This is a genomic window from Corynebacterium liangguodongii (genome assembly GCF_003070865.1).
Taxonomy (GTDB): domain Bacteria; phylum Actinomycetota; class Actinomycetes; order Mycobacteriales; family Mycobacteriaceae; genus Corynebacterium; species Corynebacterium liangguodongii.
The window spans coordinates 1,585,448-1,813,383 of record NZ_CP026948.1 but is presented as its reverse complement, the minus strand read 5'-3'; the positions used below and the strand labels follow the sequence as shown (position 1 = coordinate 1,813,383).

At 66.5% G+C, this 227,936-nt stretch carries 203 protein-coding genes, 5 tRNA genes, 1 other RNA gene, 1 pseudogene and 1 riboswitch (2 of these 211 running past the window's edge); of the genes and pseudogenes, 134 read left to right on the top strand and 76 right to left on the bottom strand.

The window, feature by feature from the left end; translation table 11 throughout:
* The 4 genes from C3E79_RS08600 to C3E79_RS08585 form a co-directional block, all read right to left on the bottom strand.
* A protein-coding gene (locus C3E79_RS08600; RefSeq protein WP_108404545.1) for a cytochrome b/b6 domain-containing protein crosses the window boundary here: on the bottom strand, positions 1-928 show its 5' portion. The gene continues 470 nt to the left of window position 1, outside the view; the window shows 928 of its 1,398 coding nt (coding positions 1-928); the start codon lies at positions 926-928; the stop codon falls past the left edge of the window.
* Positions 929-935: 7 nt separating this feature from the next.
* Entirely contained in the window at positions 936-1,871 is a 936-nt protein-coding gene (locus tag C3E79_RS08595) for an electron transfer flavoprotein subunit alpha/FixB family protein (RefSeq protein ID WP_108404544.1), read from the bottom strand.
* Positions 1,872-2,669, bottom strand: coding sequence for an electron transfer flavoprotein subunit beta/FixA family protein (locus tag C3E79_RS08590; protein ID WP_108404543.1), 798 nt, complete (start codon positions 2,667-2,669; stop codon positions 1,872-1,874).
* A 209-nt stretch (positions 2,670-2,878) separates the two neighbouring features.
* Positions 2,879-3,658, bottom strand: a complete 780-nt coding sequence (locus C3E79_RS08585) for a hypothetical protein (protein ID WP_108404542.1) — start codon at positions 3,656-3,658, stop codon at positions 2,879-2,881.
* 87 nt (positions 3,659-3,745) lie between these two features.
* Between C3E79_RS08585 and C3E79_RS08580 the strand changes: the two genes are divergently transcribed.
* The 6 genes from C3E79_RS08580 to C3E79_RS08555 all read left to right on the top strand — a co-directional run bounded on the left by C3E79_RS08580 (position 3,746) and on the right by C3E79_RS08555 (position 7,537).
* Positions 3,746-3,820 (top strand) — tRNA-Gly (locus C3E79_RS08580).
* 29 nt (positions 3,821-3,849) lie between these two features.
* Positions 3,850-4,128: a hypothetical protein gene (locus tag C3E79_RS08575; RefSeq protein ID WP_108404541.1), complete on the top strand. Its 279-nt coding sequence runs from the start codon at positions 3,850-3,852 to the stop codon at positions 4,126-4,128.
* 111 nt (positions 4,129-4,239) lie between these two features.
* Positions 4,240-4,313 (top strand) — tRNA-Pro (locus C3E79_RS08570).
* Between the two features lie 83 nt (positions 4,314-4,396).
* Entirely contained in the window at positions 4,397-5,764 is a 1,368-nt protein-coding gene (gene tig / locus C3E79_RS08565) for a trigger factor (protein WP_108404540.1), read from the top strand.
* A gap of 537 nt (positions 5,765-6,301) precedes the next feature.
* Positions 6,302-6,895 carry an ATP-dependent Clp protease proteolytic subunit gene (locus tag C3E79_RS08560; protein WP_108404539.1) on the top strand — a complete coding sequence of 198 codons (594 nt, stop codon included), beginning with the start codon at positions 6,302-6,304 and terminating at the stop codon, positions 6,893-6,895.
* A gap of 21 nt (positions 6,896-6,916) precedes the next feature.
* Entirely contained in the window at positions 6,917-7,537 is a 621-nt protein-coding gene (locus C3E79_RS08555; RefSeq protein WP_108404538.1) for an ATP-dependent Clp protease proteolytic subunit, read from the top strand.
* Here the strand turns inward: C3E79_RS08555 and C3E79_RS08550 are convergent.
* Positions 7,534-8,319: an alpha/beta fold hydrolase gene (locus C3E79_RS08550; RefSeq protein WP_108404537.1), complete on the bottom strand. Its 786-nt coding sequence runs from the start codon at positions 8,317-8,319 to the stop codon at positions 7,534-7,536. The two genes, C3E79_RS08555 and C3E79_RS08550, sit on opposite strands and share 4 nt — an antisense overlap.
* Positions 8,320-8,496: 177 nt before the next feature.
* Between C3E79_RS08550 and clpX the strand changes: the two genes are divergently transcribed.
* Positions 8,497-9,771 (top strand): ATP-dependent Clp protease ATP-binding subunit ClpX, encoded by a 1,275-nt coding sequence (clpX, locus tag C3E79_RS08545; protein WP_108404536.1) that lies wholly within the window; start codon positions 8,497-8,499, stop codon positions 9,769-9,771.
* A gap of 7 nt (positions 9,772-9,778) precedes the next feature.
* Here clpX and C3E79_RS08540 read toward each other — a convergent pair whose 3' ends face one another.
* The gene (locus C3E79_RS08540) at positions 9,779-10,576 is read right to left on the bottom strand and encodes a TetR/AcrR family transcriptional regulator (protein ID WP_235840713.1); all 798 of its coding nucleotides are present in this window, start codon (positions 10,574-10,576) and stop codon (positions 9,779-9,781) included.
* 250 nt (positions 10,577-10,826) lie between these two features.
* Here C3E79_RS08540 and C3E79_RS08535 point away from each other — a divergent pair, with 250 nt between their 5' ends.
* The 6 genes from C3E79_RS08535 (at position 10,827) to C3E79_RS08510 (ending at position 19,961) form a co-directional block, all read left to right on the top strand.
* Positions 10,827-11,843 (top strand): malate dehydrogenase, encoded by a 1,017-nt coding sequence (locus C3E79_RS08535; RefSeq protein ID WP_108404534.1) that lies wholly within the window; start codon positions 10,827-10,829, stop codon positions 11,841-11,843.
* A 37-nt stretch (positions 11,844-11,880) separates the two neighbouring features.
* Complete coding sequence (locus tag C3E79_RS08530) at positions 11,881-14,640, top strand: valine--tRNA ligase (RefSeq protein WP_412778877.1); 2,760 nt, start codon at positions 11,881-11,883, stop codon at positions 14,638-14,640.
* 4 nt (positions 14,641-14,644) lie between these two features.
* A complete protein-coding gene (folC, locus tag C3E79_RS08525; RefSeq protein WP_108404532.1) occupies positions 14,645-16,114 on the top strand; it encodes a bifunctional tetrahydrofolate synthase/dihydrofolate synthase in 1,470 nt (489 codons plus the stop codon).
* Positions 16,111-16,542, top strand: coding sequence for a DUF4233 domain-containing protein (locus tag C3E79_RS08520; protein ID WP_108404531.1), 432 nt, complete (start codon positions 16,111-16,113; stop codon positions 16,540-16,542). The genes folC and C3E79_RS08520 overlap by 4 nt, the downstream gene beginning before the upstream one ends.
* 77 nt (positions 16,543-16,619) lie before the next feature.
* Positions 16,620-17,771 (top strand): acetyl-CoA C-acyltransferase, encoded by a 1,152-nt coding sequence (locus tag C3E79_RS08515; protein WP_108404530.1) that lies wholly within the window; start codon positions 16,620-16,622, stop codon positions 17,769-17,771.
* Between the two features lie 9 nt (positions 17,772-17,780).
* Positions 17,781-19,961 carry a 3-hydroxyacyl-CoA dehydrogenase NAD-binding domain-containing protein gene (locus tag C3E79_RS08510; RefSeq protein WP_108404529.1) on the top strand — a complete coding sequence of 727 codons (2,181 nt, stop codon included), beginning with the start codon at positions 17,781-17,783 and terminating at the stop codon, positions 19,959-19,961.
* Between the two features lie 70 nt (positions 19,962-20,031).
* Here C3E79_RS08510 and C3E79_RS08505 read toward each other — a convergent pair whose 3' ends face one another.
* The 5 genes from C3E79_RS08505 to C3E79_RS08485 all read right to left on the bottom strand — a co-directional run bounded on the left by C3E79_RS08505 (position 20,032) and on the right by C3E79_RS08485 (position 26,907).
* A complete protein-coding gene (locus C3E79_RS08505; protein WP_108404528.1) occupies positions 20,032-21,555 on the bottom strand; it encodes an AMP-binding protein in 1,524 nt (507 codons plus the stop codon).
* A gap of 66 nt (positions 21,556-21,621) precedes the next feature.
* On the bottom strand, positions 21,622-22,806 hold the full coding sequence (locus C3E79_RS08500; RefSeq protein WP_108404527.1) for an acyl-CoA dehydrogenase family protein: 1,185 nt from the start codon (positions 22,804-22,806) through the stop codon (positions 21,622-21,624).
* A gap of 29 nt (positions 22,807-22,835) precedes the next feature.
* A complete protein-coding gene (locus tag C3E79_RS08495) occupies positions 22,836-24,365 on the bottom strand; it encodes an AMP-binding protein (RefSeq protein ID WP_108404526.1) in 1,530 nt (509 codons plus the stop codon).
* Positions 24,366-24,490: 125 nt separating this feature from the next.
* Positions 24,491-25,687, bottom strand: a complete 1,197-nt coding sequence (locus tag C3E79_RS08490; protein WP_108926555.1) for an acyl-CoA dehydrogenase family protein — start codon at positions 25,685-25,687, stop codon at positions 24,491-24,493.
* A 2-nt stretch (positions 25,688-25,689) separates the two neighbouring features.
* Positions 25,690-26,907: an acyl-CoA dehydrogenase family protein gene (locus tag C3E79_RS08485; RefSeq protein ID WP_108404525.1), complete on the bottom strand. Its 1,218-nt coding sequence runs from the start codon at positions 26,905-26,907 to the stop codon at positions 25,690-25,692.
* 137 nt (positions 26,908-27,044) lie between these two features.
* Here C3E79_RS08485 and C3E79_RS08480 point away from each other — a divergent pair, with 137 nt between their 5' ends.
* The 19 genes from C3E79_RS08480 to C3E79_RS08390 all read left to right on the top strand — a co-directional run bounded on the left by C3E79_RS08480 (position 27,045) and on the right by C3E79_RS08390 (position 46,698).
* Positions 27,045-27,365: a hypothetical protein gene (locus C3E79_RS08480; RefSeq protein ID WP_108404524.1), complete on the top strand. Its 321-nt coding sequence runs from the start codon at positions 27,045-27,047 to the stop codon at positions 27,363-27,365.
* A gap of 24 nt (positions 27,366-27,389) precedes the next feature.
* Positions 27,390-27,800 carry a nucleoside-diphosphate kinase gene (gene ndk / locus C3E79_RS08475; RefSeq protein ID WP_108404523.1) on the top strand — a complete coding sequence of 137 codons (411 nt, stop codon included), beginning with the start codon at positions 27,390-27,392 and terminating at the stop codon, positions 27,798-27,800.
* A 273-nt stretch (positions 27,801-28,073) separates the two neighbouring features.
* Positions 28,074-29,789: an alkaline phosphatase D family protein gene (locus tag C3E79_RS08470; protein WP_108404522.1), complete on the top strand. Its 1,716-nt coding sequence runs from the start codon at positions 28,074-28,076 to the stop codon at positions 29,787-29,789.
* Between the two features lie 224 nt (positions 29,790-30,013).
* Positions 30,014-33,049 carry a translation initiation factor IF-2 N-terminal domain-containing protein gene (locus tag C3E79_RS08465; protein WP_108404521.1) on the top strand — a complete coding sequence of 1,012 codons (3,036 nt, stop codon included), beginning with the start codon at positions 30,014-30,016 and terminating at the stop codon, positions 33,047-33,049.
* Between the two features lie 212 nt (positions 33,050-33,261).
* Positions 33,262-33,567 (top strand): 50S ribosomal protein L21, encoded by a 306-nt coding sequence (rplU, locus tag C3E79_RS08460; RefSeq protein WP_108404520.1) that lies wholly within the window; start codon positions 33,262-33,264, stop codon positions 33,565-33,567.
* A gap of 19 nt (positions 33,568-33,586) precedes the next feature.
* A complete protein-coding gene (gene rpmA / locus C3E79_RS08455; RefSeq protein ID WP_108404519.1) occupies positions 33,587-33,913 on the top strand; it encodes a 50S ribosomal protein L27 in 327 nt (108 codons plus the stop codon).
* 82 nt (positions 33,914-33,995) lie between these two features.
* Positions 33,996-34,898, top strand: coding sequence for an ABC transporter ATP-binding protein (locus tag C3E79_RS08450; protein ID WP_146183428.1), 903 nt, complete (start codon positions 33,996-33,998; stop codon positions 34,896-34,898).
* A 111-nt stretch (positions 34,899-35,009) separates the two neighbouring features.
* Entirely contained in the window at positions 35,010-36,512 is a 1,503-nt protein-coding gene (obgE, locus tag C3E79_RS08445) for a GTPase ObgE (protein ID WP_108404517.1), read from the top strand.
* A gap of 55 nt (positions 36,513-36,567) precedes the next feature.
* On the top strand, positions 36,568-37,692 hold the full coding sequence (gene proB / locus C3E79_RS08440; protein WP_108404516.1) for a glutamate 5-kinase: 1,125 nt from the start codon (positions 36,568-36,570) through the stop codon (positions 37,690-37,692).
* 10 nt (positions 37,693-37,702) lie between these two features.
* On the top strand, positions 37,703-38,986 hold the full coding sequence (locus C3E79_RS08435; RefSeq protein WP_179948269.1) for a glutamate-5-semialdehyde dehydrogenase: 1,284 nt from the start codon (positions 37,703-37,705) through the stop codon (positions 38,984-38,986).
* Positions 38,987-39,085: 99 nt separating this feature from the next.
* Positions 39,086-40,021, top strand: coding sequence for a hypothetical protein (locus tag C3E79_RS08430; RefSeq protein WP_108404514.1), 936 nt, complete (start codon positions 39,086-39,088; stop codon positions 40,019-40,021).
* Positions 40,022-40,051: 30 nt separating this feature from the next.
* Complete coding sequence (gene nadD / locus C3E79_RS08425; RefSeq protein WP_108404513.1) at positions 40,052-40,696, top strand: nicotinate-nucleotide adenylyltransferase; 645 nt, start codon at positions 40,052-40,054, stop codon at positions 40,694-40,696.
* Between the two features lie 176 nt (positions 40,697-40,872).
* On the top strand, positions 40,873-41,355 hold the full coding sequence (gene rsfS / locus C3E79_RS08420; protein ID WP_108404512.1) for a ribosome silencing factor: 483 nt from the start codon (positions 40,873-40,875) through the stop codon (positions 41,353-41,355).
* A gap of 15 nt (positions 41,356-41,370) precedes the next feature.
* Positions 41,371-42,006 (top strand): histidine phosphatase family protein, encoded by a 636-nt coding sequence (locus C3E79_RS08415; RefSeq protein WP_108404511.1) that lies wholly within the window; start codon positions 41,371-41,373, stop codon positions 42,004-42,006.
* 2 nt (positions 42,007-42,008) lie between these two features.
* Positions 42,009-42,917, top strand: a complete 909-nt coding sequence (locus C3E79_RS08410; protein ID WP_108404510.1) for a DegV family protein — start codon at positions 42,009-42,011, stop codon at positions 42,915-42,917.
* Between the two features lie 125 nt (positions 42,918-43,042).
* A complete protein-coding gene (locus C3E79_RS08405) occupies positions 43,043-43,690 on the top strand; it encodes a ComEA family DNA-binding protein (RefSeq protein ID WP_108404509.1) in 648 nt (215 codons plus the stop codon).
* Complete coding sequence (locus tag C3E79_RS08400) at positions 43,691-45,331, top strand: ComEC/Rec2 family competence protein (protein ID WP_108404508.1); 1,641 nt, start codon at positions 43,691-43,693, stop codon at positions 45,329-45,331. It begins immediately after the preceding gene.
* A 1-nt stretch (position 45,332) separates the two neighbouring features.
* Positions 45,333-46,271, top strand: coding sequence for a DNA polymerase III subunit delta (gene holA / locus C3E79_RS08395; RefSeq protein ID WP_108404507.1), 939 nt, complete (start codon positions 45,333-45,335; stop codon positions 46,269-46,271).
* 10 nt (positions 46,272-46,281) lie between these two features.
* Positions 46,282-46,698, top strand: a complete 417-nt coding sequence (locus C3E79_RS08390; RefSeq protein WP_108404506.1) for an ankyrin repeat domain-containing protein — start codon at positions 46,282-46,284, stop codon at positions 46,696-46,698.
* A 65-nt stretch (positions 46,699-46,763) separates the two neighbouring features.
* Here C3E79_RS08390 and rpsT read toward each other — a convergent pair whose 3' ends face one another.
* Together rpsT and C3E79_RS11640 are read right to left on the bottom strand one after the other, a co-directional pair.
* Positions 46,764-47,027: a 30S ribosomal protein S20 gene (gene rpsT / locus C3E79_RS08385; RefSeq protein WP_108404505.1), complete on the bottom strand. Its 264-nt coding sequence runs from the start codon at positions 47,025-47,027 to the stop codon at positions 46,764-46,766.
* 195 nt (positions 47,028-47,222) lie between these two features.
* The gene (locus C3E79_RS11640; protein ID WP_235840725.1) at positions 47,223-47,738 is read right to left on the bottom strand and encodes a type II toxin-antitoxin system PemK/MazF family toxin; all 516 of its coding nucleotides are present in this window, start codon (positions 47,736-47,738) and stop codon (positions 47,223-47,225) included.
* Between the two features lie 141 nt (positions 47,739-47,879).
* Between C3E79_RS11640 and lepA the strand changes: the two genes are divergently transcribed.
* On the top strand, positions 47,880-49,736 hold the full coding sequence (lepA, locus tag C3E79_RS08375; RefSeq protein ID WP_108404504.1) for a translation elongation factor 4: 1,857 nt from the start codon (positions 47,880-47,882) through the stop codon (positions 49,734-49,736).
* On the opposite strand, the gene C3E79_RS08370 is transcribed toward lepA, so the two are convergent.
* Complete coding sequence (locus tag C3E79_RS08370) at positions 49,684-51,573, bottom strand: CPBP family glutamic-type intramembrane protease (protein WP_108404503.1); 1,890 nt, start codon at positions 51,571-51,573, stop codon at positions 49,684-49,686. The two genes, lepA and C3E79_RS08370, sit on opposite strands and share 53 nt — an antisense overlap.
* 26 nt (positions 51,574-51,599) lie before the next feature.
* Between C3E79_RS08370 and C3E79_RS08365 the strand changes: the two genes are divergently transcribed.
* From C3E79_RS08365 to C3E79_RS08360, 3 genes are read left to right on the top strand one after another with little or no spacing between them, the layout of a single operon-like run.
* Positions 51,600-52,766, top strand: coding sequence for an alpha/beta fold hydrolase (locus tag C3E79_RS08365; RefSeq protein WP_108404502.1), 1,167 nt, complete (start codon positions 51,600-51,602; stop codon positions 52,764-52,766).
* A gap of 8 nt (positions 52,767-52,774) precedes the next feature.
* Positions 52,775-52,912: a hypothetical protein gene (locus C3E79_RS11470; RefSeq protein ID WP_179948255.1), complete on the top strand. Its 138-nt coding sequence runs from the start codon at positions 52,775-52,777 to the stop codon at positions 52,910-52,912.
* Positions 52,913-52,945: 33 nt separating this feature from the next.
* On the top strand, positions 52,946-54,223 hold the full coding sequence (locus C3E79_RS08360; RefSeq protein ID WP_235840724.1) for an acid phosphatase: 1,278 nt from the start codon (positions 52,946-52,948) through the stop codon (positions 54,221-54,223).
* A gap of 6 nt (positions 54,224-54,229) precedes the next feature.
* Here the strand turns inward: C3E79_RS08360 and C3E79_RS08355 are convergent, their stop codons facing one another.
* The 5 genes from C3E79_RS08355 to C3E79_RS08335 are packed head-to-tail and all read right to left on the bottom strand — an operon-like array spanning position 54,230 to position 59,564.
* On the bottom strand, positions 54,230-55,597 hold the full coding sequence (locus C3E79_RS08355) for an ATP-binding cassette domain-containing protein (RefSeq protein WP_108404501.1): 1,368 nt from the start codon (positions 55,595-55,597) through the stop codon (positions 54,230-54,232).
* Complete coding sequence (locus C3E79_RS08350) at positions 55,584-56,384, bottom strand: ABC transporter permease (protein WP_108404500.1); 801 nt, start codon at positions 56,382-56,384, stop codon at positions 55,584-55,586. Before C3E79_RS08350 ends, C3E79_RS08355 begins: the two co-directional genes overlap by 14 nt.
* On the bottom strand, positions 56,381-57,313 hold the full coding sequence (locus C3E79_RS08345; RefSeq protein WP_108404499.1) for an ABC transporter permease: 933 nt from the start codon (positions 57,311-57,313) through the stop codon (positions 56,381-56,383). The genes C3E79_RS08350 and C3E79_RS08345 overlap by 4 nt, the downstream gene beginning before the upstream one ends.
* Positions 57,310-58,791 carry an ABC transporter substrate-binding protein gene (locus tag C3E79_RS08340; RefSeq protein ID WP_108404498.1) on the bottom strand — a complete coding sequence of 494 codons (1,482 nt, stop codon included), beginning with the start codon at positions 58,789-58,791 and terminating at the stop codon, positions 57,310-57,312. The genes C3E79_RS08345 and C3E79_RS08340 overlap by 4 nt, the downstream gene beginning before the upstream one ends.
* 17 nt (positions 58,792-58,808) lie before the next feature.
* Positions 58,809-59,564 (bottom strand): GntR family transcriptional regulator, encoded by a 756-nt coding sequence (locus C3E79_RS08335; RefSeq protein WP_108404497.1) that lies wholly within the window; start codon positions 59,562-59,564, stop codon positions 58,809-58,811.
* A gap of 148 nt (positions 59,565-59,712) precedes the next feature.
* On the opposite strand from C3E79_RS08335, the gene C3E79_RS08330 reads away from it, so the two are divergent.
* The 6 genes from C3E79_RS08330 to C3E79_RS08305 all read left to right on the top strand — a co-directional run bounded on the left by C3E79_RS08330 (position 59,713) and on the right by C3E79_RS08305 (position 66,132).
* Positions 59,713-60,828 (top strand): TIGR03364 family FAD-dependent oxidoreductase, encoded by a 1,116-nt coding sequence (locus C3E79_RS08330; protein ID WP_108404496.1) that lies wholly within the window; start codon positions 59,713-59,715, stop codon positions 60,826-60,828.
* Positions 60,829-60,942: 114 nt separating this feature from the next.
* Positions 60,943-61,887, top strand: coding sequence for a phosphate/phosphite/phosphonate ABC transporter substrate-binding protein (locus C3E79_RS08325; RefSeq protein WP_108404495.1), 945 nt, complete (start codon positions 60,943-60,945; stop codon positions 61,885-61,887).
* Positions 61,888-61,916: 29 nt separating this feature from the next.
* Positions 61,917-62,726: a phosphonate ABC transporter ATP-binding protein gene (phnC, locus tag C3E79_RS08320; RefSeq protein ID WP_108404494.1), complete on the top strand. Its 810-nt coding sequence runs from the start codon at positions 61,917-61,919 to the stop codon at positions 62,724-62,726.
* 5 nt (positions 62,727-62,731) lie between these two features.
* Positions 62,732-64,423, top strand: a complete 1,692-nt coding sequence (gene phnE, locus C3E79_RS08315) for a phosphonate ABC transporter, permease protein PhnE (protein ID WP_108404493.1) — start codon at positions 62,732-62,734, stop codon at positions 64,421-64,423.
* Positions 64,424-64,452: 29 nt separating this feature from the next.
* Positions 64,453-65,124 (top strand): phosphonatase-like hydrolase, encoded by a 672-nt coding sequence (locus C3E79_RS08310; protein WP_108404492.1) that lies wholly within the window; start codon positions 64,453-64,455, stop codon positions 65,122-65,124.
* Entirely contained in the window at positions 65,125-66,132 is a 1,008-nt protein-coding gene (locus C3E79_RS08305) for an alcohol dehydrogenase catalytic domain-containing protein (protein WP_108404491.1), read from the top strand.
* Positions 66,133-66,148: 16 nt separating this feature from the next.
* Here the strand turns inward: C3E79_RS08305 and C3E79_RS08300 are convergent, their stop codons facing one another.
* From C3E79_RS08300 to C3E79_RS08275, 6 genes are all read right to left on the bottom strand, one after another.
* Positions 66,149-67,135 carry an LLM class flavin-dependent oxidoreductase gene (locus C3E79_RS08300; protein ID WP_108404490.1) on the bottom strand — a complete coding sequence of 329 codons (987 nt, stop codon included), beginning with the start codon at positions 67,133-67,135 and terminating at the stop codon, positions 66,149-66,151.
* 371 nt (positions 67,136-67,506) lie between these two features.
* On the bottom strand, positions 67,507-68,913 hold the full coding sequence (gene brnQ, locus C3E79_RS08295; protein WP_108404489.1) for a branched-chain amino acid transport system II carrier protein: 1,407 nt from the start codon (positions 68,911-68,913) through the stop codon (positions 67,507-67,509).
* A 228-nt stretch (positions 68,914-69,141) separates the two neighbouring features.
* Positions 69,142-70,236, bottom strand: coding sequence for a phosphotransferase (locus tag C3E79_RS08290; RefSeq protein WP_108404488.1), 1,095 nt, complete (start codon positions 70,234-70,236; stop codon positions 69,142-69,144).
* A 2-nt stretch (positions 70,237-70,238) separates the two neighbouring features.
* Positions 70,239-71,936 carry a maltose alpha-D-glucosyltransferase gene (gene treS, locus C3E79_RS08285; RefSeq protein ID WP_108404487.1) on the bottom strand — a complete coding sequence of 566 codons (1,698 nt, stop codon included), beginning with the start codon at positions 71,934-71,936 and terminating at the stop codon, positions 70,239-70,241.
* Between the two features lie 11 nt (positions 71,937-71,947).
* Entirely contained in the window at positions 71,948-73,072 is a 1,125-nt protein-coding gene (locus tag C3E79_RS08280) for a MalY/PatB family protein (RefSeq protein ID WP_108404486.1), read from the bottom strand.
* A gap of 1,016 nt (positions 73,073-74,088) precedes the next feature.
* Positions 74,089-74,697 (bottom strand): trypsin-like serine protease, encoded by a 609-nt coding sequence (locus C3E79_RS08275; protein ID WP_158268515.1) that lies wholly within the window; start codon positions 74,695-74,697, stop codon positions 74,089-74,091.
* Positions 74,698-74,920: 223 nt separating this feature from the next.
* On the opposite strand from C3E79_RS08275, the gene C3E79_RS08270 reads away from it, so the two are divergent.
* Together C3E79_RS08270 and C3E79_RS11410 are read left to right on the top strand one after the other, a co-directional pair.
* Positions 74,921-76,588, top strand: a complete 1,668-nt coding sequence (locus C3E79_RS08270; RefSeq protein ID WP_244280431.1) for an LGFP repeat-containing protein — start codon at positions 74,921-74,923, stop codon at positions 76,586-76,588.
* A gap of 20 nt (positions 76,589-76,608) precedes the next feature.
* A complete protein-coding gene (locus tag C3E79_RS11410) occupies positions 76,609-77,199 on the top strand; it encodes a hypothetical protein (protein WP_146183434.1) in 591 nt (196 codons plus the stop codon).
* Between the two features lie 269 nt (positions 77,200-77,468).
* Here the strand turns inward: C3E79_RS11410 and C3E79_RS08265 are convergent, their stop codons facing one another.
* Positions 77,469-79,334, bottom strand: a complete 1,866-nt coding sequence (locus tag C3E79_RS08265) for an ABC transporter ATP-binding protein (RefSeq protein ID WP_108404484.1) — start codon at positions 79,332-79,334, stop codon at positions 77,469-77,471.
* A gap of 76 nt (positions 79,335-79,410) precedes the next feature.
* Here C3E79_RS08265 and C3E79_RS08260 point away from each other — a divergent pair, with 76 nt between their 5' ends.
* Positions 79,411-79,953, top strand: a complete 543-nt coding sequence (locus C3E79_RS08260) for a hypothetical protein (protein WP_108404483.1) — start codon at positions 79,411-79,413, stop codon at positions 79,951-79,953.
* A gap of 11 nt (positions 79,954-79,964) precedes the next feature.
* Here C3E79_RS08260 and C3E79_RS08255 read toward each other — a convergent pair whose 3' ends face one another.
* On the bottom strand, positions 79,965-81,239 hold the full coding sequence (locus C3E79_RS08255) for a carboxylesterase family protein (RefSeq protein WP_108404482.1): 1,275 nt from the start codon (positions 81,237-81,239) through the stop codon (positions 79,965-79,967).
* Positions 81,240-81,271: 32 nt separating this feature from the next.
* Here C3E79_RS08255 and C3E79_RS08250 point away from each other — a divergent pair, with 32 nt between their 5' ends.
* Positions 81,272-83,248 carry a M3 family metallopeptidase gene (locus tag C3E79_RS08250; RefSeq protein ID WP_108405127.1) on the top strand — a complete coding sequence of 659 codons (1,977 nt, stop codon included), beginning with the start codon at positions 81,272-81,274 and terminating at the stop codon, positions 83,246-83,248.
* A 133-nt stretch (positions 83,249-83,381) separates the two neighbouring features.
* The gene (locus tag C3E79_RS11465) at positions 83,382-83,522 is read left to right on the top strand and encodes a hypothetical protein (RefSeq protein WP_179948268.1); all 141 of its coding nucleotides are present in this window, start codon (positions 83,382-83,384) and stop codon (positions 83,520-83,522) included.
* Here the strand turns inward: C3E79_RS11465 and malQ are convergent.
* Positions 83,519-85,624 (bottom strand): 4-alpha-glucanotransferase, encoded by a 2,106-nt coding sequence (malQ, locus tag C3E79_RS08245; protein ID WP_179948267.1) that lies wholly within the window; start codon positions 85,622-85,624, stop codon positions 83,519-83,521. The genes C3E79_RS11465 and malQ overlap by 4 nt on opposite strands.
* Positions 85,625-85,694: 70 nt before the next feature.
* Here malQ and C3E79_RS08240 point away from each other — a divergent pair, with 70 nt between their 5' ends.
* The 10 genes from C3E79_RS08240 to pdxY all read left to right on the top strand — a co-directional run bounded on the left by C3E79_RS08240 (position 85,695) and on the right by pdxY (position 96,117).
* Complete coding sequence (locus C3E79_RS08240; protein ID WP_235840734.1) at positions 85,695-87,518, top strand: AMP-dependent synthetase/ligase; 1,824 nt, start codon at positions 85,695-85,697, stop codon at positions 87,516-87,518.
* Positions 87,519-87,625: 107 nt separating this feature from the next.
* Entirely contained in the window at positions 87,626-88,294 is a 669-nt protein-coding gene (locus tag C3E79_RS08235) for a hypothetical protein (RefSeq protein WP_108404480.1), read from the top strand.
* 11 nt (positions 88,295-88,305) lie between these two features.
* Positions 88,306-89,409 carry a radical SAM family heme chaperone HemW gene (gene hemW, locus C3E79_RS08230; protein WP_108404479.1) on the top strand — a complete coding sequence of 368 codons (1,104 nt, stop codon included), beginning with the start codon at positions 88,306-88,308 and terminating at the stop codon, positions 89,407-89,409.
* Between the two features lie 32 nt (positions 89,410-89,441).
* On the top strand, positions 89,442-90,464 hold the full coding sequence (gene hrcA / locus C3E79_RS08225; RefSeq protein ID WP_108405125.1) for a heat-inducible transcriptional repressor HrcA: 1,023 nt from the start codon (positions 89,442-89,444) through the stop codon (positions 90,462-90,464).
* Between the two features lie 26 nt (positions 90,465-90,490).
* The gene (dnaJ, locus tag C3E79_RS08220) at positions 90,491-91,624 is read left to right on the top strand and encodes a molecular chaperone DnaJ (protein ID WP_108404478.1); all 1,134 of its coding nucleotides are present in this window, start codon (positions 90,491-90,493) and stop codon (positions 91,622-91,624) included.
* Positions 91,624-92,328: a 16S rRNA (uracil(1498)-N(3))-methyltransferase gene (locus C3E79_RS08215; protein WP_108404477.1), complete on the top strand. Its 705-nt coding sequence runs from the start codon at positions 91,624-91,626 to the stop codon at positions 92,326-92,328. The genes dnaJ and C3E79_RS08215 overlap by 1 nt, the downstream gene beginning before the upstream one ends.
* 11 nt (positions 92,329-92,339) lie before the next feature.
* Positions 92,340-93,347, top strand: coding sequence for a PhoH family protein (locus C3E79_RS08210; protein WP_108404476.1), 1,008 nt, complete (start codon positions 92,340-92,342; stop codon positions 93,345-93,347).
* Positions 93,344-93,907, top strand: coding sequence for an rRNA maturation RNase YbeY (gene ybeY / locus C3E79_RS08205; RefSeq protein ID WP_108404475.1), 564 nt, complete (start codon positions 93,344-93,346; stop codon positions 93,905-93,907). The genes C3E79_RS08210 and ybeY overlap by 4 nt, the downstream gene beginning before the upstream one ends.
* A gap of 5 nt (positions 93,908-93,912) precedes the next feature.
* Entirely contained in the window at positions 93,913-95,232 is a 1,320-nt protein-coding gene (locus tag C3E79_RS08200) for a hemolysin family protein (RefSeq protein ID WP_108404474.1), read from the top strand.
* A gap of 33 nt (positions 95,233-95,265) precedes the next feature.
* Positions 95,266-96,117, top strand: a complete 852-nt coding sequence (pdxY, locus tag C3E79_RS08195) for a pyridoxal kinase PdxY (protein WP_108404473.1) — start codon at positions 95,266-95,268, stop codon at positions 96,115-96,117.
* Between the two features lie 774 nt (positions 96,118-96,891).
* On the opposite strand, the pseudogene C3E79_RS08190 reads toward pdxY, so the two are convergent.
* Positions 96,892-98,242: pseudogene (locus C3E79_RS08190) on the bottom strand (IS256 family transposase).
* Between the two features lie 192 nt (positions 98,243-98,434).
* On the opposite strand from C3E79_RS08190, the gene C3E79_RS11405 reads away from it, so the two are divergent.
* The 4 genes from C3E79_RS11405 to C3E79_RS08175 are packed head-to-tail and all read left to right on the top strand — an operon-like array spanning position 98,435 to position 100,997.
* A complete protein-coding gene (locus tag C3E79_RS11405) occupies positions 98,435-98,590 on the top strand; it encodes a hypothetical protein (RefSeq protein ID WP_158268483.1) in 156 nt (51 codons plus the stop codon).
* A 35-nt stretch (positions 98,591-98,625) separates the two neighbouring features.
* Positions 98,626-99,540, top strand: a complete 915-nt coding sequence (gene era, locus C3E79_RS08185) for a GTPase Era (protein WP_108404472.1) — start codon at positions 98,626-98,628, stop codon at positions 99,538-99,540.
* Entirely contained in the window at positions 99,530-100,249 is a 720-nt protein-coding gene (recO, locus tag C3E79_RS08180; RefSeq protein WP_108404471.1) for a DNA repair protein RecO, read from the top strand. The genes era and recO overlap by 11 nt, the downstream gene beginning before the upstream one ends.
* A 22-nt stretch (positions 100,250-100,271) precedes the next feature.
* Positions 100,272-100,997, top strand: a complete 726-nt coding sequence (locus C3E79_RS08175) for an isoprenyl transferase (RefSeq protein ID WP_108404470.1) — start codon at positions 100,272-100,274, stop codon at positions 100,995-100,997.
* A 28-nt stretch (positions 100,998-101,025) separates the two neighbouring features.
* Here the strand turns inward: C3E79_RS08175 and C3E79_RS08170 are convergent, their stop codons facing one another.
* Positions 101,026-101,499 (bottom strand): Fur family transcriptional regulator, encoded by a 474-nt coding sequence (locus C3E79_RS08170; protein ID WP_108404469.1) that lies wholly within the window; start codon positions 101,497-101,499, stop codon positions 101,026-101,028.
* A gap of 9 nt (positions 101,500-101,508) precedes the next feature.
* Positions 101,509-101,964, bottom strand: a complete 456-nt coding sequence (locus tag C3E79_RS08165) for an ArsR/SmtB family transcription factor (protein WP_108404468.1) — start codon at positions 101,962-101,964, stop codon at positions 101,509-101,511.
* A gap of 183 nt (positions 101,965-102,147) precedes the next feature.
* On the opposite strand from C3E79_RS08165, the gene C3E79_RS08160 reads away from it, so the two are divergent.
* The 3 genes from C3E79_RS08160 to C3E79_RS08150 are packed head-to-tail and all read left to right on the top strand — an operon-like array spanning position 102,148 to position 104,452.
* Positions 102,148-103,530 (top strand): glycine--tRNA ligase, encoded by a 1,383-nt coding sequence (locus tag C3E79_RS08160; RefSeq protein WP_108404467.1) that lies wholly within the window; start codon positions 102,148-102,150, stop codon positions 103,528-103,530.
* Between the two features lie 11 nt (positions 103,531-103,541).
* Complete coding sequence (locus C3E79_RS08155) at positions 103,542-104,051, top strand: hypothetical protein (protein ID WP_108404466.1); 510 nt, start codon at positions 103,542-103,544, stop codon at positions 104,049-104,051.
* The gene (locus C3E79_RS08150; protein WP_108404465.1) at positions 104,048-104,452 is read left to right on the top strand and encodes a hypothetical protein; all 405 of its coding nucleotides are present in this window, start codon (positions 104,048-104,050) and stop codon (positions 104,450-104,452) included. The genes C3E79_RS08155 and C3E79_RS08150 overlap by 4 nt, the downstream gene beginning before the upstream one ends.
* A gap of 9 nt (positions 104,453-104,461) precedes the next feature.
* Here C3E79_RS08150 and C3E79_RS08145 read toward each other — a convergent pair whose 3' ends face one another.
* Positions 104,462-106,435: a TPM domain-containing protein gene (locus C3E79_RS08145; protein ID WP_108404464.1), complete on the bottom strand. Its 1,974-nt coding sequence runs from the start codon at positions 106,433-106,435 to the stop codon at positions 104,462-104,464.
* A 44-nt stretch (positions 106,436-106,479) separates the two neighbouring features.
* Between C3E79_RS08145 and C3E79_RS08140 the strand changes: the two genes are divergently transcribed.
* Complete coding sequence (locus tag C3E79_RS08140; protein ID WP_108405124.1) at positions 106,480-107,775, top strand: deoxyguanosinetriphosphate triphosphohydrolase; 1,296 nt, start codon at positions 106,480-106,482, stop codon at positions 107,773-107,775.
* A 703-nt stretch (positions 107,776-108,478) separates the two neighbouring features.
* Here the strand turns inward: C3E79_RS08140 and C3E79_RS08135 are convergent.
* Positions 108,479-108,892, bottom strand: coding sequence for a guanyl-specific ribonuclease (locus C3E79_RS08135; RefSeq protein WP_235840601.1), 414 nt, complete (start codon positions 108,890-108,892; stop codon positions 108,479-108,481).
* A gap of 84 nt (positions 108,893-108,976) precedes the next feature.
* Here C3E79_RS08135 and dnaG point away from each other — a divergent pair, with 84 nt between their 5' ends.
* On the top strand, positions 108,977-110,857 hold the full coding sequence (gene dnaG, locus C3E79_RS08130) for a DNA primase (protein WP_108405123.1): 1,881 nt from the start codon (positions 108,977-108,979) through the stop codon (positions 110,855-110,857).
* On the opposite strand, the gene C3E79_RS08125 is transcribed toward dnaG, so the two are convergent.
* Positions 110,854-111,468, bottom strand: coding sequence for an 8-oxoguanine DNA glycosylase OGG fold protein (locus C3E79_RS08125; RefSeq protein WP_108404462.1), 615 nt, complete (start codon positions 111,466-111,468; stop codon positions 110,854-110,856). The genes dnaG and C3E79_RS08125 overlap by 4 nt on opposite strands.
* 36 nt (positions 111,469-111,504) lie before the next feature.
* On the opposite strand from C3E79_RS08125, the gene C3E79_RS08120 reads away from it, so the two are divergent.
* Positions 111,505-112,092, top strand: coding sequence for a MazG nucleotide pyrophosphohydrolase domain-containing protein (locus C3E79_RS08120; protein WP_108404461.1), 588 nt, complete (start codon positions 111,505-111,507; stop codon positions 112,090-112,092).
* On the opposite strand, the gene C3E79_RS08115 is transcribed toward C3E79_RS08120, so the two are convergent.
* The 4 genes from C3E79_RS08115 to C3E79_RS08100 all read right to left on the bottom strand — a co-directional run bounded on the left by C3E79_RS08115 (position 112,089) and on the right by C3E79_RS08100 (position 116,236).
* A complete protein-coding gene (locus tag C3E79_RS08115) occupies positions 112,089-112,502 on the bottom strand; it encodes a hypothetical protein (RefSeq protein ID WP_108404460.1) in 414 nt (137 codons plus the stop codon). The genes C3E79_RS08120 and C3E79_RS08115 overlap by 4 nt on opposite strands.
* Before the next feature lie 85 nt (positions 112,503-112,587).
* Positions 112,588-113,790, bottom strand: coding sequence for an acetyl-CoA C-acyltransferase (locus tag C3E79_RS08110; RefSeq protein WP_108404459.1), 1,203 nt, complete (start codon positions 113,788-113,790; stop codon positions 112,588-112,590).
* A gap of 21 nt (positions 113,791-113,811) precedes the next feature.
* A complete protein-coding gene (locus C3E79_RS08105) occupies positions 113,812-115,044 on the bottom strand; it encodes an acyl-CoA dehydrogenase family protein (RefSeq protein ID WP_108404458.1) in 1,233 nt (410 codons plus the stop codon).
* A gap of 1 nt (position 115,045) precedes the next feature.
* The gene (locus C3E79_RS08100) at positions 115,046-116,236 is read right to left on the bottom strand and encodes a CaiB/BaiF CoA transferase family protein (RefSeq protein ID WP_108404457.1); all 1,191 of its coding nucleotides are present in this window, start codon (positions 116,234-116,236) and stop codon (positions 115,046-115,048) included.
* A 139-nt stretch (positions 116,237-116,375) separates the two neighbouring features.
* On the opposite strand from C3E79_RS08100, the gene C3E79_RS08095 reads away from it, so the two are divergent.
* The 3 genes from C3E79_RS08095 (at position 116,376) to C3E79_RS08085 (ending at position 119,149) form a co-directional block, all read left to right on the top strand.
* Positions 116,376-117,281, top strand: a complete 906-nt coding sequence (locus tag C3E79_RS08095) for a LysR family transcriptional regulator (protein ID WP_108404456.1) — start codon at positions 116,376-116,378, stop codon at positions 117,279-117,281.
* Between the two features lie 143 nt (positions 117,282-117,424).
* Positions 117,425-118,213, top strand: coding sequence for an enoyl-CoA hydratase/isomerase family protein (locus C3E79_RS08090; protein WP_244280430.1), 789 nt, complete (start codon positions 117,425-117,427; stop codon positions 118,211-118,213).
* Positions 118,214-118,255: 42 nt separating this feature from the next.
* Complete coding sequence (locus C3E79_RS08085) at positions 118,256-119,149, top strand: 3-hydroxyacyl-CoA dehydrogenase family protein (RefSeq protein ID WP_108404454.1); 894 nt, start codon at positions 118,256-118,258, stop codon at positions 119,147-119,149.
* Between the two features lie 111 nt (positions 119,150-119,260).
* On the opposite strand, the gene C3E79_RS08080 is transcribed toward C3E79_RS08085, so the two are convergent.
* A complete protein-coding gene (locus C3E79_RS08080; protein WP_108404453.1) occupies positions 119,261-121,072 on the bottom strand; it encodes a flavin-containing monooxygenase in 1,812 nt (603 codons plus the stop codon).
* A gap of 45 nt (positions 121,073-121,117) precedes the next feature.
* Positions 121,118-122,614 (bottom strand): carboxylesterase/lipase family protein, encoded by a 1,497-nt coding sequence (locus tag C3E79_RS08075; protein ID WP_108404452.1) that lies wholly within the window; start codon positions 122,612-122,614, stop codon positions 121,118-121,120.
* Positions 122,615-122,916: 302 nt separating this feature from the next.
* Here C3E79_RS08075 and C3E79_RS08070 point away from each other — a divergent pair, with 302 nt between their 5' ends.
* The 3 genes from C3E79_RS08070 (at position 122,917) to C3E79_RS08060 (ending at position 125,739) form a co-directional block, all read left to right on the top strand.
* On the top strand, positions 122,917-123,669 hold the full coding sequence (locus tag C3E79_RS08070; RefSeq protein ID WP_108405122.1) for a lytic transglycosylase domain-containing protein: 753 nt from the start codon (positions 122,917-122,919) through the stop codon (positions 123,667-123,669).
* Between the two features lie 69 nt (positions 123,670-123,738).
* Positions 123,739-125,013: a phosphopyruvate hydratase gene (gene eno, locus C3E79_RS08065; protein ID WP_108404451.1), complete on the top strand. Its 1,275-nt coding sequence runs from the start codon at positions 123,739-123,741 to the stop codon at positions 125,011-125,013.
* Between the two features lie 201 nt (positions 125,014-125,214).
* Complete coding sequence (locus tag C3E79_RS08060; protein ID WP_108404450.1) at positions 125,215-125,739, top strand: septum formation initiator family protein; 525 nt, start codon at positions 125,215-125,217, stop codon at positions 125,737-125,739.
* 124 nt (positions 125,740-125,863) lie between these two features.
* Here the strand turns inward: C3E79_RS08060 and fmdA are convergent, their stop codons facing one another.
* On the bottom strand, positions 125,864-127,252 hold the full coding sequence (gene fmdA / locus C3E79_RS08055; protein WP_108404449.1) for a formamidase: 1,389 nt from the start codon (positions 127,250-127,252) through the stop codon (positions 125,864-125,866).
* A gap of 107 nt (positions 127,253-127,359) precedes the next feature.
* Here fmdA and C3E79_RS08050 point away from each other — a divergent pair, with 107 nt between their 5' ends.
* A complete protein-coding gene (locus C3E79_RS08050) occupies positions 127,360-127,905 on the top strand; it encodes a DUF501 domain-containing protein (protein ID WP_108404448.1) in 546 nt (181 codons plus the stop codon).
* The gene (locus tag C3E79_RS08045) at positions 127,902-128,834 is read left to right on the top strand and encodes a Ppx/GppA phosphatase family protein (RefSeq protein ID WP_108404447.1); all 933 of its coding nucleotides are present in this window, start codon (positions 127,902-127,904) and stop codon (positions 128,832-128,834) included. Before C3E79_RS08050 ends, C3E79_RS08045 begins: the two co-directional genes overlap by 4 nt.
* Positions 128,835-128,861: 27 nt before the next feature.
* On the opposite strand, the gene C3E79_RS08040 is transcribed toward C3E79_RS08045, so the two are convergent.
* Complete coding sequence (locus tag C3E79_RS08040; RefSeq protein ID WP_146183381.1) at positions 128,862-129,143, bottom strand: hypothetical protein; 282 nt, start codon at positions 129,141-129,143, stop codon at positions 128,862-128,864.
* 56 nt (positions 129,144-129,199) lie between these two features.
* A tRNA-Asn gene (locus tag C3E79_RS08035) sits at positions 129,200-129,272 on the bottom strand.
* Between the two features lie 147 nt (positions 129,273-129,419).
* Here C3E79_RS08035 and C3E79_RS08030 point away from each other — a divergent pair.
* The 3 genes from C3E79_RS08030 to C3E79_RS08025 all read left to right on the top strand — a co-directional run bounded on the left by C3E79_RS08030 (position 129,420) and on the right by C3E79_RS08025 (position 130,839).
* Positions 129,420-129,493, top strand: a tRNA-Ile gene (locus C3E79_RS08030).
* Positions 129,494-130,095: 602 nt separating this feature from the next.
* Positions 130,096-130,266, top strand: a complete 171-nt coding sequence (locus C3E79_RS11400; protein WP_158268482.1) for a hypothetical protein — start codon at positions 130,096-130,098, stop codon at positions 130,264-130,266.
* Between the two features lie 72 nt (positions 130,267-130,338).
* Complete coding sequence (locus C3E79_RS08025) at positions 130,339-130,839, top strand: hypothetical protein (protein WP_159078262.1); 501 nt, start codon at positions 130,339-130,341, stop codon at positions 130,837-130,839.
* Between the two features lie 292 nt (positions 130,840-131,131).
* Here C3E79_RS08025 and C3E79_RS08020 read toward each other — a convergent pair whose 3' ends face one another.
* Complete coding sequence (locus C3E79_RS08020) at positions 131,132-132,730, bottom strand: AbgT family transporter (protein ID WP_412778858.1); 1,599 nt, start codon at positions 132,728-132,730, stop codon at positions 131,132-131,134.
* Positions 132,731-132,799: 69 nt separating this feature from the next.
* Here C3E79_RS08020 and C3E79_RS08015 point away from each other — a divergent pair, with 69 nt between their 5' ends.
* The 9 genes from C3E79_RS08015 to C3E79_RS07975 all read left to right on the top strand — a co-directional run bounded on the left by C3E79_RS08015 (position 132,800) and on the right by C3E79_RS07975 (position 144,593).
* Positions 132,800-133,618, top strand: a complete 819-nt coding sequence (locus C3E79_RS08015; RefSeq protein ID WP_108404443.1) for a serine hydrolase domain-containing protein — start codon at positions 132,800-132,802, stop codon at positions 133,616-133,618.
* 83 nt (positions 133,619-133,701) lie between these two features.
* A complete protein-coding gene (locus C3E79_RS08010) occupies positions 133,702-134,307 on the top strand; it encodes a DUF3558 family protein (protein WP_146183380.1) in 606 nt (201 codons plus the stop codon).
* 289 nt (positions 134,308-134,596) lie between these two features.
* On the top strand, positions 134,597-136,150 hold the full coding sequence (locus C3E79_RS08005) for a hypothetical protein (protein WP_159078261.1): 1,554 nt from the start codon (positions 134,597-134,599) through the stop codon (positions 136,148-136,150).
* 85 nt (positions 136,151-136,235) lie between these two features.
* On the top strand, positions 136,236-137,141 hold the full coding sequence (locus C3E79_RS08000) for an ABC transporter substrate-binding protein (RefSeq protein WP_108404440.1): 906 nt from the start codon (positions 136,236-136,238) through the stop codon (positions 137,139-137,141).
* Positions 137,142-137,276: 135 nt separating this feature from the next.
* Positions 137,277-138,203 carry a FecCD family ABC transporter permease gene (locus tag C3E79_RS07995; protein ID WP_235840610.1) on the top strand — a complete coding sequence of 309 codons (927 nt, stop codon included), beginning with the start codon at positions 137,277-137,279 and terminating at the stop codon, positions 138,201-138,203.
* Positions 138,204-139,181: a FecCD family ABC transporter permease gene (locus tag C3E79_RS07990; RefSeq protein ID WP_108404438.1), complete on the top strand. Its 978-nt coding sequence runs from the start codon at positions 138,204-138,206 to the stop codon at positions 139,179-139,181.
* Positions 139,178-139,966 carry an ABC transporter ATP-binding protein gene (locus C3E79_RS07985; protein WP_108404437.1) on the top strand — a complete coding sequence of 263 codons (789 nt, stop codon included), beginning with the start codon at positions 139,178-139,180 and terminating at the stop codon, positions 139,964-139,966. The genes C3E79_RS07990 and C3E79_RS07985 overlap by 4 nt, the downstream gene beginning before the upstream one ends.
* Positions 139,967-140,002: 36 nt before the next feature.
* On the top strand, positions 140,003-143,392 hold the full coding sequence (locus C3E79_RS07980) for an IucA/IucC family protein (protein ID WP_146183379.1): 3,390 nt from the start codon (positions 140,003-140,005) through the stop codon (positions 143,390-143,392).
* Positions 143,364-144,593 carry an MFS transporter gene (locus C3E79_RS07975; protein ID WP_108404435.1) on the top strand — a complete coding sequence of 410 codons (1,230 nt, stop codon included), beginning with the start codon at positions 143,364-143,366 and terminating at the stop codon, positions 144,591-144,593. The genes C3E79_RS07980 and C3E79_RS07975 overlap by 29 nt, the downstream gene beginning before the upstream one ends.
* Positions 144,594-144,602: 9 nt before the next feature.
* On the opposite strand, the gene C3E79_RS07970 is transcribed toward C3E79_RS07975, so the two are convergent.
* Positions 144,603-145,436, bottom strand: coding sequence for a DUF4352 domain-containing protein (locus C3E79_RS07970; protein WP_158268481.1), 834 nt, complete (start codon positions 145,434-145,436; stop codon positions 144,603-144,605).
* A 160-nt stretch (positions 145,437-145,596) separates the two neighbouring features.
* Between C3E79_RS07970 and C3E79_RS07965 the strand changes: the two genes are divergently transcribed.
* The 3 genes from C3E79_RS07965 (at position 145,597) to C3E79_RS07955 (ending at position 148,402) form a co-directional block, all read left to right on the top strand.
* Positions 145,597-146,508, top strand: coding sequence for a DMT family transporter (locus tag C3E79_RS07965; protein ID WP_235840598.1), 912 nt, complete (start codon positions 145,597-145,599; stop codon positions 146,506-146,508).
* A 192-nt stretch (positions 146,509-146,700) separates the two neighbouring features.
* Complete coding sequence (locus C3E79_RS07960) at positions 146,701-147,003, top strand: hypothetical protein (protein WP_108404432.1); 303 nt, start codon at positions 146,701-146,703, stop codon at positions 147,001-147,003.
* A 19-nt stretch (positions 147,004-147,022) separates the two neighbouring features.
* A complete protein-coding gene (locus tag C3E79_RS07955; protein WP_108404431.1) occupies positions 147,023-148,402 on the top strand; it encodes an NAD-dependent succinate-semialdehyde dehydrogenase in 1,380 nt (459 codons plus the stop codon).
* A gap of 9 nt (positions 148,403-148,411) precedes the next feature.
* On the opposite strand, the gene C3E79_RS07950 is transcribed toward C3E79_RS07955, so the two are convergent.
* Entirely contained in the window at positions 148,412-148,684 is a 273-nt protein-coding gene (locus C3E79_RS07950) for an acyl carrier protein (RefSeq protein ID WP_108404430.1), read from the bottom strand.
* A 23-nt stretch (positions 148,685-148,707) separates the two neighbouring features.
* Here C3E79_RS07950 and C3E79_RS07945 point away from each other — a divergent pair, with 23 nt between their 5' ends.
* Complete coding sequence (locus C3E79_RS07945) at positions 148,708-149,655, top strand: alpha/beta fold hydrolase (RefSeq protein ID WP_108404429.1); 948 nt, start codon at positions 148,708-148,710, stop codon at positions 149,653-149,655.
* 175 nt (positions 149,656-149,830) lie between these two features.
* Here C3E79_RS07945 and aceE read toward each other — a convergent pair whose 3' ends face one another.
* Positions 149,831-152,545: a pyruvate dehydrogenase (acetyl-transferring), homodimeric type gene (gene aceE, locus C3E79_RS07940; protein WP_108405121.1), complete on the bottom strand. Its 2,715-nt coding sequence runs from the start codon at positions 152,543-152,545 to the stop codon at positions 149,831-149,833.
* 202 nt (positions 152,546-152,747) lie between these two features.
* Between aceE and C3E79_RS07935 the strand changes: the two genes are divergently transcribed.
* Both C3E79_RS07935 and C3E79_RS07930 read left to right on the top strand, forming a co-directional pair.
* The gene (locus C3E79_RS07935) at positions 152,748-153,158 is read left to right on the top strand and encodes a DUF3052 domain-containing protein (protein ID WP_108404428.1); all 411 of its coding nucleotides are present in this window, start codon (positions 152,748-152,750) and stop codon (positions 153,156-153,158) included.
* A 45-nt stretch (positions 153,159-153,203) separates the two neighbouring features.
* Positions 153,204-153,276, top strand: a tRNA-Val gene (locus C3E79_RS07930).
* A 51-nt stretch (positions 153,277-153,327) separates the two neighbouring features.
* Here the strand turns inward: C3E79_RS07930 and C3E79_RS07925 are convergent.
* The 4 genes from C3E79_RS07925 to C3E79_RS07910 are packed head-to-tail and all read right to left on the bottom strand — an operon-like array spanning position 153,328 to position 155,902.
* Positions 153,328-153,912: a hypothetical protein gene (locus C3E79_RS07925; protein WP_108404427.1), complete on the bottom strand. Its 585-nt coding sequence runs from the start codon at positions 153,910-153,912 to the stop codon at positions 153,328-153,330.
* Between the two features lie 3 nt (positions 153,913-153,915).
* Complete coding sequence (locus C3E79_RS07920; protein WP_108404426.1) at positions 153,916-154,785, bottom strand: SURF1 family cytochrome oxidase biogenesis protein; 870 nt, start codon at positions 154,783-154,785, stop codon at positions 153,916-153,918.
* A 6-nt stretch (positions 154,786-154,791) separates the two neighbouring features.
* Entirely contained in the window at positions 154,792-155,280 is a 489-nt protein-coding gene (locus C3E79_RS07915; protein WP_108404425.1) for a low molecular weight protein-tyrosine-phosphatase, read from the bottom strand.
* Entirely contained in the window at positions 155,270-155,902 is a 633-nt protein-coding gene (locus C3E79_RS07910; protein ID WP_108405120.1) for an HAD-IA family hydrolase, read from the bottom strand. The genes C3E79_RS07915 and C3E79_RS07910 overlap by 11 nt, the downstream gene beginning before the upstream one ends.
* A 34-nt stretch (positions 155,903-155,936) precedes the next feature.
* On the opposite strand from C3E79_RS07910, the gene C3E79_RS07905 reads away from it, so the two are divergent.
* The 5 genes from C3E79_RS07905 (at position 155,937) to C3E79_RS07885 (ending at position 160,399) form a co-directional block, all read left to right on the top strand.
* Positions 155,937-157,073, top strand: coding sequence for a Nif3-like dinuclear metal center hexameric protein (locus C3E79_RS07905; RefSeq protein WP_108404424.1), 1,137 nt, complete (start codon positions 155,937-155,939; stop codon positions 157,071-157,073).
* 15 nt (positions 157,074-157,088) lie between these two features.
* Positions 157,089-157,772 (top strand): zinc ribbon domain-containing protein, encoded by a 684-nt coding sequence (locus C3E79_RS07900; RefSeq protein ID WP_108404423.1) that lies wholly within the window; start codon positions 157,089-157,091, stop codon positions 157,770-157,772.
* 4 nt (positions 157,773-157,776) lie between these two features.
* Positions 157,777-158,868, top strand: a complete 1,092-nt coding sequence (locus C3E79_RS07895) for a bifunctional RNase H/acid phosphatase (protein WP_108404422.1) — start codon at positions 157,777-157,779, stop codon at positions 158,866-158,868.
* A 20-nt stretch (positions 158,869-158,888) separates the two neighbouring features.
* Positions 158,889-159,295, top strand: an RNA gene (rnpB, locus tag C3E79_RS07890) — RNase P RNA component class A.
* Between the two features lie 222 nt (positions 159,296-159,517).
* The gene (locus C3E79_RS07885) at positions 159,518-160,399 is read left to right on the top strand and encodes an endonuclease domain-containing protein (RefSeq protein WP_235840609.1); all 882 of its coding nucleotides are present in this window, start codon (positions 159,518-159,520) and stop codon (positions 160,397-160,399) included.
* 104 nt (positions 160,400-160,503) lie between these two features.
* Here C3E79_RS07885 and C3E79_RS07880 read toward each other — a convergent pair whose 3' ends face one another.
* Genes C3E79_RS07880 through C3E79_RS07870 form a run of 3 tightly spaced genes read right to left on the bottom strand, consistent with a single transcriptional unit; the run spans position 160,504 to position 163,561 of the window.
* On the bottom strand, positions 160,504-161,322 hold the full coding sequence (locus tag C3E79_RS07880) for a carbohydrate ABC transporter permease (RefSeq protein WP_108404420.1): 819 nt from the start codon (positions 161,320-161,322) through the stop codon (positions 160,504-160,506).
* Positions 161,319-162,260: a carbohydrate ABC transporter permease gene (locus C3E79_RS07875; protein WP_108404419.1), complete on the bottom strand. Its 942-nt coding sequence runs from the start codon at positions 162,258-162,260 to the stop codon at positions 161,319-161,321. The genes C3E79_RS07880 and C3E79_RS07875 overlap by 4 nt, the downstream gene beginning before the upstream one ends.
* Complete coding sequence (locus tag C3E79_RS07870) at positions 162,260-163,561, bottom strand: ABC transporter substrate-binding protein (protein ID WP_108404418.1); 1,302 nt, start codon at positions 163,559-163,561, stop codon at positions 162,260-162,262. Before C3E79_RS07870 ends, C3E79_RS07875 begins: the two co-directional genes overlap by 1 nt.
* Positions 163,562-163,797: 236 nt before the next feature.
* On the opposite strand from C3E79_RS07870, the gene C3E79_RS07865 reads away from it, so the two are divergent.
* Complete coding sequence (locus C3E79_RS07865) at positions 163,798-165,198, top strand: RNB domain-containing ribonuclease (RefSeq protein WP_108404417.1); 1,401 nt, start codon at positions 163,798-163,800, stop codon at positions 165,196-165,198.
* Here C3E79_RS07865 and C3E79_RS07860 read toward each other — a convergent pair.
* Entirely contained in the window at positions 165,195-166,340 is a 1,146-nt protein-coding gene (locus C3E79_RS07860) for a galactokinase (protein WP_108405119.1), read from the bottom strand. The two genes, C3E79_RS07865 and C3E79_RS07860, sit on opposite strands and share 4 nt — an antisense overlap.
* 76 nt (positions 166,341-166,416) lie before the next feature.
* Between C3E79_RS07860 and C3E79_RS07855 the strand changes: the two genes are divergently transcribed.
* Positions 166,417-166,623 (top strand): hypothetical protein, encoded by a 207-nt coding sequence (locus C3E79_RS07855; protein WP_108404416.1) that lies wholly within the window; start codon positions 166,417-166,419, stop codon positions 166,621-166,623.
* Here C3E79_RS07855 and C3E79_RS07850 read toward each other — a convergent pair.
* Positions 166,620-168,230 (bottom strand): CYTH and CHAD domain-containing protein, encoded by a 1,611-nt coding sequence (locus C3E79_RS07850; protein WP_108404415.1) that lies wholly within the window; start codon positions 168,228-168,230, stop codon positions 166,620-166,622. The two genes, C3E79_RS07855 and C3E79_RS07850, sit on opposite strands and share 4 nt — an antisense overlap.
* Before the next feature lie 106 nt (positions 168,231-168,336).
* Between C3E79_RS07850 and C3E79_RS07845 the strand changes: the two genes are divergently transcribed.
* The 3 genes from C3E79_RS07845 to C3E79_RS07835 are packed head-to-tail and all read left to right on the top strand — an operon-like array spanning position 168,337 to position 173,018.
* The gene (locus C3E79_RS07845) at positions 168,337-169,671 is read left to right on the top strand and encodes a glutamine synthetase family protein (protein WP_108404414.1); all 1,335 of its coding nucleotides are present in this window, start codon (positions 168,337-168,339) and stop codon (positions 169,669-169,671) included.
* 30 nt (positions 169,672-169,701) lie between these two features.
* A complete protein-coding gene (locus C3E79_RS07840) occupies positions 169,702-172,740 on the top strand; it encodes a bifunctional [glutamine synthetase] adenylyltransferase/[glutamine synthetase]-adenylyl-L-tyrosine phosphorylase (RefSeq protein WP_108404413.1) in 3,039 nt (1,012 codons plus the stop codon).
* A 20-nt stretch (positions 172,741-172,760) separates the two neighbouring features.
* On the top strand, positions 172,761-173,018 hold the full coding sequence (locus C3E79_RS07835; protein WP_146183378.1) for a hypothetical protein: 258 nt from the start codon (positions 172,761-172,763) through the stop codon (positions 173,016-173,018).
* Here C3E79_RS07835 and C3E79_RS07830 read toward each other — a convergent pair.
* A complete protein-coding gene (locus tag C3E79_RS07830) occupies positions 172,990-174,273 on the bottom strand; it encodes an MFS transporter (protein WP_108404411.1) in 1,284 nt (427 codons plus the stop codon). The genes C3E79_RS07835 and C3E79_RS07830 overlap by 29 nt on opposite strands.
* Positions 174,274-174,318: 45 nt before the next feature.
* Between C3E79_RS07830 and thrC the strand changes: the two genes are divergently transcribed.
* Both thrC and C3E79_RS07820 read left to right on the top strand, forming a co-directional pair.
* Positions 174,319-175,767 (top strand): threonine synthase, encoded by a 1,449-nt coding sequence (gene thrC / locus C3E79_RS07825; protein WP_108404410.1) that lies wholly within the window; start codon positions 174,319-174,321, stop codon positions 175,765-175,767.
* A gap of 2 nt (positions 175,768-175,769) precedes the next feature.
* Entirely contained in the window at positions 175,770-176,732 is a 963-nt protein-coding gene (locus tag C3E79_RS07820) for a trypsin-like serine protease (RefSeq protein ID WP_235840597.1), read from the top strand.
* A 10-nt stretch (positions 176,733-176,742) separates the two neighbouring features.
* Here C3E79_RS07820 and C3E79_RS07815 read toward each other — a convergent pair whose 3' ends face one another.
* Positions 176,743-177,516 carry a hypothetical protein gene (locus tag C3E79_RS07815; protein ID WP_108404409.1) on the bottom strand — a complete coding sequence of 258 codons (774 nt, stop codon included), beginning with the start codon at positions 177,514-177,516 and terminating at the stop codon, positions 176,743-176,745.
* A 25-nt stretch (positions 177,517-177,541) separates the two neighbouring features.
* On the opposite strand from C3E79_RS07815, the gene C3E79_RS07810 reads away from it, so the two are divergent.
* Genes C3E79_RS07810 through C3E79_RS07800 form a run of 3 tightly spaced genes read left to right on the top strand, consistent with a single transcriptional unit; the run spans position 177,542 to position 179,598 of the window.
* On the top strand, positions 177,542-178,066 hold the full coding sequence (locus C3E79_RS07810; protein ID WP_108405117.1) for an NUDIX hydrolase: 525 nt from the start codon (positions 177,542-177,544) through the stop codon (positions 178,064-178,066).
* Positions 178,066-178,641: a glycoside hydrolase family 25 protein gene (locus C3E79_RS07805; RefSeq protein WP_108404408.1), complete on the top strand. Its 576-nt coding sequence runs from the start codon at positions 178,066-178,068 to the stop codon at positions 178,639-178,641. The genes C3E79_RS07810 and C3E79_RS07805 overlap by 1 nt, the downstream gene beginning before the upstream one ends.
* Before the next feature lie 39 nt (positions 178,642-178,680).
* Positions 178,681-179,598, top strand: a complete 918-nt coding sequence (locus C3E79_RS07800) for a 2-dehydropantoate 2-reductase (protein ID WP_108404407.1) — start codon at positions 178,681-178,683, stop codon at positions 179,596-179,598.
* A gap of 141 nt (positions 179,599-179,739) precedes the next feature.
* Here the strand turns inward: C3E79_RS07800 and glnA are convergent, their stop codons facing one another.
* A complete protein-coding gene (gene glnA / locus C3E79_RS07795) occupies positions 179,740-181,176 on the bottom strand; it encodes a type I glutamate--ammonia ligase (RefSeq protein ID WP_108404406.1) in 1,437 nt (478 codons plus the stop codon).
* A gap of 111 nt (positions 181,177-181,287) precedes the next feature.
* Here glnA and C3E79_RS07790 point away from each other — a divergent pair, with 111 nt between their 5' ends.
* A complete protein-coding gene (locus C3E79_RS07790; RefSeq protein ID WP_108404405.1) occupies positions 181,288-181,719 on the top strand; it encodes an RDD family protein in 432 nt (143 codons plus the stop codon).
* Here C3E79_RS07790 and C3E79_RS07785 read toward each other — a convergent pair whose 3' ends face one another.
* The 3 genes from C3E79_RS07785 to C3E79_RS07775 all read right to left on the bottom strand — a co-directional run bounded on the left by C3E79_RS07785 (position 181,720) and on the right by C3E79_RS07775 (position 184,865).
* A complete protein-coding gene (locus tag C3E79_RS07785) occupies positions 181,720-182,508 on the bottom strand; it encodes a DUF4191 domain-containing protein (protein ID WP_108404404.1) in 789 nt (262 codons plus the stop codon).
* Between the two features lie 96 nt (positions 182,509-182,604).
* Positions 182,605-183,525 carry a MaoC/PaaZ C-terminal domain-containing protein gene (locus C3E79_RS07780; RefSeq protein WP_108404403.1) on the bottom strand — a complete coding sequence of 307 codons (921 nt, stop codon included), beginning with the start codon at positions 183,523-183,525 and terminating at the stop codon, positions 182,605-182,607.
* 5 nt (positions 183,526-183,530) lie between these two features.
* Positions 183,531-184,865: a 3-oxoacyl-ACP reductase gene (locus tag C3E79_RS07775; protein ID WP_108404402.1), complete on the bottom strand. Its 1,335-nt coding sequence runs from the start codon at positions 184,863-184,865 to the stop codon at positions 183,531-183,533.
* Between the two features lie 195 nt (positions 184,866-185,060).
* On the opposite strand from C3E79_RS07775, the gene C3E79_RS07770 reads away from it, so the two are divergent.
* The 3 genes from C3E79_RS07770 (at position 185,061) to C3E79_RS07760 (ending at position 188,937) form a co-directional block, all read left to right on the top strand.
* The gene (locus C3E79_RS07770) at positions 185,061-186,356 is read left to right on the top strand and encodes an acetyl-CoA C-acetyltransferase (protein WP_108404401.1); all 1,296 of its coding nucleotides are present in this window, start codon (positions 185,061-185,063) and stop codon (positions 186,354-186,356) included.
* A 34-nt stretch (positions 186,357-186,390) separates the two neighbouring features.
* Complete coding sequence (locus C3E79_RS07765) at positions 186,391-188,430, top strand: acyl-CoA dehydrogenase family protein (RefSeq protein WP_108404400.1); 2,040 nt, start codon at positions 186,391-186,393, stop codon at positions 188,428-188,430.
* 132 nt (positions 188,431-188,562) lie between these two features.
* On the top strand, positions 188,563-188,937 hold the full coding sequence (locus C3E79_RS07760) for a hypothetical protein (RefSeq protein WP_108404399.1): 375 nt from the start codon (positions 188,563-188,565) through the stop codon (positions 188,935-188,937).
* Between the two features lie 81 nt (positions 188,938-189,018).
* Here C3E79_RS07760 and lipA read toward each other — a convergent pair whose 3' ends face one another.
* From lipA to sucB, 6 genes are all read right to left on the bottom strand, one after another.
* Positions 189,019-190,062, bottom strand: a complete 1,044-nt coding sequence (lipA, locus tag C3E79_RS07755) for a lipoyl synthase (protein ID WP_108404398.1) — start codon at positions 190,060-190,062, stop codon at positions 189,019-189,021.
* Positions 190,063-190,092: 30 nt separating this feature from the next.
* Entirely contained in the window at positions 190,093-190,869 is a 777-nt protein-coding gene (lipB, locus tag C3E79_RS07750) for a lipoyl(octanoyl) transferase LipB (RefSeq protein WP_108404397.1), read from the bottom strand.
* A 36-nt stretch (positions 190,870-190,905) separates the two neighbouring features.
* A complete protein-coding gene (gcvH, locus tag C3E79_RS07745) occupies positions 190,906-191,298 on the bottom strand; it encodes a glycine cleavage system protein GcvH (protein ID WP_108404396.1) in 393 nt (130 codons plus the stop codon).
* 6 nt (positions 191,299-191,304) lie between these two features.
* A complete protein-coding gene (gene gcvT, locus C3E79_RS07740) occupies positions 191,305-192,372 on the bottom strand; it encodes a glycine cleavage system aminomethyltransferase GcvT (protein ID WP_108404395.1) in 1,068 nt (355 codons plus the stop codon).
* 15 nt (positions 192,373-192,387) lie between these two features.
* On the bottom strand, positions 192,388-195,270 hold the full coding sequence (gene gcvP / locus C3E79_RS07735) for an aminomethyl-transferring glycine dehydrogenase (protein ID WP_108404394.1): 2,883 nt from the start codon (positions 195,268-195,270) through the stop codon (positions 192,388-192,390).
* Positions 195,271-195,490: 220 nt separating this feature from the next.
* Positions 195,491-197,572: a 2-oxoglutarate dehydrogenase, E2 component, dihydrolipoamide succinyltransferase gene (sucB, locus tag C3E79_RS07730; protein WP_108404393.1), complete on the bottom strand. Its 2,082-nt coding sequence runs from the start codon at positions 197,570-197,572 to the stop codon at positions 195,491-195,493.
* Positions 197,573-197,698: 126 nt separating this feature from the next.
* Between sucB and C3E79_RS07725 the strand changes: the two genes are divergently transcribed.
* On the top strand, positions 197,699-198,094 hold the full coding sequence (locus C3E79_RS07725; protein WP_108404392.1) for an oxidoreductase: 396 nt from the start codon (positions 197,699-197,701) through the stop codon (positions 198,092-198,094).
* A 10-nt stretch (positions 198,095-198,104) separates the two neighbouring features.
* On the opposite strand, the gene C3E79_RS07720 is transcribed toward C3E79_RS07725, so the two are convergent.
* Positions 198,105-199,607, bottom strand: coding sequence for a leucyl aminopeptidase (locus C3E79_RS07720; protein ID WP_108404391.1), 1,503 nt, complete (start codon positions 199,605-199,607; stop codon positions 198,105-198,107).
* Positions 199,608-199,725: 118 nt separating this feature from the next.
* Here C3E79_RS07720 and C3E79_RS07715 point away from each other — a divergent pair, with 118 nt between their 5' ends.
* A complete protein-coding gene (locus C3E79_RS07715) occupies positions 199,726-200,883 on the top strand; it encodes a branched-chain amino acid aminotransferase (protein ID WP_108404390.1) in 1,158 nt (385 codons plus the stop codon).
* Between the two features lie 43 nt (positions 200,884-200,926).
* On the opposite strand, the gene C3E79_RS07710 is transcribed toward C3E79_RS07715, so the two are convergent.
* Together C3E79_RS07710 and C3E79_RS07705 are read right to left on the bottom strand one after the other, a co-directional pair.
* Positions 200,927-201,931: a nicotinate-nucleotide--dimethylbenzimidazole phosphoribosyltransferase gene (locus tag C3E79_RS07710; protein ID WP_235840596.1), complete on the bottom strand. Its 1,005-nt coding sequence runs from the start codon at positions 201,929-201,931 to the stop codon at positions 200,927-200,929.
* A 1-nt stretch (position 201,932) separates the two neighbouring features.
* The gene (locus C3E79_RS07705; protein WP_108404389.1) at positions 201,933-202,691 is read right to left on the bottom strand and encodes a DUF3043 domain-containing protein; all 759 of its coding nucleotides are present in this window, start codon (positions 202,689-202,691) and stop codon (positions 201,933-201,935) included.
* A 246-nt stretch (positions 202,692-202,937) separates the two neighbouring features.
* On the opposite strand from C3E79_RS07705, the gene C3E79_RS07700 reads away from it, so the two are divergent.
* The gene (locus tag C3E79_RS07700; RefSeq protein WP_108404388.1) at positions 202,938-203,282 is read left to right on the top strand and encodes a HesB/IscA family protein; all 345 of its coding nucleotides are present in this window, start codon (positions 202,938-202,940) and stop codon (positions 203,280-203,282) included.
* A 62-nt stretch (positions 203,283-203,344) separates the two neighbouring features.
* Here the strand turns inward: C3E79_RS07700 and asnB are convergent, their stop codons facing one another.
* Positions 203,345-205,267 carry an asparagine synthase (glutamine-hydrolyzing) gene (gene asnB, locus C3E79_RS07695; protein WP_108404387.1) on the bottom strand — a complete coding sequence of 641 codons (1,923 nt, stop codon included), beginning with the start codon at positions 205,265-205,267 and terminating at the stop codon, positions 203,345-203,347.
* A 529-nt stretch (positions 205,268-205,796) separates the two neighbouring features.
* On the opposite strand from asnB, the gene ctaC reads away from it, so the two are divergent.
* The 14 genes from ctaC (at position 205,797) to C3E79_RS07630 (ending at position 219,873) form a co-directional block, all read left to right on the top strand.
* Positions 205,797-206,891: an aa3-type cytochrome oxidase subunit II gene (ctaC, locus tag C3E79_RS07690; protein ID WP_412778857.1), complete on the top strand. Its 1,095-nt coding sequence runs from the start codon at positions 205,797-205,799 to the stop codon at positions 206,889-206,891.
* A gap of 18 nt (positions 206,892-206,909) precedes the next feature.
* Positions 206,910-207,341, top strand: coding sequence for an aa3-type cytochrome oxidase subunit IV (gene ctaF / locus C3E79_RS07685; RefSeq protein ID WP_108404385.1), 432 nt, complete (start codon positions 206,910-206,912; stop codon positions 207,339-207,341).
* A 419-nt stretch (positions 207,342-207,760) separates the two neighbouring features.
* Positions 207,761-208,381, top strand: a complete 621-nt coding sequence (gene ctaE / locus C3E79_RS07680) for an aa3-type cytochrome oxidase subunit III (protein ID WP_179948266.1) — start codon at positions 207,761-207,763, stop codon at positions 208,379-208,381.
* Positions 208,382-208,474: 93 nt separating this feature from the next.
* Positions 208,475-209,335: a cytochrome bc1 complex diheme cytochrome c subunit gene (qcrC, locus tag C3E79_RS07675; protein ID WP_108404384.1), complete on the top strand. Its 861-nt coding sequence runs from the start codon at positions 208,475-208,477 to the stop codon at positions 209,333-209,335.
* Positions 209,332-210,555, top strand: a complete 1,224-nt coding sequence (gene qcrA, locus C3E79_RS07670; RefSeq protein ID WP_108404383.1) for a cytochrome bc1 complex Rieske iron-sulfur subunit — start codon at positions 209,332-209,334, stop codon at positions 210,553-210,555. Before qcrC ends, qcrA begins: the two co-directional genes overlap by 4 nt.
* Positions 210,555-212,192: a cytochrome bc1 complex cytochrome b subunit gene (qcrB, locus tag C3E79_RS07665; protein ID WP_108404382.1), complete on the top strand. Its 1,638-nt coding sequence runs from the start codon at positions 210,555-210,557 to the stop codon at positions 212,190-212,192. Before qcrA ends, qcrB begins: the two co-directional genes overlap by 1 nt.
* A 377-nt stretch (positions 212,193-212,569) precedes the next feature.
* A riboswitch (cyclic di-AMP (ydaO/yuaA leader) is annotated at positions 212,570-212,776 on the top strand.
* 12 nt (positions 212,777-212,788) lie between these two features.
* Positions 212,789-213,550 (top strand): C40 family peptidase, encoded by a 762-nt coding sequence (locus C3E79_RS07660; protein WP_235840595.1) that lies wholly within the window; start codon positions 212,789-212,791, stop codon positions 213,548-213,550.
* 196 nt (positions 213,551-213,746) lie between these two features.
* Positions 213,747-214,784 carry a C40 family peptidase gene (locus C3E79_RS07655; RefSeq protein WP_235840594.1) on the top strand — a complete coding sequence of 346 codons (1,038 nt, stop codon included), beginning with the start codon at positions 213,747-213,749 and terminating at the stop codon, positions 214,782-214,784.
* A gap of 16 nt (positions 214,785-214,800) precedes the next feature.
* Positions 214,801-215,961, top strand: coding sequence for a glycosyltransferase family 4 protein (locus C3E79_RS07650; RefSeq protein WP_108404380.1), 1,161 nt, complete (start codon positions 214,801-214,803; stop codon positions 215,959-215,961).
* Between the two features lie 17 nt (positions 215,962-215,978).
* On the top strand, positions 215,979-216,944 hold the full coding sequence (locus C3E79_RS07645) for an ROK family protein (protein WP_412778856.1): 966 nt from the start codon (positions 215,979-215,981) through the stop codon (positions 216,942-216,944).
* A gap of 13 nt (positions 216,945-216,957) precedes the next feature.
* Complete coding sequence (locus C3E79_RS07640; RefSeq protein ID WP_108404378.1) at positions 216,958-217,719, top strand: lysophospholipid acyltransferase family protein; 762 nt, start codon at positions 216,958-216,960, stop codon at positions 217,717-217,719.
* Between the two features lie 14 nt (positions 217,720-217,733).
* Positions 217,734-217,886 (top strand): hypothetical protein, encoded by a 153-nt coding sequence (locus C3E79_RS11395; RefSeq protein ID WP_158268479.1) that lies wholly within the window; start codon positions 217,734-217,736, stop codon positions 217,884-217,886.
* A gap of 5 nt (positions 217,887-217,891) precedes the next feature.
* Complete coding sequence (locus tag C3E79_RS07635) at positions 217,892-218,404, top strand: polyadenylate-specific 3'-exoribonuclease AS (protein WP_108405113.1); 513 nt, start codon at positions 217,892-217,894, stop codon at positions 218,402-218,404.
* Positions 218,405-218,484: 80 nt separating this feature from the next.
* A complete protein-coding gene (locus C3E79_RS07630) occupies positions 218,485-219,873 on the top strand; it encodes a class II 3-deoxy-7-phosphoheptulonate synthase (protein ID WP_108404377.1) in 1,389 nt (462 codons plus the stop codon).
* A gap of 54 nt (positions 219,874-219,927) precedes the next feature.
* On the opposite strand, the gene C3E79_RS07625 is transcribed toward C3E79_RS07630, so the two are convergent.
* Positions 219,928-221,145, bottom strand: a complete 1,218-nt coding sequence (locus C3E79_RS07625; RefSeq protein ID WP_108404376.1) for a protein kinase domain-containing protein — start codon at positions 221,143-221,145, stop codon at positions 219,928-219,930.
* A 26-nt stretch (positions 221,146-221,171) separates the two neighbouring features.
* On the opposite strand from C3E79_RS07625, the gene C3E79_RS07620 reads away from it, so the two are divergent.
* Positions 221,172-221,585: an Rv2175c family DNA-binding protein gene (locus tag C3E79_RS07620; protein ID WP_108404375.1), complete on the top strand. Its 414-nt coding sequence runs from the start codon at positions 221,172-221,174 to the stop codon at positions 221,583-221,585.
* On the opposite strand, the gene C3E79_RS07615 is transcribed toward C3E79_RS07620, so the two are convergent.
* From C3E79_RS07615 to C3E79_RS07605, 3 genes are read right to left on the bottom strand one after another with little or no spacing between them, the layout of a single operon-like run.
* Positions 221,557-223,035 carry an alpha-(1->6)-mannopyranosyltransferase A gene (locus tag C3E79_RS07615; RefSeq protein ID WP_235840593.1) on the bottom strand — a complete coding sequence of 493 codons (1,479 nt, stop codon included), beginning with the start codon at positions 223,033-223,035 and terminating at the stop codon, positions 221,557-221,559. The two genes, C3E79_RS07620 and C3E79_RS07615, sit on opposite strands and share 29 nt — an antisense overlap.
* Positions 223,028-224,143 (bottom strand): polyprenyl synthetase family protein, encoded by a 1,116-nt coding sequence (locus tag C3E79_RS07610; protein WP_108404374.1) that lies wholly within the window; start codon positions 224,141-224,143, stop codon positions 223,028-223,030. The genes C3E79_RS07615 and C3E79_RS07610 overlap by 8 nt, the downstream gene beginning before the upstream one ends.
* Positions 224,144-224,185: 42 nt before the next feature.
* Positions 224,186-224,764 (bottom strand): GNAT family N-acetyltransferase, encoded by a 579-nt coding sequence (locus C3E79_RS07605; protein WP_108404373.1) that lies wholly within the window; start codon positions 224,762-224,764, stop codon positions 224,186-224,188.
* Positions 224,765-224,948: 184 nt separating this feature from the next.
* Between C3E79_RS07605 and C3E79_RS07600 the strand changes: the two genes are divergently transcribed.
* The 4 genes from C3E79_RS07600 to rsmH all read left to right on the top strand — a co-directional run.
* Positions 224,949-225,389, top strand: coding sequence for an SAV_6107 family HEPN domain-containing protein (locus C3E79_RS07600; protein ID WP_108404372.1), 441 nt, complete (start codon positions 224,949-224,951; stop codon positions 225,387-225,389).
* A gap of 134 nt (positions 225,390-225,523) precedes the next feature.
* Entirely contained in the window at positions 225,524-225,904 is a 381-nt protein-coding gene (locus tag C3E79_RS07595; RefSeq protein WP_108404371.1) for a DUF3040 domain-containing protein, read from the top strand.
* A 473-nt stretch (positions 225,905-226,377) separates the two neighbouring features.
* Positions 226,378-226,812, top strand: coding sequence for a division/cell wall cluster transcriptional repressor MraZ (gene mraZ, locus C3E79_RS07590; protein ID WP_108404370.1), 435 nt, complete (start codon positions 226,378-226,380; stop codon positions 226,810-226,812).
* Positions 226,813-227,076: 264 nt separating this feature from the next.
* Positions 227,077-227,936, top strand: partial view of a 16S rRNA (cytosine(1402)-N(4))-methyltransferase RsmH gene (gene rsmH, locus C3E79_RS07585; protein WP_235840607.1) — the 5' portion only. It continues 148 nt past the right edge of the window; 860 of the gene's 1,008 nt are visible here — the first part of the coding sequence; it begins with the start codon at positions 227,077-227,079; its stop codon lies off the right edge, out of view.

Sequence of the window (227,936 nt, the reverse complement as noted above, 5' to 3'; positions counted from 1 at the left end):
CCTCCCAGCTCGTCGGCACGACGCGCACCCACTGCCCGGTGGTAAAGAGCAGGACGTAGAACACCGCGCCGAGTGCGACCCACGCGATGTCGAGGGCGAGATGGAGCCACAGCGTCAGCGAGATCTTCGCGCGCGGGTTGCCCCGCGGCGCCCACAGCGCCTCGGGTCGGCGCTCCCGGCGCACGCTCAGGCCTGTCTTGATGACGAGCACCATGAGGAACATGTTGAAGAAGTGCGCCCAGTTCAGCCACGCGGGCAGGCCGACAGGTGCGCCGGCGGGCAGTGGCTGGCGCCCGTCGAAGCGAGTGGTAAATCCCTCGCCCCACTCGGTACTCACGAGGTAGCGGGCGAAGAGGACGGCCATGGCGAAGGCGAAACCCGCCGATAATGCCGCGGCCGCCCAAGCGGCCAGGCGCCCGGGGCGGGCGGTGCCCGGTTGCGTGGGCTGGGCCCCGGGGGCCGGGCTCTGCGCTGCCCTCGGCTCGCGCGTCGAGGGGGTCTCCGCCTCCGGCTGGGCGGTTTCGTCCTCGCGGCCCTTGAGCGCCGCCGCGGGCAGCGCCAGCTTGACGACGTCGACGGGCGGGAACGCCGCCCCGCCCGGGGTGCGCGGCAAACCCTGGCGCACCGCCACCGCGGTGAGCTCGCCCGCGGGGGCGGCACTGGTCTGGTCCGATTCGGCGGCCGTGGCACCCGCGGCCGCCGCGGGCAGCGGCAACATGACGACGTCGACGGGCGGGAACGCCGCCCCGCCCGGGGTACGCGGCAAACCCTGGCGCACCGCCACCGCGGCGAGGTCGCCCGCGGGGGCTTCGTTGAGGGGACTGCGCGGGGCTTCGTTTGGGACGTCTAGCTCGACGAACGATCCGGCCGGCGGCCAGGGCTCGCCAGCGGGAACGCGGGGGAGACCACGGCGAAGCGGGATCTGCATGTGTTCTCTACTTCCTGGCGTTGAGTTCGCTGATGATGGCGGGCACGAGGTCGAAGATGTCGCCGACGATGCCGAAGTCGGCGAGCTCGAAGATCGGGGCGTCGGCGTCGTTGTTGATGGCCACGATGGTCTCGGCGGTCTGCATGCCCACGAGGTGCTGGATCGCCCCGGAGATGCCGAGGCCGATGTAGAGCTTCGGGGCCACGACCACGCCGGTCTGGCCGATCTGCGCCTCGTAGGGGACCTGGCCCTCGTCGACGGCGGAGCGGGTCGCGCCGACGGCGGCACCGAGGGCGTCGGCAAGCCCGCCGACGAGCTCCTCAAACATCTCTTCCGAGCCGAGCGAGACGCCGCCGGCGACGACCTTGTCCGCGGTGGCGAGCTCGGGGCGGGTGCTCGTGCGCTCGATCGGCGTGACCTTATCCACGCTCACTTCGCGCCTGCCGGAGGCCTCCACGTCGATCGCCTCCACTGCCGGGGAAGCGGGCTGGGCGCGGTGCTCCACCGCCCCCGGGCGCAGGGTGATAACGGGCGCGGAGTGCGTCGCGGCGGCCACCGCGGTATACGCCCCGCCGTAGTTGGAGTGGTCGGTGACAATTCCCTCGTCGTCGCGGCGCAGCCCCACGGCGTCGGTAAGCAGCGCCCTGCGTAAGCGCGCGGACACGCGGGCAGCGGCGTCGCGGCCGCGCACCGAGTGCGACCCGACGACGGCGTCGGGGTAGAGGAGGTCTGCCGCGGCGACGGTGGCGTCGATAAGCGATGCCCCTTCGGCAGTAAGCACCCGCTGCGCGCCGAGCGCGCCGAGCCCGTCTGCGTGGGCGGGCTCGAGCGTGAGCGCGACGGGCGTGCCCACCTGGGCGGCGGCGCCGATAAGCTCCGCGGCGGCCGGGTCGAGCGAGCCGTCGTAGGTGGGGTTGATGACGACGAGGATCTCGCCTGCCATTTACTTCTCCTCCTTGTTGGTCAGGCCCTTGGCCTCTAGGAAATCGACCAGCTTTGCCGCGGCCTGTGGCCCGCCGTTGATGATCTCGCCGCGCTCGCGCTCGGGGCGCTGGGCGATGGACACCATGATCGAGCGCGGGCGCGTCCAATCCTCCGGGTCGACGCCGTACTCGCCGAGTTCTGCGAGCGTAACCTTGTTCATCTCCTTCTTCTTCGCCGCCATGAGGCCCTTGAAGTTGGGGAAGCGGGCATCGGCAAATCCGTCGGAGACGGACACGACGGCCGGCAGATCGGCGCTGAGCGTAACCTCGGCGCCGTCGCTCGCCTGGGTGCCGGAGACCTTCCCGGACTCAACGGTGCACTCGGTGAGGTTGGTCAGCGCCGGGTAGTCGAGCAGCTCGCCGATGAGCGATGCGACCACCCCGCCGCCGCCGTCCGAGGAGCTCGCGCCCGCGACCACGAGGTCGTAGCTGCCGCGCTTGACCAGCGCCGCGAGCACCTCGGCCGTGAGCGTGAGATCGGCGCCGATTAACGATTCGTCGGAGACGAGGTAGGCCTCGGACGCGCCCATCGCGATCGCCTTGCGGATGGAGTCGACGGAACCTACCGGGCCGACGCTGAGAACCTCGACCTCGCTCTCTCCGGCTGCCTCGGCAATCCGCAGCGCAGCCTCGACGGCGCGCTCGCCGACCTCGTCGACCACGACGTCCCCCGAGCGGTCCGTCAACCCCGTCTCTAGGTTCATCTCGCGGTCGCTATAGGTGTCGGGGACTTCCTTTAGCAGCACGGCAATGCGCATCGCGGCTCCTTATTCTTGGCCCTTTATGCTTGACGACGCCAAAAGTCTACCGCCCCGGCGCCACCCGACGACGACCCGGGGAGTTCTTCCGCACTGCTAGTGTCTGCAGAGTGGTAAGCCACCCGCTGCCACGGGTCAGTGTGGTCGGGGTTTACCCTGCACGCGGCGAACTCACTGCTTGCAACCGCCGCCCGGCGACAAGGGCGGGATCAGAAATCAAATCCACCGAAGTCGAAGCCGTCGCCGCCGAAATCTCCCCCGAAGTCGCCGCCGAAGTCCCCGGCGGCATCCTCGCCGCCGTCGCCGCCTAGATCCCCGGCAGCATCCGCAGCGCCCTCGCCACCAAAGTCGCCCGCGGCGAATTCCTCGGCCGGAGGGGTGCCGGCCATGCCGGCGAACATGGCGGAGTACATCATCATGGAGCTCGTCGCCCACATGCCGGTCATCATGGCCGGGGCCCACCAGGCGGAGGAGTACCAGCCGGCAGGGACGGGGCGGCCGGCCACGGCGCCGCCGGGGTAGTAATGCGGCGTCTGCGACGATGCGTGCGGGGAGGCGGTGAGGGTGGAGCCGTCTTCCTGGGTAATGGTGCGTTCCTCGGTCACCCGGCCGGCGCGGCGCTGGCCTTCGAGCTCGGGCAGCGGGGGACCAGCGGGCAGGCCCATGATCTCGCGGGCAGCTCCTACATAGTGGAGGCCCTCGAGGGCGGATTCGCGGGCGAGGCGGGCCTGGGCTGGCGTGCGGGCGTCGCTAAGGGCGGCGGAGGCGGCGGTGAAGCGCTCGGAGGCGTCGGCAAGCGCCTGGGACGACGCGGTATCGCTGCCCGTGAGGGTGAGCACCTGGGAGCCGAGGCGATCGGTCCAGCGCTTGGCGTCCGCTAAGGCGTCGTCAAGCTGGGCTTGCTCGAGCTGCTTGCGGGAGCCGCCGCCGGAGCGGCTGAGCGCGAAGACGACTGCGGCGATAAGGACGAGGAGGAGAATGATGAGCACATGGGTCCAACGATCGGGCCGGCCGTAAGGTTCCCTTTTTGTGCGCGGGTGGCCCAATGGGATAGAATTCAATCCGCGCAAGCGCATGGGAATGTCGTATAGTGGCTAATACCTCAGCCTTCCAAGCTGAAGACGCGGGTTCGATTCCCGTCATTCCCTCCACATCCTCGATTTCTACAGCCGGGTGCCACATGCTGAAGACAACGATCATCGCAGTCATCATCGCGTGCCTTGCGGGCGCGGTCGCATACTACGGCTGGCGCGACCACAAGGGTGCCTCTATTTTCGGCGGGGTCGTTGGCATTATCGCCGCCATTGTCGCGCTGTTCACGGCGTTTATTGGGGCGCTCGGCCTGGTGTTCAAGTTCATTCCGCTCATCATCCTCGCGGTGCTCGCCTGGCTGCTGTTCAGGATTCTCAGTGACGACGGCACCTCGGGAGATTCCAACGCCGTCGTGCGGCACCACTAACCAGCGCTTCTCCTACAGCGAGGGAAACCTCGACCCAATGATTCGGCGGGTGTTTTGCTCACGCTACAATCGCTAACCGTAAGCCCGCCACCGGGCTTGCGAGGCCGGATACGGGGCGTGGCGCAGCTTGGTAGCGCACCTGCTTTGGGAGCAGGGGGTCGCAGGTTCAAATCCTGTCGCCCCGACAATGGGCAATCCACCGGTGAGGTTGTCCGGCAGACGTTACATACACCGACCGTACGACATTTAAACCCTACAGGAGATATCCGTGAAGACTTCCGTTGACAAGCTCAGCGATACGCGCGTCAAGCTCACCGTCAACGTCCCGTTCGACGAGCTTGGGGCTGAGATCGACCAGGCGTACAAGGCGATCGCCCAGCAGGTGCAGATCCCGGGCTTCCGCCGCGGCAAGGCTCCGCGCCAGCTTATCGACGCCCGCTTCGGCCGCGGCCCGCTCCTCGAGCAGGTTGTCAACGACATGCTGCCGTCTCGCTACGAGCAGGCGGTAGAGGAGCATGACCTCAAGCCGATCGGCCAGCCGCAGATCGACATCACCAAGATCGAGGATAACGACGTCGTCGAGTTCACCGCGGAGGTCGACGTCCGCCCTGCCATCGAGGTGCCGGATTTCTCCGCCATCTCCGTCACGGTTCCCGCCATCGAGATTGACGATGCCGCAATCGACGCCGAGATCGACAACCTGCGCTCCCGCTTCGGCGAGCTCAAGGAAACCTCCCGCAAGCTCAAGAAGGGCGACTTCGCCGTCATTGACCTCACCGCCGAGATCGACGGGGAGACCATCGACGAGGCCACCACCGAGGGTCTGTCATACGAGGTTGGCTCCGGCGACCTCATCGAGGGCCTTGACGCGGCAATCAAGGGGCTCAAGGCCGACGACGAGGCGGAATTCACCGCCACCATCGAGCACGGCGACCACAAGGGTGAGGAGGCGACCGTCAAGGTCCGCGTCCAGCAGACCAAGGAGCGCACCCTGCCCGAGCTTGACGACGACTTCGCGCAGATGGCCTCCGAGTTCGACACCGTCGAGGAGCTGCGCGAGGGCACGAAGTCCCAGCTTGAGGAGTCGAAGAAGTCCGAGCAGGCCGTCGCCATCCGCGACGAGGTGCTCAAGGCTGCCCTCGAGCAGACCTCCTTCGAGCTGCCCCAATCCGTCGTCGACGAGCAGGCGCACAACCAGGTCCACCAGCTACTCGGCCAGCTCGCGCACGACGAAAACGCGCTTGCCCAGCTCCTCGAGGCTCAGGGCACCACCCGCGAGGAGTTCGATGCCCAGACTCGCAGCCAGGCCGAGGAGTCTGTGCGCACGCAGCTCTTCCTCGACGCTGTGGCCGAGCAGGAGGAGCCGGAGGTGACCCAGCAGGAGCTCACCGACCACATCCTGTTTACCGCGCAGTCCTACGGTATGGACCCCAACCAGTTTGTTATGCAGCTGCAGCAGTCCGGCCAGATTGCTAACCTGTTTGCCGACGTCCGCCGCGGCAAGGCCCTCGCCGCCGCGATCTCGCGCACCACTGTGACCGACTCGGAGGGCAACTCTGTCGACCCGAACGAGTACTTCGGTGAGGTCGAGGATGGCGCCGACGATGCCGAGTCCGCGCAGGACTCCGAAAGCTAGGGGATGAGCCCCTTCTCCCGCCCCGGCGCCCCGGATTCGAAGTGGTGTCGGAGGCGGGCTTTTTATTGCACCGAGCGTCTATCGTTGTGGGGTAGCCGGTACCGCGGGTTCGCGCAATAGGCAGCGGCATTCTCCATATCCGGCACGCTAGGGGATCTTCTTTCGTCTGTGGTGTTGACGATGCCGCCACGAGGCGGTGTCGCCTCGATATCGATGCGGGAGAAAGAGGGCCTAAACCCTGAGCTAGAGCAATGGCGCAACCCCTGTAAGCACTCTGTGGATAGGGGCTAAACCGGGAAATTCCGCAATGCGGAAGTCCGTAAGTGGCCCACTCGACAGCCGCGGAGTCGGGGCACGACCACGCTGGGATACTTTCCCAGCGCTGTTAACGTCACGGATCGCTCGTGGTGCCGAGGACTGCTTGTGCAGGCGGGGGAGAGCGAAGTACGCCCACAGCGAACACGGTGTCCGTGGCCGAAACCGGCTAGTAGTGTGGTGGCATTGACCGTTAACGCTTTTTACGTACAAGGAGCCAACATGACTTCTCCGCAACCCGGGATGAACCTCGGCGACTCCGTCTACGAGCGCCTGCTGCGAGAGCGCATCATCTTTCTCGGGCAGCAGGTGGATGATGAGATCGCGAACAAGCTGTGCGCGCAAATCCTCCTGCTCTCGGCTGAGGACCCGACTCGCGATATCTCTCTCTACATCAACTCCCCCGGTGGCTCGGTCACCGCTGGCATGGCCATCTACGACACGATGAAGTACTCGCCGTGTGACATCGCCACCTACGGCATGGGCCTGGCTGCGTCGATGGGCCAGTTCCTGCTCTCCGGCGGCACGAAGGGCAAGCGCTACGCCCTGCCGCACGCGCGCATCATGATGCACCAGCCGTCGGCAGGCGTGGGCGGTACCGCCGCCGATATCGCTATCCAGGCGGAACAGTTCGCGCAGACGAAGCGGGAGATGGCTCAGCTCATCGCGGAGCACACGGGTCAGACGTTCGAACAAATCACCAAGGACTCGGACCGCGATCGCTGGTTTACCGCGCAGGAAGCAAAGGACTACGGCATTGTCGATCACGTGATCGACAGCGCTAGCCAGGCCAGCGACGGAACCGTCGGAAACTAAGCAGGACAGGAGACTACTAACATGACTTTCCAGATGCCTCACTCTCGCTATGTTCTGCCGCAGTTTTTGGAGGAGACCTCCTTCGGCACCAAGCAGATCGATCCCTACGGCAAGCTCTTCGAGGAGCGCATCGTGTTCCTCGGCACCCAGGTCGATGACACGTCTGCCAACGACATTATGGCGCAGCTGCTCGTGCTCGAGTCGCAGGACCCGGATCGCGACATCACGATGTACATCAACTCGCCGGGCGGTTCGTTCACGGCGTTGATGGCCATCTACGACACGATGCAGTACGTGCGCCCCGACGTGCAGACGGTGTGCCTGGGCCAGGCCGCCTCCGCGGCGGCGGTGATCCTTGCCGCAGGTGCCCCCGGCAAGCGCGCGGCGCTGCCGAACTCCCGCGTGCTCATCCACCAGCCCGCCACCCAGGGCACCCAGGGCCAGGTCTCTGACCTAGAGATCCAGGCCGCGGAGATCGAGCGTATGCGCCGGTTGATGGAGACGACGCTGGCGCACCATACTGGTCGCACCGAGGACCAGGTTCGCGAGGACACGGACCGCGACAAGATCCTCACCGCCGAGGAAGCCGTCGAGTACGGCATCATCGACCAGGTCTTCGACTACCGCAAGCTCAACCGCTAGGCCAAAAACTCCACGAGCGCCGCGGTGCAGGGCTCGGGGTTTTCCAGCGCGAGCTGGTGCGAGCCAGGCGTGACGACGACTGATTCGACCGGCCCGGCCACGCCCGACGCAATCTCCGCAAGCTGCTCCGGGCCGGTCGAGGGGTCGCCGGCACCGGCAATGGTGAGCACGGGGCAGGTGATCTCGCCCAGGCGGGAAGCGAAATCCCAGCCGGCGAGCGCGTCGCCGTTTTGGGCGAATCCCTCGGCGTCAATGCCGCGGATCATCTCGCGGACCCAAGAGACGATGTCCGGGTGTTCGGCGCGGTAGGTTGCGGTGAACCAGTTGGCCACCATGTCGTCGGCAAGCGCGGCCATGCCCTCGCTGCGCGCGATGTTCGTGCGCTCCACCCAGCGCTGCGGGCCGCCGAGGAACGCCGCGGTGGAGCAGAATACCGCCCGCTCGACGCGCGGCGAGGTCGCAGCGAGGTACTGCGCCAGCGCGCCGCCGAGGGAGAGGCCTACGAGGCTGAAGCGCTCCACGCCGAGCCCGTCGAGCGTGGCCAGGACGTTGGCGGCGAGATCATCCACGGTGGTCTCCCCGGGCGCAGCCTGGGAGCGCGGCGAACGCCCGTGGCCCAGGTGATCGAGGGCGATGACGCGATGGGTCTCAGCGAGCGCCGGGGCCTGGTTGCGCCAGGTCTCGAGGGTGGTGGCGATAGAGCTGAGCAAGACGACGGTGCGTGGCGACGCCCCGTGGGGCGCACCACCGAATTCTTCTGCGTACAGGCGGACCGGTTGCATCGTGTTTCCTCCTTGAGATGTGCGTGCCACCCCATTGTTGCCTTATCCGCGCCGGAATGTCGGGCGCCTCGGCTACGTTGGTAAAACCGCTACCGCCGTGAGACGGTGGAGATACTACACTTATCCAGACCTGACGAAGTCGCCGAATTTTCATCTAGATGGGAGCGCTCAACCCTCATGGCAGTCACCCAGGACTCATCCGACCTGCTTAAGTGCTCGTTTTGCGGCAAGCCGCAAAAGCAGGTGCGCAAGCTCATCGCGGGCGGTGGGGTCTACATCTGCAACGAGTGCATCGAGCTGTGCAACGAGATCCTCGAAGAGGAGCTCGTAGGGTCCGAGGACGCCGATGCCCGCGACGGCGAGAAGCTTCCCCGGCCGAGCGAGATTGTCGCCTTTCTCGATCAGTACGTCATTGGCCAAGACACGGCCAAGCGCACCCTGGCCGTTGCCGTCTACAACCACTACAAGCGCACCCGCGGGGTGAGCAGCTGGCGCAAGAGCAGGCGGGAGGAAGACGTCGAGATTGCGAAGTCGAACATCTTGCTGCTCGGCCCGACTGGCTCCGGGAAGACCTACCTCGCGCAGACCCTGGCGCGGATGCTGGGCGTGCCGTTTGCCATCGCGGACGCCACCAGCTTGACGGAGGCGGGCTACGTGGGCGAGGACGTAGAAAACATCCTGCTCAAGCTCTTGCAGGCGGCAGATTTTGACGTCGAGCGCGCCCAACACGGCATCATCTACGTCGACGAGGTGGACAAGATCTCGCGCAAGTCCGAAAACCCCTCGATCACCCGCGACGTCTCGGGCGAGGGAGTGCAGCAGGCGCTTTTGAAGATCCTCGAGGGCACCGTCGCCTCGGTCCCGCCGCAGGGCGGGCGCAAGCACCCGAACCAGGAGTTCATCCAGATCGATACCACGAACATCTTGTTCATCGTCGCGGGTGCCTTTGCGGGATTGGATAAGGTCATCGCGGAGCGGGTGGGCAAGAAGGGCATTGGTTTCGGCGCCGAGATCGATTCGAAATCCGAGCGCGAGGAATCGAACCTCCTGGCCCAGGTGCAGCCGGGCGATCTGGTGAAGTTCGGGCTCATCCCGGAGTTCATCGGGCGCCTGCCGATTTTGGCCAACGTCGAAGACCTCGACCGCGACTCCCTCGTGCGGGTGCTCAAGGAGCCGAAGAATTCGCTGGTCAAACAGTATTCGAAGCTCTTTGCCATGGACGGTGCGGAGCTGCGGATTGATGATGACGCGCTCGGGGAGATCGCCGATCGGGCGTCGATACGCAAAACGGGCGCCCGCGGCCTGCGCGCGATCATGGAGGAAATCCTCGTGCCCGTGATGTACGAGCTGCCGGACCGCGAGGACGTCACCGCCGTGGTGATCACCGCCGAGGTCGTCCGCGGGGAGGCGGAGCCGGAGTACGTCTCAGAGAAGACGAAGAAATCTGCCTAGCGCGGCGCTAGTAGATCTCGGGGGCCTCGATCGCGTACGCGTCGGCCTGCTTCGGCGCCTGCGCGTCCGGCTTCGAGGTGGCCTCGAGGTAGCTGGGGTAGCCCGAATCGGGAATATTCGAGGTGAGAAAGCCCAGCACCATGTCGATGGTCATGCGCCGCAGCCCCTCGGTATTGCGCTGGTTGGTCAGCTTCATCTGGCCCAAGGCGAGCGAGGCCTTGTGGTTGGCGATGCGGTAGACGCACACGGAGGAGACCAGCAACATCACGTCGGCCGCGGAGATGCCGGGGCGAAACGCGCCGGAGTCCTGGCCGAGGAGCAGGAGGCGCTCCATGTGCAAAAGCGCGTCGCTGTGCCCGCTGAGCGCCGCTGTCTCGCTGGGATCGAGCACGTTGTCGAGGTTTTCGCGCAGCATGAGGGCGACCGCGGCGGTGTTGTCCTGGAAGCGGTAGAAGATGGCGTCGATAAACCGGCGCATCCCTTCTACCGGCACCGCGTAGGAGCGCCCCATCACCTCGACGGGCGGGGAGATGGATTCCATGGCCCGGGCCAGCGCGCGGCGATAGAGGCCCAATTTGTCCGTGAAGTGGTAGTGGATCATGCGCTTGGACATGCCGGAGACCTTGGAGATGGCCTCGAGCCTGGTGGCGGCGAAGCCGTCTGCGGCAAACATGGACACGGCCGCGTCGATGACGCGGTCGAGGTCTTCCGAGCCGGTGGGGTAGACCTCGTCGAGGTAGTCCCCGCCTTCGCGCTCCGCCCCGGTGGGGCCGGGGTGCGAAGATCCGCGCGGCGGTGTAGCCACAGGAAGCTCCTTTCGGCGGGGAGTGGTCTGTATTCCACCTATGGTGCACGATAGCGCCGGGTAGCGTGGGATTCGGGGGAGGGCAGCGGGGGTAGATCCGCGGGCACGGAGGAGAAAACTCGCCGCACCTCGGCCCGCGAGGTGCACGGCGGGGGTAGGCAGGGGTGTGCCGCAAGCGGCGCTGGGAGCGGCACCGGCGGGGGTATAATCGGCCCGGTAGGACGCACCAATTCCGAAGGGGCACAACGCCATGGAACACAGGGACAACTCGTTGCACGCAGATCCGACGCTGGATACCTCACCGGTCAACGTCACGGTCACCGGGGCCGGCGGAAACATCGCCTATTCGCTGCTCTGGCGCATCGCCGCGGGCGAGGTGTGGGGGCCCAGTCGCAGGATCAACCTCACGCTGGCGGAGATCCCGCAGGCCGTGCGCGTCGCGGAAGGCGTGGCCATGGAGCTCAGCGACTCGGCGCTGCCGCTGGTGGGAAGCATCAACGTTACGGATAGCACCGAGCGCGCCTTCGAGGGCGCGAACGCGGCCTTCCTCGTTGGCGCGAAGCCGCGCGGGAAGGGGGAATCCCGCGAGGACCTGCTCGCCGCTAACGGGCGCATCTTCCTCGAGCAGGGACGGGCGCTGAACAATTCCGCGGCAGAGGATGTCCGGGTCCTCGTGGTGGGCAACCCTGCCAACACGAACGCCTACATCGCGAACAAGGCGGCGCCCGACATCGCCCCGGAGCACTTCAACGCGATGATGCGCCTCGACCACAACCGGGCGGCCTCCATGCTGGCGGCCAAGCTCGGCGTGGCTTCGGCCGCGATCGAAGGGCTGGCGGTGTGGGGCAACCACGCCGATACCCAGTTCCCGGACATCGCCCACGCCCGCGTCGGCACCGAGCCTGTGCGGGACCGGCTCGACGAGGTATGGTACGTCGACGAGTTCATCGGGCGCGTGGCGCGGCGCGGGGCGGAGATTATCGACGTCCGAGGCTCCTCCTCCGCGGCCTCGGCCGCCTCGGCGGCGATCGACCACATGCGCGATTGGGTGCGGGGGACCGGGGGTCGGTGGGTGACGGTCGCTTCCGTCTCGCACGGCGAATACGGCGTCGATGAAGGGCTTGTCTTTGGCTTCCCGGCCGTCGGCGTGAACGGGCGCTTTAGCGTGGTCGAGGGCCTAGAGCTCAGCGATTTCCAGCGCCAGCGCATCGCCGCGAACATCGAGTCTTTGCGCGCGGAGGCGGCGGTGGCGGATCGCCTTTTCTAGCTCTGCTGCTGGAGCGTCACAGCGCGCGGCTAGACTGTTGCGCGTGACTGATTCCAACGGGGCCAACGGGCAGACGAAACGACTGGTAGGCGCGAACCGCGCCGATGCGCTCCCGAAGTCGTGGGAGCCGGGGGAGCACGAGCGCTCCCTCTACGAGGGCTGGGTGGACAAGGGCTACTTCACGGCCGACCCCACCTCCGGCAAACCCGCCTTCTCCATCGTGCTGCCCCCGCCCAATGTCACCGGTCAGCTCCACATGGGCCACGCGCTCGACCACACGTTGATGGATTCGCTCGTGCGCCGCAAGCGCATGCAGGGCTACGAGGTGTTGTGGCTGCCGGGGATGGACCACGCGGGCATTGCCACCCAGACGAAGGTGGAGGCCAAGCTCAAGGAAGAAGAGGGCAAGGACCGCTACGACTACGGCCGCGAGGAGTTCGTCAACCGGGTGTGGCAGTGGAAAGAGCGCTTCGGCGGCACGATCACCACGCAGATGCGCGCGATTGGCGATAGCGTGGATTGGTCGCGGGAGCGCTTCACGCTCGACGAGGGGCTCTCCCGGGCGGTCCAGACCATATTCAAGCAGCTTTTCGACGCCGGGCTGATCTACCGCGATTACCGCCTGGTCAACTGGTCCCCGGTCCTGGAGACGGCGGTGTCCGACATCGAGGTCGTCTACAAAGACGTCGAGGGCGAGTTCGTCTCCATCCGCTACGGCTCGCTCGATGACGCCGAGCCGCACATCGTTGTTGCCACCACGCGTGTGGAGACCATGCTTGGCGACGTCGCAATTGCCGTCCACCCCGACGACGAGCGCTACGCCCACCTCGTCGGTGAGACCTTCCCCCACCCGCTGCGCGACGACCTCACGCTCACCGTCATCGCGGACGATCACGTGGACATGGAGCTGGGCACCGGCGCGGTGAAGATCACCCCGGCGCACGACCCGAACGACTACGAGATGGGCCTGCGCCACGACCTGGACATGCCGATCATCATGGATGAGAAGGGGCGCATTGCGGATACGGGCACCCGCTTCGACGGGATGAGCCGCGAAGACGCACGCGTCGCGGTGCGCGAGGCGCTGGCGGAGCAGGGCCGCATCGTCAAAGAGATCCGCCCCTACGTGCACTCCGTCGGCCACTCGGAGCGCTCCGGCGAGGCGATCGAGCCGCGGCTGTCTCTGCAGTGGTTTGTCAAGGTGGACAAGCTCGCCGAGATGGCCGGGGACGCGGTGCGCTCCGGGGATACCAAGATCCACCCGCAGTCGATGGAGAAGCGCTACTTCGACTGGGTCGACGACATGCACGATTGGACGATCTCGCGCCAGCTGTGGTGGGGCCACCGCATCCCGATTTGGTACGGCCCCAACGACCCCGACAACGAGGTCGTCTGCGTCGGCCCCGACGAGGAGCCCCCGGCCGGCTACACCCAGGACCCGGATGTGCTGGATACGTGGTTTTCCTCCGCCCTGTGGCCGTTTTCCACGATGGGCTGGCCGGAAAAGACGCCCGAGCTGGAGACGTTCTACCCCACGTCGGTGCTGGTGACGGCCTACGACATCTTGTTCTTCTGGGTGGCGCGCATGATGATGTTCGGCACCTTCGCCGCGGCGCAGACCCCCGAGCTGCTCGGCGCGGGCGCGGGCGGCCGCCCCCAGGTGCCGTTTACGGACCTCTACCTCCACGGCCTCGTGCGCGATGAGAAGGGCCGGAAGATGTCGAAGTCGCTGGGCAACGGCATCGACCCGATGGATTGGGTTGAGCGCTTCGGCGCTGATGCGCTGCGCTTCGCGCTCGCCCGCGGGGCGAACCCCGGGGTCGACCTGCCAATCGGCGAGGACAACGCGCAATCGGCGCGCAACTTTGCCACCAAGCTCTACAACGCGACCAAGTTCGCCCTGCTCAACGGCGCCGCCGTGGCGGAGTTGCCGGCGCGCGCGGAGCTCACGGACGCCGATAAGTGGATCCTCGACCGGGTCGAAGATGTGCGCGGGCGGGTCGATGCCTACCTCGACGACTACCAGTTCGCGAAAGCGAACGAGGAGCTCTACCACTTCGCCTGGGACGAGCTGTGCGATTGGTACCTCGAGATCGCCAAAACCCAGATCCCGCGCGACGAGGCGGCGGCCAGTGAGGATGAGCGCGCCCGCGGGCAGCGCACGCGCATCGTGCTCGGCCGTGTGGTCGACGTCGTGCTGCGTCTGCTCCACCCGACCATGCCGTTTGTCACCGAGGTGCTCTGGACCGCGCTGACCGAGCAGGAGACCATCACCCTCGCCCCGTGGCCCACCTCCGCCGACACGAACGGCGGGGCGGAGACGGATGCGGAGGCGCGCCGCCGCATCGAAGACGCCGTCAAGCTCATCACCGAGCTGCGCCGCTTCCGCTCTGACCAGGGGGTCAAGCCCTCCCAGAAGGTGCCGGCCCGGCTCGATTTCGCCGCGGCGGACTTAGCCGAGCAAGAAGAGCTCGTGCGAGCGATCGCGAAGGTGAGCGTGCCGGAGGGCGGGTTTGAGGCGTCGGCAAGCGTGGAGGTGCGGCTTGCCCGCGCCACCCTCGACGTCGCGCTCGATACCTCGGGAACCGTCGACGTCGCCGCGGAGCGCAAGCGGCTGACCAAGGAGCTCGCCGAGGCCGAAAAGGAGCTCGAGACCACGGGCAAGAAGCTCGCCAATGAGTCGTTTCTGGCCAAGGCCCCCGCCGAGGTCGTGGAGAAGATCCGGGCGCGCCAGACCGTCGCCCGGGAGGAGTTCGAGCGCATCAACGCCCGCCTCAGCGCACTGCCGGAGGCTTAAGGTGATGGAGGACAACGAGCTCTACGACGTCTCCCTGGAGCAATCGGGCCTGCGCCTCGGCCTCGGCAGCCCCGACCCCACGAGCGGGGAGGGCGCGGGCCGGCGGCGACCGGTGAGCGAGCGTGACCTCGCGGAGCTGCGGCGGGTCGAAGACGTGCTGCTCGAGCGGTTTGGCGAGACCCAGATCGATCCCACGCTGGACCGGGTCCGGCTGGTGATGGACCTGCTCGGCGAGCCGCAGCGGTCCTTCCGCGCGATCCACGTCGCCGGCACCAACGGCAAGACCTCGACGACGCGGATGATCGATTCGCTCCTGCGCGCCTTCGGCCACCGCGTGGGGCGCACGACGAGCCCCCACCTGCAGACAATCACGGAGCGCATCGGCATCGACGGCGAGCCGGTCCACCCGGCGGTCTTCGTCGACACCTACACCCAGATCGCACCGTACATTGAGATGGCGGAGGAGCGCCTCGGCCAGCGCCTGTCCTACTTCGAGGTGCTGGTCTGTATCGCGTACGCCGCGTTTGCCGACGCCCCCGTTGAGGTCGCCGTCGTCGAGGTCGGCATGGGTGGGCGCTGGGACGCCACAAACGTGATCGATGCCGACGTCAACGTCATCACCCCTATCGGCCTCGATCACACGGAATACCTCGGGGAGACGATCGGGCAGATCGCCGGGGAGAAGGCAGGGATTATCACCAACCCCGACTCGGTCACCATCGTCGCCGACCAGGAGGACGAGGCGATGGATGTGGTGCTTGAGGCAGCCGTCGCGGCGGATTCCGCGGTGGCCCGCCTCGGGCTCGAATTCGGCGTGGAATCCGCCGGGGTGGCCGTGGGCGGCCAAACCCTCACGCTGCGGGGCCTGAGCGGAACCTACGACGAGATCTTCCTGCCGCTGCCCGGCCCGCACCAGGCCCGCAACGCCGCGGTGGCCCTAGCCGCGGTGGAGGCGTTCCACGGGGCGAGCGCGCAGCGCCCCCTCGACGCCGATACGGTGCGCAAAGGCTTCGCCGATGTGCAATCCCCGGGCAGGCTCGAGCGGGTGCGCGCGACGCCGACGACGTTTATCGACGCCACCCACAACCCCCACGGTGCCCGCGCGCTCGCCCAGGCCCTGTCCGCGGATTTCGACTTCACCCGCCTCATCGGCGTTATCGCCGTGCTCGGAGACAAAGACGCAACCGGGATCCTCACGGAGCTCGAACCGGTGCTCACCGAGGTCGTGATCACGCAGAACTCCTCGCCGCGCGCACTCGACGCCTACGAGCTCGCGGGCGAAGCCCGCGAGATTTTCGGCGACGAGCGCGTGCACGTCGCCGAGACCCTGCCAGCGGCCTACGAGCTCGCTGTGGAGCTCGCCGAGGACGCCCTCGCGGAGGTCGGTGTGCAATCCGGCTCCGGGGTCGTCATCACCGGCTCCGTCGTCACCGCCGGTGAAGCCCGCGCGATGTTCGGAAAGGACCCCGCATGACCCGCCCCGATGTCAGCCCACTCGGCCCCGGCAAACAGCCCGTGAAAGACCCGATGGCGGGCCTGCGCGGCGTGCTCTCCGGCACGCTTGTCATGGAAGCGTTGACGATCTTTTTGGTGCTCCTCGTCGTGCTCAAGGTCGACGACGGGGCGCACTGGACCACGGTGAACTGGGTCTATGTCACCGTGGTAGGCCTGGCGCACCTCGCGATGTCGTTCGCGCAGCGCTTCAGGGGCGCCCTCGGCATCGACCTGGCGCTGCAGGTCCCCGTTGTATGCGGGTTCTTCGTGCATTGGTCGCTCACCGCGGTGGGGGTGATGTTCGCGGTGGTGTGGGTCTTCATCCTGTCCTTGCGGGCGGATCTGATCGCGCGCATGCGCCGCGGTTATTTGGTCACTCAGCACTTGGGTACGGCCGAGGACGACTAGCGTCGCACCGCGCCTGTGTGACTTGGGTTAAACTCGGTCGGTAGTTGTTACGCAAGCCAAGTACCACAAGGAGTGGCATGACCCAATCCATATTCATCACCAGCGCCAAGCGCACGCCGATCGGAACCTTCGGGGGTTCCCTGTCGAAGTTCTCCACCATCGACCTGGGAGCGCACATCGCCAAGGCCGTCATCGCCGATTCAGGGGTGTCAGCCGAAGAGTTCGATTCCTCGGTGTGGGCGAACGTTGTGACGACGGTCCCGCGCGACTTCTACACTTCGCGCGCCGTGGCGCTCGAGGCGGGCATGAAGGAGGGCTCGCACGCTTACGGCGTCAACCGCCTCTGCGGTTCAGGCGTGCAGGCGGTGGTCAGTGCCTCTCAGCAGCTCCTCACCGACGACGCGAAGCTCTCGCTCGTCGGCGGCGTGGAAATCATGAGCCAGGCTCCTTACTCGGTCGAGGGCATGCGTCAGGGCCGCAAGATGGGCGACGGCAAGCTGGTGGACTGGCTCACCGGCGCGCTGACGGACCCGATGGGCAACGGCATCATGGGGATGACTGCAGAGAACGTTGCCGCCCAGTACGGCATATCGCGCGAGCGGCAGGACGAGTTCGCCTTGCAGTCGCAGACCCGCGCCGCCGAGGCGATTGCGGCCGGGCGCTTCGCTGAGCAGATCGTCGCGGTGGGCGACTTCGCCATCGACGAGCACCCGCGCCAGACCAGCGCGGAGAAGCTCGCCGGCTTGCGGCCGTCGTTTAGCAAGGAAGGCACCGTCACCGCGGGAAACTCCTCCGGCATCAACGACGCTGCCGCGGCTCTTGTCATGACCGGGGAGTCCGGCCTGTCGCAGTACGGCCTGGAGCCGCTGGCGAAGGTCGTCTCCTGGGGGCTGGCCGGCTGCGACCCGAAGTACATGGGCCTTGGCCCCACCGTCGCCGTCCCGCGCGCTCTGGAGAAGGCTGGTCTGAAGCTTGAGGACATCAAGCTTATCGAGTCCAACGAGGCGTTCGCCGCCCAGGCGCTCGCCGTGTCCGACCAGCTGGGCTTCGACAACGACAAGACGAACATCAACGGCGGCGCAATCGCGCTCGGCCACCCGATTGGTGCCACGGGCGTTATCTTGATTACCAAGCTCATCCACTCCCTGCGTGACGCCGGCGGCGGCCTGGGTCTTGTCACCGCCTGCATCGGCGGCGGACAGGGAATCGCTCTCGTTCTGGAGGTTTAAGGAATACTCATGGCAACGAACATCACCACCGCAGCAGTTCTCGGCGCGGGCTCGATGGGCTCGGGTATCGCCGCGCTGCTCGCAAACGGCGGCATCAAGGTCCACCTCCTCGACCTGCCCTCCGACGGCGAGGACCGCAACGAGCGCGCCCGCCGAGGCGTTGAGATGCAGCTCAAGCACCACGGCTTCGCTCGCCCCGAGTATGCGGAGCGCATTGTGCCCGGCAACACCGAAGATCACCTCGATCGCCTCGCCGAGGCCGAGTGGATCGTCGAGGCAGTCTTCGAAGACATTAACGTCAAGCGCGACACCTTTGCCAAGGTCGACGCACACCGCGCCCCGGGGACCCCGGTGACCTCGAACACCTCGACCATCCCGCTGTCCACCCTTCTTGAGGAGGCGAGTGAGGAGTTCAAGGCAGACTTCGCCATCACGCACTTCTTCAACCCGCCGCGCGTGATGCGCCTCGTCGAGCTCGTCCAGGGCCCCGCGACCTCTCCGGAGGTAGGCGAGAAGCTGCGCCAGATCCTCGAGCGCGACCTGGGCAAGGTCGTCATCGACTGCCGCGACACCCCGGGCTTTATCGCCAACCGCATCGGCACCTTCTGGATGGGCGCCGGCGCGCAGGTCGCCTTCGACCAGGGAATTGTGCCGGAGCAGGCGGATGTCGCCTTCGGTCGCCCCTTCGGCGTGCCGCGCACCGGCGTGTTCGGCCTCTTTGACTACGTCGGCCTGCAGGTCGCCCCCCACATCTGGAACACCCTGCTCAAGGCGCTGCCCGCCGAGGACGCGCTGCAGGACTTCGGGGTGACCGATTCCCCGCAGTTCACCGAGCTTTTGGAGAAGGGCTACACCGGCCGCACCGCGGAGTCCGGGTTTTACCGCGGCCGCGGCGAGGTCTACGACTTCGAGGCACACGACTACCGCCCGAAGCAGGCCTTCGAGGTTCCGAAGGACCCAAAGGAGCTTATGGAGTCCGGCACGCCGGAGGGCAACTACGCCCGCGAGGTCTTCCGCCTGACACTGAAGTACTGCCTCGACACCGCGGCCGAGGTCGCACCGACCGTCGAGCCGATCGACGTGGCCATGGAGCTCGGTTACGGCTGGAAGAAGGGTCCGTTCGCGCTCGCCGACGCGATCGGCCTGGACTACGTTGCATCGCTTTTCGACGCCACCCCTGAGCTTTTGGAAGCCGCCCGCGCGGCCGGAGGATTCTACGTCGACGGCAGTGTGCTCGGCACCGACGGGCAGCTCACCGAGCGCGCGGAGCGCGAGGGCGTGCTGCGTGTCTCCGCACTGGTCGAAGGTGCAGAGGTCATCGCGGAGAACGCCGGCGCGACCGTTTACAAGCTTGATGACGGCATCGGCGTGTTTTTCTACAAGACCCCGATGAACTCCTCGACCGACGACGTCACCGGGCTCTTCACCAAGGCCGGCGAGTGGGACCTCAAGGCACTCGTCATCGCCAACGACGAGGAGCGCGCGTTCTCCGCCGGGGCGAACTTGCCCCGCCTAGCGGAGATCTCCGGCCCGCATGGCGACGAGGCCGCCCGTAAGGCGACTATCCGCCAGGGCATCGACGGCCTGCACGCGCTGCGCCGCGCTCCCTACCCGGTCATCGGCGCTGTCCGAGGCGTCGCTCTCGGTGGAGGCATGGAGCTGCTCCTGCACACGGATGCCTCCGTCATCCACGGCGAGACCCGGGTCGGCTTCCCGGAGCGCAATGTCGGCCTCTTCCCGGCCTGGTCCGGCCCGGTGCGCTTGCTCGAGCGTTTGCTCGAGCTCGGTGTGTCGGACGCGCACAAGGTCGCCTTCCACGCGCTACTCAACGTGCGGCCGGTCCCGGCGTTCAACGTCGATTTCTGGCGCGAGAACGACCGCGTCATCATGAGCCCGGACCACGTCGTCGAGCAGGCCCTTGAGCTCGCCCGAGAGCTTGCTGAGGGATACGCAGCCCCGACTGATGCCGAGCTTCCGCTGACGGGCGAGGAGCTGAGCTACACCGAGGGCTCCGAGACGGATAAGGCGATCGGGGAGGCCCTCGCATCCGTCTTCGCTGGGGAGGGCACGGCCACCGAGGCGGAGCTCGCGGACCGCCAGGTCAACGCGGCCTCCGACGTGCTCGCGCGCCAGGAGAACGCCGACCGCGCCGCACACATGGCGAAGACCCGCAAGCCGCTGAACAACTAGCACCTCGGCGCCCTAAGCCGCGGCACGCGCAAGCGCCCTCCGGATCATCCGGAGGGCGCTTAGCCGTCTTCTACGCAGACTCGCCCTCGAGCGGGATTTCCTGCAGCTTGAGGCGCTCGATCTTGCCGGTGGGGCTCTTCGGGATCTCGTCGATGAAGTCAACCGCGCGGATCTTCTTGTACGGGGTGACACGCTCGGCGACCCACGCCATGATCTCCTCGGCGGTGAGCAGCGAGCCCTCGGTTTTCACGATGAATGCGCGCGGGATTTCTAAACCATCGCGCATCACGCCGACGACTCCGCAGTCGGTGATCTCGGGGTGAGTGAGTAGAAGCGCCTCAAGTTCCGCAGGGGGCACCTGGTAGCCCTTGTATTTAATCACCTCCTTGGCGCGGCCGACGATGTAGAAGGCGCCGTCTTCCGCGACCCGTGCGATGTCGCCCGTGCGCAGCCAGCCGTCCTCGCTCAACACGGCGGCGGTGGCCTCCGGGTTGTTGAGGTAGCCGACCATGACCTGCGGGCCTTTCACCACGATCTCCCCGGTCTCGCCGGCGGGTACCTCGTTGTCGTTGTCTAGCTCGAGCAGCTTGCACTGCGTGTTGGGGCCGACGTATCCGATGGAGCCGGGTTCGGTTTTACCGGCTACCCCGAGGTGGGTCAGCGGGGCAGCCTCGGTCATGCCGTAGCCCTGGAAGACGGTGACGTCGATACGCTCTTCGAGCATTCGCGCTGTCTGATTATCCAGCGGGGCCGCGGCGCAAATGATATGATTTGTGGTGGCGAATTTTTCTGGCGTGACGGCCGGGTGCTTGGTCAACACGACCGCGACGGGCGGCGCCATGAATGTGAGATTGATCCCGTACTTCGGGTGGGCGTCGATGAATTGCGGGAGGTCGAACTTCGGCAAGGTGACGATGTGGTGACGCCCGTAGAGCTGCGATAGTAGCGAGGTTGTGAGCCCGTAGATGTGCGTATAGGGCAGGGGGCTGAGGATATTGATGCGCTGTGTGATGCCGCTAGCTTCTAGACCGGCTTTGGTTTGAGCCATGTTCGCCGTGATCTGGCGGTGTGCGAGGACGACGCCCTTCGACAGCCCTGTCGTGCCGGAGGAAAATGGGATCGCAGCGATGTCGTCGGGCGCGAGTTCTACCGCGGGGGCGGGGTGGTTGCCGCTGGCTAGGGTGAGGACCTCGCTGCTAAAAACTTGCGGGGTTTCTTCGAGATCTGTGGTGCCGACATAGAGCTTCGCGTCAGCGAGTGAGACAAACTTCTCCACGTCGGACTGGTTGAGCAGTGCCCCGAGGGGGGAGACGACCGCGCCTGCGCGGAGGATTCCGAGCAGCGCGACGACGTAGCTGATGGTGTTGGGGATCTGTAGGGAGACGACGTCGCCCTTGCCGATGCCGCGTTGCGCGAGCACGCCCGCGAAGGACTCCGCCAGCTCGCGGAGCTCACCGTAGGTGACGGAGGCGTCGGTCGTCGCCTCCGTCACTGCGGTCCACGACGCTTCTTCGTCGGTCAGCCCGCCGAAGATGAGATCGAAGATCGAGGTGGAGGGGATGTCGACGGAGGGGAATGGGCTGGTGTAGATCACGGATGCCTTCTTTCACTTTTGCTAACTGGACACCGGCCCGCCTGCCGGTCTTTTTGGGGAGCGGGTCTAGCGGTAGGCGGAGACCCCGGTGATGCTCTTTCCCACGATGAGAGACTGGATCGTATCCGTGCCTTCGTAGGTGTGCAGCGCCTCGATGTCGGCCATGTGCCTGATCACGTCGTTTTCTAGCAGGATGCCCACGCCGCCGAACATGTCTCGGGCGTTGGCAGCGATGCGGCGCGCGGACCGGGTGGTGTGCACCTTCGCCAAGGACGCCTGCTTCTCGTTGAGCGTGCCGGCCTCTTCGAGCTCGAGCAGGCGCTTGCAGTAGAGGGCCATCGAGGTGAGATCCATGAGCATGTCGGCCAGCCGCTGCTGGATGATCTGGTTCTTGACCAGCGGGCGGCCGAACTGCTCGCGTTCCTTCGCGTAGGCCAGTGCCTTCTCGTAGCAGTCCATGGCCGTGCCGAGCGCGCTCCACGCCACCCCGAGGCGGGTGCCGGTGAGGATCGCGGCGGTATCGCGGAAGGAGTTCGCGCCGGGCAGGCGGCGGGAGTCGGGCACCCGGACGTCGTTAAGCGTGATGTGTGCCTGCGGCAGACCCCGGAAAGATGCCTTGCCGGTGATCGTCTCGGCGTGGTAGCCCGTTTGATCTTGGTCGACGATGAACCCGCCGACCTCGCCGTTGTCCATCCGTGCCCAGACGATCGTGATGTGGCCGACGGAGCCGTGGCCGATCCACTTCTTCTCGCCGTTGATGACCCACTCGTCGCCCTCGCGGCGCGCCGAGGTTTCCAGGGCGACGGAGTCGGAGCCGTGGTTCGGCTCGGTCAGGGCGAAGGCGCCGCGGATCTCCATCCGCGACATCGGGGCCAGGTACTTCGCCTTCTGCTCCTCGGAGCCGCACAGGCTAATCGACTGCATGGCGAGGCCGGCCTGCACGATAGGGGCGGTGGCGGTGGAAATATCGAGACGCGCGAGCTCCATCGTGATGAGCCGGTTGGCGCGGATGCTCATCGGCGGCTGGCCTTCGATGTCGATGCCGTCCCTCACAAGTCCTCGGCGAGCTGCTTCTTCGACGGCGGGGATGTTGTACTCGGCGGCCTCCCAGGCGTCGTTGACCTGGGGGCGGGCCCATTCGGCGTACTCGCGAGCGGTATTCCACCAGGCGAGATCCTCGCCGTCGACGTCCGCGAAGACTCGGTAGTAGTCGGTGTGGGCGGAGAGCAGCTCGTCGGCTGTAAGCGACATGTGTGGCCTTTCTGCTGGGGTGACGGGGGCTAGTCGATGCTGCGCAGCTCGCGGCGCAGGATCTTGCCGGAGGGGTTTTTCGGAATGGCGTCGATAAAGTCGACGGCGCGGACCTTCTTGTACGGGGTGACGCGATCGGCGACCCAGCCCATGAGCTCGGCCTCGCCGAGTTCGGCGCCGTCTTGCTTGACGACGAACGCGCGCGGGATCTCCAGCCCGTCACGCTCCACGCCGACCACCCCGACGTCCTTGACCGCCGGGTGGGTGAGGATGAGCGCCTCGAGCTCGGCGGGGGCGACCTGGTAGCCCTTATACTTGATCACTTCTTTGGCTCGGTCGACGATGTGGAGGTCCATGTCTTCGTCGAAGTAGGCGATGTCTCCGGTGCGCAGCCACCCACCTTCGATCAACGTTGCTGCGTTCGCTTCGTCGTTGTTAAGGTAGCCGGACATCACCTGCGGCCCGCGTACGAGGACCTCGCCGCGATCCCCTGGCGCGAGGTCTTCGAGTGTGTCCGGATCCACGATGCGCAGCTCGGTGTTGGGGATGGGCTTGCCCACGCTCGAAGGGGAGGTCTCGTGGCGTACGTTCGCCGTGACGAGGGGCGATGCCTCGGTCATTCCCCAGCCCTGGATGACTCTCGTGTTAAGCCGCTCTTCGACAGCTCGCAGCGTCGCTTCGCTCAGCGGCGCTGCTCCGCACATAAGCAGATCGAGGTTGGCAAACCATTCGGGATTGATTGCGGGGTCCTTTGCCAGCGGGATAGCCATAGGCGGAGCGGCGAAAGTGAGCTCAATGCCGTACTCGTCATGGGCGCGGAGGAAATGGTCCATGTCAAACTTCGGCAGGGTATAGAGGTGCTGGCGGTTGAGAAGAGGGCCGAGCAGGATGATGGTGAAGCCGTAGATGTGGGAAAACGGTAGGACTGCTAGTGTTTTGGCGCCGCGGCGCACGCCGTTGCGGGCCAGCATGTCATTGGACTGCAAGATGTTGGCAACGAGGTTCCGGTGCGTAAGTACGACCCCCTTGGGAAGCCCCGTTGTGCCGGAGGAAAACGGCACGACCGCAATCGAGGCGGGGTCGACCGCCACATCGGGGGCGGCGAGGGCGTGTGTGATGATGCTGGGCAGCTCCATGGAAAAGATCTGGGGCACAGCCTCCATGTCGGTGGGGCCGATATACAGCTTCGAGGAGGACGCCTCGATGATGTGGGAGACGTCTGCCTGGTTCATGAGCATGCCGATGGGGTTGACAATGGCGCCGAGCTTCGCGATGCCGAGCAGGGCCGCGGCGAAGTTGATGGAGTTGGGAACCTGCAGCGTGACGACGTCACCAGGGCCGATGCCGCGGGAGTGGAGCTCTCCGGCGATCGCATCGGCCATCGCCTTGAGCTCCCCGTAGGTGACGGAGGTGCCCGTGGTCAGCTCTGTCACGGCGGGCAGCGCCGCCTCCGCGGGGCCCAGCGAGCCGATCACCAGCGCGTAGATATCGGTCTCGGGGATGTTTAGCGCTGGGTACGGGCTCGCGACTACACCGCCAGCGGTTGTGACTACGGTCATGTGCATCTCCTTAGTGTGACGGGCAACGCAATGACGTTAGTTATAGCAGAGAAACAAGTACCCGCGCAGGAAAATGGGCCCGCCGGGTAAGGCGGGCCCATCTCACAAGGGGGGGGGGGAGGGGTTTAGCGGTAGGCGCTGACCCCGGTGATCGTCTTGCCCACGATGAGCGATTGGATCGTATCCGTGCCCTCGTAGGTGTGGAGGGCCTCGATATCCGCGAAGTGGCGGATGACGTCGTTTTCGAGCAGGATGCCCACGCCGCCGAACATGTCTCGCGCGTTCGCGGCGACGCGGCGGGCCGCGCGGGTGTTGTGCACCTTGGCCAGGGCGGCCTGCTTCTCGTTGAGCTCCCCGGACTCCTCGAGCTCGAGCAGGCGCTTGCAGTAGAGCGCCATGGCGGTGAGATCCATGAGCATGTCGGCGAGCCGCTGCTGGATGATCTGGTTTTTCACCAGGGGGCGGCCGAACTGCTCGCGCTCGGAGGCGTACTTCAGCGCCTTCTCGTAGCAGTCGATGGCGATGCCGAGCGCGCTCCAGGCCACGCCGAGGCGGGTGCCGCCCAAGATCCGCGCGGTGTCGCGGAAGGAGTTCGCGCCGGGCAGGCGGCGGGAGTCGGGCACCCGGACGTCGTTAAGCGTGATGTGCGCCTGCGGGATCCCGCGTAGCGACGCCTTCCCAGTGATCGTCTCCGCGTGGTAGCCCTCGGCGTCCTGGTCGACGATGAACCCGCCGACCTCGCCGTTGTCCATCCGCGCCCAGACGATCGCGATGTGCCCGACGGAGCCGTGGCCGATCCACTTCTTCTCGCCGTTGATGACCCACTCGTCGCCCTCGCGGCGCGCCGTAGTCTCCAGCGCCACCGAATCCGAGCCGTGGTTCGGCTCGGTCAGGGCGAAGGCGCCGCGGATCTCCATCCGCGACATCGGGGCCAAGTACTTCGCCTTCTGCTCCTCGGAGCCGCACAGGCTAATCGACTGCATGGCGAGGCCGGCCTGGACGATGACGGCGGTGGCGGTGGAGGCGTCGACACGCGCGAGCTCGAGCTCGATGAGCCGCGTCGCACGGATGCTCATCGGCGCCTCGCCCGCGATGTCAATGCCCTCGCGCACGAGGCCGCGGCGGGCCGCCTCTTCGACGGCGGAGATGTTGTACTCCGCGGCCTCCCACGCGTCGTTGATGAAGGGCCGAGCCCACTGGGCGTAATCGCGCGCCTTGGTCCACCACGCGAGGTCCTCGCCGTCGACGTCCGCGAAGACGCGGTAAAAATCGGTGCGGGAGGCGAGCAGGTCGCTCGCGGCGTTCATCTCGTCGGTAGCCATGGCTAGCTCGTGAACGCGCCGACGCCGGTGACGGACTTTGCCACGATGAGCGACTGCATGGTGTCGGTTCCTTCGTAGGTGTGGAGGGCCTCGATATCCGCGAAGTGGCGGATGACGTCGTTTTCGAGCAGGATGCCCACGCCGCCGAACATGTCTCGCGCGTTGGCAGCGACGCGGCGGGCCGCGCGGGTGTTGTGCACCTTGGCCAGGGCGGCCTGCTTCTCGTTGAGCTCCCCGGACTCCTCGAGCTCGAGCAGGCGCTTGCAGTAGAGCGCCATGGCGGTGAGATCCATGAGCATGTCGGCGAGCCGCTGCTGGATGATCTGGTTTTTCACCAGGGGGCGGCCGAACTGCTCGCGCTCGGAGGCGTACTTCAGTGCCTTCTCGTAGCAGTCGATGGCGATGCCGAGCGCGCTCCAGGCCACGCCGATGCGGGTGCTCATGAGCACCTTGGCGGTGTCGCGGAAGGAGTTGCAGCCCGGCAGGCGGCGGTCGTCGGAGACGCGGACGTTGTTGAGCTTGATGTGCGCCTGCGGGATGCCGCGCAGGGATCCCTTGCCGGTGATCGTCTCCGCGTCGTAGCCTTCCTGGTCCTGGTCGACGATGAACGCGCCGACCTTGCCGTTATCCATGCGCGCGTAGACCACCGTGATGTGCCCGACGGAGCCGTGGCCGATCCACTTCTTCTCGCCGTTGATGACCCACTCGTCGCCCTCCTGGTGGGCGGTGGTCTCCAAAGCGATGGAATCGGAGCCGTGGTTCGGCTCGGTCAGGGCGAAGGCGCCGCGGATCTCCATCCGCGACATCGGGGCCAGGTACTTCGCCTTCTGCTCCTCGGAGCCAAAGCTGTTGATGGACTGCATCGCCAGGCCGGCCTGGACGCCAATTGCGGTGGCGGTGGAGGCGTCGAGACGCGAGGCCTCCATGCCGATGATGCGCTTGGCGCGGATGCTCATGTGCGGCTGGCCCTCGATGTCGATGCCGTCGCGGATCAGGCCGCGGCGCGCGGCCTCCTCGGCGGCGGGGATGTTGTACTCCGCGGCCTCCCACGCGTCGTTGATGTAGGGGCGTGCCCACTCGCAGAACTCGCGGACCTTCTTCCACCACTCGAGGTCCTCGCCGTCGACGTCCGCAAAGACCTGGTAGTAGTCGCTGCGGCGATCGAAGGGGACTGCCTGGAACTCGGTGAACTCAGGGATGGGCTTGGTGGCGTCAGACATGGGATTTTTCCTCCAATAGGGTTGCCTGGGACATTGCTACTGCTCATTGTGACTCATGTCGCATACCTGCGCAACTAGTTTGTAGCGCCAAGTGGAGGGGCCTCACCCGTTTTCACCCCCGGCTAGGCTTGGGGGTCATGCGCACCTTGTGGTTCATCCTCGCGGCCATCTTCTCCCTCGCCGCGCTTTTCGGGAACTGGTTCCAGCTGCCGGGCTGGGTCCCGCTGGTCTCCCTCGCCATCGCCGGGGCGTTCCTCGTCCTCGGCTTCTTCGAGGCTTCCCGGGACGCCCGGGCGCTGCGTGCTAAGGGGGACCAGGTCGCATTGAGCGAGGAGCAGCGAGAGACGATCCGCCGCATGGTGGGCGAGGGCAACCGCCCGCTGGCGATCCGCCAAGTGCAGATGTGGTTCCGCAACGTCTCGGCCGAAGACGCCGCCCGCATCGTGCGCGAGCTCTAGGCGCTTTTAGTAGGGTTGACAACCATGACTGAACGCACACTTATCCTCATTAAGCCGGACGGCGTGGCAGCCGGTCACGTCGGCGAGATCATCACCCGCATCGAGCGCAAGGGTCTCAAGCTCGTCGAGCTCGACCTGCGCACCGCCGACCGCGAGACCGCGGAGAAGCACTACGCCGAGCACGCCGGCAAGCCCTTCTTCGGCGAGCTCGTTGACTTCATCACCTCCGCGCCGCTTATCGCCGGCATCGTCGAGGGCGAATCCGCCATCGCCGCGTGGCGCCAGCTCGCCGGCGGCACCCACCCCGTGGAGAAGGCCACGCCCGGCACCATCCGCGGCGACTTCGCCCTCACCGTGGGGGAGAACGTCGTGCACGGCTCCGACTCCCCGGAATCCGCCGAGCGCGAAATCGCCATCTGGTTCCCCAATAAGTAACGCCTCCCGTTACCGCTGTACTGCGCTGCCTCTCGCAGCACAGTACAGCGGCAGCACAGTGCCGTGCGCGTGCCCTCACGCACGCGCACGGCGTTTTCCGTATCTGGGCGCCGCGCTGCTCTCGATCCCCGCGTTCGACCCCCGCGTTCGATCCCTGCGTTCGCCTCCCTTGGGGCGCCACGGACATGAACCCGGGGTAAACGCGGGCCGAAGAGTTGGGTAACAGGCTGCGGTGGTGTTGCACCGGGGAACACTGCGGTAGACGATGACGGTATGTCTGACCATTCCGATCCCCGCGCCCAGGATCGCACCTTCAACCGCCGCTCCTTCATCGTCGGGTCCGGCGTCGCCGCCGCCACCACCGCCGCAGCCCCGTTTGCCGCCGCGCAGATGTCCTCGGCCATGTCCGGCTCATCCATCGTCAGCGGCCGCGCACTCCCCGGTGCCCCCGAATCCGAGTACTCGCACTTCATGCACGGCGTCGCCTCGGGCGACCCGACCCCGGCCTCCGTGATTTTGTGGACCCGCGTGACGGTGAGCCCCGAAGCCACGCCAGGCTCCGGGCTCGGCCCGGAGGCAACCGTTGGGTGGGAGGTTTCCACCTCCCCGGATTTCAGCACCGTGGTGCGCTCCGGAACCACGGTGACCGGCCCTGAAGACGACCACACGGTCCACGTCGACCCGATGGGGCTGGAGCCCGCGACGATCTACTTCTACCGGTTTAGCTACAACGGGGTCTACTCGGCGGTCGGCCGCACGAAGACCGCCCCCGCCTACGACGCAGACGTCGAGCAGATCAACTTCGCCCTCGCCTCGTGCGCGAACTGGGAGGCGGGCTACTTTGCGGCCTACCGCGACATGGCCGAGCGGGCCGAGCGCGACGAGCTCGATGCGGTGGTTTTCTTAGGGGACTACATCTACGAGTACCCGACCGGCGAGTACGCCGGTAAAAGCGGGGTCTCGCGCGTGCATTCCCCGGTCAACGAGACGATCACGCTCGCGGACTACCGCACCCGCCACGGCCGCTACAAGCAGGATCTCCAGCTGCAGCGCGCGCACGCCGCAGCGCCGTGGATCGTGATCTGGGACGACCACGAGACGGCCAACAACTCCTGGCGCGAGGGCGCCGAGAACCATTCCCCGGAAACGGAGGGGCCGTGGTTGGACCGCCGCAACGCCGGGCAAAAGGCCTACTTCGAATGGCTGCCGGTGCGCGCCACGAAGCCGTCTGATGGTGGGCACATCTACCGCAGCCTGCAGTTTGGCTCGCTGGTTACCCTCACGATGATGGACCTTCGCACCTACCGCGACGCGGAGCCCTCGAGGCTCGATGCCACGGCCGCGGGGCGCGAGATGCTCGGCCCGGAGCAGTTCGATTGGCTCACCGGTGTCGTGCGCAACTCCACGACCACGTGGAACGTGATGGGAAACTCGGTGATGATCGCCCCGCTGACCCTGGGCTCCCTCGCCCCGACGAGCTCGGAGGCGGTGCTGGTTAACCGTCTGATAGAGGATTTCTCCACCCTCGTCGCGGGCATCCCCTTCAACCCCGACCAGTGGGACGGCTTCGCGTGGGCCCGCAACCGGCTTTTTGACGCCCTCGCCGCCGACGACGCCAACGTGCTCTTCCTCACCGGCGACATCCACACCGAATGGGCCAACTCGATTGTCCACAATGGCCGAGAGATCGGGTGCGAGCTGGTCACGTCGTCGATTAGCGCCGCGAACGTGGGCGATACCGTGACCACCTACACCAAGGTCTACCACCCGACCGACAACCCGGTCTCGCTGCTGGCGGAGAGGTTCCTGCGCGGGCTTAACCCGGCGGTCAACCACGTTGACTTCGACGCGCACGGCTACGCGGTGGCCCGCATCCGCCCCACCGAGGTGGGCATGGAGTTCTACCGCGTCGAGGACTACGAGAACCCGGATTCGGCCGTAGGCCTGGCGCTGACCCGCCTCTGGCGCGCCGGCGCAGGCTACGTCTAGCGCTCCTTCTAGCTCCGCGGAGCGCGCCGCGGCGCTCAAGAGGGCGCAGCGGGGCGGACTGTGACACAATGGGTGCGAAGCATCACCCGGGAAGCGGGGATGCTGTGAAGCTTTCACTCATCGCATCCCGCGTCGGGAGGCGGCACTGTGCGGCGGCGGCGATACGTAACTCTCCAGCGCCCGGTGGCGCCATAACGGCGCGGACAAAGAACTAGGAGAATACTGTGTCGGAGACTACCCGCGGCCGCGGACGGAAGAGCAACGGGGCGGCGTCGGCGGACAAGCGGCACCCGGCTGCGGACTTTGACCGCGCCACGCTGTCGGATAAGACGCGGGTGTTCCAGCTTGCGAAGCAGCTCGGAGTGCCCTCGAAGGAGCTCGTCGTCGCCCTCAACGAGCTCGGCCTGGTCAAGGTCGCTCAGTCCTCGCTCACCCGGGCGGAGAGCGAGCGGCTTCTCGACGCCTTGGCGGACCCCGCCCAGCCCGTCCCCGCACCGGCTACCAGCGAGGCAGCCGCCGAGATCGACGAGAAGATCCGGCGGCGCGTGCGCAAGGACGTCGAAAACGAAATCCACCAAATCGAACAGAAGGTGGACCAAGAGCTCGATCCCGGCGAGAGCGCCCCAGGCGGGCCGCATGAGCCGGTCGAGCCGGACGGGCCGGACGGGGCAGCACCCGAGCAGGAGGACGTAGGCGAGCTTCTCACCAACGTCGAGCCCGAGGTCACCCCGGCGCCCGAGGGGACCGAGCCGCCCGCCTACGTCCCCCTCTTCAAGGCGCCGACGCGCGGCCAGCGGCGCCGCGCCGCGCGCGCCAGGGCACAAGAGGACGAAGACCGCACGCGCGGCGAAGGCGCCGACGACAGTTCTGTGCCTACTGCATCCTCTGCGCCGTCCGCGGCCGCGCAGCCGGGCGAGAACGCAGCCGACTCGTCAGCCCATGAAGGCGGCAGCAGCGGTGCGGACGAGGCGGTCGAGGTCATCGACGAGCCTAAGGCGATCCGCGGCTCCTCGCGCCTCGAGGCTCAGCGCCGCCGTCGCAGCGAGAAGCGCGAAGAGGACCGCAAGCGCTCCAAGATCGTCTCCCAGGCCGAGTTCCTCGCCCGCCGCGAGTCGGTCGAGCGCGTCATGGTGGTGCGCGAGCGACCGCGTCACGACGGCCCGGGCACCATCACCCAGGTCGGCGTCCTCGAAGACGGCGTCTTGGCCGAGCACTTTGTCACCTCCGAGGCGAATTCCTCGATGATTGGCAACATCTACCTCGGCCGCGTGCAAAACGTGCTGCCCAGCATGGAAGCCGCCTTTATCGACATCGGGCAGGGGCGCAACGGAGTTCTCTACGCGGGCGAGGTGGATTGGAAGGCCGCCGGGCTCGGCGGGCGCACCCGGCGCATCGAACAGGCCCTCAAGTCGGGAGACCAGGTCATCGTCCAGGTCACCAAAGACCCGATCGGGCACAAGGGCGCGCGCCTGACCACGCAGATTTCCCTGGCGGGGCGCTACCTGGTCTACGTCCCGGGCGGGCGCAGCGCCGGGATCTCCCGGAAGCTCCCGGCGCCCGAGCGCAAGCGGCTCAAAGATATTTTGGCCAAGGTCGTGCCCGGCAAGGGTGGGGCCATCATCCGCACCGCGGCCGAGGGCGTGCCGGAGGAAGCCATCGGCGCCGACGTCGCGCGCCTGCACACCCAGTGGGAGACCATCCAGGATAGCGCCGAGCGCGAAAAGGCCTCCAAGGGCGCGAAGCCTGTCACCCTCTACGAGGAGCCCAACCTGCTGGTCAAGGTCGTGCGCGACCTGTTTAACGAGGACTTCTCCGCGCTCGTCGTCGACGGCACGCGGCCGTGGAACACCGTCCACGCCTACGTTAGCTCCGTCGCGCCCGACCTCGTCGAGCGCCTCGTGCGCTACGACAAGGCGGAAAACGACGGCCAGGACGCCTTCGAGGCCTACCGCATCGACGAGCAGATCCAGAAGGCGCTCTCGCGCACGGTGTGGCTGCCCTCCGGCGGGACCTTGATCATCGAGCGCACCGAGGCGATGACGGTGATCGACGTCAACACCGGCAAATTCACCGGCTCCGGAGGCTCCCTCGAGGAGACGGTGACGCGCAACAACCTCGAGGCCGCCGAGGAGATCGTGCGTCAAATGCGGCTGCGCGATATCGGCGGGATGATCATCGTCGACTTCATCGACATGATTCTGCCCGAGAACCAGGAACTCGTCCTGCGCAGGCTCAAAGAGGCGCTCGGGCGAGATCGCACCCGCCACCAGGTTTCCGAGGTCACCTCGCTCGGGCTCGTGCAAATCACCCGCAAGCGCCTCGGCACCGGCCTGCTCGAGACCTTCTCCACCACGTGCGAGTGCTGCGGTGGCCGCGGCGTCGTCGTGACCGAAGATCCCGTCGACGCCATCGAGGAGCACTCCAGCGCGCCCGAGCGCGGGGCGCGCAAGAAGCCCGCCGACGACTCCCGGGAGCGAGGCGTAAGCGGGCGCGCCTCCGACATCGCCATCGATGAAGACGCGCTGGATCAGCTTGCAGCCTCGGTCATCCGCGGCGACGCAGGGGCCGAATCGGCAAAGATGACACACGCGGCGCAGCACGGCGAGGGCGGTCGAGCTGAGGCAGAGGCCACCCATGCCTCGGGCGGGCGCCGCCGCGGCCGGCGCGGCTCCGGCCGCGGCAAGGGGGCACGCGACCAGCACGGCGCCCACGGCGATGCGACAGCGCTCGAAGAGCCCAAGGCGCCTCGTGATGAGGTTCGTGATGAGGTGCCGTCTCGGGGCGCCGAGGAGCGCGCGGAGACCCGCGGCGCCGCAACCGAGTCGTTCGAGAAGGCCGTGGAGGAGTTCGAGAACTCGCCGCGTCGCCGGCGCCGCACGCGCGGGAACTCCCGCTCGGACCACAGGCCCCGACCGGAAGATTTCTGGGGCGAGAGCGAGCCCGAGGCAGGGCAAGACTCCGGGAAAGAGACCTCCCACGACACCCCGGCGCAGTCACGCGAGCCGGAGCGCGGGGCGGTGGAGGAGGCCGGGCGCGCGGACGCCCCGGCGGCCCGTGCGGTCAGCGCGACCCGCGGTCGGCGCCGCGCCGTGCGCCGCAGCACCGCGTCCCCGCTGGCGGGGAACGAGAGCGCCGGCAAAGCTGGGGCGGCCGGGGTCCAGGAGTCAAGCGGCGCGGAGCGCGGGGGCGTCGATAAGCGTGAGCCCGGAACCGGCCGCGGTCGGCGTAGGGCCACGAGGCGGCGCGCCACACGGCGCTAACGCCCGTATGCGCAACGGGCGCGGTTTGGAAAAGCAGGTGGGCGCGTAGTAGGCTTTGGCAGTCCGTGTTTTGGGGTGTGCGCGCCTGAAAGCCTTCAGCATGCAGGCACGGCGCGCCTGTCTACAGGCCCCAAGACGCAAAAATTTCACTGTCCTAAACGGTCTCCGATGCATGCCGGAGCCGTACGAGTTGAGATAAGGGGTAACCCTCTATGTACGCGATCGTCAAGACCGGCGGCAAGCAGTACAAGGTTGCCGAGGGTGACCTGGTCCGGGTCGAGAAGCTCGAGGGTGAAGCAGGCGATACGGTTTCGCTCACCCCGGTCCTTCTCGTCGACGGGGCAGAAGTCACCACCGGCCAGGATGCGCTGTCCAAGGTCAACGTTGAGGCTGAAATCGTCGAGCACGGCAAGGGCAAGAAGATCGACATCCTCAAGTACAAGAATAAGACCGGCTACAAGGTCCGCCAGGGCCACCGCCAGCCGCAGACCACCGTCAAGATCACCGGCATCAAGTAACTACAGGGAGAATACTGACATGGCACACAAGAAAGGTGCATCCAGCTCCGCGAACGGTCGTGACTCCGAGTCCAAGCGCCTCGGCGTGAAGCGCTTCGGTGGCCAGCAGGTCAAGGCCGGCGAGATCCTCGTCCGCCAGCGCGGCACCAAGTTCCACCCGGGCGACAACGTCGGCCGTGGCGGCGACGACACGCTCTTCGCCCTCGCGGCAGGCGCGGTCCAGTTCGGCATCAAGCGCAACCGCCGCATCGTCAACATCGTCCCGGCAGACGGCCAGGGCGTAGCCTCCGAGGTCCTCGAGGCCGCAGAGGCGGCGGGCGTGGTTGAGGAGACCGCGACCGCGTAGCACCTCACGCGTCGTTGAGCCCCCGGCCCGCGGTCGGGGGCTTTTCTCTGTAGCAACGGGCTCCCGCGTGTAGCCTGGCCGCGTGAGTACACTTGAAGAGTTCGACGCATCTGGCCGTCACGCACCCAGCCCCCAGGGCCCGCCGCTCGGGTACGGCGCGCAGCAACCGACCTACGGCGCGCCGTACCCGGGTGGCGTCGGCGGCGCTCCCGCCGCACCAGGGACCGTGTTCGCGGGGCCGCAGTGGGGCGTTTTCGACCCCGTTACCTTTAGCTTCAAGCGGGTCTTCTCGCACACCTGGCACTTCTGGGTCCTCTTTCCGCTGGCGTTTTTCGTCGCGCTGCTCCTGGGGACGATGGCCGGGGTTATCCCGCTGGCGATCCGCCACGCCGACGAGGCCAGCCCGGATTTCTCCGGGGGAGAAATCGCCTTCCTGATCATCCTCTACGCCGTGCTGTTTATCGCCAGCACTTACTACTCCGCGGTGGTCTACAACGCCGCGCTGCGAGAGACGCAGGGAGAAGAGCAATCCTGGTCGACGGCGTTTAAGAACGCCCCCTTTGGGCGCATGCTCCTCTCCATGATCATGATCGTGCTGGCCGAATTTGCCTACGTGATCGTCGGCGCCGTGTTGATCGGCGTGGCAGGGTCAGTCGTGGGCTGGCTGGGCGCGGTCGTTGCCATTCCCGTCACCGTAGGCCTTATCCCCGTGTTCCTCGTCCTCGGGTTCTACCCCTTCTACGTGCTCGACGGCCACGGCGTGGGCGAGGCGTTCTCCCGCGCGTGCCGGGACGTGTTCTCGCACTTCTGGAAGCTCCTCGGGGCCTACCTCATCCTCGCCATCATCGCCTACGCCCTCGTGCTTTTCACCATTGGGTTCGGCATCGTCTTTGCCATGCCGGCCGCAATCTTGGGCTCCGCGTTTATCTACCGGAAGGTCTCGGGTGGCGATGTCGTCCTCAACCTGGGCGGCAAGGGGGTCTAGCGCCGCTGCGCCGGCGCCGTCCGCGGCGCTGCCCTTTGGAATGCCCCCGGCAATTCCGTAAGGTGGAAAGCCGACGGTTTTTCCCTACCCCGCAACGGAAGGCGGCCCACCTTGGCTCAGTTTGTTGACCGAGCCCTCCTGCACCTGCAGGCGGGAGACGGCGGGCACGGCTGCGCGTCGGTGCACCGGGAGAAGTACAAGCCGCTCGGCGGGCCCGACGGCGGAAACGGCGGGCACGGCGGCGACATCATTTTTGAGGTCTCCTCCCAGGTGCACACCCTGCTGGATTTCCAGTTCCGCCCGCACCTCAAGGCGAAGCGCGGGGCGAACGGGGCGGGTGATCACCGCAACGGCGCGCGTGGGGAGGACCTCGTCCTCGCTGTCCCCGTGGGGACGGTGGTGCGCTCGGCCGACGGCGAGATCCTCGCGGACCTCACAGTGCCCGGCACCCGGTTCGTCGCCGCCGAGGGCGGCTACGGCGGGCTCGGCAACGCAGCGCTAGCCACCCACAAGCGCAAGGCCCCCGGCTTTGCGCTCAAGGGCGAGCCGGGCGAGGCGCTCGACCTGGTCTTGGAGCTGAAATCCATGGCAGATGTCGGGCTAGTGGGTTTCCCCTCGGCGGGGAAATCCTCGCTCATCTCCGTGCTCTCGGCGGCGAAGCCGAAGATCGCGGACTACCCGTTTACCACCCTGCAGCCCAACCTCGGCGTGGTCACCGTCGGCCACGACACCTTTACCATTGCTGACGTGCCCGGGCTCATCCCCGGCGCGAGCCAGGGCAAGGGGCTGGGCCTGGACTTCCTGCGGCATATCGAACGCACCGCCGTCCTCGCCCACGTCGTCGACGCCGCCACGATGGAGCCGGGGCGCGATCCCGTCAGCGACATCGAGGCGCTTGAGGCCGAGCTGGCCTCCTACGCCGAGGAGCTCGACCTCGACTCGGGGCTGGGGGATCTGCGCCAGCGTCCCCGCCTCATCGTGCTCAACAAGATGGATATCCCCGACGCGCGGGATCTCGCGGAGTTTGTCGAAGACGATCTGGCGCAGCGGTTCGGCTGGCCCATTCACACCGTCTCCACCGCAAGCCGGGAGGGCCTCGACGAGTTGAAGTGGGCGCTCTGGGAGATCGTGAAGGCCTCCCGCGCGTCCCGCCCGGGCCCCGCCGCGGCCGCGCAGCCCGCGCAGATCATCCGCCCGAAGGCCGTCGACGCCGCAGACGGCATCGAGGTCGTGGCCGACCCCGAGTTCGAGGGTGCGTGGGTGGTCACGGGAGAAAAGGCGCTGCGCTGGATCCGCCAGACGGACTTCGACAACGACGAGGCCGTGGGCTACCTCTCGGACCGCCTGAACAAGGCGGGCGTGGAGGATCAGCTGCGCAAGCTTGGCGCCCAGGAGGGCGATACGGTGACGATCGGGGAGATTTCTTTCGACTGGGAGCCGTCGATCGGCGGTGACCCGACCATGACCAGCCGCGGGCGCGATGCCCGCCTCGAGGGCACGAACCGTGCCTCGGCGGCGGAGCGCAAGCGCGCCTCCCAGGCGCGCCGCGGACTTATTGACGAATTCGATTTTGGAGAGGAGCAGGAAGCCGACCGCGAGCGCTGGCAGGGGTAGAGACCCCAGCGGGGCCTTACAACGGGGCCCGCAGGCCGCGGGACGCATCAGACATATGGCCACTGAGCAGGAACTGCGCAACCATATCGCCACAGCAAAGCGCGTGGTGGTCAAAATTGGCACAAGCTCGCTTGTCGACGACGACTTTAGCGTAAGCCAAGACCGCATCGACCGGATCGTCGATGCCTTGCAAGATCGCATGGCCGCCGGCAGCGATGTCATCGTCGTCTCCTCGGGTGCGATCGCGGCCGGGATGGCGCCGCTGGGGCTGACCACCAGGCCGCGGGATCTCGCCACGAAGCAGGCGGCCGCGGCGGTCGGCCAGGTGCACCTCGCGCAAAGCTGGGGCCGCTCGTTTGCCCGCTACGGGCGCACGACGGGCCAGGTGCTGCTCACCCAGGCGGATGCGGGCAGGCGCGAGCGCGCGCGCAACGCCCAGCGCACCATCGATAAGCTGCGTCAGTTTGGCGCGGTGCCGATCGTGAACGAAAACGACACGGTGGCCACCTCCGAGATGCGCTTCGGCGATAACGACCGGCTCTCCGCCATCGTCTCCACCCTCGTATGGGCGGACGCGCTCTACCTGCTTTCCGACGTCGATGGCCTCTACGACCGCAACCCGGTCGACCCGGCGGCGCGCAAGATCACCCAGGTGCGCTCTGGCAAGGATCTCGAAGGCACGTCGATCGGTGGGGGCGGGGCGCTCGGCACCGGCGGGATGGCCGCGAAGGTCTCTGCTGCTCGCCTGGCCACGCGGGGAGGGGTGCCGGTCCTCCTGGCCTCCTCGGATAACATCTCACGCGCGCTCACGAGCGCCGACTGCGGGACGGTCTTTCACACGCGGCCGAGCTCGAGCTTGAGCGCTTGGAAATTCTGGGTGCTCTACGCCGCCGATGCCGAGGGCGTGTTGCACCTCGACGCGGGCGCGGTTGACGCGGTGACGAGCGGCGGGACGAGCTTGCTCGCGGTCGGCATCACGGGGGTCGACGGGGAGTTCCATGCCGGCGACATCGTCGAGATCCTGGGCCCCGGCGGGGAGACTGTTGGGCGCGGCGAGGTCGCCTACGGCGCGGCGGAGCTCGCCGACATGATCGGCAAGCAGACCTCGGAGCTGCCGGAGCACCAGCACCGGCCGGTGATCCGGGCGGACTACCTGTCGAACTACGCGACGCGTCTCTAGGATGGCGGGCATGGATAACACCGATTCCCGCGCCGCTGAGCGCGAAGAGGTCCGTTCCATCGCGCGCGCCGCGAAGGCCGTCGCCCCTGTTGTGGCGACGCTTTCCACCCCGCGCAAAAACGATGTCCTGCGCAGCGCCGCGAGAGCGCTCGTCGAGGCTGAGGCGGTGATCCTCGCGGCCAACGAGGCGGACCTCGCGGCCGGCCGCGAGGCGGGTTTGAGCAGCTCCCTGCTCGACCGCCTCGCGCTCGATTCCTCCCGCATCGCCGCGATGGCTTCCGGTTTGGAGCAGGTCGCGGGCTTGGCGGACCCGGTCGGCGAGGTCGTGAGCGGCCGCACCCTGCCCAACGGCATCCGCATGCGCCAGGTCCGTGTGCCCCTGGGCGTGATGGGCATGGTCTACGAGGCGCGCCCGAACGTTACCGTCGACGCCTTTGGCCTGGCGCTGAAGTCGGGCAACGTGGCGCTGCTGCGCGGCTCGAAGTCGGCGCGCACGACCAACGAGGCCCTCGTCGAGGTGCTGCGCGGCGTCGCCGCCAATAGCGGCCTGCCGCGCGAGGTCGTCTCGCTGCTGCCTTGCGAGACCCACGATTCCGTGCAGGATCTGATTACGGCGCGCGGGCTCGTCGACGTTGTCATCCCCCGCGGTTCCGCGCGGTTGATCAGCACGGTGGTGGAAAACGCCACGGTGCCCGCGATTGAGACGGGCACGGGCAATTGCCACTTCTACATCGACGCGGACGCTGAGCTCGACTCCGCCATCGCGATGCTTATCAACGGCAAGACGCGGCGTACCTCCGTGTGCAACGCGACAGAGACCGCGCTTATCGACGCCTCCTTGCCGCCCAGTGCCCAGCTCCGCATCATCGAGGAGCTCCAGGCCGCCGGGGTGACGGTGCACGGGGACGTCGATACGCTTGGTGCCCTTGGCGCGCGCGACGTCGTCGCCGCGACCGAGTCGGACTGGGCCGATGAGTACCTCTCGATGGATATCGCCGTCGCGCTTGTCGACGGCGTGGGCGGCGCCATCGATCACATCACCCGCTACTCGACCGGCCACACCGAGGCCATCGCCTCGCTCAACGCGCGCACGCTCGCCCGCTTCGCCGCCGAGGTCGATTGCGCGGCGGTCATGCTCAACGCCTCGACCGCCTATACCGACGGCGAGCAGTATGGCATGGGTGCCGAGATCGGGATCTCCACCCAGAAGCTCCACGCGCGCGGCCCGATGGCGCTGCCGGAGCTCACCACCACGAAGTGGATCTTGGAGGGTGATGGGCACGTGAGGCCGTAGAACCTGCGGCCTCGGCGCGACAGTGGAGGGGGCTGGGTATAAGCTGTTAGCGTTGCTCTCTCACTCCGCCCGAACACGCACAGAAACGGCAGGTCTTTCGTGTTTTCCTCCCCATTGCGCTCGTTACGCTCCCGCGCCACCACAGCCCTTCTCGCCGTGGCAGCGGCGGCCACCGCGACTCTGAGCCCGCTGGCCGCCCAGCCCGAGGCCAACGCCCAGGAGCGCTGCCCGGCGGTCGCCGTCGTCGCTGCGCGAGGATCCGGGCAGAACACCCAGGTCATCCCCACACGCTACGCCAACGGAGCGGCGTGGACGTCGAACGGCTGGGAGGGCGAGACCATCCGCGCCTTCCTGCAAAAGGCCGAGTCTCGCTATAGCGCCACCCACGGCGGGGCGTCCGTGATGAACGACGTCGAGGTCATCGGCCTCGAGCCGCGCTACTACCCGGCCGTCTTCCCGCAGTACGACACACCAGAAATCGCCATCCCGGCGACCATTGCGCAGGCCGTCGGCCTGGCCGCGCAGTACACGGTGCCCATGCTTCAGACCGCGCGCCGCGCCGGGGCGGAGTTTTTGGACTCCGTCAACGTCGGCCGCGTCGGCGTGATGCGCGCGATTAACGACTACGAAGCCTCGACCGGATGCCGCCCGGGCTACATCCTCGTGGGCTTTTCTCAGGGCGCGATGGTCGTGCTCGAGCACGAAAAGGAACTCGCCGCGCGCGGCCAGCTCGCCGGTGCGGTCTACCTCGGTAACCCGAACACCGCCGCCGGTGACCCGGCGACGGTGGGCATCCAGGGCGGCGTCGGCGGCATCCTCGGCGCGCTGCCCTTTAACTCCAAGACCGCTGCGGCGACGCCCAACCGCGTCAACTACTGCCTGCCGCTCGACGGGGTGTGCGACATCTCGGTGGCCACCCTACGCGGGCTGGAAGGAGGCAACAACCACGGCCGTTACTTCCTCGCCCCGTCCCCGTGGGACGACCAGGTCGCCGACAGTTTCGGACGCTTCGTCGACCAGGTGCGCTACCGCTAGGCGCGAGACGTGGCCCTAGACTCTACGGGCATGACCACCTTCTCACCGCTTGGCCCCGATCCTGCACACTCGCGCGAGGCTGCGCGCAGGATTGGGGTGATGGGCGGAACTTTCGATCCAATTCACCACGGCCATCTCGTCGCCGGCAGCGAGGTCGCTGACATTTTCGGACTCGACGAGGTTGTCTTCGTCCCCACCGGTGACCCGTGGCAGAAAGCGGATCGTAGGGTCTCGGATTCCGAGGACCGCTACCTCATGACGGTCATCGCCACAGCCTCCAACCCGCGATTTAGCGTCTCGCGCGTCGATATTGACCGCGGCGGTCCGACCTACACCATTGACACGCTGCGCGACCTGCGCGGGCTCTACCCCGGGGCGGAGCTGTTCTTCATCACCGGGGCGGACGCGCTGAGCTCGATCATGTCGTGGCACGATTGGGACAAGATGTTCGATCTGGCCCAATTCGTCGGCGTCACCCGCCCGGGCTACGAGCTGCGCGAAGACATGCTTCCGGCCGAGCACCAGGAGCGGGTCCATCTGGTGGAGATCCCGGCGATGGCCATTTCCTCGACGGATTGCCGGTTGCGCGCGCACGAGTCGCGGCCCGTGTGGTACCACGTGCCCGACGGGGTGGTGCAATACATTGCCAAAAACGACCTCTACCGCGAACTGTGAACCAGGCCTAACCGGGATCCTCTAACTGGCACCGGCGCGCTCTTTCGTGTGACAATGGGAGGCGACGTAGGCAGGCCCGCGCTATCCCCGTTTCCAGGTCCACAGCGCGGCGCCCCCCAATCGTTCAACACCCCTTATCCCACCCCCTGCTATTACCACCGAAGGACACCACGCATTTGACTGCCCTTTCCACCTCCATCGACCAGGCTTCCATCGCTGCGAAGGCCGCCGACGAAAAGCTCGGGCGCAACATCGCCGTCATCGATGTCTCCGACGTGTTGGCGATTACTGACATCTTCGTCATCGTCTCCGCCGACAACGAGCGCCAGGTGGCGTCCATCGTGGAAGAAATCGAGGCGGAGATGACGGCGGCGGGCCTGGAGCCGAAGCGGCGCGAGGGCAACCGCGAATACCGCTGGGTGCTGCTCGACTACGGCAGCATCGTCGTCCACGTCCAGCGCGATGCGGAGCGCGAATTCTACGGCCTCGACCGCCTCTACTCCGACTGCGAAGTCTACGAGGTCGAAGGGGTGCCGCCGTACGAGCGCGACGCGGCGCTTACCGGCGAGGCCAGCCCGCGCGGGGCGGAGAGCATCGAGGACCTTCCCCTCGCGGGGGAGGGCCCGCAGACCGCGCCCGAGCCCGGCGTCGCCTACTAGGCCCCCGCAACACCGATGCGACGACTCATTCTCCTGCGCCACGGGCAGACGGACTATAACGCCACGCGCCGCTTGCAAGGTCAGCTGGATACGACACTTTCCGACGTCGGCGTCGCGCAGGCGCGCGCGGCTGCCGAGAGAGCGAAGGGGCTCGGCGTGATCAGGATTGTCTCCTCCGATCTGGTCCGGGCGCGCCGCACGGCCGAGATCGTCGCGGAGGCGCTCGGCCTTGGCGTCAGTCTCGATGCGCGCCTCCGCGAGACGCACCTGGGGGACTGGCAGGGAAAGACCCACGCGGAGGTGGATTCGTGGCGCGAGGGCATCCGCGACTATTGGCGCAACAACCCCGGTTGGGCGCCTCCGTCGGGGGAAAGCCGGCTTGATGTGGCTAGGCGTGCTCGGCCTGTGGTCGACGAGCTCATGGACGCCGAGGAGAAGTGGGACGGGGCTGCTGTGCTTCTTGTTGCTCACGGCGGCACGATCTCGGCGCTTACCTCGAACCTGCTTGACCTCGGCGAGGCCCAGTACCCCCTGTTCAAAGGGCTTAACAACACGGCGACGTCCCAGCTCGCGGCGGTGCCGGCGTCCGGCGGGGAGCCCGGGTCGGTGACGTGGTACCTCGAGGCGTGGAACCGGGAGCTGGGGAGGTAGCCATGGCGGTGCGCATCGTAGTTGATTCGTCGGCGGGTCTGCCGCGCGACATTGTGGAGAAGTTCGACATCACCGTCGTGGATCTGCATGTGATGGAAGAAGACTCGACGAGCTCGACGAGCGGGCTATCCGCCGTGGAGCTGGCTGCTTGTTACGCACGGCAACTTGAGCGCGGAGGCGATGAGGGTGTCGTGGCGTTGCACCTGGCGAAGGGGCTGTCGTCGACCTGGTCGGCGGCGGTGACGGCCTCTGCGGTGTTCCCGGGCACCGTGCGCGTGGTTGATACCGATACCGCGGGCATGGCGATCGGTGCTGCGGCAATGGCGGCGGCGTCCCTGGCGCGGGACGGGGGTAGCCTCGATGAGTGCGAGGAGATCGCCGCGGGCACGTTGGCCAGCGCGGAGACATGGGTCTACCTCAACCAGCTCGACGATTTGCGCAAGAGTGGTCGCCTCTCCGCCGGCACCGCTGTGCTCTCCGCCGCGCTGTTGGCCACGCGTCCGATCCTGCACGTCACCTCCGGTAAGTTAGAGCTGGCTGGCAAGACACGCACGCAGACCAAGGCGTTCATCAAGCTCACCCAACTCGTGCAGGCACAAGCAGACGGTGAGCCCGTGTTCGCCGCGATCCAGCACGCCGATTCGCCGACCGCGGCACGCTCGCTCGAGAATATGCTCAACGAGGTGCTCCCCGCGGGCTCTCAGGTTCTCGTGTTGCCGATCGCCGAGGCCGTGGCCGTCCACGTCGGTGCCGGGGCGATCGGGCTCTCCGCGGTATTTTCTTCTCAGGCTCGCGCACACGGCACTGAGGGAACCGTGAGCGTTGAGGATAAAGGGGGTATTGAGGGCACTGAGGAGCAAGGAGATACGGGTCCGGGGGAGCGCGGCGAGGAGCCCGGCCCCGCCCGGTAGGCCGCTCTCGGGAGGGGTAGATGTGTGGATAACTATGTAGGATTGGTGACGCATCAGCGAGGTTGTCCACAGGGCGGGCGAGGAGGCCTTGCCGCCCAATGCACTGGGCAATAGCTTGAGGCGCCATGAGCGCCATAGACCGCATCACAGAGCTCACCCGGCCGACGGGCGAGGAAGACGCTTTGGCCGTGACCTATCCCGCCTCGCGGCTGCGCGTCGAGCCCCGCCAGGCGACCGCCGCTGCCGTCGTGGTCGTCGCGCTCGTGGCGGGGTGGGCGCTTATCCGCCCGACCGTCGACTCGGCTCCGCCCGAGCCCACCTGGCCGCCCGCAGCGCAGGAGTCACCGAAGCAGGTTGTGGTCTCCGTCGTCGGCGAGGTGGCCAAGCCCGGGCTTGTGACCCTCGAGGAGGGCTCCCGCGTCGCCGACGCGCTAGCGGCCGCCGAGCCGCACCCGCACGCGGATCTCATCGCGCTCAACCAGGCGCAACTTCTTGTCGACGGCCAACAGATCCACGTCCTCGCCCAAGGATCGGCCCCGCCTGCGCTAGGCCCCGCCCCCCAAGCAGCCGGCGGCCAGGACGGCGTTCTCTCGCTGAACACCGCCACGGCCGCGGAGCTCGTGGAGTTGCCGGGGGTCGGGGAAGCCACCGCCGCGGCGATCATCGCCCACAGGGAGGCGAGCGGGCCGTATACCTCGGTGGAGCAGCTGCTCGACGTCAAGGGCATCGGTCCTGCCAAGTTTGAAGCGCTCAAGGGCCTGGTGGGGGTCTAGGTGCGCGAGCTTCGGCTTGTCCCCGCAGCGTGCGCGGTGTGGGTAGCCACGCTGATCACCCTCGCCTGGGGGTCTTGGCAATGCGCGGTGTGCCTCGCCCTGGCCGCGGCTGCGGCCGCTGCGTGGAGGGAGCCCGGCCAGGCGATCCTCATCGCGGGCGTGGGTGGGTGCGCGGCGGTGGTGACGCAGCTGCGGGTCGTCGCCGCTTCTCGGTGGCGCTTCGGCGGCGAGTTTGTCGCCACCATCGCCGGGGAGCCTCGCGACCTCCCGGCGGGCGGGTTCCTCGTCCGGCTCTCCGTCGAGGGCCACCCCGGCACGGTGCCGTTGTTCACCCGCTCCTTGCCGGAAGCCGCGGTCGCCGGGGCGAGCGTGCGCATAGACGCGGCCGCTACGGAGTCCGACGTGCTGGGTACCACCCAGGTGGCGCTTCACGGCGCGCTCGAGGTCGTCCGGGGCCCGGAGGGGCTCGCGGGGTGGGCCCACCACGTCAAGCAGGTCTTCGCAGACGCGGTGACATCCACGGTTGGCCCGGCCTCCCAAGGGCTCATCCCCGGCATGGTGCTGGGGGATACGTCCCTGCAATCGCCCGAGGAGGAGCAGGCCTACATTGACACGGGCCTGTCGCACCTCAGCGCGGTGTCGGGGAGCAATGTCGCCATCGTCACCTCCGCCGCGGCAGTCATCGCCGCGGCGTGCGGGGCCGGTCTGCGCGGCCGCGTCGCGGTGGCGGCCGCCGCGCTTGCCGCTTTTGCGGCCCTCGTGGGGCCCGAACCGAGCGTGCTGCGTGCCTCCGTCATGGGCCTCGTGGGACTGGTCGCCGTGCTGGCATCCTCCACGACAGAGCCCATCCACGCCCTCTGCCTCGCGGTGATCGGGCTGGTGATGGTGGATTCCAACCTTGCGGTCAGTTACGGCTTCGCGCTCTCCGTGGTGGCCACGGCGGGGATTGTCGCACTCAGCCCCCACCTGACACGTCTTTTCGCGCCGACCGGGTGGCCGGAGATTGTGCTTCGCGCGCTGAGCGTCGCGCTGGCCGCTGACGCGGTGACGATGCCTCTTGTCGCCTCCATGTCAGGGGAGGTCTCGGTGGTCTCGGTGGTATCTAATCTGGCGGTCGCCCCCGTGGTCGCGCCGGTCACGGTGCTCGGGTTGTGCGCAGTAGTGCTCGCGCTTGCCCCCGGCGGTCTAGAGGAACCGCTTTTAGTCCTCATCGAGCCGATGACCGCGTGGATCCACGCGGTGGCGCAGGCGGGGGCGCGCCTGCCTGCTGCCACGGTCGAGGCCGGTCCGCTCGGGGTCGTGGTGTGCTATGGATGGGTGGCCGCGGGGCTTCTTCTCGGCCGGCCCCGGGCCACGCTCGGGGTGGCAGTGGCAGCAGCGATCGCCTTGGCGGTCGGGCCCGGGCTGGGAGGAAGGCCCGTGGACCTCGAGCGGCTCGGGGGCGTCTACGTCGTCAATAGCGAAGACCAGATCGAGCCCGTGCCTGCGGGCACGAGGGTCGTGGTGGTGACCGAGCAGGGCAGTCCGCACGACCGCCCGGTCGTCACCACCGGCGGAATCCCCGTGCTCTACCCCCACCGCGACGGGCCGGTGCGTCTCTACCCGGACGGGACACAACACGCTGTCAGCGGGAGGTTTTAAGATGGTGCGCATGCACACTCCGGTCCACCTCGTCTTGGGAGAAGACGAGTTTCTCGCCGAGCGCGCCATGAAGGCGATTATCGCCGAGCTCAGCCCAGCCGTAGAGGTGAGCACCTATCGCGCCGGGGATATCAGCGAGGGCGAGCTGGCAATGGCAACGAGCCCCTCTCTCTTCGCCGAGGAGCGCGCCGTGGTGTTTCGCGATGTCGACCAGGCGGGCAAGGAGCCCACGGAGCTGCTGCTCGCCGCCGCGAAGGATCCCGCCCCGGGGATGACGCTGATTCTCATGCACTCTGGTGGTGGGCGTAACAAGTCGTATGTTCCCAGGCTGAGAAAGCTCGCCCAGGTGCACTCGGCGGAGCCCCTGAAGGACCGGGACCGGCAGGCGTGGGTGAGCAACGAGTTTCGCCGCCTCGGTGTGCGGCCCACCCCCGACGTCGTGGCAGCGCTGCTGGAATCGGTCGGCTCCGATTTGCGCGAGCTCGCCTCGGCGGTGAGCCAGCTCGTTGCCGATACCGAAGGCGAGATCACGGTCGGCGCTGTCCACGCCTACTACACAGGGGTGGCAGAAGTCTCCGGGTTCACCATCGCCGACCAGGCGGTGGAAGGCAGGGTTGACAGGGCGTTGGCGTCGACACGCAGGGCCCTGCAGCTGGGGGTGAGCCCGGTTGCCATCGCAGCGGCGCTCGCGCGCAAGATCGGCGACATTGCCAAGCTCTACAACACCCGGGGCAACCCGGACCAGCTCGCGCGGGAGCTCGGAATGCACCCGTTCGTGGCAAGGAAGACGATGCAAGTGGCGAGGAACTGGTCGGGCGAGGCCGTCTCGGAGGCCGTGATCATCGTCGCCGACCTCGACGCGGAGGTCAAGGGCCGCGGCGGCGACCCTGAGTTTTGCGTCGAAAACGCCGTGGCGCGCATCAGCCAGCTCGCCCGCTAACATTGCCTCTATGGAAGAGCGCGAAGGACACACGGATTCTCGGGCAGGCGACGTCCCGGAGGAGGTTCAGGAGTTTGCGGGTAAGCTCTTTGATCTTGCGCGGACAGGCAACGCGGAGCTGCTGGCCTACGTCGATCACGGCGTGAGCGCGGACCTGGCGAACCAGGACGGAAACTCGCTGCTCATGCTCGCGGCCTACGCCGGGCATGCCGAGCTCGTGCGGGGGCTGATTGAGCGCGGCGCGGATGTCAATAAGCTCAACGCGAGAGGCCAGTCGCCGCTCGCGGGCGTGATTTTTAAGAAGGAAGACGACATCGTCGAGCTGCTGTTAGGTGCGGGCGCCGACCCTAACGCGGGGGCGCCGAACGCAGTGGAGACGGCGAAGGTGTTCGGGCGCGAGGACATCGCGGCCCGCCTGCAGGGTTAGAAACGCCTGTTGCCCCGCACCCCTTGCGGGGGGAGCGGGGCAACAGGCGTTAGCCGGAGCGGGCTTTAGGCCATCTTGTTGAAGGCGCGGGCCATGTTGGACTTCTTGTTCGCCGCAGCGTTGCGGTGGTAGACGCCCTTGGTCACGGCCTTGTCCAGCTTGCGCGAGGCGACGCGCAGCTGGGTCTCGGCGGCCGCCTTGTCGCCGGACTCGACGGCCTCGCGGAACTTGCGGATCTCCGTGCGTGTGGCGGAACGGATGGACTTGTTGCGCAGGCGGCGCTTCTCGTTGGTGAGAACGCGCTTCTTCTGCTGCTTGATGTTTGCCATGGGTAGAGCACCTCTTGAAATCGATGATTGGCTTGTGCGCAGTCACCACCCGGACGGGTCTCGCGCGCCCTCGCTTCGGCTAAGCCTCGACGCGAGCCCAAGGTCCTGCTCGCGTAGCAGGGCGCACCCGTGGGGTCCGGGTACGGACAACCCCTACACTCTAACAACCGCCTACCCGAGAAACCAAACCGCCGGCTATGCCCAGCCGTAATCCTCCCGGAGGCGGTGGGCGACGCGCTCGAAGCGCCGCAGAGGGATGGAGGCGCCGCGTCGGTGCACGTCCGTTTCGGCCACGACGAGGGTCTTATCCACCCGCACCCAGCACGGCTCGCCGGAGGATTCCCACTCGCCGGAGCCGATGTCGAGCCAGTCGGGGCTGTGCGCGTGCTCCTTGGCGGGGGAGATGAGTAGCGCGAGCAGGTCGTGGTGCTCGCGGCCGATGATGAGCAAGGAGCGCTCCCGCGGGGGATCGGAGGGCACGCTCGCCCAGACGACCTCGCCGGGTTCGGCCTGCCCGTCCATGTCAGGGGCGTAGTAGATGCTGCGGGCGAGCCCCGCCGTGGGGCGCACGACGAGCGAGGCCGTGGGCACCTTTGCGGGGTCCCGGGGGGCGCGCGGGGAGGAGCCGAGACGCTCGTTGAGCAGGGCTAGGCCCTCGTCGAGGGGGCCTGCCTTCTCCTCCCGCGGGCGCTTGCGGCGAAACAGGCTCATTTTCGCACCCCCCCTTTCATCTTTTTTGCTCACGCGGATGTGCGTGCTGTAGCGACCCACTCTACGACTGCGCACGCGGGCGTACAAGCGGCCCGCTGCGTGTTTTCTCCTCCCCACGGAGCCGGTAGAGTAGGCCTAATCATGGCTGCCTCGAAAACCTCCTTCGCGGAGACGACGTTTACGGATCCCTCCCTGATCCGGAATTTCTGCATCATTGCCCACATCGACCACGGCAAATCCACCCTGGCCGACCGCATCCTCCAGCTCTCCAACGTCGTTGACGCGCGCGACATGCGCGATCAGTACCTCGACAACATGGATATCGAGCGCGAGCGCGGCATCACCATCAAGGCGCAGAACGTGCGGCTTCCGTGGACGCCCGCGGCGGGGCGCTTCGCCGGCCAGCAGACGATCCTGCAAATGATCGACACCCCCGGCCACGTCGACTTCTCCTACGAGGTCTCCCGCGCGCTCGAGGCCTGCGAGGGAGCCATCTTGCTTGTCGACGCCGCCCAGGGCATCGAGGCCCAGACCCTGGCCAACCTCTACATGGCGATGGACAAGGACCTGGAAATCATCCCGGTGCTCAACAAGATCGACCTGCCCGCCGCCGACCCGGATAAGTACGCGCTCGAGATCGCGAACATTATCGGCTGCGAGCCGGAGGAGGTCCTGCGGGTCTCCGGTAAGACGGGCGTGGGTGTGCCGGAGCTTTTGGACAAGCTCGTCGAGCTTGTGCCCCCTCCGACCTCTGAGTTCGGTGCCGACGCGCCGGCGCGCGCGCTCATCTTCGACTCGGTCTACGACACCTACCGCGGCGTGGTCACCTACGTGCGCATGATGGATGGCAAGCTCGAGCCGAACCAGCAGGTGCAGATGATGAACACCGGGGTCAAGCATGAAATCCTCGAAATCGGGGTGGTTTCGCCGACGATGAAGAAGACCAAGGGCTTGGGCCCCGGCGAGGTGGGATACCTCATCACTGGTGTGAAGGATGTCCGCGAGACCCGCGTCGGCGACACGGTAACCTGGGCGAACAAGGGTGCGGAAGCACCGTTGGCCGGGTTCGAAGACGTGCGTCCCATGGTGTATTCGGGGCTCTTCCCCGTCTCCCAGGAGGACTTCCCGGACCTGCGCGAGTCGCTGGAGAAGCTGCAGCTTAACGACGCCTCCCTGACCTGGGAGCCCGAGACCTCCGTGGCTCTCGGCTTCGGCTTCCGCTGCGGCTTCCTTGGCCTGCTCCACATGGAGATCACCCGAGACCGCCTCGAGCGAGAATTCGACCTGGATCTCATCTCCACGGCCCCGAGCGTGACCTACCGAGTCGTCGCTGAAGACGGCACCGAATCCCTCGTCCACAACCCCTCTGACTGGCCGGGCGGCAAGCTGCGCGAGGTCTACGAGCCGGTGGTGAACATGACGATTATCGTGCCCCAGGAGTTCGTGGGCACGACGATGGAGCTGTGCCAGTCCAAGCGCGGCACCATGAAAAACATGGAGTACCTCTCCGAAGACCGCGTGGAGCTGCGCTACATCATGCCGCTCGGCGAGATCATTTTCGACTTCTTCGACATGCTGAAATCCCGCACCAAGGGCTACGCTTCCCTGAACTACGAAGAAGCCGGGGAACAGGAGGCCGACCTGGTCAAGGTGGACATCCTGCTCCAGGGCGAACCGGTCGATGCGTTCTCTGCGATCGTCCACCGCGATTCCGCCCAGTGGTACGGAAACAAGATGACAAAGAAGCTCAAGGAGCTCATCCCGCGCCAGCAGTTCGAGGTGCCGGTGCAGGCTGCAATCGGGGCGAAGATCATCGCCCGCGAGAACATCCGCGCGCTGCGCAAGGACGTGCTGTCGAAGTGCTATGGCGGCGACATCTCGCGCAAGCGCAAGCTTTTGGAGAAGCAGAAGGCCGGCAAGAAGCGCATGAAGTCCATCGGTTCGGTCACGGTGCCGCAGGAGGCGTTCGTGGCGGCGCTGTCAACCGACGAGGAGTAGGATGTCCGGCGGGTTCAACCCCGACCCACCTGCGCAGAGCCCACACCGTCGCTGCGACCCCCAGCAGCGTGGAAGCGATGGAAAATAGCGCCGCCGAGGCGTCGACGTCGAACTCTGTCGGATCGGCGAACCCGAGGCCAAGGCCACTGAAAGCGACGATATTACCGACAGCGTGGAGCGCTACGGCGGCCTCGATTCCGTTGGTGTAGAAGGTCAGACCGGCTGCGCACACGGCGTAGATGATGATGTCGCTCATCCCGATCCAGTTGTATCCATGCCCCGCGGCGAACAGGGGAACAGCGGCGCCGTAGGCGATGAACGGGCTGCGCACCCACGCACCGACGATCTGAGGTATCGCGGAGCGGAAGAGCAACTCCTCGGCGAGCGCCTGATAGGGGACGACGAGCACGCAGACGAGGATGAAGGCTGTCCCCTTGGCAGATAGCGTGACGTCGGGAATTCCGTAGAGAATCAATCCGCAGAGGTACATCACCGCGTAGGCCACAGCGGCCGCAGCTGCTGAAACCCACGCGAGGCGCCAGCGGAAGCGGCCGCTAGAGCTGAACAGCTCCAGCGGGTTTCGCCCCACAATGCGTGCAGCAAGCAGGGGTGCGGCGCATGTCATGGCGAGGGCAATCAACATAAGGACGTTGGAGTCGATGTCGCCTACCGGCAGCTCAATGATGGTGCTGGGAAGCCCTATCCAAAGTCCTAACCCCGTCAGCAGCAGCGTGGACGCGGTAGCAATTCCAATAAAGAGTACCGCAAGTGCACCCGCCTCGGCGAGTGCGGACCACCATGGCCGGATAGTGCGGTGGAAGCGGGCCGGATCTACCGTGCAGCGGGGCAACGGCGCTGGTGGGCGCTGGCGCGAGGGCTGGAGCTTAGCTCGTCGCGTCCTAGGGCGCACAGCCACCTTCGGCCAGCCCCGATACCAGCCCGCACCGGGGAACCATCCCGGCAGCGGCGTTGAACGGCTCGGCGCGTATGCGCGCAGAACAATCAGTAGGGCAACCGCGCCGGAATATTGGAGGAGGAATCCTGCAACGAGAACCAACAGTCGATTGTCATCACCTGCCAGGTCCGTAATCCCGGCGATGTCGGCCCAAGATAATGCCATGTTGTTGGCGCAGTGCAGGACAATTGCTGCCTCGATACCACCTGTGCGGTGGGTGAGGACAGATGCCATGACCGCGAATATGGCGACGCTGGCTAATCCGGCTAGATCATAGGAGTGGCCTATGACGAACACGGGGATGGCCAGCCCGAATGCGGTGACGGGAGATCGCAACCAGGCGCCTAAGGCCTGGGGCAGTGCTCCGCGAAAGATCAGTTCCTCGGCCGCGCATTGCAGCGGGATGAGCGAGACCCAGACAAGCATGGACAACCAAAATGTGCGCCCAATCGGGGAGGGCACGCCGTGAATAAGCCCGTCGACCAGATAGCAGCCGAAGACCGGAAGTGCGATCCAGGCCAGTGACGCGCCGAGCACGTTGAGCCGGATACGGCCGGCGACCGACAACAGAGCGGCTGGCCTGCGCCCGGCAACCCACGCACCTGCCACCGCGGCGAGGGAACTCAGCGCAAGAGAACCGTAGTAGAACACCATCTTCGTTGGGTCGTCGTCTTTGCCGGAACCGAACAGGAGATCCTCGAAGTCCTGAAGAGTCATTCCGCTGTTTACACCGGTGACAAAGAATGCCGCCGCGAATGCTACCTGTATCGCCAGGAAGAAAAAGAGAGTGGAAGCAATCTCGAGCGCGGGCTTCCACGGCGCGTAGGCGTTGCGGCGCAGCGCGCGGGCGCGGGCGAGGCGGTGGTACGGCGGGGCTGTCACGCCCGCCACCTTATAGCATTGGTGATATGCAGATTCAGCGCGAAGGGTTCACGATATTCGCACGAGTTCTTGGCGACGCCTCCAAACCCGCACTCCTTTTTCTCCAGGGCGGGCCGGGTTCGCCAGCGCCGCGGGAGCGCTACGAATGGATCGACGCCGCGCTCGAGCGCTACCGCGTGGTGCTGTTGGATCAGCGGGGCACTGGCTTATCCACGCGCATCGACCGCGCCACACCCGAGCTCATCGATGCCGGCACTCTCGCCCGCCTGCGCGCGGATGCGATCGTCGAAGACGCCGAGGCGATCCGCGAGGAACTGGGACTCGAGCGGTGGGACGTGCTCGGCCAGTCCTTTGGTGGGTTCTGCCTCGCGCACTACCTCGCCGCGCACCCGGAGCGGATCGGACACGCTTTTTTCACCGGCGGGCTACCCACCGTCACCCGCGGCGTCGATGAGGTCTACCGGGCCACGTTTGCCAAGCTGCGTGCGCGCCACTTGCGCTTCTACGCCGAGGTGCCGTGGGCGCAGCGGCAAATCCGCGAGGTATGCCGCCACCTCGATAACTCCGAGGAACTGCTGCCCACCGGCGAGCGGTTGAGCTCGCGCCGGTTCCGAGGAATTGGCATCGCGCTGGGCCGCGAGGACGGGTTCGAGGCATTGGCGCACCTCCTCGAGGCGCCGTTTCACCCGAACGGGCGGTTGCGTACCGACGTCCTCGCCGAGGTCTGCGACCTCGTGAGCTTCGAGCGCAACCCGCTCTACGCCGCGGTCCACGAGTCCATCTACGGCGGCACGGTGCCCGGCGCGACCGCCTGGTCCGCCCAGCGCGTCTCCGAGACGCTTGACGGCTTCGCGCCGGACGCCTCGCCTGACGACGCCGAGTTCTACCTCACCGGCGAGCACATCTTCCCCTTCCACTTCGACGAAGACCCCGCGCTGCGCCCCTTCAAGGCGGCGGCCGAGGAGCTCGCCCGGAAGCAGGATTGGCCCAACCTCTACGCCGGCCTGGGCCGGGTCGAAGGGGCCGCCGCGGTCGTCTACACAGACGACATCTACGTCCCGCGCGAGCTCTCGCTCGAGACCGCCGAGCTGATCGGCGCGAGGGTGTACGAGACTGATGCGTGGCAGCACGACGGCTTGCGCAAGCACGGCTCTCACGTCCTGCGCGCCCTCCTGCGCGAGGTGGGGCTATGATGAGCGGCATGCAGACGCCTTTTCTCCGCGAACAGGTAGACCTCACCGTTGGCGAGCTCGAGGAATTCGACGTGCTCACCAGCGTCTTCGAGCGCAACGAGGAGCACGTGCTCAACCCGGCGCTGATGTTCCACATCTGCCGGTAGCGGCCAGGCGCTAGCGGGGCTATGGTCTTGGCTGTGAAAACCCGCATGATTGCCGTAGCTGCGCTCGCATGCGCGCTGGCCGCGCCCGCCGCCCCTGCTCTCGCCCAGCCCTCCCTTGATGCGAACATGCAACTGCCGGAAGGCTCCTCGGTGACGCTGCCGCAGCTGCGCAGCGAGGTCACCGGCTCCTCCACCGGGTACGTTCCCGTGCAGCACCCCGGCGCGCCGGTCCCGGTGCCGTTTACCCCGGATTACCTCACCGGCTACATCTCGGATGTCTCCTCCTACGACTACGGGATCTACGAAGAGGTCACCCGAATTTTCCGCCAGGTGCGCGATGGCCAGCCGGAGACGATGGCCGCGAATGTGGAGACGGCGGTGCGCATCAACAACACCGCAACCCCGGAGCAGGTGCGGCAGGCCCAGGTCGACGCGGTCGCCTCGGCAGGTGGCCTGCTCGCCGCGCTCTCGCCGGCACTTGGTGCGGAGTTCGGTGAGGCGTTCCGCACATCCCTGGCCGAGGGGCGGTTGCCGAAGACGGCCTACCTGCTCGACAACGGCTACCTCGCCCGCGCCGGCGGGCTGGCCAGCTCGACGCTCATTGAGAAGGAAATTTACGACTACCCTCGCCCGCACATCGCTGTGCCGGATCGCATCACGCGGTACAACACGGAAGGCGCCGGGGACCTCTACATCACCTCTCCGTCCTTCCCGTCGGGGCACACGAACCAGGCGGTGTGGGTGACCACGCTGCTTGCATACATGCTCCCCGAGCTCGCCCCGCAGCTGGCTTATCGCGGTGCCGAGGCCGGCAACTCACGCGTCGTGCTCGGCGTGCACTACCCGCTCGACGTCATCGGCGGGCGCATGTCCGGCTACGCGGCGGCCGCCGATCGCCTCAACGACCCGAAGATGCGAAACGCCCTCGACCAGGCCGCCGCCGAGCTGCGCGCCGAAATCGAATGGCGCACGGGGGTCTCGATCGCGGAGCTGGTGGCGCGCGATACGCCGTATATCTCCACCGCCGACGCCGTGTCTACGATGGGGCAGTGGATGGACTACGGCCTACCGGAGGCCTACCACGAGGATGCGCCGATGCAGGTCCCGCAGGCCGCCCCGGTGCTGCTCGCCGCTCGCTTCCCGGAGCTGAGCTGGCAGCAGCGCGAGGAGGTGCTTCGACGCACGGCGGCACCGGCCGGGGCGCCTTTGGACTGGCAGGGTCCGGGCGGGTCCTGGCAGCGCGTCAACCTCGTGGCAGCCACGGCCGCGCGGTTGAGCGTCAACCCGGATGGGTCGCTGAACATCAACTAGCGCGCTCTACCGCGACTGGGCGCGACGAGCCGACTCGATGAGCGCCTGCGTGTACGGGTGCTGCGGGTCGGACCATACGTCCTCGGTGGCGCCGTGCTCGACGATGCGCCCTTCGTGGATCACCGCGACGGTGGGGCACAGCTCACGCACGAGGGCTAAGTCGTGGGAGACGAAGACGAGCGTGCCCTCGCCGACGACCGCGTCGATGAGGTCGAGGACGGTGCGGCGCACGGTGACATCGAGGGCGGAGACGGGCTCGTCGGCAAGCAAAATCGCGGGCCGGGGCGCGGCGGCGCGCGCGATCGAGATGCGCTGGCGCTGACCGCCGGAGAACTTCCGCGGCGTGCGCTCGCCCACGCCTGCCAGCCCCACCTGGGCGAGCACCTCCTCGGCGCGCGCGGCGTCCACGCCCGTTTCGCGTATCGACGCCCCCACGCTCATCCGCGGGTCCAGCGAGGAATAGGGGTCCTGGAAGACCATCTGGACCTCGCCTGCGACCTCGGCTGTGCCCGCGTCGGGCTCGGAGAGCCCCGCGATAACCCGCAGCAGCGAGGTCTTGCCCGAACCGGAGCCGCCGACGAGCCCCAGGCGCTCGCCGCGGCGCACGGTCAAGGTCACCCCGTCGAGCGAGCGGGTGCTCCCGCGGGTGAGCTTGACGTCCCGCAGGGCCACCACGGGCTCGCCGAGCGGGCGCGCAGGGGCCGGCGGGCCGGGCCGGGAGGCCGCGACGAGCGAGCGCGCGTAGTCGGATTCCGCGGCGACGATGCGGCCGTCTTTGAACACGAGCACGCGCTCGGTCATCCGTTCCACCACCGCGAGGTCGTGGGAGATAAACAGCAGCCCCATCCCGCGGGCGGCTACGACTGAGTCGATGAGGTCGAGGATCTGCCCTTGCACCGTGGCATCGAGCGCGGTGGTGGGCTCGTCGCAGATAAGCACATCCGGGTCTTGGGCCAGCGCGGCGGCGATGAGCACGCGCTGGCGCTGCCCGCCGGAGAGTTCGTGCGGGTAGGCGTCGGGGCGGGCCACCCCTACTTCTCCCAGCAGCGCGCGGGCCCGCTCCGGGTCGCGGGAGACCTGGCGGCCGACCCGCATGAGGGGGTCGAGCGCGGTCATCGGCTCCTGGAAGACCATCGCGACCTTCCTCCCCCGCACCCGGCGGCGCACGCGATCGCGGGTGCCCACCATCTCCACTCCGTCGACGGTAATCGAGCCGGAGAGCGGCAGCGTATCGACGAGTCCCATGATCGACAGCGCGGTGAGAGACTTGCCCGAGCCGGACTCGCCGATGATGCCGACGCGCTCGCCGCGGGCGAGGTCGAAGGAGACTCCGTGGAGGATGCCCTCGATAGTGAGGTCCCTAACGCTGATCATTGTCACCCCCGAGGAGCGTAAAGCCCATCACCGTGCACGCAATCGCCAGCCCCGGCCACAGCGCGAGGTGGGCGTCGGTGGCCAGGTACGGCTGCGAGGCCTGCAGCATCCTCCCCCAGGAAGCGTACGGGGCGGGCGTGCCCAGCCCGAGGAAGGACAGCCCCGCCTCGGCGAGGATAGCCATGGCCAAGGAGACGGAGACCTGCACGATGGTCATCGGGACGATGTTGGGCAGCACGTGGGTGCGCGCCACCTGCAGCGGCGGCACCTTGGACACCCGGGCGGCGAGGATGTAGTCCTGGCTCATCACCTGCAGGGTGCCCACCCGCGCCATGCGGGCGAAGCCGGGCACCCCGGCGATGCCGATGGCCATGACGACGATGAGCGCCGAGGCGCCGAAGACGGCGGTGAACACGATCGCGAGCAAGAGGGCGGGAAACGCCATGAGCAGGTCGGAGACCCGCATCATCGCCGCCTCGATCGGCCCGCGGCGCATCCCCGCCCACATCCCCAGCGGCACTCCGATAAGCGCGGAGAGCGCCACGGCGCACAGCGCCACGAGCAGGGTCAGGCGCGCGCCGTCCATCACGCGCGAGAGGATGTCGCGCCCGAGCTGGTCCGTGCCCATCCAGTGCGCGGCGCTCGGCCCCTGCAGCCGGGACTCCGGGGCGGCCTGCAGCGGGTCGTAGGGGGTCCACACCGCCGCGAGCGCGGCAACGCCGAGAACGACAAGCACCATCGCGAGCCCGACGAGCTGGGTTCGGCTCGCACTCCTCAGCAGCCTCATGCCCCCACCTTCTTCGCCGCGGGCCGGCGCACCCGGGGATCGATCGCAGCGTAGAGTAGATCGACGACGAGGTTGACCGTCAAGGTGAAGGCCACCAGCAGCATCATCACCGTTTGCACGGTGGTGAGGTCGCGGTTGGCCACGGCGTCGAGAAGCATCGTGCCCAGCCCGGGGAGGGCGAAGACCCGCTCGATGACGACGGCACCGACGACGAGGCTGGAGAGCTGGATGCCGGCGACGGTGAGCACGGGTAGCGCCGCGTTGCGCAGCGCGTGGCGGTAGAGGGTGGCCGATCGCCGTGCCCCCTTCGCCCGCGCGGTGCGCACGTAGTCCTTGCCCATCTCCTCGGTGATCGCGCGCTGGGAGTAGCGGGTGAGGATGGCCGCCTGCACGAGCGCGAGCGAGGCGACCGGCGCGACGAGGTGGGCCGGGGATTCCCAGCCGCCGGCGGGCAGCCACCCCAGCCGCACGGAGAGCACCGCCACGAGGAGGATGGCCACCATGAAGCTGGGCACGACGATGCCGACCTGGATGGCCGCGGCGACAACCATGCCCAGCGGGCGGGCACCGTGTTGCGCGAGGTAGACGCCGAGCGGGACGGCGATGGCGAGGGAGGCGAGCATCGCGAGCACGGTGAGCGTGAGCGAGACCCCGGCACGCTCGGCAACGACCGGGCCAATCGGCGTCCGGCTGGCCATGGAGACCCCGAGGTCGCCAGTGAGCAGGCCCCCCGCCCAGTCGAGGTACTGCACGATTAAGGGACGGTCGGTTCCCAGCAGCGCGGAGAGCGCCGCGACGTCCTCGTCCGTGGCCGTCACCCCGAGCGCCACGCGCGCCGGGTCGCCCGGCACAGCGCGCAGCAACGCGAAGATGAGCAGGCTGGCTAGGGCGATGAGGAGGAAAAAGCGCGTCAGCGCGCGAACGATCATGGGCGGGACTCCTTGCGTATAGACGCCAGCTCCAAACCATCGGTGACCACGTTCGGGTCCACACCGCTCACCCCCGGCGCCGTGAGCACGATGTTCGGGGCGTTGAGCAGCGTGAGCGCCGCGGCGTCGGCCATGATCACATCCACTGCCGCCGCCATGTTCTCCGCTTGCTCGCCCACCTCCGCGGCCGCGATGCGGCTGCGCGCGGTGGGCGAGTCGTAGCCGAAATAGTAGTCGGGGTTGCCAAACATCAACGGGATGTCGCGGGGTTCGACGTGGGCGACGATGGAGGCCTGGTAGTCGTGCCGCTTGAGCACCTGGCCCAGCCACACGGCGGGGAACTCGACTGTCTCTAAGGCGACATCGAATCCGACGTCGCGAAGCTGGGAGAAGATCAGCTCCGCGGCGGCCTGCGCGTAGGGCAGGTTGGGAACCGTGATGGTGAGCTTTGGGGTGCGCCCGGCGAGCAGCTCGCGGGCCCGGTCGGGATCAAAGGGGTAGTAGTCCTGGCCCGTAAACCACGGGTCCGTGGGCGGGACGGGGGCGCCTCCGGTGTCGGTGGCCATGCCGTCGTAGACGACGCTGTTGAGAGCGTCGCGGTCGATGGCGTAGGCCACCGCCCGGCGCACGTCGGGGTCATCAAAGGGCGCGCGGCGGTTGTTCATCGACAGCACCACCTCGCCGTTGGTGGTGCCGACCTCGACGCCGATCTCCTCCGGCAGGGCGCCGATGAGCTGCGGGGCCTGCATTGCCCACACGACGTCGGCGTCGCCCGCGCGCAGCGCGTTGACCGCCGCGGTGGCGTCATCAAAGTAGCGCATCGTCGCGTCGGACTGCGGTGCGGCACCCCAGTAGTCGCCGCGCGCGGCGAAGGACACGAACTCGCCCACGGCGAAGCGGCGCACCGTGTAGGGCCCGGTGCCCAGTGGGTCGGTGGCCAGGCGGTCGATGGAATCCGGCGTCATCATCGCGCCTGTGAGCGTGCCCATGGACCACAGCCAGCTTGTTGAGGGCTGCGCGAGCGTCACGCGCAGGGTCCGCTTATCGACGGCCTCCGCCCGCGCCACCGGGTCCATCTGCGCCTTGAGCGCGTTCGTCCAGTGGTTTTTCACGTAGTCGATGGAAAACGCCGCGTCCTCGGCCGTGAACTCCTTGCCGTTGGAAAACCTCACGCCCTCGCGCAGGTGGAAGACGTATTCGGTGCCGTCGGGGCTTGTCTCCCAGCTCGTGGCCAGGTGGGGTTGAGGGGTGCCTGTGGAGTCGATACGCACGAGCGTTTCATAGACGTTGCCGACGAGCGCCTGCGGTGCGGCGGCGCCGCCCGTGGAGGTGAAGTCCAGGCTCGCCGGCGCGGCCTGCGTGGCCACGACGAGATCCCCGCGCCCGGTGCCGGGCCCACCGTCTGTCGCGCAGCTGACGGCCGCCAGCGGCATGAGTGCGTAGGCGAGCAGCGCGGCGGCAGCCCTGAGTGACGTCATGGGTGGAAAGAGTACCTTCAGCGGGGGGTTGACACCATTGACACGTTCTGCGGGTTGCTGCGCGAAGACGTCACCGCGAAGCTGGCCTTGGTGAAAAGATAGCGGTCGTCGGATGACTCGATGGGCGAGCCCGACGCGGTAAACGCCTTGCGGCGGACGCGCAACAGTGGGGTGCCAGGGGTGACGCCGAGGAGCGTTGCGTCCTCTTCCGGTGCCTCGATAGCGTCGATTACCCTCAGCGCATGGTCGATGTCGACGCCGTTGGCGATGAGCTGTTCATAAATAGACCCCGTATCCGGATCGAAAGATAACACGTGTTTCCCCACGTGGAGCGGGTAATTGAGTCGTTCCACCATTGCTGGCGCGCCGTCCATCAGGCGCAGTCGGTGCACAGAAACAACCGGGTCGTCCTGGCCGATGTGAAAATCTTCGGCTAGCTGGGCACCGGCGAAGCCGCGCGTGACTGATTGTGTGCGTTGCCCGGGTTCGATCCCGTTCGAGCGACACCATTGAGAGAACGAAACGACGTCGTCGAAGGATTGTGAGGCAATTCGTTGGACGACACGGGAGCGGCGTCCCTGCCCGGAGGAGATCACACCCTCCGCTCTAAGGGTTGCAACCGCCTGACGGACAGTTCCGCGGGCGGATCCGAACTGGGCGCACAGCGTTGCTTCTGACGGGATGGCATCCCCTGGCTGCAGCGCACCCGAGCGAATTTTCTCGCGCAGGAACATCGCAATGTCGTGGTGTGTGACGGGATGAGCGGCGGACATGCGGGTCTTCTCCTCGGGGCGGACGCGTGCTGCACTCACCATAACAAGCGGCCGAGGCTGTCGGGTGACGTGCGCGGACATGAATTTCGGGTTAACTTGTCTATCCAAGTGTGGCGAGCGGGGTTCTTTCTGGTTGAAGATGGTGAATATGACACACGACCTCATCGTTATCGGATCTGGCATTCTCGGGCTGGCCACAGCGTTCCTCGCGCATAAACAGGGGCAGTCGGTCCACGTCATCGAAGCCGAAGCTGCGCCTGTCCACTCATCGATCATGAATTTCGGGCACGCGTGCTTCACGGGCCAGGCCGATCTTATTCAGCCTGTCGCGGACAGGGCGCGCAGGGGATGGCTCCAGGCCGCGCAGGATACGGGGCTCTGGGCCGCTCAATCGGGCACCTGGATTCCAGCGGTGACCGAGCTCGAGATGCAGGTGCTGCGCGAATTTGCCGCCCACCGCGGCGAGGCTGATGTCACCCTCGTGGGGCCCGGTGAAATCCGAGATGCCCTGGCTAATCCTGATCTCGAGGCGGTTGGTGGTGCCCACCTTCCGCGGGACATGAGGGTCAATCCGCGTGAAGCGGCGCCGCGCTTAGTCGCTTGGCTTGCGTCGCAGGGTGTGACATTCACATGGAACACCCGCGTCACCGCAGTGTCCGACGGCCGGGTGGATACCGTCCGCGGAGAATATTCGGCTCGCCGCGTCATCGCGTGCCCGGGTGATCAACTCCGTGGCCTGTTTCCCCGCATAGCGGAGGGCAATGGGGTGCGCGTGTGCACGCTGGCCATGGCCCTGCTTACGCGTCCAGGCCGGATACCGGTGGAGACCGCACTTCTCACGGGCACCTCGCTGGCGCGTTATGACGGCTTCGCGGCCATGCCGAGTGTTCCTCAGCTGCGCGACGAGCTGGCTTCTCGTGAGCCGGAACTGGTTGCAATGGTGGCGAATCTCATGGCCACCGGGATTCCGAATGGTCTGTTGGTTGGTGATTCCCATGCGTACTCGCTGAGCCCGGAGCCGTTCATTGACGAGGCGCTTGCGGAAGTCCTGATCGAGCGAGCCTCCTACTACTTCGGTCTGGGTGAGCCGGTGGTGCGACAGCGCTGGCTGGGCCATTACGCAGACTCCGCCGAGCGGAACCTGGTTCTCGTGCACCCGGACGATTCCACGACCGTTGCCGTGGTGACTTCGGGTATCGGAATGACGCTGTCCTTCGGAATCGCCGAGCTGGCGCTTTCCGGGCAGGTTGTCGAAGGGTTCTGAACCCGCGGGGTGAACACAGGGTTGCCTGTCTATGAATACTCTCCACTCGGCTAGACAAGTTGAGGAAGGGGCGTGACAATCGCAAGGAAACCCCATCTCGACGAAAGGCCTCCCGTGTTTACGACCAAGCGTTCTCGCGCTCTCATCGGCGCAGTCACCCTCTCCGTTCTGTCCCTCACCGCATGCGGCTCGGACTCGTCCGACGGCGCAAAGGGCGGCAAAGCGATCACCCTCGCAGCCGTGCCGTCCGAATCCTCCGCCTCCTTGTCCGCCGACTACGACAAGATTGCAAAGCTCATTGAGAAGGAAACCGGCAACACCGTCACCTTCCAGAACGTCTCGGACTACGCTGCCGTTATCGAGGGAATGCGCGCAGGTCAGATCGACATCGCATCCTTCGGACCGTTCTCCTACGTCATTGCGAAGGACTCAGGTGTGAACCTGAAGCCCGCCGCTTCCGGCACCGACAACGAGAACGAGCCGCCCGCCTACACCTCGCTCGCCTACGTGCGCGCAGATGAAAACGGCATTTCCTCGCTCGCTGATCTCAAGGGCAAGAAGGTCTGCTTCGTTGACCAGGCATCCACCTCCGGCTACCTGGTCCCGATGAAGGGGCTCATGGACGAAGGTATCGATCTTAACGCTGACCTCACCCCCATTCTCGCGGGCGGCCACGACGCCTCGTTGCTCTCCCTCGATTCCGGCAACTGTGACGTGGCGTTCGCCCACGACACAATGCTAAGCACGCTGACCACGTCCGGTCAGGTCAAAGATGGCGCGCTGAAACCGATCTGGGAATCCGACCCCATCACTGAAGATCCGATCGCCGTGAACTACGGAACGCTGGATGAGGAGACCGCAAACAAGATCGTCGAGGCGATCCGCACCAAGGCGAACAAGCCGGCGCTCGTTGAAGAAGGCATCTGCGATTCCGTGGACAACTGCGAGCTGCCCGAAGAGCTGGAGTGGGGCTACCTGCCGGTGGAGGACTCCGATTTCGACTCAATCCGCGACATTTGCAAGGCCACAAACGCGCCCGCCTGCCGGAACGTCGGCTAGGGCCCGCTTAGCGCATAAGAGAGATCACCATGACACGTAGCGCAGCAGTCACTCAGCACGCCATTAGCCTGAAGGGCGTGACCAAGGATTTCGGCGGAGGCGTCCTCGGCCTGGACAACGTCACGCTGGACATCGAAACCGGCGCGATCACAGTTCTTCTCGGCCTATCAGGCTCCGGGAAATCCACACTGTTGCGCCACCTCAACGGACTGCACACGCCGTCCGGTGGAGACGTTATGGTGCTCGGCGAGAACGTCGCCCGACTCAACACTGCGGGGATGCGCCGCCTGCGCAAAGACGTCGGTGTCATCTTCCAGCATTTCAACCTGATCGGGCCCATGTCGGTGCTGGAAAACGTGTGCACGGGCAGGCTCGGTTCGCTCAAAGGTCCGCGGCTGTCGCTGATGATGTACCCGAAAACTGTGCGCGCCGAGGCCGTGGAGAAGCTCGACCGGGTCGGATTGGCTGACCGCGCCTACCAGCGCGCGGACACGCTCTCTGGCGGCCAGCAGCAGCGCGTCGCCATCGCTCGCGCCCTCATGCAGCACCCGCGGGTACTGCTTGCCGACGAACCCGTCGCCTCGCTCGATCCAGTCTCCTCCCAGGAGGTCATGGCGCTACTCAAGCAAATCTCGGCAGAAGACCAGCTCACAGTGGTCGCGTCGCTGCACCAGGTGCAGCTCGCGATTGATTTCGCGGACCGCATCATCGGCCTGCGCAGCGGGCGTGTCGTGCTGGATGAGCGCACAGAGTCACTGTCGGTGGAGGATGTGAACAAGATCTACTCCTCGGTCGCGGGGGCAGGCGACGAAATCGAGCGCGAGCTGAAGGCGCGGTAGGCACAATGACATCGGTTTTGAAACAACCCGTGCAGCGCCCGGCTCCAAGCGTTTTGGAGCCGAAGCGCCCCGCGCCGACCGTCAACACCGTGGCAGCGTCGATAGTTGGCGTACTCCTGGTGGTCGGAGGCATCTGGTCTGTCATCTCGATCGGCATTGAGCCGGCGGTGATTGCGAGATCGTTCGACAACGCGGTGGCGTTTGCCCGGCGGATGTTCCCCCTCGATTTTCCGCCGCTGGGGGAGACCCTGTCACTGATCGCCGAGACGCTGGCGATCGTGTTCCTGTCCACCCTTCTCGCCGTCATCCTGTCCATTCCCGTGGCGTTAACGTCCGCGACTCCGACCACATCCGGGCGCGGAGCCCAGGCAACGGGCCGTGCGCTGACCGTTCTCGCCCGCGCCATCCCGGACCTCGTTCTGGCCATCGTGTTCCTGCGCATGTTCGGCCTGGGTGCCGCCGCCGGCATCCTCGCAATGGGGATCCACTCGGTGGGCATGGTGGCGAAGCTGTACGCGGACGCGATTGAAGAGCTTGATGACGGCCCGCGTGAATCCATCGAATCCGCCGGCGGCACCCGCCGGCAGCAAATCTGGGCGGCCATCCCGCAGCTGCTCATGCCCCAAATCATCGCCACCGCGCTGCACCGTTTCGACATCAACCTGCGTACCTCGGTTCTGCTGGGTTACGTCGGAGTCGGCGGTATTGGCTTGGCCATTTCCGAGTCACTGCGGGTGCTGGACTACCAGCGCGGAATGGCTCTCGCACTTATCGTGCTTGCGTTGTGCATTGTCATCGAGATGATCTCAGGCGCGATTCGCGCCGCGATTCTCAACCGCGCTGGGGGATCTGTCACCGGCGGCACGTGGGCGGACAAGGTGCTCAACCGCAACCGCGAACCGGGTGCTGCCGATGTGCACCTGACCCCGCCATGGACCTCCGAGCGCGTCAGCCGTTTCGTCTCGGCGGGCGTTCTCGCCGCATTGACTCTCTGGGCGCTGCTGCGTGTGGACATCAACTGGCCGGATCTTACGACAAGGATTGTCAACCTCCCCGCAACGCTGAGCTTGTTCTTCCCTCCGTCGTCGGGTGGCGCGATGGACGAGATGCTCGAGCAGCTGCTCATCACCGTTCAGATCGCCCTCGCTGCCACGATGATCGGTGCGGTGCTCGCACTGCCGATCGGATGCCTCGCGGCCCGCAACGTTATGCGCAAACGTGCTGTGCACGGTTTCTTCCGCACGTTGATCGCGGTCATCCGCGGAATACCTGAACTCATCCTCGCCATCATCTTCGTGGTTATCTCGGGGCTCGGCGCGGTTGCGGGCACGCTGGCACTGGCGATCGGCGCGGTCGGTCTGCTGTCCAAACTGATCGCCGACTCGCTGGAGGAGACGGACACTGGTGTACAGGAGGCACTGCGCACCACGGGTGCGAGCGACATTCAGGTGTTCTTCTCGGCCACGGTGCGCCAGGCGGCCCCGGCCTTTGTCGCTCACACCCTTTACCTGTTGGACACGAACATCCGCTCCGCGACGCTGCTGGGCGTCGTCGGCGCCGGCGGTGTGGGATTCCTGCTCCTGAACGCCGCGCGCATCAATGCCTTCGATGTGGTCACGATGATTCTCATCCTGATGGTCGCGGTTGTGCTGGTGGTGGAAGGCCTGTCCATGTGGCTGCGGAAGACAATTCGGTAGTCGAGCTGTAGAAGAAAAGGTGAGAGAAAATGAAGAAGCTGGCGATTTTCGACATGGCGGGCACAACCGTCAATGACCGCGACGAGGTGTACCGCGTGCTCCGGGAAGCAACGGAGCGTGAAGGTGCGATCTACTCCGACGACGAATTCCAGGAATTCATGGGAACGGAAAAGAAGTACGCCATCGGCCGGCTCCTGAGCCTGGGCGGGGTCGAGCCTGAGACCGAGGTTGTCGAGCGGGCATGGGAGTGGTTTCGTGCTGAGCTGCGGCGCACCTACGAAAGCAATCCGCCCGCGGCGCTGCCTGGGGTGGAAGGCGCGCTTGCACAGCTGCGGGATTCCGGCATCAAGGTGGCACTGACCACCGGGTTCTCCCGGGAGATCACCAACATTATCCTTGCCGGTCTCGGTTGGGACACGGGCGAGATTATCGATGCGGTCGCGGCGGGCGACGAGGTGGAGTCGGGTCGGCCGCAGCCCGATTTGATTCGCCGGGTTATGGAGCTGACCGGCGTAGATGACCTCGGCCAGGTCATCAGCACCGGAGACACTTCCGCCGACATCCAGTCAGCCCGCAACGCCGGAGTCACATCCGTCGGCGTGCTCACTGGACACTTGACGCGTGAGCAGTTCGAGCGTGAGGGCGCGGACATCGTCATCAATTCCGTGGCTGATTTCCCGAACGTGGACATTCTGCGTTAGATGGATTCCGCGACTGCGCAACTGTGGCTCGGCGGCCAGGATTTCGCACTCACCAGCGTTCCCCTTCCGCAACTACGTGACGGTGAGCTACTGGTGCGCATCAACGCCGCCACGGTATGCGGCTCGGACCGGCACACAGTTCTCGGCCGGCGGCCCGGCGAGACCCCGTCCATCCTCGGCCACGAGGGGGTGGGCACGGTGGTGGCGTCGAAACGCAGCGACGTGTCCAAAGGGGAACGGATCGTATTCTCGGTGACTGCCCCGTGCGGCGCTTGTGCACGATGCCGCGCCGGATTCACGGCCAAGTGCCTGAACGTGCGGAAAATCGGGCATGAGCTTTTCGACTCCTGCTGGCGCCTGTCCGGGACCTATTCCACCCACATCCACCTTCTGGCCGGCCACCCCGTCAGTGCTGTGCCCGACGAAATTGGAAGCGCCCAGGCGTCGGTTGCTGGGTGTGCCATCGCGACTGTGATGGCGGTAATGGAAGCCGCGGGCGATTTCTCCGGAAAGACGGTGCTCGTCAATGGTGTGGGCATGCTAGGGCTCGTCGCCATCGTTGAGGCGAAGCGACGGGGTGCGGGCCTGGTGATTGGCTGCGACATGAACCGGCTGTCACTCGATGCGGCGGACGGGGTGGCAGATCGTTTGGTCACCTCCGCGAAGGGGGGCACCGCCGACATCGTCCTCGAACTATCGGGAGCGATCGGCGGCGTTGTGGACAGTCTCGCCGCGTGCAAGGTTGGCGGAACTGTTGTTCTGGCGGGCTCAGTCACTCCGGCGGGCACGGTGAAAATCGACCCCGAATGGGTCGTGAGGGGATGGCGCTCGATCACCGGTGTACACAACTACGAGCCTCGGCATCTCGCGAACGCTGTGGAGTTCCTGGGTGCAGCAGGCAGGATGCTTCCGTGGGAACTCGTCCTCGCAGGACCGATTCCGTTCGATGCTTTGCCGGGAGAATTCCAAAACCCCTCCGCTGGGCTGCGTACCGTGGTGGTCGGCTAAAAACGCAAGCTCGGGGCTAGTCCATCCACGCATCCGCCAGGATGCTCATCCCGGAGAGGACCTCGTCGAACGTCGCGTTTTGCAGCGAGATCATGAGCTCGTCGGCCTTGGAGTGCTCCTTGAACCACGTGAGGTATTCGGCGACGTCGGATCCGGTGCCGCGGGCGGTGTAGCGCAGCATGTCGAGCATTTGCTGGCCCTGGAACGTTGCCAGGTAGGAATCGATCTCCGCGTTCGTCAGCGCCTGGGCGCGCCGCCCCAGCAGCCCGCGGGCGCGGTTGCGGTAGACAATCGTGGTTTGCCGCTCGGCATCTTCCATGGTCTCGGCGGCGGTGACGTTGACCGCGGCGATGACGTGGGGCTCCGGGTGGAGCGCGGAGGGCTGGTAGTTCTCGCGGTAGAACGTCGTGGCCTCCTCGAGCATCTGCGGGGAGAAGTGGGAGGCAAAAGAATACGGCAGCCCCAGCTTGGCGGCGAGGGAGGCACCGAACATGGATGAGCCCAAGATGATCAGCGGCACGTTCGTACCCGCGCCGGGGGTGGCTACCACGCCGGGGATCGGGGAGTCCTCACTCAGCCAGGCTTGGAGCTCGAGGACGTCTTCGGGGAATCGCTCGGCGGCGCGCGGGTCACGGCGCAGGGCGCGGCCGAGGGTCTGCTGGTCGGTGCCGGGGGCGCGGCCGAGGCCCAGATCAATGCGGTCCGGGTAGAGCTCGGCGAGCATCCCGAACTGCTCCGCGATGACATAGGGGGAGTGGTTGGGCAGCATGACCCCGCCCGAGCCGAGGCGGATCGTCTTCGTCTGCGCGCCGATGTGGGAGATGAGCACCGCGGGCGAGGACGAGGCGATGGACGTCATGTTGTGGTGCTCGGCGTACCAGACGCGCGAGTACCCCAGCGACTCCGCCTTTTGGGCGAATTTCACGGAGCGGGCCATGGAGTCGCGGACCGATTCGCCGGGGTATACGGTGCAAAAATCAAGCAGTGCTAGCGGGGTATTCATGCTGCCAGGCTACGCTTCTATGGGGGTGATGGGGCGCGGGGAACGTAAAACACTGGCTAGAGATTCCGGCTATGCCGTTACGGAACCTGCGGAAGGCAAGCGCCGCTCTATTTAGGCCATGCGAGCCACGCCGAAGTGGCAACGAAAACAACTCCAAGCGCAACCCACACAAGGTTCATTCTATTCTTCTGGGCGCGCCGGCCCCCAAAGATCATCAGCGCAATTCCCAGGATGAACGATACGAGCATGATCCAGAAACCCATGTGGATGACTGCTCCTTTGCAGGGTAGTAATAGGGTCGTGTTGCCGAGCAAGATCTACGTCGAGGGTAGCAGTTAGGAAAGCGGACTAGCTACCCGTGAGCGATGTCGCTAATCGACGACCGATTCGCCCTCGACCGTTTCCACCGTGCCGACCTTCAGCGGCGCCTTCGGGCGGGCGAGGTCGATGACGAGGCCGATGACGAAGGCGGCGGCGACCGGCACGACCCAGCCCAGGCCGACCCCCTGCAGCGGCGCCCAGGCGACCAGCGGGGTTAAGGCAGCAGCGCCCCACCCCAGGGAGATGAAGGTCTCGAGTGCCGAGTAGATGACGGCGACCCAGATCGGCAAGAAGAACGCCCAGGTGAACCGGGTCCTGGCACGGAACGCTGGCTCGATCAATGTGACCATGATGAGCGCGATGGCCGGCGGGTAGAGGAAGCCGATGACGGGGGCGGCGATCGCCATGACGAATTCGAGGCCCTGCGTGGCAATGACGATGGACATGATGGTGAAGACGACGGCCCATACCTTGTAGCTGCCGGGGAACTGCTCCGAGAAGTACTCGGCGGTGGCAGTGATCAGGCCGACGGCCGTGGTCATGCAGGCCAGCAGCACGACGAGGGCGAAGACGATCTGCCCGGCCCCGCCGAGGGTGAGGTGGGCGGCATCCGTGAGCAGGCCCGCGCCGTTGTCGTAGCCCTCCCCGTTGGGGATGACGCGGCCGATCGAGCCCAGGCCGAGGTAGATCAGCGCAAGCATCGCTCCCGCGCCGGCGCCGGCGAGGATGGTGCCGCGCACGACCGGGGCGCCCTCGGGAAAGCCCCTAAAACGCAGTGTGGAGATGACGACGATGGAAAACGCTAGCGCGGCGATGGAGTCCATGGTGAGGTAGCCCTCGAGCAGGCCGGAGCTAAACGGGGTGTTAGCGTAATCCTCGGCAGGGGCTGAGGGATCGGCGCTCCACTTCGCAAGCGCAACGATGATCATGAGCACGAGCAGGATCAGCAGCGCCGGGGTGAGGAACTTGCCCAGCTTCTCCATGATGGTGTTCGGGTTCCACGACAGCGCCAACGCGATGCCAAAGAAGAGCGCGTTAAATACAGCGGAGGCGGCGAGGCCCTCGACGCCGAAGACCGGGGTGATCGCGGTCTCCATCGACACCGCGCCGGTGCGCGGCAGTGCGTAGAACGCACCGATGGACAGGTAGGCGAGCACGGGGAAGACGACGCCGAAGAGGGAGCCGGCGCGCTGCGCGAGGTCGCGCACGTTGGCGCCTGAGAGCGCGATCGCGATTACGGCGAGGACCGGGAGCAGGGAGCCGGTGACAAGAAAGCCCAGGATGGCGGGCCAGAAGTTGTCACCGGCCTCCACGGCGAGCATCGGCGGGAAGATGAGGTTTCCGGCGCCGAAGAACATAGAAAACAGCGCGAGCGCAGTGACAACGATCGCCGTGGTCGAGCCGCGGGAGCCGCTCTTTGCTTCAGTTGGTGCTGCAGGTACTGCAGTAGAGCCCATCGAATCCTCCTTAAGTGCGTGGAATTGCCTTAGGGTACCCCGTGAGGGAGGGGACGAGGAAATCTTTTGGGAAAATTTTCCCGGAGTGTGAAACCGGAGTGCCCGACACCGCGTGGGTGCCAGATGCGTGGTGCTGAGATGGGGATGTGGCACTTTTCCCTTGTGGGCGGCCGGCGCCTTCGATTTTTGGCACCCGGGCCCACGAGCCCCCGGCTACGCGGGACGGACCTACACGAGCCCCTCGATCGCCGCGAGGGGGATGTCGACCCAGTCCGGGCGGTTGTTTGCCTCGTAGACCACCTCGTAGGCGGCCTTGTCCACGACGTAGGCGGCAAGCACGGGGTCGTCGGCGGGCAGGGCCGAGCCGTACCCGCGCACGAGTGCGTCCACGCTGGAGCGCTCCCAGTCGTCGCCAAGCCTGCCCACGGCCCGGGCGTAGCCGAGGGAGCGGATCATCCCGGCGACGTCGCGCAGCGGGTGGTCGGGGGCGCGGCGCTGCTCCAGGGGCCGGGCGGGCTCGCCCTCGAAGTCGATGAGGTAGAACCGCGGCTCCTTGGCCGACACCGTCTTGAGCGTCTGGCCCAAGTGGAGGTCGCCGTGGATGCGCTGGATGGCGTGCGGCCCGGCAGGGATCGCGCTGTAGAGCTCGCGGATCCGCCCCTCGAAGGAGCGCAGCTGGGGCGCGGCCGCGACGAGCTCGTCGAGGTGGGACTCGAGCCCGGCGCGCAGGTCTGAGCCGCTGGCCTCCCACGTGCCAAAGGCTTGAGCGAGCGCGTCGTGGACCACGCGGATCGCGGCGCCGAGCTCGATCGCATCGCCGAGGTTGCCGCCCGTGGCCAGGTCGAAGCCGTCCTCCCCGCCGACGATGAGCTGCTGCTGCATCGCCAGCGTCGCGCCGTCTAAGGTGACGTAGCCGCGCACGCCGGCTACGTGGGGGCAGTCAGCGATGCGGCTGAGCAACTCGACGTCGGGGTTGATGCCGCGCTCTACGCGGCGAAACGCCTTTAACACCCACGCGTCATCGACGATGAGCGAGGTGTTGGACTGCTCCGCGCCCATCGGGCGGGCCGATACGCCGCCGACCTCGCCGTGGACCTCGCCGAGGTGTGAGACTGCAGAAAGGTAAGCCGAGGCCCCGGCCTCCGTGGCAAGGGCGTCGCGCTCGTCGGAGACTAAGACTTGGTAGCGCTCGACTGTGCCGCCGTGGGAGACGTCGAGAAGCTGCCACTCGAAGTCGCCCATCGGACGGGAGGAGGCGACCTCGACGGAGTCGATGGGCTCGGATTTAGCGCCGTAGAAGCGTTCTTTACTGAGATCGATCATGGCTATTCCGAAATGTCGAACCACATGAAGCCGTGCGGGGCGAGGGTGACAAACCACGGCAGCTCGCCGATCGCGGGGAACTCCACTCCGCCGGAGAGCTCACGCGGCTGCGCCCCGTTGTAGTGGCTCAGGTTCATCTCCACCGGCTGGGGGCGGGAGGCGAGGTTGTTGACGCACAGGATGCGCTCGCCGTCGTACTCCCGGATAAAAGCGAGAACGTGCGGGTTGGAGTGCTCGACCTCGATGTAGGAGCCGCGGCCGAACGCCCGGTACTGCTTGCGAATGTGCACGAGCTGGCGCACCCAGTGCAGAAGCGAATTGTCCCGGTTCATCTGGGACTCGACGTTGACGATGTGGAAACCATACTGGTCGTTGCGCACCGGCGGGAGGTAGAGCCGCTCGGGCTCGGCCTTGGAAAAGCCGCCGTTGCGGTCGTTGGACCATTGCATCGGGGTGCGCACACCGTCGCGGTCTTGCAACCAGATGTTATCGCCCATCCCAATCTCGTCGCCGTAATACAAAAACGGCGACCCGGGCAGCGACAACAGCAGGGCGTGGGCGAGCTCGAGGCGGTCGCGGTGGCCTCCGAGCAGGGGTGCTAATCTGCGCCTAATTCCCACATTCGCCTTCATCCGCGGGTCGGTGGCATAGTTTTTGTACATGTAATCGCGCTCCTCCTCGGTGACCATCTCCAAGGTGAGCTCGTCGTGGTTGCGCAGGAAGATCCCCCACTGCGCCGACTCCGGGATGGCCGGGGTCTCGCGCAGGATGTCGATGATCGGCTGCGCCGATTCCTGCCGGATCCCCATGAAGATGCGCGGCATGACGGGGAAGTGGAAGGCCATCTGGCATTCGTCACCCTCGCCCTCGCCGAAGTAGGCAACGACCTCGTTGGGCAGCTGGTTGGCCTCCGCGAGGAGGAACCGGCCGGGGTATTCGTCGTCGAAAAGCGTGCGCACGCGTTTGATGAAGTTGTGCGTCTCCGGCAGGTTTTCGCTGTTGGTGCCCTCGCGCTCGAAGAGGTAGGGGATGGCGTCAAGGCGGATTCCGTCCATGCCCAGGTCTAGCCAAAACCGGATGATCTCGAGGATCTCCTCCTGGACGGCGGGGTTGTCGTAGTTGAGGTCCGGCTGGTGGGAGAAGAAGCGGTGCCAGTAGTACTGCTTGCGCACCGGGTCGAAGGACCAGTTCGACTCCTCGGTGTCGATGAAGATGATGCGGGACTCGCCGTAGCGGGTCGGGTCGTCAGACCACACGTAGTAGTCGCCGTAGGGCCCGCCCGGGTCCGTGCGGGATTCCTGGAACCACCGATGCGTATCCGAGGTGTGGTTGATCGGGAAATCCGTGATGATGCGGATGCCGCGCTTGTGGGCGCTATCGACAAGCGAAATGAAGTCCTCGACCGTACCAAATTCCGGCAGGACCTTGCGGAAGTCGCGGATGTCGTATCCGCCGTCGCGCAGCGGGGAGTCGTAGAATGGTGGCAGCCAGAGGCAATCCACACCGAGCCACTCGAGGTAGTCAAGCTTTTGCTCCACGCCTTTGAGCGTGCCCGAGCCGGTGTTGTCTGGGTCGTAGAAGGCGCGCACGAGGACCTCGTAGAACACGGCGTCTTTGTACCACTCCGGGTCGGGCCGCTCCCACGGCTCCTCGACAGGGGTCGGCGGGGTGAAGTCGGTGGCCTGCGGGATGCTCTCCATGCCACACAAGACTAGCGGGAGATCTCGGCGATCGCCTTGGCGATGCGCTCGACTGCCTCCTCCAAGATCTCCGGGCTGGTGGCGAAGTTCAGCCTTGCCTTGTGCTCGCCGCCGGGGCCGAAGGAGGCGCCCTCGTTGAGCGCGACCTTGGCGTGGGTGCGCAGGTAGGCCGCCGGGTGCTCGGTGGAAAGAGCAGTGCCCGAGAAGTCGAGGAACATCAAATACGTCGCCGCCGGAACCTGGAAGCTAATACCGGGGATCTTCTTCGGCAGCGTATCGACGAGCCAGTCCCTGTTGCGGCGAAGCAGCTCGACCTCCTCGTTTAAGAAATCCACTCCGTCGCGGTAGCAGGCCTCGGCGGCGATGATGCCCAGGGTTCCCGTGCCGTCTTTGGCCACGCCGGTCAGACCCCCAAAGGCCTTAGCATCGGCGTCGTTGGAGAAGATCATCTGCGCGCACTTCAGGCCCGCGACGTTCCACGCCTTCGAGGTGGCGGTGACGGTGATGCACACGTCCGGGTTATTGGCGGCGGCACAGACGTGGGCGCCGTCGAAGACTAAGGGGGCGTGGATTTCGTCGACAAGCACGCGCCCTTTATAGCGGCGGGCGATCGCGCAGATCTGGTCGAGCTCTTCCGCGTCGAACATCCAGCCGCCGGGGTTGAACGGGTTGGTCAGGATGATGGATCCGGCGCCGTTGCGGAATGCCGCCTCGACCTCCATCAGGTCGAGCCCGCCGGTGCTGCCGACCTCGACCATGGAGCGCCCCGCCGTCTCCGCGATTTCGAGGAACGGGTGGTAGGCGGGTACGGGGACGATGACGTCGCCCTCGGTGAAGTACATGATCGCCAGCAGCAGCCCGCGCACCACGTCGGGCACCGGGAAGATCTTGTCCTCGTCCGGGCGCCAGCCGTAGCGGGTGGCGTAGAAATCGGCGAGCAGCTTCGGCAGCTGCTGGGCCTGCGGGGCGGGGGTGTAGCCGAAGGTCTCGTTCTCCACGGCCCGTTTGATGGCGTCCTTGACCGCCGGGGCGGTGGGGAAGTCGCTCTCGGCGACCCACAGGGGCAGCACGTCGTCGTACTGCGTCCACTTGCGGGTGCCGCGGGCCTTTAGCGTCTCAAGATCGGGAAACTCCATGCTTTCCCACGGTAGTCGGAGCGCGCCGCGGGCGGCGTTATCTATTCGCGGCCCGCGTCGGGTGATTGGCGGTCGTTGCTATCGGCCTTACGTGCTTGTGCGGTGGGGGGTAATGGTGGAGGGAAGCACACGTGAGGCTCCCCAAAGTTCATTGCCGGGCCGGAATAGATCATGGACTGAATCGAGGCCCTGTATGGGGGTGTCCAAAGAGCGCACGCGAAATCGAATCAAGTAATACGACCAAAGGGTTCTACAAACTGTCCGATGGACACCACTCGGTTACCGCATGCCACCACGAGGTTGTGCCAATTCCGGCGCTACTTCCGAGTTACAGCAGGGAAGATCATTATCAGGTATCACAATCGGCGAATCCCTCAGCTGAGGAGTTACGATAGTCGGCAATGAGACCGCACGTGGAGGGGACTGGAGGGATTGGTCTGGAGGGATTTGGCAGGATCAATTCCCACCAGGACAACGTGGAAGGTGGCGGGACCTACTCCACAGCGATGACAGATGAAGATTGATACGCTGTGGCTCACGGTGAGCACGTCGGATGGGGTCCCGAGACGTGGTCGTTCGAATTCGAAGAACCTCTCCTTTTGATCGATGCCCCGGGGAAAACTGCATATAGATCACAATTTCGCCCCTCGCAGGCGGTAAATGCGAGATCCGCTTCCGTCCCGGACAGCTGCCGTAGGCGAGCGGTGGAACGTGGCAGTTCGCGAAACCACTGTCACCGCCACACGTACCATCTGCAATCACCGCTTCTCCTGGCGGGCCAGCCTGCTATCTACGGTGTTAACGTTGTGCTGAAGTTTCTACGAACTGGAGCGGCTGTTACTTAACGGGGTGTGAGGGTGACTGCTCGTCCCCTGAGGGACGTCACTTAACACGGGTTCGCCCAGTGGGGCAGCATTGAGTCCGGTGGCAGCCTTACGTTTCTCTGCTTCGGTGAGCCCGGCGTTCTTTTCTATAGTGTTGCTGATCCAGCTTGCCCTGGATGCGATATTGGTGTGCTACATCAGCTCGTCTTTTCCGTCTAGGCAGGAAGGGTTGTAGCCTCCTCCCGTATGGATGGCATAGATGGTTGACCCGATATAAACAGGTGCTCCCGAGTCACCACTACACGATCGCGATGCGGTTGCAGACTGCGCTTCGAACAGATCGGTATAGACTGCGGACCCGAAATCTATCTCGTCACGATGAGCGACAATTGTCGTGGTGGCAGACGATGCATAGTCGTGGGTCTCTCCGTACCCCGTCAGTGTTGCCTGCTGTCCTATGTCGAGCGGATCCTGTGCTACGTCAAAAGTATCCGCATCAATTCCCGGCCCCACCTCAATCAGAGCAACGTCATCTGTATCCGACAATGTGTAAATCCCGGCGATTCCTGCTCGTTGCCCGTCGAACTGTTCGAGGTAGCCGTCCATGGAGGGGTTGTGGGAGACGCAGTGGTGTGCCGTAAGCCAGAAGCCGTCCCCCACATAACTCACGGTGCACTCTCTGCGAACCTGAGGCGCAGCACTTGCGCTGGCAGGGGTTGTCACCTGCCACAAGGCAGCAATTTGATTGTCCTTAACGGGAGTAGTACTCGTCGCCTGCAGCGACGGCTGATCATCCGCCACAGCGTGAGGCAACCCAGTTACAACGCTCGCAATAGTCGCGACAGTCAGCAGAGACCCGCCACATTTCTTCCAGACCCTCATGTCCCCGACCCTCTTCCTCGCCAAAAAGACACTATTTTCAGGTAACTAACATTTTTGCAGAATGCACTGCGGTATTGACAGACAGCTTGTAGCCTAAGGGCAGCCAGAGCACATAACAACACCAGGGATTCGGAAGAAGTCAATGAAACCGCAGGTAAAGAAGTATCTAGCAGCTTTGTCCATCCTTGTCTTCATGGCCGCGCATCCCACTGCCGCCACAGCCCAGACCGCCTCATCAGGCTCATCCTTACATGACGGCATCTCCCCACCGGAGACGAATGAGGCACAACCTATACCGGATACGACCGGAGAACCTATAGCAGTACCGTTGGAGGGTCCTTTCGCTCCCTGGGGGATCCCGACTCCTCCCGGGGCTGAAGGCTACGAGGTTAACCAGGTCACGCAGGAAGAACTCAATCCCCAGGGCCTGGATCAGTGGCACCCCACTAACGATCCACAAAGCGAGATCATTCCGGGGCAGATGCGCTCGGACAAAGAAGAGGTCCCGGCAGGGGTCAGCAAGGCTGATGCAGATCAAGCAGAGATTAAGGAAGCTAAACTCACCAACCCGGACACACCGACGCTGAATGCCCGACCAGGATGTAGCGTGTATTGGCCGGCACCGTTTGAGGTCTGCGGCGCAATTAAAAATCTCTACGACTCCATCGGTGGACCAACCAGTTTCTTGCTCCTTCCGAAGTCCAATGAGCTGGTCAACCCGGACGGGGTGGGAAGGCGCTCCGAGTTTGTTAACGGGTTTATCTACTGGCATCCCCGCACGGGTGCGCACAGCGTGAGCGTCCCCGTGTCCACGGTGTGGCAGCGGCACGGGTGGGAAAACGGGTTCCTTGGCTACCCCACCACCAGCGACATCTCACTGGGCAACCAGTGGTACGTCCAACACTTTGAAGGCGGACACGTCTACACGCATAATGCGCTACCTGCTACGCAGGCCAGCATCCAGGGAGCTATCTACGACAAGTGGCAATCCATGGGCGGACACAACAGTGATCTTGGCTTTCCCATCAGTGATGAGTTGACCACCCCAGACGGGATCGGGCGCTACAACGTCTTCGAAGGCGGAATGATCTACTGGACACCACGAACTGGAGCACATGTTATTCAGGGGGCAACTCTATCAATCTGGGGAAACCAGGGATACGAGAGAAGCAAATTTGGCTATCCGACGTCCGATGAGCATTTCGATAAAGATTCCTACATCGTGCAAGACTTTACTGGGGGAACCCTGCGGATCCAAGACTACGTCACCGGAGATCACGGTTCAACATTCAGCAATGGAAAACTTGTCGACAACACGCTAATAGTATTTATTCGAGGCATGTATGGCGTCAACATTCTTGAGGAGATACGGCTGGATTCACCTATGATTCAGGCGGGACATCAAGCCTACCCGCCGGAGAATGGAAAAGTTGCCACCACGGATGGCAATGGAAATATTTCTGTTTTTCAGATCAAATCACCCGTCCCTATTTATCCCAACTACGAATATAACCCGAGCGGTAGCAATCCTGCGCTGCACGACTATTGCACTTCCCCGTCGCCTCAGTTTTGGTTCGATAGAAACTCAATGGTTGCGGCCGATCTTCGTGGACCATGCAGTTATCATGACCTTTGTTATGAGCGGAACCCCAAAGACTTCACCACGAGATCTAACCTATGCGACCCCGCCTTGAGACGAGATTGGCAATATGTTTGCCGAGCTTCGTATGGGGCATCGGTTACTCGCTGTAGGGGATTCGTCGACTCCGCGTACACGGTCATGCATACGTACCAGAGAGTGAAGAACTAGTGTGTGAAGGGTACGAAGGCATGAATATACTTCAAGGATTTCGCAGAATTAAGGCGACATTCGTTACTATTTTGGCGACTTTATGGCTGTCAGGATGCGGAATTTTCGCTGGCTGGGATCAGATGGCTGAGGCACAGCCCTCTGGCAACATTGCGATTTCAATTGCGGAGTCTGGTGACGTCTCCATACATATGATCGCCTGCGACATCGCCGTTGAATCCGTGGAGATCCATATACTTACCGGCGTGGTTGGAGAGCCGCCCTTGAGCGAGCGAATATCCCTCGACAGTCCGCAAAGCGGCTACATCGTCGTAAAGCTTCCCCATTATTCAGACCACGAACCGCCGGTACTCAACTCGATCGTGGAAGATTCGCAGCAAAGGTTCTGGATTCACCCCATTACCTACAGGGGAAACGCCGACGAGCATCGCTTCGTACCACCACTGAACGGCCTGACGCTAGACAGTCTGAAAAGTTATCCACGCGGATCTCTACTTGTCCAGAACTACATTCCAGGCACTCATGAGCCGGAAACCCTGAACGAAGTGTCGCTAGAGGAGTTCAAACATGGTTCAGCGAGTAGTCGACCACCTAATTGCCGAATAGATTAGCCCGTCGAGCGAAAAAGGGTTGTGCCCGTCTTCGTGACGCACCCGTGACTGGCGATAAGGACCTCATGAGTTTGTTCTTTGATGATGTCGAGAATCCAGTCCGGCTGTTCTGAGCCAGTCTCGTCTACTGCTTGAACTTGGAGGCCGCCCTGCAGCGCAGCTCACTCGACCAATCCCTTGTCCACCGCGATGTGGAATTATCGTTAGCTGCTTGGGTCGCTAGTGTGGCATCTTGTCTTGTGGCGTGGCGCAGGCTGGGCGAAGCGGGCTTAAGTGTCGCCTTCTTCCTCCTCCGCCGCGCCGTCGACGCGGAAGCCAAACTCCTTGAGCCTGGCGCGGTCCGCCGCGCTCGAGGATGCCGTCAGCGCCAGCAGCTCCGAGTAAATCCCGCCGGAGGTGGCCAGCTGCGCGGGCGAACCGATTTCGTCGATGCGGCCGTCGTCAAGCGTGATGATCGTGTCTACGTCCGCGATCGTGGAAAGCCGGTGGGCGATCATGATAGTGGTGCGGTCCTTCATCAGCTCGTCGAGCCCGGCTTGCACGGCGCGCTCGCTCTTGGTGTCGAGCGCCGAGGTCGCCTCGTCGAGGATAAGCACTGGGGCGTCCTTCAGCATGGCGCGGGCCACTGCGACGCGCTGCTTCTGCCCGCCGGAGAGCCGCAGGCCGCGCTCGCCGATGACGGTGTCGTAGCCGCCGGGGAAGGCGGTAATGAAGTCGTGGGCGTTCGCGCGCTTGGCCACCTCGATGATCTCTTCTGGAGTGGCACCGGGCTTGCCGTAGGCGATGTTGTCGCGGATGGTGCCGGAAAACAGCGCCGGCTCCTGGAACACCACGCCCGTCGAGGCCCGCAGGGTCTCCACGTCGAGCCCATCGATGTCGCGCCCGCACAGCGTCATCGCCCCACCGGTGGCGGGGTAGAGCCCGAGCAGGAGGTTGACCAGCGTGGACTTGCCGCCGCCGGACTCGCCGACCAGCGCGATCTTCTCGCCCTGGCGGGCGCTGAAGGTGATGCCATCGAGAACGCGCTCGCCGGGGGTGTATTCGAAGCAGACGTTGTCGAAGGCGATGACAGGCTCGGTGGGGGCGAGAGGGGCGTGGGTGAGCTCGCTGACGTGGGGCACGTGCGAGGTAGACGTCGCCGCGACGATCTCGCGGTTGGCGGTGGGCTCGACAGCTTCGTCCATCACCTTGAAGTAGTCGCGCGAGCCGGCCACGGCGCGCTGAGCGTTGTCGACGAACCAGCTCATCATGGTCACCGGTTGGCGCGCCATGGTGACCATCTGCACGAGCATGACCATATCCCCGATGGTGAAGTGCCCGGTGAGGGTGCGCTCGAACAAGATGGCGTAGATGCCGAGGAAGATGAGGTTCATCGCCGCTCCACGCACGGCGTCCATCGAGTGCCACCAACGTGATTGCGGCCGCGTTAGCTCCACCGTCTTGCCGTAATGGGCGGCAAAGGAGTTGAGCTCACGGGTCTCCGCCAGGTAGGACTTCGTCACCTTCACCTGGCCGACGACCTCGGCGAATCGCCCGTTGGCCTGGTCCACCTCGGCGTTTTTCCGGTTCTCGAAGCCCTGCCACCGCTTCGAGGTCAGCGCGGTGAGCCACACGTAGAGCGGGAAGAGTGCGGCGAGGAGGACGGTGAGCGGCCAATAGTAGATGGCGGTGATGGCCAAAATGGCTGCGACTTGGAGCAGCATCGGCAAAAACGTGTTGGCAAAGGACTGGACAAACATGGTGATGTTCGCAATCGAGCGATCCAGCCTGGCGATGATCGTGCCGGTGATTTGGCTGTCGAAGTAGGACTGCGGCAGCGAGAGCAGTTTTGCGAAGTAACGGGTGGATAAGATCTGCCGGATCCTGGCAACGAGCACGTCGCCGACGTAGCCGCCGACGTTGCGCATCACCCACGCCAGCGCCTCAGCGGCGAAGAGCCCGAGCGCGAGCCACAGCAGAGTGCGCGGGACCCCTGGGGCGACGCCGACGGACTCGACGATGGTGTCTGTGGCCCGCTTGAGCAGGAAAGGGGAGACGAGGCTGAGCCCGGCGGCGATTGTGGAGGCGACCACGACGAGGGCGTAGAAGGGCCACAGGGCCGAGGAGCTGCGGAGGACTCGGAAGAGTGGTTGCACGTTATCGGCATTCTACCCGTGCGGTCACGGGTTGTAGAGTAGGGGAGATACCGCCTTACAACTCAAGGAGTCTTCTATGCTGCCCAGGCCCTCTCGCCTTGCCGCCACCGCGGCGCTCGTTGTGGTGCTGCCGCTGACCGCGTGCGGGCAGGCGGACGATACCCCCGTGGGCACCGAGGCGCCGCTCGAGGTGACCACGCCGACTGCGGCCCCGAAGGAGGAGTTCAAGGTCGAGCACAGGGGGGAGAAGGTCACCACCGACGAGCTCACCGGCGAGCCGGTCGAGGACCCGGCGATGGAGCTGACGTATAAGTGGCAGGGCACCTCCTCGGCCCCGAACGGCGGAACCGTCGTCGTCGTGGCGGTGACCAACCGCTCGGACGTGCCCGTGCCCGTCGAGGCGATCGAGCAGCCGACGCTGCGCTACGGCTCGGGCTCCAACAAGACGGAGGCCCGCCCGCAGTCGGCCGAGGCGGCCGGGGTGGACATCATCGGCATCGACGAGCCGCTGGCGCCCTTTGCCACCGTGAACGCAAAGTACGCCTTCGACGTGCGCCCCGGCAACCTCGGCAACGCGGAGTTCACGATCGGAAACGTCACGTTCAGCGGCAGCCTCTAGCCCTCGAGCCTCTAGAACCGAAACGCGCCGCGCAGGTAGCCGAGCGGGTCGGCCACGACCTCGGAGCCTGCGCCGGGCAGGGTCACACGCAGCGCAGCACGGCCTTCGTCGTAGGCGGGCCATCCCGGATCTCCGGTAGCGCAGAACCTGGCGAGCCACCCGTTCAGCCCCTCGCCCGCGCCGTACCGCCCCTGGGCGAAGAGGGCCGGCAGCTCGCAGCAGTGGGTCGCGGCTGTGTTGTCCCCGCTGACGAACTCCGCCTGCCACACCCGGCCCGGCGCGCCTTCGCAGATGCGGTCGACGAAGCGGCGGATGAGGCTATCGGATAAAAAGCGCCCCATGAGGTGGTCCGGGTCGATGCCTCGGCACGCAGCGATGTAATCCCCGGCGGCGCGGGGGTCAAGCCCCATCGTCCAGCCGGAGGCGCGGATGGCGGCGGCCGAGGTGCCTGCGGCATCAACGCGCGCGCCCAGTGGGTAGAACTCGTCGCGCGTGGAGGTGACAACGAGGTCGACGGCGGCGAGCTCCGCGGGCTCGAGCGGGCCCGGGCCCAGGGCGAGGTCGGAGAAGTGCCAGGCGCGGAAGCGCCGGTAGCCGCGCTCGAGCCGCTCCGCCGGAGCGGCGTCGAGCGCGGAGCGGGTCAGCGGCATGCTTAGCGACGCCCGCAGCGAGGCCTTCCTCTCCGCCACCGTGCGCCGAGGAAACGCGGGGGAGAGGGCCACCGCCCTGCGGAACCCACCGCGGTAGTGGTCGCGCCGGGCCAGCCACACCACGAGGTTCGCCCCGGCGGATTGGCCGACGAGGGTGACGTTGGTGGGATCCCCGCCGAAGGCCTCGATGTTGTGCTGCACCCACTCGAGCGCCAGCTGGCAGTCGTGGGAGGCGCGAAAGTGCGAGGCGCCGTCGTCGCTGAACTGCACGAGGCCGGGCAGCTTCATGCGGTAGTCGATGCTCACATGGATGATCCCTTGGGCCGCAAAGGCGTAGGCGCCGGCGTCATCGGTGTGGCTGCCTTCCTCGAAGCGCCCGCCGTGGATCCACACGAGCACCGGCATGTCATCGCCGTCTCGGGCGTCGCCGGGGGTGGTCACAGTTAGGGCGCAGGCGCCGGGGCGGGGCGTGGAGGCGTCGATAAGCATGCCCCGAGACGCGGGGGTGGCGTCGGCAAAGGGCGAGGGGATGGTGGAGTACGGGATCGAGTGGAAGCGGCGCACGTCACCGTCGGTGGTTCCTTCAACAGTGCCGACGACGGTACCCGCCGGGCAGGTGACTTCTGCGGTAGCCATGCCGCCCGAGCATAGTGCGGGTGGGCGTTAAGATGGCGGGCATGAACCCATTGCTCGAGCCCTCGACCCTGCCGTACAACCTGCCGGACTTTGCTAAGATCCGGCTGGAGCACGTCGAACCGGCCATCGATGAGGCGATGCGCCGGCACGGCGAGGAGCTCTCCGCCATCTTCGCCGAGGATGTGCCCACGTGGGAAAACACCGTCGAGGCTCTCGAGCGCAGCGGCGCGGACCTGCAGAGGGCAACTGCCTGGTTTTTCAACCTGCAAGGTACCGACGCGACCGAGGAGTTCGACGCGGTGGCAGATCGCATCGTCCCGCGCCTGAGCGCGCATTGGGACGCGATGTATCAAAACGACGAGCTCTACCGGCGCCTGAGCGCGCTCGAGGGTGAGGTGCCCGCGGACGAAGGATCTAGGCGCTTATACCAGCAGCTCCTCAGGAACTTCGAGCGCCGTGGCGCGCGGCTAGATAGCGCAGGTAAGGCCCGCCTGCGCGAGCTCAACCAGCGCCTAAGCCAGCTCTCTGAGGAGTTCGGCCGCAACCTGCTTTCCGATACCCGCGCCCTGGCCGTGGAACTCACCGACGAGGAGATGGCGGGGCTGAGCGAGGAGGCCAAGGCCGCCTACGCCACAGGCGAGGGCTACCGGGTCCCGCTGGAGCTACCGACCACCCAGTCGCTGCTCTCCGAGCTCGAGGACCCGGGTGCGCGCCGCAAGCTTTTCGACGCCGCCCGCGCCCGCGGCCAGGCCACCAACGCGCCGATTGTCACGGAATCCGCCCGGCTGCGGCTGGAGAGGGCGCGCCTGCTCGGCTACCGCACCCACGCCGACTTCGTCATCGCGGAGGAGACCGCCGGCACAGCGGAGGCCGCGCGCCGGCTCATCGCCGACCTCGCACCGGCCGCCGCCGCGAACGCCGAGGCCGAGCGCAAGCTCGCCTCCGAGCTCGCGGGCTTCGACGTCGACGGGGCGGATTGGCCCTACTACCAGGCGCGACGCCGCGCTGAGGAGCTCTCGCTGGACGAGGCCGAGTTGCGCAAGTACTTCCCGCTCGAGCAGGTGCTTGTTGACGGCGCTTTCTACGCCGCGCACAAGCTCTACGGCATCACCGTGAAAAGGCGCGAGGACCTGCGCGGCTACCGCGACGACGTCGGCGTCTGGGAGGTCATCGATGCCCCCGAGCGCGGCGGGGAGGGCCTCGGGCTGCTGCTCACCGACTACGCCGCGCGGCCGGAGAAGCGAGGCGGGGCGTGGATGAGCTCGTTTGTAGACCAGTCCCGGCTTCTGGGCACGAAGGCGGTGGTGGTCAACGTCATGTCGCTGACCTCTACGCTGCTCAGCATCGACGAGGTCACCACCGTCTTCCACGAGTTCGGCCACGCGCTGCATGGGTTGCTCTCGGATGTGCGCTACCCCTCGCTCTCCGGCACCAACGTGCCGCGGGATTGGGTGGAGTTTCCCTCCCAGATCAACGAGAACTACGCCTTTGCCCCCGAGATCGTGCGCAATTTCGCCCGCCACGTCGACACCGGCGAGGTCATCCCCGAGGCGATGCTTGAGGCGGTGCGCGCCTCCCGCCGTTTCGGGCAGGGGTTTGAGACCTCCGAATACCTCGCGGCCGCGGCGATCGACCTCGGCTGGCACTCGCTCGATTCAGCGGTGCCGGAAGACATCAGCGCGTTTGAACGCAGCGTGCTCGAGGAATACGGCCTTGCCGTCGAGGGCCTTGAGCCGCGCTACCGCTCGACGTGGTTCAACCACATCTTCGCCGGCGGCTACTCTGCGGGCTACTACTCCTACCTGTGGGCCGAGGCGCTCGATGCCGACGGGTTTGCGATGATCGAGGAGCAAGGCATCAACCGGGACAGCGGAGAGAAGTTCCGCGACGCGGTGCTAAGCCGCGGCGCTACCAGGGACTACGCCGAGGCATACCGGGCGTTCCGCGGCCGGGACAAGGACACCCGCGCACTGCTTGAGCGCCGCGGCCTGGAAGGGGCGGAGGCTTAAGAGTGTTTTCGCTTACGCCCTGGCTGCAGCTGCCGATCGTGCTCGCCGTCGCCCTGCCCCTCGCCGGGATCGCCGCCGCGTCCCTGCTGGCCGTCGTGGACTGGCTCGGGCGGGGAAAGTAAGCTAGGGCCCCATGGCCAACCCCGAAGAGCTGCGCAAGCGCGACGCCAAGCTGCCCAAGGCGCGCCGCAAGTATCCTCAGTCGCGCGTCACCCAGATCCTCTACGTCATGGTGGCCTTGGTCGTAGTTGCCGCGCTCGGCGGGCTGATCTAGCTGCGTATCGACGCCCCCGCGACGCGCCTGAACAAGTCCATTCCCGCGAGGTCTTCGATTAACACCGCCTTGCCGTGGGCGTCGCACAGCGGGATGCACCAGTTCGCGTACTGCTCTGCGTTGGTGCCCGGCTGGTTTTGGATCCGCACATCCCCCACCATGTCCACCAGGTTCGTGCAGGTCAGCGCCGAGGGGGTGGAGGCGACAAACCGGTTGAGGGCGACGACGAGGTCCTCGGTATCGCCCTCGTCGAGCCCGCGCAGGGCGCCCGATTCGCGCACGGTATCGACCACCGCGTCGATCCAGGCGCGATCGGCGGCGTTGAGCTCGTCGAGGGACTGTTCGACGAGACCTAGCTCGACGCGCAGCGTGTTGTGGGCGCCTTTGATGTAGCCAGCCGTGGGGGGCAGGTCGTGGGTGCCCACCGAAGTGAGGCAGAGGTTGCGGTACTGCTCGGCGCGCTTCGGGCGCCCGTCGGGCTCGGTGGATTCAAACCACAGCACGGAGGTGCCCAAGATCCCCTTGTCGCGCAGCACGTCTTGCACCCAGGGCTCGAACGTGCCGAGGTCCTCGCCGACGACGATGGCGCCGGCGCGCTGCGCCTCGAGGGCGAGCACGCCCACCATCGCCTCGAAGTCGTAATTCATATACGCCCCGTCGGCGGGCGAGCCTAACCGGGGGATCCAAAACAGTCGGAACAGGCCGAGGATGTGGTCCACGCGCACCCCGCCGGAGTGGCGCAGCACCGTGCGCAGGAGGTCCCGCCACGGCGCGTAGCCGCGCTCAGCGAGCGCGAGCGGGTTCCATGGCGGCTGCGACCAGTCCTGGCCCTGTTGGGAATACTGGTCTGGCGGCGCGCCCACGGAGGCGCCCGCGACCAAGACATCGGCCAGCGTGGCGGCGTCCGCCCCGCCGGGGTGCACGCCGACGGCGAGGTCGGTCATGATCCCGATGCTCATCCCAGCTGCCGTGGCACGCTCCTGCGCGCGGCGGCGCTGCTCGTCGGCAAGGAACTGCAGCCACATGAAGAAGCGCACGTCCTCCTCGTCCGCGGCCCCGCCAGCGTGATCGGCGTGGCGGCCGGTGGCGGCGTTTTCTGCGCGCTGCGCGCACCATTGGGCGAACGTGTGCAGGCCCTCGCCCTCGGCGGCGATGAAGCGCTCGAACTGGTCTAGGCGCTCTTGCGAGGGTGTGGTGCCGTAGAACAGCTCGCGCAAGGCGGCGAGCTTGACGGCGAAGATGCGGTTGCGCTCGATCGGCTCTGGGGAGGTGTTCGTCCGCTTCAGGGGCGCGGCCGCCTCGGTGATGGCGGCGCGGACATCGGGCTCGGCGGCGGCGAACTCGGGCAATTCCTCGACAGCGATGTAGATCGGGTTGACGAAGCGGCGGGACGTCGGAAGGTAGGGGGAATCCTCGACCGGCGGCTCGGGCTCGGCCGCGTGGACCGGGTTGATAAGCAGGTAGTCCGCACCCTCGGCGGCGACGACCTCGGCGAGGGCGGCGAGGTCGCCTAAGTCCCCGATGCCCCACGAGCGCGCCGAGCGCGCCGAATAGAGCTGCGCCATCACCCCGTAGGTGGGGTGTTCGACGAAGCGCTGGTTAGTCTCCAGCGCCCGCGGCACCACGATGAGCGTGCAGGAGGAGGCGAAGGTATCGGACTCTAGGTGGAGCTCGTGCCAGCCCGTCGGCAGGTCACCAGGCACGTGGAAGGTTGCCTCGCCCCACACGACGCCGTCCGCGGCGGTGTAGGGCTCGGCCCAGTTCTCGTCCTGGTAGGCCTGCCTGGACGTGCCGTCTTCGCAGCGGATCCAGCAGTGCGCGCGGTGGCCGTCGTGGACGTGGACGTTGAAGTGCTTCTCCTCCCCTGCGGTGGCGACCACGCACGGCGGGAGGGGGCGCGTGGCCTCGACCGCGCGGCGCTCGGCCAGGAAAAACCCGAGTTCTTCGGCGCCTGGGTCATCGCTCAGGCCCACACCGAGGGCGCGGAGGAGGGACACAAACGAGCTGGCCGGGGGCTCGGTGACTTGACCGTTCGAGGCCCGGTAGTGGAGCCCGAACCCGTAGGCGGAGGCAAGGTCGTTCAGGGGCGTAGCGTGCGTCACATCAACACATTGTGCCAAAAATCACCCTATGCCGATGTCGAAGTGACACGAAAGGGTAATGTAGGCAACTATGACTATCAACACGTTTACCACGGAGGCGGATTTCACCCTCCAGCCTGAAGAGAATGTGATCAGCGACGTTATCGGGTTGAGCGAATCGCGCCCCGACATCATCCTTTTCAATAAGCCGGAGGGGTCAGGGTGGGTGGACGTCACCGCGGCGGACTTCGTTGCCGAGGCATACGAGCTGGCCAGGGGAATTGCCGCCCAGGGGGTTGAGCCTGGTGACCGCGTAGTCATCCTCTCGGAATCGCGCTACGAGTGGACGCTGGTTGATTTTGCCATCCTCGCCGCCGGGGCAGTGACGGTGCCGATCTACCCGTCGAGCTCCGAGCACCAGATTCAGTGGATCCTCGAGGACTCCGGCGCAAAGCTCGTCTTCGTGGAGTCCGCTGAGCATGCGCGCGCCGTGGATAACGTGTTGAAGGCCGCGGGCGAGGCCTCGTCGGTCGCGCGCGTCGTCACCTTCGATGGGGGCGGCGTCGAGGAGATCAAGGCGGATGGCTCGGGCGTCGATAAATCGGAGATTGGCAACCGCGTCGCCGCAATCACCCACGACTCGCTCGCTTCCATCGTCTACACATCGGGAACGACGGGCCGCCCCAAGGGCGTGAGCCTGACCCACCTGAACTGGTACCACGAGGCGCGTGCGCTTTTGGCCACCTCCATCGTCGGATCGATCGGTGATCCGGTGGGCAAGCACGCGGTGACCTTCCTGCCGCTCGCGCACGTGCTGCAGCGCGCTGTCACCTTCACCCTCATGATCGCCGGCGCTACCCAGTCCCACTGGTCGGATACCTCCACCATCACCACCGAGTTCCAGCGCGCCCACCCGGCGCTGCTCTTGGGCGTGCCCCGCGTGTTTGAAAAGGTCAGGTCCGCGGCTTACAACCAGGCGGCCGATAGCTCGGAGGTGGCCAAGAAAGTCTTCCTCGCAGCCGAGCGCGCCGCCATCGACTACTCGCGCGCCCAGGACACCGACAAGGGCCCCGGGCTCGTGCTCACGCTGAAGAACAAGCTCTTTGACAAGCTCGTCTACTCCAAAGTCAAGGCCGCGATGGGTGGGGAGGTCCTGGTCGCCATCTCCGGCGGCTCCGCGATCAGTCCGGACCTCTTGCACTTCTTCCGCGGCATGGGTGTGTCCATCTACGAGGGCTACGGCTTGACCGAGACTACCGCCGCTGCGTGTGTCAACGATGTCGGCAACTGCCGGATCGGCACCGTGGGCCGCCCCGTCCGGGGCTATACGGTGCGCGTGAGCGAGGAAGGCGAGCTCGAAATCGCCGGCGACGGCGTGGCCAAGGAGTATTGGAACAACCCGGAGGCCACTGCCTCCTCGATGAAGGACGGCTGGTTCTCCACCGGCGACTTCGGTGAGATCGACAACGACGGGTTCGTGCGCATCACCGGGCGCAAGAAGGACCTCATCGTCACCGCGGGTGGCAAGAACGTCTCCCCGGGCCCGCTCGAGGAGGTCTTAACCTCCAACGCCTTGCTGTCCAATGCCATCGTCGTCGGCGACGGTCGGCCCTTCGTGGGGCTGCTTGTCACCATCGACGAAGACGAGTTCAAGCGCTGGAAACAGAAGAACGGGATCGCCGCAGAGAAGACGGTTGCGGACCTGCGCGAGGACGTCAAGCTGCGCGCCGCCGTCCAGGAGGCCGTGGATAAGGCCAACCAGACGGTGTCTAAGGCCGAGGAAATTAAGAAGTTCCGCATCCTCGAGCGCGACCTGAGCGAGGAGGACGACGAGGTGACCCCGACGATGAAGATCAAGCGCAACGTGGTGGTTGATCACTTCTCCGCGGAGATTGAAAAGCTCTACCAGCGCTAGCGTCGGCGCGCCGCCGCTTTGCTGCGCCCCCGGCGCGATACCATTGCCCACAGCGAAATGAGACGTTGTTGGCAACATAGGGTAGGCATGCATAAGGGGGCTCACAAGTGCGCAAGACTGCCGCGGTGCTGCGCCACCGCGAGCTGACCCAGGAGGTCTACAACATCGGCGATGAGGTTGCCGAATACATAGAGCACATCGCCGAGGCGATCGCCGACTACGACGGCGAGCTCACCGACGACTGCCTCGCGGAGTTCTCCGAGATTGTTGATGACGCCCGGCAAGACGCCCGCCGCGTCGTCGGCGAGCTCATCGGGCTGCGCCAGGCGCTCACCTCTGGGATGCGCGCAGGGGTGCTCTCCGCCGCCGCGCTCGCCGACGAGCGCATCCCGGAGCCCGAGCTGCTCGATGCCGCGGGGCTCGAGGACCTCTTCCCGCTCGCTGCGCCGTTTTCCGTGCGCACGCTGGGCGATGCACTCACGGGCCGCACCGACCTTGTGGTCCAGCACCTCACGGAAATCGTCAGCTTTACCCTCGAGCAGACGGACATGGTGGCCCGGGAGCTCGGCGCGGTGAGCCTGCCCCACCTCTATTCCCGTGTCGGCGACCTCGTCGAGGCGGCGGTCGACGGCTGGATGGAGACGGTCTGCATCGACCACCCTGCCTTCGTGCGCACGATGCGCGGTACGAATCCGCCGGCCTTCCTTGCCGAGCGCGCGCGTATCGACGCCGTGGTGGCCAAGGTCGCCGCGAAGCGCTCGCGCCGGGGCGCGTAAGTTAGGGGCCCATGTTCGGCCTCTACATCCACGTTCCCTTCTGCGCCACGAGGTGCGGGTACTGCGACTTCAACACCTACACGCCGACGGAGGCAGAGACCTCCCACGAGCAGTACCTGCGCGCCCTCGGCCGCGAGCTTGAGCTCGCCGAAATCGGCCCGGCGGATACCGTCTTTATCGGCGGTGGCACCCCCTCTTTGCTCGGCGCGGACGGCCTGGGGCGGATTATGGACATGGTGCGCGAGCACGTCGGCCTGCGCCCCGGCGCCGAGGTCACCACCGAATCCAACCCCGAATCGACCAGCCCCGCCTACTTCGAGGGGCTGCTCGAGGCCGGTTTTACCCGCATCTCACTGGGGATGCAGTCGGCCTCAGCGCCGGTTCTCCGCGTGCTGGAACGCGCACACACCCCTGGGCGTGCGGCCGCCGCCGCGGGGGAGGCGCTCGCGGCAGGCTTTGGCCACGTCAACCTCGACATGATCTACGGAACCCCGACGGAGACGGACGACGACGTACGCGCCACCCTGGATGCGATCCTCGCCACCGGGGTCGACCACGTGAGCGCGTATTCGCTCATCGTCGAAGATGGCACTGCGATGGCGCGCAAGATCCGTCGCGGTGAGCTTCCCGCCCCGCGCGAGGAGGCATATGCCTCGCGCTACGAGCTCATCGCCTCCACACTCGCCGACGCAGGGTTCGGCTGGTACGAGGTCTCCAACTGGGCGCGCCCGGGCGGTGAGTGCGAGCACAACCTCATCTACTGGCGCGGGGGCAGCTGGTGGGGCGCGGGACCGGGGGCGCATTCGACGCTGGGCACGCGCAGGTTTTTCAACGTCAAGCGCCCGGAGCGCTACGCCGCGGCGCTTGAGCGCGGTGAGCTGCCGATTGGCGGGGAAGAGACTCTTACCGCGGCGGACCTCGAGTTCGAGCGCATCATGCTCGGCCTGCGCCTGCGGGAAGGGGTGCCGCGCGAATGGATCCCGGCGGCGGCGGAGGGGGTCGTCGATAAGCATGCGAAAGGGGGGCTGCTCACGGTGGGCGAGCGGGTTACAGTCACTGACGCGGGGCGCCTGCTTGTCGACGGCATTGTCACCGACATCCTGGCCGCCGAGTAGGACGCCGAGTGGTACGCGGTAGAATGGTCGCCATGAGTGGGGCAGGAGATCGCAAGCAGGCGGTGCTCCGCGCCATCGTGGCCGACTACATCGCGCTGCAGGAACCGGTGGCGTCGAAGACTCTCGTTCAGCGCCACAACCTCGCCGTCTCCTCGGCAACTATCCGCAACGACATGGCCGCGCTTGAGCGCGAGGGCTTCATCGAGCAGCAGCACTCCTCCTCGGGCCGCGTGCCCACGGAGAAGGGCTACCGCGCCTTCGTCGACGCGCTGCACGAGGTCAAGCCGCTCTCTGCGCCCGAGCGCCGCGCCATCTTAGGCTTCCTCGAGAGCGGGACCGACCTTGAAGACGTCCTGCGGCGCTCCGTGCAGTTGCTCGCCCAGCTCACGAACCAGGCCGCGGTGGTGCAGCTTCCCACGCTCGAGGTCTCCCGGGTCAAGCACTGCGAGGTCGTCGCGCTTAGCCCGACCCGCCTTCTGCTGGTGCTCATCACGGACTCGGGCAGGGTGGATCAGCGCAACGTCGAGCTCGCAGCCGAGCTGTGCGACAGCGAGGTCCGGCTGCTGCGCGACACGCTCAACGGAGTGCTTGTCGGGGCGACGATGGCGGAAGCTTCGGCCTCCCTCGCCCGTCTCTCCGCAGGTGCCCCGGTGGCGATCCGGGACGCGGTGGAGCGCGCCACCGCGGTGCTTATTGATACCTTGGTTGAGCGGTCGAGCGATCGCATCCTCATCGCCGGCGCGGCGAACCTGAGCATGAGCAACGGCGCCCACGGCTCGGACCTGCGCAGCGTCATCGCCGCGCTCGAAGAGCAGGTCGTGGTGCTCAAGCTGCTCGCCGGCGCCCAGGAGCTCGAGCGCATCAACGTGCGCATCGGCCGCGAGATGGAGGATGAGGAATTTTCCCGCGCTGCGGTTGTTTCTACCGCATATGGCACGGCCGAGGCGCTCGGCGGCCTCGGGGTGGTCGGTCCGACCCACATGGACTACCCGGGTACGATTCAAAAGGTTGCCACGGTGGCTCGCTACATCAGCCGCATTTTGCGTGGCGAATAAGACTGTAGAAAGGCTCATGGACAAAAGTGGCTCGTGACTATTACGGGATCCTCGGTGTCGACCGTGAGGCGACCGAGCAAGAGATCAAGCGGGCATACCGCAAGTTGGCGCGCAAGTACCACCCCGACGTCAACCCGAGCGCGGAGGCGGCGGAGAAGTTCCAAGAGATCGCGCTGGCCCAAGAGGTGCTGCTCGACCCCTCGAAGCGCCGCATCGTCGACCGCGGTGGCGACCCGATGGAGCAGGGGCAGGCCGCCCCGGGCGGGGGCTTCGGCGGTTTCGGCGACATCTTTGAGGCATTCTTCGGCGGTGCAGGTGCAGGCTCGGGCCGCCAGCCGCGTTCGCGTGTCCAGCCCGGCAACGACGCGCTGCTGCGCACGACGATCTCGCTTGACGACGCCTTCTTGGGCGTTAAAAAGGACGTCACCGTGGATACCGCCGTGCTGTGCGAGACATGCCACGGCACAGGTTCACAGTCGCAGGCCAAGCCGGTGGCCTGCGAGCGCTGCCACGGCACCGGCTCGATCGAGGAAGTTCAGCAGTCGTTCCTCGGTAACATCATGACCACCCGAGAATGCCCCACGTGCCGCGGCTTCGGCGAGGTGATCAAGGACCCCTGCCGCCAGTGCGCCGGAGACGGCCGAGTCCGCGCCCGCCGGGACCTGACCGTCAACATCCCGGCCGGCATCGCCGACGGCATGCGCATCCGCATGGCGGGCCAGGGCGAGGTGGGGCACGGCGGCGGCCCGGCCGGCGACCTGTACGTCGAGGTGCATACGAGCCCGCACCCGATCTTCGCCCGCGAGGGCGATAACCTGCACCTCCACGTCAAGGTGCCGATGTACGAGGCGGCGCTCGGTACGGCGGTGGAGGTGGAGACCCTCGGCGGCGGCACCACCGACATCGAGGTCCCCGCAGGCACCCAGCCGGGCGAGCGGGTCGTGCTCACAGGGGCGGGGATGCCGCGGCTGCGCAGCCAGGAGGCCGGCGACATGATCGCACACATCGACGTCGTCGTGCCCACGGAGCTGCGGCCGGAGGAGCGCGAGGCCTTGGAGGGGCTGCGCGACGGCCACCCCGCGACCGCCTCGGTGGCGGCCGATGGCGAAGGCCGGGACGAGTCCTTCTTCGGCCGGATGCGAGAGCGCTTCCGCCGCTGATGAGCCTGCCGTACTTCCTCTCACCGGATCCCGCCTCCGGGGTGCTCGACGGCGCGGAGGGCCGCCACGCCGTTACCGTCAAGCGCATCGCGCCTGGCGAGACCATCGCGCTGACGAACGGCGCGGGCACGGTAGCCACCGTCGTGGTCGGCGAGGTGCGCGGCAAGGATTACCTCTCCGGCGCGGTGGTCGGGGTGGATACGATTCCGCCTGCCCACCCGCGGGTGACGCTCGTGCAGGCGATTCCGAAGTCGGAGCGCGCCGAGCTCGCCGTCGACCTCGCCGTCCAGGGAGGCGCGGACGAGATCATCCCGTGGATCTCCGCGCGCACCATCGCCCGCTGGCCCGCGAACAAGCAGGCCAAGCAGGTGGAGAAGTGGCAGGCCACGGCGAGAGAGGCGGCGAAGCAGTCGCGCCGGGCGTGGGTGCCACAGGTTGCCGAGCCGGTGACCACGAACCAGCTGCGGGCCCTCATCTCTGGCAGGCAGGCCCTCGCCCTGCACGAGGAGGCGACGGTGCCGATTCGCCAGGTCTCCTTCGCTGAAGACGTCGTCGTCCTCGTCGGCCCGGAGGGGGGCATCGCCCCCGAGGAGCTCGACGCTTTGGGCGCGCAGCCGGTCAAGCTCGGCCCCGAGGTCTTGCGCACCGCTTCGGCGGGTTTCGCCGCGCTGTGCGCCATCGGTGCGCTAACGGTGCGCTGGTAAGGTGGGGCGGCATGGAAGAACTGGTCTCGCGTAGGGTCGAGCTCGACGCCGAGCACGCCCAAGAGGTCCTGGGTGTCAACGACGCGAACTTGCGCGTGCTCAACCGGCAGCTCGAGGCGGACCTGCACGCCCGGGGCACGACCGTGACGCTGCGCGGGCACATCGCGGCGGTCGCCCACGCCGCCCGGGTGCTCGATGAGCTCGAGTCCATGGTCCGCCGCGGGGTGCCCGTCGGCCCCGACACCGTGCTCCACGCCACCAGGATCATGGAGGACGAGGCACCGGAGTCGGTCGCCGAGCTGCTGGGCACCGAGATCGTGGCCAGGCGGGGGAAGGTGATCCGCCCGAAAACCGTCGGGCAGCGCCGCTACGTCGACGCCATCGACGACCACACCATCACCTTCGGCATCGGCCCGGCCGGCTCGGGCAAGACCTACCTCGCGGTGGCGAAGGGGGTCCAAGCGCTGCAGGCCAAGGAGGTCAAGCGCATCATCCTCACCCGCCCGGCCGTCGAGGCAGGGGAGAAGCTGGGGTTTTTGCCCGGCACGCTCAACGACAAGATCGACCCCTACCTCCGGCCGCTCTACGACGCGTTGCGTGACATGCTCGACCCGGAGATGATCCCGAAACTCATGGATGCCGGCATCATCGAGGTCGCCCCATTGGCGTACATGCGCGGGCGCACGCTCAACGATGCGTTCGTGATCCTCGACGAGGCGCAAAACACCACCGGCAGCCAGATGAAGATGTTCCTCACCCGCCTCGGCTTTGGCACGAAGATGGTGGTGACGGGCGACGTGTCGCAGGTGGACCTGCCCAGCGGCACGGTCTCCGGGCTGCGCGTTGCGCGGCGCATCTTGCCCGGCATCGAGGACATTTCTATCCAGGAGCTTGGTGCGGAAGACGTGGTGCGCCACCACCTCATCTCGCGGATCGTTGCGGCCTACGACCGGCACGACGCCACCAACGCGGCGCGTTACGAGAAGAAGCAGGCTGAGCGGGAGAAAGGCATTTCATGAGCATCGAGGTTCTCAACGAGTCGGGCGAGGGCGAGATCAACGAGGAGATGCTTGTCGACGTCTGCTCGTTCGCCCTCGCGGCCATGGACGTCCACCCGGAGACCGAGGCGACGATCACGCTTGTCGACGAGCCCACGATGGCCGACCTGCACGTGCGCTGGATGGACCTCGAGGGCCCCACCGACGTCATGAGCTTCCCGATGGACGAGCTCACCCCCGGCGGCGGGCGCCCCGACGCCGCGGAGCCGGGGCCGGCGATGTTGGGCGATATCATCTTGTGCCCCGCGTTCGACCGCCGCCAGGCCGCCGTCGCGGGCCACGATCTAGGCCACGAGCTGGCCCTGCTCACCGTCCACGGGGTGCTGCACCTGCTGGGCTACGACCACGTCGCCCCCGAAGACGAGCGCGAGATGTTCTCCCTGCAAAACGAGATCCTCGCCGATTGGTACGACTCGCTCGCCGCGCGCGGCGTCGCCTACCAGCCCAAACCGACCGGCGCCCAGGCGTTTCCCTCCGCCGCAGACCGCGACGAGCTTGATCGTCGCATGAAAGAGACCTAGAACCCTTGGAATTTACCCTCACATATGCCCTCGTCGCCGTGGCGGCGCTGTTGCTCTCGGGCCTGCTTGGGTCGGTTGAGGCGGCGCTCGCCCCGATCTCGCGGGCGCGGGTCGAGAGCATGGTCAAAGACGGTGTGCCCGGCTCGAAGGCCCTTATGCGGGTCATTGCCACGCGCGCGAACCAGATCAACATGCTCGTCATGGTGCACACCGTCCTCGACGTGACCGCCGCGGTGTTCGCCGCGATGCTCGCCACGGAGCTCTTCGGCTCGGAGGCGTGGGCGATCGCGGCGGCCATCGCGTGCGTGACGCTGCTGCAGTTCAGCATTATCGGCGTCTTCGCACGCACCGCGGGGCGCCGTAACCCGTATAGCATCTCGCTGAGGGCGGCGCAGTGGCTCGTCGCCTTCCACACGGTGCTGGGGCCGATTGCGCGGCTGCTGATCTGGGTGGGCAACCTCTTCCACCCGGGCCGCGATTTCCGGCAGGGGCCGTACGCCACCGAGATCGAGCTGCGGGAGATGGTCGATATAGCCCAGGAGCGCGGCGTGGTGGAGTCCACCGAGCACCGGATGATCCAAAACATCTTCGACCTCGCCTCCACCTATGCCAAGCAGGTGATGGTGCCGCGGCCCGAGATGATCTGGATCGAGGCGGAAAAGAACGTGGGTCAGGCCACCCGCCTCATGGTGCGCTCCGGGCACTCCCGGGTGCCGGCGATCGGTGAGAACGCCGACGAGATCCTCGGCGTGGTCTACCTCAAGGACATGTTCACGGACGACGGGCGGCCCCTCGATCAGGAGACCCCGATCGACCAGGTGATGCGTGAGCCTCTGTTTATCCCCGAGTCGAAGCCGCTCGACGCCCTGCTCCAAGAGATGCAGCAGTGCGGCACCCATATCGCCATGTTAATCGACGAGTACGGCGGGGTCGCGGGCCTGCTCACCATGGAGGACCTGCTAGAGGAGATCGTTGGGGAGATTACTGACGAATACGATGAGGCCGAGATGGCGCCCATCGAGGCGGTGGGGGAGCGCGCTTACCGCGCCCAGGCGAGGTTGCCGCTCGATGACCTCATCGATCACCTCCAAGACGACATCGGCTACGAGCTGGAGTTCGATGACGAGGTGCGCGAGGCGGTGGACACCGTCGCGGGTTTGCTGTCCTACGAGCTGGGCCGCGTCCCGCTGCCGGGCTCGGCGGTGGAGGTCTCCGACCTGCGTTTCACCGCCGAGGGCGGCCGGGACCGCCGCGGCCGGATCAAGGTCCGCAGCGTGCTCATCGAGCTTCCCGACGTCATCGACACCTACCAGGCCCAGGATTAGCTCCCCGGGGGCGGTGGTGCACAATGGTGTGCCATGAACATCCTCTCGATCCAGTCGGCGGTGGCCTACGGGCACGTCGGCAACTCGGCGGCGGTCTTCCCGCTCCAGCGCATCGGCCACGAGGTGTGGCCGGTCTACACCGTGAACTACTCCAACCACACCGGTTACGGTGCCTGGCGGGGCCCGATTATCCCCGCCGCTGACGTCGCGGCAGTGATCGATGGCATCGATGAGCGCGGGGCGCTCTCGCGTGTCGACGCCATCTTGTCCGGCTACCAGGGCGGCGACGACATCGCCGACGTCATCATCGACGCGGTGGCCCGCGTCAAGGCCGCCAACCCGTCGGCCCTCTACGCCTGCGACCCGGTGATGGGCAACGCGAAGTCGGGCTGCTTCGTGGCCGATACCATCCCGCCGCTGCTGCGCGACCGCGTCGTCCCCGTGGCCGACATCATCACCCCGAACCAGTTCGAGTTGGGATACCTCACCGGCCGCGAGGCGACGGACCTCGCCTCTACGCTCGACGCGGTTGAGGCGGCCCGCGAGATCGGCCCGCGCACCGTACTGGTGACCTCGGTGGAACGCCCGGAGGCCGACCCTGTCAATGTCCTGGAGATGATCGTGGTGGACGATGCCGGCAAGTGGATCGTGAAAACCCCGCGCCTGCCTTTCAAGCGCAATGGTTCGGGCGACGTCACCGCCGCCTTATTCACGGGGCACTACCTGCGCACCCGGGATGCCGCCGATGCGCTGGCGCGCACGGCGTCGTCTGTGTTCGATCTGCTGGAGGTGACGTACCAGGCGGGAGCGCCCGAGCTTAAGCTCGTGGAGACGCAGGACGCCTTCGCGGACCCGCGGATGCAGTTTGAGGTCGAGGCCCTCTAACGACAGGGCCCTGGCGCGGGCAGCGAATCATTGGAGGGGCTGTTGGGCGAGCGTGTACTCCGCGATCCAGGATCTTTCCGCGCTCGAGCAGTTCGCCGCGTCGCTGTGTGGTTTCACGCATTGACGGTTGCCGCCTCCGCCCCGCCTCAATCGAGTGCGCGATCTCGCACCCCCAACGTGGGGTTCAGACAAGCGAGAGGGCTCGTGTCAGACGTGGGTAGTTGGTACTCGCCCAGCTGACGGGCTCTGGTCACTCCCCGAAATGTAGCCCCGTGTGGCTGCACCTCGACTCTGCCGTTGCAGAGTCGCCCGTACTTCGACTCCGCCGTTGCAGAGTGGGCAGGGTTTCGGTCTCGGCGTGGACTCTGCCGTTGCAGAGTCGCCCGCACTTTGACTCTGCATTGCGGACTTTTTCGACCCGCACTTTGACTCTGCCGTTGCAGAGTGGGCAGGGTTTCGGTCTTCGCGTGGACTCTGCCGTTGCAGAGTCGCCCGCACTTTGACTCTGCAGTGGGGACATTTTCGACCCGCACTTTGACTCTGCCGTTGCAGAATGGGCAGGGTTTCGGTCTCGGAGTGGACTCCGCCGTTGCAGAATCCGCAACCCAGACACTTCCGGGTGGGACACTTTCCAAAAAGCACTGAACGGGGCTGGACCATTGTCCGAGGGAACCAGACCTGAACCCCGTGCCCAGTCGAGTCTCGCGTTCTGGTGTTCTGCGCTGGAACGATGGGCGGGAGGGTGTCCGATTCTTTGTGTGCGGGGGGCTTGGTTTACAAGTAGTCCGCGAATCGGTCGGGGTAAGCCACGGCTAGTTGGTTGATGGCTTGTTTCCACCCGGTGGCTTTCGCTCCTTCAATATAGCCGTTGCATTCGATGGCGCGCTTGGCTTTCTTCGCTCGCTGGGCAGCGCGCTTGTCCTCGATGTTGCAGATCATCAGCCACAGCGTTTTCAGCGCCGCGGTATCGTTCGGGAACTGGCCGCGGTTGCGGGTGGCTTTCCGCAGTTCAGCATTGAGTGACTCGATCGAATTCGTGGTGTAGAGTACCCGCCGTGCCGCAGGCGGGAACTGCAGAAACGGCACGAACCGATCCCACGCATCACGCCACACCTTGACCGATTGCGGATACTTCCGTCCCAGCTCGGACGCCTCGAACGCGTCCAGGGCGGCGCGGGCGGTGTCCTCGTTCGGTGCGGTGTAGACCTCCCGTAGCGCACTTGATACGGGTTTGCGGTCTTGGTAGGACACCCACCTGTTGGCCGCCCGGATCAGGTGCACGATACTCATCTCGCACCATGGAATTCGGCCAGGTTGCCTCCACGGCTTCCGGCAGGCCTTTGAGCCCGTCGCAGCAGACGATGAACACGTCTTGGACCCCACGGTTGGCAAGGTCAGCGCACACGGATGCCCAAAAACTGGCGCCTTCATTGTCTGCGATCCACAATCCCAGGATGTGTTTGATGCCGTCCATGTCGACGCCTACCGCCATGTAGCAAGACTTGTTGACCACGCGGTGGCCATCGCGGATCTTCACTCGCAGCGCGTCGAGGAAGATCACTGGGTAGAACTCGTCGAGCTGGCGGTTTTGCCAGATCATGACCTCTTCTAACACCGCGTCGGTAATGGTGCTGATCGTATCTGGGCTCATATCCACCCCGAGGGTGGTGGCGAGATGGTGCTGAATATCGCGCACGGTCATCCCACCGGCGTACAGCGAGATAATCATGTCGTCGAGCTCTGTGAGCCGACGGGAGCCTTTGGGCACCATCTTTGGAGCAAACGTGCCGGCACGATCCCTCGGCATGGTCACTTCCAACGCGCCGTACCCAGAATTAACGGTCTTGGTGTACGACCCGTTGCGGTGATTGCTCTCCTGTGCGGTTTCCACCCGGGCTTTCGCCTTACGATCGGCATGGCCGTAGCCCAAATGTGCATCCATCTCCGCCTGCAGACCAGCGTTAATCGATGCCTGCAACAGGCCTTTGACCAGATCGCTTGCATTGTCAGTGGAGGTGGACAACTCGCCAATCAGCTTGGCGAGCTCAGGATTTTCCATCAGCTTCTCGCTGATCTCGTTGACCTTGTCCTGGTCATGGTTTTTCTTCGGTGACACCGTAGTCATTATCGGTGAAACTCCTTCTGGATCAGAGCCTCACACACAAACTTCCTGACACCCTCCTGGGCGGTGCCGATCGTGCAGTCAGTTTCATTGGCGCTCGTGCACCTCTCCGAAACGGGTGAGAGAGCCATCACGCAGCTCGGTAGCCCGGTTCACCTTTGACGGCGGCCTGCCTCTCCTCTCAGGTGCATTCGCGTGCGAACGCCGCGTCGGTATAGGGCCTCGTTCGAGGCGTTCGAGGCGTTCGAGGCGTTCGAGGTCGGCATGGATGTCGGCGGTGGGGATGGGGCGTCGATAAGCGAGCAACGCTCGACCCTTGGCGCCTCGAACGCACCGCCCGGCGTCGTATGAGTTCTGGTGTTCAATCGGGGCTAGAATGGGCCAGCATGGACTTCAACGCGCCCGAGGGTTTCCGCTCCGGCTTTGTCAGCTTCGTCGGCCGCCCCAACACGGGTAAGTCGACGTTGACGAACGCGCTGGTGGGGGAGAAGATCGCGATTATGGCGGACCAGCCGGAGACGACGCGGCACCCGATCCGCGGCATTATCAACCGCGAGGATGCGCAGGTCATTGTCGTTGATACGCCGGGCGTGCACCGCCCGCGCACGCTGCTCGGCGAGCGGCTCAACGACGTGGTAAAGGATACCTTTGCCGACGTCGACGTCATCGGGCTGACCATCCCCGCCGATGAGAAGATCGGCCCCGGGGACCGCTACATCCTGGAGCAGATCCGCTCGGTCAAGCCGAACACGCCGATCATCGGTATCGTTACCAAGCTGGATAAGGCCGGCAAGGACACCGTCGGCGAGCGCCTTCTTGAGCTCCACGAGCTGCTCGGCCCAGACTCGGAGGTCGTGCCCGTCTCCGCAACCGAAAAGATCCAGCTCGACGTGCTGCTCGACATCCTGATCCAGGCACTGCCTGAAGGCCCGATGTTCTACCCGGAGGGCCACGTCACCGACGAAGACACCGAGACGCGCATCTCCGAGCTCATCCGCGAAGAAGCGCTCCAGGGCCTGCGCGAGGAGCTGCCGCACTCGGTGGCCGTGCAGGTCGATGAGATGCACCCGGATCCGGACAACCCGCAGCGCCTCAACATCTACGCGGTGATGTACCTCGAGCGGCCCGGCCAGAAGAGCATTATCGAGGGCCCGGGCGGGCGCAGGCTCTCCGGCATCGTGCACCGCGCGCGCAAGCAGATCATCGAGCTGCTCGGCCAAAACGTCTTCCTCGACCTGCGCATCAAGGTGCTCAAGAACTGGCAATCCGACCCGAAGGCGCTGGGCAGGCTTGGCTTCTAGGGCAAGCTACCGCGACCGTGCGCTGGTGATCCGCACGTACGACTTTGGCGAGGCAGACCGCATCGTGGTCCTGCTCACCCGCTGCCACGGCCTCGTGCGCGCCGTGGCCAAGGGGGTGCGAAAGACCCGCTCGCGCTTCGGGTCGAGGATCCAGCCGTTCGTCGACCTAGACGTACAGCTCTACCCGGGCCGCAACCTCGCCACCATCACCGCGGCGGACACGGTTGGCTACTTCGCCAGCCGCATCATCGAGGATTTCGAGCGCTACGCCGCCGGCTGTGCGGTGTTGGAAACGGCGGAACGCCTCGCCTACGCCGAGCAGGGCAGCGCGCTTTTCGACGCCACCAGCGCCGCCCTCGCAGACCTCCAGCGCGCGGATTCCCACCCCACCCTCGTGCTCGACGCCTTCATCCTCCGCGCGACGGAGCAGGCCGGCTGGGGCGTGAGCCTGTTTGACTGCGCAAACTGCCAGGCACCCGGCCCACACCGGGCGTTTAACGCCGCGCTGGGCGGGGCCGTGTGCAGTGCCTGCCGCCCGCTCGGTTCGGCGGACGTCGACCCGGAGACCCTGCACGTGATGTGGCTTCTGCAGCACGGCCACCCGGCAGAGACGGAGGCCGTCGCCGAGGTACACCGGCTTACCACCGCTCACCTGCAGTGGCACCTCGAGGCGGCGCTGAAAAGCCTGCGCATAATGGAGCAGGCGTAGCGGGCCGGGGCATAATAGAGCAATGGCCGCACCCGATATCGCCCCCGAGTTCATCCCCCGCCACATCGCCGTCGTCATGGACGGCAACGGCAGGTGGGCCCAGGCCCGCGGACTCAAGCGCACGGAGGGGCACAAGCGGGGCGAGGCCGTGCTCATGGACTGCGTCGATGCGTGCATCGAGCTCGGCGGGGTGGAATGGCTCTCCGCGTACGCGTTTTCCACGGAGAACTGGCGCCGCAGCCACGAGGAGGTGCGCTTCCTCATGGGCTTCTCACGCGAGGTGCTGCGCAACCGCCGTGACGAGCTCAATGACAAAAACGTGCGCATCGTGTGGGCGGGCCGCCGCCCCCGCCTCTGGCGGACCGTGATCCGCGAGCTCGAGGCCGCTGAGGAGCTCACGCAGGATAACACCGGGGTGACGCTGGTGATGTGCGTCAACTACGGCGGCAGGGCCGAAATCGTCGACGGCGCGCGCTCGCTTGTCGACGCCGCAGCGCGAGGCCTCATCCGCCCCAGCGACATCACGGAGTCGACGTTTTCGGACTGGCTCTACAGGCCCGACATGCCCGACGTCGACCTGTTTTTGCGCCCCTCAGGAGAACAGCGCACCTCGAACTTCCTGCTCTGGCAATCCGCCTACGCGGAGATGGTCTACCAGGACAAGCTCTGGCCCGACTTTACGAAGCAGGACCTCTTCGACGCGGTGCTGGAATACGCGCGGCGCGACCGCCGCTTCGGCAGCGCCTAGCCGTCCAGCAGACCAGCGGCCCAGCGGCTCAACGCTCGCCCGCTTGGGTCCGCTGGGCCTCCTGGCAGGCGCGGCACACGCCGAAGACCTCTGCGTCGTGCCCGACGAGCTCGTAGCCGTAGCGCTGCGCGACGAGCTGGGCCCACTTCTCCACCGGGCCGCCCTCGATCTCCTCGCTGCGCCCGCAGATGGTGCACACGAGGTGGTGGTGGTGGTGCTCGGTGAGGCAGTGGCGGTAGAGGGACTCGCCGTCTTTGTTTTGCAACACGTCGACCGCCTCGACCTCGGAGAGCGACTGCAGGGTGCGGTAGACCGTGGTCAGGCCGACCTTCTCCCCGCGCTCGTGCAGCGTCTCGTGGATCTCGCGGGCGGAGACGAACTTGTCAATGTCCCGTAGCACGGAGACGATGGCGGCGCGTTGCCAGGTGTTGCGCACACCCAACTTCGGGGCGGGGGCGTGGCCCTTCGGGGTCGAGGGGGTTGGTGCTGAGGAAGTAGGCATGCTTCTACACTATTCGTGCGACGGTCTGGCTGTCGCGGGGCGTAGCCCCGGATCTCGCTCGGCCCGCACGTCAGCGGGTGGGCCGATGATCGCGGCGCTGGCCTGGGGGGAGCGGCCCTCGGAGTTCGCACGGCGCGCGGCGAGGTCGTCGACAAGCGTGCGCGCGCCCTCTTTCAGGTGTGCGGCGAGGTCGCCGAGTTCACGGATGACCTCAATGATTTCAGGGTGAGCGAGTTCGTAGACTACCTCGCGGCCTGTGCGGGTGTACTCCACGAGGTGGGATTGCTTGAGCACGCGCAGGTGCTGGCTAATCAGCGGCTGGGACTTCTCCAGCTTGCGCACAAGCTGGTGGACCACGTGTGGCTGCGAGGAGAGTAGTAGGAGGATTCTCAACCGGAGGGGGGAGTCGAGGGCGCTGACGAGCCCGGCCGCGAGTTCGAGATCTATCGGTTGCGCATCGTCCACGGATCGTCAGCCCCTTCTTGTCGCTGCTGCACAAAGCTTTCAATACCAAATATACTAGACGCGTGTCTAGGTTGGTAACCGGCCCCATAGCCGGTGCCTCCGGTGCGGATCGCCACCGGGTAGACTGGGCACCTAGCTTTCGCGAAACTCTCACGCCGTCTACCAACCTGTCAGGAGTTGTTCATGGCTTCGACCAACGTCGATACTGTCGTTAACCTGTGCAAGCGCCGCGGCCTTGTCTACCCCGCGGGCGAGATCTACGGCGGCACGCGCTCGGCCTGGGATTACGGCCCCCTCGGTGTTGAGCTAAAAGAAAACCTCAAGCGCCAGTGGTGGCGCCACATGGTGCAGTCGCGCAAGGACACCGTCGGGGTGGATACCTCCATCATCCTGCCGCGCCAGGTGTGGGAGGCCTCCGGCCACGTCGAGGTGTTCACCGACCCTCTCGTGGAATCCCTCTACACCCACAAGCGCTACCGCGCCGACCACCTGCTCGAGGCCTACGAGGAAAAGCATGGCCACCCGCCGGCCAACGGTCTTGCCGATATTAATGATCCCGAGACGGGCCAGCCGGGCAAGTGGACCGAGCCGCGCGAGTTCTCCGGGCTGATGAAGACCTACCTCGGCCCCGTCGACGATAAAGAGGGCCTGCACTACCTGCGCCCGGAGACGGCGCAGGGCATCTTCGTCAACTTCAAAAACGTCATGACCTCGGCGCGCATGAAGCCGCCGTTCGGCATCGCGAACATCGGCAAGTCCTTCCGCAACGAGATCACCCCGGGCAACTTCATCTTCCGCACCCGCGAGTTCGAGCAGATGGAAATGGAGTTCTTCGTCAAACCCGGTGAGGACGAAGACTGGCACCAGTACTGGATTGACAACCGGCTGCAGTGGTACATCGACCTGGGCATCGACCCGGAGAACCTGCGCCTCTACGAGCACCCGAAGGAAAAGCTCTCCCACTACTCCAAGCGCACCGTCGACGTGGAGTACGCGTTCAACTTCGCCGGCTCGAAGTGGGGCGAGCTCGAGGGCGTGGCTAACCGCACGGACTACGACTTGAAGACGCACGCCGAGGCGTCGGGCGAAGATTTGTCCTTCTTCGACCAGGAGTCGGGCGAGCGCTGGATCCCGTACTGCATCGAGCCCGCCGCTGGCCTGGGCCGCGCGATGATGGCGTTTCTTATCGACGCCTACCACGAGGACCAAGCCCCCAACGCCAAGGGCGGGGTGGATACGCGCGTCGTGCTCAAGCTCGACCGCCGCCTCGCGCCCGTCAAGGTCGCCGTGCTGCCGCTGTCGAAGAAGCCGGAGCTCTCCGGCCCCGCGGAGGAGCTCGCGCAGAGCCTGCGCCGGAATTGGAACGTCGACTTCGACACCTCCGGGGCGATCGGTCGGCGCTACCGGCGCCAGGACGAGATCGGCACACCGTTCTGCGTCACCTTCGACTTCGACTCGCTCGAGGACGGTGCGGTGACCGTGCGCGAGCGCGACACGATGGAGCAGGAGCGCGTTGCGCTGGACGAGCTCGAAGCCTACCTCGCTGCCCGCCTCGTCGGCGCCTAAGGAGACTGCCGGTGCATTACGTGAGCTGGGATCGCAGCGAGAAAGACGTCGTCAAGCTGCTTGCGGAATCTGGGCCTGAGGTGCTCGGGGAGTTTAGCGACGATTCCGCCTTGGTCGGCGGGGAGACCTGGCAGCTGGTCACCTCGCCGGAATCCGGAGCCGTGGCCACCAGCGGGGGCCGCGAGATTGTGCGCGCCCGGGGCAGCCTGAAGCGGGACAAGACCATCGGGGTTGAGGTCGAGGGGCGGCGCTACGCGCTCGTCAACGAGGCCTCCAAGCAGTGGGTTGTTGATGACGCCGCGGGGGAGAAGGTCGGCCAGTTCACCCAGGACCACAACGGCGTGCGCCGCGCGATCCTCGAGTTCGAGGGCGAGACGGACCTCCCGGCCATCGACGTCGTTGCGCTCGCCTGGCTCTCGCGCGAGGTGCTGGAGTCGAAGAAGATGATCAACTCCAACGCGCTGATCGCTTTCCTCGTCTTCATCTCCATCTTCATCGTCGTGGTGTTCTACCTGCAATGATCTGGCAGGGCAGCTCGCTTCGCGCCGGGCACACCACCCTCGCCGAATCGGGCGACGAAATGCTCGTATACGGCACCCAGCGCCTGCGTGTCGATGCCTCTGACCCCGCCGACATCCGCGCGGTGGGCGGCGGCGGTGAGCGCTACCGCCTCTCCAAAGCCGGGCTTACCGTGGCCCGCTACCGAGCCGACTGTGACGGGCGCACCTACTCGCTGCGCCGGGCGGGAGGCGGCTCGCGGCGCGAGGTAATCGACGCCGCGGGGGAGATCGTGGCGCGCACCCGGGGGCGCCACGACGGCGACTTGGAGCTCGACCCCACCGGGGAGCTCGACGTGGACCTGGTGTTTATGTCCTGGGGGTTGACGTTTATTGATAGCCCGTCGCGCCGGACGATGATCTAGGACGGCGCGCTAGAAGGTTCCTCCGCGGCTGGTCATGTCGCCCCCGCCGCCTCCGGAGAAGCCTCCTCCGCCCCCGCCGAAACCGCCTCCTCCAAAGCCGCCGCCCCCGCCGGAGAGAAGGGAGCCCCAGATGACCGCGGTGGCGATGTCACCGGCCACCGACTGGTTGCGGCGCTGGTTGTACTCGCGGACGTCGCTATCGGCCGCCGCTGCCGCGCGCCGTGCGGTCTCGGTGGCGGTGCGGGCGAAATCGATCGCACCGCGGGTGTCCGAGGTCGCGCGGCTGCGCGCCTCGTTGAACTGCCTCTTCGCCTCCGCGAGCAGGGTGCGCGGCTGCGAGCTGATGATCCGCCCGCGCGAATTGATGAGGTCCTCGGCTGACTGGATCTGTGTCGCGGCGACCTGGAGTTGCTGGTTGAGCACGGTCAACGCCCTCTCCTGGGTGGCGGCGGCGCCGCGGGCGCGGTCGATTTCGGCGTCGATACGCGAATCGAGGTCTGCGAGATCTGTATACACCGCCAGCGGGTCGCGCTCCGCGCGGTCCGCGACCGCGTTGAGCGTGCTCCGCGCCTCGGCGGAGATGGCGTCGAGGGCGGCGATGTCGACCTGCGCGCCCTTCTCCCGCGCGGTCTTGAGAGAGTCGATCTCGCGCAGCTCACCTTCGATCTCCTCGATGAGGGACGGAAGGTTCGCCTGCGCGTCGCGGAGGTTCGCCTCGGCGTGCTCGATGGAGGAGAGGTTCGTATCGGAAACCTCGACGGCGTGGGAGGCCGCGGCGATGAGGTCGACCAACGCGCCCTGGCGCCCCGCGGGCTGCGCCGCAACCTCGCGCGCCTGGTCGAGGATGCGCTCGGCCTCGTCAAGGGCGTCGGCGGCCACCTCGATGTTCTGTGAGATCGACGAGAGCATCTCGGAGGAGTAGCGAGAGCGCAGGTCTGCGAGGGTACCGGCGGCCGGCTCGATGCGGGCGCGCGCATCGACGGTGCGCTGGACGATCTTCGTGATCTCCTCGTCGGCGCGCATCAGGGTCCCGCGCATCTCGTTGAACTCCTTCGAGCGCGCGGCGAGCGCGGCGTTGGCCTGACCCGCCGAGGAGATGATGTCGACGAGCATGGCGCGCTTTTCCGGCTCGGTCTCGGGGATGGCGTCGTATAGCCTCTGGTGCGTCGCAAACGCGCGCTGCAGCGTCGTGGACGCGGTGTTCATCGCCGAGGTGAACGGGCGCACGCGCTCCGCGCCGAACTCCGCGGTGGCGAGCTCGAGTTCTTCCTTGCCACGGCGGATGGACTCGTCGGAGTTGACGAGGGCCTCGCGGGCGAGCTCCTCGAGGGTCGGCGTGGGCAGCCTGCCCAGCGAGTCGGTGTCCGTCGGTTCGAGCGCGCGGGCGGATTCGAGCTGCTGTTGGGTGGTCTTCTTCGTGCTGCGTCGCGACGCCGCCCAGATCCCGCCGCCGGCCACGGCCGCGACGCCCAGGCCCCCGGCGACCCAGGCGGCGCCCCCAGTGCCACCCGTGGCGGCGTCAAGCGCCGCGAGCGCCGCCCCAGCGTAATTGCTCTGCGTGAGTTGCTGGTAAGCGGCCTTGTCCATGGCGTCGATCTCGCTAGAGGGCCACGCCTCGCCGCCGACGAGAGCATAGGAGCGCTCGGCGGGGGAGATCGCGAGCACCGCGGTGTTCGAGCCGTTCGCGCGCACTGCCGCCTCGGCCCACTGCTGAGGGGTCTGCTGCCCAAAGGAACTTAAGAACACGATGCGCACAGAACGCGATTTCTGCTCGGAGACCTTCCGCGTGGCCGCCTCGATGTCGGACTTCTCGCCGGGCGAGAGCACCCCGGCCTCGTCCGTAACGGGCTCGGTGAGGCGCCCCGGTGTCATCTGCGCGTGCACGGTTTCGGTCAGCGCTTCGGCCGCGGGCGCGGCGGCGGCGCCCACGCCGGCGGCCAGAATGGGGGCGGCGAGGAGGATACGGAGGTGGCGCGGTTTCATGCGTCCTAGACTAGCCGTTTCGCGCGGTGCCCTACACTGTTGCCGTGTACGCATATACCGACCTCGATCTTGAGCGACGCGCACCCGAGGGGCCGAAGGGGTCCCAGCTGGTCAGCGCGGCGGAGACCCGAGACAGCTTTGCCCGCGACCGCGCCCGCGTGCTCCACTCGGCTGCTTTGCGGCGCCTCGCCGATAAAACCCAGGTCGTCGGCCCCCGCGATGGCGATACCCCGCGCACCAGGCTCACCCACTCCCTCGAGGTCGCCCAGATCGCCCGCAGCCTGGGCGCGGGCCTGGGGCTCAACCCGGATTTGTGCGACATGGCGGGGCTCACCCACGACATCGGGCACCCGCCCTACGGGCACAACGGCGAAGTCGCGCTCAACGAGCTCGCCGCCTCCGCGGGCGGCTTCGAGGGCAATGCTCAGACCCTGCGCATTCTCACCCGCCTCGAGCCGAAGGTGCTCGTCGGCGGTGAATCCTTCGGCCTCAACCTCACCCGCGCCGCGCTCGACGCCGCCTGCAAGTACCCGCGTACGCGCCTGCGTGACGACGCCTCCATCAACCGCAAGTACTCCGCCTACGACTGCGATCGGCACATTTTGGAGTGGTTGCGCCAGGGCCACGCCGACGAGCGCCCGCCGATCGAGGCCCAGGTCATGGACACATCCGACGACATCGCCTACTCGGTCCACGACGTCGAAGACGGCATCGTCTCCGGCCGTATCACCCTGCGCGTGCTGTGGGACTTCGTCGAGCTCGCCGCGCTCGCGGACAAGGGCGCCCGCGCGTTCGGCGGCACCGCCGACGAGCTTATCGACGCCGCCGACCGCCTCCGCGCTCTGCCCGCCATCGCCGCCGCCGCCGATTTCGACCACTCGCTGTCGTCTCTGGTGCGTTTGAAGCAGCTCACCTCGGAGCTCGTCGGCCGCTACGTCGGCGCGGTGACAGCGGCCACCCGGTCGTTCGAGGGCAACTCACCTGAGGCGCTGCGTTGCGAGGCCAACCCCGCCGGCGCGCTCGGCCGCCAGTTCGGCACCCTCGTGATCCCCCCAGATGCCGAGGCGGAGGTGCGCCTGCTCAAAACCGTTGCCGTGCTCTACGTCATGGACATGCCCACCCATCTCAAGCGTCAGGACCGCCAGCGCGACCGCATCTACCGAGTCCACGACTACCTCACCGCCGGCGCACCGGGCAGCCTAGACCAGATGTTTCGGCAGTGGTGGGTGGAGGCGTCGTCCGAGTGCGAGCGCTCCCGCGTGATCATCGACCAGATCGCATCCCTTACCGAGTCACGCCTCGAACACGTGGCCAAAGAGGCTGCGAAGTTCATGGTGTGAGTTTTTATGCCTATGGGCTCCCTAGAGGGGAAGGCCGTGGGCGGTGCCCGGTTTTCAACGAGCCGGAGGATCGTGTGGATGACCCGGTCCTCCTCCCGCACGATCTCCAGTGGGGAGAACCTGGCAAAGACAAACCCCATGTTGGTCAGGGCGTCTTGTCGGTGTTTTCCCCACAAACCTCCCGGTGAGGGAGAATGCGTGTTCCATGTCGGAGCGTAGGACCCCGGCTTGGGAGAGTGCCCAGTCGGCCAAGACTAGCCCTTCGCGCAGGCCGTGGCGGGCTGCGATATTAAAGCTGGTGCGGAGTGGGGTGGTGCATCGTGCCCCGAAGGCGGAGGTGATTTCGTCGTGGCGCAGGGTGGTGCGCCTGAATGTTATTCCTGCAGATGGTGGTGGCGCCGCCCGGGAGGGCAGCGCGAATTCGATGGGTTTGTGGAACGTGGCAATTCATGGTCCATCCGCCGAGTAGCCTGGCGGCGGATGTGCCGATGAGGACAGCTTTGCGCGCGCTGAGCCCCGCTGCCAGAACCCCTTAGTCGCTGCCGTTGCGAATGGCATCCCGTCTGACCAGTGCCGCTGCGTATGTGAATTCCCCCCCATGGGCGCACTGCTGCACACTTTGGTTCCAGGCGTCGAAAAGCGGCGGCGAGTGTGCGGATAACCCGCCCGAAACCGGCCTGAGGGCCGATTTCTGTGGATAACTTTAGTGTTCGGGGATCTCGCAGAAGCTCTCGTAGTGGTCTGCCGTGAAGTACCATTCGTCGACCTCCCCGTCGGCGCCGCCGCCGGTGACGATGCGCCGCTCGCCGCGGTGGCCGAGGCCCGGAGTGGGCACAGTGTATTCGCGGTAGTAATCGGAGGGTTCTTCGGGCAGGAGGCCTTCGTAGTTGCCGAAGTGCGTGTCGTCTTCGCCCGGCTCGGGGAACGGGCCGCCTTTCTCAACCAAGTCGATGGTGTCGTAGGCCTGCGGGGGGAGGTCGCCGGGCGCGCAGAGGGGCACCCCTGTCGGCCCGCCTTCGGCGACGCTGCGTACGCCAAACATTCCTAGCGATACCCCAACGAGCCCGATGAGCAGTACTCCGAGGTATCGGTTGTTGAGCCCTCCGTTGTCACCCATGTGCTTCATTATTTCGCATCAGAGCCCATCGCGCTCCTCCTCGGCGGGTTCTAGAGCGCGCGCCGACCCGCTACGATGGCCTTCATGGCGAAGGGCAGGATTCCGGAGAGCGATATCGAGGCGATCCGCGAGCGCGCGCACATCGAGGACATCGTCGGCGAATACGTCCAGCTCAAGCCCGCAGGCCACGATTCTCTCAAGGGTCTAAGCCCGTTTAAGGACGAAAAGACCCCGTCCTTCCACGTCCGCCCGGCGCGGGGGTATTACCACTGCTTCTCCACCGGCAAGGGCGGCGATGTCTTCTCCTTCCTCATGGAAATGGAGCAGCTGACCTTCCCGGAAGCGGTGGAGGCCGTCGCCGAGCAGATCGGCTACCACATCAACTACCAGGGCGGCACGACGGGGGCGCGCGACGTCAAGCCCGGCACCCGTGCGCGGCTCATCGCGGCGAACAAGGCGGCGCACGAGTTCTACCGCGAGCAGCTGGAGACCCCGCAGGCCCAGGTTGCCCGCGAGTTTCTCTTAAACCGCGGTTTCGATCAGGACACGATTTACACCTTCGAGTGCGGCTTCGCCCCCGACGGCTGGGATACGTTGACCAAGCACCTTTTGCGCAAGGGGTTTGACGTCCAGGAGCTGCAGGACGCGGGTATCTCGAGCATGGGCAAGCGGGGGCCGATTGATAAGTTCCGGCGCCGGCTGATCTGGCCGATCAAGGACGTCGCGGGCAACGTCATTGGCTTCGGCGCGCGCAAGCTTTTCGACGACGACCCGATGGGCAAGTACATGAACACCCAAGACACGATGCTCTACCACAAGTCGAAGGTGCTCTTCGGGCTGGATCTGGCGAAAAAGCACATCGCGCAGGGCCACCAGGCGGTGGTGGTGGAGGGCTATACCGACGTCATGGCCATGCACGCGGCCGGGGTGAAAACGGCGGTGGCGGCGTGCGGCACCGCCTTTGGCAAGGAGCACATGGCGATCATTCGCCGGCTCATGTTGGACGATAATTTTTTCCGCGGCGAGCTGATTTATACCTTCGACGGCGACGAGGCCGGCCAGAAGGCGGCGATGCGGGCGTTCGAGGGGGATCAGGCTTTTACGGGCCAGAGCTTTGTCGCGGTCGCGCCTGAGGGGATGGACCCGTGCGATCTGCGCCTGGCTAAGGGTGATGCGGCGGTGCGCGATCTGGTGGCCAGCCGGGTGCCCATGTACGAGTTCGTCCTCGAGTCGCTGCTCGCGCACTATTCGTTGGATACGGCGGAGGGCAGGCTGCAAGCTTTGCGACGCACAGTCCCCGTCGTCGCCGATATCTCCGACCCTGTCCTGCAAACGGAGTACGCCCGCAAGCTCGCCGATTTAGCGGATTGGAAGTACCCGGACGAGGTCATCGCGCAGGTCAGGGAGGAGGCGAGGCGCCCGAAGCAGCAGCGGCGGTCGCAGCGCGTGGAGGAGCCGGAGGCCCCCGCCGCGAACGTCCTGCCGAGCTCGGACGACCCTGTGCTGTGGCCGCAGCGCGAGGCGTTGAAGATCGCGCTGCAGTACCCGGGCCTGGCGGGGGATTACTTCGACGGTATCAACCCGGATGCGTTTACGAACCCTGCGTACCGGCAGGTGCGCGACGCGATGACGAAGGCGGGCGGCGCGGCCGCAGCGAGCGAGGGGCCGCGCTGGATCGCCGCGGTGGCCGGGGAGATGCTCGATGTGGCCGGGCGCAACGCGGTCTCTCAGCTCGCGGTGGAAAACATCAACATCCGCCCCGAGGATCTCGAACAATACGCAGATTCGGTGCTCTCTCGTCTGCAGGAGGCGCGGGTGGGCGACCAGATCGCCCAGCTCAAGGCACAGCTGCGGCGCATGCGCCCCTCCGATGACGAGGAGACGTACAACGCGATGTTCTACGATTTGGTGGCGCTTGAGACGGCGCGCCGGGAGCTCAACGACCGCGCGTTCCGTGGCCGCTAGCCGCGGGTGAGCGCGAGCTCGACGCAGTCGACCGGGGCGGCGGGATCCCAGGCGTCCCGGGCGGCGGTGAGCGCGTCGAGGTAGCCGGGGTAGTCCTCGGCGGAGACGCCGAGAGAGCGCGCGGCGGTATCGCTCAGCAGCTGCGGCTTGGTATCCTCGCCGGTCTGCGGCCCGGCGAGGAAGTAGACGAGCGCGGAGGCGAATCGGGCGGGCAGGCCGGTGGCGTGCACGGTGTCGTACTGGGCGGCCGGGTCTTTGCCCTCGAGGGTGCGCAGTGCGCGGAAGAGCTCGGAGGCGCGGGCCTTGTTGCGCAAGAACTGTTGGAGGGAGAGCTGGGTCTGTGGGGACTGGCCCGCGGCGTAGGCGAAGGCGGCGCCGATGAAGTCGATCAGGGCGTTGCGCTCGAGGCCGGATTCGACGGCGTCGGCGGCGAAGGCGAAGACCTCGCCGCGGGTGATGGTGGCGGTGGGGTCGTCGCGAAACGGGGGAACGTGGCTTAGGTGGTGGGGCCAGCCGGATTTCCAGCGGCGCGGGGAGAAGGTGGAGGAATCCGCCAGGACGCCCTCGGGCGTGGGGTTGACCTGGGTGAGTATGGAGGTGGTATCGCTCATGCGCTCCATTGTTGCAGACACTTAAGATAGGCAAGCATGACTGTCCTCGTTCTCGATCCCCGCTGGCCCGACATGATCCCGCTCGATGTGGTGGGCAAGATCCGGGGGAAGGTCGAATACACCAGCGAGGTGCCGGTGCGGGTGCGCTGGGCGCTCGAGGCCGGCCCCGGGGAGGGGGAGTGGCTGGTGACGACGGATGAGGGTGATGGGGACGTCGTGAAGCGAGTGCGCGCTGGCGAGGACGTGATTGTTGCCTCCAGCCTCGCCGACCCGATGTTCCAGGCGGCCGAGACGATGCGGCGGGCGCGAGCGCGCGGCGAGTGGGAGCGCGCGATGACGCACGAGTCGCTGCTGCCGTACCTTACGGAGGAGGCAGGCGAGTTTGCTGAGGCAGTGCGGTCGGGGGCGGGCTCGAGGGAGCTTAAGCGCGAGCTTAGCGACGTCTTCTTGCAGGTGCTCTTCCACGCCGAAATCGCCACTGATTTCGACCTCGCGGACGTCGCCGCCGCCTTTGTGGACAAGATGCGCTCCCGCGCTCCCTACCTTTTCGACGGCACAACCGGCCTTGTCGCCAAAGACGAGCAAGACCGGTTGTGGGCCGAGGGGAAGGCGCGGGAGGGCTAGAGCGCGGGCAGGAGGTTGCGCAGCTCCGGCAGGCCCGCCTGGGAGGAGAGCTGGGAGGCAAAGTCGATTGCCTGGCCGAGAGGCGTGACGGGGTCGGGCTTGACCACGTTGCACTCGAGCGCGCGGTCGCCGATGGTGTTGATGGTCGGCGCGGCGACGAGGCGCAGGGAGGCCTCATCGCCCACGGCCTTGTTCAGGCTGGCCACGAGCTCGCCGCGGGTGGTCTCCGGGCCAACGAGGCCGGTGGCGGTGAGCCCTGTGAACACGGCGCCGCAGTCGGCGGTGGCGATGCCGCCATTGAGCACGCGGGCGAGCTCCAGCACGTTGGTCTGAGCGTGAGCGAGGCCGGGGGATAGCAGCGCGGCGGCAGCGATGGCGCCGGCCGCGAGGGTCGAGTAGATACGGTGCATGGGGCAGGTTCCTTCGGTGAGTGGATAGGGTCCTGCCTCAGCGTAGCCGTTACACGTGTTGCCAGTGTGACTTATGGGGTAAAAATTATACTCGCTCGAGTGCCAGCGACTGGCCCTGGCCCACGCCAACGCAAAGCGTTGCCAAGCCGCGCGAGGCCCCCTCCGCCTCCATCCTGCTCAGGAGCGTCACCGTGATGCGGCAACCGGAGGAACCCAGCGGGTGGCCGAGCGCGATGGCCCCGCCCCACGCGTTGACGCGCTCCTGGTCGAGCCCGAGGTCGCCGATGACGCCGAGGGACTGGGAGGCGAAGGCCTCGTTGAGCTCGATGGCCTCGAAGTCCTCGATCCCCCAACCAATCCGGTCCATAAGTTTGCGGGTCGCTGGCACCGGGCCAAGCCCCATCACGTGCGGGGGCACGCCCGCAGCAGCTGATCCCACGACGCGGGCGCGGGCTTTCAACCCGTACTTTTCCACTGCTGCTTCGGAACAGACGATGATCGCGGAGGCGCCGTCGTTGAGCGATGAGGAGTTCCCGGCGGTGACTACGGTGCCGCCCTTGACCACGGGGCGCAGCTTTGCCAGTACCTCGGGCGTGGTGCCGGGCCTGATGCCCTCGTCGCGGGTGACCACGATGTCGTCGCCCTTGCGCTGCGGCACGGTTATCGGGATGATCTCGGCGTCGAACCGGCCCTCCTCCGTCGCGCGCGCCGCGCGGGTCTGGGACTGCACGGCAAACGCATCGGCGTCCTCGCGCGAGATGTTCTTCACGCGGGCGACCTCCTCTGCGGTCTCCGGCATGGAGTAGGTCATCTTGTCCTGCGCGGCAAACGTCGGGTTGACAAAGCGCCAGCCAATCGAGGTGTCGAAGATCTCGCCGGGGCCGGCAAAGGCCTTCTTCGGCTTCTCCATCACCCAGGGAGCGCGCGACATCGACTCGACGCCGCCGGCGACGACGATGTCGGCTTCGCCAGCCTTGACCAGAGCGGTCGCTTGGGAGATTGCGGTCATCCCGGAGGCGCACAGGCGGTTGACGGTGAAACCGGGAATGCAATCCGGGTAGCCGGCCAGCAACCACGCCATGCGCGCGACATTGCGGTTTTCCTCACCCGCGCCGTTAGCGTTGCCGAAAACGACCTCGTCGACGGCCTCGGGCGGCACGCCGGCCTGCTCGACGACGGACTTGATTGCGGTGGCCGCGAGGTCATCGGGGCGGATGCTCGAGAGCGCGCCGCCGTACTTGCCCACCGGGGTGCGCAGCCCGGAGACGAGGAATGCTTCGTTCGTCATTGCTGAGTCCTTTCTCGGTGCTTACTTAGCGGCCTTGTCGCGGCGCGCCTTCGGATTGGTAAACGCGGAGATGCCGGTGATCTCGCGGCCCACGATGAGCGCCTGGACGGAGTCGGTGCCCTCGTAGGTGGAGACGACCTCCATATCCGTGACGTGGCGGGCGACGTGGTTTTCCAGCAGCAGGCCATTGCCACCCATCATGTCGCGCGCCTCGCGGCAGATTGCAAGCGCCTTTCGTGCGGTCGTCATCTTGATCAGCGAGGACATCGGCCCGGTGAATGTGCCTGCTTCCTGCAGCTCGGACATGCGCAGCGCAAGCAGCTGGAGCTGGACGACGTCGGAGAGCATTGTGGCCAACTTCTCTTGCACGAGCTGGAAGCCGGCGATGGGGGAGCCGAACTGCTCGCGCTGCAGCGCGTAGGCGCGGGCGATTTCGTAGCCGGCCATCGCGTGGCCGACGGCCTCCCAAGATGCGCCACCGCGGGTTGCGGCGAGGACTTTGTTGACGTCTTTGAAGGAGTTGCAGTTCTGCAGCCGGTTTGACTCTGGGATGCGCATGTCGGTGATGGTGATATCGCCCTGCAAAATGGCGCGCTTGCCGATCTTTCCGGTGATTACCTCGGGGTTGTAGCCCGCCGGGTAGGACCCGTCGGTCTTCTCCACGACGAACGCTTTGACCTGGCCGTCGGCCTCGTCGCGCGCGTAGATGACGATGACGTCGCCGGCGTGGCCGTTGCCGATCCAGCGCTTGTGGCCGTTGAGCACCCACTCTTCGCCCTCGCGGCGCGCCGAGGTCTCCAGCGAGACGGAGTCGGAACCGTGGTTTGGCTCGGTGAGCCCGAACGCACCGGTCTTTTCCAGCTTCGCCAGGGCGGGGAGCCAGCGATTGCGCTGATCGTCGTCGCCGAGGATGTAGATCGAGCCCATGCACAGGTTTGAGTGGACTCCGAGGAACGTGTTGATGGAGCCGTCGATGCGCCCCATTTCACGGGCGACGATTCCGGCCTGCCGGCGGGTCAACCCCGGGCAGCCATAGCCCTCGATGAAGGTGCCAATGATGCCCAGTTCCGCGAGCTTGGGCAGGATCTCGTAGGGAAACTCTGCGCGCTCCCAATAGTCGTTAATGACGGGAAGCACGACCTCTTCGCCGAAGGCGCGGACCTTATCTCGCAGGGCGATGTCTTCTTCTGTGAACTGTTCGTCGAGTAGGAGGAAGTCGGTGCGCTCTAGCCCGGTGGTGGTGTACGTGCTCATTTTAGGAGTCCTTTCGGGGGTTGGTTTCGCGGATCCACTGCTTTACAGCGTGTGCGTCGGCATCGAGCTCCGGTGCGGGTTTCCGCATCAGTGCGGGGGTGGCGCTGAGCGTGATGGGGTTGGCAACAGTGGGATAGTCACCCGGCTGGCCGGAGTCCCACACCGGGTCCAAGCCGAGCTTTGTGGCATAGTCCACCCCGCCTCCGACGGTGAGGATCGGGGCGCAGCACACACCGGCAGCACCGAGGGTGTCGAACCATTCGGAGACGGTATGGGCGGCGAGCTGCTGTTCGATCGTGGTGCGGAGGGGATCGCGGTTTGCGTTGCGACGCTCCATCGTTGCATAGCGATCTTCCTCCGCGACCTCCGTTGCCCCAATCGCGTCCATGAACACGCGGAACTGGTTGTCGTTGCCGCAGCAGACGACGATGTTGCCGTCCGCAGCTTTGAACGGCCCGTAGGGGAAGAGGCTGGGGTGGTCGTTGCCCATGCGCATCGGCTCGTGTCCGCCGGCGGTATAGGCTGCAGACTGGTTCGCCATAGCGGAGAGCGCAGAGGAGAGCAGGTTGACCTCCACGCTCTGGCCGGTGCCTGAGATCCCGCGCTCGTAGAGTGCGGCGAGGACGCCCACGGCGGCGTGGAGGCCTGTAAAGACGTCGAAAAGCGCGAAGCCTGCTCGCTGCGGGTGACCCTCGGCTTCGCCGGTGACGTGCATGAACCCGCTGAGAGCCTGGGCGAGAAGGTCGTATCCTGGCAACTTCTCGCCCCCCTTCTTGCCAAAGCCCGTGATTGAAGCATGGATGAGATCGGGCCAACGCTTGGCTGTTTGCGAGGCATCGAGACCGAATTTTTTCAATCCGCCGGGCTTGAAGTTCTCCACAAGGACGTCGGCGCGGTCGATCAGTGCGTAGGCGGTCTCGAGATCTTCTTCCTTGGACAGGTCCAGGGCGATCGAGTGCTTGTTACGGTTGATGGAGAGGAAATAGGTGCTTTTGCCATCGACGGCCGGCGGCTTCCACTGGCGGGTGTCGTCACCCTTGGGGGATTCGATCTTAATTACTGTTGCGCCAAGGTCAGCTAAGAACATCGTGCAGTACGGGCCAGCGAGGACCCGAGAGAGGTCGACGACGACGATGCCGCTCAACGGCCCCCTGGTGCCGTCGGTATCGGTGGTGATTGGGGGATGGGACATGACACCTTCCTTAGAAAAATAGTGGCATATATCATACAAACACATGGTATTTGTGCAGTCCAATACTTAATGAGGGGAAGATTTATTTCCGGCGGGTAATAATGTCCGTATGATTGACGTGTGAGGAGGGGAGACAACGATGGAAGTGGCAGAAGCACGGGCGTTTTTGGTCCTGGCGGAGGAGCTACACTTCGGGCGGGCCGCAGACCGCCTCAACATGGCTCAACCGCCCCTGAGCAGGACGATCCGGCAACTCGAGCGCCGGCTCAAGGTGCAGCTGTTTGACCGCAGCACCCGCCGGGTCGAGCTCACTGCCGCGGGCGCGGCGCTGATCGAACCGGCGAAACGGCTTGTTGAGGCCTCCGACTCGGCGGTGCGCACAGCCCGGGACGTCGCCTCCGGGGCCACCGGGGTGGTGCGGCTCGGCTTCGCCAGTGCCTCGGTGCGGGGAGCGGTCTCCGGGTTGGTCCGCGCCGTGAGCGCGAAATACCCCGGAGTCTCGCTCGATCTCCACTCCGCGTTGCTCTCCGCCCAAGGGCTCGAGAAAGTGCGAACCGGGGAGATCGACTGCATGATCGGGCGGTGGACCTCACTTCCAGTGGAGATCTCCGCAACCAATCTCTTCCGCGAGGAGATCGTAGCCGTCGTGCCGGAGTCCCACCCCCTGGCGCGGGAGCACCGCGAGGCGATCCGGGTTGCCGACCTCGCTGGGGAGGAGTGGGTGGTGCTGCGCGGCGGGCCTGGTGCCGCGTTGCAATCCAGGGTCTCCGTGCTGGCACGCCGGGCGGGTTTTAGCCCCACAGTGCGCTCTAGCGCACCGGATTCCTGGACGCAGCTTGTTCTCGTCGCGTCTGGGCTCGGTGTCGCGCTCACCCTTGATAGCGTGCGCGATAACACCAACAGGTCTCAACTCCATTACATGCGGCTGCTTGACGATGACCGCTTTATCGACGTCCAGCTGGCATGGAAGAAGGATAACAACAACCCCGCATTTGCGAACCTGCTCGCCTGCGCCGAAGAGCTGTTCCCGCCCGGGGAGAATTAATGCCCAATGGGTAACAATCGTGCGATTATGGACGCACCGGGGGCAGGTAAACCTAGGCTGAAAGGTCACCGGGGGTGAGGAAACACACACCCGGGTCCTTCCTTGCAAAGGCCAAGGAGAACGACGAAACGATGGGAGAGTACATGGTAGAAGCGACTGTGATACGAAACGACCAGGACGGTGTGGCGACGCTTACGGTCAACCGCCCAGACAAGATGAACGCGGCGAACCGCGAGGTTTTGGCCGCGCTCAACTCGCACCTCGACGACATCGAGGATGATGAGAGCGTCGATGTCATTATTATTACCGGGGCAGGGGAGAAGGCTTTCGTCGCCGGTGCGGACATCAACGAACTTGCCGCCCGCCAGGCGCTCGACGGGCTCGAGGCCTACATGCAGCGCACCTACAGCAGGCTCGCCGCCTTTGCGAAGCCGACCATCGCCGCCATCAACGGCTACGCCCTCGGCGGCGGCTGCGAGCTCGCGCTCGCCTGCGATATCCGCGTCGCCTCCGACAACGCGGTCTTCGGCCTGCCGGAGACCGGCCTGGGCATCATGCCCGCCGCCGGCGGCACCCAGCGCCTTGTCACCTTGGCGGGGCGCGGGCTGGCGCTGGACATGATCATCACCGGCCGCCGCATCAGCGCCGAGGAGGCCAAGCAGGCCGGCCTGGTGACGTACCTGACGGATCAAGAAACCTTGATCGCGCAGGCCGAGAAGGTTGCGGAGCGTATCCGCCGCAAGGGGCCGACCGCGGTCAACCTCGCCCGCAAGGTCGTCGCCGCCGGCGCCAAGGTCGACGAGGAGACGGGGCTGTTTATTGAGCGCCTCGCCCAGTCCGTGCTCTACGCCACCGCGGAGAAGAAGGAGGGCACCAGCGCGTTTTTGGACAAGCGCCACCCCGACTTCGGCTCCGTGCGCGGCCAGCACTAGCTTCTATCCCCAAAAAACACGACACCCGATTCAGGAGGAATTATGAAGGATATTGAGAAGGTCACAGTTATCGGCTCCGGCACCATGGGCCGCCAGATCGGCATCGTCGCCGCGCTCGCAGGCTTTACGACGTCTATTGTTGACATCTCGGAAGACGCCCTGAGCGCCGCGAAGGACGAGCTGCACCGGCGCATGGATCGTGACGTCGAAAAGGGTCGCCGCACCCGTGAGGACGTCGATGCCGCGTTCGCGCGCCTGTCCTTGACCACGAACCAGGCCGAGGCGGTGGCCGATACCGACATCGTCATTGAGGCTGCCGTCGAGGACATCGACATCAAGCGCAAGGTCTTCGCGCAGCTCGACGAGCAGTCCCCGAAGCACGCCATCTTGGCGACGAACTCCTCCAACATCGTCTCCTCCCGCCTCGCCGATGCCACCTCGCGGCCGGAGAAGGTCTGTAACATGCATTTCTTCAACCCGGTACTCGTTATGAAGGCGTGCGAGGTGGTCGGAAGCGACCAGACTAGCCAGGAAACACTCGAGGCCGTAGAAAACCTCGCCGTCGCCATGGGCAAGGACGTCATCCGCGTGCGCAAGGAGATCCCGGGCTTCGTAGCCAACCGCCTCCTCGCAGCGATCCGCACCGAGGCGCTAAAGCTCTATCAAGACGGCTACGCATCCTTCGAAGACATCGACACCGCCGCGCGTTCTGCGCTGCGCCACCCGATGGGGCCCTTCGAGCTGATGGATTTGGTCGGTATCGACGTGGCCTACCTCATCCGCAAGGCCGAGTATGACCAGACCGGTGAGGAAGACTCCCTGCCGTCGCCGGTATTGGAGAAGATGTACAACTCCGGCAACTACGGCAAGAAGACCGGTCAGGGCTGGTACGTCTACGACGAGCAAGGCAACAAGGTTCGCCCGAGCGACGTCTAGGGATCGGCCCTGTCAGCGCGCCGAATTGCGTTGCTGGCAAGCCCTTCCATGAGTCAAGGCCCCCACCACAGGGCATGTGCCTGTGGTAGGGGCCTTCTTACTCGGTGTGGCCTAGGCGATCTCGATGCCGGCTAGCTCGTCCTGGGAGCGCCAGTCCTTCACCAAGTCGAAGAACGCTTTCTTACCCTTCGGGTAGCCGATCGATCGCTTCTGCTCGAGGCCGATCTCTTTGCCTTCGTTGTTGTAGTAGCCCGGTGTGCACTCCGGGTCGTCGGCAACCTCACCTTCAGTCTCGATCATGTGTACCCATTCCTCTTCAGCCTTCTGAGAAGCCTCGAAGGTGGTCTTCCCTGCGTCGAGGGTGTGATCGACCACGGCGCGCAGCGCGCGCGATCCCTCGGCGTAGTTTTGGGAGACGTTCGAGGTGAGGAACGCCGCCTGCACCGATTGTTGGAAAAACAGGTTCGGGAAATCGCGGGAGAAGTAACCCATGTAGGAGAGCATTCCGTCTTTCCACTTGTCGCGCAGCACCACCCCGTTGCGGCCCACGATGTCGAAGAACGCGTCTTTTGAAGCGTTACGGTTGTAGTGGAAGCCGGTGGAGTAAATGATGACGTCTACCGGGTATTCTTCGCCCAGAACCTCCACGCCGTTTTCGGTGATACGACCCACACCTTGTCCGTCTGTATCGACAAGCTCGACGTTATCTCGGTTGAACGTCTCGAGGTATTCGTCGTGGAAGCCGGGGCGCTTGCACCAGCGGCGGTACCACGCCTTGAGCCCGTCAGCTGTCTTCTTGTCGGCGATCTCCTCGTCAGTCCTATCGCGGATGCGCTGTTGCATCTCATCGTCCCATTCGATGGTTGCGGCCTTGATTTTCTCTGGGGTGAGCTCGCCTTCGATGGAACGGATCTTTTCCATAAAGGAGATGCCGATGTTGGTCCAGCCGTCATCGAGCAGGTCCACGGTGCCTTCCGGCGGAAAGTTGCCCACCTTGTACTCTTCGACGAGGTCGAGGAAGTTGTCGTAGATGATCTGCTGCCAGCCCTCCTGCTGGGTGAGTTCATCCCACCAGTCGTACGTGATAGGCCCGTTGTCTCGTACGTCGACAGCGGTCGGGGTGCGCTGAATGACCAGTAGTTTCTTCGCGGTCTTAGCCAGCTCGGGGACGATCTGGATGGCGGTGGCGCCCGTGCCAATGATGGCCACCGTCTTATCGTGAAGCTTGTCTAGCGGAGCACCTTCCGGGTTTCCGCCGGTGACTGAATAGTCCCAGCGTGCGGTGTGGAACCAGTCGCCCTTGAAGTCTTTCATACCTTCGAAGGAGGGGAGGCGGGGGACGTTGAGTGCACCGAGGCCGAGGCTCACGAACTGGGAGGTAAATTCGTCGCCGCGGTTGGTGGTGATGCGCCAGCGCTTGGCGGCTTCGTCCCACCGCAGGTCAGTGACGCGGGTGTGGAAGTAGGCGTCTTTGTACAGGTCGAAGTGGCGGCCGATGCGCTGTGCGTGAGCGAAGATCTCCGGGCCGTGGGCGTATTTCTCGGTCGGCTTGTAGCCCGTTTCGTCGAGAAGCGGCATGTAGACCACCGAGGCGGTGTCGCACATGACGCCGGGGTAGCGGTTCCAGTACCATACGCCGCCGAAGTCACCGGCCTGGTCGAGAATACGGATCTTGCGGTGAGATTTGCGCAGCTCCGCGGCGGACATCAGCCCCGCCCAACCAGCGCCGATGATAGTAACCTCGACGTCGTCGTTCAGCGGCTCGCGCGGCTCGACGGCCTTGTAGGGGTCCTGCGCGTCAGGGTCGATAACCTTTTCGAGGCGGACGTAATCCTCTTCCTTCGAGCCGCGCGCGGCTTTGCGCTTGTCGCGTTCCGCAGCGTACTTGCGCTGTAGTTCTTCAGAGCGAACGGTCTCAGACATGGGTGAATTCTCCTTGTGTAGGGATAGATAAAAGGGTAGTACTTTTTAGCGCTGGCCTTGCCAGGCCGTGAACGTGTCTTTGTCCAGGTCTGCTTCAATATGCAGGCCGTTGGCGTCGAACACGCCGGTCGTTGTCGTGTCGCCGGAGTTATAGGGGCTCCAACCGGGATCGAAGGTCTTGATGAAAGATACCCATGCCCCGTGAGCCGCCTTTGAGACTGCGGCGGGAAGTCCCTCGCCGAGGATGCGCTTGCCTGACTCGGTCGCAACTGTGTTGAATACGAAGGGTAGTTCGACGGTGTGGAAAGAACCGAGTGCACCGCCGAACTTCTCGGAGCGCCAGGTGAACTTATACCGGTAAGTCGGGGAGTCGTACCCTGCGCGCCCTTCGAGGAAAGCGTGCAGCGGGAGCTGGAACTTCCACATGTCAACAAAGGTTGTCAGGCTCTCCCCCGCGTGTGGATTATCCGGGCTGGTGGAGAGCTCGACAACTTTGTCCGGGTTGGCCGCTCCGCTGGCAACAACAGCAGCGTGCAATATTTCCTCCGTTGCCGAGGTGTAGCGGCCCAGCCCGGCGACGAAGAGCGTTCCTTCGTCCTGGTTTGTGCCAATGAGGACGGGCACATCGAGGGCTTCTCCGGCGGCGAGCGCATCGAGTGGGTGACGCGGCAAGACATCACCGTCCACGCTGGGTTGCCACGTCATGCTGTTGGCAGCGAGGTCAGCGTAGCGCGCGGTGTCCGCCGACGCGCCGAGCTCGGCTTCGACGGAGGCGGAGGCTGCGAGTACCTCTTCTTCCGAGAGTTCGCCAAGCGCCGCGGCCGTGGGCTCTTTGCCGACAACTTCGGCGAAGCGCTCGCCTGCAGCGAGCGCAGCTTTCTGGCTCACGACGTTGTGGGTGGCGCCTGATTCCATGATCGCAGCGTGGAAGAGCCCCTTCGCCTGCGGAGAGGACAGGAGTGCGCCGATGCTCATGGCGCCGGCTGACTCGCCGCCGACAACGACGTGGTCGGGGTTGCCGCCGAACGCGGCGATATTGTCGCGCACCCAGGTAAGTGCGGCGATCTGGTCGCGCAGCATGTTGTTCGAGGTGCCGTCGGCGAGCTGGATGCCGCCTTCGGCGCCGAGGCGGTAGTTCAAAGTAACGGTAACGATGCCGTTGGCGGCAAAGGAGGTTCCGCTAATCGTCTCGCCTGCGCCGGAGCCGTTGCGGTAGGCGCCGCCGTGGATGTAGACGTAAACCGGCGCGCACCCCGCGGTGTCGGGGGTCCAGATATTGAGGTTGAGGCTATTTTCGCCTTCGATGATGGGGTTGTCCATCAGCGCGAGGGCGGCATCGGGGTACTGTTTTTGCGCCGCGGTAGGCCCGTAGGCGGTGGCGTGGAACTCGGCGGGGAGTGTGGCGGGGGTGGGTGCCAAAAAGCGGCGTGTGCCGACCGGGGCCTGGGCATACGGGATGCCGTAGAAGGCGTTGACCGTGGTGCCGAAGGCTTCGACCTCGGTGCCGTGGATCGTCGCGCCCGCAACGTGGATCGTAGTCACTAATTACCTTTCTTCTCGACGCCCGCGCCCAGCCCGCGGTGGGGGAGGGTGCGGGGCGTTTGGTGAGAGCCTATGGGAACCATAGCGCGGCTTGTGAGCCAAGTCTCATACTTTCGGGCCACGGGTTGGATTCATGATAAAATCGATAGGATTTTTGCGCGAAAGTACTTAACCATCTGCCGACGCCTCGGGTGCTCAAGCCGGGGCGAGGCTTGCTACCATGTGCGCCCATGACTAATCACCGGTACGACCCCGGCCGCCCCGGCACCATCGCCGCCGGCTGCGGGTGCGCCGGCGTGGTCATGGTCGTCACCGCTATCGTGCTCATCATCGCGCTGACCGGGTGGATCTTCTCTCTCGCGACCTCCGCCGGGCCGCCGACGACCCGTCAGCCCGTGCCTGCGGACGTCCCGCCTGCAGCGGCCCAGGGCCCGCCGCTTATCGACGTCCACGGGCCGGGTCGCACTGCTGACGGGCTCATCGAGTGGTCTTCCCTGATCGCCGAGCGCACCGCTGTGGACCCGCAAGCCGTTCGTGCTTACGCCAACGCCGCCCTCATTGCCCGGGACGCCTGGCCGGGATGCCACCTCCAGTGGAACACGCTCGCCGGCATCGGCTGGGTGGAAACCCGCCACGGCACCTACACCGGGCACGTCTTCGACGGGACCCGCCTCGATCCGGACGGGTTTGCGAAGCCGCCGATCATCGGCCCTCCCCTCGACGGGAGCGGTAGCTTTGCTGAAATCCGCGATACCGACGGCGGCGCGCTCGATGGCGATACCACCTTTGACCGGGCCGTCGGGCCGATGCAGTTCATCCCCGGGACGTGGGCCCAGCTCGGGCGGGACGCCAACGGCGACGGGGAGGCTAACCCGCAGCAGATTGATGATGCCGCGCTGGCCGCGGCGAACCTCCTGTGCTCCCACGGGCGGGACCTGGCAACCCCGGAGGGGTGGCGCGACGCGGTCTTTAGCTACAACAACTCCAACGACTACGTGGTCAAGGTCCGCGACGCCGCCGCCAACTACGCCCTGAATCAACCCGCCCACCGCTAGGGCGCCCGCGGCGCGGGAAACTCTGGAACAATTGGGGGTGTAACCGTGCCCACGCACCAAGGAGTAGTAATGGCTGACATCATCCACGCATTCGCCCGCGAGATTCTCGATTCCCGCGGCAACCCGACGGTCGAGGCGGAGGTCTTCCTCGACGACGGCGCGCACGGCATCGCCGGCGTGCCCTCTGGCGCGTCCACCGGCGTCCACGAGGCCCACGAGCTACGCGACGAGGACGAGCGCTACGGCGGCAAGGGCGTTGCCAAGGCCGTCGAGAACGTCAACGAGGAGATCGCGGATGCGATCGCCGGCATCGAGGCCGACGACCAGCGCCTCATCGACCTCACGATGATCGAGCTCGACGGCACCGACAACAAGTCCCGCCTCGGCGCCAACGCGATCCTGGGCGTGTCCATCGCCGTGGCCAAGGCGGCCGCCGAGTCCGCCGGCCTGCCGCTCTACCGCTACATCGGCGGCCCGAACGCCCACATCCTTCCCGTGCCGATGATGAACATCTTGAACGGCGGCGCCCACGCCGACTCGGGCGTCGACGTGCAGGAGTTCATGATCGCCCCGATCGGCGCCGAGTCCTTCCACGAGGCCCTGCGCATGGGCGCGGAGGTCTACCACGCGCTCAAGTCCGTGCTCAAGGCCAAGAACCTCTCCACCGGGCTTGGTGATGAAGGCGGCTTCGCCCCGTCCGTCGATTCCACCGCGGCGGCGCTCGACCTCATCGTCGAGGCCGTGGAGAAGTCCGGCTACACCCTCGGCGAGGACATCGCGCTCGCGCTCGACGTCGCCTCCTCCGAGTTCTTCGCCGACGGCGTGTACAACTTCGAGGGCGGAAAGCACTCGGCGGCCGAGATGATTAAGGTCTATGCCGATCTCGTAGAGCGCTACCCGATCGTCTCTATCGAGGACCCGCTCGACGAGGACGACTGGGAAGGCTGGAGCCAGATCACCGCGGAGCTGGGGGAGAAGGTCCAGCTCGTCGGCGACGACTTCTTCGTCACCAACCCGAAGCGCCTTGCCGAGGGCATTGAGAAGAAGGCCGCCAACGCGCTTCTGGTGAAGGTTAACCAGATCGGTACCCTCACCGAGACCTTCGACGCGGTCGATCTCGCCCACCGCAACGGCTACCGCACGATGATGTCCCACCGCTCCGGCGAGACCGAGGACACCACGATTGCGGATCTCGCCGTCGCGCTCGGCTGCGGCCAGATCAAGACCGGTGCGCCCGCGCGCTCCGAGCGCGTGGCCAAGTACAACCAGCTCATCCGCATTGAGCAGGAGCTTGGCGACGCCGCCGTCTACGCCGGCCGCTCCGCCTTCCCGCGCTTTAAGTAAGCGCTAGAGCCCCGGGCGGTGCCCGCCGGCACGGTCGTCGCCCGGGGCCCAGTGACATCAGTGACACCGCGTCCGGTTGCGACCTGGGAAACGTGACATCGGGGGCGCGCTGTATGTCACCGATGTCATCGGTCGAGGGCGGGCAGAATGGGCCGCGGCTAAGCCACCCGCACGCGGCAGCGGCTACACTAAGCAATCACTATGAGCACACCCGCCACACCGCCGGGCAAACCGGAGAGCACGCCGCGCCGCCCGAGGGCGACGACTGTTCCCGTGGCCTCGCGCGAGCGCGAGAAGGCTGAGCGCAACCGCTCGCAGCAGAAAGCGGCGAAGCGGCAAGCCTCGCCGCAGGAGCTCACGAGCACGGTGATACTCATCCTGGTGATCCTCGCGGTGCTCCTTGCCATTGCCGTGCCGCTACGCAACTACTACGAAGGGCGTAGCGAGATCGCGCGGCTCAACGACTCGATCGCGGCCCTCGAGCAGCGCAAGTCTGACCTCGAGGGGGACATTGCCAAGTATCAGGACCCCGAATACATCAAGCAGGAGGCACGTAGGCGCCTCGGAGTGCTCGAACCGGGGGAGACGGCGTGGCGCATCATTGATCCGCGGATGACTCAGGGCGAGGGCATCACCACCCAGGCGGCGCCGGATGAGCGCTCGTGGGTGCAGGTGATGTGGGATAGCCTGCGCGAGGTGCCGGGCGAGGAGCGAGCCCCGGAATAGGGCCGCTCGGCGAGGAGAGAGCCAGGGGAGGGGTCTCATGGTGGGGCCGTCTGCTGGCACGAGGCAGCGCGCGGGCGGCTGGCCGGTATCCCCTCGGCAGAGCAGGCATCCTCGGGCTTGGTTTTTAGTGGCGGTGCCAGGCGCTAAAGGCCGTTCCTGCCAGCACCGCGTCGGCCCCGGCGAGCTGCTTGACCAGCGCCAATCGCTCGGAGTCTCCCGCGGCGACGCCGCTGACGATGTCGCTTTCGCCCAGTGAGGTTGCGGAGGCGAACGGGGTGGGCACCGGGTCGCCGATGTGGTGCGGCCCTGTGGCGGATGGGCGGATGTCGAAGTCAAAGATCTCCGTGGGCAGGTAGAGGGTAGCGCAGGCGTTGGGGTAGTCGACGACGGCCGAGAAGTGCGCCTCGATGGGTGCTGCGCCGAGGATGAGGAACGCCTGCTCCTTCGTGTAGCCGAAGACGGTGAGGTAATCGATGCAGTGCTTCACCGCGTTCTGGTAGGCCAGTGTGGCATCGAGGTGGCGCTGCTCGCCCTCGTTGGTGATGGAGAGCCCGGTGAAGGTGAGCCAGTCGGAGTACTGCGGCCCGGGATTGCCGGGGACGAAGATCGGAGCTCCGCTGGACTTATAGGTGTTCATCCCGTCGGGGATGATGTCGACGGAAAACTCCACGTACCCGCCCATCTCGATGGCGCCGCACAGTGTGATCTCACCGTCCCCCTGTGCGAAGTGGAGGTCTCCGAAGCTGAAGTTGGCTCCTTCGACGAATACCGGGAAGAAGATGCGGCTGCCTGCGGTGAGATTTTTGATGTCCATGTTCCCGCCGTTTTCGCGGGGCGGGACGGTCACCGCGGCCTCTCGCGAGATGCGCGGGTAGTCGGCTTCGGGTACCGACCCGAGCGTGGCTCCCTTCGGCTGCGGGGGGACGGCGAGGGGAGGAAACCTGTGGGGGTCGCTGGCCACGAGCTGGGATTCGCGCTTGTTCCAGCGAGCGAGCATCGCCGGGCTCGGGGCCGTGCCCATCACACCGGGGTGGCACATGGAGGAAAACGACACTCCCGGGAGGTGCCGAGAGGTGGCCTTGCCCCCTGAGAAGTCCCAGATCGCCTTGTAGGCGTCGGGAAAGTATTCGGAGAGGAATCCGCCGCCGTGCTTCGCTGCGAAGATGCCTGTGTAGCCCCAGCCTTCGCCAGCAAGTTCGCCGGGGGAGTCGGATTCGCTGAGGGGGCCGACGTCGATAAGATCGACAACGAGCAGGTCACCGGGCTTCGCGCCTTCGATGCGGAATGGGCCGGAGAGTTGGTGTGGCTTTTCAAAGGGGACTGTGAGGATGTCGTGAGCGTTGTCGTCGTTCTTGATGTAGCCGTCGAACCATTCGCGTGATTCGGCGTAGACGGTTTCTCCGGGTTTGACGTTGATGATCGGGGGGATCTCCGGGTGCCACCGGTTGTGCCCGACGACGTCTTGCTGATCGAAGGGGCGGGAGGAATCGAGGGTATAGGTGTGGTCTGCCATGTCTATACCGTAGCGGAGCTCACATTCACATACCTATTAAATATTAGAAAAAGGGTGCGCTGGCGTGCCATTTTCCACACACCGCGGCCCGGGTAACATCTCCAACCATGACCCCCACCGAGAAAGACCTCGAAACGGTCGCCCAGCAGCTCGGCCGCGCGCCTCGCGGCGTGCTCGAGATCTCCTACCGCACGCCCGACGGCCAGCCTGCGGTGGTGAAGACGGCGCCCAAGCTTGACGACGGCACACCCTTCCCCACCCTCTATTACCTCACAGACCCGAGACTCACCGCGGAGGCGAGCAGGCTCGAGGTCGCCCAGGTGATGAAGTGGATGGAGCAGCGCCTCGCCGCCGACGAGGAGCTGGCGGCGGACTACAAGGCTGCCCACGAGCACTACCTGGCGCAGCGCAACGCCATCGAAGACCTCGGCACCCAGTTCTCGGGTGGCGGGATGCCGGACCGGGTGAAGTGCCTGCACGTGCTCATCGCCTACGCGCTGGCGGAGGGGCCCGGCCGGGTCCGCTTCGGCACCGAGGCGGTGGCGTTGGCCGCCGAGCACGCGGGCCTGCGCGGCTCGGCGGTTCCGGCGCAGTGGCCCACGCTGGCGGACCTCGGGATCACGCTGGAGCAGGCGGGGGAGGGGTTGGTGTGACGCGAACCGTCGCCGCCGTGGATTGCGGTACTAATTCGATTCGCCTGCTCATCGTCCGGGAGGGCAACGATGGCACGCGCGCCGAGATCGCTCGGCGTAATGAGATCGTGAGGCTTGGGCAGGGCGTCGATAAGAATGGGATGCTCAGCCCCGAAGCGATTGAGCGCACCCGCGCCGCGCTCGCGGCCTACGTCGAGGAGATGCGCGCGAGCGGTGTCGAGCGCGTGCGCATGGTTGCCACCTCGGCGACCCGCGATGCGGCAAACCGGGAGGATTTCTTCTCCATGACGGCGCAGCTCTTGGGCCAGATTGAGCCGGGGGCGAGAGCCGAGGTGATCTCCGGCGAGGAGGAGGCGGCGCTCTCGTACGCCGGCGCGACGGCGGATATCGACCCTGCCCGCGGGCCGTTTTGCGTGATCGACCTCGGCGGGGGATCCACGGAGTTTGTCACCGATGCCGCCGCGATCTCCACCCAGATGGGGTGCGTGCGGCTCACGGAGCGATTCCTCCGCTCGGATCCTCCCGCGCGCGAGGAAGACGCCGCCGCGCGCGCCTACGTACGCGGCTTGCTTGGCAGCGCCCACGAGGCTATTGACTTCGCGCGCCCCCGCACCCTCGTGGGGTGCGCGGGGACGTTTACCACGCTCTCGGCGCTGGTGCAGGGGCTCGAGGAGTATGACCCGATGAAGATCCACTGCTCGGAGCTTTCCTTCGCGCAGGTTCGAGAAACCACCGCGCGCCTGCGGGAGCTGACGTCGGAGCAGCGCGCCGCCATCCCCGCGATCAGCGCGGGCCGCGAGGACGTCATCGCCTCGGGCGCGCTTGTTGTCGAGGAGATTATGGAGGCCACCGAGCGGCTGGGCGGGTGCAGCAGTTTCGTCATCAGCGAAAAAGATCTTCTCGACGGCATCGTCACCGCACTGCTCTAGTGCCCAGTCTCGAGCGGTCTCTAGCGCCTAATCCTCGTCGGGCTCGTAGATCTTGTCCTGGGGCTGCGCCGTCTCGGAGTTCTTCCTCCCGCGCATCCGGCGCTTGGACCTGAGGTCTTCTACCTCGCGCATCCGCGGCTCGGGGTCGAGCGTGTTCGCTAGCGCCTTGCGGGTCGAGGTGACCACTTGCCTGGTCACGGGCGAATTGGCGACGGCCCGTGAGGCATCAACAATCTGGTGGTAGCGCTTCCTGCCTGCCTTCGTGCCGAACACGTACCCGGCGGCTGCTCCGACGACGAATTGAATCATGCGCACCATCGTACATAACGAAAAACCCGGCAGAGAACTACCTGCCGGGATAAGTGCTCCTCCAACTGGGCTCGAACCAGTGACCCTTCGATTAACAGTCGAATGCTCTGCCAACTGAGCTATGGAGGAAAGTGTTCGCTGTGCGACGGATAGTTACTTTAGCGCCTGTGCCACTAGGTAACAAATCGCGTGTTCAGGTCCGCAATTGACGCCCCGTGAAGGAGATTAAGGGACGAATGGGGGAGCCGCTATAATCAACGCAGCGATGTACAGCTTGGGGCTATAGCTCAGTCGGTTAGAGCTGCGGACTCATAATCCGTCGGTCGCGGGTTCGAGCCCCGCTGGCCCCACAATGCCCGCGCCGAAGGAGGCGCGGGCTTTTGGCTTTGGGGTTAGGGTGAAAGTCTAGGGGGCGAGGTGCGGTCTTCGTGATTGGTCTCATTGATGCCGGGATGTGGAGTGCACCTTACTAAATGAACTATAGGTGAATAATGGGTTGCGTTCCGTTGTCGTCGTACGTATCGGGTACACGATCGCGCGCCCGCTCATGCTTGCTCTCCGTGTAAAAAACAACCCCTAACGTTCGGGGATACCTTATATACAGGCGTAGAAGATACCTCCCCCGAAACGAAGCCTGGTCACCTGGTAACGGGTGCCGCAGGTTAACGCCGCGTTTATCTACTTTTGGGTCCTGACAAAGGGCTTGGAACGCCATATGCTTTCACTGATCCGTAAGCAAGAGCAATCAGCCTGCGGCCCAGGATATTAACCAGTTGCAGAGCGTAAAGCCCGGCAGCGTCCGCGTAGACCGACTGCGCGGGCGAGTACGAGGAGGTGCCGGACATGGGAGTGTCGTATACCCAGCTAAGACCTTCATCGTGCCATCGAGGGTGTCATCGGGCTGAGCATAAGGTAGTGGCCCCGCGGCCCGAGATCAGGGTCGAGGTTGCCAGTGCGCTTCGAGCCCCTGCGCGACCCCGTCAAGCGCTCGAGCTCGCTCGACATACCGGATCCGATGGGCAGGCCCCGCGCAGAGTTTGAGGCGATGGCCCGCACGATCGACGCTGCCGTTCCATCGATTGTCGATCTCATCGCCCGTAGCGCCGGCGTCGGAGGGGCGTAGAATGACACGTGACCGCACAGGCCCTTCAGCAGCGTCAGTAGTGTCAGTAGAGTCAGCAGTGGAGGCGGAAGAATGAACCCAGTGGACGATCGAGGCAGCGTTCCCATCGCCGTCACGGTGAACAACTACTATGCACCCGCACCCGCGGTGCCGGAATCTCGCCCCGGCGCGAACGTTGAGGACCCCAGGGGACGGACCCACGCCCAGGTCCAGCGCCGCTCCGCGTGGTCCTGGGCGAGCATCGCGCTCGGAGGGCTTGTGATCTTTGGCACGCTCGTAGCGCCGCAGAGCTTCGCCTACGCCGTCAGTGGCGTCCTTGCCGGGGCGGGCATCCTTCTCCCCGGGGCCTGGTGGCGCTCCTGCGAGAGCAAGGACCGCAAGGCCCTCGAGCAGTGGGAAAAGCGCGCGGAGACGAACGCCGAGCTCAAGGAAATGCTGCGCGGCGGGTACGACGTCGTGGCGTGGGGGATGGGCAGCGACCCGAAGCCAACGCCGATGGACCGCAGGTGGGCGCTCATCGCGGTCGTGGCGGTCGGGCTGTGCATCCTCAGCGGGATCATTTCGCCGATGTAGCTCTCGGGTCGGCACCCAAGCGGGGTGATTGCCATTGTCCATGCGGCCATGGGTATTGGTCATCCCGATCAGCGGGGAGTGGAGATGCCCGGGAGGCGACAATGAGGCTGGAGTTCAACTCCACCAACAACGCTGAGTTGAGCGAGCGAAAGCGCGGGGCCGTTGACAAGCTCCGCGCGCTCACGGGTATGCCGGCCGGGGCGATCGATGAGTTTGAGACGTGGGCCGATCTCGGGCTGATGGACCCAGATACGCGAGCCATGTACGACGCCTTGCCTCCCAGGCCAAACGCCTACCCCGCCTGGTACTCCATGGGCGCGCCGGGTCCGAGCGGGATGCCGATCCAGTACCAGATCATGAAGAAGATGAACCAGCCCAGCAGCATGGAGAGCGCATACGGCAGGGACAGCGACATGAGCGTGCCCACGCCCGCCTTCTTGTAGTAGCGCTGCAGGAACGTCAGTGCCAGGGCGAAGTAGGGCGACATCGGGGTGATGATGTTGCTGGGGGAATCACCCATGCGGAAGAGCATCTGTGTGGCCTCGGGGGCCACGCCGACGTACATCATCATGGGAACAAGCACCGGCGCCATGAGCGCCCATTGGGCCGAGCCGGAGGTGATGAAGAGGTTCACGACAGCAACCATGAGTACGACGCCGGCGAACAGGGCGATCTTGGGCAAGCTCAAGCTCTCGAGGAGCTGAGCGCCGTGGATCGCGGTCCACGGCCCCAGGTTGGACCATTGGAACCAGGCGAGGAATTGGGAGACGACGAAGAAGAGCACCACCATCGGCAGCATCGTGCCTAGGCCCTTCGCCATCATGTCGGGGATGTCGGCAGGGGAGGAGATCGTGCCGGTCACGCGGCCGTAGACAAGCCCGCAGAGGAAAAACATCAGCGCGATCGGAACGGCGATGGCGCGGATGAGCGGGGATTCCATGAACCCTTCCTCCGGGCGGGCGAAGGGGGAGAAGGGCGCGAGCAGCGCCACGAGGTAGAGCACGAAGAACACAGCTAGTGTTGCGCCGGCGTAGCCTAGGCCCTTCGCCTCGGTGGCGGAAAGGGAAAGGTCGCCATTGGAGGTGGGGTCGGAGTCGTTGGGCTCGGAGTCTTCGTCATTGTTGCTCACGAACTCGACCTCATCGTGGTCGATGAGCTCCTGGGCCTTCTTATCCACGAAGAACTCGGTGACTGCGGTGATGATGAGGGAGAGCACGATCGCCGAGGGGATGACGAAGAAGATGTTTGCCAGTGGGGAGACCTCATATGAGGCGTCGACAAGCTGCGCTGCCGAGGTGGAGATGCCCGCGAGCAGAAGGTCGGTGACGTTGAGGATGAGCGAGGCGTTAAACCCGGCGCTGGAGGCGGCGAAGGCAACCATTGCGCCGACGATCGGGGAGCGGCCTATCGCGTTGAAGGCCATCGCGCCGAGCGGGATGACGATGACGTAGATCGCATCCGAGGCCACGGAGCCCGTGACGCTGGCAAGCGCGATCATGAAGGTGAGCATCTTCGGGCCCACGCGGCTCACCATGGCGCGGATCATGGCGGCCAGCAGCCCGGAGTACTCCGCGACGGCGACGCCCAGCATGACGGCGAGGACGACCCCGAGCGGCGGGAAGCTCACAAAGTTCTCCACCGCGTCCGTCACCATGCGGGAGAGGTTCTCCGCGGTGAGGAGAGATTCGACCTTGATCGTCTCGCCCGTAGACGGGTCGGTGGCGCTCATCCCGGCCGTGTTGCCGATCCACGAGACAACCGCGACGACACCGGAGAGGATGACGAAGAGCCAGAACGGGTCCGGCAGCTTATTGCCGATCTTCTCAATTGCGCCGAGGAAGCCCCCTGGCTCCTGCTTTGTTTCCGTCGTCTTTCTTGACTCCGTCACCACACGGCCTCCCTTAGTGAGTTTGGTACGAGAAAACTCTACTAAAACCGTGTGACACGTACCATAGGCCGCATGCATCTCTCCCGATATTTTGCAGGCTGGCCTGCAGAAAACGTCTCCGCCGCGCTCGTCGGCACGGTCGAGGCCTCTTTCGGCGACCCGGGTCGAGTCTTCGAGCTCATGAGCGTGACCAAGCTGCTCAGCGCCTACAGCGTGCTCATGGCGGTCGAAGAGGGGGCGTTTTCGCTTGACGACGCCTGCGGTCCCCCAGGCTCCACCGTCCGCCACCTCCTCTCCCACGCCTCCGGAGTCGCCTTCGACGCCCGCGAGCAGCGAAAACCCGCCGGACAGCGGCGCATCTACTCCTCTGCAGGCTTCGAGATCCTCGCCGACTTCCTCGCCGAGCGCACCGGCATGACGCTCGGGCAGTACGCCAAACTCGGCGTCTTTGACCCCCTCGGTATGGACACGGTGGAAATTTATGGGTCGGCGGGGCATGGCGGCAGGGCGTCGCTTAGCGACATGCGCTCCTTCGCCGCCGAGCTCGCCGCGCCCACGCTGCTCGCCCGCGAGACGCTAAACGACGCCTTTTCCAACCAGTTCGGCGACATCATGGGCATCGTGCCCGGCTACGGCATGCACAAGCCCTGCCCGTGGGGCCTCGGGTTTGAGATCAAAGGGGAGAAAACCCCGCACTGGCTCGGCGACAACATGCCTGCCGACACCGTCGGGCATTTCGGCATGTCGGGAACCTACCTGTGGGTTGTGCCCGCGTGGTCGAACTCCCCACATGCGGGGACCGCGATGGTGGTGCTCACCGACCGCGATTTCGGAGACTGGGCGAAGCCGCTGTGGCAAGAGACGAACGCGGCGCTGTTTAACGAGCTGTAGGCGGGGCGCGGCGGTTGCCGGTTCCGCAGTGCACAGGCACAATCGGTTCCGTCAGGGGGAGCGATAAGGAACGGGGGCTCGGGGTGAAGCGTGTTGCGATGTGGGCCGTGCTTGGTGTCACGGCGGGGCTGGTGGCTGGGTGCGGGGAGACGCCCGAGGGGACGGCGCCTGAGGGGTTGGCGACCGCGGCCCCGGCTGCCGAACCCTCCGCCGGGAAGGCGCCCGCATTCCACTTCGACAGCGGCGACCTCGTGATCGGGCCATTCGACCCTGAGCACGTCAAGCACAACCTTTTCGACCCATGCACCGAAATCTCCGATGCCGAGTTTGCGGAGGCGGGGTTGGTGAAGGCGGACCGCGGTTCGAATGTATTGCTGGACCAGCAATTCGTATCCGGTTGTGAAATCGAAAGCGACAACCTTTACTTAACCAAAGGGATTATGGCAAATGCTGTGCCAAAGGATTTGATTCTCTCAGAATCGCTTCCTGTGGGCACGCCAACCTCAGATGTTCCAGGTGCATTTGCATTCTTGCCGCCTAATGGTCGTACAGACATCTGTGACGTTGGAGTGGAAACAGATAGAGGCACTCTGTCGGTTACAGTCAGCTCCCTAAGAAAAAATGACTCTCCTGATTATTTGTGTGCGGAGGCGGGGCGGATTTTGGGCAGGCTTTACAGGGCCGGTTGAGTGTCACTGAAGTGTGACCCCAATCCGTGACAGACCGTGCGCCGTCCGCTTAAAATCTCACTGTACTTGGAGCTTCGGGGCGTCGAACCCCGACTGATTTCGTGGTTCTAACAGGGGGGAGCCGACCATGTCTGTCCATCTAGAGGTTGAAAGTGTCGAAAGTGCGATAAGCCTATTACGCAAAATCGCGGCATCAAAGCAGTGGGATGTGGCGTATTCCGGAAGACTGAGCCTCGCCGGTTTCTCTACCGTCACCGGCCTGGATCAGTCGGGGTTGTCGCATGGGAGGGTGTCGTCGGTAAGCCAGCCCGAGGCCACGAAAGCGCTCAGCGCTCACCTGTTGGATACTGCGCTGCTGCTTGAGGCCAACCTCGATAGCGTGACGGGGACGGATAGCACGTTTTCTCGTTTGGTAAGCCGGATCGGGCTTGAGAACCAGCTCGCTGAGTCGGCGGCCTCGGTGGACGCCAGCATGAAGGCCGCGCAGGTAGAAAACCCGACGACGAATCCGTTCCTGTTTGCCACGCCTGTGGCGGGATTCGTCTCGAGCCTGCCGGTGCTCCACGGCCAGTTCCAGGCCACGGATCCCACTCGCGCGATGACCGAGGCGGGGCAGTGGCAGGCGACCGCCGCCGAGATCACGGGCGTGGTCAGCGAGCTCGGTGGGGTCATTGCTGCGCTTTCGAGCTCGGCGGAAACCGACTGGGTGCGCCAGGCCATTGAACGGGTGAACCGGATCCAGTGGGCCGGTGGCCATTACGCCGCCCACGCCACGGCGATGGGGGTGCATGCGGGTAACCTCGCCACGGTCGCCTCGGCGGAAAAGATTGCCGCCGCGGCGGCGCACGCAACGTGGATGGCTGCGCCGCTCAAACTCAAGCCGGTCTTGGAGCAGTCCTACCTCGTTGCCTTTCCTCCGCGCCTCAACGCGGGGCTAATCCCGACCGTGCCGGGGTTCAACCAGCTGCTCCCGCCGCTCGATGCGATGCCGGGGACCACCTTTGATCCCGGTGCGCTGACCACCCCGCAGGCGCCGGGGTTTGAGAGCCACCCGCTGCCGGCCGTCGTGCGCGATGCGCTTGCCGCACACGGTTACGGCGATCTCGCCTATGCGGAGACCCCGCAGCAGGTGGTTGACCAGTTTGGGCACGCCTCCCCGCAGGTCATGGATGCTATTTCGGCAGGTAGCCTGCCCACGGAGGCGGCGGCCCACGTGGCCACTCTGCCCCCGCCGGCGGCAGCTGCCGGCGCTGCGGGACCCGGCCCGGCGATTCCGGCGGGTGGATCGGGGCTCTTCGGCGGCGCGGTTCCGCACGGAATCGGGGGAATGAGCGCTGCGGGCACCCGGCCTGGTTCGGGTCCCGGGTCAGGATTGGGTGCCGGGTTGGGACCTGCCGGTTTCGGCGGTGCGGCGGGGCGAGGCGGCTCCGGGAGGTCACCGGCATTGGGCTCGTCCTTCGGGGCGTCCTCGGGAGTGATCGCCGGGGCGGGGATGAGCAAGGCGCTCTCCGGTGCCGCGGGCGCGCTCCCCGGCTGGGCGGCAGGGCCGGCGGCTCCGTTTGGCGCCGGGGCTATGCCCGCGCCGGGCTCGTCCGCCGCCGGTGCCGGCGGTGTCGCGGGAGGTGCGGGGCAGACAGGGTCGGGCGCGAACGCGGGCCAACGCGGGGCGGTGATGGGTGCTCCGGGGCTGGGAGGGGCGTCGACAAGCGGTGGCGGCCGTAAGCGCAAGGTGCGTGCCGTGACGAGCACCGTGGAGCGAAACGGCAACCTCAAGGCGCTCCTCGGGGACGCCCCGGCGGTGCTGCCGGACGTCATCGGGGACTCGGTGCGTGCGCCGAGGTAGCGCACGGCGGTCAGCTAACTGGGAAAACCTCCCCAACTAAGCACAGCCTTGCTTAGGCTACCCTTAGTGTAGTAGACATGACTGCATGACATTTTCGTTACAAAACTCTGCGCTAAATCGCCTCCGTGCGATCGCGCTGCTCCTCGCCGCACTGCTCGGCGCCGCAACTGTCACCGCCTGCTCCACCACCGACGGCGCCCCCGCGCCCGACGCCGCGGCAGGAAAGGACGATGCCCCACGCATCGTCGCGCTCGACTGGCGCTACGAGGAGATCCTCGAAGCCATCGGCGTCCAACCCGTCGGTATCGTGGAAATCGGTAAATCCTCCGCCCCGGCCACGCTGAAGGGCAAGCTCGACGGCATCACCTCCGTCGGCCAGGCCAAGCAGCCCAACCTCGAGGTCATCCAGTCCCTCGAGCCGGACCTCATCCTCGCAAGCCCGACCCGCCACGAAGCGATCATGGGCCAGCTCGGCGAGATCGCGAGAACCGAGTCCTACTCGGATGCGACCTACACCGACGTTCTCGACGCCATGGACTCCATCGCAGAGATCGTCGGCGGCGACGCCCCGGCCAAGGCCAAGGATGTCCGCTCCCGTATCGAAGACAAGATCGACACGGCGAAGCAGGCCGTCGCCCCCGGCACCCGTGCCGCGCTGGTCGGTTGGTCCGACGACCTGCTCTACACATGGATCGAGCAGTCGTTTGCTGGATCCCTGCTCACCGCCGCTGGTTACGACTATGGCTACACTGGCGACAAGAGCGCGATCGAGTCCAAGACCGACGTCGCAGAGCTCACCGGAGACAAGCTGCCCGAGATGAACCTCGACGTGATGTACCTCTACAACGACATCGAAGGGTTCAAGGCCAGCCCGTACGCCGGCGTGGTCGATAACATCGTCGAGGTCGAGCAGGACACCTGGTCTCGCTCGCGCGGCCCGCTTGCCGCTGAGGCCATGCTGGACCAGATCATCGAGACCGCAAAGCACTAAGTCCACACAAGGAACCGCACCCGCCCCGACATGCCGCCCGCCCAGATCGCACACGCACGACCCATCGAAAAGCGACGCACCGCAAGCCCAGCGGCACGCACCGCTCTGTGCGCGATTGTCAGCGTTGCGGCCATCGTGGCTATCTGGGCGTGGCGCTTCAGCGCGGTAGAGGTGCCGGCCAGCGCCCCGCAGCTCGCTGATGAAGTCCTTGCGGTCATGCGCGACCGGCTGCTCACCGCCACGGTCGTGGGGCTAAGCCTCGGCGCTGCCGGAGTGCTCTTGCGCACCGCCACGCGCAACCCCCTGGCAGACCCGGAGATCACCGGGGTGAACTCCGGGGCGGCCTTCGGTGCGGTGGCGGTGACAACCGCCGGGATGGGCCAGTCGAGCCTCGGCGTGCTGCCGGGGGCCTTCCTCGGCGGCGCGCTCGCCGCGGCGATCACCGTCGGCCTGGGCCTTGGCTCGAAGACCGCGAGGCTCGCCGGGGCGGCATCCATCCAGCGCATGGTGTTGCTCGGCATCGCCGTCTCCGCGCTCTTTAGCGCACTGACCTCGATATTCCTGGTGCTCGACGAGGCCCAGTTGGCTACAGTGCTCTCCTGGCTCTCCGGCAGGATCGGGGGAGTGCGGCTGCCCGAGGTCACTGCCTGCGCCATCGCCGCCGCGCTCATGCTCCCGCTGGCGCTGGCGATGGGGCGCGGCTTCGACCTGCTCGCCGCGGGTGATGAGACGGCGGCCTCCGTCGGCGCCCACCCGCAGCGGCTGCGCATCGTCGCCATCGCGATGGCTGTCTTCCTCGTCGCCCCGGCCGTCGCGGCCGTGGGCCCCATCGGGTTCCTCGGGCTTATGGCCGCGACCTTCGCGCAGCGGGTGTGTGGCACCCGCCACCGCCTCAGCCTCGTTGCCGCCCCGCTCGTCGGCGCCGTCGTCCTGCTCGTTGCAGACGCTCTCGCGCAGGCGCTGTGGGCGCCGGCGGAGACCCCGGTGGGGATTGTGACCTCGCTCGCCGGCGTGCCGCTGCTTCTGTGGGGGATATCCACCCTGCGCAAGGGAGGGCGATAGATGTACTCGCGCACTCGCTTCGGCCTCGTCATCGCCCTGCTCGTGGTGTTGCTTGGGCTCAGCGGCTTCCTCGGCCTCGCCATTGGCGCGGTCACCATGCCCTTGGGCGAGGTCTACGACCAATTCGTCGGCGGCGGCTCGCTGCTGTGGCGCTACCGCGTGCCGCGCGTGGTCGTTGGCATGCTCGCCGGCGCTGCGATGGCGGTCAGCGGCGCGCTACTCCAGGTCGCGCTGCGCAACCCGCTCGCCGCCCCCGACACGGTGGGTGTCACCGCGGGCGGCGGGCTCGCGGCCGTGGCGGCGCTGCTTGGCTTCGGGGCGCTTCCTGCCCAGGCGCTGACCCCGATCGCCTTTGTCGGCGCCCTCCTCGGCGCCCTTGCCGTCTTCGCCCTGGCCGGGCGCGGGGCGCGCGACCCGATCAGGCTCACGCTCACCGGCGTGGCCGTCTCCGTCGGCCTCGCGGCGCTCACCCAGCTCCTCCTCGTGCGCGCCGCGCCCGAGGCCGGGGCGGCGATGACGTGGCTTAAGGGTTCGCTCTACGCGCGCACGCTTGTCGACGCCTCAGTCACCGGCCCCGTCGTCATCGCCGTCACCCTGCTCGTGCTGGTCCTCTCCCACCACATCGACATGCTCGGCCTCGATTCCGCGACGATGACCGGGGTGGGCGTGGCCGAGGCGCGGTGGCGGGCGGTCGCGGTGCTCTGCGCGATCGCGCTGGGAGCCGCCGCCGTCGCCGCCGCCGGCGTGCTCGGGTTCGCCGGCCTTATCGTGCCGCACGCCGCCCGGCTGCTCGTCGGGCCCCAGGCGCTGCGCTGCGTCCCGGTCGCCGCCCTCGGCGGGGCCATCCTCGTCACCGCCTGCGACGCGGTGGGACGGTGGATGTTTGCCCCCACGGAGATCCCCGTCGGCGCTCTCATCGCGATTGTCGGCGCGCCCTACTTCGTCTCCCTTGTCATGCGGATGCAAAGGAAGCCATGACCCCCCATAACCCAGCCCTCTATACCGCGACGAACCTCCAGGTGGGCTACGCCGCAGAACCCGTCATCGACGGCATCGACCTCACCCTCGCCGAGGGGCGGATCACCGCCTTGATCGGCCCCAACGGGTGCGGGAAGTCGACCCTGCTCAAGGCGCTGGGGCGCCAGCTCGCCCCGACCGGGGGGAGGATCTGCCTGGGCGGGCGCGACATCCGCGAGTACTCCCGCCGCTCCTTCGCCCGCGAGGTCGCTTTCCTCGCCCAGGAGCCGGTCACCCCGGAGGGGGTGAGCGTGCGCGACGTCATCTCCTACGGGCGCTACCCGTATACGGGGCGCTTTGCCACCATGTCCAGCGCTGACCACGCCGCCGTGGAGGCGGCGGCGGATAGCGCCGGGGTGGGCCAGCTGTTGGACACCCCGGCAACGGACCTCTCCGGCGGGCAGCGCCAGCGCGTCTGGGTGGCCATGGCGCTGGCCCAGCAGACCCCGGTGCTGCTGCTCGACGAGCCGACCACCTACCTCGACCCCGCCCACCAGGTGGCCATCTTGGACCTCGTCTCCGGGCTCAAGGCCACAGGCCGCACCGTGGTGATGGTCCTGCACGACATGACCCAGGCGGCGCGCTTTGCTGACGACGTCGTGGCCATGCGCGACGGGCGCATCGTCGCGGCGGGCCCCACCGAGGAGGTGCTCACGCCCGAGCTCGTGCGCGATGTCTTCGGCATCGAATGCCTGAGCGTGACCGACCCTGACACCGGGCGCCGCCTGCCCGTGCCTTACCGCTAAATTTTCCGAACAGACCGCAGAAAGTACGTGATCGTTGTGAACACACCGCGAAACTACCTGGCGCAGGCGCGCCGCAGCGTGGCAGAGCGCCTCGCGCGAGCCCTTGATGAGGAGCGCTTGAGCTCCCACCGGCTCGACGACAAGGCCGTCACGGCAATGACCCAGCTGGGCCCGGCCCAGTGGCTGCGCGACTACGCCCTCGACGGACGCCTGCGGGCCGAGGCGCCGAACCTCGAGCGTGCGGTGGCCGAGATCGATGACGCCGTCGTCGGGCTCGCCCGCGCCCGCGCCGGCCTGGACAAGCGGTGGGAGCATCTGCGGGGCGTTGGTGGGGGCGTCGGCACGCTCGCGCGCGCCCTCGACGAGCGCACGAGCGCGCTGGGGGCCGACAGCGCTCACCCCGCTAGCGCCCGCCTCGCGCGCTGCGAACAGCTCGTCGGCGAGGGCCACCCCAACCAGCCGGCGGCCAAGACAAGCCTCGGGCTGGGCGCGCAGTGGGCCACCGTGCTGCCCGAACAAGTCGAACAGATCGAGTGCAGGTTCCTCGCCGCCGCGCCTGAGCTCGTTGAGCGCACCGGCACCCCCATCAACGAGGTCCTATCGGCCCAGCTGCCGGGGCTGTGGGAGCGCCTCGAGCGCGAGCTCCCCGCGGGCTACGCCGTCATCCCCGTCCACCCCTGGCAGCTCGAGCGCGTCGTGCGCGACCGCTTCGCTGACGACATCGCCGCGGGCCGGCTCGTCGAGCTGGCAGCCTCGGCACCGGCCGAGCCGCTCTTGAGCGTGCGTACCCTGCGCGTACGCGACGGCGAGCACGCCCTCCACATCAAGCTCGCCTTAGAGGCGCAGCTCACCGGCGCGATTCGCGGTATCTCCCGCGCGGCGACTCTAGGTCCGGAGCTCTCCCGCGTCGTTTCCCACATCTTCACTATCGACGCCGCCTTAAGCCCGCGCACCGTCGAAGACGCAGCGGCCTTTAGCGCCTGCGAGGACCTCGCCGGCGTGCGCTACAGCGCAGCCGACGGCACGCCCGAGAAAGGCATGCGCGCGCACTGCCTCGGCGCCGTTGTGCGCCGCGACCCGGTGCTCACCCTCGGTGCAGCGGTGGCCCCGGGCGATGTGGTCATGCCCCTGGCAACCCTGCAGGCCCCGAACCCACTGACCGGCCGCGCGCTCATCGTCGATGTCCTCGCCGAGCTCGCCGAGCGCACCGCTGATGCCGAGGAGGCAGCGCGCGCCTGGTTCGCCGCGCTCGCGCGGGTGCTGGCGGTGCCCTCGCTCTCCCTCGCCGCGCGCTGGGGTGTCGCGCTCGAGCCGCACCCGCAAAACGCTTTGGTGGTTCTTCGCCACGGCGTGCCGCACGCCGCGATCGTCCGCGACTTCGGGGGAGCGCGCGTGCTGGGCACAGCGCCCGTGTGGGACCTGCCCATCCCCGGCCTCACCGAGCTCCGGGAACGCGTGGCCGATACCGCTTTGAACTGCGGCGATGTAGAAACGCTCGTGGATAAGATCACCTACCCGCTACTGGTGAACCTGTGGGCCGGCCTCGCCGAGGCGGCCGGGGTGCAGGAGCAGGCCTGGGAGCCGTTGGCCGCAGCGTGCGAGGCCGCCCGGTCGCGCGCAGCGCTGGCGCGCTCGCGGGCGAGCGAGCCGGAGCGGGTTGCGCTCGCCGAGGAGGTGTGGGATCGCGTCTTCGCCGCGGACCTCCCGCGCAAGCGGCTGGTGGCCATGCGGTTGGCCGGTGCCGTGACGCAGCAGGCCTACGTGCGCGAGGCCAACCCCCTGCCCGGGGCGCGGGCGCGTGTGGAGGCGCGGGCGGGCGCCGAGCTCGCGAGCGAAGTGGAGCGGGCGAGGTGGGACGTCGATACGCGATGGCGCTCGACGTGCCGCATGGAAGGCCTCGACCCGGACTGCCTGGCGGGCGGGACGTGCGTGCTCGAGCAGCTGCGCTGCGACAAGGCCCAGGCGGCGATGTCTTTGGCGAGCGCGCGCCACACCGTGCGCCGCCGGCTCGCCGACCTGCGCGCGGAGGCAAAGCTGCGCGGGATCGAGCCGACCTATTGGAACCTCGTCGGCCTTGCCCCGCGCGGCCTGCACACCGCGGTCGTCGATTCGCTCGCGGTCGAGGGGCACACCGTCCACCCGCTGGCGAAGCTGCGCCGCGGCTTTAGCGAGGCCGAGGGCGCGGCGTTCGCCCCCGAGAGCGGGCAGCCGCTGGAGCTGCGCATCGTCGCGCTCTCCCCGCGGCTCATCGAGCGCTCGGCCGTCGGCTCCCTGAGCCGCGATGTGCGCGAAGCGTTCCCGGAGCACACCCGGCTTGCGCGCGCTGAACTCGCTGCGCTCGATCCGCAGGCTGCCCAGCGCGCCGAGCTCACCCTCGTCCACCCCTGGCAGTGGGAACACGTCATCGCCCGCGAGTTCGCCCCCGAGATCGAGCGCGGCGAGATCCGCCTCATCCGTTCGTGCACGATCGCGGCGCTGCCCACGATCTCGATCCGCACGCTCATCCCGCTCGCGCCCGGCGCGCGGGGCGCCCGCCCGTTTATCAAAACGGCGATGGACGTCGTGCTCACCTCCACTCGCCGGTCGATGTCGCAGGACTCCGCGCTGGGCACGCCAGAGGTCGCGCTGCTTATCGACGCCCTCGTGGCCCGCACCGATACCACCGGGCGCACCCGCGTGGTCATGGAGCGCGCCGGGGTGGCCTATGCCGGGGACGATACCGTCGAGCGGCGCCGCGGCTTGTCCACGCTCTGGCGCGCAGACGTCCTCGACGGCCTGCCCGACGGCGAAATCGCGGTCAGTGCGTGCGCCCTGCGAGGACAGCCGCCGGGGGAGGAGGCCCCGCTTGCCCAGCTCGTCGCGCGCGAGGGGGCGAGGCGCTTCATCCGCCGCTACGCCACCGACCTCCTCGGCGTGGCCCTCCCACTGATGTGGGGCTATGGCGTCGCCTTGGAATCGCACCTGCAAAACACGATGGTGCGCCTCTACCGCGACGCCGACGGCGTGTCCTACCGCGGGCTTGTGCTGCGCGACTTCTCTGGCCTACGCATCTTTGAGCCCCGGCTGGTGGCGGCCGGATACAGCGTGCCCACGCGCCCCGGCGCCGTCACCGCGACGGACAACTACCGCGAGTTCCTCGACAAGGGCTACTACGCCAACGTCTTTGCCAACCTCTCCGGGATGATCGATGCTGTGGTCGACGCCGATCCTTGTGCCTCGAAGGATGAGCTGAAGGATGGGCTATGGGAGGAGGCGCGCGGCGTCGTCGACGCGATTGTGGTCGACTTCGGCGCCGAGCGCATCCCCGACGGCGACCTCGAGCGCCTCATGGCCCCGTACCTGCACCAAAAGGCGTTCGCCACCATGGCGATGAAGCCGGAAGGGGGAGACGCCTACGTTGACGTGGCCAACCCGCTACGCGCCTAGCCCGTACCACCGGCTGTTGTGGTCGGCCGTGTTCTCCCGTTTGGCGGGCTCGGCGGAGCTGGTCATCATCAACTTCTGGGTGCTCCACGCCACCGGTTCCGCGGTCGCGCTCGGTGCGGTGACGGCAGCGCGCCTCCTCCCCCTGGTCGTCTCCGCGCCGCTGGGAGGGGCGCTGGCGGATCGCTTCAACCCGCTGCGGTTGCTCTCGGCGATGTGCGCGATCTCCGCGGCTTTCACGGCCGCGCTCGCCGCGGGCATAGGGGCCGGTTGGGGGCTGGAGGCGCTGTGCGCGGTGCTCGCTGCGCGTGGGTTTGTCACCGCGGCGGAGCCGGCGATGCGCCAGATCGCGGTGGCGCGCATGGCCGCGGCGGGCGGGGCGAGGCAGGCGGCTACGGTCCGCGGCATGGCGGATCTATCCACTCTGACCACGCTCTGCCTCGTCCTTGGACCCCTCCTCTCCGGAGCGCTGCTGGCCTCGGTGGGTACCGGGTGGGGCATTGGCGTGCTCGCAGTACTCCAGGCCGCGGCCGCGGCGCTCACCGTAGCCCGCACGGACAGTGAATCGGGTGCCGCGGCGGGGTCTTCTTCGGGCGCCGCGGCAGGACGGCAGGTGCGGGGTGCGACGCGCGGGCTGGCCGCGCTTGCCGGAGATCGACAGCTCGCTGCCCAGGTCATTTTGGCGCTGGGACCGATGCTTACGGTCTTTCCCTACACGTCGATGATCCCGGTGATGGCTGCGGCGGTGGCTGGCTCGTCGGCCACCGCCGCAGCGGCGGCGAGCGCGGCGGCAGCCTGCGGCGCGGTAGCCACCACTTTCGTGTTGCGTCGGCGGGCAGGGCGGATGCGCGACGTGGGTAAGACCGCGGTGAGAGCGGCGGCATGCGCCTCGGTTCCCCTGGCCGCGGGCGCGGTCGCGCTGGCGGGGGAGAGCGGGGCTTGGCTGGTGTTCGCGCTCGTCGTCCTCGGCGCGGTGGGGCAGCTCTACCGCACGGCTAACCGCGCCGCGGTTGCCCTGCGCGCCCCGGAAGGCGCCCAGGGCGCGGTGCTCGGGATTTCCGCGATGGACCGGGTGCTCATCCCGCTCGGATCCATGGCGCTTGGTGTCGTGGCCTCCGTGTGGGACGCGAGCGCTATGCTCGGGTGCATGGCGGCGGCTAACCTGGTCCTCCTGCTTCCGGCGTTGGCGTTGCGGCGGGGCTAGCCCGTCTCTCTAGTGGGTAGAGAAGAACCGCTTCTGCGCAAACGGGTCAGGCTGGATCGCGATGACGCCCCCTTGGGCTGCTTCCTCGGAAACGAGGAAAGCGAGATTGCCCGAGGCGGTGCCTCCGTTGTAGAGCGCGCTAGCGAGGTCCACGTTGTTGGGCGCAGTCGCGGCTGCGTCGAACCAGCTCACGGTCGCTGCGTCCGGAGTGACAATCTCGATGATGCTCAAGGGGATCTCTCCCTGCGGGTTGGTGCCCTTGTAGGTGATAGAGACGTCGACAAGCACGTAGGTCTGGCCAGGAGCAGGCGCTTCATTATATTGGTTTTCAGCCAGGACCTCGTCGGTGGCGGCGGGGTTGACACCATTGAGCGTGACGGCCCATTCTTCGTTTTCGACCGTGGCCCCAATGGGCAGCGGGTTCTCGCGGGTGGAACCGGGCTCCCCGGCCCCGCCGCTCGTGCCTGTCGGCGCGGAAGAAGATTCGCCCTGGGAGACGGTGACGTCTTCATCGAAGGCGTCCTCAAACGCATTGCCGATCACGAAAACGAACACCGACGCCGCCACGAGCGCACCCACGATGGATGTGATGATGGCCGCGATCGCCGTGGCCTTCTTCGCGGGCAGGAACAACGCGATGATGCCGAGGATGAAGCCGATGGGCAGCAGGATCCATCCCAACAGCAGTATTCCGGGGATGCAGGAGAGGATGAGCCCGGCGATCGCGCAGACGAGCGCGATGACGCCGAGGACGTTGTTGCCGGGGTGTGCGTCGGCGGCGGGTGACGCCGGCTCTTTGGGCTCAAAACCGCCCGGGGCTGGGGTTTGGTAGAGAGTAGACATTCTCACTCCTTCTTTTGGGGGCGTGGGCGTTTTACCCTGGTCCCCGCTCGTGTTGGACAAGTGCTGTGACACTAGCGCGGGCGTGCGACATGACTTCACAGCGATTCGACATTGTGTTCCCATGGGTGTCACGGTGTCGTGGCACGTATCCTTTAACCCCGTGCTCCTCGTCCTGATCGCTCTCGCCATCGGTTCCATCGTCCCGATTCAGACCGCCGCGAACTCCCGCCTGCGCCTTCACGTGGGCGGATATCCGGTGGTCTCCGCGTTAATTTCTTTCAGCGTCGCGCTCGCGGTGGCGGTTGTGGCGACCTCGGCTATCACGCGCATCCCGATGCCCGATGTCGAAGCCGTGGCGCGCTCCCCGTGGTGGGTGTGGCTCGGCGGCGCTTTCGGTGTGAGCTTCGTCATCGGCAACATCGTGCTCTTCCCCCGCATCGGGGCGGTGCAGACGGTGGTGCTGCCGATTCTCGGCCAGGTGGCGATGGGTCTTGCCATCGACCGGTTCGGCCTCTTTCGCGCACCCGAGATGGAGGTCGGGGCCGGACGGGTCCTCGGCGCGGCCATGGTGCTCGCAGGAATCATCGCGGTGGTGCGCCCGCCGCGCGCGGAGTCCGCCCAGCGCGGCTTGGGGCTCTGGTGGTGGCGGGCCCTCGGGGTTTCCATCGGGGCTGCCTCGGCGATGCAAACCACAGTCAACGGCTACCTGGGCGGCCCGGCCGGCTCATCGCTGCACGCTGCCGAGATCAACCTCGCGGTGGGCGCATTGATCCTGTTCGTCGCCGCGCTGGCAACCTCGCCGCGCCAACTTGCCAGGCGCCCGAAGCCCGGCCCGTGGTGGATGTGGCTCGGCGGCGTTGTCGGCGCGACATTCGTCATCGGCGGGGCCACGCTCGCACCTTTGTTGGGCACGGCTACGACCGTCATCGCGATCAACGCAGGCACGATCATCGGCGGCCAGCTCATGGAGTCGATGGGGTGGTTCGGCGCGCTGCGCACGCGTATTGACGCCCGCCGGGCCCTCGGCCTCGCCTTCATCCTCGCGGGAGTGGTGGCGGTGCGGGCGCTCTAGCCGAGACGGCTAAACCTAAACGGAAGCTTGAATAAACAGGGGGATCAAGCTTTTGTTGAGAGTTGCTCGTGGGATAGCTGTGGCGCAACATCGGTCGAGAGAAATCAGAGGCCGTTGGGGAAGACGAACCTCGTCTCGCCGCCCGCGCATGCGCGTGTGCGCGGCGCCGCCTACTTTTCGGGAGGATCCCCAGTGACTACAGCACTATGCACCACCGCGTCTGCCGTTATCGAGATTGACCGCATGCCTGCGCACCTGCGCGGGGATGTCGAAAAGCTGCTGCTCGAACTACCTCAGGACCCGTACGACTACTCGGTTTTCGACATCTGGGATACCGCGTGGTTTACCCGCTGGCGCCGCAATGCCGACGGCACGATCGGCTGCCGCGAGCTAGTTTACGCACCTGCGGCGGACCTAGCATGCTTTAGGCGGTGCCTGGGGGAGTTGGCGCAGCGCTCCGGTTTTGTGGCGGAAATCACAACAAAGGCTGCTTAAACGACCTACCCTGGGGCACATGGCTAGTTCATACCGAGTTCAGAATCCGAAGAACAACGAGATCGTAGAGACCTTCGATGTCATGAGCGACGCCGATCTCGAGCGCGCGATCACCGCGGCTGATGAGGCGTTCAGCTCCTGGCGCGAGACGTCCCTCGAGCAGCGTGCGGAGGTTTTGCGCAAGGTCGCATCGCTTTTCGACGCCCAGCGCGAAGAGCTGGCACAGATCATCGCGGAAGAGATGGGTAAATCCGTCCGCGAGGGCAGCGCAGAAATCGACGACGTCGTAGAAATCTTTACCTACTACGCTGACCATGGCGCGGAGCTACTTGCGGACGAACCACTAGATACTCAGGGGGGCTCCGCCGTCATGCGCAAGGTCCCGCTCGGCGTGATCCTCGGCGTTATGCCGTGGAACTTCCCGTATTACCAGGTGGCGCGCTTCGCGGCGCCGACGCTGATGGCGGGCAACACCGTCTTGCTCAAGCACGCTGGCATCTGTGCTCGTTCCTCTCAGCGCATTGAGGAAATTATTGGGCAAGCTGGCGCCCCGACCGGTGTGTTTACGAACCTTTACGCCTCCCACGAGCACATCACCACCATGCTTGAGGACCCGCGAGTCCAGGGTGTGTCGCTGACCGGCTCCGAGGCGGCGGGACGCACCGTCGCCGCCACCGCGGGCAAGAACCTGAAGAAGACTTTGCTCGAGCTCGGCGGCACCGACCCTTACATTATTCTTGACACCGATGACGTTGCCGAGTCCGCGAAGACCGCGTGGAAAAAGCGTTTAAGCAACGTCGGCCAGGCCTGCACGTCCAATAAGCGCATTATTGTCATGGAGGACATCTTCGAGGACTTCGTCGCCGAGATGGTCCGTATTGCAGAAACCTTCGTCGCGGGTGATCCTGCCAACCCGCAGATGGGCGAGTACTACCCGCTGTCCTCTCGCGATGCCGCTGAGACCCTTGACAAGCAGGTCAAGATGGCCGTCGAAGAAGGCGCAACGTTGCACACCGGCGGCGTGTTGGCGGAGGGCAGCGCCTATTACTCTCCGGCAGTGGTCACCGGCATCCCGGTCGGCTCCGAGTCCTACTACGAGGAGTTCTTCGGCCCTGTCGCCGAGATCTACCCAGTGGCCAGCGAGGAGGAGGCCATCAAGCTTGCTAATGACTCCCAGTATGGTCTGGGTGGTGCGGTGTTCTCGGCCGATGAAGAGCGCGCGAAGCGAGTGGCCAACCAGATCGTCACCGGCATGATCCATGTCAACATCCCTCAGGCTCGCGGTGCAGAGCTGCCGTTTGGGGGAGTGAAAAATTCCGGCTTCGGCCGCGAGCTCGGCCCGCTGGGCATCAACGAGTTCGTCAACCTGCAGCGCTTCTACGTCGCCGACAAGAAGTAGAGTGCGCCGCTAGTCCGCGCACCGGGAGAGTCGCCGGCCCAGCTCCGCAATCGTCGGGTTGTCGGCGTAGAGCTCCTCACTGGCGCGCACCCCGAACTCCTCCTCGGCGCGGATCGCCAGCTCAATCCGGTCGAGCGAGGAGATTCCCAGCTCAACGAGTGTCTTGCCGGGATCGACCTCGTCGCCGGTGATGCGCGAGATGAGCCCGGCGAGGCGCGCATCAAAGCTCTGCTCGTTCTCCTCGACGAGTGCCTCTAGGTTCAGTCGCTGCGATAGCTCCATGCACCCATATATACACTGACCGCATGTACCAACCCTTCGCCGCCGTGCGCACGCTTTACGACGCCCGAAAGCGCCTCTTCGAGGGCACATCCCACGTCGGGCTGCGCTATGACCGCACCGGCGTTGTGCGCCGCGGGGACGTCTCCGTGCGCTACTACGAGCGCGGGCCAGCCGACGCGAGGCTCTCCATCGTCTACGTCCACGGTTTCAACATCTCCTCGGAGGCCTTCTACATGCAGGTCGAGGAGCTTGCTCTGCTGCCCGTGCGCCAGGTTCTTGTTGATTACCGTGGCCACGGGCACAGCTCCCGTGCGGAACCGGAGGCCTGCACCGTCGACGCTGCCGCCGATGATGTCTACGCGGTGCTCGTCCACCTTGGCGTCGATGGTCCACTCATCGTCGTCGGCCACTCGCTCGGCGGGCCCGTTTCGCTTTCGCTCATGCGCAGGCACGGCGACTTGGACGTCGTCGGCAGCGTGCAGATCTCCTCGGCTGTCGATCCCTTCGCCATGCAAGGGCTGCCGCAGATCCTCGCCGGTCCGGTGGGAAAGCTGCTCGAGGCCGGGTTGCGTGCGGGTTTCGGCGAGGGCCTGCGCGTGGCGATCATGCACGCCCTCGCGCCGCTGCTCGCGCTGGGCTTCTACTTCCGCCCGGTGGACTACGACATCGTCAAATTCCACGCCGCGATGATCGAGAAGACACCCCTGGCCACCTACGCCGGCTTCTTCGACGACCTCATCGAGCACTCCGAGGCCGGTGCCGCCGACGTCCTCGCCGGGCTTCCGGGCTACATCCTCGTCGGCGAGCGCGACGCCGTCGCGCCCGTCTCGCAGTCGACCCGGCTCGCGTCGTTGTGGCCGGGGGCGTACCTGCAGGTGCTCCCCGAGAGCGGGCACATGCCGCCTTTCGACGCCCCCGGGGCAGTCTCCACCGCGATCGTGCGCCTCGCGTCGCGCTTCGTGTCGTCGTAGCCCTGCTGGGGGAGGACCTTAGCGTGCATTTGTGCGTGTCAGCACCTATTGGAAAGAAGCCCGAGACGCTCCTTCAAAAGAAGAAGCCCATACCGAAGGAACCGGATTGGCACATCCATTGGAGGAGCGGGCGCTGCGCAACGTCGGTGGTGCGCAGCGCCTCAGCGCCTAGGGGCTACTCGCCGGTACCGCCGTTGGGATTGGTCGCGGTCGGGTCGTCGATGTGCAAATCCTTGGCGGCCTGCGCCGCAACGGACATGTCGATCTTGCCCTCGTTGGCAAGCCCCATGAGGGCCGCGACGACCATCGACTCGGCGTCGATGTTGAAGAAGCGGCGCGCCGCCTCGCGGGTGTCGGAGAAGCCGAAGCCGTCCGCACCCAGCACGATGTACTGGCCCGGCACGTAGGGGCGGATCTGCTCCTGCAGGTCGGTGGCGAAGTCCGAGGTTGCAACGTAGGGGCCCTCGGTCTGCTTGAGCTGCTTGGTGGCAAAGGGCTCGCCGACGTCCTCGCCCGGGTGGAGGAGCTTCTGCTTGTTCAGCGCCGCGCCGTCGCGGGCGAGCTCGACCCACGAGGTCACGGAGTAGACGGCGGCACCGACGTCGTAACGCTCCTGCAGGATCTCCTGGGCTCGCAGCGCCTGCTGCATGCCCACGCCGGAGGCCAACAGGGAGACGCGGTTGGCCTTCTCTGCTCCGCGATCGAAGAGGTAGATCCCCTTGTGCAGGCCCTCGACGTCGAGGTTCTCGGGGCGCGCCGGCTGGTGCGTCGGCTCGTTGTAGACGGTGATGTAGTACATCACGTCCTCGCCGCCGCCTTCGCCGTACATGCGCTCGATGCCCTTGGACACGAGGTAGGGCATCTCGTAGGCGAACGCCGGGTCGTAGCACACCATCGCCGGGTTCGTGGAGGCGAGGATGTGGGAGTGGCCGTCCATATGCTGCAGGCCCTCGCCGAAGAGCGTGGTGCGCCCGGCGGTGGCACCGATGATGAAGCCGCGGGCGTGCTGGTCGCCGGCCGCCCAGAAGTTGTCTCCGGTGCGCTGGAAGCCGAACATCGAGTAGAAGATGTACATCGGGATCATCGGCTCGCCGTGGGTGGCATAGGAGGTGCCGGCCGCGATGAAGGACGCCGAGGAACCATCCTCGTTGATGCCCTCGTGGAGGATCTGGCCGTCGGTGGCCTCGCGGTAGGACAGCTGCAGGTCGTGGTCTACCGGGGTGTAGTTCTGGCCCACCGGGTTGTAGATCTTCAGCGTCGGGAACCAAGAATCCAGGCCGAAGGTGCGGGCCTCGTCCGGGATGATGGGAACCAGGCGCTTGCCAATCTCGGGTTCTCGGGTGAGCGTCTTGAACGCGCGCACGAGCGCCATGGTCGTGGCCACCTTCTGCTTGCCCGAGTCCTTGAAGCTGGCGCGGAAGGTCTTCTCAAAGTCGGGGAGCGTCAGCGGGGTGTAGGCGGTGCGGCGCTCCGGCAGGTAGCCGCCGAGCTCCTCCCGGCGCGCCTTGAGGTACTTGATCTCCTCTGAGTCCTCGCCCGGGTGGTAGTAGGGCGGCAGGTAGGGGTCTTTTTCCAGCTCTTCATCGGAAATCGGGATCTGCTGGGTGTCGCGGAAGAGCTTCAGGTCGTCGAGCGTGAGGCTCTTCATCTGGTGGGTGGCGTTGCGGCCCTCGAAGTTGTGCCCGAGGCCGTAGCCCTTGATGGTGTGGGCGAGGATGACCGTCGGCTTGCCCTTTGTCTCAAGCGCGCGCTTGTAGGCGGCGTAAACCTTGCGGTAATCGTGGCCGCCGCGTCGCAACGCCCAGATTTCCTCGTCGGTCATGTCCTCGACAAGCTTCGCGGTGCGCGGGTCGCGGCCGAAGAAGTGCTCGCGGACGTAGGCGCCGTCGTTAGCCTTAAACGTCTGGAAGTCGCCGTCGCGGGTGGAGTTCATCAGGTTGACCAGGGCGCCGTCCTCATCCTTCTCAAACAGCGGATCCCATTCGCGGCCCCACGCGATCTTGATCACGTTCCAGCCGGCACCGATGAAGAAGGCCTCCAGCTCCTGGATGATCTGGCCGTTGCCGCGCACGGGGCCGTCGAGGCGTTGCAGGTTGCAGTTAATGACAAAGGTGAGGTTGTCCAGCCCGTAGAGCGGTGCCGTCTGGATGAGGCCGCGCGATTCCGGCTCGTCCATCTCGCCGTCGCCCAGAAACGCCCAGACGTGCTGCTTGTCTGTCTGCTTGATGCCGCGATCGTGGAGGTACTTGTTAAAACGTGCCTGGTAGATCGCGTTCATCGGGCCCAGGCCCATGGACACCGTCGGGAACTCCCAGAAGTCCGGCAGGCCCTTGGGGTGCGGGTAAGAGGGCAGGCCGCCCTGCGGGCGGGAGTGTTCCTGGCGGAAGCCGTCGAGGTCGTCCTCGCTGAGCCGGCCCTCAAGGAAGGCGCGGGCGTAGATGCCGGGGGAGGCGTGGCCCTGGACGAAGATCTGGTCGCCGCCCTGCTCGGCGTCCTTGCCGCGGAAGAAGTGGTTGAAGCCGACCTCGTAGAGGGCGGCGGCGGAGGCGTAGGTGGAGATGTGGCCGCCGACCTTGATGCCGGGGCGCTGCGCGCGGTGGACCATGATCGCAGCGTTCCAGCGCATCCAACGGCGGTAGCGCTTCTCCAGCGCCTCATCGCCAGGAAACTCGGGCTCGAGCTCGGTGGGTATCGTGTTGACAAAGTCCGTCGACGACAGTGCGGGGAGCGGCACGCGCTTCGCTGAGGCCCGCTCAAGCAGGCGCAGCATGAGATAGCGGGCGCGCTCCGGGGAGGAGTTTGCCAACAACCCGTCTAGGGAGTCCATCCACTCGCGGGTCTCCTCCGGGTCTTGGTCGTGTAGGTACGCGGCGACGCCCTCCCGGATCATCTCGATATGAGAGCCGCTCTGGTTGTCGTCGGTGCGGTGGGCGGTGTTCGGGTTGTCGGTCACGCCAAGCCTCCAGACTGATCTGTTTTCCAATACACATCGATTCTACCCCCGTTTTTGCACCAAGTGTGGGGCAATCGGCGGCCCTAGCGGGTATTCTGCTGGTAGTTGAAAACACGCGAGATTGAGGAGGATTTCAAAGGTGGGCACCCCGAGTGCTTTAAGCTACGCGCAGCGGCTCGGAATCTCCGGAGACGTCGTCGTCCAGGAAATCGGTTGGGACGAAGACGCGGAGACCGCAATTTCTGAAGACATCGAGGATGCTATTGGGTGCCCGCTGCTTGACGAAGACGCCACCGAGCTCTGCGATGTCGTGTTGCTCTGGTTCCGTTCCGATGACGGCGACTTGGTCGACGCGCTTGTCGACGCCTCTCGGAACCTCTCCGACGGCGGCAAGATCTGGCTCATGACACCGTCCCCGCACGCGCCTGGCGGGGTGCAGCCCGGCGAGGTCTCCGAATCCGCCAAGCTCGCCGGTTTCGTGCCCACCAAGGTCGATCGGCTCGGCTCTTGGCAGGGGGCCTGCCTAACCAGCACGAGCGTGAAAAAGTAGGCGTTTTGTCTGCAGTTTGTCGCCCGTGCTAGAGTGCTCTGGCACGCGCCGTTAGCTCAGCTGGAAGAGCAACTGGTTTACACCCAGTAGGTCGGGGGTTCGAGCCCCTCATGGCGCACAGAAGATTTCTCCGCCTCAACCCGGACAGGTCAACTCTCGGGGGCTGCGCCTAAACTTCCCGCATGTTCGGGGCATCCGGGTTGAGGGGGAAGCGGGGGCCCGAGGACACCTCCCGCTCCACCGCCTCCGCCAGCGCGTCCCCGCCCGGGCCGGAGCTAGCGAACAGGGTCACAGAATGGGCGTCTAAGTCGTCGTGCTCGACCGTAATTGCGGTGACTCCGGCTGGTACGACCGCGGCGATGAGGTCGAGCTCCGGGGCCTGTGCGAGGTCGTAGTCGACGTCCGCGACGTCCCAGTCGCCGACGCGCAGCCGCACAGAGCCGGTCGTGTCAGTATCGGGCAGCGCGACGAACTCGGTGAGCTCCGTGCCTGCGGCCCGGCACAGCTCCGCGGCGCAGTCGCGCAGCGCGCGAAGGGATACCCTCGGCACCACGCCGGTATCGCACCACACGCGCGTAAACATCAGCGCCTCGTCGGGGTCGCGCAGCGTCGCCATCGTGGTGATCGGGTGGGCCCGGAAGGCGGGCAGGTCATCGACAAGAGCGTCTTCGACGTCGTCCCGCTCGATGTCGCAGGAAAGAGTGATGCCCGCCCCTTCGAGCAGGGCGAGGGTCGAATCTAGCAGGTCGGTCACGGTCTATCCCCTTTCTTCCTCCCTATCGTAAGCCCGGGACCAGGGGTTGCGCCTGGCGTGCGCGTAGCGCTCGCGGGCGTACACCGCGGGATCGGGGCCTCCGGCGGCGGGGATGTCGGCGCGCAGCTCGTCTTGCTCCGCAGCGAAGCGGCGCCGCTCGCGGGCCTCGGCGACGATGAAGTAGATGAGCCCGGCCGGCGCCATGATGCCGAACGCGATCCACTGCAGGCCGTAGGAGAGGTGGTTGCCCGTCTCCAGCGCCGGCAGCGGGATGGCCTCGAGGACCCCGGGTTCGCCGGGGGAGAGCTGCAGGTAGGAAGGGGCGAGGGGGAGGCCGCTTGCCTCCGCGACCTGGGCGGAGCTAATCGCGTAGACCATGTGGTGGCCCTGGTCGGTCATGGGGGCGGAGGGGTGCGGGGGTTCGTCGACACGCAGCATGCCCGCGATCGTGACCGTGCCGGGCGGCGCCGACGCATAGGAGGGCACCACCGTGCCGCCCTTGTCGGCCGGCACCCAGCCGCGGTTGACCACAAACGTCGGCCCGCCGTCGACGGCAAACGGCGTGAGCACCTGGAACGCCGGGGTTTTCTCCACCGGGCGCAGCCGCAGCAGCACCTCGCCCTCCGCCAGGTAGTGGCCGGTCATGGTGACCCGGGTCCATTCGTCGCTCGGGTCCAGCGTGCCGCCGGGCGCGACCTCGGCGTAGGGGATCGGCTCGTGCTCGAAGGCCGCGGAGATGTGCTCGTTGCGCTCAACCAAGCGCTCGTTCTTGCCCAGCTGCCAGGGCGCGAGGAAGGAAAACGCGAAGTAGGAAAAGGCCGCGACGAGGATCGCGGCGATGGCCCACCCGGGGGTGAGAAAGGTCTTCCTCATACTCGCTCAGTCTAGCCGGGCGCGCACCCATTCGATAATGCCTTGCGTGCAGGCTTCGATCTCCCGCCGCACGGTGGAAAACCCTTCCGGGCCGCCGTAGTAGGGGTCGTCGATACCGGCGCCCTCAGGAGCGGCCGGGTCGAAAGAGCGCATGAGCCGGATCTTGCCCTCCGGCACGCCGCGGGCGACGAGCTCGGAGACGTGGCGGGGAGCGAGGGCGACGATGAGGTCGGCGGCCTCCTGCTCGAAGCCGAACTGGCGGGCGCGGTGGCGCGAACCGTCGTAGCCGTGGGCGGCGAGCTCGCGGGTTGCGCGCTCGTCGGCGGGCTGGCCGACGTGCCAGCCGCCGATGCCCGAGGAGGCGACCTCCACGGCGGCGCCGAGCCCGGCGTCGTGAAGTGCTTGGCGCACGATGACCTCTGCCATCGGCGAGCGGCAGATGTTGCCGGTGCACACGAAGTTGATACTGATCCGCTGAGAAGGCTCAGAAGGCATTGACGATCTCCTCGAGCTCGCGCGCTGTGCGCGCCACGTACGTGGCCTCCTCGTACTCCTCAGGGGCGCCGTAGCCCCACGTCACGGCCACCGAAGGGAGGCCGAAGTGGGCGGCGCCGTGAAAGTCGTGGAGCCTGTCGCCGACCATGAGCGGCCGCTGAGGCTTCACGCTGGCGAGCACGTGCGCGATGACGTCGACCTTGCGCTTGCGCGGCCCGCGCTCCTGCGCCGCGCCGAGAAAATCGATGTGCGGCAAAATCCCCGCGCGCTCCAGGGCCAGGCGGGCATACCCCTCGCCCTTCGAGGTGGCGGTGGCGAGCTCGAAGCCTCGGCCCTTCCACCCGGCCACCAGCTCGGCCACGCCGGCGAAGACGGTGAAGTTGGCCCAGCCGCCGTTTTGCATGTAGTCGTCGTAGGCCGCCATGGCGCGGCCGACCTCGGCTGCATCCATCCCTAGGGAGGCCATCGTCTCCGTCATCGGCGGCCCGGGGATGCGCCGGATGAATTCCTCGGCGGGGTGGGTGTAGCCCACGGCGTCGAGCCCGCGCAAAAAGCCTTCGCGGATGCCGGGGAAGGAGTCAATGAGCGTGCCATCGACATCGAGCAGGAGGGTGGTGCGCATGCCCTCTAGCATGGCATCTTTGTAGGCTGGACGCATGCCTGTTACCACCGTTGCCGATGTGATCGCCGCGCTCGATGCCGCCTACCCGCCTGCGCTTGCCGAAGACTGGGACCGGGTGGGCCTGACCTGCGGCGACCCGGCCGCGCCCGTGCGCAAGGTGGCCTTCGCGCTCGATTGCACCCACGCGGTCGCCCAGCGCGCCGTGGAGGTGGGGGCGCAGATGCTCGTCGTCCACCACCCGTTGCTTCTGCGCGGGGTGAGCTCGGTGGCGGCGAACACGCCGAAGGGCAAGGTAATCCACACCCTCATCGTCGGCGGGTGCGCACTCTTCGCCGCGCACACCAACGCGGATTCCGCCCGCCCCGGCGTCTCCGACGTCCTCGCCGAGCTCGTCGGCATCCCCCCCGGCCGGCCGATCAAGCCGAAGCGGCTCGGCGGGATCGACAAGTGGGGAGTCAACGTTCCCGAGCACGCCGCCGACGCCGTTGCCGAGGCCCTCTTCGCAGCCGGGGCGGGCCGGATCGGGGACTACGAGCGCTGCTCGTTCCGCATCGAGGGCACCGGCGAGTTCACCCCGCTGCCAGGCGCCGACCCGGCCGAGGGCAGCGTGGGCGCGCACCACTCCGGGCCCGAGGTGCGCGTCGAGTTCGTTGCGCCTTCGCGGCTGCGCCGCTCGCTTATCGACGCCCTGCGCAGCGCCCACCCCTTCGAGGAACCCGCCTTCGACATCGTCGCGCTGGAAGACGACACCCCGCTCGAGCGCGCCTGCGGGCTCGGCCGCATCGGCGAGCTACCCGAGCCGATGACGCTGCGGGAATTCACCCAGCAGGTCGCCGACGCCCTGCCGGCCACCGCCTGGGGAGTGCGCGCCGCCGGGGACCCAGACCAGATCGTGCGCACGGTGGCGGTCTCCTCGGGCTCCGGCGACGGGTTCTTGGCAGATGCGGCCGCACTGGGTGTTGATTGCTACGTCACCTCGGACCTGCGCCACCACCCCGTCGACGAGCACCTGCGCGCGGGCGGGCCCGCCGTGATCGATACCGCCCACTGGGCCTCGGAGTTTCCGTGGACGCGGCAGGCGGAGGGTATCGTGAAGGCTTTGGACGTGGAGACCGAGATCATTGATATCCGCACGGACCCCTGGACCGTCTCCGCCCACCCCGCGAACTGAAGAAGGAGCGCAACCGTGAACCTCTCGCCAGACCTGCAGCAGGTCTTGCTCTCGCTTGCCACTGCCGAGCGCGCCCAGTCCCACCCCCGCGCGAGAACCGCGGAGGAAAAGGAACTTCAGGCCCTGCTCTCACAGCGCGAGGGCTTGGCCTCCGCAGCTGCCGCAGCGCAGCTCGCCGTCGACGACCTCGAGCTGGAGATCCTGCGCATCCAGGAGGACGAGCGCAAGCTGAAAAAGCGCGACCTCGATGACAAGCACCAGCTCACCGCCGAGACCGACCCGGAGCGCCGCAAGGACCTCACCCATGACCGCTACGCCACGAAGTCGCGTCTGGCGGACCTCTACTACGAGCTCAAGGAGGCCCACGGCGAGGTCAAGGCGCTGCGCAACAACCGCGACGTCCACGGCGCCCGGCTCGACGAGATGGATCGCAAGATCGAGGCTGCCCGCCGCGCGGTTGATGCCCTGCCGGAGCGCGAAGTGGCCGACACCGCCGCGCTGCGCGCCAAGCTCCCCGCAGACGTGCTCTCGCTCTACGACGACATCGGGGCCGCCTCCTTCAACGGACGCACCTGCAACGGCTGCTTCATTACCCTGCCTGCCGCCGAGCGCCGGGAGGTTCTCACCGCCGACGACGACGAGGTGCCGCCGTGCCCGAACTGCGGCACCCTCCTCGTGCGCGTGGGCGCGGGGGAGTAGGGCGGTGAAAGTCACAGTCTACACCGACGGCGGATCCCGCGGCAACCCCGGCGTTGCCGGCTCGGGCTCGGTCGTCTACTCCGAGGCAGGCGAGACCCTTGCGGAGATCGCCTACGTCGTGGGGCAGAAGTCTTCCAACAACGTCGCCGAGTACCACGGCCTGCTGCGCGGGCTCGAGGCCGCGCGCGACCTCGGAGCCACCGAGGTCGACGTCTACATGGACTCCAAGCTCGTCGTCGAGCAGATGAGCGGGCGCTGGAAGATCAAGCACCCCGACATGCAGGAGCTGGCGCTGGCCGCCCGCGCGCTTGCAGGCGGGTTTACCTCGGTGACCTACACCTGGGTGCCGCGCGCGAAGAACAAGAAGGCCGACGAGCTCTCCAACGTGGCCATGGACGCCGCGGCCGCCGGCGCCGACCCCGGCATCGTCGGCGCCGCGCCCGCGACACCGAAGGACTTCTCACCTGCATCGCTTAGCGACGCCCCCCGCACCCGCTTCATCCTCCTGCGCCACGGCCAGACCCAGCACTCCGTGGAGAAGGTCTACTCCGGCTCCTCCGACCCGGCGCTCACCGAGGCCGGGCGCCAGCAGGCCGAGCGCGCCGCCCGCGCCTTGGCGTTACTCGGGCCGGTCGACGCCATCGTGAGCTCCCCCCAGGCCCGCGCCCGGGAGACCGCCGAGGTGTGCGCCCGCGAGCTCGGCGTTGCCGAAGTATCGGGTAATGACGGTTTCCGTGAGGTCGACTTCGGGGCCTTTGAAGGCCTCACGCGCGACGAATGCGTGGAGCGATATGGTGAGGAGTTTGGGGCGTGGGAGGCGTCGATAAGCGTCGCCCCGCCTGGCGGCGAATCGCTCGCCGCGCTGCACAGGCGTGTGACCCGCGCGCGGCTGAAGCTGCAGGAGGCTCACGCCGGCAAGACCGTGCTGGTGGTGACCCACGTCACTCCTATTAAGTCCGTGCTGCGGCAGGCGCTTGGCGTCGGCGGCGAGGTCTTCCGGCACGTTTTCCTCGACCTCGCGGGCGTGAGCGTCGTTGATTTCTACGGCGATTTTGGTGTCGTGCGCTGCGTCAATGATGTTGCGCACCTGCGGTAGGGTATAGTTTTTTGCGCGAATGAGTCGGCCGGGTGATCGCGGCCCCCCGAACCGCCGTGTCAACGGTCAGGCGGGGGACCGAGGAAAGTCCGGACTCCGGAGGGCACGGTGGTTGCTAACAGCAACCCGGAGTGATCCGCGGGAAAGTGCAACAGAGAGTAGACCGCCCGCCTTTTCTAAGGTGGGTAAGGGTGAAAGGGTGCGGTAAGAGCGCACCGGCATGTGTGGTGACACGCGTGGCCAGGTAAACCCCACCGGGAGCAAGGCAAGAGCCCCCGCTTGTTTTGAGCGGAGGTCGTCGGACGCGATGAGGCGGCCCGCCCAGTCCGAAGGTAGCTGCTTGAGGCCCCCAGCGATGGGAGGTCCAGATGGATGATCGCCGCCTGGTTTCCAGGAACAGAATCCGGCTCATAGGCCGGCTCATTCGCGCTGTTCCTTCGGCCCAAACCCGGACGGGTAAACTGCCGGTTGCTCAGCCTAAACCCGGAGCACGTTCGGGGTATCCGGGTTGAGGTGGAACGGAGATATCCACAGGGGTCGGGGTTATCCACAGGCGTGTGGCCCCGTGCCGTGACACCGATGACAACCCGTGGCATGGTGTGTGCGCATGGGGGACAACAACAACGCAGCGGTGAGACTTCTGCCCTTGGTGCTAGATACGCGCCGCCTTACCAAGAGCGACGGGCAGATTCGGAAAGACATCGCAGACGGCAAGTACGAATTTCTCGCTCCCACGCAGGTTGTGGCCAAGGAGCACGTCCGGCGGCTCGCCCCGTGGCACGCCTTTTTCCTCCGGGCCTTCGCTGTCGGGCGGAGCATGCGCACGGGGGTCGTGGTTTCTCGCGCAGCGGCCGCTCTGCGGGGGATGTGGGTGATAGGGGCGCACGATCTGCCGGTCGAGGTGGCGTTGCCGAGCGGCGGGACACCGTCGCGGCGAAAGCGCATGCCGAACGTGCGTTACCGTGAAGCTACGTTTCGCCGCGACGAGATTGAGGTGATTCACGGGGTACGCACGACGAGCGTGATCCGCACCTTCATCGACATCGCGCGCTACCACGGGTTCCCCGACGGCCTCGTGGCGGCGGATTGGTTGCTCTCCCAGGCAGGCACGTCCTACGCCAACATTCAGGCAGAAATCGACCGGATGGGGCGGTTTGTCGGCAAGAAGAGGGTGATCGAATGCGTGAAGTGGGCGTCGAACCGCGCGGATTCGCCCCACGAGTCCCGCTTCCGCGCCCACCTAATTGAACGGGGGATTGGCGGGTGGACGTTCCAGCCTGCCATTGGGAGGTTTCGGCCGGATTTTCTTTTCGACGACTTCCTGATCGTCGAGATCGATGGACGCTCCAAGTACACCGAGAAGACCGCGGAGGTGCTCATGCGCGAGCGCGACAGGGAGCGCGAATTGATCAACCAGGGCTACGTCTTTTTGCGCTTCTACCCGCAGGAGATAGCCGCCGACATCGACGCCGTGCTGGCACAGATCGCGCAGGCGCGTAATGCACGGGGGCGTGGCCGGGGTTCAGGGTAAACCCGCATACCCCGAACTTGCCCGGGGTTTAGGCCGAGCAGCCGCGGGTTGACCCTTCTGGGTTGAGGGGGAGCGCTCCGCCCCACGGCCCCCGCATGCCCGAACTACCTCTCGGCGGTGAGCCCGCGCACGAGGTAGCGCTGGAGGAAGAGGAAGACCACGAGCATCGGGATTACCGCGATGAGCGCGCCGGTGAAAAGCTCCGGAAGGCGGGTGTTTTGGCTGGTCATGAACTGGCTGAGGGCGACTTGCACCGTGCGCGTGTCGTCCCGGCCGACAAGGCTGGGCCAGAGGAAGGCGTTCCACGCCCCGATGAGCACAATGGTGCTCACCGCCGCGATGATGCCCTTGGAGTTGGGCACGACGATGCGCCAGAAGGCTCCCCAGGGGGAGGTGCCGTCGATAAGCGCTGCGTCCTCGAGCTCCCTGGGGAAGCTGAGGAAGTACTGCCGGAAGAGGTAGGTCGCGAACGCCGAAAATGACCCCGGAATGATGAGGCCGCGGAAGGTATCGATCCAACCCAGCTGAGCTGTCATGATGAACGTGGGCACGAATGTCATCGTGGCGGGCACCATGAGGGTGAGAAGAGTTGCGCCCAGGAAAAACCTCGAGAGCCGATGGGTGTACCGGGCCAGGGCGTAGCCGGCCATGAGGCTCACGCACACGGTGAGCGTGGTCTGGCCCAGCGCCATGACCGCTGAGTTGCCGAGTGCGCGGACGATGCCGATGGAATCGTTGCCCAGCAAAGAGCGCACGTTGGTGAAATCGAGCTGGTCCGGCAGCCAGTTCCATGTGGGGGAGGCGATGTTCCTCCGCGTGGAAAACGCGTTGCGGAAGATCACGTAGAACGGGAAGAGGAACAGCGCGGCAAGCGCGAATAACACCACGTAGCGCGCCACGTTCCACACAGTGTTGGGTCTCATGGGCGGCTTCCTTTCAGCTGCTGACGCGCCGCGCGCTCCTCACGGCCCAAAAGCCAGCTCTGGGCGAGGGCGAACGCGGCGATGAGCACGGCGAGAATCACCGTGCCCGCCCCGCCGAGGCCGAGGTTTTGCTGCCCGCCTCCGAAGGAGATGAGGTAGAGGTGGACAAGCGGGGGCCGGGCGTAGGGCGGGTAGCTATCGACCGTTCCCAGCATGTTGTAGAACTCGTCGAACGCCTGGAAGGCGTTGATGAGCAGGAGCATGAGCACTGCCACGCTCGTCGCGCGCAGTTGCGGGAGCGTGATATAGCGCAGCATGCTCCACCCCGACGCGCCGTCGAGAGCCGCCGCCTCGTAGGTGTCCCTCGGAATCTGGTTGAGCCCGGCGATGATAAGGATCATGTAGAAGCCGACCTGAAGCCAGAGGCGCACCGAGACGATGGCCACCCAGTACAGGCTGGTCGTTCCATCCAACCAGGCGATGTTCTCGCCGCCGAGCGACCGGCTGACGACGTTGGCCAAGCCGAAGGGGGCGTTGTTGAAGAAAGCGAGGCGCCAGATCAGCGCAGCGATGACGTAGGACACCGCCGTGGGCATGAAGAACACGGACCTGAAGAACGCGCGGCCCCACGGGAGGTTGTCCAGCAACAGCGCTAGCCCCAGCGAACAGACATAGGTCAGCGGCACGATGAGCAGCGAGAACACCACGAACACCAGCAGTGACCTGGTGAACAGCGGGTCGGCGAGGAGCTGGCGGTAGTTGCCCAGGCCGACAAAGGTAGTGGGGGTTGCGGTGTTGCGGGCCTCGAAGAAGGACAGGTAAGCGCTCCAGATGACGGGGGCGTAGACGAACACGACGAGGCCTACGGCAAAGGGGGCGATAAACGCCAGGAACCACAGGTTGTGCCCCTGGCGCACTCCCCGTCTGTAGAACTTCATTACTGCTGGAGCTTCCCGAGCTCTTCTCGTGCCTGCTTCTCAAAGCCGGAAAACTCGCTACGCGGGTCGGCGTCCTTGAGCACGACATTACTTACCGCCGCGTTGAATGATTCACCCAGGGTGCCCGACCACATGATGTCGTTGGTCACCCCGTTTTCCTTCACAAAGCGCACCGCGTCGGCCCCCGGCCCGCTGGAGAGGGTGTCGCTACGATCGGCGAGGGCGTCCTTCGCAGGGATGTGCGTGCCGTACGCGGTGGCGAAATCGAGCTGCTTATCTTCCTGGTCGACCCACAACCACTTGACGTACTTCTTTGCCTCCTCGACGTTTTCGCTCTTGGCGTTCACGCTCGCGCCGAATGCTCCGAAGGGCACGACCGGACGGCCGTTCGCCCCGATGGCGGGGAAGGCGATGACGCCGAAGTCGTCCCCGAGCGCCTCCTCCACCTCGGGCAGGGCCCATAGGCCGGTCCACTGGAAGGCGGCCTCGCCGTTGATGAACGCATCCGGGGAGGACCAGTCGTTGGACGCCCCGCGGACAACCGCGCCGGACTTCACAAAGTCGCGGTAGGACTCGAGCGCACGATAGAAGTCCTCGTTGAGGAAGGCGACATCGGTTCGGTCGTTGTTGAGCTGCTCGTTGCCGGACGCCCAGAGCAGAATCGTGCCCAGCACGCCCACGCCTGCGTCGTTGCCCGCGAAAAATCCGCCGGCCGTGCCCTTCTTGTCGACGGCCTGTGCCGCGGCCACGAGCTCATCAAACGTCTTTGGCACATCCACACCGGCCTCCTTGAGCAGGGACGGGCGGTAGTAGAGCACCTGCATGTCGATGGCCTGGGGAACGGCGTAGAACTTTCCGTCGTGTTCGAATCGTTTGATCACCGACTCGTTGAATTGGTCCTTGACGGGCTCCACGATATCCGTGAGGTCCGCAAGCTGGCCCGAGCGGATCATGTCGAGGGATCCGCCCTGCTCGAACTCGAAGACGTCGGGGGCGTCATCGGTGAGCAGCGAAGAGCCGAGGACCGAGCCGTAATCGCCGGGCGTCCACTGCACCTTCACCTCCGCGTCCGGGTAGTCGGCGGCGTAGCCCTCGACCGCCTTTTTCACCCCCGGCTCGCCGTACTCGTGATACCACTGGGAGAGCGCGACGCCGCCTTTCTCATCGGGCGAAGGTGCGGTGCCGGCGGTGTCTGAGGTGGGGCTCGATTGGCATCCGGAGACGAGAGCGGCAACCGTGAGGGTTGCCGCCGCCATGAGCGACCAGCGGCGGCGAGGGCGCGCGAGCGACGGGGTGTTCATGTACAAAGTCCTCCTCATTGAGAAAAAGCGCATGGCCACGGCCGTGGGTGAATGCGAGGTCAATCCCGCTCATCCGCACCCCGGCCGGCGGCCCGCGTTGAGATGCACGATACGAAAAAGAGTACAGATCGCGCGAAGGGCAGGTAGCCTATAGTATTCACAGTTTAACCAACGCTTGGGAGACGGTATCCACCCCGCCCTGCGCCCCGCCCCGATCTCTGCAAAAATGGCTGGCTATGAAACTGTATGCGGCGCCATTGGACTTCCGAGACATCGCCAGCGAGTTCGGCGTGCCCACGGACTTCGCCCCTGAGCTGCACGAAGAAGCCCGCCGCCTCGGCGACGCCTGTGCCGATTCGCGCCGCGACGCCCGCGACATCGCGTTCGTCACCATCGACCCGCCCGGCTCCATGGACCTCGATCAGGCGGTGTGCATCGCACGCACTGAGAGCGGCTATACGGTGTTCTACGCCATCGCGGATGTCGCCGCCTTCGTGGAGGGCACGGACAACCGAATCAAGGAGGAATCTCTCAAGCGCGGCCAGACGATCTACCTGCCCGACGAGCCGGCCCGGCTGCACCCGGAGGAGCTCAGCGAGGGCGAGGCCTCGCTGCTACCCGATGTCGACCGCCCGGCCGTGCTGTGGACCTTCCACCTCGACGAGAAGGCCGAGGTAAAAGGGGCGCACGTGGAGCGGGCGCTCGTGCGCAGCCGGGCGCGGTTCGACTACGACGAGGTGCAAGAGGCTGTGGATCGGGGCGAGGTGCATGCGTCGATAAGCATGCTCGCGGAGGTGGGTCGGCTGCGGCAGGAAAGCTCCGAGCGCCGCAACGCCATCAACCTGCGCCTGCCCAGCGTGCGCGTGATGGAGACCGAGGAAGGCCGCTTCGAGCTCGTGATCGAGCCGCGTCACCCCGTGATGGATTACAACTCGGAGATTTCGCTGCTCACAGGCATGGTCGCGGGCCAGATGATGGTGGACGCAGGCAAGGGCTTCCTGCGCACGCTCGGCCCGGCCGGCGAGGGCGCGGAAGCCGAGTTCCGCACGGAGGTGCGCAACCTCGGTTTCACGATCGGCGACGACGAGGAGATTGGCACCTTCCTCGCGCGTATCGACGCCGACACGCCCCGCGGCATGGCAGCCATGCGCGAAGCCCAGAAGCTGCTGCGCGGGGCGGGATATATCGACCTCGACGAGAAGGCCCCGGAGGTCCACGCCGGCATCGGTGGCTACTACTCGCACGTCACCGCGCCGCTGCGCCGGCTCATCGACCGCTACGCCACCGAGGTCTGCCTTGCCATCTGCGCGGGCACCGAGGTCCCCGAGTGGGTTACTGACGGCGCCGCCGAGGTCGTCAAGACGATGCAGCGCACCTCGCAGCTGGCCAACACGGTCGACCGCGCATGCCTCAACCTTACCGAGGCGACGGTGCTCAAGCCCTGGGTGGGGCAGAACTTCCGTGCGGTGGTGCTCAAGACGGAAAGCGAGCGCGACCAATCGCGGATCTTCGTGAGCGACCCGCCGGTGCTCGCCCCGTGCCTCGGCCAGCCCGAGGAAGGGGAGGAGACGAACGTGAGCCTGATCCGCGCCAGCGTGGAGGAACGCGAGGTGGCCTTCGCCTGGCCGGCGGATTAGGAGAATCGCTCGACGCGCGCCGGGCCTCCCGGCGTGATCTCGGCACATGTGTAATCCCGGGGCAGCGCAGCGGAAAACGCCTCGCCCTGTTCCTGGGGCACATAGGCGATGGCCGCGGAGGAATAGCCCGCCGCCGCCGGGCGCGCACAGGTGGCTCCCGCCGCGAGCGCAGCTGCGCAGGCGCTACCGGCAGCGGGGTCGGTGCCGATAAGTTCGGCGAAATCTACCGTACGCATCGCGCGCAGCGCCCTGGCTATCGCCTGCGAGCGCGCGGTGTCCGCGGTGGCGGTCTCGATCCACGCGCGCACCGCTGCGGGCGCGGGCGCGGTCTCGTCCCCGCTGACCTCGCGGCGCGCAGAGACCCACTCGACAACCCGGTTGGCGGCGCCCGGGAGCTGGCGCAGCGATGAGACACCGAAGTTCGTGCAGGCGGAGTCGATGAACGCGCGGCGTTGAGCGATCTCGTCGGCCTGATCGGCATACGGGGCGCCGGTGTGCGCGGAGAGCGTAAAGGCGCGCAGCCCCAGCCGATTCGGGTGGGGGGCCTGGGTGACGGAACCGTCAGCGTAGTCGATCACGCTGACGTGCTCCCCGGCCCCGCGCAGCGCCGCGGTGTGTCGGGCCCGGAGGACCGGCAGGTGGCCGTGGATAGCCGCAGCGGCGGAGCAGGTCTCCGCGAGGCGGGCGCGCGTTGGGGCGGTCCCGAGCTCGTCGACCCCCGCGTACTGGGCGAGCGCGAGGGCTATCGCGGCGTCGGCGGCGTGCACCACCCCGAGCCCCAGCCCGGCGGGAGCCTCGGTGACGACGGTGATGTCGAGCCCTGGGGTCTCGCGCGAGAGCAGCTGGCGCGCCATCATCGTGCGCACGAGACCGCCCACACGCTCCGGGGACCGCAATGTCAGCGGAGCGTTGCCGGGGGTGTGGGCGCGCACGACGAGCTCGTCGTCCTCGCGCGGGGAGACCGCCGTAAAGACCCTGAGGTGCGATTGCCCCACGATGGTCACCCCGCCGTAGTGGTCCACCCCCTCGCCGGAGACGACCCAGGTCAAAGGCGCGGAGGCGGCAGCGCGCGGCTCCTGCCCGGCAGCCTCGGCGTGCAGCCGCGCGGCGTCGCGGGAACTTTCGGTCGGTTGCACGGACATGAACACACCTCCACCTTTCGATTTCGCTCGCTAGACTACCAAGGAGCAACGACAACCCGAGGCGTAAGGAGAACCTATGGCAGACGAGCAGTTCTACTACAACCCCTCCACCGGGGAGGTCACCCAGGGTAAAGAGGCGGCGTGGGACGATCGCATGGGCCCGTACGCCACCCGCGAGGAGGCTCAGGCAGCGATCCAGACCGCGCGGGAGCGCACGAAGCGTGCCGACGCCGCAGAAGAAGCCGACGAGAACTGGGGCAAGCCGGCCTCCTGGGAGCGCTAGGAGATCTTGGAGAAGGCCTTTTTGACGTCGCGAATCGCGGCGTGGTAGCCCTCCAGAGCATCCTCGCCGCGGCCGAGCTCGCGCTGGTAGAGCATGCCGTAGGCGAAGGTGTCCTCGCCGCGCTCGCGAGCCTCATGGGCGAGGCGTTCGATGCGGTCGCGCGAGGTCACGGCGTCTTGGAAATCACCAAGCAAAGACTGCAAGGTCTTGCACGCCTTGGCTAGGCGGCCGGAGGAGATCCCGGCGCCCTCCGCGGCGACGGCGGCGTAGCGCAGCTTCTTTGCGGCCTTGCGCACGTCGTGGACGTAGTCCTCGCGCTCGTGTAGCGGCAGGGAGGTGTCGTGGAAGTGCTCCTCGACCTTCTCGTGACGCTTCATCACCTTCTTGTAGCCCTTCTTCAGGTGCTTGACCAGCACGTCGTCGGGCTCGCCACCGCCGTCTTCGTCTTCGTCATCGTCGTCTGCCACCGCGGATTCGGACAGCGGGGGGTTGGCGAGGAGCTCGTCGATGTCGTCGAGGAGGTCGAGGAAGCGCTCGGAGTTGAGCATCTCGACGATCGCGGCGTGCGCGGCCTCGTAATCGGTGCGCATGTCGCCGCGGATGTGGGCGGCGGCTGTGGCGTCAATAAGCCCAGAGGCGTCGGAATCGAGCAGCTCGACGAAGCGCTCCTCAACGACCTCCGCGTCGCGCGCGATACCGAGCGTGGCCGCGACGTCTTTGAGCTCGGATTCAAGGGAGCCTATCTCCTCGCCCTCCAAGATGCCCTCGAACGTCTCGAGGAGTGAGCGCATCTCGCGGGTGGACACGCGCATCTGGTGCACGGAGTCCCACTCGTCCGCGCGAACCCGCGGGTCCCACGCGACGATGGCGTCGCGGTGGCCACGCAGCGCCGAGATCACGGCACCGGCGGGCGTTTCCGGGTCGAGCTCGGCACCTTGCAGGTGCGGGGGCAGGGGGGCGAGGTCGTAGGACTCGCCGAGGGCGGTAAACAGCTTCGACGGGGAGGAGGACTTCCGCGCGCCGGCGGCGATGAGGAAGTTCTCCGCCTGGTGGATGAGTCTCGCGCCGTCCTCGGTGCCGGAGGTGAACTCGCTGAGCTCGACCTCCCACTCGCGCCAGCCGGTGCGCTGGCCGCCGGGCAGAAGCGACCACGCGGTGACGTGGTCGTCACAAAACTCGGCGACGACCTCGCCAGTGGCCGAGCCGAGGCAGGTGACCACCCGGCGGTTATCCACCTGCGCGATGGGGGAGAGCGGCGCGTTGCGCACGATCGCGCGGACGTGGTCGAGCAGCTCCGCGGGAATCTCCAGCGGGGTGGCGAGCTCGGCGCGCAGCTCCGCGCGGGCCGCACCGCTCGGCAGCTTGAGGTGCCAGCCTGCGTCGTTTCCGCCGGTGCGGCGGCGCAGTGTGATCTTCGCCCGCGTGAGGCGCAAATCCTCGGTGTCGTAGTAGATTGCGGAGAGGTTGTGCTCCTGCGTGCCAAGGATCTTCTCGACGCCGGGCAGCGCAGTGAGGTCGGGAACGGCCGTGTCCTCGTCGACGGCGAGCTTGACCTCTACCTCGAGGAAGGTCTCGATGTCATGTTTCTTGGAATCTTGTCCAGACATTAGGATGCAGGCCTTTCTATACAACATGTGCTCACCGGCGAGCTTACCCGAGCACCGCGCAGATCCCGCCCGTGAATGTCGCGGCGGGCGACTACTGTGGTGGAGCATGAACAGCCAACAGGAAAACGTGCTGCAAAAGGTCGACGAGCAGGACATTTCTTTTATTCGTCTGTGGTTTACCGATATCTTCGGCTCGCTCAAGACCATCATGATGTCCCCGGCGGAGCTCGAAGCAGCCTTCGACGAAGGGGTCGGGTTCGACGGCTCGTCCATCGAAGGCTTCTCGCGCATCTCCGAATCCGACACCTTGCTGCGCCCGGACCCCTCGACATACCAGCCGATTCCCTTCGATGAGGAGGACGGGCTGCAAACAGCGCGGATGTTTTGTGATATCACGATGCCCGATGGCGACCCGCTCTTCGCCGACCCGCGCCAGGTGCTGCGCAGACAGACCCAGGCGGCGAGGGAAGCCGGGTTTGAATGCCACGCCAGCCCGGAGATTGAGTTCTACGTGGTCAAGCCGGGCGAGCCGGGCGTGCCGCCGCGCCCGGCTGACTTCGGAGGGTATTTCGACCAGGCGAAGCGCAACGAAGCACCGAAGTTTCGCCGCCGCTCGATCGCGGCGCTGGAATACATGGGCATAGTCACGGAATTTTCCCACCACGAGGCCTCACCGGGTCAGCAGGAAATCGACCTGCGGCACACGGACGCGCTCACCATGGCCGATAACGTGGTCACGTTCAAATACATTGTGAAGACAACCGCCGAGGCCAACGGCGTGCACGCCACGTTCATGCCCAAACCCTTTCCTGCCTTGGACGGCTCGGCGATGCACACGCACTTTTCCCTTTTCGAGGGAGACCAAAACGCGTTCCACGACCCGGATGACGAGATTTCCTTATCCAAGACGGGCCGGCAGTTCATCGCCGGAATCATCGAGCACGCGAACGAGATCTCCGCGGTGACCAACCAGTGGGTGAACTCGTATAAGCGGCTCCAATTCGGCTCGGAGGCGCCCACGGCGGCGACGTGGGGTGTATCCAACCGTTCCGCGCTTGTGCGCGTGCCCACTTACCGGCTCAACAAGTCGGAATCGCGCCGGGTCGAGGTGCGCTCGCTCGATTCCGGCTGCAACCCCTACCTCGCGTTCGCCGTGGTCTTGGCGGCGGGGCTGCGCGGGATCACGGAGGGCTACGAGCTCGACGAGCCCGCGCGTGACGACGTCTTCTCGCTGACCCACCGGGAGCGCCGCGCTATGGGGTACCGCGACCTGCCGACCTCGCTGGACCAGGCGCTGCGCCGGCTTGAGCAATCCGAGTTCATGGCCGAGGTCTTAGGTGAGCAGGTCTTTGAATTCTTCCTTCGCTCGAAGTGGGACGAGTGGCACTCCTATACCTCCCAGATCACCCAATGGGAGATCGATAACAACTTAGACCTCTAGGACCGATCCGAAAACTATAGTTCTATAGACATGACGCGTTCGTTCCCCCTGACCGACCCGCACACGGCCCAGGACCTTGAGGACCTTGGGCTGGCCGAACACCGCGCCACGATCCTCGCCGCGGCCGACCCGCACCTTGCCCTCAACAACGCCGTGCGCCTCAAGGCTGCGCTGGGGCGCGACTACGAGGAGTTGCGGGCCCGCGTGGCCGGCGATGCGCTACTCCGCGTCCGCCTCTTTTCGCTGCTGGGCGGCTCGACCGCCCTATCCGACCACCTCGTGGCCAACCCGCACGAGTGGAGGCAGCTCGGGCTGGACCTGCCCACGCCTGCAGAGGCGATGCGTACCATGCTCGGGTGCGTCGAGGCGCGCCCGGTGCGCGGCGGGAGCGCCGAGCTCACCGCCGCGGGAACCTACCTCGCCGGCGCGAGGTTCGAGGATCGGGCGGAGGCCAAGGCCGCGCTGAAGATGACCTACCGCACCTTGATCATGCGGGTCGCGGCGGCAGACCTCGCCGGAACCTACCCCTTGCCGCGCTCGGCGGGCGAGGACGAGCGGGTGCCCATGCTGGGCTACGACGCCATCACGGGGACCCTCACCGCCTGCGCGGACGCGGCCCTGACCGCAGCGCTCGCCGTCGCCCACCGAGTCGTCTTCGGCGACGCCGAGGCCGATTGCTCTCTTGCCGTTATCGCGATGGGCAAATGCGGGGCGCGGGAGCTCAACTACATCTCCGATGTGGACGTCATCTTCGTCGCAGAACCGGCTAGCGCCACCGCAACCAAGCTCGCCAGCGAGCTGATCACGATCGGCTCCGCCTGCTTCTTCGACGTCGACGCCAACCTGCGCCCGGAAGGCAAGTCGGGGGCGCTGGTGCGCACTCTCGACTCCCACCTCGCCTACTACACGCGGTGGGCCGAGACGTGGGAGTTCCAGGCGCTGCTCAAGGCCCGGCCGATGACCGGTGACCTCGAGCTGGCGAAAGCCTACATCGATGCGCTCGCCCCGCTTGTGTGGGGTGCGAGCCAGCGCGACTCCTTTGTTGAGGACGTCCAAGCCATGCGCCGCCGGGTGCTCGACAACGTCCCTGCGGACATGCGGCAGCGCGAGCTGAAGCTCGGTCAGGGGGGCCTGCGCGACGTCGAGTTCGCGGTCCAGCTCCTCCAGCTCGTCCATGGCAGGTTCGACAAGTCACTGCGCCAGCCCAATACGGTGCGCGCGCTCGAGGAGCTCATGGCGGGCGGCTACGTGGGGCGCGAGGACGGGGCCTCGCTGAGTGAAGCCTACGGTTTCCTGCGCCTGCTGGAGCACCGCCTCCAACTTCAGCGCTTCAAGCGCACCCATAGTCTCCCCGAGGACGATGACGAGGCCGGACGACGCTGGCTGGCGCGGGCGGCGGGCTTTACCCCGGAGAAGGGAAAAAGTGCCACCGAGCGGATGGATGCCACGCTGCGCAAGCTGCGCAAATCTGTCTCCCAGCTGCACGAGCGATTGTTCTACCGCCCTCTGCTCGGCGCGGTCGTGGGGCTTACGGCCGACGAAGCGGCGCTGACCCCCGAGGCGGTGAAGACGCGGCTCGGCGCGCTGGGCTACCGGCACCCCGAGCGCGCCTACGAGCACCTCAGTGCCCTGGCCAAGGGCAGCTCGCGCAAGGCCAAGTTGCAGGCGATCCTCCTTCCGACGCTGATGACCTGGCTCGGCGATACCGCTGACCCAGGCGCGGGGCTGCTCAACTACCGCAAGCTCTCGGAGGCGGCGAAGGGGAAGAAATGGTTCCTGCGCACCCTGCGCGACGAAGGAGTGGTGGGGCAGCGCCTCATGCACATCTTGGGCACATCGCCCTATACCGCGGACCTCATCATCTCCGCCCCCGACGTGGTGCCGCTGCTTGGGGACGGCTCCGCGGGCCCGAAGCTGCTGGAAGCCGCCCCCGACCAGGTCTACAAGGCCATCCTGGCCGCCACCAAGCGGCACGAAGACCCCGACCAGGCCGTCTCCATCGCCCGGGCACTGCGTCGCGCTGAGCTCGCCCGCATCGCCGCGGCCGACCTCCTCGGGTTCATGGATGTCCGCCAGGTGTGCATGGAGCTGACGTGGGTGTGGGACGCGGTGCTGGAGGCGGCGCTGCGCGCCGAGGTCCGGGCAGACCTGTTGGTCAGCGGGGAGGCGGAGCCGAAGGCGCGCATCGCCGTGATCGGCATGGGACGGCTCGGCGGGGCTGAACTGGGCTACGGCTCAGATGCCGACGTCATGATCGTCGCCGAGCCGTGCGCGGGAACCCCCGAGCCAGAGGCGCTGGCGTGGGCAACGAAGATTGTTGACGCCATGCGCTCCCGCCTCTCCAAGCCGTCCGGCGACCCTCCCCTCGAGGTTGACCTGGGCCTGCGTCCCGAGGGGCGTTCCGGCGCGGTCGTGCGCACGATTGCCTCCTACGAGCGCTACTACCGGCAGTGGGGAGAGGTGTGGGAAAAGCAGGCGCTCCTGCGGGCCACGGACGTGGCCGGCGATAGCGAGGTCGGAGTCGCCTTCCTCCACGCCATCGACCCCTACCGCTACCCGGAGGGCGGGCCCACCAGGGACGACGTGCGGGAGATCCGCCGCATCAAGGCACGAGTGGACGACGAGAGGCTCCCGCGCGGCGCCGATCGCGCCACGCACACCAAGCTCGGCCGTGGGGGCTTGGCGGACGTCGAGTGGACGGTGCAACTGCTCACGATGATGCACGCCCATTCCTTCCCGCAGCTGCACAACACCTCAACACTGGAGGTGCTCGACTTCCTCGAAGAGCTCGATAACCCGGACGTGATCCGCGCCGACCAGGCCCGCACTCTGCGCGAGGCGTGGTTGGCGGCCACCAACGCCCGCAACGCCTTGGTGCTCGTGAGCGGCAAGCGCACCGACCAGCTGCCCGCGCCGGGCCCGCAGCTCGCCCAGGTCGCGGGCTCGGCCGGGTATGCCCCAGAGGACCAGCAGCAGTTCCTTGAGGACTACCTGCGCATCACCCGCCGCGCCCACCGGGTCGTCGAGGAGATCTTCTGGGGAGAGGCGCCCTCGCTCGAGTTCGACTAGCACGCCTATACTCGGGGCGCATGGGTGTGAAACTGAGCATTGACGTGGGCACCGCGACGTTCGCGGACCTCGCGGCTCTGGTCGACGCCGCGCGGGCGGCGGGTATCGACGCGCAGGCCCCGATCAGCCTGCGCGACGGCGCGCTGGGCGTGGAGGTAGAGGCGGCTCAAGGCGTCGATAAGCAGGCGAAGCCAGCCCCGCACGCCCGCCCACTCGGCGACGCCGCGCTGCGCTCCGTCATTGAACTCCTTAGCGAGCGGGCCGAGCCCCCTCGCTAGCGCCGCCCCGGCCGACGAGGTGGCGGGCGTAGAACATGCCCGCGAGCAGCAGCACCCACATGCCCAGCACGGCAGCCCAGGCGATGCGGAAGTTACCCCAGGTGTAGTTTCCGTCGGGCGCCGTGGCGTCGAGTAGCAGGCCGATGACCTGCGTGGCAATCATACCGGCGGCGAACCCGCCCATGTTGCCCAGCCCCGTGCCGGAGGCGACGACGCTGCGCGGCATGCGCTCGCGGACGTTGTCGAACCCGAAGTTGGAAATCGGGGTACACACGCCCATGATGACCGCCACGATCAGCGCCGCGGCCATCCCGCGCGGCTGCGTCGAGGCGAAGAACACCGCCCAGGTGATAAAGTGCACCGCTGAAATCGCGGCGGCAGCGAGGTCGCGGTTCTTGCCCGCGCGGGCCGAGATGGGGGCGAGGAAAGGCCCGCCGAGCGCCGTGGCAAAGGTATAGACGGTCAGCACCGTGCCCGCCTGTGTGGGGCTCAGACCCATGCCTTGGACCATGATCGGCATGCCCCACAGCAGCGTGAAGGTGATCATGAACATCATGCCGAGGCCGTGAATCGCGAACGCCTCCCAGCACAGCGGGGAGCGCAGCACGATCGAGAGGATCTCGCGTATCGACGGCCCGCGGGAATCCTCCCGGGCTTCCTCCACGGGATCGGGGGTATCGGCGATGGCGACAAGCGCGAGGATGGCGATCAGCGCCGCGACAGCGCCGAGGGAGACGAAGGCCACCGTCCAGCCTTCGGCGTGCAACAAGGCGAGGAAGGGTACCGCGGAGATGAACTGGCCGAGCTGCCCGATGGCGGAGGTGAGCTGCGTAAACAGCGGGGTGCTGCGCATCGGGAACCAGGAGGGGAGCAACCGCAGGGCGGAGACGAACGCGGTGGCGTCGCCGGCGCCGATGAGCACGCGGGCGAGGATAGCGACCGGGTAGGAATCCGTGAAGCCGAGCAACACCTGGCCTAGTCCCATCACCAACGCACCTACGACCATGATGAGACGCGGGCCAAACTTGTCAATGAGCAGCCCGACGGGGATCTGTACAAGCGCGTAGACGCCGATTTGCACCGCGGTGAACACGGCGACGCGGGAGGCATCGACCTCGAATCGCTCTATCGCGTCGATGCCGGCAACGCCGAAAGATGTGCGCCCCGTAATCGCGACGACATAGACGGCGACGGCGGCCAGCCACACCGTGAGTGCTTTGATGGTGATCTGCTCTCTCGGGTCGCGTCGCTCCATGACTGCGAAACTACATCATGCGACAGGATTGTAGAGTGGTAACCCGTGGATTACATCTCAACGCGCGACGCTCAGGCGAACCCGGCGAAGTTCACCGATATCTTGCTCTCCGGGCTCGCCCCCGACGGTGGCCTCTACCTCCCGGCCTTCTACCCGACTATTACGCCGCAGCTTCTCGACGACTGGCGGGCGCTCCTCGACGCCGACGGCTACGCCGCCCTCGCCGCCGAGGTCGTGGGACTTTTTGTTGATGACATCCCGCCGGCTCAGATCGCCGAGATCACCGCGCGGGCCTACCGCACCCCGGTTTTTTCCACCGACGAGATCGTCCCGGTGACCACGCTCACCGACTCTTTACACATCGCCCACCTCTCCGAGGGCCCCACCGCGGCGTTTAAGGACATCGCGATGCAGCTGCTCGGGGAGCTCTTCGAGTTCGAGCTGGGGCGCCGCGGGGAGGAGCTCAACATCCTCGGGGCCACCTCCGGCGACACGGGCTCCTCTGCGGAGTACGCGATGCGCGGCCGCGAGAACATCCGCGTGTTCATGCTCACCCCGGCCGGGCGCATGACCGCGTTCCAACAAGCGCAGATGTTCGGCCTCGACGACCCGAACATCTTCAACATCGCCCTCGACGGCGTCTTCGACGATTGCCAGGACGTGGTCAAGGAAGTCTCCGCCGACGCCGCCTTCAAAGCGAAATACCGCATCGGGGCGGTCAACTCGATTAACTGGGCGCGGCTACTCGCGCAGACGGTCTACTACATCTCCACCTACCTGCGGGTCACCGAATCCAACGACCAGCGGGTCTCGTTCGCGGTGCCCACGGGGAACTTCGGGGACATCTGCGCGGGTCACGTCGCCAAGCAAATGGGCCTGCCCATAGACAAGCTCATCGTGGCCACGAACGAAAACGACGTCCTCCACGAGTTCTTCAGCGGCGGGAACTACCGCCCGCGCTCCGCGGCCGAGACCCAGGCGACCTCGAGCCCCTCGATGGACATCTCGCGCGCCTCCAACTTCGAGCGCTTTATTTTCGACGTCACCGGGCGCGACGCCGCGCTGACCGCCGACCTCTTCGCGGTGAAAACCAAGCAGGGCGGGTTTAGCGCCGACGAGCTCGGTAACTCGGAGGCGCTGCGGGCCATTCGCGAAGACTACGGCTTCTATTCTGGCACCTCCACCCACGCCGACCGTGTGGCCACGATCAAGAACGTGCACGCGGAGCACGGCTACCTCCTCGATCCCCACACCGCCGACGGTATGTACGTCGCCCGCTCGCTCGCTGGGCAGGTGGAGACCCCCATCGTGGTGCTGGAGACGGCGCTGCCCGTGAAGTTCTCGGAGACGATCGAAGAGGCCCTCGGTGCCGCCCCGCCGGTGCCCGAGCGGTTCGCCCACGTCATGGAGGCGGGCCGCCACGTTATCGACCTGCCCAACGACGCGGCGACGGTGAAGGACTACATCTCCGCCGCGATCGAGGGCACCAAGTAGTGGTGAGCCACCAGCAGTCGCCGCAGCCGTCGCGTGGGCTCGACATCGGCACGTGGAGCGCGCTCGTGGTCATCGTGGCCTTCACCGTCGGCGCGATCGCGTGGGCGGGGATGAAGTTCTCGAGCGTGCCCACGGCGACCATGGAGCAACGCGAGGCGCTTCAGGCGGTGCAAACGCCCCGGCCCGGCGACGCAGACGCGATCCCCGGCTCCGGGCAGCCGCCGGGCTCGCCCAATGTTGTCCGCGTGCCCTCGTTTGCGCCGTGGGCACCGGGCACGCTGATCCAATCCACGTCCTCCTATCCGCGGCCCGGCGAGATGTTTACCGCCCAGTCGTGCACCGTCGCGTTTTCCTTCAGCAACGCCGAGGGGCGCTACTTCGCGGTCACCGCCGGGCACTGTGGGAAGGAAGGCGACCTCGTGTGGCCGACAAACGCGGCGACGGCGCAGGACTTCTCCCACGAGGCCGGGCGCTTCATCTATTCGGGCCTCTACAGCGCCGGCGCGCCGGATATCGACGTTGCCATCATCGAGATCACCGACCCGGAGCGCTACATGGACCTCGTAGGCCAGCCCATCGAGGCGGGCATCGCCGAACAGCTGGCCCACTCGCCCGGGCGCATCTGCAAGACCGGGGGCACCACCGGATACACCTGCGGGCAGTTCCAGCAGGCCGGGCGGGTCCAAATCATCACCACCGGTGCCGACAACACCCGCGAGACGAAGGGCGATATCGCCGCGGTCTGCGCCTCGAAGGGCGACTCGGGCGGGCCTGTCTTCCAGGACGTCAACGGGCGCGCCACCATCATCGGGGTGGTCTCGGGTACCGAGGCCGGGCGCTCCGGGGAAGAATGCTTCGAGGGCATGGACAATCCTCGGCTGATGTCCTACTCCAACGTGGAGCAAACCATGCAGGTGCTCAACTCGGTCGTGCCCGACGCCCAGTGGGAGCTTAAGTACTGGTAGGGGCCGTCGGCTAGCGCCACTTCTCGGCGAAGGCCTCCCCGGTGTCGTCTTCGTGGTTGGTCTCCACCCGGCTCGTCTCCTCGGAGAACTTCCCGCGCACGCGCACCCGCTCCGGGTCATAGACCACCAGGCTTAGCTGGTCGGTCGCGGGGACTAAGTCGAGGTCGTCCCAGCTCTCGACAGCCTTGTCGCCCTCCTCGACAGAGTCGGTGAACCAGATCAAGGAGGCCTCCTGGTCGATCGGCCGGCCCGGGTAGGCGGAGAACGCCACGGAGTCCGCGCCGCCGTCGAGCGCATCGGTGATGTAGGTCTGAAGCGCCACGGGCCCGGGCGTGAAGTAGCAGTACCCCCAGATGTTAATGCGCAGGTTATCCTGGGTTTTCACGGTCATGGAGTCGATGCAGTTCTGCTCCAGGAGGCGAGAGACGTGCCCGGAGAAGTCCGCGAGGTCGTCTTGCGCCTGCTGCGTCATCGTCGCGGTGAGCGTGACCCCGGTGGAGGTGCGCGCCGTGGAGGCGTCGCCAAGCAAGTAGGGCCGCAGCGACTCGGTGACGTTATCGAGGCTCGTCTCCACGGGATTGAACGCGCGCAGCGGGCGGCCCACGCTCGGCGGGGCCGGCTCCGCGGCGTGTGAGTTCGCGATCATGACGGCCCCGCCGGCGAGGATCGCGATGATAGTGGCGCCGTAGGCGAGGGTGAACACGCTGGCCGGAACCCGGCGCAGCGCGGCGGTGTTCGCCTGCGAGGTGGGGTCGGCGGCGGGGGAGTGGTGGGGCGTGCTCATGATGATTCGAGATTACACTGGGAGCATGCCCATCCCCGAGTTTATTCTCCGTACGCGCGCCAAGATCGGAACCGACCTCATGTGGATCCCCGCGGTCGCCGCGATCGTGCTGCGCGACTCGACGGATTCCTCTGCCTGGGCGGTGCCGGAGGTGCTCCTGGTCAAGCGGGCCGATAACGGGGAGTGGACGCCGGTGACCGGGATTTGCGACCCAGGCGAGGAACCGCACCACGCCGCCGAGCGCGAGATTTTGGAGGAAACCCGTGTTCAGGCGCGCGCCGTCGCCCTCCTCGGCGTCGGCGCGACGGGGCAGGTCACGCACGCCAACGGCGATCAGGCGACCTACATGTCCGTGCAGCTGCGGTGCGAGCCGGTCGATCCTTTCGCCGAGCCCGCCGTGGGCGATGACGAATCGGTCGACGTGGGATGGTTTCCCATCTCGCAGATGCCGGTGACAGACCCCAAGTGGCGCCTGGTCATCGCCGATGCCGCTGCCCAGCGGCGCCACCCGGCCGACTTCGAGCCGCGCTTAGGGCTGAAGAAGCGCTGATGCGTTTCGGCGTCGACATCTCCGAGCACCAAGACGGGCTATCCCTCGGCGCGATCGAGGGCATTTCCTTTGCCATTCTCCGCACGACCGACGGCACCTACCAGGATCGGGTCTTTCGCTCGCACCTCGATGATGCTCTCTCTGCCGGCCTCGACGTGGAGGCGTACCACTACCTGCGTAGACCGTCGGAGGGCACGACAATCGCCGAGCAGGTCGAGGCGTCCTGCGCGGTTATGGGTGCCTACCGCGCGCCCATGTGGCTCGACTGCGAAACACCTGCGGGGCTCTCGCTTGACGACGTCTGCCTCGCCCATTCCCTCTTCACCAGCGCCGGGGTCGAGGTCGCGGGCATCTACACCACCCGGCGTTGGTGGCTCCTCCACATGCTCGGGGCGCCCACCCGGCGGTTCGGTGCGTTGTGGGTTGCATCCTACGGCGCGGATGACGGGGAGTTCCCGGGCGCTGCGGCGTGGCCGGGTCCTGTTGGCGGGCAGGCGCCGGTGATGTGGCAGTACACCTCGCGGGGGCGGGTGCCCGGGTATGCGGGCTTCGTCGACGTCAACGCCCGGCGCTGACGCGTTCTGCGTTGTGGGCGGGGCGCTACAGTGTCAGCCATGAAGATCGTGATCGTGGGCGCAGGTGGTGTCGGGGGCTATTTCGGGGGTCTGCTCGCGCTGGCGGGTCACGACATCGGCTTCGTCGCGCGCGGGGAGACGCTCGCGGCGCTAAATTCGCGGGGGCTTCGGCTGGCGAACCAGGACGGGCAGCGCACCGTGACGCGGTGTATCGCCGGGGAGCGCGCGGCGGAGGTGGCCGACCGGCTCGGCGGGGTCGACGTCGTCATCGTGGCCACGAAGGCGCTGGCGGGGAATTCGACGTTTGCGGACGTCGATACGCTGTCCGATGTTCCCGTGGTGACCACGCACAACTCCGTCGAGGTGCACTTCACCGCGGCCGACCTCTTTGGCGCCGAGCGAGTGCTCGCCGGCGTTGTGCGCGGGTACATGACGCGCACGGGCCCCGCGGAGATCACCCTCAACCCGGGCCCGCTCTCGCTCAATTTCGGGCTCATGCCCGGGGTTTTCGAGGCGCCTTCCGCGCTGCCGCTTGTCGACGCCCTGCGCGACGCCGGCATCGACTCGCGCTACTTCGGCCCCGACGGGGCCGTGCTTGTCGACGTCTGGTCCAAAGCAATGTTCGTCGCCACCACTGGCGTCTTAGGCGCCGTGGCGGGAAAGCCCCTGGGGTACCTGCGCGCGAAGCTGCGCCCCCAGCTGCGCGGACTCATGGAGGAAGTCGCCGCTGTGGGGTGCGCCAGCGGGGTTCCACTTCCCGCGAGCATCGTCGAGGACACCCTCGCGTTTTGCGACGCCCAGTACCCCGAGGCCACCAGCTCTATGCACCGCGACATCGCAGCAGGGATGCCCAGCGAGCTCGACGCTCAGGTGGGCGCGCTGCTTCGGGTGGCTAAGCGCTGCGACGTGGACACGCCACTGTTGGGCATGGTCCACGCGCTGGCGCTGGCCAGGTAGGCGCGGCCTAGCTGGCCGACGGTGCGGCGGAGTGCCAAATTTTACCGCCAGCAAAATCTGAGATGGGGATAGTGACAAATTTTGCCGGCGGGTGGTAAGCGTTGGCACTGGCTTGGCACCCAAGGCGACAGCCCAAGTGACCTAGCAGTCGAAGTACATCTCGTACTCCAGCGGGGTCGGCTGCAGGCGGCTCGGTGCGATCTCGCGGTCGTACTTGAGCTTGGTGTAGGTCTCGATCAAGTCCTCGGTGAAGACGTCGCCCTCGGTGAGGAAGTCGTGGTCGCGCTCCAGCGCCACGAGCGCGGCCTCGAGGGAGGTCGGTGCCTGCGGGATGGACTTGGCCTCCTCGACCGGCAGCTCGTAGAGGTCCTTGTCTACCGGGGCGTGCGGCTCGATGCGGTTTTTGATGCCGTCGATGCCGGCCATCATCATCGCCGCGAACCCGAGGTAGGGGTTTCCGGAGGGATCGGGGGCGCGGAACTCGATGCGCTTGGCCTTGGGATTGGCTCCGGTGATCGGGATGCGGATGGCCGCGGAGCGGTTGCGCTGGGAGTAGACGAGGTTGATCGGGGCCTCGAAGCCGGGCACGAGGCGGTGGTAGGAGTTGAGCGTCGGGTTGGTAAACGCCAGCACCGCCGGGGCGTGGTGGAGCAGGCCGCCGATGTAGTAGCGGGCGATGTCGGAGAGCCCGCCGTAGCCGGACTCGTCGTAGAACAGCGGCTCCCCGTCTTTCCACAGGGATTGGTGGGCGTGCATGCCCGAGCCGTTGTCGCCGGCGATGGGCTTGGGCATGAAGGTGGCTACCTTGCCAAACTGCGTCGCGGTGTTTTTCACGATGTATTTGAAGTCCTGCAGGTCGTCGGCGGCGTGCAACATGGTGTTGAACTTGTAGTTGATTTCCTGCTGCCCGCCGGTGCCCACCTCGTGGTGGAAGCGTTCGATATCGAACCCGGCCTTGGCCAGGTTCAGCGTCATCGCGTCGCGCACGTCGACGGTTTTGTCGTAAGGCGCGACGGGGAAGTAACCGCCCTTGAGACGGGTCTTGTAGCCGAGGTTGGGGGAGCCGTCGAGCTCGGCCTCCGCGCCGCGGTTCCACCATCCTTCCTCGGAGTCGATCTCGAAGAACTGGGTGTGCCCCTGGGTTTCGTAGCGCACGGAGTCGAACAGGTAGAACTCCGCCTCGGCGCCGAAGAAGCAGGTATCGGCGATGCCAGTGGAGGCGAGGTACTCCTCGGCCTTGCGGGCGACGTTGCGGGGGTCGCGCGAGAACGGCTCGTGGGTAAACGGGTCGTTGACAAAGAACTTCACGTTGAGTGTCTTGACGGCGCGGAAGGGGTCGAGCTTCGCGGTGGCCAGGTCGGGCATGAGCGTCATGTCCGATTCGTCGATCGTGGTAAAGCCGCGTATCGACGACCCGTCGAATGCCAAGCCCTCCTCAATGACGTCTTCGTCGAACGCCGAGGCCGGGATGGAGAAGTGGTGCTCGGTCCCGGGGACGTCGGTGAATCGGACGTCGACAAACTCGACGTTTTCATCGCTGATAAATTTCTTGACATCGTCGATGTCTTGGAATGCCACGAATCTCTCCTTGGTGGATGGCAGGGAATAATACCTCCATGGTACAGAAACGTCGCTGTCTCTCCCCGCTGCGATTTAGTTAGTCCACCGGCCGCGAAGTAGTCTGGCCTCATGCCTGATACTCACCCCCGGACCGTGCAGCCCTACCCCGGCGAGGGCCTGGGGCTGCCCGCCAGCGGCCCCGGCGCGCAGGCCTCGGTGGCGCGCCGCGCCGGCGCGGTGGCGATCGACTGGGCGCTGTGCTGGGCGATCGCGGGATTTACCCGGCTCTACACGGATGCGCTCGGTGATACCGCGACGCTGACGTACTTCCTGTGGATCGGCCTCGGGCTCATCTGCGGCTGGCTTTTCGCCCGCACGCCGGGGATGATGGCGCTGGGCATGGGCGTGGCCAGGGTTGATCGCCCGGGAGAGCGCGTCGGGCTGTGGCGCGCGGCGGTGCGCATCGCGCTGACCGCCTTCGTCTTGCCGGCCGCGATGGTCGATGGCGGCGGCCGCGGTATGCACGATCGCGCTACCGGCACGACCGTGATTTATAGCTAGCTACTTGCCCTTGCGCTCCTGCATGCGGCGCATCTTGCGGTTCATTCCGGACATCGACTGCGCGCCGCGCGGCAGAGGGCCGCCGGGCAGCCCGGCGGGCTGGCCGGGGCGGGTGCGCGCGTCCATCGCGTCGAGCTTCGCGGACATCGTGTAGACGTCGTCCTTCCGGTAGTTCTTCGGCAGCTTCAGCAGCGTTTTCTGCAGGTCCCGCACATGGGTCTGCCCCTCGCCGTCGCCGACGTAGACCTCGTGGATGGGCACGCCTGCGAGCAGGCGGTTGACGCGCTTGTGCTCCCGGTTCATCAGCTGCTTGAGGCGGGCGGGGTCTCCCTCGCCGACGAGCACGACTCCGGGGTTGCCCACCACGCGGTGGACGGTATCCATGTGCTGGTTGGCCGCGACTGCGGGTTTGGTCAGCCAGACGATGCCGAGGGTGCTGCGCATGTTCTCCAGCGTCCACGCCGCAGCGCCCGGGGTGTTGCCGACCTCCTCGTACATGGAGCGCTCGAGACGGCGGGAGAAGATGATCATGGCGAGAATCGCACCAGCGATAAGCCCCATGACGAGCATGAACCACTGGCCGTTAAAGAGCAGGCCGATGAGGAAGAACAGGGCTGCGACGCCGACGACGCTTAAGACCATCAGCGGGATGAGCGCCTTATCGCGCTTGCGTTGCAGGTTGAAAGCCTGCACGAGCTGCCCGCGGGTGTCTTTGCGCTTCGCGCGCTTCGCGGCGCGCTCTTCCTGCTTCGCCGCCTTCGCGGCCGCCTTATCCTTGGGGTTTGCCATAGCCCTAACCATATGCGAAAGGGGGCCCACAGCACTAAGCGCCCCGCCCCCCCCGTTTCGCGGGGGTGGGGCGCCTACCGGTGCCTCCTCGCGTGGCTAGAGGTAATCAACCCGCGCGTTGAGGTGGAGCTTTTCCGGCTTGGAGGCGCCGCGCAGCTGGATGGCCACGCCGCCATCGTCCGCGATCGCCCACTCGGCGGCGCGCGCCGGGACGACGACGGGCTTGTAGAACTCGACGCGGTAGCGCAGCGCGCCACCGAGCTTGCCCTCGAGGATGCCGAGCACCGCCGCGGCGGAGTACATGCCGTGGGCGATGATGCCGGGGAAGCCGAACACCTTCGCGCCGAGGTTGGAGGTGTGGATCGGGTTTTTGTCCCCGGAGGCCTCGACGTAGTCGCGCACGGTCGCGGCGGTGACCTTCAGCTGGGCGCTCGAGGTCGATTCGGGCAGTGTGGGGGAGGGCAGCTGCCTGGCGTCGTCAAGCCCGCGCGTCTTTAGCGCGACAGGGGCGGACTTGGCAAACTTCTGGCCCTGGCCGAGGAAGGTCGAGACCTGCGACCAGACCGGCTCGTCGGAAGACTCGCCCTCGGCGTAGACCTCGGTGACCATGTCAATGAGCAGGCCCTTGCGGTGCGGGCGCAGGTTCTCGCCGCGGGAGCGCACGGTGTAGGACTCGTCGACGCGCAGGGCGCGGGACTGGGTGATCTCATTGGCAACGTGCACCGCGCCGGTGGGGGCAAACGGGAAGTCGGCCCGCGACATCAGCTCCATGACGACGGGGAAGGTGACCACGAAGAAGTACGTCGGGGGAACTTCGTTGCCAAGGCGCAGGCCGGTGGCGCGCACGTAGTCGGCGAGGCGGGTCGGGTCGACGCGCACCCCCTGGACCTCAAGGCGGGAGGTCGGGTCAGAATCGGCGACGTGCGAGGTCCCCACGATGGGCAGGATGCCCAGCTTGATGCGGTTCATCACCGCGTCGAGCTCGGGGACGGCGGGCAAAACGGTGTATTCGCTCATGGCCCTTACGCCCCCAGCATGCTCTGGCCGCACACGCGCACGATGTTGCCGTTGACGGCCTTCGAGGCGGTCGCCGCGAAGTACGCCACGGTCTCGGCGACGTCGATGGTCTGGCCGCCCTGCTGCAGCGAGTTCATGCGGCGCCCCACCTCGCGCGGGCCGGTCGGCATCGCGGCGGTCATGTCGGTCTCGATGAAGCCGGGGGCCACGGCGTTGATGTTGCCGCCGATGCCCGCGAGGCGGGCCTCGAGGGAGTTGACGAAGCCGATCACGCCGGCCTTGGTGGTGCCGTAGTTGGTCTGGCCGCGGTTGCCGGCGATGCCGGCGATGGAGGACACACCGATGATCGCCGGGTTCTCCCCAAGCGCATCCGACTCAAGGAGCGCCTCGGTGATGCGCACCGGGGCGACGAGGTTGATGTTTTGGACCATGTTCCAGCGAGCGGCGTCCATGTTGGCGAGCAGCTTGTCGCGGGTCACGCCGGCATTGTGGACGACGACGTCGATCTTGCGGCCGTAGCGCTCGGCGGCGTGCGAGGCGAGCTTCTCCGCCGCGGCCGGGTCGGTGACGTCGAGCGGCAGCGCGGTTCCCTTGACCTTGTTCGCGGTCTGCGCCAGGCCCTCGCCCGCCTGCGGGATGTCGACGCAGATGACCTTCGCGCCGTCGCGCGCCAGCGTCTCTGCGATGACGGCGCCGATGCCGCGGGCGGCACCGGTGACCACCGCGAGGCGGCCGGCCAGCGGGGCGTCCCAATCGGCCGGGGCTTCGGCTGCGGTATCGGTCACCCGGATGACCTGGCCATCGACGTACGCGGACTTGCCGGAGAGCAGGAAGCGCAGGGTGGATTCCACGCCGGTGAAGTTCGACTCATCAATCGCGGGATCGACGTAGACGAGCTGGGCGGTGGCGGACTTGCGCAGCTCCTTGGCCACCGAGCGGGAAAAGCCCTCGAGCGCGCGGGCCGCGATGCGGGCGTCCGTGTCCTCGATGAGCTCCGGCGTGGTGCCGATGACGACGATGCGGGCGTTGTCGGTGAGCTTGCGCATCTGCGGGTTGAAGAAGTCGAACAGTGTGTTGAGGTCCTCGGGGCGGGTGATGCCGGTGGCGTCGAAGACGATGCCTGCGCGCGGGGTATCGGCCTCGGCCTTGAGCAGCTTGTAGGGGCCCTCGAGGGTGCGGGTCAGCGCCTGGGTAAGACGGCCGGCACCACCCACGACGACGGGGCCGTGCAGCGCGGGCTCACCCTGCTTGTAGCGGCGCAGCGGGAAGCCCTGCGGGACGCCGGCCTTGGCGGCGAGGGGGGAGTTGATCAGTTGTTCGAGAAAGCCCTTTTTGGCCACGGTGCACTCCTTGTGAGTTCTGTGTGTAAGCCGGATTCTGGTCGGTGGAACGTCTTGGTCGGCTCTACTGTAGTGGGGAGCGATGCCCCGATAATCCGTCCGTGATTTAGCTTACAGCACTACTAATTTGTGTTGTATAGTACAACGAGAATTCACCGAACCGTCCCACGATCAGTAGCTGAAAGCAGGCAAGAAGTGAACCAGCCCCGTAAAGTCGCCATCCTCGGCGGCAACCGTATCCCGTTTGCGCGCTCCAACAAGGAATACGCCAACGCCTCCAACCAGGACATGCTCACCGCCGCGATTGAGGGCCTCGTCGCCCGCAATGGCCTCCAAGACGTGGAGCTTGGCATGGTCGTCGGCGGTGCAGTGCTCAAGCACTCCCGCGACTTCGGCCTCGTCCGCGAGAGCGTGCTTGGCTCCTCGCTCGCGCCGACGACCCCGGCGTTCGACATCCAGCACGCCTGCGGCACCTCGCTGACCTCCGCAATCCAGGTCGCCGACGCGATTGCGCTTGGCCGCATCCAGGCCGGCATCGCCTGCGGCACCGACACCACCTCGGATGCTCCGCTGGCCGTCAACGACAAGCTGCGCAAGACCCTCATCAAGGCATCGAGCGCGAAGACCACTGGCGAGCGCATCAAGCTGCTCGGCTCGATCCGTCCGAGCCAGCTGGCACCGGAGCAGCCGCAGAACGGCGAGCCCCGCACCGGTCTGTCGATGGGTGAGCACGCCGCCATCACCGCCCGCGAGATGGAGATCTCGCGCGAAGCTCAGGACGAGCTCGCTGCAGCCTCCCACCAGAACCTGGCGAAGGCGTACGACGAGGGCTTCTTCAACGACCTCGTTACCCCCTTCTTGGGGGTTCATCGAGATACGAACCTGCGGCCTGATTCGAGCGTGGAGAAGCTGGCGAAGCTCAAGCCCGTCTTTGGCAAGCAGGACGCGATCCAGCACGGCGGCACCGCGACGATGACCGCCGGCAACTCCACCCCGCTGACCGACGGCGCGGCCGCCGTCCTCCTCGGCACAGAGGAGTGGGGCCAGGCTCACGGTCTTGAGGCCCAGGCCTACCTCGTCGACTCCGAGACCGCAGCGGTCGACTTCGTCCACGGAGGTGACGGGCTGCTCATGGCCCCGACCTACGCCGTCCCCCGCTTGCTCGAGCGCAACGGGCTGTCCCTGCAGGACTTCGACTTCTACGAAATCCACGAGGCCTTCGCCTCCCAGGTGCTGGCCACGCTCAAGGCGTGGGAGGACGAGACCTACTGCCGCGAGCGCCTCGGCCTTGCCGCCCCGCTGGGCGCCATCGACCGCTCCAAGCTCAACGTCAAGGGCTCCTCGCTGGCGGCCGGCCACCCGTTCGCCGCCACCGGCGCGCGCATCCTCGCCACCGCAGCGAAGAACCTCGTCGAAAACGGCGGCGGGCGCACCTTGGTCTCCATCTGCGCGGCCGGCGGCCAGGGCGTCACCGCGATCATCGAGCGCTAGATCATCCACTCTCACCTCGAGAAAGGTTCCACCCATGTCTCAACCCACCACCACCCAAGCCGATCGCAAGCAGGCGAAGCCGGAGAAGAACCGCCCGGCCACGCTTCCCGTGCCGGGTGACTCTGCCGTCGCCGGCGTGCTCGCCGACGTCCTCGACGGCCCCTATGCCGAGGCAAAGAACAAGCTGCGCCCGCTGCTTAACGACGCCTCCTTCCTGCCCCCAGTCGAGGGCAGCCTCGACGAGCTGCGCGCCGCGAACCTGGAGAAGGTCAAGGCCGTCGCCGCGTCCGGCGAGATCCAGCCGTCGTTCTCCCCGCTCAACGGCGGCGAGGGCAAGGTCACTGCTGGCGTGACCTCGCTTGAGCTGATCGCCCAGGTCAACAACTCTGTCTGCATCAAGTCCGGCGTGCAGTTCGGCCTCTGGGGCGGCGCGATCGACGCGCTGGGCACCGAGCGCCACGTGAAGTTCGCCCAGGGTGCGATGGATCTCTCCATGCTCGGCTGCTTCGCCATGACGGAGATGGGCCACGGCTCCAACGTCCAGCATGTGGAGACCACCGCGACCTTCGACCCGGAGACCCAGGAGTTCATCATCAACTCCCCGACCCCAAGCTCGAAGAAGGCCTACATCGGCAACGCCGCGCGCGACGGCCGCTGGGCCGCCGTCTTCGCGCAGCTCTACACCCCGGACTCCGAGGAGTCCCGCGGCGTGCACTGCTTCATCGTGCGCATCCGCGAGGAAGACGGCACCGACGCTCCCGGCGTGACCACATCCGACCACGGACACAAGGGCGGCCTGCTCGGCGTGGATAACGGCATGATCATGTTCGATCACGTGCGTATCCCGCGCGAGAACCTGCTCAACCGGTTTGCCGACGTCACCGAGGACGGCACCTACGTCTCGCCCATCGAGAACCCGAACCGCCGCTTCTTCACCATGCTGGGTACTCTTGTGCGCGGCCGTATGGGTGTGGGGGCCTCCGCCGCCGGCGCGACCCGCGCTGGCCTGGCACTGGCGGTGAAGTACGCCAACGTGCGCCGCCAGTTTGAGGCCGGTGACGAATCCAAGGAGGCGCGCCTGATCGACTACCGTCAGCACCGCCGCCGCCTGCTCATCCCGTTGGCGAAGTCGTACGCGCTGATGACCTTCCAAAACGCGATCCTGCAGCGCTTCCAAAACCAGATCGACGCCCAGTTCGCCGGGGACTGGGACCCCGCCCGCCCGACGAAGGAGCAGGACCGCGCCGGCCGCGAGATGGAGACCCTCGCCGCGATTTTTAAGGCCACTGCCTCCACCCACGCCAATTCCACGCTGCAAACCTGCCGCGAGGCGTGCGGCGGTGCCGGTTACATGTCGGAGAACCTCCTGACCACCTTCCGCGCCGATGTCGACATCTTCACCACATTCGAAGGCGACGACACAATTTTGCGTCAACTTGCGGGCAAGAACCTGCTCACCGCCTACGGGTGGGAGGCAGCGAGCTGGTCTCCGTTCGACATCGCCAAGCACGTCGCCTCCAACGTCGGCGACATCCTCGCGCGCCGCTCTGGCATCGCTGCAGGTATTGAGACCATTTCCGACCGTGTCACCGGCACAGGTTCGCTGTTCGAGGCCGACACTCAGCTGCGCATTCTGCAGTACCGCGAAGAGCAGGTGCTTGAGTCGCTCGTGCGCCGCGTTCAGTCCGCCCGCAAGATGGATCGGGCAGAGGCGGCGAAAGTTATCGACCGCGCCCAGGACCACCTGCTGGCCATGGCGGATGCCTACGGCGATCGCATGCTGCTGCAGTCCATGATCGAGGCCGAGGGGCAGCTGGAGGAGGGCAGCACCGCCCGCGCCGTCTTCGAGCAGGTCCGTGACCTCTTCGCGCTCAATGCCATCGTGGAGCACGCAGACTGGTACCAGGAGCACGGCGCGCTCTCCGCGGGCCGCTCCAAGGCCGCGAAGGCCGCCGTCAACGACCTGGTCGACTCGCTCGGCCCGTGGTCCGAGACTCTTGTCGACGCCTTCAAGATCCCCCAGGTCGTCCTCGACCGCCCGATGATGACCAACGGCGGCACCGACCTGAGCTAGTGGGCTGCTCCCGCTAGGCGCCGCGTATAGAGCTCCCCGCACGTTGAGGCGGGGAGCTTTGTGCTGCCCAGGGGTATTTCCTGCCTCGCTCCCGCGTGCGGGATACGCATCCTCACAGTAAGGTTTCACACTATGACTACCACGAAGACAACCGTCGCCGCGGCCGTCACCGCGGCCGCTCTTGCGCTCTCCGCCACCTCCCCGGCGAGCGCGGAGCAGGCCCAGGACAACACGTCCGGCAAAGACACCACCCAGCAATCCTCGGGGCCGATCCCCGGCGATCTCACGCTGCCCAGCGCCGCGCCCAAGACCGCCCCGGTGCTCGCCTCGTCCATGGCCTCATCGATGGCCGGGTCCTCGACGCAGGAGGTCCTCGCGACGACGCAGGCCGGCTGGGTTCTGCTGTGGATTGGCGTCTCCGCCACCATCCTCGGGGGCATCTACCAGGTGGCCAACCAGGCTGGCCTCGTGCCTCCCATCCTGTTTCCCGCCCCGCCTGCCGCCTAGGGCGGGCCACTAAGAGACAACCCCGCCTCTCGTGCCCACCGCGGGGCATGAGAGGCGGGGTTGCCTGGAATCTGTGGTGTCCTAGCGCGTCACCACCGGCGTGTCCTTCGACGGGCCGTACTTAGCTAGCAGCGTCGAGGCCTCCTGGGCGGTATCGCCCTGGGAGGTCTGGGCGAGGTGGGCGAGGTTGTCCGGCAGCGCGCGGCCGCGGTGCGCCATGGCCTCGACGTAGAGCTTGCCCGCGCGGTAGGACGAGCGCACGAGCGGGCCCGACATGACGGCACCGAAGCCCATCTCGTAGGCGGCGTCGCGGTACTCGATGAACTCCTCCGGCTTCACCCAGCGGTCAATCGGGTGGTACTGCGGGCCCGGGCGCAGGTACTGGGTAATCGTGATGATGTCGGTTCCGGCGTCGACAAGATCGCGCAGCGAGTCGAGGACCTCCTCGCGCGTCTCGCCCATGCCGAGGATGAGGTTGGACTTCGTAATCAGCCCGAAGTCGTGGGCCTGGCGGATGACGTCGAGGGAGCGCTCGTAGCGGAACGCCGGGCGGATGCGGCGGAAAATGCGAGGGACCGTCTCGACGTTATGCGCGAAGACCTCGGGCTGGGCCTCGAAGACCTCCTGGAGGAGATCGGGCTTGCCGGAGAAGTCCGGGGTGAGGTTCTCCACCCCCGTGTGCGGGTTGAGCTCGTGGATCTTGCGCACGACCTCGGCGTAGAGCCAGGCGCCCTCGTCCTCGAGGTCGTCGCGGGTCACGCCGGTGATCGTGGAGTAGTTCAGGTTCATCTCGCGCACCGATTCGGCCACGCGCGCGGGCTCGCCGCGGTCGAGCGGCTCCGGCTTGGCGGAGTTGATCTGGCAAAAATCGCACCGGCGCGAACAGTTCGCCCCGCCGATGAGGAACGTTGCCTCGCGCGATTCCCAGCACTCGTGAATGTTTGGGCAACCTGCCTCTTGGCACACGGTGTGGAGGGAAGCGCCCGCCACTTTCTTCTTCAGGTCCTCGTACTCGGGACCGGTTTTCACGGCGTTGCGGATCCACCGCGGCTTAGCCTCGATCGGGGTTTGCGCGTTTCGCTTCTCGACGCGCAGGAGCTTTCGGCCTTCTGGTGAAACAGTCACGCCCTCAAGCCTAACCCCAGTGTCAAGGCCCTAGAGCACCCGGGTCAGGCCCTTCGACGGGTCGGGCGCGGAGGCGAAGGTGTGGTTGGCCACGACAAGCTCCCCGGTAAGAGCGCGATCAAGGGCGTCGATAAGCGGCGCCTGCATATCCGCGGGTGTGATCGTGCGGCCAAGCTCCAGGCTCATCGTGGTCACATCGGCATCCGAAATTCCGCACGGGACGATGTGAGAGTACGCCTCGAGGGAATTGTTGCAGTTGAGCGAGAGCCCGTGCATGGTCACCCCGCGGGTGATGCGGATACCCAGAGCGGCGACCTTGCGGTCCCTCGCGGGCGCCTGCTCGCTGGCCGCCCGGGTGGTGTGCGGCACCCACACGCCGGAACGGCCATCGATCCGGCCGGCGGTGCTCACCCCGCTGCGGCGGATCGCCTCGATGGCGGCCTCCTCTAATCGACGCACGTAATCGACGACATCGACGGGGTTTGCAAGCTTAATGATGGGGTAGACGACAAGCTGGCCCTTGCCGTGCCACGTGATGCGCCCGCCGCGGTCGACAGCGACGACCGGGGTGTCGTTATCCGGGAGGTCTTCTGGCTGGGTACGCTTCCCGGCGGTGTAGGTATCGGGGTGCTCGAGGACTAAGACGGTATCGCCGATCTCGTCGGCGGCGCGCTGGCTGGCGAGGGCTTGCTGCAGCTCCCACGCCTCCGTGTAATCGATGACACCGAGGTCGCGAACGTCCAAAGGCCCACCCGCGTCGCGGATGGGCTGGTCGCTTGGAAAGAAAGGCTTACGAGGTGCGGTCATAGACCTCACTGTAGACCTTCGGGGCCTCCGGGAGGGCTAGATTCCGTTGGCCGCGCCGTACTCGTCGGCGGTGAGGAGCGGGCCGGCCGCGGAGACGGTGACCTCGAAGAGCCAGCCCTCACCGAATGGGTCGGAGTTGATGACCTCGAAGTTGCCGTCGATGTCCTCGTTGACGGCGGCGACGGTGCCGCTGACGGGGGAGTAGAGGTCGGAGACCGACTTCGTCGACTCGATCTCGCCGCAGGTCTCGCCCGCGGTGACCTCGTCGCCAACCTGGGGCAGGTCGGCGAAGACGACCTCGCCGAGGCGGTCGGCGGCCACGGAGGTGATGCCGACGCGCACGACGGTGCCCTCAGCGACGTCGGCGGGGGCGTTGATCCACTCGTGGTCCTCGGAGTAGGAGTAATCCTGGGGCAGTTGGTTCGACATGGCGGTTTACGCTTCCTTTCGGGTGTAGAAGGGGGTCTCCACGATAGTAAACGGATAACGGCGCCCGCGGATGTCAACCTCCACGGCGGTGCCAATCTCCGCGCGCTGCGGGTCGAGGTGAGCCAGCGCCACGGGGTAGCCGAGAGTGGGGGAGGGCTGGCCGGAGGTGACCGTGCCGATCTTCTCATCGCCCACAAAGACCTCGGAACCTGCGCGTGCGGCGCGCCGCTCCGTGGAGGTCAGCCCGGCGATCGTGACAGTGGGCTCGCGGCCCACAAGCGCGTCCTTGCCCACGAAATCGGCTTCCTTCTTGGCAAAGGCGCGGCCCATGCCGGCCTCCACAGGGGTGATCTCAGCGCTGAGCTCCTGGCCGTAGAGCGGCATCGCCGCCTCGAGGCGCAGCGAGTCGCGGGCGGCGAGCCCGCACGGCGTGCCGTGGGCGACCACGGCGTCCCACACCGTCCGGGCCTGATCGAAGGAGGTGTAGATTTCAAACCCGTCCTCGCCGGTGTAGCCGGTGCGTGCCACGATGACGTCGACATCACCTATCGCCATCTCGCCTGCGGAATAGTAGGTGAGCTCGCCCGGCGCGCCGCTGACAAGCGGCTCGAGCACCTCCAGGGCGCGCGGGCCCTGGATGGCGATCAAGGCGATCTCCTCGCTGCGGTTAGTGAGCGTGACGTCGAAATTCTCCGCGCGTGCCTGGAACGCCGCCCACACGGTCGCCGTGTTCGCGGCGTTGGGGACGACGAGGTAGCGGTCCTCGGCGAGCTTGTAGCTGATGAGGTCGTCCAAGATGCCGCCGTCCTCGGCGACGATCATGGAATATTTCGCCTTGCCCACCTTCAAGGTGGAGAGCGAGGAGATGAGCGCGTAGTCGAGGAACGCCCCGGCGTCCGGGCCCACGACATCGATCTCGCCCATGTGGGAGAGGTCGAAGATGCCGACGTCCCCGCGCACCGCGCGGTGCTCGTCGAGCTCGTTGGCGTACTTCAGCGGCATGGTCCAGCCGCCGAAATCGGTAAACGACGCCCCCAGCTCTTCGTGGGCGGGCTTAAGCGGTGATTCTGGCATGGGTCACAACCTTCCTTACTTCTTGTTCTCTTCAGTGGAGACGACGTCGATCTCCTCGACGGCCTCGGGTTCAATGTCGAAGGCCTCCGGCGGCGGGCAGGCGCACACGAGGTTGCGGTCGCCGTACGCCTCGTCGATGCGGCGCACCGGCGGGAAGTACTTCGCGTGAATCAGCCCGTCGACCGGGTAGGCTGCCTGCTCGCGCGTGAACTCGTAGGGCCACTGCTCGCGGGTGACGCTGTAGGCGGTGTACGGGGCGTTGTGGATGACGGACTTTTCGTATTCCACCTTGCCCGAGGCGATCTCGTCGATCTCGGCGCGAATGGAGCGCATCGCCTCGATGAAGCGCTGCAGCTCGCCGAGGTCCTCGGACTCCGTCGGCTCCACCATGAGCGTGCCCGCCACGGGGAAGGCCAGGGTCGGGGCGTGGAAGCCGTAGTCGACGAGGCGCTTGGCCACGTCGGTCGCGCTCACACCGGATTCCTTCTCGATGCCGTTGAGGTCGAGGATGCACTCGTGGCCCACCAGCCCCTCGTTGCCGGTGTAGAGCACGGGGAAGGAGTCCTTTAGCTCGTGCGCGAGGTAGTTCGCGGTGAGCACGGCGCTCTGCGTCGCCTTCTTCAGGCCCTCCGCCCCGCTCATGGCGATGTAGGCCCACGAGATCGGGAGCACCCCGGCGGAGCCGTAGGTTGTCGACGAAATCGGCACCCCGCCCTCGGCCGGGGCGTCCTGCGCCGCCGATTCCCAGGAGACCTGCGGGTCTGCCGGGAGGAAGGGGACGAGGTGCTCGGCAACCCCGATCGGGCCGACGCCCGGGCCGCCGCCACCGTGGGGGATGGTGAAGGTCTTGTGCAGGTTGAGGTGGCTGACGTCGCCGCCGAAATCGCCCGGGCGGCCAATCCCCGCCAAGGCGTTCATGTTTGCCCCGTCGATGTAGACCTGCCCGCCGGCCGCGTGGACCTTCTCCGCCACGGTTTGCACCGTGTCCTCGTAGACGCCGTGGGTCGAGGGGTAGGTCACCATGATCGCCGCGACGCGGCCGGCGTGCTGCTCAAGTTTCGCGTCGAGGTCGGCCAAGTCGATGGAGCCGTCCGGGGCGGTCTTGACCACGGCGACGCGCAGGTTCGCCAGCGTCGCGGAGGCGGCGTTCGTGCCATGCGCGGAGGCCGGGATGAGGCAGACATCGCGCTCAGCCTCACCGTTGGAGAGGTGGTAGCGGCGGATGGCCAAAAGCCCCGCGAGCTCGCCGGTGGCCCCGGAGTTCGGCTGCACGCTCACCGCGGCGTACCCGGTGAGCTCAACGAGCCAGTCGGAGAGCTCAGCGATGAGCTCGCGCCACCCCTCGGTGTACTCGTCCGGGGTGAACGGGTGGACGTTGGCGAAGCCCGGCCAGGTGATCGCTTCAAGGCCCGCGGTCGGGTTGAGCTTCATCGTGCACGAGCCGAGCGGGATCATCGTCCGGTCGAGCGCGAGGTCCTTATCACCCAGCGAGCGGATGTAGCGCATCATCTGGGTCTCGGAGTGGATGGTGTTAAACGTCTCGTGGGTGAGGAACTCCGTGGTGCGCGCCAGCCCGGCAGGCAGGCGCTCCCCGCCGGCGGTGACCGACCCGCCGAAGGCCTCCACGAGCGCGCGCAGGTCCTCGTCCTCGGTATCCTCGCCGAAGCTCACCACGACCGTATCGGCGCCGATGGTGCGCACGAGGTAGCCGCGCTCGGCGAGGCTGCGCTTGATCTCCTCCGCCCTGCCGGCGACCTCCACAGCGACAGTGTCGAAGAAGTTCTCGTGCTTGACCGTGGCGCCGCTCGCGCTTATCGACGCCGCAAAGCTCGCCGCCCGGCCATGCACCGCGCGAGCGATCTCCACCAGCCCCTGCGGGCCGTGGTAGACCGCGTACATCGACGCGGTGACGGCGAGCAAGGCCTGCGCGGTGCAGATGTTCGATGTCGCGCGCTCGCGGCGGATGTGCTGCTCGCGGGTCTGCAGCGCGAGGCGGTAGGCGGGGTAGCCCTCCGCGTCGACGGAGACGCCAACGAGGCGGCCCGGCATCTGGCGCTTGAGCTTGTCGGTCACGGCCATGTACGCGGCGTGGGGACCGCCGTAGAACAGCGGGACGCCGAAGCGCTGCGTTGTACCGATCGCGATGTCGGCGCCCAACTCGCCCGGGGACTCGAGAAGCGTCAGCGCGAGAATATCGGCATCGACGGCGGCGAGGCCACCGCGCTCGTGGATGGCCTCGATGATGGGCCGGGGATCGAAGATGTCGCCCTCGGTGCCCGGGTAGGCGATGACCACGCCGACGAGGTCCTCGCCCACGACGCCCTGGGTGAGGTCCGCAACCTCAACCTCGAGGTCGATGGCGCGGGCGCGCTCCGAGGCGACGGCGATGACCTGGGGGTGCAGTCGGGCGTCGAGAAGAACCCTGCGTCCCTTCTTCACCGCGCGGGACATCAGGCCGATCGCCTCGCCCGCGGCGGAGGCCTCGTCGAGGAGGGAGGCGTTGGATACGGGCAGGCCGGTGAGGTCTTGCACCATGGTCTGGAAGTTCAGCAGCGCCTCGAGGCGGCCCTGGGAGATCTCCGGCTGGTAGGGCGTATAAGCGGTATACCACCCGGCGTCCTCGACAACGCCCCGGCGGATCACCGGCGGCGTGATCGTGGAGGAAAAGCCCTGCCCGTAGAACGCCTTGAGGACGACGTTTTTGCCCGCGAGTTCGCGCAGGCGCTCCTGGGCCTGCTGCTCGCTCAAGGGGGCGGGGAGGTTGATCGGCTGCGTCGCCTTAATGCCCGCAGGCATCGCAGTATCTACTAACGCCTCGACGCTGTCGTAGCCCAGAGCCGAGAGCATTTCGTGCTCCTCCGGCTGGTTGGGCCCCACGTGACGGGAAATGAAATCCAACGCGTACTCCTTGGGTAAGTGGTGAGTGAGAGCAATGTGCAAAACTCAGCAACCCCAGTCTAACGAGTAGCGCGACACACCAATGGCATCTAGGTGGCTGAACTAACAAAACGCCTGTGACATTGCGGACAGTTCGCCGCCCCCCCGGTGCCGGAAACGCGCACACCCCCGCTCCCAAGTCAAGGGAAGGCGGGGGTGAGACGGTCGCGCAGCGCGGGTGCTAGAGGCCCAAGTCTGCTTCGAAATCGCCCTTTTCGATGCGGTCGCGGATCGTCGAGACGAAGCGACCCGCATCGGCGCCGTCGACGAGCTGGTGGTCGTAGGTAAACGGCAGGTAGGTCATCTGGCGGATCGCGATGGCGTCCACCCCGTTTTCGGTCACCACCACCGGGCGCTTCTCAATCGCCGCGGTGCCCAGGATGCCCGCCTGCGGCGGGGTGAGAATCGGGGTATCGAGCATCGCCCCGGACGAGCCGATGTTGGTCACGCTGAACGTCGCCCCGGTGAGGTCGTCCGGGCGAAGCTTCTTGCTGCGCGCGCGCTCCGCAAGATCGGCGATCCCCTTCGCAATGTCGGCGAGGTTCATCTTGTCCACGTTCTTGAGCACCGGAACGAGCAGGCCCTGCGGGGTATCCACGGCGATACCGATGTTGACCTCGGAGTGGTAGGTAATCGTCTTCGCCTCCGCGTCGTAGGACGCGTTGACGTTCGGATGCGAGACCAGTGCCTCGGCCGTGGCCTTGACAAAGAACGCGAGGTAGGTGATGTTCACGCCGTACTTCTCTACGAAGGCCGGCTTGACGCGCTTGCGCAGGGCTGCCACCGCCGTGACGTCCACCTCCTGGACGTGGGTGAGCTGAGCGGTGGTCTGCAGAGACTCGACCATCTTCGCCGCCGTGATCTGGCGGATCCGCGAGGCCTTCTGGGTGGTGCCGATGAGATCCTTCTTCGCCGGATCGACGCCGACGGTGGACCACCGAGACTGCGGGTCATCCTGCGCCGCCGGGGTCGCGGCGGGCGCAGCCGCGCCGGCGGATTCCTGCTGCGCTGCGGAGCCTGCGCCCGCGGCAGCGAGCACGTCCTGCTTGCGGATGCGCCCGCCGACGCCGGTGCCCTCGATGGTGGTGAGATCCACGCCGTGCTTATCGGCGAGCTTGCGCACCAGCGGGGTGACGTAGGGGACCTTGTCGCCGCGGCCCTCAACCTTCGCCGCTGCCACCGGCGCCTGCTCGGAGGCCTTCTCCTCAGTGCCCGTGGGCTGCGCCGCGGGCTGTGCGGGGGCCGCCGGCTCCTCTCGCTTTACTGCCGTATCGTCCTTGCCCTCGTCCTCCGCCGGGGCGGGAGCCTTCTCGCTCGGGGCAGCCTCGGCGGCAGCGGGATCACCGATGACGGCGATGGCCTCGCCCACGGCGACGGTGTCGTCCTCGCCCGCGAGGATCTCGAGGATCGTGCCGGAGACGGGGGAGGGGATTTCGGTGTCGACCTTGTCGGTGGAGACCTCGAGGAGCGGCTCGTCCGCCTCGACGGTATCGCCGACGGACTTCAGCCAGGTGGTAATCGTGCCCTCGGTGACGGACTCGCCGAGCTCCGGCATTTCTACCTTGGTGGTCTCCCCGGAGTGGGCGGCGGGGGCAGAGGCGTCCTGCGGCTCCGCAGCGTTGTCGTTCCCGTTGTCGTCCCCGGCGTCGGTGCGGGCCTGAGGCTCGCTCGGGGCGGAGCTGGCGGGCGCGGCGTCTTTATCGCCGATGCGCGCGATGACGGCGCCGACCTCAATCGTGTCGTCTTCGTCAGCGAGGATCTCGAGGATCGTGCCGGAGACGGGGGAGGGGATTTCGGTGTCGACCTTGTCGGTGGAGACCTCGAGGAGCGGCTCGTCCGCCTCGACGGTATCGCCGACGGACTTCAGCCAGGTGGTAATCGTGCCCTCGGTGACGGATTCGCCGAGCTCCGGCATCTCCACGTCTGTCGCCGAGCCTGCGGAGGCGGGCTTTTCGGGTGCCGGTTGCTCCGCGGCGGGGGCGGCGGCCTCCGGCTCCTTAGCGGGCGCCTGCTCCGCCTGCTCTCCCGCCTCACCAATGAGCGCGATGACCTCTCCGACCTCGACGGTGTCGTCCTCTTCGGCCTTGATCTCGAGGATCGTGCCGGAGACGGGGGAGGGAATTTCGGTGTCGACCTTGTCGGTAGAGACCTCGAGGAGCGGCTCGTCGGCCTCAACGGTATCGCCGACGGACTTCAGCCAGGTGGTAATCGTGCCCTCGGTGACTGATTCGCCCAGCTCGGGCATCTCGACAGAGTGCGCCATATTTTCGTCTCCTCGCAGGTTTTTCAAGTCGTGTTTGACGGGGTGTGACGGTGTCACGTCTCAAGCCATCACACTACTCGCTTCCGCGCGTCCGCGTGGGGGTAAGGGGGCCGTAGGATAGACGGGGTGTTCAACATTTTCGGCAAGCGCACATCGTCCTCCCCCCTCGCGCCTCCGCGGGCCCCGGGCGAGACCATCCGGCCCGAAGACGCTTCCTACCTTGCGCAGTGGGCCAGCGGCAGGGCCTACGTGGAGGGGTTCGTCGAGCCGGAAACCGTGGTCAACGAGATGTCAGTGGTGTTGGTCGACGAGGAGGGGAACTTCACCCGCCGGCGCATCGGCGGGCCGAAGGGGATCGATGCGGTATCCACGCTCCTGGGCATCGCGCTTTACGACGTCGAGGAGACCGGCTACCCCGAGCGAATGCGTAAGAAGATGGAACAAGAGCGCATCTTGCGCCGCCGCGCCGAGCAGCGCGAGCGCCGCGCCAAGTTCGAGCGCGGAGAAAACCCGTACAGCTAGCCCTCAGTAGCTAGCTCGCGGCCTGCTCGGCGGAGAGCTCGATGAGCGCCTGGACGATCGTGCGTGTCGGCGCCCCCGTCGCCCGCTTCGGCGTATACCCGTAGACCCCGGTGGTGTTGAACGCAGGCCCGGCGACGTCGATATGCACCCACTGCGTGCCCTGTGAGACGAAGCGCGAAAGGTAGAGCCCCGCGTAGAGCATCCCGCCGGTGCGGGCGTTGTGAACGTTGCGCAGATCTGCGACGGGGGAGGTGAGCTGCTCGTCCTGTTCCTCGAGAAGCGGCATGGCCCACGCGTCCTCGCCGACCTCACGGCCGAGCTCGGCGATGCGGTCGCGGAACTCATCGGAGCCCATCACTCCGGCGGTGCGCGCGCCGAGGGCGACCATCTGGGCGCCCGTGAGGGTGGCCGTTTCGATGAGGTAGTCGGGGTTGTCCTCGGAGGCGCGCGCAATGGCGTCGGCAAGCACGAGGCGCCCTTCCGCGTCGGTGTTGAGCACCTCGCTGCTCAAGCCGCCGTAGTGGACGATGACATCGCCCGGGTGGGAGGCCGAGCCCGACGGCATGTTCTCCGCCAGCGGCAACCACGCCTCGATGCGCACCGGCAGGCCCAAGCGCGCGGCGGCGGCGATCGCGCCGAGCTGCGCGGCCGAGCCGCCCATATCGGAGATCATCTCCTCCATCTGCGCCGGGGGCTTGAGCGAGATGCCGCCGGTGTCAAAGGTGATGCCCTTGCCCACCAGCGCCACCGCCGGGCGCTCGCTGGCCGCGCCGTTCCACACAAGGTGGACGAGGCGGGGTGGGCGGGCCGAACCCTTGCCCACGGAGACTATTCCGCCGAAGCCATGCTCGGCGAGGTAGGCCTCGTCGTAGACCTCCACCTCGAGGCCGCACTGGGAGGCGACCTCTTCCATCACCCGAGCGTAGGACTCGGGATAGAGGAAGTTCGCGGGGGTATTGACAAGGTCGCGCACCAGCAGCACGGATTCCGCGACCACGACCGCGCGCTCGAACTCCGCCCTTGCCCGCTCCGTGTCCGGGCACACCACCGTGACTCGCACCCGGGCGGAGCCCGCGGCCTCCTCGCCCTCGGGGGACTTCAGGCCTGAGTAGGCGTAGCTGCCCAACATCAGGCCCTCGACGATCGGCCGCACGCCGAGCTCGGTGGTGATCGTGGCCCGGTCAATGCCGTCTAATCCCGCGAGCGAGCGCGCCGCGCACCCGGCGGCGCGGCGCACGGCTTCATCGTCGATCTCATCGGAGTGGCCGAGGCCGAAGGCGATGGTGAGCGATGAGCCGTCGAGCAGGCGGGTGATCTCCCCGGCCTTGCCTGTTGCCCCGAGGTGCTCCAACGCCTCGAGCGTGCCCGGTGTGCTCATCGCGGTGATAGGGAGCTCTAGGCCGTCACCCGCGGCAGCGGGTACGAGACGCACCCCGGGATCGGCGGGGAGCGAGGTGGCAAACTCCACCGCTACGTGGGAGCCGCGGGCGGGCAAAGAGACCTCGAAGGTCATGGAAGAATCACACCTTTCACGCTGTGCAAAGACTAGTTGGGCGGAGCCGGGCGCGCGGCGTCGGCGCAATCGGCAACCAGAGCCAACCGTACCGTGCGGCCGGAGTAGTGTGTGACCCATGACCTCCCTCGAATTTGCTGTGACCGAAAACCCGCGCCCCGCAACCGACGCCGAGCGCGCGGAGGTGCTGCGTGAGCCACAGTTCGGCCAAGTTTTTACTGACCACATGGTCTCTATCGATTACGACCGCGAGTCTGGGTGGCACAACGCCCAGGTGCGGCCGTACGCACCCATCACCCTCGACCCGGCGGCGAGCGTTTTGCACTACGGCCAGGCGATCTTCGAGGGGCTCAAGGCCTTCCGCAACCGCGGCGGGGCGATTACCACCTTCCGGCCCGAGGAAAACGCCAAACGGCTGCGTGCCTCCGCGCGCCGCCTCGCCATGCCGGAGCTGCCAGAGGAGCTCTTCCTCGAGGCAATCCACCAGCTCGTGGCCGTAGACCAGCGCTGGGTTCCCCAAGCCGGCGGGGAATCCTCCCTCTACCTGCGCCCGTTTATGATCGGCACTGAGGCCTCGCTCGGGGTGAAACCCTCGTCGAGCTACACCTTCTACGTCATCGCCTCGCCCGTCGGCGCCTACTTCACCGGCGGGGTTCGGCCCGTGTCCGTGTGGATCTCCGAGGAATACGTCCGAGCCGCCCCCGGTGGTACGGGCGATGCGAAGTTCGCTGGCAACTACGCCGCCTCCCTCCTCGCGCAGGCGCAGGCCGACGAAAAGGGGTGCGACCAGGTCGTCTGGCTCGACGCCATCGAGCGACGCTACATCGAGGAAATGGGCGGGATGAACCTCATGTTTGTCTACGGTACGGAAGATACCGGGGTCACGGTGGTCACCCCGGAGCTCTCGGGCTCGCTCCTCCCCGGCATCACGCGCCTTTCCCTGCTGCAGGTCGCGCGCGACCTCGGCTACGAGACGCAGGAGCGGCGCATCACCGTCGACGAGTGGCGCGAGGGCGTGGCCGCGGGAGATATCACCGAGACCATGGCGTGCGGCACTGCCGCGGTGATCACCCCCGTGGGCAAGGTCATGTCCAATGGCGGGGAGTTTGTCGTCGGCGGCAACGAGCCGGGCGAGGTGACCATGAAGATGCGTAAGCGACTGCGCGCCATCCAGGAGGGGGAGGTCGAAGACACCCACGAGTGGAACCACGTCCTCGTGGATGCGGACTCCGTCACCGGCACTGACACTGACACTGACACTGACACCGTCTCCTAGACCTGGCTCCCAGATCCCGGTCGGGGCCGCCCCCCCGGGGGGGCTACTCGCGGCCGCCGAGCTCCTCGCCGACGAGCTCTGCGGCGGTGTTGATGACGGGAAGGGCGAGCAGCGACCCCGCGGCCTGACCCGTGGACATGTCGAGGGCGAGGACGGGGGTCAACCCGAGCGCCTGGACGCAGACGGTGTGGCACGGCTCCGGGCTGAGCTGTCCCGCCGCGAGCCACCGCTTGGTGCCGGGGGCGAGCTTTTCGGCAACGAAGGCCGCCACCGCGCCGTAGGCGCTATCGATAAGCACGGGCGTGCGCCGCACCGCGGCCTGCGCGATAAGCGCGACGAGGAAGACGAAGTCGGGGGAGGAGGCGACCCGCAGGACGCGCTCGGTGTCGTCGGCGAAGTCGCGGCAGCGGAACATGGCGTCGCGCACCGCGGCGACCTTGACCTTCCACACATCGTCGCTAATCCCGCTCCCGCGGCCCACCGCGACGACGGGTTCTGTACGGGTGAGCACGCCGAACACAACCGCTGCAACGGTGGTGTTTCCCACCCCGACATCGCCGGGGATGATGAGGTCGGTGCCGGCGTCGACCTCCTGATCAGCCACCTCCACGCCCAGCGTCAGGGCGCGATCGAACTCCTCGGCGCTCATGGCGTCTTCGATGTCGATGGCGCCGCAGGGGGCGGTGACGAAGGCGTCGATAAGCCGCAGCGAGGAGTTCGCGGCCCGCGCCACGCTGTTCCCGGGCCCGCCGCCGGAGCGGATCTCCTCGACCTGCGCGGCCGAGGCCTCTGGGGCGTACGCGGACAGGCCGCGGGTCGCGACGCCGTGGTTGCCCGCCACGACGATGGCGCGGGGGCGCTCAAACGGGGCGGGCACGGTCTCCGACTGGCACGCGGCCACCCACGCCGCGATCTCCCCGAGGCGGCCGAACGAGCGCCCGCGGACCGAGGCCGCGAGGGCCTCGCGCACCTGCGCCGCGGCGGCTTCGTCTGGCGTATCGACGCCCCGAAACAGCTCCCGGCTGCTCGTGTGAGGCTGCCCGTTCACGTCAGTTGACCTTCTTGCCCGCGGCAACCCGCGGCTTCGGGGTGCGCCAGCGGCGCGGCTGGGTGGCACGGGAGAAGGCGTACATGCCGAGCGCAAACCCGGTCTCGCCGCTGCCCGGGAACTTCTGCGTCACGGCGCGGTTGGCACCGCGGCCGATGATCAACGCCTCGGCGATGATGGTGATCATAAACGCCAGTGAGATCAACGAGATCGCGTTGGCAACCTGCGGGGTGGCGTAGGACACCGCGAACGTCAACACGAGGATGACCAGCGCCGCCGGCATGACCCAGTTGTTGATGAAGCGCCGCGAGTCCACCCAGTCGCGCACAAAGGCGCGGACCTCGCCTTTGTCGCGGTCGAGCATGTAGCGCTCATCGCCGGCGTCCATCCTCGCCTGGGCCTCGCGGGTTGCCTCCCGGCGCTGCTCGCGCTGGCGCTTCTTGTAGTCCTTCCACTCCTGTGGGGACATGGACTTCTTCAGTTCCTTGTTGCGCTGAGCCTGCTGCGCCGGTGTGAGCGCGTTCGGGTCGCGCACCACCCCGCGCTTGATCTCCTGCTCGTGGCGCTTCGGGGTGGGGCGGCCCTTCGGCGGGGTATAGCCCTTGGGCAGCGGCGCGTCGCCCTGGGCTCTAGGCCCGGCGCTTTCGCGGGACGCACCTGCGTTCTTTTTGGCCGAGCCCTTGGGGCCTGCGGGCTCCTTCGGCAGCTCGATCGCCGTCGAACCGCCCTCGCTATCGGATTTCTGCCACGGAATTCTCACGCGTCCCAGGCTACAAGGCGCCCGGCCCGCTCTGGGAATAAACCCGCCGGGCGGATCGTTGGATCCGGTAGTTCGGAGATGCGGGTCATAGCCCTCCTCGCCCTCGCGTGGGGCCTTCCGCCTCCCTCCGGCCCGCGGCTCGGTGAGTAGTCTGTATCGAAGAAAACGTTTTTCATACCGCGTTTCATACCGCGACAGGGCACACCGAGCGCGGAAACCACGACATAGTTGCCAAGGAGTACCCACATGACTGCACCGACCTCGACTACGGGAGTCACCCTCACGGACGCCGCCGCCGCGAAGGCGAAGGCCCTGCTCGACCAGGAGGGGCGCAACGACCTGTCCCTGCGCATCGCGGTCCAGCCGGGCGGCTGCGCGGGCCTGCGCTACCAGCTCTACTTCGATGATCGCGACCTCGACGGCGATAAGGCCGACGAGTTCGGCGGGGTGCGCCTCGTGGTGGACAAAATGAGTGTTCCCTACCTCATGGGCGCGACGATCGATTTCGCCGACACGATCGAGCAGCAGGGCTTTACCATCGATAACCCCAACGCCGGCAGCTCCTGCGCCTGCGGCGATTCCTTTAACTAGGCCGCCCTCGCCCCAATCCCCCTGCGCCTCGCGGGGGGATTTTTACGCCGCGGGTAGGCCCTCTAAAGGGTGACGGGGTAGTCCTTGCGCTCGATGCCCGGGTCGATGCGGTGCTCGACGAAGATGCCGTGCCAGATCATAAAGGCCAGCACCGTCCACAGGCGCCGGGAGTGGTCGCTTACCCCCTCGCGGTGCTCCTTGAGCATCGCGAGGACCTCGGGGATGTTGAAGATCTCGTCGGTGCCGGAGGCCTTGATGGTGTCCTCGGCCCACCCGTAGAGTTCGTCGCCGGCGAGCCAGTGGCGCAGCGGGACCGGGAATCCCAGCTTCTTGCGGTGCAGCACGTGCGCCGGGACGATCGACTCCATCGCCTTGCGCAGGGCGTATTTGGTGGTGCCGTGCGTGATCTTTTGGTCGACGGGGATCGTTTGGGCGACCCGGAAGACCTCCTTATCCAAAAAGGGCACGCGCAGCTCCAAGGAGTTGGCCATGTTCATCTTGTCCGCCTTGACCAGGATGTCTCCGCGCATCCACGTGAACAGGTCGAGGTTTTGCATCCGCGCCACCGGGTCCATCTCGGTGGAGGCGGCGTAGATGGGGGCGGTGACCTCGCGGTGATCCCACTCGGGCTTGGCCCAGGGGATGACGCGCTGGAGCTGGGCGAAGTTGAACGACCGGGCGTTGCCGTAGTAGCGGTCCTCGATCGGGGTGGTGCCGCGCTCGAGCAGGCTCTTGCCCTTCATGCCCTCGGGCAGGATGCGGCTTAACCGGTTGAGGCCACGGTTGAGCGGGGCGGGGATCTTCTCAAACGGCGCGAGCGAGAGCGGCTCTTTGTAGATGGTGTAGCCGCCGAAGAGCTCGTCGGCGCCCTCGCCGGAGAGCACGACCTTGACGTGCTTGCGCGCCTCTTGTGCCACGAAGTAGAGCGGGACGAGGGCCGGGTCTGCGACGGGGTCATCGAGGTACCACATGATCTCCGGGATCGCGCCGGCGAATTCCTCGGGGCTGACGATCTTGACGATGTGCTCGACGCCGATGGCTTCGGCCGATTCGGCGGCGACGTCGACTTCGGAGTAGCCCTCCCGCTCGAACCCCGTGGTAAAGGTCAACAGGTTGGGGTTGTGGCGCTTGGCCAGGGTGGCAATGGCGGTCGAGTCGATGCCGCCAGAGAGGAAGGAGCCGACTGTGACGTCGGCACGCATGTGCTTTTCGACGCTATCTTCCAGCGCCCCGGCGATAGCCTTGTACAGCTCCTGCTCGGAGCCCCCGCGCACGGGCGTGGTGGAAAACGAGGGGCGGAAGTAGCGCCGCGGCGAGACCTCCTCGCCGGGGCGGAGCGTGACCGTGCACCCGGATTCCACGCGCCTGATCCCCCCGTGGAGGCTCTCGGGCTCGGGCACGTACTGCAGGTCCACGTAGTGCTCGATCGCGCGGCGGTCGAGCCCGAGGTCGAGGCCTATGGCCTCGGCCATCGCGAGGATCGATTTCTTCTCCGAGGCAAACACCGTGCCGCGCGGGGTAGTGGCAAAGTAGAGCGGTTTGATCCCGAACTGGTCGCGGGCCGCGAACATCGTGCGGGTGCGGGTATCCCAGATGAGGAACGCAAACATGCCCCGCAGGTGCTCGACTACGGCCTTACCGAAGTGGTGGTAGCCCACCACGATCGTCTCGCCGTCTCCCTCGGTGGCGAAGGTGTATCCCGCGGCGGTGAGCTCCTCGCGCAGCTCGAGGTAGTTGTAGATCTCCCCGTTAAACACCAGCGCGTAGCGCTGCGGGTCCTCGGCCGGTCCCCAGCGCAGCGGCTGGTCGGAATGGGCGATATCGATAATGGCCAGCCGGTTGAAACCGAAGACGGCGTCAGAGTCGTTCCAGGTCCCCGCCGCATCCGGCCCCCGGTGGTACATGCAGGGCAAAGCCCCCTCGACGGCGCCGATGTATTCCGATGCGTCGCGGTTGGCTGCCAAAAAGCCGACGAGACCGCACATGCGTATAACCCTCCTGACACATAAGGTCGCGCCGCGGCAGCGGCGCGCTGATAGTGAATACCCCAACAATAGGGTGTGTGCTCATACGGCGCGAACCTGGTTCGCGATGCCGCCGCCGTAGAAGACCGGCTGCATCGGGGCCGGTCGCGTCAACCTTTGGCAGGTCCCCGGATGGGGGCCAACTTTAGGATGACACCGCCTACCCACCTGTGTGACCTGGGTAACGCTTCAAGCGTAGGCACGCCTGTGCGGGGCCCCACCACTACGTAAACGCGCAGCACGAGCTGCGGAGATACGAGCGTGTAAGCGTGGCGGGAGAGGCGCGGAAGAAGTGAGGGGAGGGCTGGGCCTAAGAATTCCGACGGGGGAGGGGCGATGAACTATTCTCACTAGGTAGGAATGCTCTGGCACCACCGTGAGCGTTCGTTGGTAGCGCCGCCCCGCGGCGCGGTCGGCGGCGCGCCGGAGCGCCGCGGGCAGAGCCTTAGATACAGGCGTTTATAAGGCGTGGACAGGAAGGCAGACACACGTGCACAAGGAAATGAACCGCAACCTGGGCAAGAAGCTTGCCGTGGCGGGCTCGCTCCTGCTGGGTAGCTTCGCGCTCACCGGCTGCGAGGTAGCCCCGCCGCAGGCCCTGGCCAACGTGCTCGACATGGGCTGGCCGGACCCCGTCACCCCCGAGGGTGCCCAGATGTACAACTTCTGGGTCTGGGTGTGGCTTGCGGCCTGGATCATCGGCATCATCATGTGGGGCCTGTTCCTCTTCGGCATCTTCAAGTGGAACGCCAAGGCGCAGGAGAAGAAGTCGGGCGAGGAGTTCCCGAAGCAGCTCCAGTACTACGTCCCGCTGGAGCTGGGCTTGACCATCGTGCCCATCATCATCGTCTTCGTCTTGTTCTTCTTCACGGTGCAGGCGCAGACGAAGACCGTGGCACTGGATAAGGACCCGGAGGTCACCGTCGATGTCACCGCCTTCCAGTGGAACTGGAAGTTCGGCTACGCGCAGATCGACCCGGCGCTCTCGCCGACGGGGCAGGCCTACGAGGGCGTCGATAAGGAGCGCCAGGCGCAGGCCGAGAAGACGAAGCACGACGCCGAGGAGCTGCCGAACGCGAACCCGATCCACGGCACCTCGCTGGGCGATCTGTCCTACCTTAACTACAACCTCATCGAGACCGTGGGCACCACCGAGGAGGTCCCGGTGCTGGTGCTCCCCACCGACACCCCGATTGAGTTCCGCCTCGCCTCCGGCGACGTCAGCCACGCCTTCTGGGTCCCGGAGTTCCTGTTCAAGCGCGACGTCTACGCCCACCCCGAGGCCAACCAGCAGCAGCGCTCCTTCCAGATCGAGCGCATCGAGCGCGAAGGCGCCTTCGTCGGCCGATGCGCCGAGATGTGCGGTACCTACCACTCGATGATGAACTTCGAGGTTCGCGCGGTCTCTCCGGAAGACTTCGCGGCATACATCGCGTTCCGCAACGACAACCCGGAGGCCTCCAACGCTCAGGCGCTGGAGTCCATCGGCCAGGAGCCCTACGCGACGACGACGCACCCGTTCAACTCGGACCGCACGGGCACGCGCGGCGGCGAGAACTACAACGACCCCAACCAGAACGTCTAAGAAAGCGAGAGTAGAACCATGGGACCCGGCTCTAAAGTCTTCTACGCCCTGGGCACCTTCCTCGGCCTGATGTCCGTCTTCTACATCCTGGCGACGAACTGGGTGGGCGACGATGCCTACCTGTTCGGCGTCGAGTGGGTCGGCAGCGTGGGCCTCGTGCTCGCCACCGCACTCGCGTTCATGCTTGCGGTCTACCTCGACTTCACGGAGCGCCGCATGGACGTCGTCCCGGAGGACTGGGAGGAAGCCGAGATCGAGGACGGCGCCGGCGTGCTCGGCTTCTTCTCGCCCGGCTCGATCTGGCCGTTCGCGATGTCCGCCGCGATCTTCTTCCTCGGCCTGGGCCTGGCGTTTTGGCAGCTCTGGCTCGTCGCCATCGGCGCGGTGCTGTTGATCTGGACCACCACGCAGCTCAACCTGCAATACGGCATCCCCCGCGAGAAGCACTAGAGTTTACGCATCTCCCGCGGAATTTCCCCCCGCCGCCGTCTTCACCCCACGGCGGCGGGGGATTTTTCTGCCCAGGTTTGCTGCGGGCGGGGAGTGTCATACGAAAGTTGGCCCCCGCCCGGGGATGAGAAATATGTGAAATACCTCACCATCGGGAACTTCCCGCCCCCGGGACGCGAGCGTGCGCGGGGCACGGTTTCCGCCGCCTCTGGTGCGGCTGTGGGGGAGCGCGCACGCGCCGCGCGGGTGACCTGCGCCGATCTGCGTCGGATGAGAACGTGCAATAGTTCCCGGCCGTGCGAAAACTTTTCGCACCCACAGTGGGTGGAAAATAACGGCAGGTCCGCCCGGTTCTTTCAGAGGAGATCCGGGGGTATACGAGGTGACTTTCAGGGCCATTCGGTGCGATAATCACATGCGTGACGACCGCAATGAGTAACCAAGAGATGGCGACACCGTCTGATCGTGTCCCTGTGCTGAACCGGCCAAACATGGTCAGCGTGGGCACGATCGCGTTCCTCGCCCAGGAGTTGATGTTCTTCGCCGGGCTATTCGCGATGTACTTCACGTCGCGCGCGAACGGCATGACGGCGGGGGACTGGCACCACCAGACCGAGCACCTCAACGTGCTCTTCGGCCTGATCATCACGATCGTGCTTGTCGCGTCGTCCGTGACATCGCAGTTCGGCGTCTTCGCCGCCGAGCGTGGCGACGTCTATGGGCTGCGTCGCTGGTTCGGCGTGACCATCGCGCTCGGCCTGGTCTTCCTTGGCCTCGTGGCCTACGAGTGGACCGAGATGGTGCTCCACGGCGTGACGCCGCAGGCCAGCGTCTACGGCTCGGTGTTCTACATCATCACCGGGTTCCACATGGCGCACGTCACCGCGGGCATCCTCGCCTTCGTGGTCGTCTTGCTCCGCGTGGCTAAGTCCAAGTTCACCCCGGCCCAGGCCACCGCCGCGATGGCGACGTCCTACTACTGGCACTTCGTCGATGTCATCTGGATCGGCGTCTTTATCACCATCTACCTCGTCCAGTAGGTAAGCGCCCTCCCGCCACGCGCGGGCGGACGACACCGAGGATGGGACAGAACATGACATCGCATTACTACATGAGTCGCTAAAGGGAACATGATGGAAAACACCCCCAAGAAGGCCCCCGCAACGGCGCGGAGTCGCCGCAAGCTGAGGCGTACCGTCGCCGGCGCCGCAGCGCTGACCTTCGGTCTCACCGGCGCCGGCTTCGCCGCAACCGCTCTGGCCCCCAACCCCCAGGTGGCCACCGCGCAGCGCGATGACCAGGCACTGATCCAGGAGGGCAAGGACCTCTACGACACCGCCTGCATCACCTGCCACGGCGCCAACCTCCAGGGCGTGGCCGACCGCGGCCCGTCCCTCATCGGTACCGGCGAGGGCGCCGTGTACTTCCAGGTCAACTCTGGCCGTATGCCGATGATGTCGAACGATGCTCAAGCCGAGCGCAAGCGCCCGCGCTACACCGAGGAGCAGGCGCTGGCCATGGCCGCCTACGTGGCGGCCAACGGCGGCGGCCCCGAGCTCGTCTACAACGAGGACGGCTCGCTGGCCATGGAGGAGCTGCGAGGCAAGAACTACGACGGCCAGATCCAGGCCGGCGACGTCGCCCGCGGTGGCGAGCTGTTCCGCCTCAACTGCGCGTCCTGCCACAACTTCACCGGCCAGGGCGGCGCGCTGTCTTCCGGCAAGTACGCGCCCCACCTTTCTCCCGCTAACGAGCAGGAGATCTACCAGGCCATGCTGACCGGCCCCCAGAACATGCCGAAGTTCTCCGACCGCCAGCTCACCGCGGACGAGAAGAAGGACATCATCGCCTTTATCAAGTCCGCCAAGGAGACCCCGAGCCCGTCCGGTTGGGCGCTCGGCGGACTCGGCCCGGTGTCTGAGGGCATGGCTATGTGGATCATCGGCGTTACCATCGTCGCCGCCGCTGCTATCTGGATTGGATCGCGCTCATGAGCAATGAAGTGAAGAAGAACTACACGAATGCGGAGCTTGACCGCATGAACAACGCCGAGCTCGCCGCTCTCGGTACCGAGCTCGACGATGTGACGGTGGCCTACCGCAAGGAGCGCTACCCGGTCGAGGGTGATCCGCGCGAGAAGTCCGCCGCGGCGAACGTCAACTTCTGGCTGGCGCTGTCCATCCTCATGGGCATCGCGTTTTTCGGTGTCTACCTGTTTTGGCCGTGGGAGCCGAAGTTCCACGGCGACGACGGGCTGTGGATCTACACCCTCTACACCCCGCTGCTGGGCCTGACCTCGATGCTGGGCCTTGGTTCCCTGGGCATCGCGATCATCCAGTACGTGAAGAAGTTCATCCCCGAGGAAATCTCGGTGCAGCGCCGCCACGACGGCCGCTCCAGCGAGCTTGATCGCCGCACGACCACGGCGCTGCTTAACGACGCCTGGGAGACCTCGACCCTGGGGCGTCGCAAAGTGATGATGGGTCTGCTCGGCGGAGCGGGCCTGCTCTCGGGCCTCATGATCGTCGCCCCTCTTGGCGGCATGGTGAAGAACCCGTGGCGTCCGCGCACCGAGATGGGCTACCACGGCGACGGCACCCTGTGGACCCACGGGTGGACGAAGGCCGAGGAAGGCGTGAAGGTCTACCTCGGCCGTGATACCGGTGCGATTGCAGAGCTCCACCACGGCGAGGGCGGAAGCCACTACACCACCGCGGGGATTTCCCGCCTCGTGCGTATGCGCCCGGAGGACCTCGCCGCCGCCTCGATGGAGACGGTCTTCCCGCTCTATGAGGAGGACGTCAACGACGGCTCCACCTACGACGCGGGCCGCGACGTCTACGAAAACCACATGCACTCGATCCACGGGCCGCGCAACGCCGTCATGCTTATCCGCCTGCGCACCGAGGACGCCAAGCGCGTCGTCGAGCGTAAGGGCCAGGAGGAGTTCCACTACGGCGACTACTACGCGTACTCGAAGATCTGCACCCACATCGGCTGTCCGACGTCGCTGTACGAGGCACAGACGAACCGCATCTTGTGCCCGTGCCACCAGTCGCAGTTCGACGCATTGCACTACGGCAAGCCGATCTTCGGGCCGGCCGCGCGTGCGCTGCCGCAGTTGCCTGTGACAGTGGATGAAGAAGGTTACCTCGTTGCCAACGGAAACTTCATTGAGCCCGTTGGCCCGGCATTCTGGGAGCGTAAGTCCTAATGAGCACTAAACTCGCACAGGTCGCAGACAACGTCGACTCGCGCTACACCATCTCCGGTGTCCTGCGGCCGCAGCTAAACAAGGTTTTCCCGACCCACTGGTCGTTCATGCTCGGTGAGATGGCGCTCTACAGCTTCATCATCTTGCTGCTGACCGGTATCTACCTCGCGCTGTTTTTCGATCCGTCGATTACCAAGGTGATCTACGACGGCGCCTACCTTCCGCTTAACGGCGTGGAGATGTCGCGTGCCTACGCCACCGCGCTCGATATCTCCTTCGAGGTGCGCGGCGGCCTGTTCGTCCGTCAGATGCACCACTGGGCGGCGCTGATGTTCATGATGGCGATGTTCGCCCACATGCTGCGCATCTTCTTCACCGGCGCGTTCCGCCGCCCCCGCGAGGCGAACTGGATCATCGGCGTCACCCTCATCCTGGTCGGCATGGCGGAGGGCTTCCTCGGCTACTCGCTGCCGGATGATCTGCTCTCCGGCGTGGGGCTGCGCATCATGTCCGCTATCATCGTCGGCATCCCGATCATCGGCACATGGATCCACTGGGCGATCTTCGGCGGCGACTTCCCGTCCGACCTGATGCTCGATCGCTTCTACATCCTCCACGTGCTTGTGCTGCCGGGCCTCATCCTCGCCCTCGTCGCGGCGCACCTCCTGCTCGTGTGGTTCCAAAAGCACACCCAGTTCCCGGGCCCGGGCCGCACGGAGAACAACGTCGTGGGCATCCGCATCATGCCGGTCTTTGCCGTCAAGGCGATTGGCTTCATGTTCGTCGTCTTCGCGGTTCTCGCGGGCATGGCGGGCCTGACCACCATCAACGCCATCTGGAACCTTGGGCCGTACAACCCGTCGCAGGTCTCCGCTGGTTCGCAGCCCGATATCTACATGCTGTGGACGGACGGCGCGGCCCGCGTCATGCCGGCCTGGGAGCTCTACCTGGGCAACTACACCATCCCCGGCGCGTTCTGGGTGGCCCTCATGTGCGGCATCATGGTCGTGCTGCTCTTTACCTACCCGTTCATCGAGCAGAAGCTCACCGGCGATACCGCCCACCACAACCTGCTGCAGCGCCCGCGCGACGTTCCGGTGCGCACGGGCGTGGGCGTGATGGCCGTGACCTTCTTCCTGCTGCTGACCATCTCCGGCGGTAACGACCACGTGGCGCACTTCTTCCAGATCTCGCTCAACGCGATGACCTGGGTTGGACGCATAGGCCTGATCGTGCTGCCGCCGCTGGCGTACTTCATCACCTACCGCATCTGCGTCGGCCTGCAGCGCTCGGACCGCGAGGTGCTCGAGCACGGTATCGAGACCGGCGTGATCAAGAAGCTGCCGAACGGCGCGTTTGTGGAGATCCACCAGCCGCTCGGCCCGGTCGACGAGCACGGCCACCCGATCCCGCTGGAGTACCACGGCGCGCGTGTGCCGAAGCAGCTCAACCAGCTCGGCTTCGCCGACTCCGAGACCGTGGGTACCTTCGCCCCGGCCGATCCCGAGATCTCCGAGCGGGTGCGCGAGGCCTCCGCGCGCAACCACCACGAGGAGATCGAGACGCTGCGCGCCCTGGAGGAGACCAAGGGTGCGAGCGACCGGGATGCCTCCCTGCGCGAGGGCGAGCAACACTAGCTCCCCTCGAGACCTCTGAAGGGCCCCTCCCATAGCGGGAGGGGCCCTTTGTTACGTTTCGGTAAAGGCGGCTCGCGCAGGGCCAGTCCTTGAATGTGCTCAAGGTCACAAAAGCACGTGTGCGCGTGTTGTGGATAGGTGTCTGCACGTGGGGGAGAGGCACCAGAGTTCCCAGATCGCGCAGGTCAGGGGGCTGTGTATGGAAGTCTGTGCGCCTCGAGGGTCGATCGCGTAGCCCGCCGACTCGGGCTGGTGGGGCCCGCGGCGAAAAATAACAGACCAATAACGAATGTCGCGTTGGACAAGAGCCGTTGCAGTTTCGTAACCTTACCGAGACATTGCGGCAACGAACGTTGGATGCAAGTTACGAAAGACAAGAACATATGACGCCGAGTCCCCTGGCTTCGGGCCCGCACCTGCAGGTCGAAGCCTGGGGAGCCGGGGACCCACTGAGGGCCCTTTGCGGGGCCGAATTCCTGGGGTGCATGGGCGCGAGGGTGCCCGCCGATGCGGCGGGCGCGGAGCGATTCAGGGCTGATCTCAAGCCTAACCCGTCAGCTAACCCGGTAGGCACGAGAAGATATGGAGAAATTTACGTGGCAAAGCATCGTCGCTTGAGCTCGTCTACCGCACGCAACCTCGCAGCAGCCTCCGCCGTCGTGACCGGCGCGGCGCTGCTCGCCCCCGCGCCCGCTCACGCGGCGCAGGTGCAGGTTCCCAACACCCCGGTCTCCGTCGAGATCCCTGGCATCGAGGGCGTTCCCGGCATCGCCACCATCCCCGGCATCGAGGCGTGGATCCCGTCCCTGGCGGGGCAGGGCAACGCCACCTCCAGCGATATTGCGTCCGCAATCGCCGCGGTCAAGGCCATCCCGGGCGTTGCCAACGTCCCCGGCTTCAGCGAGTTCATCGCTGAGGTCGAGGCACGCTACGCGCAGCCGGAGGAGGCCTACACCGCCACCGCGCCGATGAACGTCGAGGCTGCCGCCGCTCCCGCGCCGGCCCCCGAGGTCTCCCCGGGCCAGCAGATCGTCGATATCGCCCGCTCCAAGGTGGGCGCACCCTACGTCTACGGCGCGTCCGGCCCGGATGCGTTCGACTGCTCCGGTTTCACCTCCTGGGTCTACGCCCAGGCGGGCAAGTCCATTCCGCGCACCTCGCAGGCACAGGCGTCGTCCGGGATGCAGGTCTCCCGCGCCGATATCCAGCCGGGTGACATCGTCGTCTACTACGGCGGCGCCTCCCACGTGGGCATCTATGCCGGCAACGGCACGATTATCGACGCGCTGAATTCCGGCATCCCCGTCGGCGAGCGCTCGATCGACATGATGCCGATTCACTCCATCGTGCGCTTCTAGGCCGCGCCACCCCAGCCTCACATTGTCGGCCTCGTCCCGTTGAGGGGCGGGGCCGACGTGGCGTTTGTCAGGCTTCGAAAAGCGGCTTGCTTTCGGCGCCGCGGGCGCTATAGTAATGTCACAGTTCTATAAAGCCGCGCCCATCCCGGAGCCTAGGGAGTGCGTGCGCGAGACCCCGCCTTAGGAAGGATCCCCCGTGGGACGACACGCTTCTACGCCGCGCTCCGGTGCAGGCCGCACGACTGTCTCTGTTGCCGCGATCGCCGCGGTAGCCGCGAGCTCGTGGGCGGCCATCCCCGCCCGGGCCGACGACGTCGATGCCCTCATCAAGGAGCTGGCCGCAACCTCCGATGAGGCGACGGCGAAGATGGAGGAGATCAAGGCACTCGAGGTCGAGATCGACCAGGCACAGGCGGACCTCGAAAAGAGCGTGCGTGACGTGGAAGTGGCGCAGTCCAAAGCCGCCGCCGCGCGCGACGTGCGTAACGCGCAGCAGGGCGCGGTCAACGACGTGGCAACCTCGACGTACCGCACCATGCAGGTCGATAGCGTCGTGAACACGCTGGGCTCGCAGACCCCGCAAGAGATCATCGACAAGACCACCTACCTCGGTTCGATCGCGCGCAAGCGCCAAGAGGAGCTCGATGTCCTCAAGCTTGCCTCGCGCGACGCCATCGATGCGGCCCGCGCCGCGGACGTGGCCAAGGCGGCGGCGCAGTACAAGCGGGGCAAGCTCGAGGCGCAGCGCGCAAGGCTCGAAGAGGAGCGCACGGCGATCGAGGGCCGGATCAAAGACGTTGAGGCGAAGGTCGACGCGCTCTCGCCCGAGGCGCGGCTCGCGTGGATGAACCAGGGCAACCCGGTGCCCGCCGATCTGCTCGATCCCAGCGCGTTTGCCGGCGGCATCGTCGGCGCCGCCATGGGGCAGCTGGGCAAGCCCTACGGCTGGGGTGCTTCCGGGCCCGATGCGTTCGACTGCTCGGGTCTGATGGTGTGGGCGTATTCCCAAAACGGCAAGTCGATTCCGCGCACCTCTCAGGCTCAGCTCGCCGGGGGCACGCCGGTGCCGCTCAACCAGCTACAACCGGGCGATATCGTCGGCTACTACCCGGGCGTGACGCACGTGGGCATGTACATCGGCAACGGCCAGGTTGTCCACGCCTCCGACTACGGCATCCCCGTCCAGGTCGTGCCGCTGAACTCCATGCCCATACAGGGGGCGGTGCGCTACTAGCGCCCCCTCCCGCGCAATGCCGACGCTCCTGGTCACCAACGACTTCCCGCCCACCGTGGGCGGGATCCAGTCCTACCTGCGCGATTTTTCCGACCAGCTCGCCCGCATCGCCGGCGCGGACGAGCTGGTCGTCTTCGCCTCGACGCAGGATGCGGAGGCGGCGCGCGAGTTCGACGCGAGCGTGGGCTACACCGTCATCCGCTGGCCGCGCCGCGTCATGCTGCCGACCCCGGCGACCGCGCGCACGATGCGCGAGATCATAGCGCGCTACGGGGTGGAGACTGTCTGGTTCGGGGCGGCAGCCCCGCTGGCGCTGATGGCTCCCGCGGCGCGGGCGGCAGGGGCGCGGCGCGTGGTGGCCTCCACCCACGGACACGAGGTGGGCTGGGCGATGCTCCCCGTCGCGCGCCAGGCGCTGGGTGTCATCGGGCGGGGCGCGGACGCGATCACCTACGTCTCCCGCTACACGCTTGGCCGGTGCCGCGGGGCGCTGGGAGCCTCCGGCGCGGAACCGGAGTTTGCGGCTCTGCCGTCTGGGGTGGATACCGGCTTTTTCCGTCCCGCCTCGCAAGAGCGCGCCGCCGAGACGAGGAGGCGCTTCGGGCTCGGTGCCGGCCCTCTCATCGTGTGCGCCTCGCGGCTGGTGGCGCGAAAGGGCCAGGACGTGCTTATCGACGCCTTGCCGGCCGTCACCCGCGCCATCCCGGGCGCCCGGTTAGTCATCGTCGGCTCGGGGCCATACGAGCGCTCCCTGCGCAGGCGCGCGAGGGGCAGCGCCGGCGCGGTGCTCTTCACAGGCGCCGTCGGGCGCGAGGACCTGCGCGATATCATCGCCGCCGCGGACGTCTTTGCCATGCCGGCGCGCACCCGCGGCGGCGGGCTCGACGTCGAGGGCCTAGGCATCGTCTACCTCGAGGCCGCCGCGTGCGGCGTGCCCGTGGTGGCGGGGCGCTCGGGCGGCGCGCCCGAGACGGTGGGGCCCGGCACCGGCGTGGTGGTCAACGGCCGCGACCGCGGCGAGGTGGCGGCCGTGCTCATCGAGCTGCTCGGTGATCCCTCGCGCCGCCGCGAGATGGGGCGCGCCGGGAGGGCGTTCGTGCAGGAGGCGTTTAGCTGGGAGGTGCTCGGGCGCAGGCTTTACGACCTTGTGCGCGCTCCCGATTGTCCTGCAGATTAAGATTTCTGCTTATGCTTATGGATCCCGCCATTGCGCCGCTCGCCGTCGGTTTCGACATCGGCGGTACCAACACCCGCGCGGGTGTTGTCACCGGCTACGGGGACATCATCGATTCCCGCTCGACGCCCACCCCCGAGGACGTCGGCGAGCTCACCGCGGCGATCACCGGCCTGGTGGCCGACCTGCGGCGTGACCACGACATCGCCACCGTCGGGGTGGCACTCGCCGGCTTTCTCGACCCGGCGTGCGAGAAGGTGCGCTTCGCCCCGCACCTGCCGTGGCGTAACGACGCCCCAGTCAAAGCGTTGCTCGAATCCGCCATCGGGCTGCCGGTGAGGCTCGAGCACGACGCGAACGCCGCGGCGTGGGGCGAGTATTGCTTCGGCTCGGCGAAGGACGCGGAGACGTGGGTGTTTTTCGCCGTGGGCACCGGGATCGGGGCGACGCTCATGCACCGCGGCGAGATCTACCGCGGGTCCTTCGGCACCGCGCCCGAGTTCGGGCACCTCACGGTCGTGCCCGGGGGGCGGGTGTGCTCGTGCGGCAAGCACGGTTGCCTGGAGCGCTACGCCTCGGGCACCGCGTTGGTCGATACCGCGATCGAGGTCGCCGGCGCGGGTGGGTATAGGGGCTGCGGGTTGTACCGGGCTGTCGTCGACAAGCGTGCGAGCGGGCACGACGTCATGGCGGCCGCTCGCAGCGGCGATGCGTTAGGGGTTGCGGCCGTCGATATGTTTGCCGACTGGCTAGGCAAGGGCCTCTCTATCGTTGCCGACGTGCTCGATCCCAAGCTCATCGTGCTCGGCGGGGGAGTGAGCAACGACGCCGACCTGTTTTTGCCGCGTGCGCGCGAGACGATGTCGCGGGAGGTCGTGGGAGCCGGCTACCGGCCGCTGCCGGAGGTCGTGTGCGCCGAGTGCGGCCCGGAAGCGGGTATGCTCGGTGTGGCCGATTTGGCGCGGGAACTGGTCGCAGGCGTGTGAAGGAACAGTGATAATGCACAAGTGGTACGAGGTCTATAGAGCCACCCTCGGCGTGTTTCTGCTCGTGTGGAACCGCCCGACTATCCATGGGCGGCGCAACATCCCGCGCAATGGGGCGGCGATCTTGGCCTCGAACCATCAGGCTGTGCTCGATTCCTTCTTCCTGCCGCTCATGCTGTGGCGTCATCTCACCTTTCCCGCGAAGAAGGAGTACTTCACCTCGCCGGGGATTGGCGGGCGGCTGCAGAAGTTCTTCTTCACCTCGGTGGGGCAGATCCCGGTCGATCGCAGCTCCGCGGGGGCCGCGGACGATTTGCAGCGCGCCGCGAAGGAGGTCTTCGACGACGGCAGGCTGCTCGGCATCTACCCGGAGGGCACGCGCTCGCCTGACGGCAGGCTCTATAAGGGGAAGACGGGCATGGCGCGCCTGGCGATGACGAACAACGTCGACGTCATCCCGGTGGCGATGATAAACACCCGCAAAGCCAACCCGATTGGCACGTTTTTCCCCCGCCCGCGCCACGTGAGCATGCGCATTGGGGAGCCGATCAACCCGCACGCGTGGGCCCGCGAACACGGGTTCGATCCGGATTCGCGCGAGGTGATGCGCCCGTTTACGGACTACGTGATGCACCGCATCCAGGAGCTCTCGGGCTACCCCTACGTCGACGCGTACGCGGCGGACGTGAAGCGCTCGCTCGAGGCCGGCCTGGGCTACCCCGAGGGGACCGAGCCGACCGAGCCGACCGGACCGACCGGGCCGGAGGCGCGCTAATTAGAATGTGGGGAATGGACCGTGATCTCCTCGCCCGCATCATCGTGTGCTGCCTGCTGGTGGCGGCGTTTCTGACCGCCTCGAGCACGGGGCGCTTCGTCGGCATCGTTGGCCCTCTCAGCGTCGTGGGCGTGGCCGTGGCGATGTTCTGGCCGCGCGGGAAGTGAGCGAGGTGCGCTACTTCTACGACACGGAATTCCTCGAGGATGGGGTCACCATCGAGTTAGTCTCTATCGGGATCGTGACTGAGGACGGGCGCGAGTACTACGCCGTGTCCACGGAGTTCGACCCGGCGAAGGCGAACCGGTGGGTGCGCGAGAACGTGCTGGATAAGCTGCCGAGCCCGTCCGCCCCACAATGGCGGCGCAAGGACGTCATCCGCGGTGGGGTGTTCGACTTTCTCACCCACGGCGATTCCCGGCCCGAGCTGTGGGCGTGGGTGGGAGCCTACGACCACGTCGTGCTCGCGCAGCTCTGGGGCGATATGTCGGAGCTGCCGCGCGAGCTGCCGCGCTACACCCGAGAGCTCAAGCAGTACTGGGAGATGGCAGGCCGCCCGAAGCTGCCCGATCTGCCGAGCGGTAACCACGATGCGCTTGTCGACGCCCGCCATAACCTCGCGAAGTTCAAAGCCTGCCAGGCCGCCTTGCCGCTCGACCCCGGCGGCCGCGTGTCCACATGTTGAGAGGCGCCTCCCGTCTGGTGAATTGCACCGATGGTGACCTGGGGTGTCCAATGTCACGTGGCCATGATAGAACTTAAGGGGTGAGTTGGACTATCGACATCCCCAAAGACGTTCTGCCGGACCTCCCCCCGCTTCCTGGGGACCTTAACGAGAGGTTCCAGGACGTCATTGCCCGCGATGCAAAACAGCAGCCGTCCTGGGACGCGGCCGAGGCGCAGTACGTGCGCAAGATCCTCGAATCGGTCCCGCCCATCGTGCTTGCCGCCGAGATTGAGACGTTAAAGAAGCAGCTCGCAGATGTCGCCTTGGGCAAGGCGTTCCTCTTGCAGGGCGGCGATTGCGCGGAGACCTTTGAGTCCAACACCGAGCCGCACATCCGCGCTAACGTGCGCACGTTGCTGCAGATGGCGGCGGTGCTGACCTACGGCGCTTCCATGCCCGTAGTCAAGCTTGGCCGCATCGCCGGGCAGTACGCCAAGCCGCGCTCGCAGGACCTCGACGGCAACGGTCTGCCGAACTACCGCGGCGACATCGTCAACGGAGTTGAGCCCACCGCCGAGGCGCGCCGGCACGACCCCGCCCGCATGGTGCGTGCCTACGCCAACGCGTCTGCCGCGATGAACCTCGTGCGCGCGCTGACGACCTCCGGCACCGCTGATTTGCACCACATCCACGACTGGAACCGGCAGTTCGTCGCTGCCTCTCCCGCGGGCGCGCGCTACGAGGCTCTTGCTCGCGAGATCTCTCGGTCGCTGGCCTTCATGAGCGCCTGCGGCGTCAACGACGAGCAACTGCGCACCAGCGAGATCTTTGCCTCCCACGAGGCGCTGCTGGTGGACTACGAGCGTGCCATGCTCCGCCTCGCGGAGGACTCGCACGGCGAGACGAAGCTCTACGACCTCTCCGCCCACCAACTCTGGATCGGGGAGCGCACCCGCGGCATCGAGGACTTCCACGTCAACTTCGCCGCCTTGATCAACAACCCCGTCGGCCTTAAGCTCGGGCCCAAGGTTACCCCGGAAGAGGCCGTTGCCTACGCCGACAAGCTCGACCCGGAGCGCGAACCGGGCCGCCTCACCATGGTTATCCGCATGGGCCACGACAACGTGCGCAAGGTGCTGCCCGGAATTGTCAAGGCCGTGGAGGCCTCCGGCCACAAGGTCGTGTGGCAGTCGGACCCGATGCACGGAAACACCTTTACCGCGTCGAATGGGTACAAGACCCGCCACTTTGACAAGATCATCGACGAGGCCCAGGGCTTCTTCGAGGTCCACCGTGAGCTGGGCACCCACCCGGGCGGCATCCACATCGAGCTCACCGGCGAAAACGTCACGGAGTGCCTCGGCGGCGCGCAAGACATCACCGATGTCGACCTGCCGGGCCGCTACGAGTCCGCCTGCGACCCCCGCCTCAACACCGAGCAGGCACTCGAGCTGGCCTTCCTCGTCGCGGAGATGCTGCGCTACTAGCGCTACTAAGGGCTACTAGGTCCTTATACGGCCCTTGGGGGGGACGCGGGGCCGCTAGGCCAGCAGCGCCGGGAGCTGCCCGTACATCCCGGAGCCGAACCACCACGCGCCTAGGGCGACGAGCGCGATGGTAAGCGCCGCGGCCACGCAAAACGCGATGAGCCCGCCGGGTCCGCGGTTGCTCACCGGCGTCGGCGCGGGCGGGCGCACGGCCACCGGCGGAGGCGCGACGATCTTCGTGCTCCCAGCCGCCGGCTGCGGGAACAGGCGCTGGTCGAGCACATGCTCGGCCTCTCGAGGCTGCGGGGCCGCGGCCGCGGGGGGCCGGGCGGCGGTGAGTGCCGTGAGCGCCGTGAGCGATGTCGGCTGGGCGGCCGCCCGGTTGGCAGCCGAGTTCGCGGGCAGCGGGACGACGTAGTCGGTAAGGCCGAGCTCAGCGGTGACATCGACGAGGGCGGCGAGGAACTCCGCGGCGTCGACGAAGCGGTCGCGCGGATCCCTGGCGGTGGCGGTGGCCACCAGCTCGTCGAAAAGCTTGGGCACGCCCGCGATGCGTGACGACGCCCTCGGCACGTCCCGGCTCAGCCGCGCATAGGCGTGAGCCAGCGGCGTCTCACCCGCAAACGGCACCGTGCCCGTCAGCAGCTCGAAGAGCACGATCCCAGCGGAATAGACGTCCGAGGCCTGGGTAATCGGGCTTCCGTCCACCTGCTCCGGGGAGAGGTAGCTCACCGTGCCCACGATCTGATCCGTCGTGTGGCGCGCATCCGCCGCGGCTGCTCGAACGAGACCGAAATCCGCCAGCTTGACCGTGTGGTCCGCGCTGATCAAGATGTTGTCCGGCTTAATGTCGCGGTGCACCAGCGACTTGCGGTGCGCGACGGACAACCCGGTGAGCGTCGCGCGCATGACCGCCGAGGCGGCGTGCGGGGGCATGGGGCCGCGCTCTGCGAGGAGCTCGCGCAAGGTGCCGCCCGTGATGAGCTCCATGATGAGGAAGACGAGGCCTTCGTCCTCGTCGTGGGAGAAATCGTAGACGCCCACGAGGTTTGGGTGGCTCAGCTGCGCCATCGCCCGCGCCTCGCGCTCGAAGCGGTCGAGGAAGACCCGATCGTGCACGTAGCGGGCGTCCATGACCTTGGCCGCCACCGCGCGCCCGAGGCGGGTATCGACACAGCGGTAGACCGTAGACATGCCGCCGCGGGCGATCGGGCGATCGATCACGTACCTGTTGTCCAGGAACTCGCCTGCGCCGAGTTCAGTCTCAGTCATAGCCACCAGTATGGTCCACGAGGCGTATGCGGGGCCAACACGAAGGTAAGGTAGCGGGTGTGAGTACGCCGAATAGCAACTTCGATACAGACCTCGACACCCTTCTTGCCGACGAGCAGCTGATGACGCTGCCGGACGTCGCTCACTACCTCGGGGTGCCGGTGACCAAGGTGCACGATCTCATCGGCGCACACAAGCTCCTGGTCTACCGCAAGGACAAGGTCAAATACGTCCCCGAGCTCCTGCTGGGCGAAGACGGAGAGCTCTCCAAGTTCGTCGGCGGCGCGATCATGGTGCTGCACGACGGCGGCTATAGCGAAGACGAAATCCTGCACTACCTGTTCACCGAGGACGACTCGCTGCCGGGCCGGCCCATCGACGCCCTGCACGGGCACGGGGCGCGCGAGGTGATCAGGCGCGCTCAGGCGATGGCGTTCTAGCGCCCCCTGCGGGCATGTCCTCCGCGGCGGCGCGCGGGTAGACCCACTCGGCAGCGACCCAGGCTACGATCACGCCTGCAAAGAGGAACCACTCCTCGTAGAAGCGGTGGTTACCGCTGCCGGTAAAAGCCCCGGCGACCAGCACGGAGAAAAACACCACCGCGCGCCGCACCCACAGGGGGGTGGGTACCGCGCCCACCAGGCTCAGCAGCGAGGCGTAGTACCACGGGAAGGTCACCGCGTTGGCCACGAAGGCCACAGCGTAGGCGCAGGCGATGCCCGTGACCGCCTGCCGCCTGCCGCGGCTGAAGTACACCCAGACGAGCACCAGCCCCGCGAGCATCACCACTGACCCGACGCGGCGCGCGGTGGTGAGCGCGGTGTTGTAGTAGAAATGCTCGTCAAACAGCTGGGCGAGCGGGGTGTAAGCGTCGGCAACAAGCGTGGGCCCGGCCAGAGGGTTGACCACCTTCGAATTGCCGGTAATCTCTGCCACCCAGCCCCACGACGAGCCCGAGGCGTAGGTCACCGCCGCGAGCACCGCGAGCGTCATCGCCACCGCGCACGCGCCGACGGCGCCGAAGAGAGCGACCTGCCTCGCCCGCGAGGCGCCTGGCCGCCGAAACTGGTGGAAGGCGATCCACACCACGAACGGCAAGGCGATGGCCGCGGTGGCCTTCAGCGAGACCGCAAGGGCGATGAGCGCCGTGCCCGCGGCGGGGCGCTCGCGCAAGACGAGGAAGAGGCCCACGCTCACGAGTCCGACCATCACGGCCTCGTTGTGCATGCCCCCGATGAGGTGCAAGAGCATCACGGGGTTGGCCACCCCGAGCCACACGGCGAGGGCGGGATTCCCGCCGACCAGCTGCGCGATGCGCGGCACCGCCCAGGCGATCCCGGCAAACCCCGCGGCGGTGAGCAGCTTGTAGGCGACGAGGCCCGCGGAGACGTGGTCCCCCACGAGGCTTGTCACGGCGTCCCCAATCCACAGGTGCAGCGGGCCGTAGGGGGTGGTGGTGTTGCGCCAGTCGTGGCTCACCTCGAAAAGGTAGGGCCCCGGGTTGACGGCGGCGCCCTCGGTGTAGGGGTCAAACCCGTCGCGGCGCATCGCGCCCTGCATGAGGTAGGAATAGACATCGCGCGAGAGGATCGGGGCGCTCAGGAGCAGCGCGCCCGCCCAGGACGCGGCGGCGCGGTAGACCTCGCGGGGGCCCGCGCGCCGATGCGACATCGCGTGCCCCAGCCACACCCAGGCGACAATCAGGCCGACGATACCCGCGGTGAGGATCGCATCCATGATCGAGCGGCCGTGGCCCGTCAGGAGGGTGTCCAGCCCGATTTCCCGCATGAGGCCACCGCGGTTGCGCGTCGCGCCGGCGCCGTAGGATCCGACGACGATGAGCGCGCAGGCCGCAACGCCCAGGCCGACCGCCGTCAGCGGGCTACGCACGCCGCTCGGTGGCGCGCACGGCCAGGTCCGTGAGGGTGCGGGCGACCGCGGGATCGACCCGCGCGGCGTCGAGGTGGGCGAGGCCTGATGCGGTGAGCTCGGCGATGCGCCGCTCCACGGCGTCGACGGCCCCGCTGGATTCCACCAACCCGGCTAACTCGCGCAGCTCCGCGGGGTCCGTGGCGCGGCCAACCCGCTGGCGCAAAAGTGCGGCGGAGGCGGGGGATTGGGCGTCGAGAAGCGAAAGCGCGGTGGCGAGCAGGACCGTGCGCTTGCCCTCCCGCAGGTCGTCCCCGGCGGGCTTGCCGGTCACCGCCGCATCGCCGAAGACGCCGAGGATGTCATCGCGCAGCTGGAAGGCGACCCCGATGTCCCGCCCGTAGGCGCGATAAGCCGCGATCGTCGCGGCCGGGGCCCCGGCGAGTGCCGCCCCGAGGTGGAGGGGGCGCTCGATGGTGTAGGAGGCGGTTTTATACCGGTTGACGCGATCGGCAGACTCGATCGACTCGTCGGCCTGTGCCTCGATGGCGATGTCGAGGAGCTGGCCGCCGATGACCTCGGTGCGCATGGCGCGCCACGGCTGAAAGGCGCGCTCGAGCGCCGCCGCGCTCACCCCGGAGCCGCGCCAGCAGTCCTCGGCCCACATGAGGGCGAGATCACCGGCCAGGATGGCGACGTTGCGCCCGTAGTCGGCGGCGTCGCCGAAGAGTCCTGCGCTGCGGTGCTCCGCCTCGACGGCGCGGTGGACGGTGGGATTGCCGCGGCGGGTATCGGAGGCGTCGATAATATCGTCGTGGATGAGCGCGCAGGCCTGAATGAGCTCGAGGGAGGAGACCGCGCGCAGCACCGCCGCGGGGTCTTCGCTGCGCCTACCCGGGCCGGGGGAGCCGATGAAGCCTGCCCACGCGTAGAGCGGGCGGATGCGTTTCCCGCCGCCGAGCACGAAGGAACGCAGGTGGGCGGCGGCGCTCATCACCGGCGCGCCGATCTCGGCGGCCTCGGCGAGGCGCTCGTCGAACAAGGCCTCGAGGGCGTCGCGGACCGCGGCGGGAACCTCGGTCAGGCCCGCCGGCTCCCCGCCGGTGTGCGGCTGCGTCACCTTACTCATCCCTCCTGCCGAATTCGTGTGGGGTCATTATTGGTTCTCACACTACCCGGATGCGTCCAAGGGCAGCTCGCGCCCCAGCACGGCGAAGGGGCGCTTGTCGCCCGGGTAGAGGTAGTGGCGCAACACGTCGCGGAAGCCGAGGGAGCGGTAGAGGCCGAAGGCGGCGTTGGCCTCCCCCCGCACCTCCGGCGTGGAGAGCAGCGCCCACCGCGCAGGCGTGCCGCTGAGCAGCGCGTTGATCAGCGCGCGCCCGATCCCCGCCCCCTGGTAGGGCGGGGCGACGTGGACCTCGGCGATTTCGAAGTAGCTGCGCAGCATCTCCCGTTCCTGCGCGGTGGGCCCACCGGCGAGGCGCAGGCCGGAAATGAGTTGCCGATCCCACCAGCGCTCACGGTTTCCTTCGAAGCCGTAGGCAAGCCCGACGACGCGCTCGCCGCCCTGTGCCGTGGCCGTGGCGGCCACCGCGCGGAACCCGGGCCAGGTGATTTCGCGCCGCCACGCAGAGATGCGCTGCTGGCGGATGGCGGGGTCGTAGCCCATCGCGTCGATGTAGATGTCGACGAGCTGCGGGGCGAGGAGGGCAAACTGCGCGCCCGTGAGCTGGTGGAGGGTCGTGGTCACCTCCTTATCGAACCACGCACTGGGTGTCGAGGGGGAGGGAAGGGGGAAAGTACCCACGCACGCAAGGTCGAACACGTGTGCTAATCGACGCCTCTGTGTGTCGAACGTGCGTTTTATCCTGCTCTCAGAAGTTGAACGGAAACTGCAGGTAGAACCCCCCACCGACAGGAAGGACATCCCCACAATGAACAGCGTTGTCTCTGCCACCACCGGCGCCGTCCACGGCGAGGCCGCCCGCGTGTCGCGCCGCGATCGCTTCCTCGATGCTGCCCACGGCCTTCTCGCACAGGCCCACGGGGAGTTCGGCCGCGGCGAGTTCGATCTGGCGCTGGAGAGCGCCTACCGCGCGGCGCTGCGCGTCGCAGGCGCGGTGAACGCCGAATCCCCGGTGATACAAAGGCGCAAGCGGCTCCCCACCAGCGCGTGGGATCGGCTCGCGCTGACCTCACAGCAAGGGGAGGCGTGGGCGGGGAGGTTCGCGCGGTTTTCCCGGCTGCGCGGCCGGGTTGCCTCCGGCATTGAGACCCGGCCGAGCCCGCTGGTCGTGGCCGAGCTGCTGGACTTAGCCGCGCAGTTCCTCGACGAGGCCGTCCCGGGGGCCAACGTGCAGGGTATGGTCGCGTAGGCGCTTGTGCATCGGCGCGGAACAATCCGTCTAGACTTGCCGTTGTACACGATGTAGAGAGGCGTCAATCGCGCCTAGCGGTGCGTGAGATGCAACCCGTAGCGTCACACGGCAAGAGCTGGAGAGTAGAGACAGTGTCCCTTTCGGAGCAGGAACAGCGCACCTTGCGCGAAATTGAGCAGTCGTTGCTCGCCGAGGACCCCAAGTTTGGCAACAGGGTCCCCGGTGCACACGGGCGTGCTCGTCCCTCGGGCGGGGGCATGACCATGCGCAGCGCGGCGCTCCTGGTCGCGGGGCTCGTGCTGCTCATCGGCGGCGTCGCCCTCGCCACCGTGAGCGTATGGTTCGTCGCGCTAAGCGTCGTCGGCTTCGCCGTCATGCTTGCGGGAGGAATCGTGGCGCTGCGTACCCCGGCTGCGGCCGCGGGGCCGCAGCGCCAGGCTGCCCCCGTTCGGCAGTCTGCCCGCGCGGCCAAGCTGGAGGAAAACTTCAGGCGCCGCTTCGAGGGGCAATAGCACCCTTCACGGCCACCGCTTGTCGTGCCCGCCGGTTCTCCGGCGGGTTTTTTCATGCCCCTACTCCCGACCGCGCGCCGCCCCACTTTGCCCCACTACTCCCGTAAACGCTCCGCGGGCTGTGTCGACCGTGCCGCTGAGGGCCCTGAGTTGTGGTGTGCAAGGTGTGGAAATATATGCGTGTGCCAGGTGATGCGGCACGCTTTGGCCATGTTCCGGGGGGCGATGGCCGCGAGGCCTTGCCCGCGGTCGCCTTGCGGGAACATGTCCCACCGTGAGATCGCCTGTTAACCTGCCATTTCCGCAAAATTTTCCGGGCAATCCGGGCAATATGTGGCGTAGGTGGGGCAAAGTGGGTTAGAGTGGGGCTCGACGGAGAGGCGCGGTGGCATCTTGACTACGTGCCGCAGCGGATCACCGTCCGAAGAATTGAACAACCGAAGTCGAACGAGTGTAAGGAAGGTGGGCTCCGGATGTTTCTGGGAACCTACACTCCCAAGCTCGACGACAAGGGGCGCCTGACACTGCCCGCGAAGTTCCGCGAGGACCTAGCGGACGGGCTGATGGTGACCAAGGGGCAAGACCACTCCTTAGCGGTCTATCCCCGCGAGGAGTTCGCGGCCCGCGCACGCAAGGCGGCGGCAGCTTCCCGCACGAACCCCAAGGCGCGCGCGTTTATCCGCAACCTGGCTGCCAGCGCGGATGAACAAACGCTCGACGGGTCGGGTCGCATCACGCTCTCTCCGGCGCACCGCGAGTACGCACACCTTTCCAAGGAGTGCGTGGTCATCGGTTCGGTCGACTTCCTCGAAATCTGGGACGCGCAGTCCTGGGCTGACTACCAACAAGAAACCGAGGCTGCCTTCTCGGCGGCCGATGACGACGACATACTCTCCGGCCTGCTCTAGGACTGACTACCCGACGAGCGGGCGGGGCACGTGCCCCCAGGAGAGCGTGTACGGACTCTGTCCGGGGCGTGGAGCGTTCTGGTGTACTTCCCCGACACCAGAACAGCCGCCCCGGGCAGGGCCCTATACGCTCCCCGCGCGGTGCGCATCGCGACTCAAGCGCAGACAAGCAGATAGGTACAACGACCACACGGGATACGGCAAAAGGGGGTGGACTCGGTGGGGCAGAAGCACGCACCAGGGCAGGCGCGCCGCGAGGCGGGGATGTCTCGGATGGACTTTAGCGTGAGCGCGAACCACGGCCACGTCCCCGTGATGCGCGACCGGATGGCCGAGCTTATCGCCCCCGCCGTTGAGTCCACAGGCGACGGCGCGGTGATCGTCGATGCGACGTTGGGCGCCGGTGGGCATTGCGAGCACTTCCTGTCTACCTTCCACGCAGCCTGCGTCATCGGGGTCGACAGGGACCCGGCCGCGCTGGCGGCGGCGAGCGAGCGCATGGCACCGTACGGCGGCCGATTCGCCGCCGTCAACGCGCGTTTCGACGACCTCAAAGAGGCCATCTCCCGCGGCGAGGGGCCCGTCTTCGACGCCGCCCGCGACCACGGAATAGCCGCCGCGCTGTTCGACCTCGGGGTCTCGTCCATGCAGCTCGACCAGGAGGAGCGCGGGTTTGCCTACCGCGTCGATGCGCCGCTGGACATGCGCATGGACCCGACCGGCGGCATGACGGCCGCTGAGGTGTTAAACACCTACAGCCACGGCGAGCTGGCCCGGATCCTCAAGACCTACGGCGACGAGAGGTTCGCCGGCAAGATCGCATCGCTCGTGGTCAAAGAGCGCCAGCAGGAGCCCTTTGAGCGCAGCGCCCGCCTCGTCGACCTGATCTACCGGGCAATTCCCGCAGCGGCCCGGCGCACCGGTGGGCACCCCGCGAAGCGGACCTTTCAGGCCCTGCGCATTGAGGTCAATGGCGAGCTCGACGCGCTCGAGCGGGTCATCCCGGTCATCACCGGTCTGCTGGGCCCCGGCGGACGGGTGGTGTTCATGAGCTACCAGTCGCTCGAGGACAAGATCGTGAAATCTGCGCTTTCAAAGCTCACGACCTCGACGACGCCCGCGGG

What these genes read in the sequence shown, in the direction of transcription:
- C3E79_RS08595 (WP_108404544.1), bottom strand. Translation starts at nt 1,871, where the DNA reads ATGGCAGGCGAGATCCTCGTCGTCATCAACCCCACCTACGACGGCTCG.
- C3E79_RS08590 (WP_108404543.1), bottom strand. Translation starts at nt 2,669, where the DNA reads ATGCGCATTGCCGTGCTGCTAAAGGAAGTCCCCGACACCTATAGCGAC.
- C3E79_RS08575 (WP_108404541.1), top strand. Translation starts at nt 3,850, where the DNA reads ATGCTGAAGACAACGATCATCGCAGTCATCATCGCGTGCCTTGCGGGC.
- C3E79_RS08560 (WP_108404539.1), top strand. Translation starts at nt 6,302, where the DNA reads ATGACTTCTCCGCAACCCGGGATGAACCTCGGCGACTCCGTCTACGAG.
- C3E79_RS08555 (WP_108404538.1), top strand. Translation starts at nt 6,917, where the DNA reads ATGACTTTCCAGATGCCTCACTCTCGCTATGTTCTGCCGCAGTTTTTG.
- C3E79_RS08550 (WP_108404537.1), bottom strand. Translation starts at nt 8,319, where the DNA reads ATGCAACCGGTCCGCCTGTACGCAGAAGAATTCGGTGGTGCGCCCCAC.
- clpX (WP_108404536.1), top strand. Translation starts at nt 8,497, where the DNA reads ATGGCAGTCACCCAGGACTCATCCGACCTGCTTAAGTGCTCGTTTTGC.
- C3E79_RS08535 (WP_108404534.1), top strand. Translation starts at nt 10,827, where the DNA reads ATGGAACACAGGGACAACTCGTTGCACGCAGATCCGACGCTGGATACC.
- folC (WP_108404532.1), top strand. Translation starts at nt 14,645, where the DNA reads ATGGAGGACAACGAGCTCTACGACGTCTCCCTGGAGCAATCGGGCCTG.
- C3E79_RS08520 (WP_108404531.1), top strand. Translation starts at nt 16,111, where the DNA reads ATGACCCGCCCCGATGTCAGCCCACTCGGCCCCGGCAAACAGCCCGTG.
- C3E79_RS08515 (WP_108404530.1), top strand. Translation starts at nt 16,620, where the DNA reads ATGACCCAATCCATATTCATCACCAGCGCCAAGCGCACGCCGATCGGA.
- C3E79_RS08510 (WP_108404529.1), top strand. Translation starts at nt 17,781, where the DNA reads ATGGCAACGAACATCACCACCGCAGCAGTTCTCGGCGCGGGCTCGATG.
- C3E79_RS08500 (WP_108404527.1), bottom strand. Translation starts at nt 22,806, where the DNA reads ATGTCGCTTACAGCCGACGAGCTGCTCTCCGCCCACACCGACTACTAC.
- C3E79_RS08495 (WP_108404526.1), bottom strand. Translation starts at nt 24,365, where the DNA reads ATGACCGTAGTCACAACCGCTGGCGGTGTAGTCGCGAGCCCGTACCCA.
- C3E79_RS08490 (WP_108926555.1), bottom strand. Translation starts at nt 25,687, where the DNA reads ATGGCTACCGACGAGATGAACGCCGCGAGCGACCTGCTCGCCTCCCGC.
- C3E79_RS08485 (WP_108404525.1), bottom strand. Translation starts at nt 26,907, where the DNA reads ATGTCTGACGCCACCAAGCCCATCCCTGAGTTCACCGAGTTCCAGGCA.
- C3E79_RS08480 (WP_108404524.1), top strand. Translation starts at nt 27,045, where the DNA reads ATGCGCACCTTGTGGTTCATCCTCGCGGCCATCTTCTCCCTCGCCGCG.
- ndk (WP_108404523.1), top strand. Translation starts at nt 27,390, where the DNA reads ATGACTGAACGCACACTTATCCTCATTAAGCCGGACGGCGTGGCAGCC.
- C3E79_RS08470 (WP_108404522.1), top strand. Translation starts at nt 28,074, where the DNA reads ATGTCTGACCATTCCGATCCCCGCGCCCAGGATCGCACCTTCAACCGC.
- rplU (WP_108404520.1), top strand. Translation starts at nt 33,262, where the DNA reads ATGTACGCGATCGTCAAGACCGGCGGCAAGCAGTACAAGGTTGCCGAG.
- rpmA (WP_108404519.1), top strand. Translation starts at nt 33,587, where the DNA reads ATGGCACACAAGAAAGGTGCATCCAGCTCCGCGAACGGTCGTGACTCC.
- proB (WP_108404516.1), top strand. Translation starts at nt 36,568, where the DNA reads ATGGCCACTGAGCAGGAACTGCGCAACCATATCGCCACAGCAAAGCGC.
- C3E79_RS08435 (WP_179948269.1), top strand. Translation starts at nt 37,703, where the DNA reads ATGGATAACACCGATTCCCGCGCCGCTGAGCGCGAAGAGGTCCGTTCC.
- nadD (WP_108404513.1), top strand. Translation starts at nt 40,052, where the DNA reads ATGACCACCTTCTCACCGCTTGGCCCCGATCCTGCACACTCGCGCGAG.
- C3E79_RS08415 (WP_108404511.1), top strand. Translation starts at nt 41,371, where the DNA reads ATGCGACGACTCATTCTCCTGCGCCACGGGCAGACGGACTATAACGCC.
- C3E79_RS08410 (WP_108404510.1), top strand. Translation starts at nt 42,009, where the DNA reads ATGGCGGTGCGCATCGTAGTTGATTCGTCGGCGGGTCTGCCGCGCGAC.
- C3E79_RS08405 (WP_108404509.1), top strand. Translation starts at nt 43,043, where the DNA reads ATGAGCGCCATAGACCGCATCACAGAGCTCACCCGGCCGACGGGCGAG.
- holA (WP_108404507.1), top strand. Translation starts at nt 45,333, where the DNA reads ATGGTGCGCATGCACACTCCGGTCCACCTCGTCTTGGGAGAAGACGAG.
- C3E79_RS08390 (WP_108404506.1), top strand. Translation starts at nt 46,282, where the DNA reads ATGGAAGAGCGCGAAGGACACACGGATTCTCGGGCAGGCGACGTCCCG.
- rpsT (WP_108404505.1), bottom strand. Translation starts at nt 47,027, where the DNA reads ATGGCAAACATCAAGCAGCAGAAGAAGCGCGTTCTCACCAACGAGAAG.
- C3E79_RS11640 (WP_235840725.1), bottom strand. Translation starts at nt 47,738, where the DNA reads ATGAGCCTGTTTCGCCGCAAGCGCCCGCGGGAGGAGAAGGCAGGCCCC.
- lepA (WP_108404504.1), top strand. Translation starts at nt 47,880, where the DNA reads ATGGCTGCCTCGAAAACCTCCTTCGCGGAGACGACGTTTACGGATCCC.
- C3E79_RS08365 (WP_108404502.1), top strand. Translation starts at nt 51,600, where the DNA reads ATGCAGATTCAGCGCGAAGGGTTCACGATATTCGCACGAGTTCTTGGC.
- C3E79_RS11470 (WP_179948255.1), top strand. Translation starts at nt 52,775, where the DNA reads ATGCAGACGCCTTTTCTCCGCGAACAGGTAGACCTCACCGTTGGCGAG.
- C3E79_RS08355 (WP_108404501.1), bottom strand. Translation starts at nt 55,597, where the DNA reads ATGATCAGCGTTAGGGACCTCACTATCGAGGGCATCCTCCACGGAGTC.
- C3E79_RS08350 (WP_108404500.1), bottom strand. Translation starts at nt 56,384, where the DNA reads ATGAGGCTGCTGAGGAGTGCGAGCCGAACCCAGCTCGTCGGGCTCGCG.
- C3E79_RS08345 (WP_108404499.1), bottom strand. Translation starts at nt 57,313, where the DNA reads ATGATCGTTCGCGCGCTGACGCGCTTTTTCCTCCTCATCGCCCTAGCC.
- C3E79_RS08340 (WP_108404498.1), bottom strand. Translation starts at nt 58,791, where the DNA reads ATGACGTCACTCAGGGCTGCCGCCGCGCTGCTCGCCTACGCACTCATG.
- C3E79_RS08335 (WP_108404497.1), bottom strand. Translation starts at nt 59,564, where the DNA reads ATGTCCGCCGCTCATCCCGTCACACACCACGACATTGCGATGTTCCTG.
- C3E79_RS08330 (WP_108404496.1), top strand. Translation starts at nt 59,713, where the DNA reads ATGACACACGACCTCATCGTTATCGGATCTGGCATTCTCGGGCTGGCC.
- phnC (WP_108404494.1), top strand. Translation starts at nt 61,917, where the DNA reads ATGACACGTAGCGCAGCAGTCACTCAGCACGCCATTAGCCTGAAGGGC.
- phnE (WP_108404493.1), top strand. Translation starts at nt 62,732, where the DNA reads ATGACATCGGTTTTGAAACAACCCGTGCAGCGCCCGGCTCCAAGCGTT.
- C3E79_RS08310 (WP_108404492.1), top strand. Translation starts at nt 64,453, where the DNA reads ATGAAGAAGCTGGCGATTTTCGACATGGCGGGCACAACCGTCAATGAC.
- C3E79_RS08305 (WP_108404491.1), top strand. Translation starts at nt 65,125, where the DNA reads ATGGATTCCGCGACTGCGCAACTGTGGCTCGGCGGCCAGGATTTCGCA.
- C3E79_RS08300 (WP_108404490.1), bottom strand. Translation starts at nt 67,135, where the DNA reads ATGAATACCCCGCTAGCACTGCTTGATTTTTGCACCGTATACCCCGGC.
- brnQ (WP_108404489.1), bottom strand. Translation starts at nt 68,913, where the DNA reads ATGGGCTCTACTGCAGTACCTGCAGCACCAACTGAAGCAAAGAGCGGC.
- C3E79_RS08290 (WP_108404488.1), bottom strand. Translation starts at nt 70,236, where the DNA reads ATGATCGATCTCAGTAAAGAACGCTTCTACGGCGCTAAATCCGAGCCC.
- treS (WP_108404487.1), bottom strand. Translation starts at nt 71,936, where the DNA reads ATGGAGAGCATCCCGCAGGCCACCGACTTCACCCCGCCGACCCCTGTC.
- C3E79_RS08280 (WP_108404486.1), bottom strand. Translation starts at nt 73,072, where the DNA reads ATGGAGTTTCCCGATCTTGAGACGCTAAAGGCCCGCGGCACCCGCAAG.
- C3E79_RS08270 (WP_244280431.1), top strand. Translation starts at nt 74,921, where the DNA reads ATGAAACCGCAGGTAAAGAAGTATCTAGCAGCTTTGTCCATCCTTGTC.
- C3E79_RS11410 (WP_146183434.1), top strand. Translation starts at nt 76,609, where the DNA reads ATGAATATACTTCAAGGATTTCGCAGAATTAAGGCGACATTCGTTACT.
- C3E79_RS08260 (WP_108404483.1), top strand. Translation starts at nt 79,411, where the DNA reads ATGCTGCCCAGGCCCTCTCGCCTTGCCGCCACCGCGGCGCTCGTTGTG.
- C3E79_RS08255 (WP_108404482.1), bottom strand. Translation starts at nt 81,239, where the DNA reads ATGGCTACCGCAGAAGTCACCTGCCCGGCGGGTACCGTCGTCGGCACT.
- C3E79_RS08250 (WP_108405127.1), top strand. Translation starts at nt 81,272, where the DNA reads ATGGCGGGCATGAACCCATTGCTCGAGCCCTCGACCCTGCCGTACAAC.
- C3E79_RS11465 (WP_179948268.1), top strand. Translation starts at nt 83,382, where the DNA reads ATGGCCAACCCCGAAGAGCTGCGCAAGCGCGACGCCAAGCTGCCCAAG.
- C3E79_RS08240 (WP_235840734.1), top strand. Translation starts at nt 85,695, where the DNA reads ATGACTATCAACACGTTTACCACGGAGGCGGATTTCACCCTCCAGCCT.
- hemW (WP_108404479.1), top strand. Translation starts at nt 88,306, where the DNA reads ATGTTCGGCCTCTACATCCACGTTCCCTTCTGCGCCACGAGGTGCGGG.
- hrcA (WP_108405125.1), top strand. Translation starts at nt 89,442, where the DNA reads ATGAGTGGGGCAGGAGATCGCAAGCAGGCGGTGCTCCGCGCCATCGTG.
- C3E79_RS08215 (WP_108404477.1), top strand. Translation starts at nt 91,624, where the DNA reads ATGAGCCTGCCGTACTTCCTCTCACCGGATCCCGCCTCCGGGGTGCTC.
- C3E79_RS08210 (WP_108404476.1), top strand. Translation starts at nt 92,340, where the DNA reads ATGGAAGAACTGGTCTCGCGTAGGGTCGAGCTCGACGCCGAGCACGCC.
- ybeY (WP_108404475.1), top strand. Translation starts at nt 93,344, where the DNA reads ATGAGCATCGAGGTTCTCAACGAGTCGGGCGAGGGCGAGATCAACGAG.
- pdxY (WP_108404473.1), top strand. Translation starts at nt 95,266, where the DNA reads ATGAACATCCTCTCGATCCAGTCGGCGGTGGCCTACGGGCACGTCGGC.
- era (WP_108404472.1), top strand. Translation starts at nt 98,626, where the DNA reads ATGGACTTCAACGCGCCCGAGGGTTTCCGCTCCGGCTTTGTCAGCTTC.
- C3E79_RS08175 (WP_108404470.1), top strand. Translation starts at nt 100,272, where the DNA reads ATGGCCGCACCCGATATCGCCCCCGAGTTCATCCCCCGCCACATCGCC.
- C3E79_RS08170 (WP_108404469.1), bottom strand. Translation starts at nt 101,499, where the DNA reads ATGCCTACTTCCTCAGCACCAACCCCCTCGACCCCGAAGGGCCACGCC.
- C3E79_RS08160 (WP_108404467.1), top strand. Translation starts at nt 102,148, where the DNA reads ATGGCTTCGACCAACGTCGATACTGTCGTTAACCTGTGCAAGCGCCGC.
- C3E79_RS08150 (WP_108404465.1), top strand. Translation starts at nt 104,048, where the DNA reads ATGATCTGGCAGGGCAGCTCGCTTCGCGCCGGGCACACCACCCTCGCC.
- C3E79_RS08145 (WP_108404464.1), bottom strand. Translation starts at nt 106,435, where the DNA reads ATGAAACCGCGCCACCTCCGTATCCTCCTCGCCGCCCCCATTCTGGCC.
- C3E79_RS08135 (WP_235840601.1), bottom strand. Translation starts at nt 108,892, where the DNA reads ATGGGTGACAACGGAGGGCTCAACAACCGATACCTCGGAGTACTGCTC.
- dnaG (WP_108405123.1), top strand. Translation starts at nt 108,977, where the DNA reads ATGGCGAAGGGCAGGATTCCGGAGAGCGATATCGAGGCGATCCGCGAG.
- C3E79_RS08125 (WP_108404462.1), bottom strand. Translation starts at nt 111,468, where the DNA reads ATGAGCGATACCACCTCCATACTCACCCAGGTCAACCCCACGCCCGAG.
- C3E79_RS08120 (WP_108404461.1), top strand. Translation starts at nt 111,505, where the DNA reads ATGACTGTCCTCGTTCTCGATCCCCGCTGGCCCGACATGATCCCGCTC.
- C3E79_RS08115 (WP_108404460.1), bottom strand. Translation starts at nt 112,502, where the DNA reads ATGCACCGTATCTACTCGACCCTCGCGGCCGGCGCCATCGCTGCCGCC.
- C3E79_RS08110 (WP_108404459.1), bottom strand. Translation starts at nt 113,790, where the DNA reads ATGACGAACGAAGCATTCCTCGTCTCCGGGCTGCGCACCCCGGTGGGC.
- C3E79_RS08105 (WP_108404458.1), bottom strand. Translation starts at nt 115,044, where the DNA reads ATGAGCACGTACACCACCACCGGGCTAGAGCGCACCGACTTCCTCCTA.
- C3E79_RS08100 (WP_108404457.1), bottom strand. Translation starts at nt 116,236, where the DNA reads ATGTCCCATCCCCCAATCACCACCGATACCGACGGCACCAGGGGGCCG.
- C3E79_RS08095 (WP_108404456.1), top strand. Translation starts at nt 116,376, where the DNA reads ATGGAAGTGGCAGAAGCACGGGCGTTTTTGGTCCTGGCGGAGGAGCTA.
- C3E79_RS08090 (WP_244280430.1), top strand. Translation starts at nt 117,425, where the DNA reads ATGGTAGAAGCGACTGTGATACGAAACGACCAGGACGGTGTGGCGACG.
- C3E79_RS08085 (WP_108404454.1), top strand. Translation starts at nt 118,256, where the DNA reads ATGAAGGATATTGAGAAGGTCACAGTTATCGGCTCCGGCACCATGGGC.
- C3E79_RS08080 (WP_108404453.1), bottom strand. Translation starts at nt 121,072, where the DNA reads ATGTCTGAGACCGTTCGCTCTGAAGAACTACAGCGCAAGTACGCTGCG.
- C3E79_RS08070 (WP_108405122.1), top strand. Translation starts at nt 122,917, where the DNA reads ATGGTCGTCACCGCTATCGTGCTCATCATCGCGCTGACCGGGTGGATC.
- eno (WP_108404451.1), top strand. Translation starts at nt 123,739, where the DNA reads ATGGCTGACATCATCCACGCATTCGCCCGCGAGATTCTCGATTCCCGC.
- C3E79_RS08060 (WP_108404450.1), top strand. Translation starts at nt 125,215, where the DNA reads ATGAGCACACCCGCCACACCGCCGGGCAAACCGGAGAGCACGCCGCGC.
- fmdA (WP_108404449.1), bottom strand. Translation starts at nt 127,252, where the DNA reads ATGGCAGACCACACCTATACCCTCGATTCCTCCCGCCCCTTCGATCAG.
- C3E79_RS08050 (WP_108404448.1), top strand. Translation starts at nt 127,360, where the DNA reads ATGACCCCCACCGAGAAAGACCTCGAAACGGTCGCCCAGCAGCTCGGC.
- C3E79_RS08040 (WP_146183381.1), bottom strand. Translation starts at nt 129,143, where the DNA reads ATGATTCAATTCGTCGTCGGAGCAGCCGCCGGGTACGTGTTCGGCACG.
- C3E79_RS08025 (WP_159078262.1), top strand. Translation starts at nt 130,339, where the DNA reads ATGAACCCAGTGGACGATCGAGGCAGCGTTCCCATCGCCGTCACGGTG.
- C3E79_RS08015 (WP_108404443.1), top strand. Translation starts at nt 132,800, where the DNA reads ATGCATCTCTCCCGATATTTTGCAGGCTGGCCTGCAGAAAACGTCTCC.
- C3E79_RS08000 (WP_108404440.1), top strand. Translation starts at nt 136,236, where the DNA reads ATGACATTTTCGTTACAAAACTCTGCGCTAAATCGCCTCCGTGCGATC.
- C3E79_RS07990 (WP_108404438.1), top strand. Translation starts at nt 138,204, where the DNA reads ATGTACTCGCGCACTCGCTTCGGCCTCGTCATCGCCCTGCTCGTGGTG.
- C3E79_RS07985 (WP_108404437.1), top strand. Translation starts at nt 139,178, where the DNA reads ATGACCCCCCATAACCCAGCCCTCTATACCGCGACGAACCTCCAGGTG.
- C3E79_RS07970 (WP_158268481.1), bottom strand. Translation starts at nt 145,436, where the DNA reads ATGTCTACTCTCTACCAAACCCCAGCCCCGGGCGGTTTTGAGCCCAAA.
- C3E79_RS07955 (WP_108404431.1), top strand. Translation starts at nt 147,023, where the DNA reads ATGGCTAGTTCATACCGAGTTCAGAATCCGAAGAACAACGAGATCGTA.
- C3E79_RS07950 (WP_108404430.1), bottom strand. Translation starts at nt 148,684, where the DNA reads ATGGAGCTATCGCAGCGACTGAACCTAGAGGCACTCGTCGAGGAGAAC.
- C3E79_RS07945 (WP_108404429.1), top strand. Translation starts at nt 148,708, where the DNA reads ATGTACCAACCCTTCGCCGCCGTGCGCACGCTTTACGACGCCCGAAAG.
- aceE (WP_108405121.1), bottom strand. Translation starts at nt 152,545, where the DNA reads ATGATCCGGGAGGGCGTCGCCGCGTACCTACACGACCAAGACCCGGAG.
- C3E79_RS07920 (WP_108404426.1), bottom strand. Translation starts at nt 154,785, where the DNA reads ATGAGGAAGACCTTTCTCACCCCCGGGTGGGCCATCGCCGCGATCCTC.
- C3E79_RS07915 (WP_108404425.1), bottom strand. Translation starts at nt 155,280, where the DNA reads ATGCCTTCTGAGCCTTCTCAGCGGATCAGTATCAACTTCGTGTGCACC.
- C3E79_RS07910 (WP_108405120.1), bottom strand. Translation starts at nt 155,902, where the DNA reads ATGCGCACCACCCTCCTGCTCGATGTCGATGGCACGCTCATTGACTCC.
- C3E79_RS07905 (WP_108404424.1), top strand. Translation starts at nt 155,937, where the DNA reads ATGCCTGTTACCACCGTTGCCGATGTGATCGCCGCGCTCGATGCCGCC.
- C3E79_RS07880 (WP_108404420.1), bottom strand. Translation starts at nt 161,322, where the DNA reads ATGAGACCCAACACTGTGTGGAACGTGGCGCGCTACGTGGTGTTATTC.
- C3E79_RS07875 (WP_108404419.1), bottom strand. Translation starts at nt 162,260, where the DNA reads ATGAAGTTCTACAGACGGGGAGTGCGCCAGGGGCACAACCTGTGGTTC.
- C3E79_RS07870 (WP_108404418.1), bottom strand. Translation starts at nt 163,561, where the DNA reads ATGAACACCCCGTCGCTCGCGCGCCCTCGCCGCCGCTGGTCGCTCATG.
- C3E79_RS07865 (WP_108404417.1), top strand. Translation starts at nt 163,798, where the DNA reads ATGAAACTGTATGCGGCGCCATTGGACTTCCGAGACATCGCCAGCGAG.
- C3E79_RS07860 (WP_108405119.1), bottom strand. Translation starts at nt 166,340, where the DNA reads ATGTCCGTGCAACCGACCGAAAGTTCCCGCGACGCCGCGCGGCTGCAC.
- C3E79_RS07855 (WP_108404416.1), top strand. Translation starts at nt 166,417, where the DNA reads ATGGCAGACGAGCAGTTCTACTACAACCCCTCCACCGGGGAGGTCACC.
- C3E79_RS07850 (WP_108404415.1), bottom strand. Translation starts at nt 168,230, where the DNA reads ATGTCTGGACAAGATTCCAAGAAACATGACATCGAGACCTTCCTCGAG.
- C3E79_RS07845 (WP_108404414.1), top strand. Translation starts at nt 168,337, where the DNA reads ATGAACAGCCAACAGGAAAACGTGCTGCAAAAGGTCGACGAGCAGGAC.
- C3E79_RS07840 (WP_108404413.1), top strand. Translation starts at nt 169,702, where the DNA reads ATGACGCGTTCGTTCCCCCTGACCGACCCGCACACGGCCCAGGACCTT.
- C3E79_RS07835 (WP_146183378.1), top strand. Translation starts at nt 172,761, where the DNA reads ATGGGTGTGAAACTGAGCATTGACGTGGGCACCGCGACGTTCGCGGAC.
- C3E79_RS07830 (WP_108404411.1), bottom strand. Translation starts at nt 174,273, where the DNA reads ATGGAGCGACGCGACCCGAGAGAGCAGATCACCATCAAAGCACTCACG.
- C3E79_RS07815 (WP_108404409.1), bottom strand. Translation starts at nt 177,516, where the DNA reads ATGAGCACGCCCCACCACTCCCCCGCCGCCGACCCCACCTCGCAGGCG.
- C3E79_RS07810 (WP_108405117.1), top strand. Translation starts at nt 177,542, where the DNA reads ATGCCCATCCCCGAGTTTATTCTCCGTACGCGCGCCAAGATCGGAACC.
- C3E79_RS07805 (WP_108404408.1), top strand. Translation starts at nt 178,066, where the DNA reads ATGCGTTTCGGCGTCGACATCTCCGAGCACCAAGACGGGCTATCCCTC.
- C3E79_RS07800 (WP_108404407.1), top strand. Translation starts at nt 178,681, where the DNA reads ATGAAGATCGTGATCGTGGGCGCAGGTGGTGTCGGGGGCTATTTCGGG.
- C3E79_RS07790 (WP_108404405.1), top strand. Translation starts at nt 181,288, where the DNA reads ATGCCTGATACTCACCCCCGGACCGTGCAGCCCTACCCCGGCGAGGGC.
- C3E79_RS07785 (WP_108404404.1), bottom strand. Translation starts at nt 182,508, where the DNA reads ATGGCAAACCCCAAGGATAAGGCGGCCGCGAAGGCGGCGAAGCAGGAA.
- C3E79_RS07780 (WP_108404403.1), bottom strand. Translation starts at nt 183,525, where the DNA reads ATGAGCGAATACACCGTTTTGCCCGCCGTCCCCGAGCTCGACGCGGTG.
- C3E79_RS07765 (WP_108404400.1), top strand. Translation starts at nt 186,391, where the DNA reads ATGTCTCAACCCACCACCACCCAAGCCGATCGCAAGCAGGCGAAGCCG.
- C3E79_RS07760 (WP_108404399.1), top strand. Translation starts at nt 188,563, where the DNA reads ATGACTACCACGAAGACAACCGTCGCCGCGGCCGTCACCGCGGCCGCT.
- lipB (WP_108404397.1), bottom strand. Translation starts at nt 190,869, where the DNA reads ATGACCGCACCTCGTAAGCCTTTCTTTCCAAGCGACCAGCCCATCCGC.
- gcvH (WP_108404396.1), bottom strand. Translation starts at nt 191,298, where the DNA reads ATGTCGAACCAACTGCCCCAGGATTACTCCTACTCCGAGGACCACGAG.
- gcvT (WP_108404395.1), bottom strand. Translation starts at nt 192,372, where the DNA reads ATGCCAGAATCACCGCTTAAGCCCGCCCACGAAGAGCTGGGGGCGTCG.
- sucB (WP_108404393.1), bottom strand. Translation starts at nt 197,572, where the DNA reads ATGGCGCACTCTGTCGAGATGCCCGAGCTGGGCGAATCAGTCACCGAG.
- C3E79_RS07720 (WP_108404391.1), bottom strand. Translation starts at nt 199,607, where the DNA reads ATGACCTTCGAGGTCTCTTTGCCCGCCCGCGGCTCCCACGTAGCGGTG.
- C3E79_RS07715 (WP_108404390.1), top strand. Translation starts at nt 199,726, where the DNA reads ATGACCTCCCTCGAATTTGCTGTGACCGAAAACCCGCGCCCCGCAACC.
- C3E79_RS07700 (WP_108404388.1), top strand. Translation starts at nt 202,938, where the DNA reads ATGACTGCACCGACCTCGACTACGGGAGTCACCCTCACGGACGCCGCC.
- asnB (WP_108404387.1), bottom strand. Translation starts at nt 205,267, where the DNA reads ATGTGCGGTCTCGTCGGCTTTTTGGCAGCCAACCGCGACGCATCGGAA.
- ctaF (WP_108404385.1), top strand. Translation starts at nt 206,910, where the DNA reads ATGGGACCCGGCTCTAAAGTCTTCTACGCCCTGGGCACCTTCCTCGGC.
- qcrC (WP_108404384.1), top strand. Translation starts at nt 208,475, where the DNA reads ATGGAAAACACCCCCAAGAAGGCCCCCGCAACGGCGCGGAGTCGCCGC.
- qcrA (WP_108404383.1), top strand. Translation starts at nt 209,332, where the DNA reads ATGAGCAATGAAGTGAAGAAGAACTACACGAATGCGGAGCTTGACCGC.
- qcrB (WP_108404382.1), top strand. Translation starts at nt 210,555, where the DNA reads ATGAGCACTAAACTCGCACAGGTCGCAGACAACGTCGACTCGCGCTAC.
- C3E79_RS07650 (WP_108404380.1), top strand. Translation starts at nt 214,801, where the DNA reads ATGCCGACGCTCCTGGTCACCAACGACTTCCCGCCCACCGTGGGCGGG.
- C3E79_RS07645 (WP_412778856.1), top strand. Translation starts at nt 215,979, where the DNA reads ATGGATCCCGCCATTGCGCCGCTCGCCGTCGGTTTCGACATCGGCGGT.
- C3E79_RS07640 (WP_108404378.1), top strand. Translation starts at nt 216,958, where the DNA reads ATGCACAAGTGGTACGAGGTCTATAGAGCCACCCTCGGCGTGTTTCTG.
- C3E79_RS11395 (WP_158268479.1), top strand. Translation starts at nt 217,734, where the DNA reads ATGGACCGTGATCTCCTCGCCCGCATCATCGTGTGCTGCCTGCTGGTG.
- C3E79_RS07625 (WP_108404376.1), bottom strand. Translation starts at nt 221,145, where the DNA reads ATGACTGAGACTGAACTCGGCGCAGGCGAGTTCCTGGACAACAGGTAC.
- C3E79_RS07620 (WP_108404375.1), top strand. Translation starts at nt 221,172, where the DNA reads ATGCGGGGCCAACACGAAGGTAAGGTAGCGGGTGTGAGTACGCCGAAT.
- C3E79_RS07610 (WP_108404374.1), bottom strand. Translation starts at nt 224,143, where the DNA reads ATGAGTAAGGTGACGCAGCCGCACACCGGCGGGGAGCCGGCGGGCCTG.
- C3E79_RS07600 (WP_108404372.1), top strand. Translation starts at nt 224,949, where the DNA reads ATGAACAGCGTTGTCTCTGCCACCACCGGCGCCGTCCACGGCGAGGCC.
- mraZ (WP_108404370.1), top strand. Translation starts at nt 226,378, where the DNA reads ATGTTTCTGGGAACCTACACTCCCAAGCTCGACGACAAGGGGCGCCTG.